The sequence below is a fragment of the Pseudomonas sp. PDM19 genome (assembly GCF_014852215.1).
Lineage (GTDB): Bacteria > Pseudomonadota > Gammaproteobacteria > Pseudomonadales > Pseudomonadaceae > Pseudomonas.
In genome coordinates this window covers 506,593-733,577 of record NZ_JACVBG010000003.1, presented here as the reverse complement: position 1 = coordinate 733,577, position 226,985 = coordinate 506,593, and the positions used below count along the sequence as shown (strand labels likewise).

Here is a 226,985-nt window from a genome sequence, read left to right as displayed (position 1 = left end):
GGCAGCGACTTCGACCACCTGGCCGCCGGCGAGAGCCAGGTCGTCACCTTCACCTACCAGGCGAAGGACAACAACGGCGCGCTGAGCGAACCCAAGACCATCACCATCACCGTCACCGGCAGCAATGACGCCGCCGTCATCAGCGGCGTGAAGTCCAGCAGCGTCAACGAGACCGACGCGCCGGTCAGCACCAGCGGCAAGCTCAACGTCAGCGACGTCGACAGCCCGGAAACCTTCCAGGCGCAGAGCAACGTGGCCGGCAAGTACGGCACCTTCAACCTCGGCACCGACGGCAACTGGACCTACGTCGCCAGCAGCGCCTACAACGAACTGAAGGTCGGCCAGACCCTGACCGACACCTTCACCGTGAAGGCCGCCGACGGCACCAGCGCCACCGTGACCGTCAACATCGTCGGCACCAACGATGCGCCAGTAGCCTTCGACGGCGTCGCGGCCACCGGGGAGAACACCGTCTACAGCGGCCAGGTTCCGACCGCCACCGATGTCGACGGCACCATCGCCAGCTACCAGCTCGCCACCAACGTCGCCGCCGGCAAGGGCACCCTGACCTTCAACGCCAACAGCAGCTACAGCTTCAACCCGGGTAGCGCCTTCGATCACCTGGCTGCCGGCCAGAGCGAAACCGTGTCCTTCACCTACCAGGCCAAGGACAACAACGGCGCGCTGAGCGATCCGAAGACCATCACCATCACCGTCAACGGCTCCAACGACGCGCCGGTCGCCTACGCCGACAGCAAGACCACCGAAGAGAACACCGTTCTCAACGGCCAGGTTCCGACCGCTACCGACGTCGACGGCAGCGTTGCCGGCTACCAGCTGACCACCAGCGTGGCTGCTGGCAAAGGCACCCTGACCTTCAACACCGACGGCAGCTACAGCTTCAATCCGGGCACCGCCTTCGACCACCTGGCCGCCGGCCAGAACGAAGCCGTGACCTTCACCTACCAGGCGAAGGACAACAATGGCGCACTGAGCGATCCGAAGACCGTCACCATCACCGTCACCGGCACCAACGACGCGGCGGTGATCACCGGCCAGACCACCGGCAGCGCCGACGAAACCAACGCCCCGGTCACCATCGCCGGCAAGCTGGACATCAGCGATGTCGACGGCCCAGCCAGCTTCCAGGTGCAGAGCAACACCGCCGGCACCCTCGGCAAGTTCAGCATCGCTGCTGACGGCACCTGGAGCTACGTCACCAACGAGGCCTACAACGAACTGAAGGACGGCGAGCACCGCAGCGAGACCTTCACCGTCCTGGCTGCCGACGGCACCAGCACCAGCGTCACCGTGACCCTCATCGGCACCAACGACGCGCCGGTCGCCTACGCCGACAGCCAGACCACCGAGGAGAACAGCGTTCTCAACGGCCAGGTTCCGACCGCCACCGACGTTGACGGCAGCGTCGCCAGCTACCTGCTGACCACCAGCGTGGCCGCTGGCAAAGGCACCCTGACCTTCAACACCGACGGCAGCTACAGCTTCAATCCGGGCGTTGCCTTCGATCACCTGGCCGCCGGCCAGAGCGAAACCGTGACCTTCACCTACCAGGCGAAGGACAACAATGGCGCGCTGAGCGATCCGCAGACCATCACCATCACCGTCACCGGCAGCAACGACGCAGCCGTCATCGGCGGCCTGTCCACGGCCAACGTGTACGAGACCGACGCCCCGGTCACCACCAATGGCCAGCTGAGCATCAGTGACGTCGACAGCCCGGAAAGCTTCCAGGCACAGAGCAGCACCGGCAAGTACGGCACCTTCAACCTCGGCAGCGACGGCGCCTGGGTCTACACCGCCAAAGAAGCCTACAACGAGCTGAAGGACGGCCAGACCCTGACCGACACCTTCACCGTGAAAGCCTTCGACGGCACCAGCAGCACCGTCACCGTGAACATCGTTGGCACCAACGACAAGCCGGTGGCGTTTGCCGACACCGTCAGTACCGACGAAAACGCCGTGTTCAACGGGCAGGTGCCGGTCGCCACCGATATCGACGGCACCGTTGCCAGCTACCAGCTCACCACCAACGTGGCTGCTGGCAAAGGCACCCTGACCTTCAACAGCGACGGCAGCTACAGCTTCAACCCGGGCGCCGCCTTCGACCACCTGGCCGCCGGCCAGAGCGAAGCCGTGACCTTCACCTACCAGGCGAAGGACAACAACGGCGCGCTGAGCACCCCGCAGACAGTCACCATCACCGTCACCGGCAGCAACGACGCGGCGGTGATCACCGGCCAGAACAGCGGCAACGCCGATGAAACCGACGCCCCGGTCACCATTGGCGGCAAGCTGAATGTCACCGATGTCGACGGCCCGGCCAGCTTCCAGGCGCAGACCAACACCGCCGGCACCAACGGCAAGTTCAGCATCGCCACCGATGGCACCTGGACCTACGTCGCCAACTCCGCCTTCAACGAACTGAAGGCCGGCGAACACCTCGTCGAGACCTTCGTCGTGAAAGCGGCCGACGGCACCAGCACCAACGTGACCGTCACCATCAACGGCACCAACGATGCGCCGGTGGCCTACGCCGACACCCAGACCACCGGCGAGAACGCCGTGTTCCAGGGTCAGGTCCCGGTCGCCACCGACGTCGACGGCACCATCGCCAGCTACCAGCTGGCCACCGGTATCGGCGGCGGCAAGGGCACGCTGACCTTCAACAGCGACGGCAGCTACACCTTCAACCCGGGTACCGCCTTCGACTACCTGGCGGCGGGCCAGACCCAGGACGTCACCTTCACCTACCAGGCGAAGGACAACAACGGCGCCCTGAGCGATCCGAAGACCGTCACCATCACTGTCACCGGCACCAACGACGCGGCGGTGATCACCGGCCAGAACAGCGGCAGCGCCGACGAAACCAACGCCCCAGTCACCATCGGCGGGAAGCTGATCGTCAACGATGTCGACAGCCCGGCGGTCTTCCAGACCCAGACCAACACCGTCGGCACCAACGGCAAGTTCAGCATCGCCGCTGACGGCACCTGGACCTACGTGGCCAACTCCGCCTTCAACGAACTGAAGGCCGGCGAACACCTCGTCGAGACCTTCGTCGTGAAAGCCGCCGACGGCACCAGCACCAATGTGACCGTCACCATCAACGGCACCAACGATGCGCCGGTTGCCTACGCCGACACCCAGAGCACCGGCGAAAACGCCGTGCTCCAGGGCCAGGTTCCGGTGGCGACCGACGTCGACGGCACCATCGCCAGCTACCAGCTCGTCACCAACGTGGCGGCCGGCAAAGGCACCCTGACGTTCAACGCCAACGGCAGCTACACCTTCAATCCAGGCACGGCCTTCGATCACCTGGCCGCTGGCGCTCACGAACTGGTGACCTTCACCTACCAGGCGAAGGACAACAACGGCGCCCTGAGCGATCCGAAAACCATCACCATCGACGTCACCGGCACCAATGACCGTCCGGTTGCGGCCGACGGCACCGCGTCGACCGGAGAGAACACCGTTCTCCAGGGCCAGGTCCCGGTCGCCACCGATATCGACGGCACCGTGGTCGGCTACCAGCTGGCCACCGATGTCGCGCAGGGCAAGGGCAGCCTGGTCTTCAACGCCAACGGCAGCTACACCTTCACGCCGGGTACCGCCTTCGACCACCTGGCCGCTGGCCAGAGCGAAACCGTCACCTTCACCTACCAGGCGAAGGACAACGACGGCGCGCTCAGCGATCCGAAGACCATCACCATCACCGTCAACGGCAGCAACGACGCTCCCAACGGCGCCGACAACACCATCACCCTGAACGAAGACAGCAGCCGCAGCTTCAGCGCCGCCGACTTCGGCTTCAGCGACGTGGACGCCGGCGACACCCTGAGTGGCGTGCGTATCGACAGCCTGCCCACCAACGGCACGCTGAAGTTCAACGGCAGCGCCGTGACCGCAGGCCAGGTGATCGACGCCGCCGACCTCGGCAAGCTGGTGTTCACCCCGGCCGCCAATGCCAACGGCAACAACTACGCCAACTTCACCTTCTCGGTGAAGGACAGCAGCAACACCTACGACACCACGCCGAACAAGATCACCTTCAACGTGACGCCGGTGAACGATGCCCCGGTGGCGGTGAACGACAACTTCACCCTCAGCGGCCTGAAGGGCAACTACTGGGGCTACAACGAAGGCCCCGATGGCACCAACCTGACCAGTCTGAGCCAGGTAACCAGCTTCATGGCCGGGCACAACCCCAGCGCCACCTTCACCTCCACCACGCTGAACTACAACCTCAGCAACGGCGACCTGGGCGGTGACGGCAACCTGCAGAAGTTCCTCGGCAACGATGCGAAGAGCCTCAACACCGATCCGGCGAACACCTCCGACGCGATCATCCAGCTGACCGGCGCGATCAACCTCAATGCCGGCAACTACCAGCTGCGGGTCAACGCCGACGATGGCTTCAGCATCAAGATCGATGGCGTGGAGGTCTTCAAGTACGACAACATCCAGAGCCCGACAGGCCGTGAATCGGCGGTGTTCACCATCGCCCAGAGCGGCAGCCACAGCATCGAGATCGTCTACTGGGATCAGGGCGGCCAGGCCCAGCTGCAGGTGGAAATGCGCCCGCAGAACGGCACCTACACCACCGTCGGCGGCACCGCGCTGACCCACACCGTGGGCGAGTTGGTGACCAACGAGGACACCGCGCTGACCATCGCTCCGCAGACCCTGCTGGGCAATGACAGCGACGTGGACGGCGACAGCCTGACCATCGTCAGCGTTCAGGGCGCGGTCAACGGCAGCGTGAAGCTCGAGGGCGGCAACGTCGTCTTCACCCCGGCCAAGGACTTCAACGGCAGCGGCAGCTTCACCTACACCATCAGCGACGGCCACGGCGGCACCAGCACCGCCACCGTCACCGTGGGCATCAACGCAGTGAACGATGCGCCGGAAGCCAAGAACGACCAGCAGACCACCGGCGAGAACAACACGTACAACGGCCAGGTCCCGGCGGCTACCGACATCGACAGCGCGGTCAACCCCAACGGCTATGCCCTGGTACAGGGCGTGGGCGCCGGCAACGGCACCCTCACCTTCAACGCCAACGGCAGCTACGTGTTCAATCCGGGCACCGACTTCGACTCGCTGAACGTCGGCGAATCGCGCCAGGTGACCTTCACCTACACCGCCAAGGACGCCCAGGGTGCGGTCAGCGCGCCGGCCACCGTGACCATCACCGTGACCGGCAGCAATGATCTGCCCACCGCCACCGACAGCACCGTGACCCTGAACGAGGACGGCAAGCGCAGCTTCAGCGCCAGCGACTTCGGCTTCAGCGACAAGGACGCCGGTGACGCACTCAAGGCGATCCGCATCGACAACCTGCCCACCGCCGGCAGCCTGACCCTCAACGGCCAGTCGGTGACCGCCGGCCAGGTGATCGCCGTCAGCCTGCTCGCCAGTCTGGTCTACACCCCGGTGGCCAACGCCGCGGGCAACGCCTACGCGACCCTGAAGTTCTCGGTACAGGACAGCCACGACGGCTTCTCCAGCTCGTCCAGCACCCTGACCCTCAACGTCACCCCGGTGAACGATGCGCCGCTCTCGGCGGACGGTTCGGCCAGCGTCTACGCCGGCAAGACCTACACCTTCGGCACCAAGGACTTCGCCTTCAGTGACACCGCGGACTCCACCAACGGCCAGAACCACAGCCTGCAGAACATCCTGATCAAGGCCCTGCCGGACTCCGGCACCCTGCTGCTCAACGGCCAGGCCATCAGTGCCGGCAAGGCCGTCAGCGCCAGTGACATTGCCGCCGGCAAGCTGACCTTCGTACCCGACGCTTCAGGTTCCAACGCGCACTTCAGCTTCGCCGTGCAGGACAGCGGTGGCGTGGCCAACGGCGGCGTCGACACATCGCCGACCTACGGCTTCGACATCCACGTCGGCCAGGTGCAGATCCCGGCCACCAACCCCAACGGCGACAACACCCTCACCGGTGGCTCGGGCGATGACGTGATCCTCGGCGACGTCGGCGGCATCAAGACGCTCACCCAGGGCGGCACCAACTACAACATCGCCCTGGTGGTCGACACCTCCGGCAGCATGGCCTACAACCTTGCCGGCCAGTCCGGCGCGGCCTATGCCAACTCGCGGATGAAGCTGGTGAAGGATGCGCTGATCAGCCTGGCCAACGAACTCAAGGGCCATGACGGGATCATCAACATCTCCCTGATCGGCTTCCAGAGCACCGCCAGCCTGAAAGTCAGCATCACCGACCTGTCCGACGCCAACATCGACCAGTTGGTCAACGCCATCGGCAAGTCCCAGAACCAGGGCCTACAAGCCGTCGGCGGCACCGACTACCAGGAGGCATTCGGCCAGGCGGTCAGCTGGTTCAACGATCAGAAGAACAGCTACGAGAACATCACCCTGTTCCTCACCGACGGTGACCCGACCGAGTCCAGCGGCAACGGCTCGCTGATGCAGAACACCACCCAGGCCTTCGCCAGTCTGTCGGCGCTCAGCGAAGTGCGTGCCATCGGCATCGGCACCAATGTCAACGAGAGCACGCTCAAGTACTTCGACAATACCAATGTCACCGGCCTGGGCACGGTGAGCTGGAGCAGCAGCTCCACCTTCACCTTCGACAACAACAGCGCCCTGCCGGGCTGGACCCTGAGCAAGAGCTCGACCGGCTCGGCCGGCATCGCGGGCAACCAGCTGCGCATGACAGATACCAACGCGGCCGGCGCGACCAGCGTCATCACCTCGGACCTCACCGTCAACAAGAACAGCACCGCGAGCTTCAGCTTTGCCTTCAGCGAAAACATGAACGCCAACGACACTTTCACCTGGACGCTGAAACAGTATGTCGACGGCGCCTGGAAGCAGGTGGAAACGCACACGCTGACTTCCTCGTCGAGCAATACCACCTACACCACCGACAAGGCCGTGGGCGAAGGCACCTATCGCATCGACTTCGTGCTGACCGATAACTCCAACAATGGCACCGCAACGGTCAACATCGACAACCTCAAGCAATCGACCACCACTTACGCCACAACGGGCCAGGTGGACATCGTCAAGCAGGCCAGCGACCTCACGGCCGCGCTGCATGGCGGCTCCACTTCCACCGAACTGGCGCCCTCGGGCCATGACACCATCAACGGTGGCGCGGGTGACGACATCATCTTCGGTGACACCATCAACACCGACAACCTGCCCTGGGGCGTCAATGGCAACCCGGCCAAACCGGCCGACATGCCGGCGGGCTCGGGTGTCAGCGCACTGTCGGCCTTCCTGGAGCTGAAGAACGGCCACGCCGCCACCAGCGACGAGATGTACGACTACATCAAGGCCAACCACGCGCTGTTCAACGTCGAGGGCGATACCCGTGGCGGCAACGACCACCTGTATGGCGGCGATGGCAACGACATCCTCTACGGCCAGGGCGGCAACGACTTCCTGTTCGGCGAGAATGGCAACGACATCCTCTTCGGCGGCACCGGCGACGACCAGCTCACCGGCGGCAAGGGCAACGACATCCTCACCGGCGGTGCGGGTGCCGACACCTTCATCTGGAAGGCCGGGGATATCGGCAACGACACCATCACCGACTTCAAGGCCGGTGAAGGCGACCGCATCGACATCAGCGACCTGCTGCCGGAGACCGCGCACAACGACATCCTCAGCTACCTGAAGGTGGACACCACGACCTCGACCCTGCAGGTGAGCACCACCGGGCAGATCAACAACGGCGGGGCCGCGGACGTCACCATCAAGCTGAGCGGGGTCGACCTCTCCGCCTACGGCTCGACCTCCACCGAGATCGTCAACAAGCTGGTGGCGGGTTCCGACCCGGTGGTCAAGACTGAGCATCACTGATCCACGGTTGCCGCCAGGCTTCCAAACGGTCAGGCTCTGACACGACGACAGCGGGGCTACCCTTCGGGGTGGCTCCGCTGTCGTTCCTTCACATCACGAGAAATGGGGACGGTCGATGCTGTACATCCAGCGCAACGCCGAGGGGAGAATCTCGCGCGTCGAGGACGCCGAGTTCGACGGAATGACCGGCACCCTGCCGGCGGACCACCCGGACATCCAGGCCTGGGCGGCCGAGAGCAGCCTGCTGCAGCTCAAGCAGAGCGACCTGGACATGATCCGGGTACTGGAAGACTTGATCTCGGTGCTGATCACCAAAGGGGTGATCCGCATCACCGACCTGCCGCCGGCGGCGCGTTCCAAGTTGCTCAACCGGACGCAGGCCCGTGAAGCGCTGGGCGGGCTGACCCGGCTGATCAACGACGACGAGGAAACGGGGCTGATCTGAGCCCCGTTTTTCTTTTCCGGCAAATGTTCCCCTGTAGGGCGCATAACCCGGAACGGGTTATCCGCCGATGCCACGACGGCGGATAACGCTGGCGCGTTATGCGCCCTACGGCCCTGGAACCAAGGCACACGTCGTCCCTGCCGACGGATCGCGGGCATGGCCCGCTCCTACAACGTTACAGACGCATCACCACGGCGCCGGCCCACCGAACAGCTGCCCCTGCACGCCCTGGATACCCATCTCCTTCAGCACCCGGAACTCCCCCGCCGTCTCCACTCGCTCGGCGATCAGCGGCAGGTCGATGCTGTGCGCCGCGCGCTGCATCGCCTCGATGAACAGGCGCTTGTCGTTCTCCTGGTCGATGTGGCGGATGTGGCTGCCATCGACCTTGAGGTACGCCAGCCCCAGCCGCGCCAGGTTGCCGATCATGCTGAAGCGCCCGCCGAAGTGCTGCAGGCTCAGGCGATAGCCCAGCTCGCCGAGGCGGCGGGTCAGCGCTTCCAGCACCGGTTGCGCCGGCAACTGGTCTTCTTCCAGCTCCAGGGTCAGGCGCCCGGCGAATTGCGGGTGCTGGCGCAGCAGGTCGAACACGCGGGTGGTCGCCCATTCATCCCGCAGCAGCGCAGCGGACAGGTTCAGCGCCAGCGGGCGGTTGTGTTTGGCCATGTCGGCCAGCACGCTTTCGAGCATCAGCAGGTCCAGCCGCGCGGTCCAGCCGAAGCGGTCCAGCCAGGGCAGGAAGCGCCCGGCGGCGATGCTGCCGCCCTGCCCGTCCGGCAGGCGCGAGAGCACCTTGTAATGCAGCACCACCTGCGGGTCGGCGCAGGACACCACCGCCTGGAAATGCAGCTGGAAGCGCTTGTGCATCAGCGCCTCGTCCAGCAGCTGGTGCCAGCTGTGGCGCTCCTCGGCGACCGGCTTGGCGCCGCCCTGGAGGAAGGCCCAGCAGCTGTCGTTCTGTCGCTCGGCCTGCACCAGCGCCTCGTCCGCGCGCTGCAACAGCGCCTGCGCCGACTCGCCGGAAACGAAGGGCACCAGCCCCAGGCAAGCCACGGGGCTCACATCGCTGGCGCCGGTGGTGGCCAGTGCGGCGAGCATGCCTTCCAGGCGCATCGCCAGGGCTGGCGCGTCCTCGGGCATCAGCCCCGGCGCCAGCATCACGAACTCGCCGCCACGGCTGCGCGCCAGGGTCAGGCCGGCGCCCAGGCCCTGCCCGGACAGACGCAGCTGGTCAGCCACCGCCTTGAGCAACTGGTCGACGCGCTGGCCGCCCAGGCGCTGGTTCAGCCCGGCGAGGTCGTTGACCCGCAGCACCAGCAGCACGCCGCTGCTGACCTGGTCCTCGGCGCTCAGGCGGTTATTCAATTGCATGTCGAAGAAGCGTCGGTTGCCCAGCCCGGTCAGGCTGTCCTGGTAGGCCTCGTCGCGCAGGCGTTCGCTGCGCTGGGCCTGCTCCTGGAACAGCGCCTTGAGCTTCTCCACCATCTGGTTCATGGCCTGCACCACGCGGCGCAGTTCGGGGGTGCGCGGCAGTTCCGGCAGGCTGAGGAATTCGCGGCGGGCGATGGCGTGGGACTGCGCCACCATGTAGTCCAGCGGCCTGAGCTGGCGACGCAGCAGGATGGCGCCGAGCACGGCGCTGGCGATGCCGCACAGCACCAGCCAGAGCAGGCTGCCCAGGGTGCTCTGCCAGAGCTTGGCGATGGCGAACATCGGGTGGCTGAGCACCTCGACCCGCGCGGCCTGGGTCCAGCCGCGGCTGACGATGGCGTCGCCGCCGGCCGAATGCAGGTCGATCAGAGAGATGAACCACTGCGGCACCTTGGCGGCCACCGCGTCGGGGACCCCGGTGCGCTCCACCATCACCTTGCCGGTGGCCAGGTCGATCACCCGGATGCTCTCGTAGTAGCCGCTGTCGAAGATCGAGCTGACCATCAACTCGACCATCGCCGGGTCGTCGATGTTCGGCGTCAACGACAGTCCCAGCGCGGTGGCCGCGTCCTGGGCGTGGGAGCGCAGCTGGTTGCCGTACTGCTCGCGCGAGCTTTCCAGGCCGACCATGAAGCTGCCGCTGAAGGCGACCACCAGGAACAGGCAGATGGCGATCAACAACTGTTTGAACAGGGACATCGTGTCTCCAGGCTCCCCCCGCGGGAGCTATTCGTGTCGGTGCAGCTATTCGTTCCGTGGCTACTCATCCAGAGGGAAGCCTTCGGCCTTCATCTTCTTCAGCAGGTCCTGCCAGCGCGACAGCCGCTTGCTGTCGCCGACCTGCTTGCCGCCACCCGCGCCATTGCCGGCGAGCCACAGGCCCTCGCCGTTGAACGCGTAGACCGGCTGCAGGTCGCTGCGCTGGCTGGCCGGCAGGATGCTGCCGATCAGGTTGTCCAGCACCAGCGGCACGGCATCGGGCCGTGGGTAGTACGTGAGCACCATGTGCGCCTGGTTCAGGCGCAGCGCCTTGACGTAGGTAATGCGCAGCTTCTGTGCCGGCACGCCCAGGTGTCGCAGGCTGATGTACTTGGCGATGGCGAAATCCTCGCAATCGCCGGCGCCCTTGAGCAAGGCCTCCACCGGCGTGGCCCAGTAGTCCACTTCGTGCCAGAGGCTCAGGTCATCGGTGAAGCGCAGCTGGTCGTTGAAGAATCGATTGACCGCCTGCAACTGGTCGCGCTCACTCGCCGTGGCCTGCTGCGCGAGCAGCTTCTGCCAAGCGTCGATGCGCACCTGGCCTTGACCCAGCGGCCCGTAGAGGCGCGTGGATTGCTGGCTGATCAGCTGGAAGTCCCATTCGGCCTGCTGCGCCCCCGCCAGGACGCCGAGCGAAGCCGCCAGCATCAGGGCCAACGGCCCCGGCCAGCAACGACGCAACACCCTGGAACAACGGTTGAGCACGATCGCGACTACTCGACTGCGAGCGCCGGCAACCAGCTGCCGGCGCAGGGGTCGCATGGTGCAGACTGGCCGCGAAAAAAACAATGGCACAATGCAATCATCGCATTGTGCCATCCAGGGGAGACGCGGCCTGGCGGGGAACCGACCGCGTAGATGGGGAAAGAATCAGCTCTTCTGCGGCGGGGTGACGACGTCGAACCAGAAGTTGAAGTCTTCCAGCATGCCGAACAGCTTGGCCAGCAGCAGCGGGTTGCCCGAGCTCTTGAGCTTGCCCTCGAACACCAGACGCACCGGCGAGACTTCCTTGAGCATCAGGCGATTGAGGTCGGCACGGTCGATGGTCACGGTCTGTCCGGCGTTCTCGCTCTGCACGCCCTTGATGTTGTTCAGGTGCGAGTTCTTCAGCTCCAGCAGGTACTGCTCGTTCTTGTCCGGCAGCACCAGGTTGATGGCGAAGTCCTCGCCCTCGGCCTTCTCGGCATTCAGGCGCACGCCGAGGTAGTCGAACAGCAGGCCGGTGTCCATCGCCGCCAGCGCATCGGGGCTGCCCGATTTCATGGTCGGCATGTCACGCGGCACGCCATTGCGCAGCTCCTGTGCGGCGGTCAGGTAGCTGTTGCGCCAGCCGGCGTTTTCCGCCTGGTAGCCGAGCTGCTCCAGGGCGTCGGCCTGCAGGTTGCGCGCGGCCTGGTTGGTCGGGTCGGCGAAGACCAGCTTGTTGACCACCTCCACCACCCAGCGGTACTCGCCCTTGTCGAAGGACTCCCTGGCCATCTGCAGCAGGTGATCGGCGCCGCCCATGAACTCGACGTACTTCACTGCCGACTCCTCCGGCGCCAGCGGGTTCAGCGTCGCCGGGTTGCTGTCGTAGTAGCCCAGGTACTTGTTCACCACCGCGCGCACGTTGTGGCTGACGCTGCCGTGGTAGCCACGGTTGAACCACTCGTTGGCCAGCTCCGGCGGCACTTTCAGGCGCTCGTGGATCTGGTTGATGGTCACTCCGTTGTTGGCCAGGTGCAGCGTCTGGTCGTTCAGGTAGCCGTACATGTCACGCTGCTTCTCCAGGGTGCGGACGATGTCCTCGTGCCCCCAGCGCGGCCAGTTGTGCACGGCGAACATCACCTCGGCCTTGTCGCCGAACCGGTGCAGCGCCTCGTTGATGTACTTGCTCCAGCCCAGCGGGTCGCGGGTCTCGGCGCCGCGCAGGGTGTAGAGGTTGTGCAGGGTGGCGGTGACGTTCTCGGCCATCAGCAGCGCCTTCTGCTGCGGCAGCCAGACGTTCATCTCCGCCGGCGATTCGGTGCCCGGGGTGTTCTGGAAGGTCACAGGCACGCCGTCGATCTCCATCTCCACCAGCGAGCCATCGACGGTCTTGGTCGGCGCGATGATGCTCATCGGGCCCTTGGCGACGGCCTTGCCGATGGCCATGTCGACGTGGCCTTCCGGGCCCTGCGGCAGCATGGTGCCGTACTGGTAGGTGGCTCGGCGCAGCATGGCGTTGCCGGCCAGCACGTTCTCCTTGATCGCCGCTTCCATGAAGCCCTTGGGCGCGATGATCTGCACCTCGCCCTTGTCCACCTGCTCCTGGCTGACCAGGCCCTTCACGCCGCCGAAGTGGTCGATGTGGGCATGGCTGTAGATGACCGCGCGGATCGGCTTCTGCCCCAGCTCCTGGCTCACCAGGGCGTAGGCGGCCCTGGAAGTCGCCGGGGTGGTCAGGGTGTCGATGACGATCCAGCCGGTCTTGCCTTCGATGAAGGTGGTGTTGGCGAGGTCGAAACCGCGCACCTGGTAGATGCCGTCGGTGACCTTGAACAGGCCGTAGCTGAGGTTCAGCTGGGCCTGGCGCATCAGGCTCGGGTTGACGCTGGCGACGTCCCTGGCGGCCTTGAGGAAGTCGTAGCCGCCCAGTTGCCAGGCCACCGTGCCGTCCTCGTTCTTGATCACGAGGTTCTCGGGGCGCTTGATCAGGCCCTTCTCCACCCGGTCGAAATCGGCACGGTCACTGAACGGCAGCGACTGGCGCACCTGCTCCTGCGAGGCCTGGGTGAAGGAAGTCGGGGGCTTGGGCTGTTCGGCGGCGACCAGCAGGCCGGGGCAGAGGCTGGCGAGCAGCACGGCAGCGGAAAGACGGGACATCGGAAGGCTCCGGAATTTGTTGTTGTGCTCGCACTATGCCGGCCGTCGCGCTAATAATTCCAATGCATTCCAACTTAACAATCAATGCAGGAAGCGCATGAGCGATCTCCGCCAGCTACGCCACTTCGTCGCCCTCGCCGAGCACGGTCACTTCGCCCGCGCCGCCGATGCGGTGAATCTTAGTCAACCCGCCCTGTCGCGGAGCATCCAGGCGCTGGAAGGCCAGCTGAGCTGCCGGCTCGTGGACCGCAACCCGCGCGGCGTCACCCTCACCGCCCATGGCCGGCTGGTGCTCGAACATGCCCGCCGCCTGCTGGCCGGTGACCGTGCGCTGAAGAATGCCGTGCTGCAACTGGCTGACCTGGAGACCGGCGAGCTGCGCCTGGGCGCCGGCCCTTTCCCCGGCGCGCGGCTGATGCCGCAGGTGCTCGCGCGCTATAGCAGTGCGCACCCGAAGGTGTCGGTGCTGCTGTCCATCGAGAACTGGAGCGAGCTGCACCAGCGCCTGCTGGACGACGAACTGGAGCTGTTCATCGCCGACTACCGCGAACTGGAAGGCGACAACCGCCTCGACATCCTGCCGCTGCGGGTACACCGGGGCGTGCTGTTCTGCCGGCCGGGGCATCCGCTGCTCGGCAGCGTGCCGTCGGTGGAGCGTGTGCTCGACTACCCGCTGGCCGGCCCGCGCCTGCCGCGCGACGCCCACGAAGGGCTGGCTCGCACCCTCGGCCGCGAGCAGCCGCTGAGCGTGCAATGCGATGACGTGCTGATGCTCAAGGAGCTGGTGAAAGGCAGCGACGTGCTCTGCCTGGCTACCTGGGATGTGGTGGCCGCAGATGTGCAGGCCGGCAGCCTGGCGGTGCTGCCCTGGCCCAGCAGCGGCGACGTGGCAGGACGCGGCTCCGCCTATGCCCTGGTACGCCACGCCAGCCGCAGCCTGTCGCCTGCGGCCAGCCAGTTCGTCGAGTTGTTGCTGGAGGAAGACGCGGCGTTCAACGCCGCGTCATGAGGCTCAACGGCGCCAGCCCTGGTAAGGGCCACCGTAATAGGCCGGCGGCGGCGCCGGGCGATAGTAGTGCGGCCGGTCATGCCAGCCACCACGGTCGTGGTCATGCTCGTAGACCACGCAGCCGGTCAACGGAAGGATCATCAGTACAGCAGCGAAGAAACGACGCATGGCGCCTCCATCAGGCGAGCCGGCCGCCCCGCCGGGGTGCGGGGCGTACATTCTTCCGGTCTCACAAGATCAGACATGTCTGTCAGAAGGCGGTGCCGCGGCGAAAGGTAAAGCTTGGGTAAATCAGCCGTTTACAGTGGCCAGACGGCGAACCTTGCGGCTCTGCAGGTGGAGCACGCCGAACAGCAGCACCTGCACCTGCTCCAGCCAGGAACGGCGGCGCGCCAGCAACAGCACCTCGCCCACATGTACCACCAACAGGATCGCGGAGAGCCACAACAGCGGGCGATGCAGCTCGCCGAACGGGTAGATCAGGTTGAGCACGGCGGCGACCCAGAACATGGTCAGCGCGCCCTTGGCGAAGCTCAGCAACTCGGACATGGCGATGGATTCCTCAAGGTGAAGGTGACTGCAGTCTGCCGCCCGGCACGCCCCGCCCGCTCCTGCCTTTCGACTGGCCCCGCGCACCAGGATGCGGCGTCGCGCTTCATTTGAGGGCGGCGCAACGCTCCGGCTTGCAGCGAAACCTCCACCCCGATCCAGCGCAGCCCTTCTGCCCCGGCACTTTCGCCAACTTGGCACGCCGCTCGCTTTGTATCGAGTGTGCAGGATCGATCCGAAGCATTCGGAAAGCGGCACCACAATCTGACAATGGATGACTAGGGTTCCGGCTCGCGCAGCGAGTGACTGGTCCGAGAGTCATCGACCTCCAGCGAGGTTACACGGCGGGACAAAAGCCCGGGAGACGAGAGCGACAAGTGCCGCCCGACTCCTGCCTGCCCGCCAATCGACTGGAGATGCTCCATGCGCAAGCCCCTTCTGACCGCCCTGTTCGCCGCCGGCCTCGCCGCCTTCAGCCTCTCAGCCTCCGCCGCCGCGAAGAACAGCTTCAACCTCTGCTGGACCATCTACGCCGGCTGGATGCCCTGGGAGTACGCGGCCAGCCACGGCATCGTCGACAAGTGGGCGAAGAAGTACGGCATCGAGATCAAGGTCACCCAGCTCAACGACTACATCGAGTCGATCAACCAGTACACCGCGGGCCAGTTCGACGGCTGCACCATGACCAACATGGACGCCCTGACCATCCCCGCCGCCGGCGGCGTCGACTCCACCGCGCTGATCGTCAGCGACTTTTCCAACGGCAACGACGGCATCGTCATCAAGGGTGAAGGCAAGACCCTGGCCGACCTCAAGGGCATGAACGTCAACCTGGTGGAGCTGTCCGTCTCCCACTACCTGCTCGCCCGCGCCCTGGAGAACGCCCGCCTCAGCGAGAAGGACGTGAAGACGGTGAACACCTCCGACGCCGACATCGCCGCCGCCTTCAACACCGACGACGTGCAGGCCGTGACCACCTGGAACCCGATGCTCGCCGAGGCCCGCGCCAAGCCGGGCACCACCGAGGTGTTCAACTCCAGCCAGGTCCCCGGCGAGATCATGGACATGATGGTGGTCAACAGCACGGTCCTGAAGGACAACCCCGCCCTGGGCAAGGCCCTGACCGGCGCCTGGTTCGAAACCGTGGCGCTGATGCAGGGCGAAAGCGCCGAGACCCGCGCCGCGCTGGAGCACATGGCCAAGGCCTCGGGCACCGACCTCGCCGGTTACCAGAGCCAGCTCGCTACTACCAAATTGTTTGCCACTGCGCAGGAAGCACTGGCCTTCGCCACCAGCCCGAAACTGCCGGCGACCATGGACAAGGTCGCGGCCTTCTCCTTCGCCCACGGCCTGCTCGGCGAGGGCGCGAAAAGCGCCGAAGCGGTCGGCATGAGCTTCGCCGGCGACCTCACCACCGGCGACGCGCAGAACCTCAAGCTGCGCTTCGACCCGACCTACGTGCAGATGGCGGCCGACGGCAAGCTCTGACCAACCCACCGCGTCCCTCGTAGGGCGAATAACCGTTTGCGGTTATCCGCCGTCCCGACGCCACGGCGGATAACGCGCTCCGCGTTATCCGCCCTACGAATCGACAGGTACGAAACATGCGCCTGATCAACCGAACCCCCGACCGCAGCGGCCGCCTGTTCCTCGTGCTGCTGCCCTTTGCCCTGCTGCTGTTCGCCTACTTCGCAGGCTCCACGGCGCGGCTGGCGGAGAACCCCAACGACAAGCTGCTGCCCAGCGCCGCGCAGATGGCCGACGCGGTGAACCGCCTGGCCCTCAGTGAAGACAAGCGCACCGGCGAAGTGCTGTTCTGGAAGGACACCGGCGCCAGCCTGCAACGCCTTGGGATGGGCCTGTCCATCGCCGCCCTGCTCGGCCTGGTACTGGGTATCGCCGCCGGCAGCGTGCCGCTGTTCGGCGCGCCGCTCTCGCCCCTGCTCACCGTGCTGTCGATGATCCCGCCGCTGGCGATCCTGCCGGTGCTGTTCATCGTCTTCGGCCTCGGCGAGCTGTCCAAGGTGGTGCTGATCGTCATCGGCGTCGCCCCCTGCATCGCCCGCGATATCGAACAGCGCGCCCGGGAAATCCCCCGCGAGCTGCTGATCAAGGCGCAGACCCTCGGCGCCAGCACCTGGACGCTGATCCTGCGCGTGGTGCTGCCGCAACTGCTGCCGCGCCTGCTGATCTCCCTGCGCCTGATGCTCGGCTCGGCCTGGCTGTTCCTCATCGCCGCCGAGGCCATCGCCTCCACCGACGGCCTGGGCTACCGCATCTTCCTGGTGCGCCGCTACCTGGCCATGGACGTGATCCTGCCCTACGTGGTGTGGATCACCGCGCTGGCCTGGCTGATGGACTGGGCGCTGCGCGCGCTCACCCGGCGCGCCTTCCCCTGGTACGAAGGAGCCAAGGCATGAGCTTCATCCAGGTGAAGAACGTCTGGCAGGAGTACGACGGCAACGTGGTGCTCGAACGCCTGAATCTCGAGGTGAAGGAAGGCGAGTTCTGCACCCTGGTCGGCGCCTCCGGCTGCGGCAAGTCCACCTTCCTGCGCCTGCTGCTCGGCCAGGAACGTCCCAGCCGCGGGGAGTTGCTGCTCGAAGGTCAGCCGCTGGCCGCAGAGCCCGACCCCAGCCGTGGCGTGGTGTTCCAGCGCTACTCGGTGTTCCCGCATCTTTCCGTGCTCGACAACGTCGCCCTTGGCCTGGAACTGCCGCGCTCGCCGCTGCTCGGCCGGCTGTTCGGCAGCACCAAGCGCGAGGCTCGCGAACAGGCCGCCGAGTTGCTCAAGCGCGTCGGCCTTGGCCATGCGTTGCAGCAGTACCCGAGCGCCCTCTCCGGCGGCATGCAGCAACGCCTGGCCATCGCCCAGGCGCTGGTGATGAAGCCGCGCGTGCTGCTGCTCGACGAACCCTTCGGCGCGCTGGACCCGGGCATCCGCAAGGACATGCACGCCCTGCTGCTGGAGCTGTGGCAGGAAACCCGGCTCACCGTGTTCATGGTCACCCACGACCTCGCCGAGGGCTTCAGCCTGGGCACCCGCCTGCTGGTCTTCGACAAGGTCCGCCACGACCCGCAGGCGCCCAACGCCTACGGCGCCCGCATCACCTACGACATCCCGCTCAACGCCGACCGCCGGGCCGCCCGCGCCGCCCTGCCAGCCACGCTCGCCGCGCGCCTGCAACCGGCCGCCGAGCCCGCGATCACGCCGGCCTACCAAGGAGCCCGCCATGAACGAACTGCGCACCACCCTCTATGAAGAAACCGTCCCCGGCGGCGGCCACACCTCCTTCGTGCTCAAGCGCGGCCAGTTGCTGCGCCTGACCGACCTGGAAGGCGGCGGCAACGCCAGCGTGCTGCTGTTCAATGCCGCCGAAAAAAGCGAGCGGCTGAACCTGCCCGACAGCCTCAAGTGCCAGCACACCGCGCGCCTCACCGCCGGCCACTGCCTGTACTCGGACATGGGCCGCGTGCTGGCCGCCATCACCGCCGACAGCTGCGGCTGGCACGACAGCTTCGGCGGCGTGCTGAACGCCGCCGAGGTGCAGGAGAAGTACGGCGCGGGCCGCTACCAGGAACTGCGTAACAGCTTCCACCGCAACGGCGTGGACAACCTGCTGGTGGAAATGGGCAAGTGGGACATGCGCCTGCAGGACCTGCTGATGTGCCTGAACCTGTTCAGCCGCGTGGACGTCGACGCCGATGGCTGCTTCCGCTTCGCCCAGGGCAACTCGAAAGCCGGCGACTACGTCGAGCTCTACGCGCCGATGGACACCCTCGTCGTGCTCACCGCCCTGCAACACCCGCTGGACCCGAACCCGCAGTACGCGCCCAAGCCCATCGGCCTGGCCTGGCAGCAGGTCGCGTCCGACGGCATCAGCGTGCTCTGCCGCACTTCCCGCGCGGAGAACGGCCGCGGCTTTCACAACACCGAACGCCAGTACCTGTAAGGAGCGCGAGCATGCCCATCGTCCCCAGCGACAAACACCCCGAAGCCTGCGTCTCGCGCACCCTGATCCCGGCCGGCGAACCCAGCCTCACCGAACTCAAGGCCGGGCAGACCCTGCGCATCCTCGACCTGGAAGGCAACCAGGCGGTGGACACGCTGTTCTTCAGCGCCGCCAACCCACGCGAGCGCTACGACGTGCAGCGCACCCTGCGCAAGCAGGGGCAGGTCTACCTCAGCGCCGGCAGCGTGCTCTGGTCCAACCTCGGCAACCCGATGCTGACCATCAGCGCCGACACCTGCGGTCGCCACGACACCCTCGGCGGCGCCTGCGCCCAGGAGAGCAACACCGTGCGCTACGCCCTGGACAAGCGCTACATGCACAGCTGCCGCGACAACTTCCTGCGCGCCAGCCTGCACGACGGCCGCCTGAGCAAGGCCGACATCAGCCACAACATCAACTTCTTCATGAACGTGCCGGTCACCGCCGAGGGCGGCCTGACCTTCGAGGACGGCATCTCCGGCGCCGGCAAGTACGTCGAGCTGCTCGCCCACATGGACGTCATCGTCCTGATCTCCAACTGCCCGCAGCTCAACAATCCCTGCAACGGCTGGAACCCGACCCCAGCGGAGCTGCTGGTATGGGACTGAAGCGGCTGCACACGGCAGGCGATGGGCTGCACGTGCTGCGGCGCTGGCTGTACATCCTCAGCCAGAGCCGGAGTGCCCAATGCAGCCCGGCGCTGCGGACTGCCAGAACCTGCATCGAACGGACTTCGCCCGAGCCCCGGAGCTGACCGAGTAGGGCGCATAACGCGCCAGCGTTATCCGCCAAACAGATCGCGCGTGGCCGGACGGCGGATGGATAAAGCACATCCGCCCTACGGCAGCATGAACCTGCCCCGGACGACCGGGATAGGCACCGAATGACGGCGGGACGGCCCGCCACCCCATGGGGACGCCCTCATGTTCGACAAGCTCCTGATCGCCAACCGCGGCGCAATCGCCTGCCGCATCCTGCGCACCCTTCGTGAGCTGCAAGTAGAGGGCGTGGCCGTCTACTCCGAAGCCGACGCCGCCAGCCTGCACATCCAGCAGGCCGACCAGGCCATCAGCCTCGGCGAAGGCCCCGCGTCGAGCACCTACCTGGTGGTCGAGAAGATTCTCCAGGCTGCCCGCGACAGCGGCGCGAAAGCGATCCACCCCGGCTACGGCTTCCTCTCCGAGAACGCCGCCTTCGCCGAAGCCTGCGAGGCCGCCGACATCGCCTTCGTCGGCCCGACGCCGGAACAGCTGCGCCTGTTCGGCCTCAAGCACACCGCCCGCGCGCTGGCCCGAGAACAGGGCGTGCCGATGCTCGAAGGCACCGACCTGCTGGAAGACCTCGACGCCGCCCTGCGCGCTGGCGAGCAAGTCGGCTACCCGGTGATGCTCAAGAGCACCGCCGGTGGCGGCGGCATCGGCATGCGCGTGTGCCGCTCGGCGGACGAGCTGCGCGACGCCTTCGACGCAGTAAAGCGCCTGGGTCAGAACAACTTCAGCGACTCGGGCGTGTTCATCGAGAAGTACATCCAGCGCGCCCGCCACCTGGAAGTGCAGGTGTTCGGCGATGGCCAGGGCGAGGTCATCGCCCTGGGCGTGCGCGACTGCTCGGTGCAGCGGCGCAACCAGAAGGTGCTGGAGGAAACCCCCGCGCCCAACCTGCCAGCCGGCATGGCCGAAGCCCTCTGCGCAGCGGCGATCCAGATGGCAAAAGCGGTCAGCTACCGCAGCGCCGGCACCGTGGAATTCGTCTACGACAGCGAGGCACAGGACTTCTACTTCCTCGAAGTGAACACCCGCCTGCAGGTGGAGCACGGCGTCACCGAACAGGTCTGGGGCGTCGACCTGGTGCGCTGGATGATCGAACTGGCCGCGGGCGACCTGCCACCCCTGGCCGAGCTCGCGGCCACGCTGGAGCCCAGCGGCCACGCCATCCAGGCGCGCCTCTACGCCGAAGACCCCGGCCGCGACTTCCAGCCCTGCCCCGGCCTGCTCACCGCCGTGCAATTCCCGCCGGCCGACGGCAAGGCGCTGCGCATCGACACCTGGGTCGAAGCCGGCTGCGAGATTCCGCCCTACTTCGACCCGATGATCGCCAAGCTCATCGCCTGGGCGCCGACCCGCGAACAGGCCGGCGCCGGCCTCGACCGCGCCCTCGGCGAAAGCCAGCTCTACGGCGTGGAATGCAACCGCGACTACCTGCGGCAGATTCTCGCGGACGCTCCCTTCGCCAGTGGCTCGCCCTGGACCCGTTGCCTGGAAGGCCTGCGCTACCGCGCGCAGACCTTCGAAGTGCTCAGCGCCGGCACCCAGACCAGCGTGCAGGACTACCCCGGCCGCCTAGGCTACTGGGCCGTGGGCGTGCCACCGTCCGGCCCGATGGACGACCGCGCGCTGCGCCTGGGCAACGCCCTGCTGGGCAACCCCGAAGGCGCCGCCGCGCTGGAAATCACCATGAGCGGCCCGACCCTGCGCTTCAACACCGACGCGGTGGTCGCCATCACCGGCGCGGCGCTGCCGATCAGCCTGGATGGCGTCGAGCAGCCGATGAACACTTCGCTGTTCATCGCCGCCGGCTCCACCCTCAGCCTCGGCACCGTTGGCGGCGCTGGCGCACGCAGCTACCTGTGCCTGCGCGGTGGCCTGCAGGTGCCGGACTACCTGGGCAGCAAGAGCACCTTCACCCTCGGCCAGTTCGGCGGCCATGGCGGCCGCGCGCTGCGCGCCGGCGATGTGCTGCACCTGGCCGAACTGGCAGACGACAGCCATGGCGCCAGCCTGCCTGCCGCACTGCGCACCGAGCTGCCGGCCGTAAGGCAAATCCGCGTGATCTACGGCCCCCACGGCGCACCGGAATATTTCACTGCGCCCTACATCGACACCTTCTTTGCCACCGACTGGGAAGTGCACTTCAACTCCAGCCGCACCGGCGTGCGCCTGATCGGCCCGAAGCCGGAATGGGTGCGCGAGAGCGGCGGCGAGGCGGGCCTGCACCCGTCGAACATCCATGACAACCCCTACGCCATCGGTGCGGTGGACTTCACCGGCGACATGCCGGTGATCCTCGGCCCGGACGGCCCGAGCCTGGGCGGCTTCGTCTGCCCGGTGACGGTGATCGAGGCCGACCTCTGGCAACTCGGCCAGCTCAAGGCCGGGGACAAGGTGCGATTCCTGCCGGTGGATATTTCCACCGCCCGCGCGCTTGCGGCTTTTCGCAGGACCGAGGGGGGCGCCTCAGCCCTTGCTCGCGAACCTCATGTCACCGGCGCTCCAGACGGAACTCCGTTCGCGAGCAAGCTCGCTACAGGTCAGGCGAACCACGGCGCCACCGGTTTCCCCTCACCCCAGCCCTCTCCCGGAGGGAGAGGGAGCAGTCCGGCGTTGTCGGCGGGCACAGTGTTTCCCGGTGGCACGGACAGCCCCCTCTCCCGCTTGCGGGAGAGGGCGGGGGGTGAGGGCAGCCCGAGCACCAGTCTCCCCAGCCCCATCGTCCTCGACCTCGGCCAGGACGACACCCGCCTGGTCGCCCGCCTCTCCGGCGACACCCACCTGCTGCTGGAAATCGGCCAGCCCGAGCTGGACCTGGTCCTGCGCTTCCGCGCCCACGCGCTGATGCAGGCGCTGGAAGCCAAGGCACTGGCCGGCGTGATCGACCTCACCCCCGGCATCCGCTCGCTGCAGGTGCACTACCAGCCGGAAACGCTGCCGCTGCAAAGCCTGCTGGAAACCGTCGCCGGCCTGTGGGACGCCGTCTGCGCCGCCCAGGACCTCAAGGTGCCGTCGCGCATCGTGCACCTGCCGCTGTCCTGGGACGACCCGGCCTGCCAGCTGGCCATCGAGAAGTACATGACCACCGTGCGCAAGGACGCGCCCTGGTGCCCGAGCAACCTGGAGTTCATCCGCCGCATCAACGAGCTGCCGGACCTGGAGGCGGTGTACCGCACGGTGTTCGAGGCCAGCTACCTGGTGATGGGCCTGGGCGACGTCTACCTCGGCGCGCCGGTGGCCACGCCGCTGGACCCGCGCCACCGCCTGGTGACCACCAAGTACAACCCGGCACGCACCTGGACTGCGGAAAACTCCGTGGGCATCGGCGGCGCGTACATGTGCGTCTACGGCATGGAGGGCCCCGGCGGCTACCAGTTCGTTGGCCGCACCCTGCAGATGTGGAACCGCTACCGCGCAGTCGCGGCGTTCGACGGCAAGCCCTGGCTGCTGCGCTTCTTCGACCAGGTACGGTTCTACCCGGTGTCCGCCGAGGAGCTGCTGCGCATCCGCCGTGACTTCCCGCTGGGCCGCTTCCCGCTGCGCATCGAGCACAGCGAACTGCGCCTGGCCGACTACCAGCAGTTCCTTGCCGAGGAAGCGCAGAGCATCGCCGCCTTCCGCAGCCACCAGCGCGCCGCCTTCGACGCCGAGCGTGAGCGCTGGATCGCCTCCGGCCAGGCCCACTTCGAGAGCGAGGAGGCCGCCGCCGATACCGGCGAGGAGGCCCCGCTCGGCGCCGGCCAGCACGCCGTCGAGAGCCACATCGCCGGCAATCTCTGGCAGGTGCAGGTGGAAGCCGGCGCCAGCGTGAAGGCCGGCGACATCCTGGTGATCCTCGAATCCATGAAGATGGAAATCCCCCTCACTGCCCCGCGCGACGGCGTAGTCCGCGAGGTCCGCGTGCAGCCCGGCTCGCCGGTGCGCGCGGGGCAGCGGGTGGTGGTGATGGAGGAGGCTTGAGCTGGCACCGCAGAAATTGCGAGAGCCCCTCTCCCCAGCACAGGAACCCGAAACCACGACACACCGACTGGTGGGTCGTGCTTGGAAACAGACACCGCACCGGACTGCTCTTCCCCCTCTCCCTCCGGGAGAGGGCCGGGGTGAGGGGCAATCCGAGTGATGAACTGACAGGCCCAATGGAATCCCGACCATGCCCAAAACCTTCGACCTCCGCCTCGCCACCCTGCGCGCCGCCTATCGCGAAGGCCGCGCCACGCCGCGCCAGCTGATCGCCGGGCTGCGCGACAAGGCCGCCGCGCTGAACCCCGACTACCGCCTGTTCATCCACCTGCTGAGCCTGGAAGAACTGGAACCCTACTTCGCCGCACTGGATGAACAGTCCCCCGAAGCGCTGCCGCTGTACGGCATCCCCTTCGCCATCAAGGACAACATCGACCTCGCCGGCATCCCCACCACCGCCGCCTGCCCGGCCTTCGCCTACACGCCGGAGACCTCGGCGACGCTGGTTCAGCAACTGATCGACCTGGGCGCCATCCCGCTGGGCAAGACCAACCTCGACCAGTTCGCCACCGGCCTCAATGGCACCCGCTCGCCCTATGGCGAATGCCGCAACAGCGTGCTGCCGGAGTACCCCTCGGGCGGCTCCAGCGCCGGTTCCTCGCTGGCCGTGGCGCTAGGCGTGGCGAGCTTTGCCCTGGGCACCGACACCGCCGGCTCCGGCCGTGTGCCGGCGGCGCTCAACGGCCTGCTGGGGCTCAAGCCGAGCAAGGGCCTGCTGTCCAATACCGGCCTGGTTCCGGCGTGCCGCACTCTGGACTGCATCACTTACTTCACCGCCAGCGCCGCCGAGGCCAGCGAACTGCTGGGGCTCACCGCCCGACTCGATCCGCTGGACGGCTACAGCCGCGCCAATCCCGCCTGGAACGACACCAGCGCCTTCGGCACGCCGAAACCCTTCCGCTTCGGCGTGCCGCGTGCCGACCAGCTGGAATTCTTCGGCTGCCACGAAGGCCCGGTGCTGTTCACCGACGCCCTCGACCAGCTCAAGGCGCTGGGCGGCGAGGCTCGGGAAATCGACTTCGCGCCCTTCCTCGAAGCCGCGCGCCTGCTCTACGAAGGTCCGTGGGTGGCCGAGCGCTACAGCGTGGCGGGCGAGCTGATCGAGCGCGACCCACAAGCCGTGCTGCCGGTGATCCGCGACGTGCTGGCGAAAGCTCCCGGCGCCACTGCCGTGCAGGCGTTCCGCGCGCAGTACCGGCTGCAGGAGCTCAAGGCACAGTGCGACGTGATCCTCGCCGATCTCGACTGCGTGCTGACGCCCACCATCGGCCGCCCGGTGACCCTGGACGAGCTGCACGCCGAACCGGTGAAGCGCAATTCCGATCTGGGCTACTACACCAACTTCATGAACCTGCTGGACTACGCCGCCGTCGCCGTGCCCAGCGCGATCATGGGCAACGGACTGCCCTGGGGCGTGACGCTGTTCGGCCGCACCTTCACCGACCAGTACCTGCTCGGCGTGGCAGACGCCCTGCAGCGCCGGCACAACCTGCCGCTCTCCGGCGGCAACGCCATCGCACTCTCCTCCTCCGCCAACGCTGCGCGCAACGATCGCGCGCGCCTGGTGGTATGCGGCGCGCATCTAAATGGCCTGGCGCTGAACTGGCAGCTGCGCCAGCGCGGCGCTCGCCTGCTGCGCGCCACCCAAAGTGTTCCTGCTTACAAGCTCTACGCCCTGGCCGGAGGCCCGCCGCTGCGCCCCGGCATGCTGCGCGTGGCCGACGGAGGCGTGGCCATCGAAGTGGAAGTCTGGGAACTGCCCAGCGCCGAACTGGGCTCCTTCCTCACCGGCATCCCGGCGCCGCTGGGGCTGGGCAAGGTGCAGCTGGAAGACGGCAGCTGGGAGACCGGCTTCATCTGCGACCCCTGGGGCCTGGAGGGCGCCGAGGACATCAGCCGCTTCGGCGGGTGGCGTGCGTGGCTGCAGAGCCGTAGCTGATCGCGGCGGGATTTCGTAGGGCGGATAACGCGCCAGCGTTATCCGCCGCGCAAGATCGGCGAAAGGCAGACCGCAGGATGGCGTGGAGCGCAGCGATACCCATCAACCCCGTGCACCGGCAGCATGGGTATCGCTCCGCTCCACCCATCCTAAAGTGAGCACGCGCCCATCGGCGGTGGCTGGACACCCCCTTGTAGGAACGGGCCATGCCCGCGATGGCGTATGACGTCACGCTTCATACGCACTGCGAAGCTGCCCATGGAACCCCGCCCCGCCGACAGCTAGAGTTCAAGCATCTCCCGCCGCAAGGACCGGTCATGCCCGACCTCAGCCACCAGCAGGCGCAGCACCGCGTCGACGATATCCTGGCCTTCGACCGCGAGCTGCGCCGCCTGCACGACGAAGGCGCCCTCGTCCTCGACACCACCCAGCGCGACCGCCTGCACGACCACCAGCAGCGCCTGCTCGCCGACTACCGCACACGCTTCGACATCGACCGCGACAGCCAGGACCATCGCCTCTCCCTGGGCATGCGCATTGCCTCCTTCCTCGGCGCGCTGGCGCTGGCCGCCAGCCTGTTCTTCCTGTTCTACCAGTTCTGGGGCCTGTTCGCGGAAACCGCCCAGGTGCTCACCCTCATCGCCGCGTCCCTGATCAGCCTGCTGCTGACCCTGTTCCTGCAACGCCGCGACGCCTCCGGCTACTTCGCCAAGCTCGGCGCCATGCTGGCCTTCGCCTGCCTGGTGCTGAACGTCGTGATGGTCGGGCAGATCTTCAACATCACGCCCTCGGACAAGGCCCTGTTGCCCTGGGCCGCCTACGCCCTGCTGCTCGCCTACACCTGCAACACCCGCCTGCTGCTGGCCGCCGCGCTGATCTGCGTGATGGGCTACGTCGCCGCGCGGGTCGGCACCTGGAGCGGCGTCTACTGGCTGGATGTGGGCGAGCGCCCGGAGAACTTCTTCCCCGCCGCACTGCTGATCTTCCTCGTCCCCTCGTTCATCGCGCAGAACCGCTTCGACGGCTTCGCCGCGATCTACCGCGTATTCGGCCTGCTCGGTCTGTTCCTGCCGATGCTGGTGCTGGCCAACTGGGGCGGCGGCAGCTACCTGCCACTGGGCTTCGCCGCGGTGGAGAACCTCTACCAGGTGCTCGGTTTCATTGCCTCGGCGCTGGTCATCTGGCAGGGCGCACGCCGCGAATGGCCGGAAGTGGTGAACACCGGGCTGACCTTCTTCGTGATCTTCCTCTACACCAAGTTCTTCGACTGGTGGTGGGAGGTGATGCCCAAGTACCTGTTCTTCCTCGTGCTGGGCCTGTGCGCCGTGCTGATCCTGCTGGTGCTGCGACGCCTGCGCCGTGCCCATGGCCTGCTGGGAGGGACTTCGTCATGAACTGGACGCGCACCCATGCCCTGGTCGGCGGAGCCGGCCTGATCCTGCTGGTCAACGCCGTGGCCCTGGGCGGCGTCGCCTGGAACCGTTCGGCCGAGCCCGAGAGCAGACTGCCCCTCAGCCAGCGCGAGCTGATCCGCAACACCACCTGGCACAACGAGAACAGCGGCCTGAGCCTGCGGCTGCGCTGGCGGACTCCCACGCGCGATGAGGGCTCGCGGCACAATCGTGGCTGGCTGCCGGCCATCGACGCGCAGAAGATGGCGAAGCTGGGCTTCAACATGCCCGCGCAAGTGGATGACGACAGTGCCCAGCACTTCGGCCGCCAGCAATCGCGCGACGCCCTGCTGGTGCTGGAGCTGGCCGGCCCGCTGTACGAGCGCGAAGTACAGCTGACGCGCAAGCGCCTCGACGAGGCTCGCCAGGCCGCCGACGCCGCGCCGCAGAATGCGCGGCTGGCGGACGAGCGCGACTTCATCCGCCGCGAACTGGACAGCGAAGAGAAAACCGACACGCGCCTGCTGCTCAAGGACGTCGGCCTGGATCTCCAGGCCCTGCGCACCCAATACCCCGACCGCCAGCGCTACCTGATCATCCATGGCCGCGTGCGCCCCATTTCCAACTACTACCAGCACATCTGGACACTGGGCGGCACCGCCAATGGCATCGGCTCCGACAGCATCAACGTGCCCTACCAGTGGCGCGGGCGCCTGGACGAGATCACGGCGCAGCCCCACCGGACGTCGGACGGCCTGCCCCAGCCCTTCGTCGCCGAAGTGGCCTTCGGCCGGCGCCTGGAGCCCTGGATCGAGCGTATCGAAATCCCCTGACCGGCACCCGCCGCGCCGATCCGAATCCGCTTGCGCGATGCGGGTCGGCGCTGCACCCTGTGCGCCCGCCTCACCACCAGCCTCCGCCCTGACCGGCCATGAACGACGCCACTCCCGATCCCAGCCGCTGCCCGCTCTGCGGCCAGTCCAACCGCTGCACCCAGGCCGATCCGGCGCTGCAGGGCCAGGACTGCTGGTGCTTCAGCACGCCCATCGACCGTGCGGCGCTGGAGCGTATTCCGCCGGAGCTGGTCGATCGCGCCTGCCTGTGCCCGCGCTGCGCTGCCGGGCTGAAGGATGCCGGGAACGCCTGATGCGCCTGGACCGTTTCATCGCCAACCTGCCTCACCTGAACCGCCAGCAGGCCCGTCAGCTGCTTGCCGAGGGCCGCCTGCGCGTGGATGGTCAGGTGGTGCGCGATGCTCGCCACGAGGTGCGCGAGTTTTCCCGCGTGGAGCTGGACGACGACGTGCTGCAGGTCGGCAAGCCGGCACGCTACTTCATGCTGCACAAGCCCGCCGGCTGCGTCAGCGCCACCCGCGACGCCGAGCACCGCACCGTGCTCGACCTGCTGGACGAGCCGGACAAGCACGAGCTGCACATCGGCGGCCGCCTGGACTACAACACCACCGGCCTGCTGCTGATCACCAACGACGGGCAATGGTCGCGGCGCATGACGCTGCCGTGGCGCAAGCTGCCCAAGGTCTACTACGTCGAGACCGAAGACCCGATCGAGGAGCGCTACATCGCGACCTTCGAGCAGGGCCTGTACTTCGCCTTCGAAGACCTCACCACCCTGCCCGCCCAGCTGCAGATTCTCGACACCCATGCCGCGCGCCTGACCCTGCACGAAGGCCGCTACCACCAGGTCAAGCGCATGTTCGGCCACTTCCAGAACAAGGTGACCCGCCTGCACCGCGAAAGCATGGGCAGCCTGCAGCTCGACCCGGCTCTGCAACCGGGCGAGTACCGCGCCCTGACGGCGCAGGAAATCGCCGAGCTGGGCTGAGCCGTTCCTCCGGGCTTCGCGATCCAGGTCACGTCCTGAAACACCCTGCGCAGACCGTTCGGCCCAGCGGTTTGCAGCCCGCCTCGCCGCTTGGCTAATCTCCCAGCCATGCCCGCGATCCAAGGAAAGGTAATGAAGAAACTGTCGGTTGCCCTGCTGATCGCCCTGAGCGCCAGCGTCGCCTTTGCCAATCCGGGCAAGCCCTCGCCGCTCTCGGACCTGCAGGCCGCGCTGAAGACGCTCAAGCCCGGCCAGTTCCTCTGGTACCCGGAAATCTCCCCGGCGGGCCCGGTCACCCTGGTGGTCAGCCTCACCGAGCAGCGCGCCTACGTGTACCGCAACGGCATCGCCATCGGCGTGGCCACGGTGAGCACCGGCAAGAAAGGCAAGGAAACCCCCACCGGCGTGTTCTCCATCCTGCAGAAGAAGGTCGAGTACCACTCCGACCTCTACAACAGCGCGCCCATGCCCTACATGCAGCGCCTGACCTGGGACGGCATCGCCCTGCACGCCGGCAACCTGCCCGGCTATCCCGCTTCCCACGGCTGCATCCGCCTGCCCATGGCCTTTGCCAAGAAGCTCTACGAAGTCACCGGCTTCACCTCCACCACCGTGATCATCTCCGATGCCAAGAGCTCGCCGGTGGAGGTCTACCACCCCGGCCTGCTCGCACCCATCGTCAGTGATGGCCGCGCCGCGGGCCCGCATGATGACAGCGGCATGGTGGTGCCCTTCTGGAGCGACCCGGGGGCGGAAAAGGGCCCGGTCTCCGTGCTGGTCAGCCGCGCCGACCGCCGCCTCTACGTCTACCGCGGCGGCCTGCAGATCGGCACCGCGCCGGTGGCCTTCGAACACCCGGAGGAAAAGACCGGCGTCGCCGCCTTCTCCCTCATGGAAAAACCCTCCCAGACCGAGATCGACAGCGAAAACCCGAACCTGCGCTGGACCAGCGTGCAGGTCAGCGACCCGCAACGCGGCCTTTCACCCGCCGAGCAACTGGGCAAGTTCAGCCTCGACCGCGAGTTCCTGCGCAACCTGCTGAGCAGCATGGACGTGGGCAGCACCCTGGTGATCACCGACCTGCCGTCCACCCGCGACATGCGCAGCAACCCGGACTTCACGGTGATCACCACCAACGACCGCAAGGCCGAGCAGAAGCCGGTCAAGAACCAGAGCGTGCAGTAACGCGGTGGGCCGGAGCGACACCAGCGCGCTCCGGATTTCCCCTACAGCGTCTTCATCATTCCACTGCATAGCCCCTCGCCCGCCTCCTGCAAACTGCCGGCACTCACCGACGGACAGACGGCCTCAAGCCAGCCGTGCAAGCAGCCGAAGAATCTCGAAACACAAGGAGTCAAGGCGCCTGTCCGGGGGTGAGCTCCCTTGCTCCTCGCGTAAGGAAACTCGCCGTCTCACGCGCTCTATCGCGCTGGAAAGTTCGTAAATACCGACGGGCGGAACCATACTTGATTAAAAAACAACCACAACACTGGTCAAAAATCGCGCACAATGCGGCGTTTCCCAGAAAAAACCATATCGATTCAACGGGAATGTTGTATTCATGCTGACTTTTTTGAAGTTACGGGGGTTCTTCCGGATTTCGCTCGCCAGTACCGCGCTTTTCGCGATCGGTAGCTGGCAGACTGCGTCCGCTGCCGCCCTGCCCACCGCCGAGGAACTGCACCGCCTCGCGCCGGCGACCAACACCGAAACCCTGCGCCTGGCGCTCAGCGCGCTGCAATGCGCCAGCACCCAGCTCGGCGGCCAGAACCGCCTGCTGACGGTGATCGACTATTCCAAGCCGTCCCGCGACAAGCGCCTCTGGGTCTTCGACCTGAAGCAGCGCAAACTCCTCTTCGAGGAGTGGGTCGCCCACGGCAAGAAGAGTGGCGACGACATGGCCACCTCCTTCTCCAACCGCCCGGAGAGCAACCAGTCCTCCATTGGCCTCTACCAGACGGGTCAGACCTACAGCGGCAAGCACGGCCGCTCCCTGCGCCTGCTGGGCCTGGAGCCGGGTTTCAACGACAACAGCGAAGAACGCGCCATCGTCATGCATGCCGCCGCCTACGCCGATCCCAAGGTCGTCTCCGGTCTCGGTCGCCTCGGCCGCAGCCTGGGCTGCCCCGCCGTGCGCCCACAGGTGGCGCAGAAGCTGATCGACACGGTGAAGAACGGCAGCTACGTGTTCGCCTACTACCCGCAGCAGCAGTACCTGAAGACCTCGCAGTTCCTCGCCGGGCAAAGCTGCACCGTGGCGAAGAACCCGCAGATCAATCGCTACGCCACCAACCTCGCCAAGCGCTGATCTCATCGCTGAAATGCAAACCGCCGGCTGATGCCGGCGGTTTGCGTTTCAGGGGACCGCGGTGTGCGACTAGGCCTTCACCCCATCGAGGATTTCCAGGATCGCGCGCACGTCCACGGCGTCCATCTGTTCGGGATTGAGGAAGCGTTCGCCGTACTCGCGGTACACACCCTGGCTGATGAACAGACGGAACAGGTCGGCGTCGATGTGCTGGTCGCGGGCCATGAAGGCGAGGATCTTCAGCGACTCGGAGAGTGTCTTCGGCGCCTTGTAGGGGCGGTCGGCGGCGGTCAGCGCCTCGAAGATATCGGCGATCGCCATCACCCGCTCGGGGATGCTCATCTGCTCGCGGGAAAGTTTGCGCGGGTAGCCGGTGCCATCCATCTTCTCGTGGTGGTTGGCCGCGATGGTCGGCACGCGGCGCAGGTTGCGCGGCAGCGGCAGGGTGGTGAGCATCATCAGCGTCTGCACGATGTGCTCGTTGATCTTGAAGCGCTCCTCGTCGTTCAGCGTGCCGCGGCGGATGCCCAGGTTGTACAGCTCGCCATAGTGGCTGGCGTAGGGCGGCAGGCGCATGTCGAAGCCCCAGATATTGCGCGGGTCGTCCTTGGTCACCGGTGGTTTGCGCTCGCCCCACATCACGCGGTGCTCGGCCTTGTCGGCAAGGAGGAACTCCTCCGCCGGCAGCGGCTGCGCCGGCCGCCCCTGCAGGCGCTCGGCCTCGTCGTGGGAGATGCCCAGGCGATCATCGAAATAGCGCAACCAGCGGCGCTCGCCGATCAGCTTGAGGCGCTCGATATCCTCGTCCTTCATGAATTCGCCGCCGACGTTGGCCTGGGCGACGAAGGCATAGTCGTCGCGCAGTGACTCGTGCAGCGCGTCGCGGCGGGCGGCGAGCAGGCCGATGTCGCTGCCCTCGGCGATGCCGCGCCAGTAGTCCAGTTCGATGTCGCGCCAGATCACCTCGAAGCGCGTGCGCACTTCGTGCAGGCGGTTGTACAGGGTCTCCAGCTTGGTCGCCTTGTCCACCACATACTCGGGGCTGGTGATCTTGCCGCAGTCGTGCAGCCAGGCGGCGATCTGGAACTCGTAGCGCTCCGCATCGCTCATGGTGAAGCCGGCGTACTCGCCATCGTGCGAATCGATGACCTTCTGCAGCAGCAGGTCGGCCAGTTGCGGCACGCGCTCGCAGTGGCCGCCGGTGTAGGGACTCTTGGCGTCGATGGCGTCGGCCAGCAGCTTGATGATCGCGTCCAGCAACCGCTGCTGCGCTTCGATCAGCTGGCGGGTCTCGATGGCCACGGCAGCGGCGCCGGAGAGTTCCTCGACGAAGCGCTTGAACGGCTTGCGCGGCTGGCGGCTGTGTACGCCTTCCTGGGCCAGTTGCAGGACCAGGATGCCCAGCAGCTCGTCCGAACGGTTGCGCAGGGAAACCTCCAGGTACTGGCCGCGATTGGCCAACGCCAGGTCCACTCGCTCGGCCAATTCCGCCTCGGTGAAGCCTTCGATCAGCATCGATTGCGGGTACTGCTCGCCATTCACCGAGCAGGCCAGGCGCAGGCGGCACTCCTCGTCGTCCAGCAGGTAGACCGCACCGCCCATGACGCCGGTAGCTTCCACCAGGCGCGAGAGCACGCCTTCGAGCATGCTTTCCAGCCGCGTCTCGCGGCTCAGGGTCAGGGTGATCGCCTGGAAGTTGTGGATGGTGCGCGACATGCTGCCCATCACGCTGCTCAGGTCACGAACCTCGGCGATCTTCGATTCCACGCCCACCGGCCGGGCGAAATCGAAGGCCGCCAGCGCGCCGACCTGGTCGGCCAGCGCGGTCAGCGGACGGGCGATGCGCCGGCCGATGTACCAGCCGATCAGCAGCAGGACCAGCAACAGGGTGCCGCTCCACAAAGCCTGGTTGAACAGCAGTTGCCGCGCGCCGGCCAGCAGCTCCACGGCGGGAATGGCGATCAGCACCTTCACCTCGTTGCTGGTGAAGTTCGACAGCGGCACCCAGATGCCGTACCAGTCCTCGCCATTGACCCGGTAAGCCTGCGGCGTACCGGAGGGCACCTTCTCGGCATTGAGTTCACTCAGTGCCGGCACCTTCAACTCGGCCAGCGAGGCCAGGCGCAACTCCTTGCCCTCGTGGATCATCAGCCGGGACAGGTCCGGGTAGGCGATCACCGTCCCCTTGCCGTCGACCACCGCCAGCTCCGTATTGGCGGTCTGGCGCAGGTCGCCCATCTCGCCACCCAGATCGTTGACCGAGGCATCCATGCCGATCACCGCGGCGCCATCGACGCTGCGGTGCGCCAGGGTCAGGCCGATCTCGCGGGTGGTGAAGAACACGTAGGGCTGGGTCAGCACCGTCTTGCTGGTGAGGCGCGCTTCGTTGTACCAGGGCCGCTGACGGGGGTCGTAGGTATAGTCGGGGCGCTCCTGCACGCGCAGCAGGCGCAGCTCGCTGTCATAGAAACGCCACTCACCGAGCAGCCCGCCCTGGCCGTTGAGCGTCTGGCTCTGCACCAGGTACTTGGCCGCATCCGGCGCCTGCAACGCGCGGCGCACTTCCGGCACGCGCAGTGCGCGGATCAGCAGGAACTCGCCGTTCGGGTAGCCGATGTACACCGCACTCAGGGTGCGGTTGGCGCGCAGGTTCTCCACCAGCATCGGCAGGCGGTCGAGGCGCGCCGGCAGGTTGTCGGTCTGCGAGATGGGGTCGTGGGTCAGCAGGCGCAACGCGCTTTCCGCCGGGTCGATCAGGCGGCGGATTCGCTCGTTGATGGTCGCGCCCAGTTGGCTGGCCGACTCCCCGGCCGCCGTCACCAGCGCTCCTTCCACACCGCGATATCCCTGGATCAGCAACGCCCCCGCCAGCACCAGCATGCTGGCGATGATGGCTCCGGCCACCAGCAGTTGCAGCGGAATACCCCGTTCGAATGCCTTCATCCTTTACCAGCCTCTGTCCGTGGAGCTGTAGCGATAGCCGCTGTCGAGCAGTCCTTCCGCCTGTTGCGGCGGCGCATTCTTACGCATGATCCGGGCCAGGGTGCCATCCAGCCACAATGTCTCCATCAGACGCATCCATTCGGCGCTTTGCGCCGGGGTGAAGCGCTTGCGCGAGAGCATCAGGTTGTGGGGTGTCGCCGGTCCCGGCATCACATCTATCACATGAAAGCGTTCCCGTTGACGACGATCGCTCACCGCGCCCTCGAGATTCATCTCGTGGCCGATCACACCCTCCACGTCACCGTTGAGCAACGCGCTGAAACGCGTCGCGTCGTCCTTGTATTCCACCACCCGGCCTTCGGCCCTGAGAATGCGCAACATGCCGTCGATGTAGGCACCATGGCGGTAGCCGGCGATCACCCCCAGGCGCGCACCGGGCATGTCGTGGAAGGAATCCAGGCTGGTCATCTCGCCCAGGTCGTCGCGCACGATCAGCTTGTTGCGCATATACAGATAGGGCAGCAGGTAGGTGTAGCTGCGCCGCTGCGGCGTGGCGACGCCGCTGGTGCCCATCTGCAACTCGCCGCTCTCCAGCTTGCTCCAGATTTCGTCGCGCGGGCGGACGGACGTCGCGAACTGGCAGCCGGTGCGCTTGCCCAGCTCGGCGATCAGGTCCGGGTCGATGCCAACGTCGTCATGGAAGAACACCACATTGCGGGTGTAGGCGATGGATATCGGCTGTTCGCAGCCGTAGCGATCCTCGGCCATGGCTTCCGCACACGGCCAGGCGGCCGGAGCCAGGACCAGCAGAGAAACGAACTGTCGGTGAAGTGCCATGGACCCGCTCCGCACGCGGTATCGGCCTCAGGGGGAGCACGGCAGGATCGCTCGTCTTCGGCAGGGGGCATTACAGCTATCACAAGAGTGTAATCCGGCTTCACCAAAGCGCCGGACAATCGCGCAGAGAAATGTCATTTCGTCGGAATCCGCATCGCCGATGTGACTCAGGCGCCCAGCGGTGGTTGCGCCGCCTGAACGGGGCTGCTTAACTCAGGCCCAAGCGTGACCAATGAGTCACACGCTGCATCCAAGAGAGCTTTTCGCGGCACGCCGTTCCCCCAAGCCGCCCCTTCCCTGCCTGATCAATAGCCCGAATCCGCGCCTTCAACGGTGCCGGAAATCGTGCCTATTGATGCTCCAACTAGTTGAAAATCAAGAAATTGTTAACTTTCGTCGAGTGACATGAAGCTGTCACGTCAAGACGCTTTCCTCTGCCTGGGTACTTTCTTCGCATCCGATGGTGGATGCGCACCATGACCTGCGTCTGGAGGAATACGACATGAGGCCGGAAACCGCCGTCGTCGAGATTCAGCAACACCGGGTACACACGGAGTTTCACGCCAACAGGGAAGCGCGCCAGACCATCATCCTGGTCAACGGCTCGCTGGCAACCACCGCCTCCTTCGCGCAAACGGTGAAATACCTGCAACCGCACTTCAACGTGGTGTGCTACGACCAGCCGTACGCCGGCCGATCCAAGGCACACAACGACTGCCGCGAGTTCATCACCAAGGAGTACGAGGCGCAGCTGCTGCTCGGCCTGATCGAGCATTACCGCGCCGATGTGGTGATGTCCTTCTCCTGGGGGGGCGTCGCTACCCTGCTGGCCCTGGCCGAACGCCCGGCGCGGATTCAGAAGGCCGTGATCAACTCCTTCTCGCCGCTGCTCAACGCCTCGATGCTCGACTACCTGCACCGCGGCCTGGACTACCTGTCCGCCTGCGACCGCACCAACGTCGGCAACCTGGTGAACGACACCATCGGGCAATACCTGCCGCAACTGTTCAAGCGCTACAACTTCCGCCACGTCAGCGGCCTCGACGAGCACGAATACCAGCAGATGCACTTCCATATCTGCCAGGTGCTCAAGCTCAGCGCGGAAAGCTACATGGAGAAGTTCGCGGCCATCGACATCCCGCTGCTGTTCATGAACGGCGAGCTGGACATCTACACTACCCCGGCCGAAGCCAAGCTGTTCCAGCAACTGATCCGTGACTGCGAGTTCCGCACCATCCGCAATGCGGGCCACTTCATCGACGTGGAGCACAAGAAGGCCTGGCAGGAAACCCAGGACGCCCTCCTGACCTTCCTCCAGCCCCAGCGCCACCCGGTCCTGGCCAACCCCTACCTGCCCAGCAGCCAGGGCGTTCCCATCGCCGCCATGGTGGGCTGATGCAACCAGCGCACACAGCCGGGGGCCGGCCCCAGACCTTCCGCCCCCGGTTTTTTATTGCGCCACGTTGTTCACAGCTGCAGCCCGCTCGTAACACCTGAACGTCCGAGGCTTCACTAAGCCCCGCCCTTCTGGTAAAAAGGCACCCCCAAGCGGGCGTCGTATAATGGCATTACCTGAGCTTCCCAAGCTCATGACGAGGGTTCGATTCCCTTCGCCCGCTCCAGAACACCTTGCCGAACCCCTGAAATGCCTAGCGTTTCGGGGGTTTTGCGTTTTTGGGGGCGGGAAGGTGTCGAAAAAGTGTCGATACTGCACGCTTGCCATCATGGAAGGAGGCACCGCATGCGATACCCCTGTGGGAACCCTGTGAGGATTGGCGATCCTGTGCTGATCGAGTCTGGCCGGACGTCGGGAGTGATTGAAGCAGTCATCGAGACGGCTGAAGACATGCGCGAATGGCAAGTCGACGAACCTGGAGTTCTAGTCAGGGCGGAACCGTTTGGCCTCGTGTTCTGGCCTGCGAGCGACAGCGCCCCTGTGATCCTGGCAGCCAGGTAAGCTCAGTGACTGGCGCTCTGTGCAGCTCTTCTCCAGGATGGCTCACAGAGAATTAGCGAAGCTGCCCTGTTGCCCCCAAAGGAACGCAGTATGTTGATTGATGCAACGTTCGTGGACCCTCTTAAAGAGCACGGCTCATTCGGCGAGACAGTTCAAGCTGCTCAGCAGAAGAACAAAGAAATCGAAGCCTCAGGTATCAACGGAAAAATCTTCCACCAGTACGCTTTCAACGGCAGAGAACTGGTCATCAGCACCAGGGACAACGCATACCTGCGCATCTTCTCTGAGGACGAAATCCTCAAATGGGAAGTCCGGTCAACGCCCCTAGCGATTAGCTCCCTCTCTCCAACAGAAAGAACTTCGTTCCAACTTCCCAACGGCAAAGTGCTCCCTTGGGACTGGAAGCCGACACTTGATGGGTTTCTAGGAAAGCAATTCGCCATCTCAGCAAGCGACCAGAATCTATTTCTGTTCTGGCGCGGAGGCGAAGAACATATGATTTCCTTGCTAAAGAACACGTCAAATGACGAGATCTACATGCTCATAAATGAGGCGTAGCTCTTGCTGTCACTTTGCCTATCTCAGCGGCCCAAATCTGACTGCATCAGCCAAGTGATCCTCTGACAGATGTGCATACCGCATCGTCATCGATAGCGAGGCGTGCCCTAGGATGTGCTGCAACGTCACGATGTGCCCACCATTCATGATGAAGTGACTGGCGAACGTATGGCGAAGTACGTGGCTGGCCTGGCCCCTCGGTAGCTTGATCGATGTGGACAGCAGCACGATGCGGAACACGCCAAGGCAGTTTGTGAATGGCCCGTGGGTCTGCCAATGCTGGCGAATCTCTTTGGCCAACCCTTCCGAGATCGGAACCGAGCGAACACGCTTCGACTTGGTGTTGGCGAAGATCACCACATTGCCCTTCAACCGATCCAGGGTCAGTGCCTGCGCTTCTCCCCACCGAGCACCAGTCGCAAGGCAGATGCGAGCGACCATCTTCGGGTGCGGTGATGTGATGCGAGCATCGAGCGCGGCCAGCAGCTCGGATACCTGGTGCTTGGTCAGGTACGACAGCGGCTTCTCCTGAAGCTTCAACGGGCGCATTCGCCCAACAGGATTCTCGTAGTCGATGGTGCCCAGCTGCCGGAGCTCGTTGTACATCGATTTGAGGTAGCCAAGGCGATTGTTGGCGTACTTGCCCGACATGCCTTTAGCGACCTGCAAGGAGCGCACACGGGCCACATTCGCTGGTTCCAGAGACACCGCTACCGGGTCACCCAAATCCTTCGCTATCAGCCGCAAAATCGCCACACAGCGCTTACCGTTCGCTAGAGTCTGGCCATGCAGTTCGTACCAGAGCTCGACCAGCTCGGAGAGCTTGCGGCGGTCCTTGGGCTTGATCGTCCAGCTCGGATTCTCAGAGCATTTCTGGCGAGCATTGGCCTCGAACTGCTGCGCTTCCATCTTGGTCTTGAACCGCTTTCGGAAACGCTTGCCCTTGATCGGCTCTACATCGACGAACCAGCGCCCATCGGGGAGCTTGGTGATGCTCATCAGATGGCGTATCCACGCCTCAAGTAGCGATCATTGATTAGCCCGCAGATGTGCTTCTCGAGGTCGCGAGTGCTGTAGCCCTTGGCCGTGTAGTGGTCTTCGATCACATGCCAGAAGGGGAGCGTTCTCCCGACCTCAAGTGCCTTTTTTGAAGGGATGCGCTCCCGCGCAATCAGGCTGGCGAACTGACCCAGGAACATCTCGCAGTTCTTGCCGGAGAAGCCCTGTGCGGTCTTGTAGTAGCGACGATATTCGGTGCGCTCAATCAGTGGATCGGCCTCTACCTGGACCTTCGTATCCAGGGTGATCAGCGACCAGAACGGGTCGTACCACTTCGGGTCTTTCAGCAGCAGCCGGAAGCTGTCGCAGGCGTATTCCCACAGGCCTTGCAGGTGCGGACATAGGCCAGCATAGGTGCGGCAGCCGATCACCTCTCCAGAGGACAATTTGGAGCCTTCGGAGAACTGCTGGACTATGGAGTGATGGAAGCGGAACTCGATACGCCACACGGTTTCCTCTGGGTTGTAGGCGGGTTCGCCATCACCAAAGGGATCGCCATTGAGTGATGCCCATACGTTGCTCCAGTAATCGAGCTTGTCGGTGGCGCGGGCCTGGAGCGTCTTGTTGTAGATGCAGAGCTGCATGCCGTTGGCCGAGCCGAACATGAAGGTCTCACCACGCCCATAGACCGAGGCATTGCCATGGAACTCGATACGGTCGATGCCGCTGATCTGCCGCACGCGAGTCGAGCGACAGCGCATGCGCTCTACGATATCCGAGGGCGGCGTCCAGCCCTGCACATCCAGCGCGAGATGCACGGCGCACTGGTTCGTTTCGCAGTGAGCGAGCACGGCACTAGCCAGGTCATCGAGCATGCCTTGCAGGATCGATGGATCGGCGCCATCCAGGGCGTGTGGGGACACCTCAATCTTGAGGTGCGGCCCAATGTTCTCCAGCTTCACGTTGTGATTCTTGATCAGCAGGATAAGGCCCGTATCGGCGTTCTGCAGGCGGTACTGGTAGCCGGAGTCGCGCCCTACCCTGCCCTTGACCCACTGATAGCCAGCGAACTCCACGATATCTTCCGGCTCATCGAACAGCGCCATCACTTCCAACCGGATCATGCCGTTGTACAACTGACGGACCGTATCGACGCCGCAGCGCAGCCGGCGCACGCCGGACAGATCAGTGAACTTGGCCAGCTTTTCGTCGAAGAACAGGCGCCCCTCGGGCGACTCGTAAATCTCGCCAGCAGACTTAACCGTGACACGGACTTGATGCTTTGGCTTGGTCATTGAAGTGCTCCAAATAGCTACGTAATGAAACAGTGATCAGTGGGTTATCCGACGTGTTACAGGGGCGTCGGCCGCGCCTTCGGCCTACCGCTCGTGCCTGGCGCTCCCGGCCGGCGTCGCGGCCCACGCCGGGCTCATGCACATCACCAAGGAAACGCCACCGCAGGCGTGGAAGAACCGAGTGCCGAGAGCGCGCCCAGCAGGTAGGCCAGCGCCACCAGCACAAGGTCATAGGTCCAGTCGGGTAGTTGCATCGCGCTGCCTCCATCGCCTTTTCGCAGGCATGAGTTGGCCCGGCACGGATAAACAGGCGCGCTCGCCGGTTCATCTGCGCTATCGAGGTTTTGCAGTGGGATATAGGTATTGAATCAAACAGCCGGCTGCGCGACTAATCGTTTGATTTGATGGCTGAAAGCCCGTTCTAGACGCACTGGAACGAATTGTGACGGAACGACATTCACGGTCTTGGATAGGCGTTCCGAGTCATCAACTTCATTGATGGCTGACGCCACCAACACACCAAGGGCGCTGCCCTTGTCATCCCGCTCTTGCCGCCGAGGGCTCGGGAGCGCGGGGCGGAGAAGCTGCCCCACACTCACCGGCCGAGGTTGATGAAAGGCATGCGTTCAAGGGTTCGCTCCGCCCGTGCTTCCGTTCGCCGGAACGATGGAGCTGTTCCGACGAGCCGGGAGCGCGGCCCTTGAGCGCGAGTCCTCAGGGTGGGTGACGCGGCCCAGTACGTTGCCGGAACCGTGCCGGTCGCGGTACCGCATCACCCGAATCGTGCGGATGTTTTCCCAGAAGGCTTCATCCGCGAATGCTTTGTCCGTGCCGAGTTTGAGAGTGAGGAAGTGCGGACCGCCGCGCAGACCTTCCGCAGGCAGGACGACACCGACAACGCGAACCCAGCGCCAGATCGGTTCCGGCTCTTCGTCCCACACCATTTCCATCAGGACAGTCTGCCCCAGGTAGCGCACTGCGCTTTGAGCATCCAGGGCGATGGGTGAGTTAGTCATGGCTGTAGTCCCCCGCACCGAAGGTGGCTTTGCCGCGCTCCATGTCATCGCGGAAACGAGCGAGGTTGATCATGCGGAAGCACCCCATCTGGATGCTCGGAACAGTGCCGTCTTCCGCCCACTGGGCCGCTTCGTCGTACGTCACGCTGCACATCTCCGCAAAGGTGGCGATGCCGCACAGGTCCAGATTCCATTTGTCCTTGCTCACAGTCGTTCTCCCATCCCGTCGTTCATGCCGTCCACTCCTGCTCCAGCAACCAGGCGCGGAGCAATGCACTGTTAACTACGCGCAGCTTGCCGAGCTTCACGGACGGCAGGATGCCCCGGTATACCCAGGCGCGGGCGATGCCGTAACTGATACCGTTTCGGTCAGCCCACTTTTCGATGCGCTCCAAATCTTGCTGCGGCCCTACCAGGGCGCTGGGGTTCAGCTCTTCCAGTTCCATGCTCGTTCCGTCACTATTCGTTCCACTAGGACAAAATGTCCTAATAAATTATTTATCACAGGCCAATCCTAGCACTGATAAATAATTCATCAATAAATTATTTATCAGTTTTTAGAGCTGTTTGGAATGATTGAAGAGCGGGTTAGAACGCTTGTCCGATTTATCGGCGCGACGAAGCTGGCCGAAACCACCGCTATCACGGAAAGACAGCGATGGCAGACCGTTGCAACCAATCGAAAGGTAAAAGCACGGATCGAAGATTTAGAGGAGCTACTGCGCGTCTTCCCTCAGTACGAGCTTTGGCTACTGAAAGGCGACGTGGACCCTGCGCGTGGGCAGGTAGCTCCTGGATATGAGGAGGCAGATGCCAAATTAGCCACACCCAGCGCGGGATAGAGCTAACCAGGAAGGTGGCACTGCGCTGGTTCAGCAAAGGAAGAAAGTAACCGCGGGCGCCCGTAAACAGGCCTACGGCGCCTAACAAAGCATACTAAAACTCGATATAAATTAGGAAATATAAGGATCGTGAAATGGACTTCGAAGGATTACAGCGACTGACACCAAATTTTTTCCTATACACAGCAATATTTTTCTTCTCTTTTTTAGCACCAGGATTCCTCTTCTGGTACATACACACCCCTGAACTTTTTCTTAAAATAGAATTCTCAAAGCTAATCGCTCTTTCCATCGCCATCACAGCCCCAACATTTTTTGTACCATTCGTCATAACAGGAGTGATTTATAAAATATTAAAGGAACGCATCCCTGAACAGATAGAAGGGTACGGTGAGCAGGTGGATTGGTATGTGCGCCACGGATGGACCAACGCACTAAATATGTACTTACTAGTCGCAATATTCTACCTCTTCAAAGCTCAAGGAAACACAATATTACTGACAATATTTTTAGTAATAATAGTCAACATAGCCTTCGAATTCCTTCTAATGATCGGGTATATTAAAAACCCTAAAGACAGTTCATCTGCCACCACTCTACGCAGCGATCGCAATTCGCGCTAAGCTCTTAAGAATATTTCAATATAAAATCGTCATGAAAATTTAACCAGAACAACAAGATAAGCATTAACCTGGAGGAGACATGGAGAAGTTATTTTCTAGAGAAGAACTTATGAATATTGCAATTGAAGAGCAAGAAAAATGCTCTTCTTATCCAAAGGTAGGGGCCGTCATAGCGAAAGAGGGTAAAATCCTGTCTAAAGCGCACAGAGGAGAGATTCCAGGTAAACACGCAGAACGAATTGCAATAGAGCAGCTGTCTCCGTGCGAGCTAGAAGGCTCAACATTATTTACGACCCTAGAACCATGCGTAGAAATGCATGAGGGGCAACCGGAAAAATCTTGCTCCGAATTAATTATCGCATCCCGAATTTGCGAAGTCGTAATTGGCGTGCTCGATCCTAACGGAAATGTATATTGCCAAGGATACGAAGCACTTCTTCAAGACAACATAAAGGTTAGTTTTTTTCGCACTGACCTGAGAGAAATAATCGAACTAAATACTTTTAAGTATGGAGAGTGCAATATTGGCTACGGACCCACTGGAAAGCGACGGACCGCAGTAATTGGCAGTGGAAAAAAATTCTCGATACAACCATCAAAAAAAGATCCAGCAGCAATAAATTTCCGCTGGAGCACGCTCCAGTTCAAACATGGCATTGTGGATCTAATTTCCGAGAATGAATCTGTCAGATCAGCCATTGGAGCAAAAAAATTTAACGACATCTCTGACCCTTTAGTTTTTAGAGATCCGTCCCATTACTCCAGAATGAGGGTCGGAGATATTGCAGCCATTACTCCTAAGAACATTAAATTCTCAGTATTAGTAAAATTGATAGAAATGACAGAGTCAGACATTATTTTTCAGTGGCAAGTTAGATCAATATAGCAAAAATAGCACTCAGCCGACTTTAATCACTTAAGCCCATCGAAAAACAGCTTGTAGGAAATCACCCATTGAGTGCCAATTGCGCACCATGCAAGTGACGCCAACCACCAATGGAATTGCCCAATCAATTGCATACACCCTAAATAACTGAACGTAGTTATGAGCTTTCACTCTAGCTCTTAGGTGAACGATATCTTTTTCATATGTACTAACCACCAGTTCTGCTTTTGAGCATATGCCATCTATCACACCGCTTTGACTCTTAATTGCATCGACAACAGAATCATCATCACAGGTCATCTTTCCACGAATATGTAGGAGCTGATCCATTGTGCGGCGCGTATGTTCAGAAATATCCCTTAAGCGATCGAATTGAGTTCTGTGAATTACAGAATGAGCGTTAAGGCGCCATGACATATGATCAATCACGGCGTATGCCATAAACGAAAGTAGCTCGTATGCAGCGATCAAAGCTACCGCGCCAATAGCAATTGATGCTGTTGCTGAGTCTCGCATATCTATACCAAAAACATCGGTAAGCTTTAGCGTATGCGCCGACAAAACAATCCCAATCGAAGCAGCAATAATAAGATTTCGACGAACAGCCCTAGTAGCGCCAGAGAACTGGTCATTTAATTTTCGAACATGAAGTTCGTTAACGGAATCATTCATAAATCATGACCTAGCAAGCGAATAGCCTTTAGATTACTTTACTGGAAGCCCAAATAGCCTCGTAGAGTTTTATCTTTTCCATTGCAACGTCTGCCGAAATTGGAGCCAAATAAGTTGGCTTCTTTAGTGCAGCATCTTTAATTGATGCCCCCAGAACCCAACACTGCTCCTGATCCACAAAAATAATACGATCGTGAATCCCGTTGCTACTCCGCACTTCGATAGCAGAACCGAACTGAGCTTGGTACTTCTCAGCAGCAACTTTGACGTTACTCAAATATTTCGCAGTAAGCAGACGTGCGGAAACTCCAGAATTAAGTGACTGCATGTATCCATCAAAAACTTCAGCATCGAGATACGGATCCACTACCCAAAGCTCAGATCTTGCAGTTGCCACCAGCTCGTTGAGAGCTTTAAAGAAATCGTAGACGGCTCCTGGACCAAACGCTTGCCCAGCCTCTTGCGGAAGGGAATTCTCTACGCGGGCGATTACATCGTGGATGAACGAAACTAAGATCCCCAAGTTACCTGAACGGTCGATGTTTTTTATCAAACAGTCTACGGAAACTTTAAAAGAGAGGCTTTGAATGGGGTCCCATTCGTACATTATGGCACTAGCTTGGCCTAGCCAGCTGTACTGCTCATTGCTGTAGCTCCCTCGCCCCTCAAGAGGGGGAATGGACTGTAGTAGCGCCTTGAGCTTTTCAAGAAGAACGTGCGGTGTCATATATTCAGTCACTCCCATCCATGTGTAGACGACAATAGCAACGTAGTGTCATGTGCCATCTGTATCGCACAATCTTCCTTGTCCTTCGCCCTCCTTACCTACAGAACCGAGTACCAAGGTCGCGAAATGAGCGAGGAGAAATACCTACAATGCCCGCATCGAGAATACGAAGTCGCCAGCAATGTGTCTATGCTCATTGACGGGTAAGGCGCTGCGATCAATCAATGACCGTTTCTGGCAGATAGCAGATACCAGGGTCCTGTCGAAAATATGTCGAAATCAAAGGCACGGAAAGCTACGGAGTGAGACGCCTAAACAGCGAAAACAGTGGCATTGGAACGTATAGCAACGTTTCAAAGCACTGTCTGATAGGGTTCGATTCCCTTCGCCCGCTCCAGAATCCCAAGCAAAAGCCCCCGGCAGCGTGAGTTGCCGGGGGCTTTTGTGTTTTTGGCGTCGCCAAAGCCTGTCTTGTAAACTCCCTGGCAAACCTACATCCCCGGACCCGCCGCATGCCCGCCCTCGCCTCGCACCGGCAATCCCTGTCCTGGCTCCTGCTTACCCTCCTCCTTCTATTGATCCGCCCTGCCTGGGCCGATCAGGTGGTCGATGCCGCCAGCGTCACCACGCAGCCGCTGACGCTGACCACCTACGTCTCCGTGCTCGAAGACCCAACCGGCAACCTGACGCTGGCGGACGTGCAATCCCCCGAGCAACAGGCACGTTTCAAGAGCGACCAGCCGCCGGGCAGCGCGCTGGCGATGGGCTTCACCCGCTCGGCATTCTGGTTGAAGTTGCGGTTGGGCAACTCCAGCGACGCGCTGCTGCAGCGGTTTCTGGTTGTAGAGAACCCTCGGGTGTCCCATGTGCAGGCGAATATCCCGCAGGCGGATGGTTCGTATAAAACCATCAATACCGGCAGCGATGTGCCGCAGTCGAGCAAGGTCTACCCGAACCGCAATTTCGTCTTCCCGCTGAACCTGCCGGCGCGGTCGGAGCAGGTGGTGTACCTGCGGGTGGAGTCGAGCATCGGCTTGCTGGTGCCGCTACAGCTGTGGCCGGTGAAGGCGTTCCACGCCTACGAGCGCGACGACTACACCGGCAAGGCGTGGTACTTCGGCATCGCCATGGCGATGATCCTGTTCAACCTGATGCTGCTGTTTGCCCTGCGCGACCCGATCTACCTGCTCTACGTGGTCTTCGTCGGCTGCACGGCCTCGGCACTGGCGATCAAGAACGGGCTGGCGCCGGACTGGGCGATCTTCGGCGTGCCGCTCAACTCGAACATCGTCTACTACTCGGGCGTGTCGCTGGCCCTCGCCGCGCTGCTGCTGTTCGCTCGCAGGATGATGCAGCTCGAACGCATCCTGCCGCGCCTGGACTGGGTGCTGCGTGGGATGATCGTGCTGTACCTGCTCAGCCTTGTCGCCTACGCGTTCGCGCTGCCCTATGTGTCCCGCGCGGGCATCCTGCTGAACTTCGCTACTGCCGTGGTGCTGCTGGCGGCGGCCATCGCCTGCGCCTTAAAGCGCCAGCGCAGTGCGTTCTTCTTCCTCGCCGCCTTTGCGCTGCTGATGCTGGGCGGGGCGATGACCTCGCTGCGCGCCATGGGCATCGTGCCGACCAACCTGTTCACCGTGGACGGCCTGCAACTGGGCTCGGCGATGGAGATGATCGTCCTGGCTTTCGCCCTCGCCGACCGCTTCAACGTGATGCGCCGGGAAAAGGCGCGCGTGCAGGAGGAGCTGATCCGCGCCCAGCAGCAGCTTGTGGATAACCTGCGCACCTCCGAGCATGAACTGGAACTGCGCGTCGCCGAGCGTACCGATGAGCTGCGCGAGCTGAACAACCAGCTGGAAGCCATGAGTCTGACCGACGCCCTCACCGGCATCGCCAACCGCCGCCGTTTCGACCAGGTACTGGAGCAGGAATGGGGCCATGCGCGCCGTTCGGGCGAGTTGCTGGCGCTGGCGGTGGTCGATGTGGACTGGTTCAAGCGCTACAACGATCACTACGGCCACCCGGCCGGCGACGCCTGCCTGCGCGAGATCGCCCAGGCGCTGGCGACGACGGTCAACCGTTCGACCGATCTGGTGGCGCGTTACGGCGGCGAGGAGTTCGTCTTCCTCGCGCCGATGACCGACCTCGCCGGCGTGCGTGGCATGGCGAACAAGCTGCTACAGGCGGTGGAGGCCTTAGCCCTGCCCCACGAGCTTTCCCCGTTGGGGCGAGTGAGCGTGAGCATCGGCATTGCAGCAGCGGTGCCGGGGCAGGAAGCCTCTGCCGAGGCGCTGGTGGCAAGGGCGGACGCGGCGTTGTACGAGGCGAAGAAGCAGGGGCGCAATCAGGTGATGAGCAGTTAGCTTCAATCGATTGGCCGGTCGCCACGCAACTTTCCCAACCACCCACCGACACCCGCCGAGATCGTGCTGAACTTCGGCACGTCGTCCCAGGAAACCCACAGGCGCCCCTGCCAGTCGAGGACCGTCACCCGGTCGGAACGCCAGCTCATCTGGACGCGCCGAGGACGCTGCGGATCGACGCGCTCCTGATCGCGCAGCAGTGGGATCACCTCGTCCGACAACCAGCGCGCCACCGTGCGGTACTCCGCATGGCCGTAGCGGATCAGTGCCTTGTACAGCGCCGGCTCGTTGATTACCTCGACCTTCTCCTCAGTACCTCGGGCCTGCAACAGCCAGACGGTTCGCACCTTATCGCCCGACACCTTCCCCGCCAGGCTCTGCGGATTTCGCAGGCCGAGCAGCCGTGCGAAGTCTTGCGCGACGATCCAGGGTTGGTCGTCGATCAGCACGCCGCGCAAATGGTGGTTGTCACGCGTGAAGGTGGTGGCGGTGAAGAGATCATCCATGGCGAGCCTCCAGGGGCTGGAAAGAGCGATCCATTGCTTCGAGTCGCCAAGCTCGACATGGGGGAACTTTCAAAAGGGCAAGCGGATGCGCAGGCGCAAGGCTTCCCGTTCGAGAGAGGTTGGGTCAGTATTCAGCGTCCTGCAGGCAGTAACAGTTAGCGTAATTTTTACGCAAATATAGCTGACTGCGTAAATACTACTCCAATTGAATTTCCACAAAATGGATGCCGTACGAGATAGAGCACTTCTATTGATCAAGAAGCTAGGGCCGCGCCGTCTCAGCAATATGGGCGGGAAGAACTACGACCGCTGGCGAAACATCAGCAGCGAAAAAATCCGAATTAGTACTGTCGAAGTCGGAGTTCTCGCAGAAGCATTTCCCGAATACGCCTTGTGGCTGGTCAGCGGTCGCGTGGAGCCTCAGAACGGGCACATTAGCCCAGACGATCTGGAGAGTCCGGTTGATACCGACTAGCTGATCCAACTGAGGGAAACCGGCAATGCGGCAAGGAATGACTGATCGCGCACTACACCTGCTAGCACAGACGAATCTGAAAGATTTGGCTGAGGTAAACAGCAAAGCGTACGTCCGCTGGCAAAGCATCAAACGAGGACGAGCGCGATTTGCGCTGGAAGAGCTGGAACAGTTGCTAGAGCTTTATCCCCAGCTTCGATGGTGGGTGCTTACCGGTGAAACGCTGACAGCGACTGAACAGACGCACCCCACTACCCGCTGCAACAACCAGCCAGCGGGCGATACATCGGCTGACAGAGCTCGCGCCCTGATCAAACTGCTAGGCCCCAGAAAGACCAGCGCACATGGCGGCAGCTATGAGCGTTGGAGAAGTGTCAGCAAAGGCGCAGTTCGAGTGAGTAGCGAGGAAATCGACGTCCTGGTGAAGCTTTATCCGCAGTACGCGCTGTGGCTGGTCACCGGAAAACAAACGATGGATATCGAGCAGAAACGCCCGGATGAACTCTAAGTGAAAGGCCCCGATTTAATGGGGCTTTTCATTTGAGCCCAGGATCAACCCGCCTTCGCCCCATCCCTCTCCTTCAACAACGCCTGAATCACCTGCTCCTGCTCCTCATACCCGCCCTCGCCGATCGACAGGTGGCGAATCCGCCCCTGGGCGTCGATGAAGTAGTGCGCCGGCCAGTACTGGTTGGCGAAGGCGTTCCAGAGGCGGTACTGGTTATCCAGCGCCACGGGGTAGTGGATGTCGTGCTGTTTCACCGCTTCGCGGACGTTGGCCGGCACGCGTTCGAAGGGGTATTCCGGGGTATGCACGCCGATCACCACCAGGCCCTGGTCGGCGTACTTCTTCGCCCAGGCGTTCACGTACGGCAGGCTGTGCTGGCAGTTGATGCAGTCGTAGGTCCAGAAGTCGACCAGCACTACCTTGCCGCGCAGGTCACGCAGGCTCAGTTCGGGGCTGTTGATCCATTCCACTGCACCTTGCAGTTCCGGAGCCGGGCCAAGGTCAGGCAGGCGTTCGGCGCCGTGGGCCATGTCGCCGGGCAGCAGTTGGCTGATGAGCGCGGGCACGCCGTCGATGACTTTGCGCTCCAGGCTGTTCACTAGCGTGGATGAGCTACCGGAGGCGATCTGCGCGCTAGTGCCGCTGGCGATGCCGACCACGGCCAGCAACGCGAGCACGCCGGTGGCCCGGCGCAGGCCTTCGATGACAGTCATGCGCGGCCGCAGGTGCTGCATCAGCCGGCGACCGGCGAAGAGCACGACGCCCAGCACCGTGGCACTCCCCAGCCCGTAGGCAAACAGCAGCAGGCTGGTCTGCGCGCTCGGGCCTTGCAGCATGGCGCCGGAGAGAATCAGCCCCAGCACCGGCCCGGCACAGGGCGCCCACAACAGGCCGGCGGCGAAGCCCAGCACCCAGGTGGAAAGCGCCGGCGGCAGGCGACGGGATTCGCCCTGCAGGCGATCGCCGATCCACGCCCAGGGCTTGGCCAGTGCGTCGCTGAAACGCGGCCAGAGCAGCGCAACGGCGGAAACCGACAGCAGCGCGAGGGCGAAGTAACGCCCCCACTCGCTGGCGGCAATCACCCAGTTGCTGGAGACGGTCGCCAGGCTCGCCAGCACGGCGAAGCCGCTGGCCAGGCCGAGCAGCGTGACCCACGGCGACCACGCCGGGCCGCCGGCGCGCTGCAGCAACAGGGGCAGTACGGGAAGGATGCAGGGGCTGAGCAGGGTCAGCGCCCCGCCGAGAAAGGCGATGAGCAACATGGGCACCTCGGTGGGCCGTCGGCCCGTGGGGTTCACGCTTGGGATAAACGCCAGGAACTGAACGCCGCGGCCTTCGAAGGCCGCGGCGCAGAGGAATCAGCCGCCTTCGTTGCAGTTGGTGGCGAATTTGCGATAGGCCAGGCTGTGCGGCTGGCCGCTGGAATCCAGGTAGTCCATGCGGGCATTGACGATGCCGCAATCGAACGGCGAGGCGTTCTCTTCGTGGATGGCCAGGACGCGCTTCACGTCCAGTTTCTGACCGTAGTGGTAAGTCTCGGCGGGCTGGGTGTCGGCGGCCTGGGCGCTGAAGCTGGCGAAGGCGGCGACGGCAGCGAAGAGGCAAGCGTTGGCGAGTTGGATGGCTTTCATGGTGGTTCTCCTGTCCTGTGTCGGGTTTGGCCGGCGGGGGCTGTGTGCCTCGCCGTTGGTGCCCATTTCACGTTCAGGAGGTATCGGGCTTGTGTCGCGCAGGGCCCGGGTTTGCCGCGCCGGGTATCGGCGGCGGCTATAGATACAGTGGAATACAAAGCACGGAAGGCAAGCGCGGCGCTGCGCTATAAACTCGCCTCAACCCACTACGAACGAGGAACCGGCATGGACCATGTCGATCACGTACTGATCGTCGACGACGACCGCGAGATCCGCGAGCTGGTCGGCAACTACCTGAAGAAGAACGGCCTGCGCGTGAGCCTGGCGGGAGACGGCCGGCAGATGCGCGCCTTCCTCGATGCCAACAGCGTCGACCTGATCGTCCTCGACATCATGATGCCCGGCGACGACGGTCTGAAGCTGTGCCGCGAGCTGCGCGTGGGCAAGCACAAGTCCACGCCGGTGCTGATGCTCACCGCGCGCAACGACGAGACCGATCGCATCATCGGCCTGGAAATGGGCGCCGACGACTACCTCACCAAGCCCTTCTCCGCCCGCGAGCTGCTGGCACGGATCAACGCCGTGCTGCGCCGTACCCGCATGCTGCCGCCGAACCTGCAGGTCAGCGAGGCCAGCCGGCTGATCGGCTTCGGCCGCTGGAAGCTCGACACCACCGCGCGCCACCTGCTGGATGAAGACGGCACCCTGGTCGCCCTGAGCGGCGCCGAATACCGCCTGCTGCGGGTGTTCGTCGATCACCCGCAGCGCGTGCTCAGCCGCGAGCAACTGCTGAACCTCACCCAGGGCCGTGAAGCGGACATCTTCGACCGCTCCATCGACCTGCTGGTCAGCCGCCTGCGCCAGCGCCTGCTGGATGACGCCCGCGAGCCGGCCTACATCAAGACGGTGCGCAGCGAAGGCTACGTCTTCGCGCTGGCCGTCGAACTGCTCGAGCCCAACCAATGAAATCCCTCTTGCACTGGCCACGCACGCTGGCCGCGCGCCTAGCGCTGATCTTCCTCGCCGGGCTGGTGTTCGCCTACAGCCTGTCGTTCTGCTCGCAGTTCTACGAGCGCTACCAGAGTGCGCGCAGCATGATGCTGGGCAACCTGGAGACCGACGTCAGCACCGCCGTCGCCCTGCTCGACCGCCTGCCCAAGGATGAGCGCGAGGCCTGGCTGCCGATGGTGCAGCGGCCCAACTACCGCTACCGGCTGGATGGCGGTGAACCGGGCGAGCCGATGAACATGGCGCAGGCGCCGATGGCGGCGACGTCCATTGCCGACTCCATTGGCCCGCGCTACGCCTTGCGCTTCGAGGACATTCCCGGCTCCATTCCGCACTTCCAGGCGCACCTCAAACTCGCCGACGGCATGCCGCTGACCATCGATGTGACGCCCAAGGGTGTGCCGGTCGCGCAATGGTTGCCCTGGGTGCTGGTTGTGCAACTGGCGCTGCTGCTGTTCTGCACCTGGATTGCTGTGCGCCTGGCGATCCGTCCGCTCACGCGTCTGGCCCAGGCCGTGGATCATCTCGATCCGGATGCCCCGGCGCCGGAGCTGGACGAACGCGGCCCCAGCGAAGTCGCCTACGCCGCCCGTGCATTCAACGCACTGCAGGGCCGCATCGGCTCCTACCTCAAGGAGCGCATGCAACTGCTCGCCGCCATCTCCCACGACCTGCAGACGCCCATCACGCGGATGAAGCTGCGCGTCGAGCAGATGGACGACTCGCCCGAGCGCGAACGCCTGTGGAGTGACCTGGAAGAGATGCAGCACCTGGTCCGCGAAGGCGTGGCCTACGCACGCAGCATGGACGGCGCCAGCGAGGCGGCGGTGAAGGTCAACCTTGACGCCTTCCTAGACAGCCTGGTCCTCGACTACCAGGACAGCGGCCAGGCCGTGGAGCTGCAGGGCAACAGCAACGCCGTGCTGGAAACCCGCCCCCACGCGCTGCGCCGGGTACTCACCAACCTGGTGGACAACGCGCTGAAGTTCGGCGGGGCCGCCCAGGTGGAAGTCGAGCGCGATACCCAGGGCATCGTGTGTGTTCGTGTACTCGACGACGGCCCGGGCATTCCCGAGGAAGAGCTCGCCGAAGTGGTGAAGCCGTTCTACCGGGTGGAAAGCTCGCGCAACCGCAGCACCGGCGGCACCGGCCTCGGGCTGGCGATCGCCCTGCAGCTGAGCCAGGCGCTGGGCGGCACGCTGACCCTGTCCAACCGCACCAGCGGCGGGCTGTGCGTGCAACTGGAATTGCCGCCCGCCCGATGATGTACACAGAGATACAAGACGGCCTTCCCCGGACACATCCGGGATAAGGCCCGTCGACAAGATGGCTCCACGAACAGCGGTGGCACCCCGCCCGCCGCGTTCCCCAAAGGAGCCCGCCATGAACCGTCCCGCCGAACCTGCCCGCCTGCATGGCTGGCGCCTGTTTTCCCTGCTTTCGCTGCTGGTGCTTATCGTCACCGCGCTGGCCCTGTGGTCCCAGCCGCAAGGGGTGGAGGCGCTGCGCAGCTCGATCCGCGTCACCGCCCGCACTTCATTCGCGCTGTTCCTCGCCACCTTCCTCGCCTCGTCCCTGGCAGCGCTGGTGCCGAGTGATTTCACCCGTGGCCTGCTGCGCGAAAGACGCTTCCTCGGGCTGGCCTTCGCCTTCTCCCACGCCGTGCACGCGGTGCTGATCATCCTCTACGTGAAGTTCTTCCCCGAGACCTTCTGGAACGGCCGCAGCGTCGCCGCGAACATTCCCGGCTCGGTCGGCTACCTGTTCATCGCCCTGCTGGCCGTCACCTCCTTCCCCTACGCGGTGAAGCTGCTCGGCGCCCGCGCCTGGAAGGGCCTGCACAGCACCGGCACCTGGGTGATCGCCGGGGTGTTCTTCCTGTCCTTCTACAAGCGCCTGCCAATGGGCTCCTGGTACCCGCTGGGCTTCGGCCTGATCTTCAGCGCCATCGCCTTCAAGCTCATCGCCAAGCTGGCCGTCCGCCTGCGCCGTAGCGTACGTCCCGCGCTGCCGAGCGCCTGATCCCGACTTCTCCGCCACCGGGCGAAACCCTCGCCCGGCCGCCCAAGCCCTGCCCTAGACCGACTGCCCACAATAATGCCCACGAGGTGCGCCATGACCCTGCTGACCCTGAACCCGCTCAAGACCGCTTTCGACCAACTCGACCGCCTCGCCGCCTGGGGCTGGGACATCCCGTTGCGGCTGTTCCTGGCCTGGGAATTCTTCGAGTCGGGCCTGGAGAAATGGCACGGCGACAACTGGTTCGAACAGATCCACGCCAGCTTCCCCTTCCCTTTCAACCACTTCTCCGCCGGCTTCGACTGGCAGGTGTCGATGTGGGCCGAGCTTATCGCGCCGGTGTTGTTGCTCCTGGGGCTGGCGACTCGTTTCGCCTCGGCCTCGCTGATCGTGGTGACCCTCGTCGCCATCGCCGCAGTGCATTGGCCGGCGCAGTGGTCGAGCCTGGCGGAACTGGCCCAGGGCTACTCGATTACCGATCATGGTTTTGGCAACTACAAGCTGCCGCTGATCTACCTGGTAGCGCTGGTGCCGCTGGTGTTGAAGGGAGCGGGAGCGCTGAGTGTGGATGGGCTGGTGCGGCGGGTAATGGAAGCTTCGCGGAACGTCTGATAGGCTGGCGATTCATCTGGTCGACCCACGACGCCCTCTCCTTCTGGAGAGGGCGTTTTTGTTTGCCTGCGGGAAGTCGGCGCGAGGGGTCGAACGCGGACCTTGTCCGCTGTTCGCGGGCATGGCCCGCTCCTACAGGGTACGTATTGCCCTCGGGTTTTCCTTCCAGCCTGGACTCCGCCGCTGTGATCGTAGGGCGCATAACGCGCCAGCGTTATCCGTCGCAAGGCAATTGGCGGATAACCCGTTCCGGGTTATTCGCCCTACGTGCGGCCCTGGCTTTGGCTTTGGCTTTGGCTTTGGCTTTGGCTTTGGCTTCAAAGACTTCCAGAGAAACGTCCGCGCGCCGAATGCCCCGTTCAGGAGGCCTCGTTGAAGCGGAGTCTCAGGGGTTGAGCGACATGGATGTCGCGAGAGCGGCGATGAGCCAGGGATGGCCCTTCGACGCGGGCCCCTGAAACTTCGCTTCAACGAGGGAATTTTTCGCCTAAGCGAAAAACCGGATGTCCGGGGCAAGACCTTTTGGTTCCTTTTGGGAGGGCGGCTATCCGACGTTTGCCAAAAGGAACTCGCCCGAGGGGGCGAAACCAGAAGCCCGCGCGTACGCCGAAGCGGCGCAGACACACCAAACCCCAAGCAAGAGCAAGAACGTCGCGGAGAAGCTCCGCTCCCACAGGGAAGCACCTCGCACGCCGATAGGACACAAAAAAGCCCGCGCACCGATGAAGGTGCGCGGGCTGTGCTGTGGACAAGGGATCGATCAGGGAATGACGAACCCCACCTCGATATTGCCGCGCGAAGCCTTGGAATACGGGCAGATCTGATGCGCCTCGTCGACCAGCTTCGCCTTGTCCTCCGCCTCCAGCCCTGGCAGGTGCACGGTGAGCTGGGCGGCCAGGGCGAAGCCGCCGTCGGCGGTGTTGCCCAGGGAGACTTCGGCGTCCACCGCCACATCGGCCGGCAGGCGCACGTTCAGCTTCTGCCCGGCGCGGCGCAGGGCGCCGATGAAGCAGGCGGACCAGCCGATGGCGAACAGTTGCTCGGGATTGGTGCCGGGGCGGCCGGAGCCGGGTGGGCTCAGGGGCAGGTCCAGTTCACCGTCGGTGGTCTGGCCGCGACCATCACGACCTCCGGTGGTGTGGGTGTGGGCGGTGTAGATCACGGTTGCCAGGGTGTCGGTCATGACGCTTCTCCTTCAGGGGCGATGCAACGAGGGACGATGTGGAGTGGTGCAATTCGGGCGGGTGCCGAGCACCACGCCCTGTTCTTTCAGGCTGCGCAGCAGGGCAACGCCCTGCCCTTCGATGGCGGCCGGTTCGACGCCGGCGATTTCAGCCAGCGCCTTGAGGTGTTGGCGACCGGTGAGCTGCCACTGTTGCAGCGACACCAGCAGAGCATGGGCCAACGGGGCCAGACGCGAGAAGTACACCTTCAGGTCGGTATCCCGGCGCACCAGCAGCAGTGTCGGTTCGGCCGGGGCGTCCAGGGGAATGTGTTGCGGACCGATGTGGCTGACCGGCCAGGCATAAGCCAGCGGCGCGGCGAGCGCTGACAGCAGCGGCACACCCTCGAGCAGGTCACCGTCCGGGTCGTGGGCCGGCTCGGCGTTGTCGCTGAGCAGCAGCGCGGTCTCGATGAGTTCGTAGTGCGCCAGTTCAGCGACCCAGCCGGGCTGCTCGCTGCACCCCTCCAGGTAGTCGACGAACTCGCCGGCCACCTCGGTGAACAGCGGCGTCTGGCAGTGGAAGCTGGCGTAGAAATCCTCCGTCAGCGCCTGCCACTGTTCACTTGGCAGGCTGGCATGCAGCACCGGGAAGTTGCCGGCGAGCAGCGCTTGCAGGTTGCCGAAGAACAGTTGCCGGTACACCGCCAGGCGCCGCGCCTCGATGCCGGGCGGCGGCTCGTTGGCCTGCGGGTCGCGGATGTAGCGGGTCATGCGCAACTGCTGCTCGCGCAAGGTCTCAGCCATGACGCACCTCCGGTCGGCGCGCGGATGTTTGCAGGTGGCGGATGGTGGCTACTTCGCCGAGCAACTCGGCCAGCGGCGGCAGGTTGAAGTCGCGTTCCAGCAGGGTCGGGACGCTGCCCAGGTGCTGGTAGGCGCTGGCCAGCAGGCTCCAGACGTCGTCCTTCACGGCGGCGCCGTGGGTGTCGATCTTCAGGTCCGGCGCTTCGTCGTAATGGCCGGCGACGTGCAGGCAGGCGACGCGCTCGGCCGGCACGCGGGCCAGGAAGCCGGCGGCGTCGTAGCCATGGTTGTGGGCGTTGACGTAGAGGTTGTTGACGTCCAGCAGCAGGTCGCAGTCAGCCTCGCCGAGCACCGCGAGGAGGAAGTCGATCTCGCTCAGCGCCTGGTAGGGCGCGGCGTAGTAGGAGATGTTTTCCACGGCGATGCGGCGACCGAGGACGTCCTGCACCTCACGGATGCGGCTGGCGATGTGGCGCACGGCCTCGTCGGTGAAGGGCATGGGAATCAGGTCGTAGAGGTGGCCTTCGTCGGAGCAGTAACTCAGGTGTTCGCTGAACAGCGGTACCTGGTGCTGGTCGAGAAATTCGCGGACGCGACCGAGGAATACATGGTCCAGCGGTTCCGGCCCGCCCAGGGACAGCGACAGGCCATGGCAGGACAGCGGGAAGCGTTCGGCCAGACGGGCCAGCCCTTCACCATAGGTCCCGCCGACGCCGATCCAGTTGTCCGGGGCGACTTCGAGGAAGTCCACGGCGCGGTCGTCCAGGGTCAGCAGGTCAGGCAGCATCGCGCGGCGCAGGCCGAGGCCGGCTCCCTGCAGGGCTACGGAAGGGGTCATGGCAGTCTCCTTGGCGAAGTGCCCTCCCCGGCCATCGGCTCGGGGAGGGGCAGCGTCGGTCAGTTCTTGGCCTGGCTCAGCTTGCTGTACAGGTCGGACGGGAAAGGCTTGCCGTTGGAGTCGAACTGGTTCTTGCGGAACTGGTAGACCTCGGCCTCGGAGAGGTAGCCGTCGTGGTTGGCGTCGATGGCGTCGAACTCCGCGCCCGCCTTGGGTGCCACGGCCAGCAGTTCGGCGCGGGAGACGCGGCCGTCGTGATCGGCATCGGTGCGGGCAAAGGAGGCATCGCCGCACTTGCCTTCACCGCACTTGCCCTCGGCGCCGGTGGCCTTGGCCTGGGCGCCGTCGGCACCGCATTTGCCTTCGCCGCACTTGCCTTCGCCCTGGCTCACCTTGGCTTTGGCCTTGGCCTCGTTGGCACCGCACTTGCCCTCGCCACACTTGCCCTCGCCGGCCTTGGCGGCGGAAGCCAGCTGGTAGCCCTGCGGCAGGGCTTCGACGGCGAAAGCGGAGGACGCCATGTTCAAGCCGCCAGCCAGCGCGATAGCGATCAGGCCCAGTTGAGTCTTCGAGGTACGAGTCATGCTGCTTCTCCAGATGCTGTGGCGCTTGCTGCGCCGAGTCATGCCGCAAGGGCGAATCCCTGGAACGAGGCACTGGAGGTTTCCCAGCCGTTGCGCCGTGTCGTTCGGGTAGGGCTATTTCGCCGCAGTGATGTATCGCGGACGTATCGGCGTCTGGAGGCTTTTGTATGCGTGTGTCCGCTCAGGGAGCGGTGGATACAAAGGAATACATTCGGGGGGGTTTGGAGCGGGGACTGTTCGCGAGCAAGAACCAGGCGTCCCCCTCGCTCCTACGCAGAGCAGCATGGCGTGGACCTGTAGGAGCGAGCTTGCTCGCGAACCAGAGACGTGCTCAGGTCGAAGAAGCGCAACACATAAAGAAAGGGCCGCAGAGCGGCCCGATCCTGCGGGACGGAGAGATCAGCCCGCGCGCTTGGCCGCGATGGCGGTGACTTCCACCTTCATGCCCTCGACGGCCAGCTCGGAGATACCGACGGCGGCGCGCACCGGGTAGGGCTTGGCGAAGAAGCTGCAGTACACCTCGTTGAACGCGGCGCGATCGGCCATGCTGGTGAGGTAGATGGTCAGGTGCAGTACGTGGTCCAGGCCGCTACCGGCCTTTTCCAGGGCCAGTTGCAGGCTGCGCAGGGTCGCCACGCTCTGGGCCTTGATGTCGCCCAGTTCCAGGCTGCCGTCCTCGAGGGTGGGGATCTGCGTGGAAACCAGCAGGCCGCCGAAGCCGGCGACGTCGGAGGAGATGGATTCGGGGTCCGCGTCGGGGATGAAGGTAGGCGTCATGGGACAAATCTCTGCTGTCGGTGAATGGGGCACGTCGCCGCAGCGGGTGCGGCGGCCGGGTCGCGCAGCTTAGCCGCATCGCCCCGATGCGCGCCATGTCACCGTGCCCGCAGCCCCCGGAAACAGTGACATTGCTTATATACGCGGAACTTCCAAATGCGTTATGTCAACTCGACCAACGTCCTGATTATTACAGTTTGAGACATAGACCTTTTCATAATCCGTGATTTAAACGGCGAACTCTTTCGGCATTATGACGTCGGCTCTCCCACGCTTGGAGCAATTCGTGGGGGAATACAAAGCCAGTTAACTGCAACAATGCCAACGCAACTTCCTGCGACTTTCCGCCGTGGTCAATCCACGTTCGGATTCATTGTGCCTGCCTATAAAAACGTCCGGTTCTCACGCACTTCATCGAGCCGGTCCTCCAAGACTCTAGGGGCAATATCCATGAAGCACCTCAAACGCAGCGCCATCGTGCTCGCTGTTTCCGCCGCCGCCAGCCAGTTCGCCAGCGCCGAACCCTTCGTCACCGATCAGGCCGATGCCAAGGGCTTCGTCGAGGACGCCAAGTTCGATGTCCTGCTGCGCAACTACTACTACGACCACGACGGCAAGAACGGCAAAGCCGACAACCGCGACTGGACCCAGGGCTTCCTGGCGAACTTCTCCTCGGGCTACACCCAGGGCACCGTCGGTTTCGGCGTGGACGCCTTCGGCTACCTGGGCATCAAGCTCGACGCCGGCCGTGGCCGTGCGGGCACCGGCAACCTGCCGGTCGGCAACGACGGCAAGCCGGATGACGACTACGGCAAGGCCGGTGGCGCGCTGAAAGTGCGCATCTCCAAGACCGAGCTGAAATTCGGCGACATGCAGCCGACCGCTCCGGTATTCGCCGCCGGCGGCACCCGCCTGATCCCGCAGACTGCGTCGGGCTTCAACCTGTTCAGCAGCGAAATCGAAGGCCTGGACCTGGAAGCCGGTCACTTCACCTCCGGCACCAGCCCGGTCACCACGGCCCGCGACGGCGGCCTGTGGGCGGCCTATGCCGGCGTGGAAACCAGCGACGTCGACTTCCTCGGCGGCAAGTACGCGATCAACGACAACCTGAGCGTTTCGCTGTACGGCTCCGAGTTCAAGGACATCTGGCGCCAGTACTATGGCAACGTGAACTGGGTGCTGCCGGTCGCCGATGACCAGTCGCTGGCCTTCGACTTCAACATCTACCGCACCAATGACGAAGGCCAGGCCAAGGCCGGCGAGATCAGCAACACCACCTGGTCGCTGGCAGCCGCCTACTCCTTCCTGCAGGCGCACACCGTCACCCTGGCCTACCAGAAAGTCCACGGCGACACCCCGTTCGACTACGTCGGCTTCGGCGACGACGGCGACGGTGCCACCGGTGACTCGGTGTTCCTCGCCAACTCCGTGCAGTACTCCGACTTCAACGGTCCGGGCGAGCGCTCCTGGCAGGTGCGCTACGACCTGGCGATGGACACCTACGGCGTACCGGGCCTGAGCTTCATGGCCCGCTACATCAACGGTACCGGCATCGACGGCAGCCACGCCGACGCCGATGGCAACTACGCCGGCATGTACGGCGAGGACGGCAGCCACCACGAGACCGACCTGGAAGCCAAGTACGTGGTCCAGGAAGGCCCGGCGAAGGACCTGTCCTTCCGCGTGCGTCAGGCCTTCCACCGCGCCAACGCCGACCAGGGTGAAGCCGACAACAACGAACTGCGCCTGATCGTCGAATACCCGCTGTCGATCCTGTAATTCAGCACGAATATTCGCTGAATTATTGAGCGGGGCAACTTTCGGATTCGTCTGAAAGTTTGCCCCGTGTCCAGGCGAGATTATTACGCCCGTGCAGAAAGTCTCTTCCCGGAATAACGGTTTATCCCGCCGCTGCAACTTTCTAGAATTACCCCATCTTCCCGCTTCCGCACTTTCCCTGCGGAAGACAACTCCTGACGTTGATATTGTGATTGCTCCTTCGACGTCCTTCGAGCCGCTCCATTGGAGCGGCTTTTTTTATGTCCCGAACGCTGTCTTGAACAAAAAGTGAGCGAACCTGCCAGCGAAACGGTCCAACTCTGCGACGACGCGTTGTATCCCTACGCGAACCACGGAGGCACCTCACCATGAGCGCAATGACCCTCGAAGGCTGGTGCAAGACCACCGCCGAGCAGAAGCCCACGCCGCTGGAAGACATCCGCTTCTACCTGACCGATGAGGACCGCCTGCACCTGGAGCAGGCCGAGGTGTACCTGCAGGAGAACGGCCAGAAGGAAATGATGGTGGACGCCGACCTGCGCACCCTCGACCTGCACATGCCCGAAGCGGTCGGCCCGCTGGCGGACTGCATGTTCCGCGTGTACCTGGGCGGCGCCGAGCACCGCGGGCAGTTCCACCTGGTCGGCCACAGCGCCCGCGATGGCAGCCTGATCTACACCAACGCCGTGCTGATCGACCAGCTCATCAACTGACGCCCTCCTCGCCCGTCGCAGACGCGGCGGGCGAGGTGCGCTCGTCGCCCATGTCGCAGGTGGAGATTGTGGCCGCTGAGCGGCCGTGATTTCATAAAGCCACCTGCGTCCGCCTGCCGCATGTCCGGCGCGGAGCACAATCCAGAACTACGCCCATCCTCCGTTGAAGAAGCTGCTATCGGATGCGAACTTCCAGTAAAGCTGGGGTACAGGAGTACGGGCGATACGACGGCCTGCTGCGTCTCGCCCGCCATGCGGGTGGCGATTGCGCCGTCCTGCTCATCGACATGCGCGGCCAATTGCTCGGCCAGCTCGGCATCGACGGTGCCGGCGCCCTCTCTCTGGCTACCCTGCTGTCCCTCAATGCCGCCACCAGCCCGCTGAGCCACCAGGGCCAGCTCCTGAACCTGCTGGCCAGCCAGACGCTGCGCGACCAGGAAGGTTTTCCCCAGGCGCGCCTGCTGCTGCTGGGCAACGGCGACCAGTCGCTCAGCCAGCAACAGCAGAGGCTGCTGGACGATGTACTGGAGCTGGGCGAGGCCCTGCTCGACCGCGCCCGCATGCCACAGAAGGAAAGCGAGCGGCGCATGGCCCTGGCGGTGGACGGCAGCGGAACCGGCATCTGGGATCGCCACGTGCCCACCGGCGAGATCCACTATTCCAGCGCCTGGAAGTCCCTGCTGGGCTACGCCGAGGACGAGATCGGCAGCCGCATCGAGGACGCCTACACGCGCCTGCACCCGGACGACCTCGAGTACGTGCAGAACACCATGCGCGATCACTTCGAGGGTCGCACCGAGGCCTACGAAGTGGAGCATCGCCTGCGCCACAAGGACGGCCACTACCTCTGGGTCTGCAGCCGCGGCAAGGTGGTCGAGCGCGATGCCGCCGGCAACGCGCTGCGCATGCTCGGCACCACCACCGACATCACCGCCCTGCGCGGCATGGCCGAGCAACTGCGCGAAAGCGTGGAGCTGCTCACCGACCTGACCAATGAAATACCCGGTATGGTCTTCCAGTTCCGCCGCCTGCCCGATGGCACCGGCACCTTCCCCTATGTCAGTGCCGGGGTGATGGACATCTATGGCATTGCGGCCGAGCAGATGCAGCACAACTCCGTGTTCCTGCGCGACCTGATCCACCCCGAGGACCTGCCGGCCTGCCTTGCCTCGCTGGAGGCCTCCGCCGCCCTCCTGCAACCGTGGCGGCACGAATACCGCGTGCAGATCGCCGGGCGCGGTACGCTCTGGCGCCAGGGCAACGCGCACCCCAAGCGCGTGGCCGACGGCACCCTGATCTGGCACGGTTTCATCACCGACATCACCGAACGCAAACGCATCGAAGCCGAGCTGCAGGTGCTGGCCACCACCGACTTCCTCACGCAACTGCCCAACCGTGGCCACTTCATGCGCCTGATCGAGGCGGAGCTAGGCCGCGTGCAGCGCTCGACGACGCACCACGCAGCGATCCTGATGTGCGATATCGACCACTTCAAGGCGATCAACGACCGCTGGGGCCACGCCGTCGGCGATGAGGCCCTGCGCCACTTCGCCAGCATCCTCGGGCGTGACATCCGTCGCGTCGACTTCGCCGGGCGCATGGGTGGCGAGGAGTTCGCCGTGGTGCTGGGGGATGCCGACGTTGCCGCCGCCCAGGTCTTCGCCCAACGCCTGCAGCAGCAATTGCTGGAGCAGCCGCTGATGCAGGGCGGGCAACGCATCCCGCTGAGCATCAGCATCGGCATCGCTGCGCTGGAAGCCAGCGACGCGTCTGCCGAGGCCGGGCTTTCCCGCAGCGACAGCGCGCTCTACCGGGCCAAGCAGAACGGCCGTAACCGTATCGAGTGCCACTGAGGGCAAACCCGCGAGGCAGAGCGTGCCGCCTGCGCGGGCGTTGCCGATCCTGAACGGCTGCTGTGAAAAAGCGTGCAGAATTTTTCACCATTATGACCAGGCGTTTTAAATAATGGACTTTTCAGCACGTCGAGATATTACAATAAATCCTTTAAAAACAATTAGATAGAAGAATTGTAAGACAGGATTTCGGCCATTATTTTTGACGGCCCGCGTCGAATTCGTTTGACATATTTAACGGCTCTGGCAGGCTGGTAGGCAGGTTTCGACCGGGAAACTTCGCCTTCTGTGCGCTCCCGGCAGTGCTCGGGGCCTCAGGTAGCGCGCCTTTCCGCTGCGCGCCTGCACAAAAACGATGGGCTGCAGCCCGTCCAAAGGTGACATATGTCCAACAGCAACATTGGCAACAAGAAACAGACTCTCCGTAAACCCGTCGTCCTGATGTCCATGGGCAGCCAAGAGCGCAAAGGCCACGACTATCAGGTAATGACCCACAAATACATCGTGCCCCTGGTCGAACAGTCCGATTGCGTGCCGGTACTGGTACCGACCTGCTGCGGCATCGAAGACCTCGAGCAATACCTGGACATGGCCGACGGCGTGTACCTGACCGGCGCCGGCAGCAACATCGATCCGACCCTGTATGGCCAGGAGAATGAAACTCCCGGCAAGGGCCAGGACAAGGACCGCGACAACTTCGACATCCCGCTGATCAAGGCCGCCATCGCGCGTGGCCTGCCGATCTTCGGCATCTGCCGCGGCATGCAGGAAATCAACGTGGCCCTGGGCGGCGATATCTACCAGAAGGTCTATGCCGAACCCGGCTTCAACGACCATCGCGAGAATCCCGAAGACCCGGTCGACGTGCAGTACAGCCCGGCCCACGGCGTTCGCCCGATCCAGGGCAGCTGGCTGCAGCAGCTGCTGGGTGACGAGATCCGCGTCAACTCGCTGCATGGCCAGGGCCTGAAGAACCTGGGCAAGGGCATCGAAGCCATCGCCCACGCCGAAGACGGCCTGGTCGAGGCCATCCACGCCCCGACGCTTTCCTCCTTCCTCTTCGCGGTGCAGTGGCACCCTGAATGGCAGGCGGCGAAGAACCCCGACTCGGTGAAGATCTTCCAGGCGTTCGGCGATGCTTGCCGCGCGCAGGTGAAGAAGAAGCAAGCCCGCGCACTCGCTGCCTGATTCGCTTCCCGCGTCATGAAAAGCCCGGCCAGGTGCCGGGCTTTTTCGTTTCTGCCATTTCTCCTGGCATGGCCCGCTCATCGATGGGTATCGCTTCGCTCCACACCATCCTACGTCCGCCCTCCCGGCTGTGATGGTGCATGGTCGCAAGAGGGGTGGAGCCCATGCTGTCAACGTCATCAGCCGCGCGAATGGCGCACCCTGCACGCCCTTGAGGGCGCATCCGGCTAACCTTGGCGATCAGCGAATTCGCTCTGATGAACAAGGTGCAGCCATGAGCAACGACCTCTTCTCCCTCTCCGGCAGGACCGTACTGGTCACCGGCGCTTCCAGCGGCATCGGCGCACACCTGGCGCGCGTGGCCGCCCGTGCGGGCGCCCGCGTGGTGCTGGCGGCAAGGCGCACGGAGCGCCTGGCACAACTGGCCGAAGCCATCCGTGCCGACGGCGGTGAAGCCCATGCCGTGGCGCTGGACGTGACCGACCGCGCCAGCGTCGAGGCCGCCTTCGACAGCGCCGAGGCGCAGTTCGGCGTGGTGGATGTGGTGCTCAACAACGCCGGCATCGGCAACGGCCAGCGCGCGCTGGAGGTCAGCGAGGAAGACTGGCGCAGCATGCTCTCCACCAACCTCGACGGCGTCTGGCGCGTCGCCCAGTGCGCGGCGCAGCGTCTGGCCAAGGCCGGGCGCGGCGGCAGCATCGTCAACATCGCCTCGATCCTCGGCCTGCGCGTGGGCGGCGGCTACAGCCATTACTGCGCGGCCAAGGCCGGCGTGGTACAGCTGAGCAAGTCCCTGGCGCTGGAACTGGCGCGCTTCAACGTGCGGGTCAACGCCATCGCACCGGGCTACTTCAGGACTGAAATGAACGACGCCTACTTCGACAGCGACAAGGGCCAAGCCTACATCCGCGACACGGTACCGATGCGCCGCCTCGGCCAGCTCCGGGAACTGGAAGGCCCCTTCCTGCTGCTGGCCAGCGACGCCGGCGCCTTCATGACCGGCGCGGTGCTCGCCGTGGATGGCGGGCACTTGGTGAGCAGCCTCTAGAGCGCCCCGGCCAGGCCTCCGCCCAGCGCGCCCAGCAGCACCAGCGCCCAGGGCGGAACCCGGCCACTGAGCAGCACCAGGAAGGCCAGCGCGACCAGGGAAATGTCGAGCAGGCCGACGATGGTCTCGCTGCCGATGGGATGGATGAGCGCCGCCAGCAACAGGCCGACCACGGCGGCGTTCACCCCGGCCAGTGCCGCGCGCAGAGGCCGCTGGCGACGCAGGCTCTGCCAGAACGGCAAGGCGCCGAGCACCAGCAGGAAGGACGGCAGGAAGATCGCCAGCAGGCACAGCAGCGCGCCGGTCGCGCCGCCCGGCTCGGTGATGGCCGCGCCGAGGAAGGCGGCGAAGGTGAACAGCGGCCCCGGCAAGGCCTGCGCCGCGCCATAGCCGGCGAGGAAGGTCGGTGCATCCACCCAGCCGGGGTCAACCACCGCACTCTGCAATAGCGGCAGCACCACATGCCCGCCGCCGAATACAAGGCTGCCGACCCGGTAGAAGGCGTCGAACTGCGTCAGCCATGGCCAATGCCACGCGGCCGCCGCCAACGGCAGAAGCGCCAGCAGCACGAAGAACAGCAGCAGGTAGAAGCCGCCCCGACGACGCGACGCGCAATGGCCCGGGCCCACCGAATCGTCCACCGTGGACGGCCGCAGCCAGGCCATGCCAATCAGCGCAGCCGCGAGGATCACCAGCAATTGCACGACCACGCCGGGCCAGCGCAGCGCCACGGCGGTCACCAGGATCATCAGCCCCTGGCGCTGCCAGTCCGGACACAGCGACCTGGCCATGCCCCAGACGGCATGGGCCACCACGGCGACGGAGACCAGCATCAGCCCGTGCAGCGCACCGGCCGGCAACCACTGGCCATGCCGCGACAGCCCCAGGGCGACCAGCAGCATCAGCAAGGCCGACGGCAAGGTGAAGCCTGTCCAGGCCACCAAGGCGCCCCACTGCCCCGCGCGCAAGGCGCCCAGGGCCATGCCCAGCTGGCTGCTGGCGGGGCCGGGGAGGAACTGGCAGAGGGCGATGAGATCGGCGTAGTGCGGCTCGTCCAGCCAGCGCCGCCGGCTCACGAACTCCTCGCGGAAATAGCCCAGGTGCGCCACCGGCCCGCCAAAGGAAGTCAGGCCCAGGCGCAGGAAAATCAGGAAGACGCTCCAGAGGGAATCGCGCGGCGTCGGTTCGGTCATGGGCACGGGTCGGCAGGGGTCAGTCGCACAGTCTGGCAGTTGGATGTTGCAATGCAACTCAGCGGTCGAGTTCGCGAATCCGCTGCTCCAGGAAGCGCCGCTCCGGCTCCAGCTTCGCCAGTTCCAGGGCGCGTTCGTAGGCCCCGCGCGCCTGCTCGCGGCGCTCCAGGCGGCGACAGAAATCGGCGCGCGCGGCATGGGCCAGGTGGTAATCCTGCAGGTCGCCACGGGCAAGGATGGCATCGACCTGCGCCAACCCCGCTTGCGGGCCATCGCGCATGGACAGGGCCACGGCACGGTTGAGTTCGATCACCGGCGAGGGCTGCATCGCCAGCAGGAGGTCGTAGAGGCCGACGATTTCCGCCCAGTCGGTGCTGGCCATGTCGGCCGCGGCGGCATGCACGGCGGAGATCGCCGCCTGCAGGGTGTAGGGGCCGATACGCCGGGTAGCGAGCGCAGCGCTGATCAGTTGCTGGCCCTCCCCGATCAAGGCACGGTCCCAGCGCGCGCGGTCCTGGTTTTCCAGCAGCACCAGTTCGCCGTCCTCGGCGGTGCGCGCCTCGCGCCGCGACTCGTGCAGCAGCATCAGCGCCAGCAGGCCCATCACTTCGGCTTCCGGCAGCAATTCGAGGAGCTGCCGGCCCAGGCGGATGGCTTCGGCGGACAGGTCGGTGCGGGTCAGCGAATCGCCAGCCGAGGCCGAGTACCCCTCGTTGAACACCAGGTAGATGACCCGCAGCACACTGGCCAGGCGCTCCGGCAGTTCGGCGGCTTCTGGCACCTGGTAGGGAATCTGTGCGTCGCGGATCTTCGCCTTGGCGCGGACGATACGCTGGGCGATGGTCGAGGGCGTGGCGAGGTAGGCGCGGGCGATTTCCTCGGTCTTCAGGTCGCAGACTTCGCGCAGGGTCAGCGGCACCTGCGAGTCCGCCGGCAGGGCCGGGTGGCAGCAGGTGAAGATCAGCCGCAGGCGGTCGTCCTCGACGCTTTCGTCGGCCAGTTCTTCCACCGATTGCGCGTCGATCTCCAGTTGCTCGGCGATCTGCGTCAGGGACGCGTCGAAACGCGAACGCCGACGCAGGCCGTCGATGGCCTTGAAGCGCCCGGCAGAGACCAGCCACGCGCGCGGGTTGGCCGGCACGCCGTCGCGCCGCCACTGGTCCACGGCGGCGACGAAGGCTTCGTGCAGCGCCTCCTCGGCGAGGTCGAAATCCCCCAGCAGACGGATCAGCGTGGCCAGCACCCGGCGCGATTCACGGCGATAGACCTCGTCCACCACGTCGCGCAGGGGCTGGGGAGCGTACTCGTGCATGGGCCGCAGGTCCTTGGCGTGTAGAAGTCTGCCTATCCTGCACGCATTCCCTTCAAGGTGGGAGCTGGTCGGACGGATGCGACGAGGGGATCGTTGCGGGGTGTTTCGCTGGAGCGAACGTACACGCGAACTCGTTGCACGGTGGCCCCTGCAGGAGCGGGCCACGCCCGCGATCGCGCGCATGGCGCGCTCCTACAGGTCAACCAGATTAAGGTTTGGCGTCGAACAACAGCTGTCCCGTCGCCGGATCGAAGGGAATCGAGAAATGCTCGTGGGCGATCTTCCACTGCCCTGCCTCGCGGCGCAGGCCGACGCTGACCCGCGCCCAGGAGGCGTTGTGCTGGCCCTTGTCGTCGGTGCCGCCGCAGTAGGCGAGGTAGTGCCCGAAGGCCGTATCGCCGCTGCTTTCGAAGCTCAGCTCATGGATCTCGAAAGTGGGTTCCTTGCACATCTGCGTGCAGTCGCGCCAATGGCTGGCATAGGCCTCGACGCCCTTGAACTGCAGTTGCTTCACCGCATCGAAGGCGAGGATGTCGCGGGTGTAGTGGCCTGTAATGCCTTCGACGTCGGAGGCGCGCACGGACTTCAGCCAGCTTTCCAGCAGCGCGTGCAGTTCGCTGTGGGTGGCGTTCTTCTGGGCAGCAGTCATCGGGAATCTCTCCGTGTAGTAGTCGGGTCGGTTCAGGACCCGCAGCAGCTGTGCGGCGGCGCGGCCTGGTCGTAGTCGTCGTGGAAGCGCGTCCAGTTCATGCCCTTGCCCTGGTAGTCGGGCATGCCGTCCCAGCCTTCGCCGCGCCCCAGCGGGGTGAGGTCGAGCAGGTGGTAGGTGAACAGCGGCGCCTCCAGCCCGCGGCCGTAGGTCGAGTAGCTGTGGAAGACCTGGTCGCCGTCGCGCAGGAACACGCTCATGCCCGGCTGCTCGCCGCGCACGTGGTAGTCCTGGCCGAGGCGCTCCAGCTCCGTCTTGTCACGATAGTTGTATTCCACCGGGGCGACGGACTCATCGACGCTGACGTGGAAGTCGTAGTTGAAGTCGCTGCCGAACGACGAGTACCAGGGGAACTGCCAGCCCATGCGGGCGCGGAATGACGCGATTTCCTCCAGCGGCGCGCGGGACACCATGGCGAAGGTGGTACCACGCGCATGCAGGTGCTCCAGCCGGCCAAGGTTGTCGATCAGGTAGGAGCAGCCCTCGCAGCCCAGCCCCGTGTCGCGATGGAACATGAAGTGGTAGACGATCAGCTGCGGCCGGCCTTCGAACAGGTCGAGCAGGCGCAGCGGGCCGTGCGCGCCCTCGAAGCGGTAGTCCTTGTCGATGCGCACCACCGGCAGCTCGCGACGCTGGGCGTTGAGCGCGTCGCGGGCTTTGGTGGCAGCCTTTTCCTGCTCCAGCAGGCGGATGCGTGCCTGTCGCCAGGCGGCCTGGGACACCACGCGGGGCATCTCCGGAAATGAAGAACCTTTATCGGCCAGTTTCATGTCGCACGCTCCTGGGGGCGTTCCCGTTGCTCGTTGGGCCGGGCGCGGCGCTTGCCGCGCAGGCGGGTGACGGCGAAGGCACTGACGCCGCCGGCGGAAAGGACGCTGGTCACCGCCAGCGTCAGGGTCGATACGCACAGAGGGCACATGGCTCACCTCCTTCAGGTTGCGGGTTGCATCAGCCCTTCTCGGCAAGCGCCTTGAGGTTGGCCAGGCCCGCCTCGAAGTCCTTGCCAACCATACTGTCCACGTCGAAGAACAGGTGCATGATCTTCGCCACGAAGGGCACCGGACCGAACATCGCCCAGGTCACCTCGGTGCCGCCGTCGCGCGGCACCAGGGTGAACTCGGCGGTGTTGCTGGCCTTGAACGGCTTGAAGAAGTCCAGCGCGATGGTCACGCGGCTGCCGGGGTCGCTTTCGAGGATTTCCATGCGCCCAGCCCCGGCCTTGCCGTTGCCTTCCCAGGCGTACACCGCGCCGCGGCCCTTGTCGGCGCCGGAGAAGCTGCGCTGCATGGCCGGATCGAGCTTCTCGAAGGGCGACCATTGCGCCCACAGGTGGAAGTCCTCGATATAGCCCTGGACCTTCTCCGGCGGTGCCTGGATGCGCGCGCTGCGCTCCACGCGGAAGGTGCCCGGACGATTCGCCGCCAGCACCAGAACCACCACCACGGCCACTACCACCACCAACCCGATCCACTTCAGCATCACATCCTCCTGACGTTGCTCGCTCTTGAAATAAAGAGCCCTTGAAACAAAGAACTCTCGAAGAGCCGGGCCTCAGCGCCCGGCGAAATAACGATCCCAGTCACGCACAGGGCGGACCTCCACGGCACCCAGCCGACCGCTGGGAATCCGCTGGGCAATCTGCAGCGCTTCGTTGAGGTCGCGGGCGTCGATCAGCACGAAGCCGCCCAGGTACTCGCGGGTCTCGGCGAAGGGCCCGTCGGTGACCGCCAGCCCTGTCGCGCCATGCCGCAGCGTAGTCGCCGTCTCCACCGTTTCCAGCGCCTCGGAGGCGAGTACCCGCCCGGCCCGGCGCTGGTATTCGTCGTTGGCGAAGCACTCGTCCACCAGCCGCCGGTACTCGGGCTCGGACAGGCTCGACAGGCGCTGGTCATCCACATAGATCAGACAGAGGTACTTCATGGTCGTCTCCCCGCTCGGTGCGCTTGCAGTTACTTCCTAGTCGAAGCGCGCGGGCGGGAATCGACAGGCGAGCAAAAGTTTTTTCTCCCGCGGCAGGGCAGCGGTCCCCGGCAGCCCCGGCACAGGGCTCAGCCACGGCCCCGGCGCCGTTGGTCAGGCGCCGCAGAAAACCTGCAGCGGTGCTTTCAGATTCGTCTCAGAGCTTTCCGAAAGCTCTGACGGGAAGATTGGCCTGGGAAAAAACCCTGACCATGGAGCTCAAGAGAATGAAACTTCGCGCAACCGCCCTGGCTGTCGCAGCCACCTTCGCTGTGCCGGGCTTTGCTTTCGCCGCCAACACCATCAATTTCAGCGGTGAAGTAACCGACCAGACCTGCTCGGCGGTGGTCGACGGCAACACCGACCCGACCGTCATCCTCGACAGCGTGCCGGTCAGCGCCCTGAACGGCACCGTCGGCCAGACCACCGGCGAGACCAGCTTCACCCTGCAGCTGACCGGTTGTGCCGCCCCCAGCGGTGCCGCCGAGCACTTCACCACCCTGTTCCAGGCCACCAACGCCACCGCCTCGGGCAACCTGACCAACACCGCCGCCAGCGGCGCCACCGGCGTGGCCCTGCAGCTGCTCGACGGCCCGGCCGGCGCTCCGGTGAACCTGGCAGGTGGCGCGGCCGTGGCCGCCGGTGACATCGTCCTGGCCGACGGTGAGACCAGCGCCAGCTACGACTACGCGGTGCAGTACATCTCCGAAGACGCCGTCGTGACCCCCGGCCCGGTACTCGGCTCGGTGACCTACACCCTGCGCTACGAGTGATACCCCGCGGCACCGCCCCCCGGTGCCGCCTTCCCGCATTGCGCCGCGTCGTTCAGGGGTGAACCCGCCCCGAACGTCCCGGCAACACAGGTGAACCGGATGAACGCCCTCCCACCGCGCCCGCTTCGCGCGGCGACGCTTGCGCTCGCCCTGCTGGCATCCTTCACCGCCTCGCTCGCCCAGGCCAGCGTGGTGATCACCGGCACCCGCGTCATCTATCCCGGCGACGCCCGGGAGAAGACCGTGCAGCTGACCAACAAGGACGGCTTCCCCAACGTCATCCAGGCCTGGATCGACATCGACGACCCTGCCTCCACGCCGGACACCGCCAAGGCCCCCTTCGTGGTGAACCCTTCGGTGTCGCGCATGGCGCCCGGCAGCGGCCAGACCCTGCGCATCCTCTACACCGGCTCCGGCCTGCCCAAGGACCGCGAATCGCTGTTCCACCTCAACGTGCTGCAGATTCCGCCACGCAACGCCGCCAAGGCCGAGCAGAACCAGATGCTGCTGATGCTGCGCAACCGCCTGAAGCTGTTCTACCGCCCGGCAGCCATCGCCGGCAGCCCGGAGCAGTTGCCCGAGAAGCTGCGCTTCTCCCTGGTGCAGAACGGCAGCAACTGGAGCGTGAAGGTGGAAAACCCCACCGGCTTCCACGCCTCCTTCGGCGGCGCGACGCTCAGCGTCGGCGAACGCCAGTGGACGCTGCAGCCGGGCATGGTCGCGCCCATGGGCCAGGCCCAGTGGCAGGCGCAGAAGCCTTCGGCGCTGCCCGCCGGCACGCCGCGACTGTCCGCGCTGCTGATCAACGACTACGGCGCAAGAGTGGAACTTCGCCATGATCTGCCGCGTTGACCTCCACCGTGGACCGCTGCTGCCCTTCGCCCTCGGAACCCTCGCCATGGTGGTCGCGGGGCTGGCCCAGGGCGATGCGGACTACCGCTTCGACGACAGCCTGCTGATGGGGTCGGGGCTGGCCGGCGGCAGCCTGGAGCGCTTCAACCGCGCCGACCAGGTGGACCCCGGCACCTACCACGTCGACCTCTATCTCAACGGTCAGTACGCCACCCGCGCCGAAGTGGAAATGCGCCAGCGCGGCGAGCGCGCCGAGCCCTGCTTCAGCGAACGCTTCCTGCGTCAGAGCCTGGGTGCGCGCCCCGACCCGAAGGCCGGCAAGGATGACCAGGGCATCTGCCACTGGCTCACCGAGCGCCTGCCGGGCTCGACCTGGAACCTCGACACCGCACGCCTGCGCCTGGACCTCTCGGTGCCCCAGGCGTTGCTCGACATCAAGCCGCGCGGCTATGTCAGCCCGGATGAATGGGACGCCGGCAGCACCATGGGCTTCGTCAACTACGACGCCAACCTCTACCGTTCCACCTTCGAGGACTCCGGCAGCGGCGGCGATTCGGACTACGGCTACCTGGGCCTGAACGGCGGCGTGAACCTCGGCCTGTGGCGCCTGCGCCACCAGTCCAACTACACCTATTCCAGCTACGCGGGGAACACCCGCAGCGACTGGAACAGCATCCGCACCTATGCCCAGCGCGCGGTGCCGGGCCTGCGCAGCGAACTGACCCTGGGCGACAGCTACACCGAGGGCAACCTGTTCGGCAGCATGGGCTACCGAGGCCTGCGCCTGGCCACCGACGACCGCATGCTGCCCGACTCGCAGCGCCAGTACGCGCCCCAGGTGCGCGGCACGGCCAACACCAACGCGCGGGTAGTGATCAGCCAGAACGGCCGGAAGATCCACGAGACCACCGTGGCACCCGGCCCCTTCGTCATCGACGACCTCTACGGCACCGCCTACGACGGCGACCTGGATGTGCAGGTGATCGAGGCGGACGGCAGCGTGTCGCGCTTCTCCGTGCCCTTCTCCGCCGTGCCCGAGTCCATGCGCCCTGGCCTGTCGCGCTACAGCGCCACGGTCGGCCAGGCGCGCCAATACGGTGACGGCAACGACCTGTTCGGCGACCTGACCTACCAGCGCGGCCTGACCAACGCCCTCACCGCCAACCTCGGCACCCGCGTCGCCGAGGACTACCTGGCCGTGCTCGGCGGCGGCGTGCTGGCCACGCCCTATGGCGCCTTCGGCATGAACACCACCTTCTCCAGCGCCACCGTGGAGAACAACCAGCGCAAGCAGGGCTGGCGCGTCGGGCTGAACTACAGCCGGACCTTCCAGCCGACCCAGACCACCCTGACCCTCGCCGGTTACCGTTACTCCACCGAGGGCTACCGCGACCTCGGCGATGCGCTTTCCGCCCGCGATGCCGGCGAACACGGCGACAGCTGGGATTCGAGCAGCTACAAGCAGCGCAACCAGTTCACCCTGCTGGTCAACCAGGGCCTGGGGCAGTACGGCAACCTCTACCTGTCCGGCTCCACCGCCGACTACTACGACGGCAAGAGCCGCGACACCCAGCTGCAGCTCGGCTACTCCAATGTCTGGCGCCAGCTCAGCTACAACCTGTCCTACTCGCGCCAGCAGACCACCTGGTACCGCGACGTGAATGACGACTACGACCCGTCTCAGCCGCCGCAGTACAACCTGCAGCACGGCAGCAACCGCAACAACACCCTGACCCTGAGCCTGTCCATGCCGCTGGGCTCCACCAGCCGCGCACCGAACCTCAGCGCCATGGCGTCGCGGCGCTCCGGCGACAGCAGCGGCAGCACCTACCAGACCGGCCTCAACGGTACCCTGGGCGAGGCGCGCACCCTGAGCTACGCCCTCTCCGCCGGGCGCGACAGCGAAGGCCAGGGCACCGACTTCAACGGCAGCGTGCAGCAGCAGACTTCGGTCGCCACCTTCAACGCCGGCTACGCCGAAAGCTCCAGCTACCGCCAGGTCAACGGCGGCATGCGCGGCGCGGCGGTGCTGCACAGCGGCGGCCTGACCCTCGGGCCCTATGTCGGCGACACCTTCGCCCTGGTGGAAGCCAAGGGCGCCAGCGGCGCCGGCGTGCGCGGCGGCCAGGGCGCGCGGGTGGACAGCAACGGCTATGCCGTGGTGCCCTCGCTCTCGCCGTACCGCTACAACCCCATCAGCCTCGACCCGCAAGGCATCGACGAGAACGCCGAACTGGTGGAAACCGAACGCAAGATAGCGCCGTACGCCGGCGCCGCCGTGCGCGTCGAGTTCAAGACCCTCACCGGCCACCCCCTGCTGATCCAGGCCAGGCTGCCCGATGGCCAGCCGCTGCCGCTGGGTGCCGACGTGCTCGACGGCAATGGCGTCAACATCGGCATGGTCGGCCAGGGCGGCCAGGTCTATGCCCGCGCGGAAGGCGAGAACGGCCGACTGCGCGTGCAGTGGGGCGAACGCCCGGAAGACGGCTGCCTGCTGCCGTATGACCTCAAGGGCGCCGACGTCGACCAGGTACTGGTCCGCCTGCAGGCAACCTGCCTACCGGAGGCTTCATGAACCCTATCCTGCGCAGCCTGCCGCTGCTCGCCCTGCTGCTCGCGCCAGGCGCCTGGGCCACCTGCTACAAGGTCACCAGCGTCGGCAGCGCCACCACCACCGCCACCTACCAGATCCGTCCCGGCGAGGGCGTGGCCGGCGCCTGGCCGGGCGACGGGGCCTGCGATACCTGCAACGGCTCCCTCGGCCTTCCCAGCGTGATCAACGTCAGCGACGCCAGTTTCCAGCCCGACGGCAGCCTGATCGCCAGCTCCGTGTCACCCATCACCCAATATGGGAACTCCGCCGGCTACGACGCCGAGCGCGTGTTCTTCCGCTGCGCATCGGGGGACGCGGTGTACGAGATGTTCTCCACCAACGCCGACAACCTCTACAGCGGCTGGTACCAGGGCGGCGACAGCGCCGGCAATTCCATCGGCCTGCAGTCGGCCTACCGAACTGCCTGGCCCAACGTCCTGCTACGCCTGACCCATGTGGAAAGCGGCCAGTATTTCACCGACGTCTGGCGCGAGCGTCTGCTGACCGGGCTGGACATCGATTCGCGGGGCTTCCAGCTGGTCAAGGCGAAGAATCTCAGCGCCGTACGTGCCGAGCTGTTTCGCGGGCCGCTCGAGACCAGCCTCGGCTTCCCCTATTCAGCCACCATCGCCTCGCAGGCCTACCTCTACACCCAGCCCGCCGGCTACATCGCCATCAAGGGCCCGGGCCTGGCCTACCCCAACGTCGGCCAGACCCACTATGGCAACTACAACGGCTGGCACTACAACTGGCCCGGCGCCATTGGCCTGTACAACACCATGACGCTCAAGCGCTACCCCACCTGCGCCGTCACCAACGTCACGCCGCACGTGGTGTTCCCGTCGATCTCCATCGGCGAAATCAACGCTGGCTCGAGCCGCGAGATGCCTTTCCAGGTCGACTTCAAATGCCAGTCGGGCGTGATCAACAGCACCGCCGTCAACGGCACGGCACTGGGCATCAAAGTCTCCGCGGGAGCACTGGCAGCCTCCACCGGGCTCGGTCTGGTCAACTCCAACGGTGGGCTTTCCTACCTGGTCTCCGATCGCTACGGCCAACCGGGCGTAGCCCAGGGCGTGGGCATCCGCCTGCTGCGCAACGGCAGCGAGATGAACCTGCTGGCCAACGAGAACTCCGCCAAGGGCAGCAATGCGGCAGCCGTCGGCTGGTACCCGGTGATCGGCGGTGCGTCGAACAACACCGGTACAGTGAGTGGTATCACCCAGTACACCGAGACCTTCCGCGCCCGCCTGGAGAAACTCGGCGTCGGCAGCATGCCCACCGTCACTCCCGGTCGCGTGGAAGCCACCGCCCAGGTGGTGATCCGTGTGCAGTAAACGGCTGCTCATCGCGCTGTTCGGCCTCGCGCTTCTGGGGGCCATGGAGGCTCACGCCGGCGTCACCGCCGAACGCACGCGGGTGATCTTCGACGCCGACCAGCGCGAGGCTTCGCTGGCGCTGGTGAACCAGAACAGTTACCCGGTCATCGTGCAGACCTGGATCGACGACGGCGATCTCGACGCCGCGCCGCAGACCGCGCAGGCGCCGATCATGCCCCTGCCCCCGGTATTCCGCCTCAACCCCGGCCAGCAGCGCAGCCTGCGCCTGCTCTACACCGGCGAGGCGTTGCCGCAGGACCGCGAGTCACTGTACTGGCTCAACCTCTACGAAATTCCGCCGCAATCCAGCGAGCCGCTGGCCGAGGGACAGTCGCGCCTGACCGTCACGCTGCGCACGCAGATGAAGGTCATCTATCGACCGCGCGCCCTGGCGAAAGACGCCGAGGAAGCTCCGCGCAAACTGGTCTTCCGAAGGGCCGGCAATGCGGTGCAGGTGGAGAACCCCACCGCCTACGTCATCACCCTGGCCGGCGCCGAAGTGCGTCAGGGCAGCGCCAGTTCGCCGCTACCGGCCGACCTGTTGCCACCATTCTCGCAGCGCACACTGGCGCCAACCCAGCCACTGCCGGCAAGCGCTGGCGAGGTTCGCTACCTGTGGATCGACGATGGCGGGAACAGTCAGCAGGGCACTGCGCCGCTGCGCTGAGGTCCGAAGCGACGGAGCCCGCTCCTTCAGGGGAAATCCAAAGCCGGGCCTCTGTGCAGGAGTACGGCATTGGGCCTACTGGAACAAATTGGCCATCACGCAGAACGTCAGCAGCGCCTGGTCAGTATCGACGTCCAGCTTGCGCATGGCGGAGATCTTCTGCGCGCTCACCGTCTTCACACTGCGGTTGAGCAGCAGCGCGATGTCACGCACGCTCATCCCCGAGACGAAGTGGCGCAGCACCTCATACTCCTTTACCGACAGGCTGGCGATACGCCCCTCCACATCGTCGCCGCTGGACAGCACGCTGCTCGAGGACTGCATGCCCGGCCCACGGTAGATGCGGTCCTGGGACAACGCCTTGAGCGCCACCAGGATCTCGTTGAGGTCGCCGTTCTTCAGGATCACCCCCGACACGCCCAGGTCGTACAGGCTGGAGAGGATCAGCGGGTTGGACAGCATGGTGAGGATCAGGATGCGCGTGTCGGGGAAGTTGCGCAGCAGGAACTCGATCAGCTTGATGCCATCGCCATAGGTCTGGTCGCCCGGCATGTTGTAGTCGGTGATGACGATGGCCGGCCGCTGCTCGCGGTACAGGGCCACCAGCTCGCTGGAATTGTGCGCCTCGCCGATCACCTCGAAGCGATCGTCCCGTTCGATCACCTCGCGAACCCCCATCAGGACGATGGGATGGTCGTCCGCTAGTGCCACTCTGACTTTTTCCATGAGTTTTCTTGAGTCCCAACGTTTGCGATCGTCGGCCGGCCACAGAGGCACGACCACACTTCCAGAGTAGCCCCGGTTATCGAACAGGCTCTCAGAGGCTGGCCAGGGCCGCCTCGATTCGTCCCAGCAGCGCGTTCACCGCCGCGGACAGTTCCGGCCCGGCGGGCTGCGCGATCAGCGCCTCCTCCACCGCGCCGCAGGCATCACTCAGGCCATGGGCCTGGACCACCGCCAACGCGCCACGCAGGCGATGGACCTGCTGGCGGACGGTCGCCAGGTCGCCCGCCTGCAGGGCTTGGGTCACGCCCTGCATGTCCTGGCGCATGGTGCGCAGGAACAGCTCGCGCATCTTCTCCGAGACCTGGATGCGGTCCTGTGCCGGCTCCTGTCCCTGCGCCGGGTTTTCCGGCGGCTCTGCCGGCGCATGCCCGCAGACCTTGAGCAAGCCGTCGTGCAGCGTGCGCAGGCTCATCGGCTTGACCAGCCAGGCGTTCATCCCCACCGCCATGCAACGCTCGCCCTCCTCGCGCAGGGCATTGGCAGTGACGCCGATGATGGGCAGCCAGCTGTCCTGACGACGCAGTTCGCCGACCAGTTCGTAGCCATTCATCACCGGCATGTTCACATCGGTCAGCAGTGCATCGAAGGCGCCGGGCGCCCAACGCTGCAAGGCCTCGCGACCGTTGCTGGTGAGGGTGACGCGGCAACCCAGCTCCTCGAGCTGCTCCTTGAGCAGCGCCTGGTTGATCGGGTTGTCCTCGGCCACCAGGACCCGCAGGCCGAGCTTGCCCAGTCGGGCGACACGGGGAATCTGGCGGGGCTCGCCCCCTCCGCCCCGCTGCGCCAGACGCAAGGCCTGGGCAATGCCGGACAGATGGTAGAGGCTGACCTCCCAGCCCAGGACTGAAGCTTGTGGCTGCACGCTGGCCTCGGTCAAAGCATTTACCCGCGCGCCGCTCCACAGCGGCTCGTCGCCGGCCTCGAGCAGGTCCAGCAGCACCGCGCCAGGCGGAACGTCCAGCGGCAGCTCCTCCTGGACCAGCGCCGAGCCGCCCCAGCAGTCGACCCAGGCAGCCAGGTTCTGTGCCAGCTCCTTCACTGGCGCCCGCACGTAGACCGGTTGCGGTAGCAACGGCGCGTCGTCACCCAATGGCCGGGCGCGCTCCAGCACCGGCAGCACCAGGGTGAAGGTGAAACTGCTGCCCAGCCCGGTTTCGCTGACCACCCGCAGCTGTCCCCCCATCAGGTCGCTCAGTCGCGCGCAGATCGACAGGCCCAGACCGGTACCGCTGACCGTGTGCTCGTGGCCGTGAGCCTGGTAGAAGGGTTCGAACAGCCGCTGTTGCTGCGCGTCGGACATGCCGATGCCGGTATCGGTCACCTGCCACTGCAGGGCCGTCTCGCCCTTTTCGCCGACCACGATGCGCAGTCGCAGCACCACGCGGCCGATGTCGGTGAACTTCAGCGCATTGCTCAGCAGGTTGGCGAGAATCTGCCGGATGCGCGCAGCATCGCCGCGCACCAGGCTCGGAACATTCGTGTCGAGGCAGGCATACAGCTGCAGCTCCTTGCCCTCGGCCACGCCGGCATAGCTGGCGACCACGCCCTCCGCCAGCTCCAGCGGGTTGAACTCCACGGCCTCGAGCGCCATCTGCCCGGCCTCGATCTTGGACACATCGAGGATGTCGCTGATCAGTTGCAGCAGGGTCGAGGACGAGCGCTGGATGGTGGCGAGGTAGTCGCGTTGCTGGTGGCTCAGCTCGGTCAGCCCGAGCAGCTCCAGGGTGCCCAGCACCCCATAGAGCGGCGTGCGGATTTCATGGCTCATGGTGGCGAGGAACACCGATTTGGCCTCGCTGGCAGCATCCGCCGTGAGCTTGGCGTCGGCCAGCATCTGCTGCGCCTGCTTGTGCGCGCTGATGTCGTTGAAGGCGCAGAGCACCACTTTTTCGCCACGGTAGCGGGTCGGTGCAAAGCTGGCATGCAGGGCGCGTCCTTCCACCTCGAAGACCAGTTCGCCGTTGCCCTCGCCCACCCTTGCGCTGAGGTCCCAGTCGCGGCTGATGCGGGTGATGGCCTCGCCATCGCCCAGCCATTGCTCGGCCAGGCGATTCTGCATCACCACCTGATGGCCGCCATGGCGCAGCACGCACAGAGCCACCGGCGCGGTCTGGATCACCGCGCGACTGAAAGCATCGCTCTCGACCAGATCGAGGTGCGCCTGGCGTGCCGGCCCGATCACCCGCCGTGAATACCAGGAAATGGCCAGCCAGCCGCCAGCCAGGCTACCGAGGATCAGGGCCAGCCCGCCGAAGAACTCCCACTTGGCATAGCGGAAGAAACTGCCATAGCCCAGGTGATAGAGCCCGGTCCAGCCGCCGTCGAACTCACTGCGAATCTTGAACACCAGGCCGTCAGTCCCGATGTTGAGCCCATCCGCGTAGTCCCTTTCAGAACCGGGGACATCGATCAGCACGTTGCCGTGGGGGGTGATCAGCTCCAGCTCATCGAACACCGGGCGATCGAGGATCTGCTCCATGTCATTGATCCGCCCCAGATCCAGCAGCGAAACCGCCACCACCCTGCGATCCAGGTCCGAATCCCACCAGAGGTCGTCAGGCAGGTCGAGGCTGACATAGGCCAGCAGTTCGCGACTGCCGCCCGTGTAGTTCTGCGCTTTTGCCCAGTGCACCCGCGTGTCGCTGCGCTGGGGGGAGCGCGCTTCCAGCGCCTGGCGCACCTGCTCGATCACCGGCAGGTAGGAGCGCCGGGTCACCGGACGATGATCACGGAAGTTGCCGATCGCGGGCACCGCCAGGCTGGTCGGCCCATTGAGATCGAGTACCAGGACCTGCGGCGACGGGAAGGACGAAGTGCTCCAGTAACTGCTGTAGAAATTCGCCAGCATGACGCCGAAGGAGAAGGTTCCGGCCCTCGCACGCGGGCCTACGCCCCGTACCTGTTGCGCCAGGGTGAACGGCATGGCGAAGGAAAACTCCCGCCCTTCGTGGATCTCCATGCCGTTCTCGCTGACCAGCATTCGCCGTTGCAGCGGGATCACATCCAGGTCCTGACGCTGGGTGGAGGCGTCGCTCTGCTGGGCAACGCGGTTGAGGAAAGCCTCGTGCTCGTGGAGGTCTCCCACCAGCCGGCTGAAATGGAAATGCACCTTGTCCCGCTCTTCCTGCACCAGTCGGCCAAGCGCCCAGTAGCAGGCGCCAACCAGTATCAGCGCAAGGGAGACGGCACACAGCAGGACGATGTTCAGGCGCAGCGAAGTGCTCGCCAGTTTACGAATCGAGCCGTTGTCATGTTCCTGCATGCGAAGCATCCGGTGTCGCGGAAAGTGGCGGCGGAGGGCCCGCCGGATACCAGCAGACTGTAGATGTGAGTCAGGCATTAGGCGACCCGTCGGGCCTTTCGAAGCCGACGAGCATCCTGGCATCTGCGATGTTTCTGCCGTGGATCAATGTGCCATCGCGGAGCGTTCCTGGAGCAACTGGCGGGTGAATACGGCCGGCGGCACTGCTTCGGAGAACAGGTAGCCCTGGGCGCAATCACACCGCAGCCGGCGTAGCAGCGCCAGCTCGTCCGGATGCTCCACGCCCTCGGCAATCACCTCCAGCCCAAGCTGCCGGCCGAGCTTGACGATGCTCTCCAGCGCCGCGGCCAGGCCGTCGTCGTCAACGCATCCGTGCACCAGCGCGCGATCGATCTTGAGCTCCGTGAAGGGTGTCGAAACCAGGTTGTACAGCGAGCTGTAGCCCTGGCCGAAATCGTCCTGGGCGAGGCCGAAGCCCTTCATGCGCAAGCGGCAGGTGCCGGCATAGTAGTTCGCCGGGGTCGCCGTGCTGCTGCATTCGAGCAGTTCGAAAACGATGTGCGCCGGCACTCCGCCACGGGCAGCGACGAAGGCTGCGAGCCGGTCCGGCAGCTCGGGATCATCCAGCAGGTGGGTCGGCAGGTTCACCGCCACCGACAGATGAAAGCCCAGCTTGCCCCAGTCGGCCTGGGCCTGCAGCGCCTGTTCGAGCACCGTCCAGAGCAGCGCTTCATCCAGCCCGGCAGCGGTCAGCGCCGCCATGAAGCTGCCCGGCCGCAACACACCGTGGCGAGGGTGCTCCCAGCGCACCAGCGCCTCCGCCGCAACGATGCGGCCATCGATCAGCGAGGCCTTGGGCTGGAACCACGCACAGAACTGCCGCTGCGCCAGGGCCTGTTCCAGCTCCTCGCGAGTCGGCGCGGGAACCGCCGGCGCACGCTGCTGCTCCGCACGTTCCAGGCGCAGGACGAGCTTCTCCAGCAGCCGGCGGATCACTGGCGCGCGGGCAGGCTTGGCGATCTGTTCCAGCACGGTGATGCCATGGGCGCGGGCCACCATGCAGGCACTGCCCATCAGCGGGCGCGAGGCCGAACTCATGATCGCCAGCAGCGGCGGATGACTCATTGCGGCCAGCCGCTGGATCAGCTGCACGCCGTCAAGGCCAGGCATCATCAAGTCGCTGACCACCAGGTCGAAGCGCTCCCGCGCCAGCCAGCGCAGCGCCTCGGCGCCATCCTCGGCGGCACGCAGCTGCACGGCACCCTGCTCGCGGAACAGGTTGAGCAGGTACTCCCGCTGGAAGGGCTGGTCTTCGACGATCAGGATTCGCTGATGTCGCATGGCGGCACCTCCGCGGGCAGGCTGGTCAGGCATTGGCGCAAGGTGCGCAGGTCCACCGGTTTGAGCAGGCAGAGGTTCATGCCGGCAGCGAGGCAGCGTTCGCTCTCCTCGTGCATGGCGTTAGCCGTGGCGCCGACGATCGGCCCGCGATAGCCGCGCTGGCGCAGCGCACGGGCCAGTTCGTAGCCGTTGATATGGGGCATGTTGACGTCGGTGAGCACCACGTCGAAGGCATCGGGCTGCCAGCGCGCCAGCGCCTGTCGGCCATCGGCGGCCAGTTCGACTGCGCAACCGAGCATCTCCAACTGGTCGCGCAGGATCAGCTGGTTGATCGGGTTGTCCTCCACCAGCAACACGCGCAGGCCGAGGCCGATATCGGGCAGGGTCTCGGCCAGACGCGTGGCCTCGCCACTGGTGCAGCCCTGCGCCGCTGCCAGGGCACGACGCAGTCCTTCGAGGTTGTAGCGGCCCACATGCCAGTCGCAGCCTTCCTGGCGAGGCTGCTCGCCGCCCAGGTCGGTCACCAGCACCCGGCAGCCCCGCCAGGCAGGCAGCGGCTTGCGGTCGTGGGGATTGAAGCGCAGGTCCACCAGCACGCTGGACGCGTCTTCCTCGAGCGACTGGTCGGCGGCCACAACCTGGGCCCGCGCGCCCCAGCGGGTGATCCAGCCGCAAAGGCTATCGGCCAGTTCGCGGGTCGGTGCGTGCACCCACACCATCGCGTTGCACAGCCTGGGGGCGCTGGAACTCTGCCGGTCCACGCATTGCAACGGCAGGCTGAGGGCAAAGCTGCTGCCCAGCCCCACGTCGCTGACCACCCGCAACTGCCCGCCCATCAACTCGGTCAGGCGCTTGCAGATCGACAGGCCGAGCCCGGTCCCGCCGGCCATGCGGGCGTTGCCGGAAACCTGGTAGAAAGCGTCGAAGAGGTTCTCCTGCTGGTCCTCGGGAATACCGATGCCGGTATCGGCCACCTGCCAGTGCAGGGTGTCGTTCCAGCCCTCGCCGGTCTCGGCGCGCACGCGCAGAACGATGCGCCCGCTGTCGGTGAACTTCACCGCATTGCTCAGCAGGTTGTTGAGAATCTGGCGGATGCGCGTAGCGTCGCCCAGCACCCGCTCGGGCATCTGCGAGTCACAGCAGGCATAGATCTGCAGGCCCTTGGCGCGAGCCGCGGCAGCGTATGACTGGACGCTGTCGAGGGTGAGCTCCAGCGGCGAGAACTCCACCGGTTCCAGGCCCAGTTGGCCAACTTCGATCTTCGATACATCGAGCACATCACTGATCAGTTGCAGCAAGGTCGAGGATGAGCGCTGGATGGCGCGCAGGTAGCCGGACTGCTGGTGGTCCAGCGATGTGCGGCCGAGCAGCTCCAGGGTGCCCAGCACACCGTAGAGCGGCGTACGGATCTCATGGCTCATGGTTGCCAGGAACAGCGTCTTGGCCTCGTTGGCGGTGTCGGACAGGCGCTTGGCTTCGGCCAGCGCCGCCTCGGTCTGCTTGCGCGCGCTGATGTCGCTGAAGGCGCAGCAGAGCACTTCCTCGCCCTTGTAGCGGGTGGGCGTATAGCTCAGGTACAGGTGCCGGCCGGTATGGGTTTCCACTTCCTCCGAGCCGCCCTCCTCGCCACTGCTGAAGCCACGCTCCAGCCAGCCGTGGCTCCAGTAGCGACGTTCGTCGCCGCTGCCCAGCCATTGCTGGGCAAGGCGGTTCTCCAGCACCACCTCGGCATCGCTTCGCCGCAGCACACAGAGCGCCACTGGCGCGGTCTGGATCATCGCGCGGGAGAACCCCTCGTTCTCCACCAGCGCAGTGAGGCGATGCTGCGCCGGGGCGATCAGGCGCCGGTTGATGCGCCGGCACATGCCCCAGACCAGCAGCGCGCAGCCCAGCAGGAAGGCCAGCGATGCGAGGATCCTGGGCCACATCGGCAGCAGCAGGTCGTACAGGTTGAAGTAGTAGATCAGCGACCAGTCGGAGCTGCCCAGGTGCTTGAGCAGCGCCAGGTGGCTGGGCAGCACACCGGGCCCGCTGAAGGCGAAATTGTCGCCGTCCCACAGGTCGCTGAACTGCAGGCCGAGCTGCGGCGTCACCGCGCTGCCGAGGATCGCCCGGTGATCACGGTCCAGCAGCAGGAAGCGCCCGGCCTCGGGCACGCCGAAGGCGGCGGAGAGGTCGGCGCCGAAAAGCTCCAGCCCCAGCCAGCCGTTGTCCTGCTCGCTGGTCACGCGGGTGAACAGGTACTGCCGCGCCTGCGGGTCGGTAGGGTCGGCGAGCCAGCGCACCTGTCGCTCCTCCTTCGGCGTACCGGGCTGCGCCAGCGCCTCGAGCACCGACGGCGGCACCACGGCGTTGAGCGCCGGCGCTCCGTACAGCCGGTTCACCGAGCGCTCCGGTTCGGGGGAGACATAGATCAGGTTCAGCCGCTTGGCCTCCATCTCCGCCAGGTCGCGCCCGGAAAGCGCCAGGCTCCAGCTGGAACCGGGCTCGCCGAGGGTGACGAAAATCTGCTCGTGGGGCGGCACCGGCACGCTCAACTGGCGCCACTGCACCGGTGGCTCGCGCATCTTCCAGGTCACGCCCCGGCTGATGTGCTCCAGCAGCGACTCGCGCTGGCTGAGATAATCCTGGGCCTCGTACATGGCCGCGTTCATCTGCCGGCGCAACTGCGACACTTCGCTGTTGAAGCTCGCGGCGAGGAACAGGCTGAGGGTGAAGAAAAGGCAGGCGATCACCACCCAGGCCAGCAGACGAAGGAGCTTTCGGGCCGCCTTCGGGGTGGAAAAGGACGAATCCTGACGACGAAGGAACTGCTTGAGTTTCATGGCCGCCAGCCTCTCGAACAGCTGACGCATAGAACATCAGACAAATCTAAAAAGTTCGAAATCGGAACAGATTAGGCACTTGGAGAGCCTGTCTCTTCAGGGTGTCTGCCAGGCATCGCCGGGCTGAGCGCCTATCTTCCTCGCCTGGGCACTCGAATTTTTTCGACCCCTTGAAGGCGGTGAACGCCTGACCAGTCCTCTTGCCCGCAAGGGGGCCGGCAAAGCGGCGGAACAGAGCACCAGCGCCTCACCCGCCGCCATTCATCGGAGAGCTTCCCAGTGTGTCGCCTGGCAGCACTTCGGTCAGCCGCCGAGCAACCCGCTGGCCCGCTGCACCCGTCGTTCCGTCGCTGCCTCCAGCACCTGCCAGCCACGCCCGGCGCTGGCCAGGGTGAACCATTTGCGCGCGCGGGTGATGCCGGTGTAGACCAGCTCGCGGGTGAGGATGGGGTTGAGGCTGTCGGGCAGCAGCAGCGCGGCGTGGGTGAACTCCGAGCCCTGGGACTTGTGCACGGTCATGGCGAACACGGTTTCCACCGCCTGCAGGCGGCTGGGCAGGATCCAGCGGATGGCGTCGGTACCGTCGCCCGCCGGGAAGGCCACGCGCGCCACCCAGCGCACCGAGCCATCGTCGGCCGTCTGCGGCAGCGCCAGGGTGATGCCGATGTCGCCGTTCATCAGGCCCAGGCCATAGTCGTTGCGGGTGACCAGCACCGGTCGCCCGGCGAACCAGCCGCTCGCCGAGGGGATCAGTCCTTCGCGTTGCAGCAGGTCGCCGATCAGGCTGTTCAACCCTTCCACGCCCCAGGGCCCGCGGCGCAATGCGCAGAGCAACTGGAACTGGCCATGGGCTTCCAGCACCTTCCTGGCCCAGGTATCCAGTGCGACCTGATCGGCAGTGTCCGCCGGGCGCGAACCGCTGACGACGCGCAGGTAGTGGGCATAGCCGACCGGACCGAACAGGTCGCCACCGCGTCCGCCGTCGATCACCAGATCACGCAGGCTGCGGGTTTCCTGGGCGTCCACGGCGATGCGGGCGAGGTCCTCGTGCTGCGCCTTCCACACCTGGCGCAGGGCCGGGATATCGCCGGCGTTGACCGCCTCGGCCAACTGGCCAATGCCACTGTCGGCACTGAAGCGGTGACTGTGGCGGAGCATCGCCACGGCCTGATCGAGGTCGCTGCCGGAGGTGTCCAGCAATGCAGGGTCGATCGGCTCGCCGGTCACGGCTTCCAGCCAGTCGCGGGTGACCGGACGGTAATGACCTTCGCGCGCGCGGCTGCACAGCTCGCCGAGCACTGCGCCGGCTTCCACCGAAGCCAACTGGTCCTTGTCGCCGAGCAGGATCAGCCGCGCGCGCGGCGGCAGCGCGGCGAGCAGCGAGGCCATCATTTCCAGGTCGACCATCGAAGCTTCATCCACCACCAGCAGCTCCAGCGCCAGCGGATTGCCGGCATGGTGGCGGAACTGGCGGCTGTCCGGCCGGCTGCCGAGCAGGCGGTGCAGCGTAGTGACTTCCGTCGGGATCGCCTCGCGCGCGCCTTCGCCATTGGCCAGCCCAGCGAGGTCGAGGCGCTGCACGGCGCCGGCGATGGATTCGTTCAAGCGCGCGGCGGCCTTGCCGGTGGGCGCGGCAAGGCGGATGCGCAGCGGTCGCCCGCCCTCCCCCAGCGCCAGGCTTTGCAGCAGGGCCAACAGCTTCACCACGGTGGTCGTCTTGCCGGTGCCAGGGCCGCCGGTGACGATGCCGAAAGCGTTGCCGGCGACCAGTGCGCAGGCAAGTTTCTGCCAGTCCGCGGGCGCGCCGTTTTCTTTCGGGAACAGCGCATCCAGCGCCTGGCGCAACTGTGCCGCAGGCAACCCGGCACGTAACGCATCGCCCTGCTGCAGACGCTGGTCGATACCGGCGCGCACTTCGCGCTCGTACTGCCAGTAGCGGCGCAGATACAGACGACGGCCGGACAGCACCAACGGCGTATCGCCAGGGCCTTCGCCGACCAGTCGCGGATCACTCAGCACGGCACGCCAGGCGTCGAGGTCGAAGCCGTCGAGCAGTACGCCAGGCAGCTCCGGGGCGTCCTTGGCCGAGTCGCCTTCAGGCGGCAGGGACAGGGCGAAACGGCTGTCGACCAGGGTCGCTTCCAGGTCGAGGCAGACATGCCCGCGACCGAGCTGGTGGCTGGCCAGCGCGGCGGCGAGGATCAGCAGCGGATTGGCGTCGGGCGCGCGCTCGACCAGGAAGATCGCGAAGGCGCGGTCCAGCTCGCGCAGCCAGCCGCGCTCGGCCCAGCGACCGATCAGCTCAAGCATCTGGGCGGTGCTCTTCATGCCGGCACCTCCGCGCGGAACAGGCGGTCCAGCTCGTCCATCAGTGCCTTCGGCGGGCGCTCCAGGTACATGCCCTGGGTCGCCGAGGAACTGCCGCGCAGGAACAGGTACATCGCGCCTCCGATATGGCGGTCGTAGTCGTAGTCGGGCAGGCGCGCCTGCAGCAGCCGGTGCAGGGCGAACAGGTAGAGCGCGTACTGCAGGTCGTAGCGGTGCTCCAGCAGTGCCTCGCGCAGCGCGCTTTGGGTGTAGGCCTCGTCGTCGGCACCCAGCCAGTTGGATTTGTAGTCGGCCACGTAGTAGCGGCCCTCGTGCTCGAACACCAGGTCGATGAAGCCCTTGAGCATGCCGTTGAGCAGGTTCGCCTGCAGTGTCGGCCGCGCCACGCCGCCGAGCGTATGGCGCGTCACGGCGGCGTCGAGGCGCTGGCTGTCGACATGGCGGGTGGAGAACCAGAACTCCATTTCCTTCTGGAAGGTGGTCAGCCCGGCAAGGCTGACCGGCGTGGCATCGGGCACGCGGAAGGCCGTGCGCAGGTACTGCCCGAGCCAGCCGGTGAGCGGCTCGATCCACTCTTCCCAGCCGCGCACGGCGCAGCGCCGGGCGATCTGGTCGCGCAGCTGTTCTTCGTCGGCGTTGAAGCCTTCGTCGGCGGCCCACTCCAGCAGCCCGTGGAGGAAGCTGCCGGGATTCGCGCCGCGCGGGAAGGCGTGCAGACTGAAGGGTGCGGGCACGGCTTCCAGCTCGCGGTGTTCTTCCAGGCTGCTTTCGCGCAGCAGGTCTTCGCCGGCGCTGATGGGTTCGTCGGCGGCCGGCGCCGGGGCAATGTCGCTGTCTTCTTCAGTGGCCAGCGTCGCCAGCGCGGAATAACTGGCGATCCACCATTTCTCCGCCACCCGGCGACGCGGCTCGCGGGCCGCGCCCAGCTCGCCGGCCTGCAGGCCAACGAAAAGCTCAGTGCCGACTTCCGGCGCCGGCTCCAGGGCGATTTCCACCTGGCCGGCCTGCAGGTCGCCCAGGCGCCCGGTCACGTCATCGACACTCAGCGCGTTGCCGCCGCCCAGCAGGTAGCCCATGGCGCCCTTGTGCAGTTCGGGGCTCTTGCTGTTGCTCATCACCAGCGGCGCCATGCCCAGCCATACGGCGTGGCGCGCACGGGTCAGGGCCACGTAGAGCAGGCGCATGTCCTCGCTCAGGCGCTCGTCGTTGGCCAGCTGGAAGGCGGCCTTGGCCAGCTCCTTGTCGCGGGACAATTCGACTACCCGCGACTCGCCGGACTGGAAGCTCGGCGGCGTGCCGCTCTTGCCGTCCAGCTCGCGCCAGGTGCAGATGAAGGGCAGCAGCACCAGCGGGTATTCCAGGCCCTTTGACTTGTGGATGGTCACCACCTTGATCAGGTCGGCGTCGCTTTCCAGGCGGAGGATTTCCTCGCTGGACGGGCTTTCCAGCTGCTCGGCCAGTACCCGCAGCAAAGCGTGCTCGCCATCCAGCTCCACGGCTTCGCGCTGTAGCCACTCCGCCAGGTGCAGCAGGTTGGTCAGGCTGCGTTCGCCATCGGTCTCGCGCAGCAGGCGCGCCGGCAGGGCGAAGTCGGCGAGCAGGCGACGCAGCATCGGCAGCACGCCCTGCTGTTGCCAGAGCACGCGGTAGTCGCGGAAGCGCAGCACCATCTCCTCCCAGAAGCGTTCGTCCTGGTTCAGCCGCTCCAGGGTCGCCCAGTCCAGCGCCAGGCTGCGGGTCGCCAGGGCGATGCGCAGGGCGCCATCGTCGCCGGGATCGGCGCAGGCGCGCAGCCAGTGCAGCAGGTCGACGGCTTCGGGACTGTCGAATACCGAATCGCGGTCGGACAGGTAGACGCTGGCGAGCCGGCGTTTGGCCAACTCGCCGCGCACGGCTTCGGCTTCGCTGCGACCGCGCACGAGAATGGCGATATCCGCCGGGCGCAGGGCACGCCATTGGCCATCGGCGTCGCGGAAGCCGCTCTGCGCGGAGCTCAGCCAGCGCTGGATGGCGCTCGCGCTGCGCTCGGCCATCTGCTGGCGGTACAGCGTGGAGCCGCAGACCTGGCCGTCGTTGTCCAGTTGCCAGAAGGTCATGGCCGGCGTTTCGCTGCCTCCGAGCAGCAGCGTTTCATCGCGGCCGCGTGCGTCGACGTTGAGGAACGGCACCGGGTTTTCCTGCCCTTCCACGGCAAAGCGGAAGGCGCCACGCGGATGGCCTTCGGCGAACAGGAAGCAACGGTTGGCCGCCCTCACCATGGCCAGCGTGGAGCGGTAGTTGGTGCCCAGCGTGTAGTGCCGCCCGGCGGTGGCGGCACGGGCACGCAGGTAGGTGTGGATGTCGGCGCCACGGAAGGCGTAGATCGCCTGCTTAGGGTCGCCGATCATGAATAGACCGAGGTTTCGCGGGTTCTCGCCGATACGGTAGACGCGCTCGAAGATGCGGTACTGCAGCGGGTCGGTGTCCTGGAATTCGTCGATCAGCGCGATGGGGAACTGCTCGCGGATGCGTTCGGCCAAGCGCTCGCCACCGCTGCCGGCCAGGGCGCGGTCAAGGCGCACCAGCAGGTCGTCGAAGCCCAGTTCGGCGCGCTTCTGTTTTTCCACTTCGAGGTTGTGCCGCACTTCGCCCAGGGCGTGCAGCAGCAGTTGCGGGGCGATCTCCGGGCGCTGCTCGGAACGCTCGACCCAGGCATCGATGGCCAGCAGCGCGGGGTGCTCCGGCACCACGGCCTTGGCTTTCACCTTGATCCGCGTCTGGCCGAACTTGGCCAGGTTGTCCGGCGCGTCGGCGCCTTCGCTCCAGGCAGCCAGCGCTTCGATCCAGCCGGTGAACACGGCGTCGTCATCCTTGCCGCGATAGCTGTTGCCGTTGAGATCGCCGCGCAGGTTGCGCAGCAGTTCGGCGACGCCCTGGCGATCCGCCGCCCAGGCTTCTCGGGCGCGGGTTTCGGCGTCGGCGAGTTCGTCGTAGAACTGCCCGGTGGCTTCCAGCAGCTCGCTCAGCGAAGCCGGGGCGGTCAGCGGCTGGTCGGCGTAGCGGAAGCCGGCCTCCTGCGCCGCCAGCAGCGGTTGCAGGGCGCGGGCCAGCGCTTCGGGGCCGGCGTAGCAATGGCGCACGGCGTTGGCCGCCGCCACGCCCAGCGGGTAGAAGTTGCGCCGCCAGTAGTCGCGCACGGCCTCGGCCAGCAGTTCGCTCTGGTCGGCGGCAAGGTCCTGGGTGAACAGGCTGCCGCTGTCGAAGGCGTGCTCGCGCAGCATGCGGTAGCACCAGCTGTGGATGGTCGAGACGGCGGCCTCGTCCATCCATTCGGCGGCCAGCCGCAGCAGGCGTGCGCAGCCGGGCCAGCGCTCGGCGGCGTAGCTGTCGCGCAGCTTCACCAGCAGGCCGTCGTGCTTCTGCTCAGGCTCGGCAAAGCAGCGCGCGGCTTCGCCCAGGCGTGCGCGGATACGCTCGCGCAGTTCCTGGGTCGCGGCTTCGGTGAAGGTCACCACGAGGATTTCCGGCGGGCTCAACGGCCGGCCGAACGCGGCTTGCTCGCCGCCGTGATCGAGGACCAGGCGCACGTAGAGCAAGGCGATGGTGAAGGTCTTGCCGGTACCGGCGCTGGCCTCGATCAGCCGGCTGCCATGCAGCGGAAAGTCGAGGGGGTTGAGCTCGACGGCGCTCATTGTTCGGCCTCCTTGCGCTGCAACAGTTCGAACAGGGGCCCGTAGAGTGCTTTCGCCCAGGCAGCGAATTCCCCGTCGGCGTTGAGCGCAGAGAAGTCCGGGTAGACCCGCGCCAGCGCCGCCGAAGACGCCGCCTCGCCGCTCAGGTTGAAGCCGCCGTCGTAGCGCTTGGCGGCCTCGCGGGCGGCGCGATCTTCGTCATCTCCGGCGGCCAGCCAGGCGAACGCCGCCTTGCAGGCGACCGGCAGCGGGCGGCTCATGCCCTGGAACCAGGCGTCCATCAGGTTGTTCAGTTCGGCGCGGGCTTGCTCGGCCGGCAGCGGCGGGAATTCCAGGGTGCCAGTCAGCCCGACCAGCACGCTGGTCACCGGTTCGCCGCACAGCTGCAACGCCAGGTGGCGCACCCACGGGCGCACCAGCCCGTGCCATTTGTAGCCCTTGCCTTCATGCAGCTTGCCGCTGACCAGTTGCAGGCTGGCGAGTTGCCCGTCGGCGTTGTGGCGCAGGCCGCCAAGCCAGTCGGCCAGCTGGATGCCGGCGTGTTCGTGGTTGAGCTCGCGCTGTTCGTCTTCCACCTGCGACCAGTGCTCCAGCTGTTCGCGGTAGCGCGCCAGCAGGTCGTGCAACGGTGCCACCAGCGCCTGGGCGGAGAAGTCACCGAAGGCCGCCAGCGGCAGCCGGCCTTCGCGGCGCAGGCGCTCGACCTGGGCGGTCAGTTGCGCCGCCAGCTGATCATCCTGCCAGTGCTGTTCCACCCACGGGCGCAGGCGCTCGCAGAGCTCGAACTGCAATTGCCAGACATCCAGGCCATTCAGCTCGAAGGGCTCTTCGTCCTGGCCGGTCAGTTGTTCCTCGCCGAAGCGCACTTTCAGGCGTTGCAGGAAGAAGGCGCCGACCGGGTTGGCGAGGAAGTCCGAAACCACGCGCAGGCCGATGGGCGCGTCGAGCACCGGCGGCGACAGCGGCGCGTCGTTCGTCTCGCCATCGTGCTCGCGGTGCACATCGCGCCACTCACGGGCGTAGGTATACAGGCCGTCGATGCCCTGTACCGAGGGAGCATCGAAGTAAGCGCGGCTGAAGGGTTGCAGCGGGTGCTCCAGGGTCAGCCCGTGCAACAGGTCGCTGTCGTTGGCGCCGTGCCAGCCGGCGGCGAGGTGGTCGCGCAACTGGCCGACCAGCACGGACGGCGGGCGCTCGCTGTTGTCGCGGATGCTCCGGCCAACCCAGCTGACGTAGAGCTGGCGGCGCGCGGAAAGCAGCGCTTCGAGCAAGAGGTAACGGTCGTCCTCGCGGCGCGAACGGTCGCCGGGGCGGTAGTCGTTGCGCATCAGGTCGAAGTCCAGCGGCGACTGCGGGCGCGGGTAGTCGCCGTCGTTCATGCCCAGCAGGCAGACCAACTGGAAGGGAATCGCGCGCATCGGCATCAGGGTGCAGAAGCTTACCGCACCGGCGAGGAAGCGCTGGTTCAGGCCGCCGGCATCCAGCCCGCTGAGCCAGGCCTCGCGCACCACCGAAAGCGGTAGCGGGTCGGTGAAGCCGGCGTAGCCGCAGGTTTCCAGCCAGCCGTCGAGCAGGTCCAGCAGTTGCTGGCGGAGCAGTTCGTCGTGGTCGTCGGTGACCCGGAAGAAATCTTCCAGCAGGCCGCGCAGGCGTTGCACCCAGGTCGCCGCGTCGGCTTCCTCGGCGAGCAGGTCACAGGCCTTTTCCAGTGCGCCGAGCAAGCCGGCCAGCGGGCCAAGGGCGGCGGCGTCGAGGCCGCCGATTTCCGCGTAGGGCTGGATGCCCTGGAAGGCATCGCCCTCGCCCACCGCAAAGCCCAGCAGCATCCGCCGCAGGCCGAAGCGCCAACTGTTGGCTTCAGCGGCAGCGGGCAGGCCAAGGCGTTCGCGCTGCTGGCCGTCGAGGCCCCAGCGCACACCGGCGCCATCGATCCAGCGGCGCAGCAACGGCAGGTCGGCATCGGCCAGCCCGAAGCGCGCGCGCACGGCGGCGACGTCCAGCAGGTCGAGGATTTCGCTCACCGCGAAACGGCTATCGGGCAGCCGCAGCAGGTGCTCCAGCGCCACCAGCAGCGGCTCGCGGCCGCGCTGGCCCTGGTCGGCCAGGGTGTAGGGGATGAAGCGCTTGTCGTCGCGGGCGATCTGGCCGAACACGGCTTCGATGTGCGGCGCGTAGGGGTTGATGTCCGGGACCATGACAATCACGTCGCGCGGACGCAATGTGGGGTCGGCATCGAAGCGCGCGAGCAACTGGTCGTGGAGGATTTCCACTTCGCGCTGGGCGCTGTGGGCGACGTGGAAGCGCACCGAGTCATCGGTACGTGGGTCGACTGCCGGCCAGTGCTCGCGGGTCTCGTTGATCGGCCGCAGTTCGAGGATGTCGTCCTGCAACTGGCCGAGCAGGCTGCCCGGTTCCACGTCGCTGAACAGGTCGATACGCCCGTTGCTCACTGCGCCCAGGCGCGCGCGGTAGGTTTCCGGATCGTCGTACTGGTCGAGCAGGTTGATGTAGTCGCGGCCCTGCTTGCCCCAGGCGGCCAGCAGCGGCTGGGCGTACTGGTGCTGCTGGTCGTCGCTGAGCAGCTCCGGTGTACCGGCGCGACGGCGCTGGCGACGGTATTCGTGGCGCAGCAGGTCCTTGTCGGCAACGATGTCGGCCCAGTGGTGACGGCAGGGGTTGTGCACGCAGAGCAGTACCTGGGCGTGGCGCGCCAGCACCGCGAGGGCCTCCACTGTCTGTGCGGGCATGGCGGAGATGCCGAATACCACCACGCGACGCGGCAGGTTCGGCAGCAGGTTTTCGGCGCCCTTCAGCTTCTCGATGAAGCGCCCGTGCACACCGGCACGGCTGGTGGCCAGGCCTTCGGTGCCGACATCGTCGAGCAGCGCGCGCCACAGGGCAGCCTGCCAGCGATTATCGGCCTCCAGCTCGCGGACTGTGCCGTTGGCCAGGCGCAGCTGATCGACGCTGCGGCTCCAGTCCTCCAGCCAGTCGGCGCGGTAGACCTGGTACTGGTCGAACAGGTCGGCCAGGCGTTCGGCCAGCTGGTGGCGCTTGCGCAGGTCCGCGTCGTCGGCGAGAAAACGTTGCAGGGTGGCGAACTCGTCGCGCTCCAGCAGCGTGGGCAGCAGGCGCATCAGACGCCAGGTCAGCGGGCCCTTGTCGAGCACCGAGACCTCGGGGATTTCATCGCGGCCCAGCGCCCCCCGGTAGGCACGCCAGAGGAATTGCGCGGGCAGTTGTACGTCCAGCGCGGCAGTGACACCGCAGCCGCCGTCCGCCACGTCACGCCCCAGCGCCAGCTTCAGCCACTGGGCGATGCCGTTGCTCTGCACCAGGATGACTTCGTTCTCCAGCGGCGCCAGCGGGTGCAGGCTCATCCACTGCACCAGCAGATCGCGCAGCGCTTCCGGATGGTTGCCGTGGATCACCATCAGGCCGGGGGTCAGTCGCTGCTCGATCATCGTGTCTCCAGGAACGGGCGGGCGGCGCTGACGCACCGCGAGGGATGAGCGGCATTTCACCAAAAACCGCGGTCGGGAGCAGCCTTTTTTCCCACTCGGCAGGAGGATTCATCCACCACCGCGAAACGCCTGACGCTTGGCTTCACCTAAACCCGCGAGGTACCGGGGCTCTCCTACATTTTCGAAACTGACTGCATCACAGTTCGTTCCTCCGGCCAGCGGCTATGCTGACTCCACGGCCGTCCCAGGCCAGCCATGGAGGAAATGATGGGTAAGAAGAGCAAGGCAAAGAACCCGGCCCCCGAACAGACCGGGAAGATGAAGACCAAGGAGTACGAGGAACACCTGCGCAAGCTGTCGGTGGAGCTGGTCAAGCTGCAGGAGTGGGTGGTAAGCAAGGGCCTGAAGGTCTGCATCGTCTTCGAAGGTCGCGACGGTGCCGGCAAGGGCGGCACCATCAAGGCGCTCACCGAGCGCGTCAGCCCGCGAGTGTTCCGGGTGGTGGCGCTGCCCACGCCCACCGAGCGCGAGAAGTCCCAGCTCTACGCCCAGCGCTACATCAAGCACCTGCCTTCAGCCGGCGAGGTGGTGATCTTTGACCGCAGCTGGTACAACCGCGCCGGCGTCGAGCGGGTGATGGGCTTCTGCACCGAGGAGCAGGCCGACAAGTTCCTCGCCGTGACCCCGATGTTCGAGCGCATGCTCACCGAGTCGGGGATCATCGTGCTGAAGTTCTGGCTGGAGGTCAGCCCCGAGGAGCAGGAGCGCCGCCTGAGAGACCGCATCACCGACGGCCGCAAGATCTGGAAGCTGTCGCCGATGGACGTGAAGTCCTTTACCAAGTGGGACGAATACACCCGCGCCCGCGACCTGATGTTCGCCGCTACCGACTCGCCCTGGGCGCCCTGGATCGTGGCGCCGTCCGAAGACAAGAAGCGCGTGCGCCTGAACGTCATCAAGCACATCCTCAAGCACGTGCCGTACAAGGAAATCCCGCGCGAGGAAGTGAAGCTGCCCAAGCGCGGCAGGATCGGCAAGTACAAGAGCCCCGACTATCCGTTCCACTACATCGACGAGGTCTTCTGAGGCCAACCGGGGCTGGTGCTCGCCGGCCCCGGATCGATCTGCACCAAGCGCCCACCGCTCACTGCGCTTTGAGCCAATCGCGGACGAAGTCCGCCCCCCAACTGGCCTCAGGCGATGGAGCGCAGATACTTGGCGACCTCGCCAGACAACCATCCGGCAAACGCTGCCACCTTGGCCTGGGTTGCCTCGCGCTCGGGCCACACCAGCCAGTAGGGGAAGCCGTACGGCACGCGCAGATCGCTGAGCGCCACCAGCTCGCCGCTTTCCAGCGCTCCGGCCACCAGGCTGCGCCGTTCGAGACCGATTCCCTGCCCCATGCGCACCGCCTCGATGCTCAGGTTGGAGTCGTTCACCACGAACTCCGCCGCCTCCTGTGGCACCGCTACGCCAGCCGCCTGGCACCAGCCCAGCCAGGACTCGAAGCCGGTGACACGCGGGCAGCGAAGGATTTCTGCAGGCGTCCGGGGCAGACGCCCACCGTTGAAGTCGGGCGCGGCAACGACCACCACTTCATCCTCGAACAGGTATTCCTGCGCCAACCCTTCCCAGTGGCCCTGGCCGATGCGGATCGCCACGTCGGCCAGGCCCTGGCGCAGGTCCATCACTTCCAGGCTGGCCAGCAGGCGCAGGCGGTACTGTGGATAATTTGCGCGCAAGCCCGGCAGACGTGGCAGCAGCCACTTCTGGCCGAAAGACGGCGTGAGTGCCACCACCAGCTCATCCTCGCCCGGACGCGCCTTGGCCAGTCGGGTCGCCTCGGCGATGTCGCGCAATGCGCCGCGAATCTGCAGGGCATAGAGACGGCCTTCCTCGCTCAGGCGCAGTCCTCGCCCCTCGCGCTGCAGCAGGGTGATGCCCAGCAGGCTTTCCAGCTGGCGCACCTGCTGGCTGATAGCCGAGTGGGTGACATGCAGTTCGCTGGCGGCGAGGGTCACGCTGCCGAGCCGGGCAACGGCCTCGAAACTGCGTAGGGCGGAGAGCGGTGGCAATGCGCTCATGTAAGTTTTCCTAACCGAATCGGTCACTAATCGTCGCTATTTCCCAGCGACCAAAGCCGCTAGATTCATGACCAACGCGCGAAAACCGCGCCAGCCACGATGCAATTTCCACTAACAGGATGTCCCCATGCAACAGAAGCTTCCGCACCTGATCGGCATGCTCGACTCGCCCTACGTGCGCCGCGTCGCCATCACCCTGCGCCTGCTCGGCATCGAGTTCAGCCACCAGTCGCTGTCGGTGTTCCGCACCTACGAGGAATTCCGCGGCATCAACCCGGTGGTGAAGGCGCCGAGCCTGGTCCTGGGCGACGGCCAGGTGCTGATGGACTCCACCCTGATCATCGACTGCTTCGAACACCTGGCCGGGTGCAGCCTGATGCCCGCCGAGCCGGCCGCGCGGGTACGCGCCACGCGTTTGCTGGGCCTGGCCCTGGCGGTCATGGAAAAGGCCGTGCAGCGCTACTACGAGCAGCAGCGGCCGCAGGACAAACAGCTCGCCACCTGGCAGGAGCGGGTCGACCAGCAGTTGCACGCGGCCCTGGCGCAACTGGAAAGCGAGCTGCGCGAGATGTCGCTGGACGCCGGCGCGCCGCTGGATCAGGCCGGGCTGAGCATCGCCGTGGCCTGGACCTTCGTGCAGCTGCTGCACTCCGAGGACATTCCGGCCGAAAGCTACCCGGCAGTACGCGACTGGACGGAACAGGCCGAAGCGCTGGACGTCTTCAAGGCCTTCCCGCCGATGTGAGTCAATGAGCCTGCGGCTTGCTCAGGGTGACGGTGCCGAAGGTCATGAAGACGAAAGCGCTGCCAGCGGGGCCGCGATAGGCTCCCTGGGCCTCGCCCAGCTTGCAGGCCAAGGCGGTGAATTCCCAGGCCTGCTCCTGACTGCACTCCAGCTTCTGCGTGGTGAGCAACTCGATACCGTTCTCCTCGCCGTACTGGCGCACGGCGAAGGCATGCTCCTGCAGGGGCGCCACGACGGAGGGATGCTCCCAGCCCCACAGCCAGGTGCCATCGGCCGAGTTGTAGGTGCCAATGATCTGCACCGGGCAGCTCGCAACCATGCCCTCGGGATGGGCGAACTCGATGATTCCGCTGTCCTGATCGACACTCCACGAGCACTCGCCAAGGTGCCAGGTGCCATCGTGCACCTCGGCCTTGGCGGTCAACTCGGCGACGCATTGGTCGAGGAATGCCTGGAATGGCGAAGCCGGAGGGCTCGGCGGGGTTTCCTTGCCCAGAAGGCGTTTGAAAAAATTCATGGTCGGTCCTTCAACTCTCTGTATGGAAAATCATGGGTGATTGCGGCTGCCCGCATGGCTGTCAGTCGCGCGGCAGCTCCTCGTGCTGCTGCCGGGTGAAGCGCAGCAGGCCGAAGCAAATGACGAAGCCGCAGAGCGCCAGCCCGGCGGCAACCAGGAAGATCGACGCGTAGCCATGTCGGGCGGCAACCAGCCCCATCAGCGGGCCGGCTATGCCCATCGCCAGGTCGAAGAACAGCGCGTAGGCGCCCAGTCCCGCACTGCGGCTGCTGGCCGGGATGCGCAACACCGCCTCGACGCCCAGCGATGGATAGACCAGCGACAGGCCGCAACCGGTGAGCGCCGCGCCCAGCAGCGCAAAACCCGGCCCCGGCGCCTGCCAGAGCAGCAGCAGGCCGAAGACTTCAACGCCGAGACAGACCACCGCGACGGCGAAACCGCCGAAGCGATTGACCATGCCCGAGAAGATCAGCCGCGCGCCGACGAAGCAGACGCCGAAGGCCGTCAGGCACCAGGCCGGGTTCGCCCAGCCCTGACTGCCGTAATAGAGGGTGATGAAGGTCGCCAGGGTGCCGAAGCCAATGGAGCCGAGCATCACGCACATCCCGTAGGGCAGCACGCGGCCGAGCACGGCATGGAAGGCCATGCGCACGCCCGGAATGGTCGGCACCTCCTCCCGACTTCGGGCTGCCAGCCAGCCCAGCGCGGTGAGTACCAGGATACTCACCCCCAGGCTCCACAGGCCCAGCGAGGCCGACATGGTGACTCCCAGCGGCGCCCCGATGGCGATGCCGCCGTAGCTGACGATGCCGTTCCAGGAAATCACCTTGGCGGTGTTAGGCGTGCCCACCAGCGCAATGCCCCAGCTCGCCGTACCAATCCCCAGCAGTCCCTGCGCCAGGCCGAACAGCAGGCGGCTGCCGAGCAGCAAGGCCAGGCTCAGCCAAGTCACGGACGCGAAGCTGGTGGACGCCAGCACCAGCACACCGCCGGCGCCCAGAACGCCCAGGCCGTAGAGCACGGCGCGCTTGGCCCCGTAGGTATCGGCCACGTAGCCCGCCAGCGGGCGGGACAGCAGGGTGGCAATGTACTGCAGGCCGATCACCACGCCGGCGATCACTGTCGAGTAGCCCAGGCCTTCGTGGACGAAGCCGGGCAGCACCGGCAGCAGCAGGCCGATGCTCAGGAACAGGACGAAGGTGAAGAAGACGGTCGCGAGGATGCGCAGGGTAACGGCGGCGTTTCGCTGCTCGGACGAGCTCATGGACGGGCCTGACGGTGGGTGGCGGAGCGTGTGCGGGGACGATTGAAAGCAGGCTATCTATTTCCGCCGCGATTGCCAATCCGAACCTTGCTCGCCGGCCGATGCTCCTATAGTTGTTGCATTGCTGCGCGCCGTGGCGGCGCGCTCCACTTCAACCCAGGAGATAGTCATGGATACCAGCCAGCACAGCCTGAGCGCCCTGTTCAAGCAACTGGGGCTGCCCGACGGGCGCAAGGACATCGATACCTTCCTCGGCAGCCACCGCCTCGCCGAGGGCCAGAAACTGCCGGACGCGCCGTTCTGGAACGCCGCCCAGTCGCAGTTCCTGCGCGAGGCGCTGCAGCAGGATTCGGACTGGACCGAAGAAGCCGACGAGCTGGCGGTGCGCCTGTCCAACTGATCGAGCAGCGTCGGCTGCTCTGCTTCAAAGGCGCGGGCGGCGGCCCTATTTCAAATAGGAACGCAGCACGCCCATGACCTGTTCGAGGTCCTCGTGGCGCTGTGCCGCAGTACGGTCCTCGGCGCCCAGGTGGTCGCGCAGATGGCCTTCGAGCACCTCGGCCATCAGGCCGTTCACCGCGCCACGGATGGCGGCGATCTGCTGCAGGATCGCTGCACATTCGCTACCCGCCTCCAGCGCCCGTTCCAGTGCTTCGCCCTGGCCCTTGATGCGCCGCACCCGGGTCAGCAACTTCTTCTGGTCCTTGATGGTATGTCCCACGTCAAAACTCCAAAGGTATACTGGGGTATAGTATCGAGACTGATTCTGTGGACCATCATCATGCAGCACGCCGCCCACCCGCAAGACGGTCGCCACGACCACCAGTTCCACGAAGGCAATCCCCTGGCCGAACGCAACACCCTGCGCGCCGCGCTGCTGACCGTCGTGATGATGGTGGTGGAGATCGCCGGCGGCTGGATCTTCAACTCCATGGCGCTGCTCGCCGACGGCTGGCACATGAGTTCCCACGCCCTGGCGCTGGGGCTGGCGTTCTTCGCCTACGTGGCGGCGCGGCGCTTCAAGGGCGACGCGCGCTTCGCCTTCGGTACCTTCAAGATCGAGATTCTCGCCAGCTACACCAGCGCCATCCTGTTGCTGGGCGTGGCGGCGCTGATGATGTTCGAGTCCGTCGCACGGCTGCTCTCCCCTTCACCGATCCATTACCAGCAGGCCATCGCCATCGCGGTCATCGGCCTGCTGGTGAACCTGGCCTGCGCCTGGCTGCTGCGCGGCGAGCACCATCACCATGGCCACGATCATCATCATGGTCATGACCATCACCACGGCCATGACCATCACGCCCATGGTCACGACCTGAACCTGCGCGCGGCCTATCTCCACGTGCTGGCCGACGCCGCCACCTCGGTGGCGGCGATCATCGCCCTGATCGGCGGCCTGATCTGGGGCGCCGCCTGGCTCGACCCGCTGATGGGCATGGTCGGCGCCGTGCTGGTGGCCGTCTGGTCGGTCGGCCTGCTCAAGCAGAGCGGCCGGGTGCTGCTGGATGCAGAGATGAACGACCCGGTGGTGGAGGAAATCCGCGAGGTGGTCGCCGAGCTGCCCAATCCGGCGCGCATCACCGACCTGCACCTGTGGCGCGTGGGCAAGTCGCGCTACGCCTGCATCCTCAGCCTCGCCAGCAGCGGCGGCCTGACGCCCGAGCTGGTGCGCCAGCGCCTGCAGGTCCACGAAGAACTGGCGCACATCACCGTGGAGATCAACCCGATTCCCGCCTGAGGACGGCCCATTAAAAGACCGGAAGTCGTGGCGGCTTTGACGGCCGCCACGCCGCTGCGGCCTAATGCGCAGCCTGTCGAACCCGGTCGCCTGCCTGCATGTCCAGCTCCCGCTTCTCCACCGCCCAGCAACGCGCCAGCATCCTGCACCTGCCCGCCGGCCCCTGGACGACGGTGCTCGACTGCTTGTGCGCGCGCTTCCCGGCGATCAGCCGCGACACCTGGCTGGACCGCATGGCGCGCGGCAAGGTGCTGGACAACGACGGCCAGCCCATCGGGCCCGAGCATCCTTACCGCGAAGCACTGCGCATCCATTACTTCCGCGAGGTGCCGCAGGAAACGCCGATCCCCTTCCAGGAGAGCATCCTGTATGCCGACGAACACCTGGTGGTGGCGGACAAGCCGCACTTCCTGCCGGTGACGCCCGCCGGGCAGTACGTCGAGGAAACCCTTCTCGCCCGCCTCACCAGGCGCCTGGACAACCCGCAGCTGGTGCCGCTGCACCGCATCGACCGGCTCACCGCCGGGCTGGTGCTGTTCTCCGCCAACCCGACCAACCGCGATGCCTACCAGGCGCTGTTCCGCGAGCGGCGAATCGACAAGCTGTACGAAGCCATCGCCCCGGCGCTGCCGCAACGGGCGTTCCCGCTGGTGCATCGCTCGCGGATGGTCGAGGGCGATCCCTTCATCCGCATGCAGGAAGTGGACGGTGAGCCCAACAGCGAAACGCGCATCGAGGTGCTGGAGCAGCGCGGCGAGCTGTGGCGCTATGGATTGCATCCGGTGTCCGGCAAACGTCACCAGTTGCGCGTGCACATGTCGGGCCTGGGCGCGGCGCTGTGCTTCGACCCGCTCTACCCGACGCTGCCACCACGCGGCGAGCGGCCACCGGAAGACTTCGACAAGCCGCTGAAGCTGCTGGCCCGGCAACTGGAGTTCATCGACCCGCTCACCGGCGAGGCGCGGCATTTCAGGAGCCAGCTGGAACTGACCTGGCCTTCCATCAATTTCATCGATGGTCACCCTTAAGACGATCCATTTCCGTCGATAGTGGCCCGGGTGTTTTCATAGCTCCACCCCAAGGAGAGAAAGCATCGGGAGCCCGATCATGAGCTACAGCGCCAAGTCCTTTTCCGCCCTCGTCAACGCCCTGCGTGCCGATGGCATCACCCGTCCCGAACAGATGGCACGGCAGCCCTTCCGCAATGCCCAGGGCTTCTGGTCCGCGGTGGCCAAGAAATGAACCTCGTGCGGCGACTCCCGCCTGCGCTGCGCATGGATGCGGTGATCGTCCTCTACGCCCTGGCCGCGGCCTGGCTGGTCTTCTCGGGCCTGTAATGGCGGACCGGTGAAAAAGACCCAATGAAAAGGGCAGCCACGGCTGCCCTTTTTCGTGTCCCGCGCGGCCCTGCCGCGCTCCATCCTCACTTCTTCAGACAGGTGCTCATGAACGCCTTGCGTTCATCACCCTTGAGCGCCTTCTTCGTCGCATCGGCGTTGCAGGTCTTCATCTTTTCCTGCTGCGCCGTCGTCGCCTTGGTTTCGCCCCCGCCAGCCTTCAGGCAGGTGCTCATGAACGCCTTGCGCTCATCACCCTTGAGCGCCTTGGTGGTGGCATCGGCGTTACAGGTTTTCATCTTCTCCTGCTGCGCGGTCTGCGCGGCGGTGGCGGCAAAGCCTTGCGCCGAAAAAAGCAGAGCCAGGACGAGCAGCGGAATCCGAACGGTGGTCATGGAGTGGTCTCCCAGGATGGAATTGCCACTCTGAGCGTAGCTCGCAGCCCAGCATTCGCGAGGGCTGCGCCGCGATGCTGCACTTCATCCCGCGCGGCCCGTGATGGCTTGCGCGAGGCGAAAAAGAAAACCAGTTATATATAAATTCGAATTGATAATTTTTTGAAATATCAAAAATACCGCAGTATGGCGCTGCCACCCATTCGGTACACCAGGAACCTGCCATGTCGCTGTTGACCCTTCCCAATGCCCGCGAGCAAACCAAGTCGGTCCGCGCCACGGTGCTGGTGTTCAAGGACCCGCGCTCGCAGGAGCTGCTCAACCGCATCGAGCGCCTGGCCCCGAGCGAGGCCAACGCATTGATCATCGGCGAGACCGGTACCGGCAAGGAGCTGGTCGCGCGACATATCCACAAGCTCAGCCGCCGCAGCGGCGCGCCCTTCGTGGCGGTGAACTGCGGTGCGTTCTCCGAGACACTGGTGGAGAGCGAGCTGTTCGGCCACGAGAAAGGCGCCTACACCGGCGCCACAACCAGCAAGGCCGGTTGGTTCGAGTCGGCCAATGGCGGCACCCTGTTCCTCGACGAGATCGGTGACCTGCCGCTGAACATGCAGGTGAAACTGTTGCGCGTGCTGCAGGAGCGCGAGGTGGTACGCCTGGGCTCGCGGACACCGGTGCCGATCAACGTGCGGGTGGTCGCCGCCACCAACGTCAACCTGGCCGACGCTGTGGTGGCCGGGCATTTCCGCGAGGACCTGTTCTATCGCCTGCACGTCGCCACCATTCGCCTGCCCCCGCTGCGCGAGCGTCCCGGCGACATCCTGCCGCTGGCCGAGTTCTTCCTCGAAGAGCACTGCCAGCGCCTGGGCTACAACCGCGCATCCCTGAGCCCCGAGGCCGAACGCAAGCTGCTGGGTCACACCTGGCCGGGCAATATCCGCGAGCTGGAGAACGCCATCCACCACGCCCTGCTGGTGTGCCGCAATCAGCAGGTGCAGCCAGGCGACCTGCAACTCGCCGAGCTGCCGTCCGCGCCACGCCACGACTCGCTGCGCCACGAAACCTTCCCCCACGCCCTGGCGCCCCGCGTCGAGGCCACCCTGGAGCAGGCGCTGCTGGATCTGTTCGAAAGCAACAAGCCCGACCTCTACGAGCACGTCGAGGAAGTGCTGTTCCGCACCGCCTACCACTTCTGCCATGGCAACCAGCTGCAGACCGGCCGCTTGCTGGGCATCAGCCGCAACATTGTCCGCGCCCGCCTGGAAAAGATCGGTGAACTGAACCTCAGCCGCACCGGCTGAGGTGAGTTCAGCCCGCGCCAGCAGCGGGCTGAAACCGTCCGTCGGCGATCCCCGTCCGGCCTCCCCCCGCGAAAGGTTATAATCCGCGCCGGTTTTGCAGCCGGCACGCCAGTACAGGCTGAGCGTCTACACTTCCAGGGCATCGCCCGGGCGGGACGTCGACAGCCAGCGAAAGGCCCATCGCCGTCAGCTGCCAGTCACCCTCTTCAAGTCATCAGCTTCAAGTCATCAGGAACCATCGTGACCAAAGACGAACTGCGCGCGGAACTGGAGCGCCAGGAGCAACGTTTCAAGGATGAACAGGGCGGCGAAGTGACCCTTTATGCCGCCCAGCCCGAACCCGGCAAGAAACCCTGGCGCAAGCGACCCAGCGTGCAGGACAAGGCCTTCGACCGGGAACTGGAAAGAATCGAAGAAGAACGACAGAAAAAGGATCAGGAAGGCGCTTCCGTTTAAAGCGCAGGTACGGCCCCAGACTGAAAGACCCACCCGAATCTGTTGTGGGAAAGTCTTGATGCGATGGGCGAGCAGCGCTCCGTGGGGGAGCCCGCCAGTTGGCCTGCAAACACTCATCCGATGGGCCGGCGGCCCGCGTGGAAGCATTGCAAACTTTTTCCACCCTGCCTGAAAGCGCCGTGCGACGAGGCGTCGCGCAAATTGGAGAAACCGTTCCAGGCTAAATACGGTGCTCCAAGCTTCTGGCATAATCGCCGCCCCGTCTCCGACCGGTCATAGAATTTTCATGTTCGATCTCTTCAGCGGACTCGATCTCTGGGTGGGTATCAGCCTGGTGCTGGCACTCACATTCGTCCTGGCGTTCGAGTTCATCAACGGCTTCCACGACACCGCCAACGCGGTGGCCACGGTCATCTACACCAAGGCCATGTCCCCGTACCGCGCGGTGATCCTCTCCGGCATCTTCAACTTCCTCGGCGTGTTGCTCGGTGGCGTCGGCGTCGCCTACGCGATCGTCCACCTGCTGCCGGTGGAGCTGCTGATCAATGTGAACACCGGCCACGGTCTGGCCATGGTGTTCTCGCTGCTCGCCGCGGCCATCACCTGGAACCTGGGCACCTGGTACTTCGGTATCCCTGCTTCCAGCTCGCACACCCTGATCGGCTCGATCCTCGGCGTTGGCCTGGCGAATGCGCTGATCAACGGCGTACCGGTGGCCGACGGGATCAACTGGGGCAAGGCCATCGACATCGGCCTGTCGCTGATCTTCTCGCCGCTGGCCGGCTTCATCGTCGCCGGCGCCCTGCTGATCGGCCTGAAGTGGCTGTACCCGCTGTCGAAGATGCACAAGACCCCGGAAACCCGCCGCGACGTCGACGAGAAGAAGCACCCGCCGTTCTGGAACCGCCTGGTGCTGGTGATCTCGGCCATGACCGTAAGCTTCGTGCACGGCTCCAACGACGGCCAGAAGGGCATCGGCCTGATCATGCTGGTGCTGATCGGCATCGTCCCGGCGAAGTTCGTCCTCGACCTGAACAGCACCACCTACCAGATCGAACGCACCCGCGACGCCGCCATCCACCTGCAGCAGTTCTACAACCGCCACTCCGACACCCTCGGCGAGATGCTCGCACTGGGCAAGGCCGGCGACGCGGACATGCCTGACCTGTACCGCTGCGAGCCGAAGCAGACCGAAGCGACCCTCAAGGGCCTGCTGAGTGACCTGCACGGCGTCTCCAGCTACAACGACCTGAACGACGACGAGCGCGTCCAGGTGCGCCGCTACCTGCTGTGCCTGGACGACACCGCGAAGAAGGTCGGCAAGCTGTCCGAGCTGCCGTCCCGCGAGAAGGCGGACCTCGAGAAGCTGCGCAAGGACCTGACCAGCACCACCGAATACGCGCCCTTCTGGGTGATTATCGCGGTGGCCCTGGCCCTGGGCATCGGCACCATGGTCGGCTGGAAGCGCGTGGTGCTCACCGTCGGCGAGAAGATCGGCAAGCAGGGCATGACCTATGCCCAGGGCATCGCTGCCCAGCTCACCGCGACCGCCGCCATCGGCATGGCCAACATCTACAGCCTGCCGGTGTCCACGACCCACGTGTTGTCCTCGGGCGTGGCGGGCACCATGGTGGCGAACCGCAGCGGCCTGCAAGGCAGCACGATCCGCAACATCCTCATGGCCTGGGTGCTGACCCTGCCGGTGTCGATCGCGCTGTCCGCCGGCCTGTTCTGGCTGTCCTCGCGCTTCATCGGCTGATCCCGCGCCGCGCACCACGAAAAACGCCTGCAGATGCAGGCGTTTTTCATTTCCGGACGCTCAAACCGTCATGGCCTGCCTCGGCAGGCGGATGACGAAACGCGCGCCGCCCTTGAAGTTATCCACAGACAGGCTGCCGCCCATGTTGCGGATCAGGTCGTGGCTCACCGACAGTCCCAGCCCCGTGCCCTTGCCGATGGGCTTGGTGGTGAAGAAGGCCTCGAAGATGCGCTCGATCACCGCCGGGTCGATGCCGCCAGCATTGTCACGCACATGCAGCTCCACCCAGCCGGGGTCCGTGCAGGGTTCCTGCGACACGCCGACCCAGCGCGCGCCCTCTTCTCCTCGTCCCAACAGAGCGTCACGAGCGTTGGCCAGCAGGTTGATCAGCACCTGCTCCAACTGGTCGGCATAGCCACGCACCACCACCCGTTGCGCCGGCGGCCGGCATTCCAGGGTGATGCCCTGCTGCGTGAGGCTCTCGCCCAGCAAGGCAACGGCGCCTTCGCAGGCGTCGTAGGGATCGAAGGGCGCGGCCTCCAGCTCCGACTTGCGACTGAACACCCCCATGTGGCTGATCACCCGCGAAAGCCGGTCGATCTGCGCGTCCGCACGCTCGAGCTTTTCCTTCAGGTATTCGGGCTCGCCCAGCTTCTGCCGGGCGTTGTACAGGGACATGCGCATGACGTGCAGCGGCTGCTTCATCTCATGCGCCATGCTGCTGACCATCTCGCCCAGGCTGGCCATCTTCGCGCCCTGGGCCAGCTGCTGCTGGGCGTGGCGCACGGCGGTGTTGTCGCGGCCCACGGCCTGGATTTCCACCAGCCGCCCCTCGGCATCCAGCAACGGCCGGTCCGACCAGATCAGCCAGAGGTTGCGCTGGCCGGGGAGGCAGAAGCGCAACTCCCAGGAATCGTCCATCGCCCCCTTGCCGCCGCCCACCAGGCGCGCGCGCAGGGCGCTGCAATCCTGCTCCGAGAGCCACTCGTCGAGCCGCCGACCGAGCAGCGCGTCCACCGGTTCACCGAGCACCTGGGCAAAGGTGTGGTTGATGAAGGTCAGCTGCAGGCCGGGGTCATAGCGGCAGATCAGCGCCGGGGAGTCCTCGACCAGCACGCGATAGCGCTCCTCGCTCTCGGCGATCTGCAGTGCGGCCAGGTGCTGCTCGGTGACATCCAGCCAGAGGCCGACGGCCTCCTGCGGGATGCCCTGGATGTCGCGCAGCAGCTTGGCCTCGTCGTACAGCCAGTGCCACTCTCCAGCGCTGTCGCACAGGCGGTACTCGGTGCGCACGCGGCCTTCGCGCAGCAGCTCGCGGCCACGATCGAGAAAAGTCTCCAGGTCTTCGGGGTGCACCCGCTCGGCCAGCGCCTGCCAGTTCTGGCCCTGCAGGTCGAGGCCGAGCAGGTTGCCGGCGCTCTCGCTGTAGAACTCGGGGATCAGGTGCCCCTCCTCCACGCGCTGCACGTAGATCACCACAGGCGCGCTATCGATCAGGTTGCGCAGCCGCGCGTGGGCGGCCAGCGCCTGATCTTCCTGCAACTTGCCTTCACTGATATCCAGCAGCACGCCGTCCATCAGCTGGTCGCCAGCGCGGGCCTGGCGCCGGCCCTGCAGGCGCAGCCAGCGCCGCGTCTGAGCGGAAGAAGCACCGCGCAGGCGCAGGTCCTGGACCAGCCGCCCACCCGGTTGCAGGTTGCGCAGGCGCAGGCTGAGTTCGTCGGCGTCGGCGGGGTGCAACTGGCTCAGCAGGTCGGTCAACGCCAGCTGCAGTTGCCCGGCGGGCAACCCCAGGCTCGCCGCCACCGCTGGTGACAGTTCGAACAGGCCCTCGTCGACGCGCAAGCGCCACCAGCCACCGCCCACCATGTCCTGCAGCAGATTCAGGCGCCGGCTGCTGTCGCGCAGGCTGTGCAGTTCGGTGCGTTCGTGAACGAGATTGGTGAGAATCTCCGCCAGGTACTGCCAGTCGCTCGGCGCCAGCCCCGGCCAGCTGGCGCCATGCTCCATCGGTTCGGCCAGCAACCCGGCCAGCCGCCCACCGCGCACAGGGGCCGGAATCAGGTAGAGCTGGGCGCAGCACAAGGTACGCAGCAGCTCCGATGGGTTGTCATCGGCCCCCAGCAGGCAGGCACCGCTGGCGGCCCGCAGTTCATCGCCGGGCAGGGCCAGGTTTTCCCGTAGCAGGCTGTCGAAACCGGGCTGTACGTAGCAGGCAAAGACCCGCAGGCTCTGGTCCGGCGCTTCCAGCAACAGGGCCATGCTACGCATGTGGAAGTTGCTGCAGAACGCCTCCAGCACTTCACCGACGGCCTCGCCGAGGCGGCGTTGCGAGCTGTGGCGCAGGCGCGCCAGCAGCAGTTTGCTGAGGTTCAGGCATTGCAGCTTGTGTTGCTGGCTGTCGGACTGCCAGTTCAGGTCGGAGATGTCCGTGCCCAGCAGCAGGCAGTGCTCGTTGGCCTGCAGGACCGCCTGGAAGCGGCAGACCAGCGGCAGGTCGCCGGTGCTGCGCAGCACCAGGTCCAGCCGTTCACCCCCGCGCAGACTGGACACCTGCATGCCACCGGGAATGCGCCGGTCCAGATAGTCACCCAGCCCAGGCAGGTCGCCGTTGCCCGGCACCGGCGGGAGCAGACGGTGCGCCTGGCTGCCGCCACGGGCGATGACGCGATCGCGGCTGTCCAGCTCCAGCCACAGGTCCCAGTGGCCGGTCACTACGGGCTCGGTCAGTTCTTCCACCGGCAGTGCCGGACGTCTGCGTGCCGCCAGTGGCCGGCTCGGCACCGGGTTGTCATTCATCTCATGCTGGCCGCGAGGCCTGGAGCGCCAGAAATCGAACATCCAGTACCTCAGAGCAGGACGCTGGCGGTGCCGCTGAGCACGTCGGGCAGGCGCGGTACCGTGCCGATTCCCGGCAGGGTCAGCAGCGGGACGATGGGCGAGGTGGCGTAGGGGTAACTGACGCACACCTGCACGCGGGTGTAGTCACGACCCGAAACAGACTCCGTGGTGGGCGTGGCCATGAATTGCCCGCCGTAGCAGCCGTTGCGCCAGCTCGCCGGCATCCAGCTCAGGCGCTCGGTCACGGCGCTGTCCACGGCAGCCTTGAGCGCGGCGTTGTAGCCGCCCGGTGCCTGGGGGTTCACCGAGACGGCCACTCGCGCCCCCGCCGCAGCCGCATCGTTGAACGACTGCAGCATCAGCAGGGGCACGCAATAACCGAGCAGTCCGTAGAGAACTGCGAAGAACAGGACGAATACGGCGGCGAACTCGATAGCCACCGCGCCTCGTTGAGTGCCACGCCCGCCGACTCCGTTCATGCGAAATACTCCCGGACCAACTTGCAACTTGAATGATCGTTCAACTTGTCGGCACAGCGGAACTTTACTGAAGATACTCGCCGTCGGATAAACACCGTTCTCCAGCAATACTAGGCGCTCTTCCAGGATTCGCCCTCATGGCCTATCGGAATAACCTTGCGAGCCAAACTCGATTACCCATGGCTTCAATTGCAATATGGCGCTGAAGTGGGGGATACCTTAAAACTCCACTAACCTGCTTCGAAGTCGCCGTGCCGGGATAAGGACATTCTCGATGCTGTTCAAACTCTGCCTGCTGGGCTGGTTCGCCGTCTGTGCCAGCCAGGACCTCACCCGGCTGCGGGTCAGCAACTGGCTGACGCTGGGCGGGGCGCTGGCGGCCCTGCTGTTCCTGCTGGTCACGGGCCATACGCTGACAGGCTATGCGCCGCTTGCCGCGGGGGTCGCCGCGTTGCTGGCGGCGCTGCTCAGCGTGCCGGGTTACTGGCTGGGGAAGCTGGGCGCCGCCGACGTGAAAATACTGATCGCCCTGGGCCTGGCCAGCGACCCGCTGACGGTGCTCTACACCCTGGCGCTGGCCTGCCTGTTCTGTGTGGTGCTGATGTTCGCCAGCAAACTTTTGATTGATTCGGATAAAGTACCGGCTAATTGCAAATCGCAATTAACCAAACTGCAACCGTCAAGATTCAAGTCATTTCCCTTCATCTTCGCACTGTTCGCCGGTCTTCTGACGACCCTGTCGCTCCTCAAATAAAAATGATTCCGACAATTGGCAGAGTCCAAACTTAACGACTATATGCTAAGGGTTAATACCACCCATCGCCTGATGGGACGATCCGGCTACGGTAATTGAACGGCCGGACGATAAAAATAATGGAAGTAATCTTTCAAGGAGCGTGCAGTCATGGAAAAAACGGCCAATCGCCGTTTCAGCGTGCTGGTCATCGATGACGAGCCTCAGGTCACTGCGGAGCTTTCCGAACTGCTGGAGAACAGCGGCTACCGCTGCGTGGTCAGCGACAGCAAGGACAGCGCCCTGCAGAAATTCCGCGATGACGCCTCGATCGGCCTGGTGATCTGCGACCTGGGTCTGGGTCGCGACAACGGCATCCGCGTGGTCGAGGCGCTCAAGGATGTGGCCGGTGCGACGCGGTTCTTCGAGACCATCATCCTCACCGGCCAGCAAGGCAGCCAGGAAGTGATCGAGGCCATGCGCGTCGGCGTCGCCGATTACTACCAGAAGCCAGTGGCGCCGATGGACCTGCTCAAGGGCCTGGAACGCCTGGAGGCGCGCCTGCATGAGCGCATCCGCAGCCAGCTCAGCCTGAGCCATGTGAACCAGCGCCTGGAGTACCTCGCCGAATCGCTCAACTCGATCTCGCGGGATATCCACAAGATCAAGTACGAGGTCCATGGCGGCGGCCAACCGGCCAGCAGCAGCGTGCTCAAGCAGGAACAGCCCGAGCCTGCGGCCAGCGCAGCACCGAGCAACGCCGAGCAGATGACGCCGGTGGTGAACAACCCGCTGTTCAACAAACTCTCGCCGCGCCAGCAGGCAGTGGCGCGCCTGGTGAGCAAGGGGCTGACCAACTACCAGATCGCCTATGACCTGGGGATCACCGAGAACACCGTGAAGCTCTATGTCTCCCAGGTGCTGCGGCTGATGCACATGCACAACCGCACCCAGCTCGCCCTCGCCATCTCCCCCAGCGCCTCGCAGAGCAGCGCGGTGCACTGAGCCCGCCGCCACCTCCTCCGGCCTTCAGATCAGCAGCTCCGCGCCGCCGGTCTGGAGGTCGATCAGGCGCACGTCGAGGATGCCGGTCTGGATGCCCAGGAGCTTGAGCAGCGGATCGACCAGAGTGGTCGCCAGCAGATTCACGACGCTCGACAAGGCACCCGTCAGCAAGTTACCGATTCCCAGCGCGGAATTGATCAGTGTGCTCGAGACGCTGTTGACCAACTGCCCCAGCGGGCACAGCAACCACCCCACCAGCGGAAGGTCGCAAGTCAGGCTGGGGGGCAAGGTGACAGTGACCTTGAGATTCTTCGCCAGATCCGCAACACCGGCGGCCAACGACGCCCCCAGAGGACTCTGCACGCGCTTGGCGGCGCTGGGCAGATCAGCGGGCGATGCCACGTTGAACTTTATCTGCTGTTCTCCGCCGGCAGCGAACGAAGTCGCCTGATTGCCATTGCTCAGGTTGACCAGCTTGAGCTTGTCATCCGCACCGGGGAACAGGCCGACGCTGGCGTTCAAGGTCAGATTGGCGATCCCGGGCTTGGCCTGGATATCGACCTCCACCGGCTTCCCTACCCCGCCACAATTGATGCTCTCCAGCGCCGCAGTGCCCTTGGCGACGTCGACTTGCAACGCCACGTCGGTCGTCACCAGATTCAGATTCAGCAGATCGACATGCACCGCAGCCGTGAGGCTTATCTGCGTCGACGTGGCCTGCGTCCGCCAGGTGCCGTCGCTGTTCTTGCCGGGATAGCCGATGGCGATCTGTGGCGGCGAGATAACCGACAGACTGAGCGTCTGGGTGGCCAGGCCCGGAATGGAAAGTTTCTGCGCAGGCACTGCCACCGCATGCTTCTGGTTCGCTACCAACGCCGTCGCCATCAGCAGGTCGAACAGATTCACTCCCGCATTCAATGCCGTATCGCGCACACTGTCCGGCGCCACCACGCTGAGAATCTGCCCCAGCGTCAGCTGCGCCGTCGGCACGTTGATGGTGGCCAGCGCCGTACGCAGCAGCGCCGTATTCACCCCGGCCAGTTGTGAGGAGTCCGCCGCGTTGACCATGGCCTGGAGCAACTGCGCAGCGGTGACGTTGGCGCCCAGCAGGCTGTCGATCTTGCCCAGTTCGAGGTTCACCCCGGCGGCCTTGAGCTGCTGGCTCAGGGCGAGCAGCGAGACGTTGGCCCCGGCGATGCCCTGGTAGGTCACCACGTCCAGGTTGAGGTTGGTGCCCAGCAGCCCGCCGAGCAGGGCATTGAGCAACGGCGAGTTGCTCGAATCCAGGCTCAGCACACCGCTACCCGCGGAGATTCCCGCCATCGCCGAGCGCCGTGCCACGGCCTGGGCACTGATCACCGTAGTGCTCGAGGCACCGCTGAACAGACTGGCGACGTTGAGCACCAGGCTGGAGGGAACGCTGTGGGTAGCCTGCACGCGAACGGAATCCGCCAGGTTGCCGCCAGCGCTGAAAACCCGCTGGGAATCGGCACTGCCGTAACCGGCAGAAAAGCTGACACTGCCCAGCGTCCCCACCAGGGTGTCGCCGGTGCCGGGCACGAAGCCGTTCTTCGCCGCGCTGGCGGTGACATAGCCCTGAATGTCGGCGGCCAGCTGCGAGCCGCACATACCGCCCTGGGTGGCGGCTTCCAGCGCCGCCATGTCCGCCACACGCTGCAGCTTGCGTTGTTCGAAGTACAGGCGCCCGGTGTCGATCACCAGGGCCAGGCAGATCAGCGCCAGCAGCAGCGTTCCCGCCGCCATGACGCCGATTGCGCCTCGCTGCCTTTCACGTCCCATGGCAGCCTCCGGAAGGGATCAGTTCTTGTCGGTGCTGAAGCCGTTGTTGTCGTCGAGCAGGTACTCGGGAATCTCGTGGGTATAGCTCTTCAGGTAGCGCTGGTAGGCGCGATCGCGCTCGGCCGGTGTGGCGCTCTGTCGGTGGGCCGAGGCGGCCTTGCCGCTGCTCTGCAGGTCCAGCCAGGTCAGCACTTCCTGCTGGTCACGAGCGGTGGTGCCGGCTTCGGTGTGGGTGGTCTCCACCGCCTGGGCCAGCATCGGCGTCGCCAGCAGTGCGCCGGCCAGAATCCATGTCTTCATCCTTCCCTCCCTGCCCACCTCAGCGGGCCTTGACCAGCAGCTTGGCGTCCCGCGCCACCGCCGGAGTCGACTCGACCAGCGCGGGGTGCGCCTCTTCCACCGCATCGTCCACGTAACTCACGCTTTCGGCCTGCACCGCCGGCTGGCTGGCCGGGCTGGCGGGGCTTGCCGGGCGCAGGTCCCTCGCCTGGTCCTGGGCCGCGCGGACCTGATCGGCGGACAGCCCGACACTCTGGATCAACCGGCTGGCCTCGCTGTTCTCGCCCTGGATGAACATGACGCTGAGCAGGTTGGTGGCCGGCAGCTTGTCGTGTTCGTTCAGTTCCATGGCGGTGATGAACTCGAAGCGCGCCTTCTCCAGCTCACCGCGCCGCAGCAGGACGTAACCCAGGTCGTTGCGCAGCGCGCTGTCGGTGGGCTGCAGGCGCGCCGCTTCACGCAGCTCGCGCTCGGCTTCCACGGTATTGCCGCCGCGCATGGCGATCTGGCCCAGGCCATGATGGGCCTCGGCGGACTTGCAAGTGCCCAGCAGTCCTTCGTAGACGATGCGCGCCTTGGGATCACCGATACGGCGCAGGGCCAGCGCCTTGCTTTCGCGCACTTCCAGGGAGTTCGGCGGCAGGGTTTCCAGGTTGGCCAGGGCGGCGTGGGCGCGGCCGTTGTCCAGCATCTCGCGGGCCAGGTTGAGCTGCAGCTCCACCGCCTGGCCGAGCTTCTCGTCGCAGTTCTGCCCGACGCTCGGCCCGCCCCCCAGGCTGTCGAAGTTGGCGCAACCGCCGAGGGTCAGGCCCAGCAGGCCGATCAAGCACGCGTTTCTCATCCCATTCTCCCCAGGGCCTTGGTGATCGCGAGGAAGCCGGGCCCGGCGAGGATGATCAGCAGCGCCGGAAACAGCAGCGTCATCATCACCAGGCTCATCTTCGCCGACATCTTGCTGACCTTTTCCTGCAGGCCGGTCAGGCGGCGATCCTCGAACAATTGCTTGAGCGTCAGCAGCGACCCGCGAGCACTGCCGCCCTGGCGCAGCATCTGGCGCAGCACGTTGCAGCAGTCGCTCAGTTCCCCCACCGCCAGGCGCTTGCTAAGCAGCTCCAGCTCATCCGCCAGGTCCAGGCCGCTTTCGGCATGCGCCAGCACACCGTCGAGCTCTTCGACCAGCACCGGCACGATGCTCCGCCCTTCCCGGCTGACGACCCTCAGGCTCTGCTCCACCGTGAGACCGGAGTCGAAAAGGATGCGGATCAGCTGGATGAACAGGATCACCTCGTCCGCCAGACGCTGACGGCGCTTGCCGGCGAAGTAGGCCAGCACCCGCTTGGGCAGCAGGAAGCCGATCCCGGCAGCGAAGGACAATGGCAGCAGCGGCGAGGTATGGGCGTGCCCCGGCGTGGCCAGGACCACCAGTACGATGGCCACGAACAGCAAGGGAACCAGGAATATCGACATCAGGTAGATGCGCCGCGGCGTACTGCCGGACCAGCCGGCCTGGTTGAGCAGCAGCCGGACTTCCTCATCGCGCAGCTGCAGGCGCCGACCCAGGCCACTCTCGCTCATCCGATCGAACGCCCGCGCCATGCGCTGGCCCGCGCCGTGCGGCGTTGCATCGCCCCCCAGGCGCTGCTCGATCAGGCGCTGTTCACGACCGGCCGTGCGGCTCTGCGAGAGCAGCAGGAGGATCGCCGCCAGGGCAAGGATCACCGCCATCAATCCGTACATCAGGGGCATGCCGGCCTCCTCAGATGCTCTTGAGCATGCGCCAGAGCGTGTAGCACCCCAGCACCTGCAACCCCAGGGAAGTCAGCAACATCAGGCGGCCGCCGTGGTCGTGCCACATGTTCATCAGGTAGCCCGGATTGCTGAACAGGATGTAGCCGCCCAGGCTCACCGGCAGCAGCGCCAGCACCAGGGCGCTCATGCGGGTTTCACCGGTCATGGCGCGCAGCTGGCGGCCGAGTTTCTCCCGCTCGTGGATGACCTTGATGATGTTTTCCAGCAGGTCGGTGGTATTGCCGCCGTAACGGTGGTTCACCGCCACGCCGAGGGAGAGCACGTGCAGCTCTTCCACGTCGTAGAGCTCTGCCACCTCCTGCAGTGCCTCTGGCAGACTGATGCCCAGCAACACATGGTTGTTCACCAGCGAGAAGATTTCCCGCAGCGGGTCGTCGGCCGCGTTCACCGCCTGGGTGATGGCATCGCCCAGGGTTCGCCCCGAGTGCAGGCTGCGTACCACCTGGTCGAGGAAGTTGGGCATCTGCCGGATCATTTTCTGCAGGCGACGCCGGTACAGCAGATTGAGCAGTGCATGGAAGCCGAGCACGCCGACCCCGACGCCGCAAAGCGCCCCCACCGGACCGGCCAGGCGCTGCCCGAACAGCCCCAGCACAATGCAAACCACCACGGCCCCCAGTACCCAGCCGCGCATGTCGGTGATGCCGGCACGCCGCATGCGCCGCGCCAGCCAGTGGCTGCTGCGGGCACGCCCTCCTCCGGCAACCACAGTCTCTCCGCTCAGGCGGCGCATCACCAGCTCATGGTGCCGCGCACGCCAGCTCATGCCCGCCAGCCCCATGCCCAGCGCCGCCAGCGCCAGGCTGGCCACGACCAGCCAGAGTGCGCCGCTCACAGCAGCACCTGGCGAAACTTGATGCCGCCCGGCTGGGCCGTGCGGACGAATTGCCCGGTGCCACGCCGATCCAGGCTGAACAGAGAGTTGGTGACGTAGACACCGTCACGCACCTCCAGCACTTCGAGGATTTCGCTGACGCAGCGGCGGCCGTTGGACAGGCGGGTGATCTGCACGATGATGTCCAGCGCCGAGCAGAGCATCTGCCTCAAGGTCTGCTCCGGCACGCGCTGCCCGGTGAGCCCCACCAGCATCTCCAGGCGCAGCAGCGAATCCATGGCGGAGTTGGCGTGCACGGTGCTCATCGAGCCATCGTGACCGGTGTTCATCGCCTGCAGTACGTCGAGCACTTCGACGCCGCGGATCTCGCCGAGGATGATGCGGTCCGGGCGCATCCGCAGGGCGTTGCGGATCAGGTCGCGGGCAGTCACTTCGCCGAAGCCTTCGGCATTCGGCGGACGGGTCTCCAGCCGTACCACGTGGTCGTGGCCCAGTTGCAGCTCGGCGGTATCCTCGATGGTGACGATGCGCTCGCGCTCGTCGATGAAGCTGCTCATGACGTTGAGCAGCGTGGTCTTGCCAGTGCCGGTGCCGCCGCTGATGAGGATGTTGCAGCGGCTCGCCACCGCCTGGCGGAGGAACGCCAGCATCGCTTCGTCGACGCTCTGGTAGGCCAGCAGGTCGGCACTCTTGAGCAGCTCCTTGCTGAATTTGCGGATCGACAGGCAGGGCCCGTCCAGCGCCACCGGCGGGATGATCGCGTTGACCCGGCTGCCATCGGGCAGGCGCGCGTCCACCATCGGGCTGGACTCGTCCAGGCGCCGCCCCAGGGGCGCGAGGATGCGCTGGATCACCCGCTGCACATGGTGGTCATCGATGAAGCGCAGGTCGCTCTGGTACAGCCGGCCTTCGTGCTCGATGAACACCCGGTCCGGGCCGTTGACCAGGATTTCCGAGATGCCCGGATCGCGCAGGAGGATTTCCAGCGGACCGAAGCCGGTCAGTTCGTCCACCACCTCCTCGGCAAGGCGGTCCAGCTCGTAGCGGGAGATCGCCAGCTGGCGGCGCAAGGCGTACTCGCAGACCTTCTCGGAGACGTACTGCGCCACCGCCGGCCGCGCGCCCTCCAGCAGGTTCATGCCGTCTTCGTCGATCTCGTCGATGATGTAGCGGTGCAGGCGCATCTTCAGCGTCTGCAGGTCCTGGTCGTGGCGGCCGTGACCACCGCCGTAGTGCTGGCTCATGAGCGCGCGGCCTTCGCCCGGCCGATCCAGCTGAACAATCCGCGCTTCTCGGCCACGCCGGCGCCCAGCGCCTCCGCCAGGTCGCGCAGCTTCACCGTCAGCGGGTCGCGCGGAGCCAGGTCGAACAGGCTCTGGCCGACGTTCTTGGCACGCAGGCGGGCTTCGGGCGAGGCCGGCAGCACGCCGAAGAGTTCCAGGCCGAACATCTTGCCCAGCGCCGGTGCGTCCGGTGGCACCGAGGCCCAGTAACGCTCGATCAGCAGCTCGATACGCGGTAGCGCAGGCGTGCGTTCGCGCAGGCGGCGCAGGCGCTCCAGTCCTTTCTTGCACGATGGCACGCTCTGGTCCACGAGCCACAGCACGCGGTTGGCCTGCATCAGCAGCTGGCCGCTGAGTTCACCTTCGGCAACGCCGGTGAGGTTGATCAGGATATGGCTGAAGGCACTGCGCAGGTTGCCCAGCAGCAGGTAGAGCTCGGCGGTGGTGATGCGCTCCAGCACGCCGGGTTCGTCCGACAGGCTGAGCACGCGCAGGCCGGATTCATGGCGGGCAAAAGCACTGTCGATCAGGGTCTGGTCCAGGCGGCGCAGATTGCGCAGCGCATCAGCGAAGGTGAATGACGGTTCCATGCCGAGGATCGCCAGCGCCTCGCCGGTGGGTTGGCCGATGTCCACCAGCAGCACGCGATGGTCCGCCTGGCGTTGCAGCGCCAGGGCCAGGTGCAGGGCGACGAAGGCACCATCGGCGTCGGGCCTGGCGCTGATCAGGCTGATCAGCTCGCCCTGCTGGGTGGCGCTCACCGGCACCGTGGGCAGGCGCCCGCCGAGACGACGGACCAGTCCGCTCAGCTCGCTGGCACGGGCACCATAGGTGACGAAGTCCCGCGCTCCTGCGCGCATGGCGGCCAGCACCAACTGGTTGTCCAGACCGTCGCCCACGGCGACGACCGAGAGCAGCGGTCGCGCCGAGACCAGCCCCTCGATCAGCGAGCCCTGGGAGACCAGGTTGGCCTTGTTCAGGCTGGTGAACAGGACCGTCGCACCGGTGACGTCCAGCAGCGACAGCAGCTCCTCCAGCGTACCGCTGTTGGCCAGGACGACCTGCCCGCAGCCGGCCAGGCTGCTCTGCAGCCACTCCTGCTCGCCGGGATGCTGGACCAGCGCCACGAAAGTCTGACTCATGCCCGTGCTCCCTTGCTTTGCCTTGCCTCCCGCTCTCTGGCGGGTCAACGCTTCGTAGGTATCCATCAGTGCGACATCCCGCTGCTGGCCTTGCGCTTGTCGAAGCGGCCGTCCTCGAGGAAGTAGAACTCGCCAAAGCCCGGGTCGTAGTCGCGCAGGCCTTCGCCAGGAAGCTTGGGCAGCGCGGCATTGACGGCCAGCGGCTGTACCAGGTGCGGGGTGACGATCATCAGCAGTTCACGGTCGTCCTTGTCCAGGTTCGAAGATCGGAACAGCGCGCCGATCACCGGGATACTGCCGAGGAAGGGGAACTTGTCGATGTTGCTGATGGTGCTGCTGCTGATCAGCCCGCTGATCACGAAGCTCTCGCCGTCGGCGAGCATCACGCTGGTATCGGTGCGCCGCACGGTCAGCGCGGGCACGGCGATGTCGTTGGTGCGGATGCCGCTGGTGAAGTCCAGCTCGCTGACTTCCGGTGCGACCTTCAGGGCGATGCGCTTGTCGTTCATCACCGTCGGGGTCAGGGTCAGGCGCACGCCGAACTCCTTGTACTCGATGGTGATGTTGTTGTTATCGCCATTGGGCACCGGGATCGGGAACTCGCCGCCGGCCAGGAACGATGCCGTCTGCCCGCTGGTGGCCACCAGGCTGGGCCGCGCCAGGGTGTAGGCGAAGCCACTGCCTTCCAGGGCATTGATGAAGCCCAGCCACTTGCTGCTGCCACCGCCCCAGATGATGTTGAAGCCGCCATTGGCGTTGCCGAAGGTGCCGTCCAGGTTGCCAATGGGATCGACAGTGAGGTTGCCCAGGCTGCCCGGCGAGCCCAGCACGAAGGTATTGGAGCCGCGCCGGACCAGCGAGGTGCTGGCCTGCTTGAGCTTGCTGCGACTGACTTCGACGAATCGAATGTCGGTCTGCACCTGGTTGGGCAGGCTGCCGGCGCCAACGCCGGTTGCACCCGCCACGTCGCCTACGGCGCGCGCACCAACCCGTACTACGGTGCGCATCGGCTGGTCGCTGCAGGCGGTCCAGATCAGCAGGCTGGTGAGGCCTTCGGCCTTGCCGGTGACGAGGAAGTCGCGCTTGTCCAGCACCTGCACGTCGGCGATGTTCGGATCGCCGATGGCCAGGCGCTTGATCGGCACCGGCAGTTGCTGGTCACGCTGCGCACCCTGCTCGACATCGAGATTCAGTTGCTGGTCAGCGAAGCCTGCGCAGGCGCTCGGGATGGCCTGCGCCGCGGAGTGAACGGCACAGGCCAGCAGGGCAACCAGGGGAAGGATGAAGCGCTTGGACATCGATGCACTCCTTGCTCAATGTGCTTCACGGGTAACGGTGGTGCCTCGGTAGACCACCACGCCGGCGTCGACCTGCGGCGCGGAAACCTGGCGCACGGCGGGGGCCGGCGCCTGGCGCGGCTTGCCGATGAGTTGTTCGAGGGTGATCGGCTGGCTGGAAGCGGAGCCGAGGGAGGCCTGGATATAGCGGCCCTGCTGCTCCTTCTCGTAGAGGTTCTCGTCCTTGCTGCGCACTGCCAGGCGCAGGGAGCCGGCCTGACTGGCGAGCATCAGGCGCGAGGCGGCTTCGGCGGGCACTGCCAGCACGGCAGTGCGCGGCGGTTTGGGTGTCTTGTCCTTGGGATCGCCGGCGTTGCGCGCCTGGCCGTCGGTGGAAACGGCGATCTGCTCGCCGTAGGTCAGCACCCGCACGCCGGGCAGCACCACCTGGGCGCTGAGACTGCGCTCGGTGCTCTGCTGGTCCTGGACGAAGAGCATGACGTCGACGTAATCGCCGGGGAGCACGAAACCGCCGCCACCGATGACCTCGTCCACGGCAATCGCCATGGCGCGCTCGTCCGGCCGGATGGTACGAGCCAGAGGGCCGCCCGGTTCGGTCACGGCGGAGGTAAGGATATTGCCCGCTGGAACGGCGACCCAGACGCGCTGGCCGATCACGGCTTCGGGCTTGGGGAAGCTGCCGGCGGGAGCGGTTCGCAGCATTTCCACGCTGACATCGTCCTTGCCGATCACCGCCAGGGGAGGCAAGTCACGGGCGGCCACCACCACGGCGGTGCGCTGCAGCTTGTCGGCTTCGGCCATTGCCGCCGGCGCCACCTCCTGCACCACGCCGGCAACCGGCGCGGCCGGTTTGCCGACCTTGAGTCCGAGATACCCCACCACACCGGCGCACACCAGCAACAGCCCGGCGAATACCATCAGCACCTTGCTATTCATGACCACATCCTTGGGCGATCTCGGAAATGCGGACCGGAGGGTCCGCGGCCTTGTCGTAAGAAGTCCGTTACCGGCAGCACCGGAGTTTGTCCTTCAGACCTTTATTGTTGTTTCGGCCAGGCGAGGAAGTTCGATAAGAACCATTCCTCATAATCAGTTTTCAGTTGTGCCATGGCTGAATCTAGTAGCTGTGTTTAGAGCGTCAACCACGCCGGTTAAATTTACGACCTGCAATTATTTATATGCCGAGAGGGTTATAACTTTGGTATTAGCGCTATTTGAACAATTGCATTCAGCCATACGACGCCTAGCCTGACGATGAAGTCGGGGCGCCGCCCCGGTGGTATTCGAGGGAGCACCCGCGATGGAACTGAAAATAAAAAACCTGTCCCTGAAACTGTTCTGCATGGCCAAGGCATTCGCGGCTGACAAGGAAGGGGCGACAGCGATTGAATATGCGGTGATCGCGGGCCTGATCTCGGTGGTAGTTATCACCGGCGCCGCGCTGATCGGTACCGACCTGGGTGCGATCATGACCACCATCCAGACTGAAGTTGCAAAAGCGAAATAACAGTAACTCCTGAATCACCCTATTCATAAGTTCCCGCGCCTTGCGCGGGAACTTGTTTTTCTGCCCTCGAATTTCTTCTAAAGATCATCACGCCCCTGCCGATACAACCTGCTCAAACCCGTTTTACAGCAGGATGCTTTACCGATGCTTCGTTCGCTGTCCTTCTCCAGGAAGATCCTCCTGGCAGCCTCCCTCGTGGTCACCTTCGCCTTCGCCTGTTTCATCTTCTTCAACGATCTGCGCCAGCGCGAGGCCATCCACTCCGACACCGAATCCTACCTCTCCGAGGTCGGCAGCCTGACCGCCAGCAACATCCACAGCTGGCTGGAAGGTCGCATCCAACTGGTGGAAGCGGAAGCGGCGCAACTGGCCGACGGCGAGCCGACGCCCGAACGCATCCAGCACGTGCTGGAGCAGCAGGTGTTCCAGAAGAACTTCGAATCGGTCTACCTCGGTGAGGCCGCCAGCGGCGTGTTCACCATGCGCCCCTATGCGCCGATGCCCGACGGCTACGACCCGCGCACCCGCGGCTGGTACAAGGACGCCGTGGCCGCTGGCCGGCTGATCGTCACCGAGCCCTTCCTCGATGCCGGCACCAACGAGCAGATTCTCGCCATGTCCATGCCGGTCATGCGCAACGGCCAGCTGGTCGGCGTGGCCGCCGGCGACATGAAGCTGGAAACCATCACCGCGATCATCAACTCGCTGAAGTTCGATGGCGACGGCTACGCCTTCCTCGTCAGCGATGCCGGCAAGATCCTCCTGCACCCGGACAGCAGCCTGATCTTCAAGAGCCTCGGCGAGGTCTACCAGCAGGGCGCACCCAAGGTGCAGCCGGGCGTACAGGAAGTCAGCATCAACGGCGAGGACCAACTGGTCTCCATGACGCCGGTGAAGGGCCTGCCAGGCGTGACCTGGTACGTCGCACTGGTGCTCAACAAGGATTCTGCCTATGCGATGCTCAGCGACTTCCGCAACACCGCCATCGTCGCCACTGTCATCGCCATCGTCGCCATCCTGTTCCTGCTCGGCATGCTGATCCGCGTGCTGATGGCGCCGCTGACCGACATGGGCCGCGCCATGCAGGACATCGCCCAGGGCGAAGGCGACCTGACCAAGCGCCTGAAGGTCGCCAGCAACGACGAATTCGGCGTGCTGGCCAACGCCTTCAACCGCTTCGTCGAACGTATCCACGAATCGATCCGCGAAGTGGCCTCCACTGCGCGCAACCTGCATGACGTCTCGCAGCTGGTGGTAAATGCCTCCAACTCCTCGATGAGCAACTCCGACGAGCAGGCCAACCGCACCAACAGCGTGGCCGCGGCGATCAACGAACTGGGCGCCGCCGCCCAGGAAATCGCCCGCAACGCCGCCGATGCCTCGCACCACGCTACCGACGCTTCGCACCAGGCCGGTGACGGTCGCCAGGTGGTCGAGCAGACCATCAGCGCGATGAACCTGCTGTCCGACAAAATCAGCTCCGCCTGCGCCAACATCGAAGCGCTGAACAGCCGCACGGTGAACATCGGGCAGATTCTGGAGGTGATCAAGGGCATCTCCGAGCAGACCAACCTGCTCGCCCTGAACGCCGCCATCGAGGCCGCCCGTGCCGGTGAAGCCGGTCGTGGCTTCGCCGTCGTAGCGGACGAAGTGCGCAACCTGGCGCACCGCGCCCAGGAGTCCGCGCAGGAAATCCAGAAGATGATCGAGGAGCTGCAGGTCGGCGCCCGCGAAGCCGTCGACACCATGACCGAGAGCCAGCGCTACAGCCTGGAGAGCGTGGAGATCGCCAACCGCGCGGGCGAGCGCCTGGCCAGCGTGACCCATCGCATCGGCGAGATCGACTCGATGAACCAGTCGGTCGCCACCGCTACCGAGGAACAGACCGCCGTGGTCGACTCGCTGAACATGGACATCACCGAGATCAACACCTTGAACCAGGAAGGCGTGGAAAACCTGCAGGCCACCCTGCGCGCCTGCGCCGACCTGGAGAACCAGGCCGGCCGCCTGCGTCAGCTGGTGGACAGCTTCCGCATCTGATCGCCGCAGCCAATAAAAAAGGCGCCTTCTGGCGCCTTTTTTGTTCGCGAGCAAGCTCGCTCCCAGGTAAAACCGCAGCTCCCTGCAGGAGCAAGCTGGCTCGCGAACATCCCCTGTTCTCTGGTTTCGGCTCGGCGTCGACCTGTATCACCCATGAAACACCCGCCACAGAGCCGCCCCTACCGTTCGTCCGACTCCCTCAAGCTTCCACCGGGCACGCCGAAATCAAGGGTGAAGGCCTTTGATACCAACCAACAAACCGGGCCTGTCGTCACCGCCGGTACAAGGGAGTTCCGGCCACGCCCGCACGGTTATCCGCCGCGCCGGCGCCGTCCGTTTCACACCACGGGGACGGACGTTCTGCGGCGACACCGGATCTGTCGCCCGGACCAACGCCGCTCAGGCATCCCACTACCTCCGGACTCGACGCAGCATGATCAAGAGCCTGAAATTCAGCCATAAGATCCTCCTGGCCGCCTCTCTTGTTGTTTTCTCGGCATTCGCCCTCTTCACCCTCTACAACGACTACCTGCAGCGCAATGCGATCCGCGAGGACCTCGAGGATTACCTGCGGGAGATGGGCGACGTCAGCGCCAGCAACATCCAGAACTGGCTGAGCGGCCGCCTGCTGCTGATCGAAAGCACAGCCCAGACCCTCGCCCGCGACAGCTCGCCCGAGCACCTGACCGGCCTGCTGGAGCAGGACACCCTGCGCAAGACCTTCAACTTCACCTACCTGGGCCAGGAAGACGGCACCTTCACCATGCGCCCCAACAGCGCCATGCCTGACGGTTACGACCCGCGCACCCGCCCCTGGTACAAGGATGCCGTCGCGGCCGGCGGCACCACGCTGACCGAACCCTACATCGACGCAGCCACCCAGCAACTGATCATGACCGTCGCCACCCCCGCGCGCGCCGGCGGCAAGACCCTGGGCGTGGTCGGCGGCGACCTCGGCCTGCAGACCCTGGTGGAGATCATCAACTCGCTGGACTTCAGTGGTATGGGCTACGCCTTCCTGGTCAGCGGCGACGGCAAGATCCTCGTGCACCCGGACAAGAACCAGATCATGAAGACGCTGGCGGACGTCTACCCGCAGAACACGCCGAAGATCGGCAGCGGCTTCAGCGAGGCCGAACTCAACGGCCACGAACGCATCCTCAGCTTCACCCAGGTGAAGGGACTGCCGTCGGTGAACTGGTACATCGGCCTGTCCATCGACAAGGACGCCGCCTACTCCATGCTGAGCAAGTTCCGCGCCTCGGCCATCGTCGCTGCCGCGATTGCCATCGTCGCCATCCTGCTCCTGCTGGGCATGCTGATCCGCGTGTTGATGCAGCCGCTGACCACCATGGGCCGAGCCATGCAGGACATCGCCCAGGGCGAAGGCGACCTGACCAAGCGCCTGAAGGTCGCCAGCAACGACGAGTTCGGCGTGCTGGGCAATGCCTTCAACCGCTTCGTCGAACGTATCCACGAATCGATCCGCGAAGTGGCTTCCACCGCACGCCAGTTGCACGACGTCTCGCAACTGGTGGTGAATGCCTCCAACTCGTCCATGAGCAACTCCGACGAGCAATCCAACCGCACCAACAGCGTCGCCGCAGCGATCAACCAGCTGGGCGCCGCCGCCCAGGAAATCGCGCGCAACGCCGCCGATGCCTCGCACCACGCCACCGACGCCTCGCACCAGGCCGGTGACGGGCGTCAGGTGGTCGAGCAGACCATCAGCGCAATGAACCTGCTGTCGGACAAGATCAGCTCCGCCTGCGCCAACATCGAAGCGCTGAACAGCCGCACGGTGAACATCGGGCAGATTCTGGAGGTGATCAAGGGCATCTCCGAGCAGACCAACCTGCTGGCCCTGAACGCCGCCATCGAGGCCGCCCGCGCCGGTGAAGCTGGCCGTGGCTTCGCCGTGGTGGCGGACGAGGTGCGCAACCTGGCACACCGCGCCCAGGAGTCGGCGCAGCAGATCCAGAAGATGATCGAAGAACTGCAGGTCGGCGCCCGCGAAGCCGTGGACACCATGACCGAAAGCCAGCGCTACAGCCTGGAAAGCGTGGAAATCGCCAACCGCGCCGGCGAGCGCCTGGCCAGCGTCACCCACCGCATCGGCGAGATCGACTCGATGAACCAGTCGGTGGCCACTGCGACCGAGGAGCAGACCGCCGTGGTCGACTCGCTGAACATGGACATCACCGAGATCAACACCCTGAACCAGGAAGGCGTGGAAAACCTCCAGGCCACCCTGCGCGCCTGCGCTGACCTGGAGAACCAGGCTGGCCGCCTGCGCCAGCTGGTGGACAGCTTCCGCATCTGATTCCGGCGGAGACGAAAAGGCGCCTTGCGGCGCCTTTTTTGTTCGCGAGCACAGAGTCCACCGCCAACAGGGGGACGTAGGGCGCATAACCCGGAACGGGTTATCCGCCGATGCCACAACGGCGGGTAACGCTGGCGCGTTATCCGCCCTACGATCTTATCTTCGCTTGCTACCGCCCAGCAGCGCGCCCATCAACCCGCGCACCAGTTGCCGGCCGATCTGGTTCGCCGCCTGGCGCACCACCGTCTTGCTGACCTGGCTGGCCAGCGAACCCAGAATCTCGCCGGCCATGTCACCGAAATCGGTGCCGCTGCCCTTCTCTTCCTTCTGCTCGGTCGGTGCCATCTTGTTGTCCGCGCGGCCGGTCAGCTTCTCGTAGGCGGACTCGCGGTCGATCGGCTGGTCGTAGCGACCGGCCAGCGGCGAACGGCGGATGACATCGGCGCGCTCGGCATCGGTCAGCGGGCCGATGCGCGACTGCGGAGGCGCTACGGCCACGCGCTGGACCATCGCGGGCGTGCCCTTCTCCTCCAGCGTACCGACCAGCGCCTCGCCGATGCCCAGCTCGGTGAGCACCTTCAAGGTGTCGAAAGCCGGGTTGGGCCGGAAGCCGTCGGCCACCGCGCGCAGGGATTTCTGTTCCTTGGCGGTGAAAGCGCGCAGGCCGTGCTGGGTGCGCAGGCCCAGTTGCGCCAGCACGTCGTCTGGCAAGTCGCCGGGCGACTGGGTAACGAAGTAGACACCCACGCCCTTGGAGCGGATCAGCCGCACCACCTGCTCCAGGCGATCCTGCAGGGCCTTGGGCGTGCCGTTGAACAGCAGGTGCGCCTCATCGAAGAACAGCGCGAGGATGGGCTTGTCCGCATCGCCGCGCTCGGGCAATTGCTCGAACAGTTCGGCCAGCAGCCAGAGCAGGAAGGTAGCGTAGACCTTGGGGGCGTCATGCACCAGCTTGCTGGCGTCCAGCAGGTGGATGCGGCCACGGCCGTCGGCCTCGGGACGCAGCAGGTCTTCCAGCTGCAACGCCGGCTCGCCGAAGAAGTCCTCGGCTCCCTGCTGCTCCAGCAGTGCCAGTCGCCGCAGCAACGCCTGGGAGGAGGCGCCGGTGAACAACGCACGGTCTTCGCCGAGGATGTCCGGGTTTTCCTTGAAGTGGTTAAGCAGCGCCTTGAGGTCTTTCAGGTCGAGCAACAGCAGGCCTTCGCGGTCGGCCACCTTGAACGCGGCGAACAGCGCCGCCTGCTGGCTCTCGGTCAGCTCAAGCAGGTTGGCCAGCAGCAGCGGGCCCATCTCCGACAGCGTGGTGCGCAGCGGATGACCGGTCTTCCCGGCCACGTCCCAGATGCTCACCGGGTAGGCCTGAGGCTTGTGGTTCAGCCAGGGCATGCTGGCGATGCGTTCAGCCACCTTGCCCTGTGGGTTGCCCGCGGCGGCGATGCCGCACAGGTCACCCTTGATGTCAGCGGCGAACACCGCGATGCCGGCGTCGCTGAAGGATTCGGCGAGGTGCTGCAGCGTCACTGTCTTGCCGGTGCCGGTGGCGCCGGCGATCAGGCCGTGGCGGTTGGCGAGTTTCCAGGACTGGCCGACCGGCTGCCCGTCGGGCCCGGCGCCGATGATGAGTTCGTTGGTGGCTGACATCCGTTGTTCCCCTTCAGTGGACCTGTCGCGCCAGAGGGCCTGTCGCGTTGGCTGCTTGAGCAAGAGTGGCGCGTCCCGGCGCGCTGCGCAATCGGCTACCCCGGTACTTTGAAGACGTGCTTGAGGTAGTGCAGGAAGTTCTCGTCCTTGCACTGGGTCTTGCCCGGCGCATCGGAGATCTTCGCCACCGGGTGGCCGTTGCAGGCAGTCATCTTCAGCACGATGTTCATCGGCTGTACGCCCGGCACATCGCAGGTGAAATGGGTGCCAATGCCGAAACTGACGTCGATGCGATCGCGCAGCGCCCGGTAGATTTCCAGCGCACGCGGCAGGTTGAGCCCGTCGGAGAACACCAGGGTCTTGGTCAGCGGATCGATGCCCAGGTGCTCGTAATGCCGGATGGCCTTTTCCGCCCACTCCAGCGGATCGCCCGAGTCGTGGCGCAAGCCGTCGAAGAGCTTGGCGAAGTACAGGTCGAAGTCCGCCAGGAAGGCTTCCATGGTGATGCAATCGGTCAGCGCGATGCCCAACTGCCCGCGGTACTCGCGAACCCAGGCGTCGAGCGCTGCGGCCTGGCTGTCGATCAGCCGCGGGCCGAGCTGCTGGTGCGCCATCAGCCACTCGTGGGCCATGGTGCCTAGCGGCTTCACCCCCAACTCGCGCGCCAGATGGACGTTGCTGGTGCCGACGAAGTGGCCGGGGAAGCCATCGCGCAGGTCGCGTACCACCGCTTCCTGTACCGGATAGGAGAAGCGCCGGCGGGTGCCGAAGTCGGCCATCTTGAAGCCAGCCAGCTCTTCGGCGCTGGCATCCTTGCGCAGCCAGTCGAACTTCTCCTGCAGGCGCTCGCGGACCATCGTCAGCGTCGTGCCCGGATGGCGGTGGCGGTTGCGCACTTCGCTGATGATCGCCAGCAGCGGCACCTCGAAGAGAATCACGTGCAGCCAGGGGCCTTTCAGGCGCAGGAACAGCTCATCGTTCTCCACACCCAGCTGCACATAGCTGGGGTTGAAGCGGAACAGGCCGAGGAAGCGGATGAAATCAGGCTTGAAGAACGGGATGCGCTCAAGGAAAGCGAGGTCCAGCGGTGCGAAGGAAAGCTCCGACAGCTGCTCGATCTGCTCGTGCAGCGGGTCGAGGTAGGCGCGCAGGTCCTCTTCGTTGCGGCAGCGGAACTCCCACTCGACTTCGGCGTTGGGGTAGTTGTGCAGCACCGCCTGCATCATGCTCAGCTTGTAGAAGTCGGTATCCAGCAGGTTCTGCACGATCCGCCGGGAAAATGCGCTGTCGCTCATGCTCATCTCATTGCAGGCTTGAACCGGCAGTCTAAACCCGTCGCCCACAAAAAACCCCGCCTAGGCGGGGTTTTGAGTTGGAATCAGAAATCAGCGTGCTTTGCTCTGCGACATCCCGAACAGGAAAAGCAGCAGGTCGTCATCCGGACGGATGTCCTGTTGCTTGGCGCGCAGGTTGGGCGGCATCGGGCAGCTGTCCAGGCCGCCTTTTCCGGAAATGACCGAAGGCCCAGGCTCATGCCAGGCCGCCGCCGCCAGGGTCGCCACCCCGAGCGCGCCGATGAGGAGCAAACCTCGCGTAATTTCTAACTTCATGTCTGCAACCCTTTGATGGCGCTGCCAAACGCCGCTTGGTAACCATAGACAAAGGCCTGCCATTGCGCCTCTGTCCACGACGAGCGGCGTTTCACCTGGCGAAGATCGTGACGGGCAGCACGCTGAGCGCTGAAGCGCTGGCGGGCTTTTTCCATGTCAATCAGGGCCACTTCGATCTTCTCGCCATCCATCTTCACGAACACGTGCTTCAGGTAGAGGCAGCCATGCTGCCAACGGCCGGCGTTAAGCTTTGCAAGGGTACTACCGTAATGTTGCAGAATTCTTTGGTGCAGGGCTTCGCCCCAACGCTCCTGGTCGCCACGGGCGTAACAGTCTTCCAGGCTGCTGAAACCGTCCAGGGACTCGGTGACCAGCAGGGCCTGCCACTCGCCGTCCACCTTGCGGCAGCCGGCGTAGACCAGGGTCGGCACTCGCACGCCCAGGGCTTCGGCGGCCTTGAGCGCATTGCGCTCGCGGATAGCGGTGGGGTAGCCGAAGGGATGCAGCAGGTCGCGGTAGATGTGGCCCATCTGCTGCTTGCGATAGAGCATCCGGCCGTCGGAGGTCAGGACTCGCTGCACGCCGCTTTCGCCGCCGCGCCGACGGTTGGGTTCCTCGACCCATTTGCCGGGCACCTGGAGCCAACGGTCGATGGCGTTCTCACCGGAAATTTGCTGCAGCGACGCCAGATCAACGGCCATCCATCACTCCTTACGCAGAATGTAGACCCGCCACATGTGTACGAGCGGGACGAAATCAATGTGATCCTGGACCTTGAAACCAGCCTGGCGGAACTCCGCCTCGATGGTCTTGGCGGGAATCACGAAGCGGTTCTGGTAGGCGTGTTTCTTGCGATTCGACTCGGCGCGAGCACGTTTCCAGGACTTGAAGTTGCCATCGACCCACATCGACAAGATCACCGAATCGCGAGTTACGCGGTGAAATTCGCGCAACATCGTCAAACGATCGTCAGATTCGCCGATATGGTGCATCAGGCGCATCGAGAAGATGCTATCGACGGCATTGTCGGGCAGATCAATGGCAAACGCGGAAGTCTGCAAAGGTCGGACGCGTTTTACAACCTCATTCGGTTGACCGGCGCAGGCCACGGCGATCATGTCCGGGGAATTGTCCGCCCCGATGATCACCCGGTTCTCCTTTTCGGCCAGCATCGGCCAGAAGCGTCCGGCACCGCACGGCAGGTCGAGAACCAGATTCGGCTGCCCCGCCAGCTTGAGTGCCTGGCGGGCCACTTGGACATCGCGCCAGTGAGAAAGTTTCCGGGAGAGTCCGGCCTGGTGCTTGCGCAGGTAACGCTCTGCGTGCTGGCGGTCGTATTTTTGGGAGAACTCCAGGTCGACGGGTTTTTCAGTCATCGGATATTTACCTTTCCCGAATTCAGGGCGAACGATACGAACCAGCCTGTCACAGCCGGGTCATGCACTTGTGAAGTTTTTGTCAAACGACGGCTAGGCGAACTTCGAAGCGACAGCCATGGGGCTCGGCCGGACGCAGCGTGACGTCCCAGCCTTCGGAGGCGCAGATCCGCTTGACCAGCGACAACCCCAGCCCGAGCCCCTCACCACGCGGGTTCTGGCCGCGCACGAAGGGCTGGAAGACGCGCTCGCGCTGCTCTTCCGGGATACCGGCGCCAGTGTCCTCGACCCAGAATCCGTTCGGTCCAAGTTGTAAGCGGATGCTGCCGCTTTCGGTGTAATGCATGGCATTGCGCAATAAATTGCTCATTACCGAGCGCAGGAAAGGCGCGTTGAATTGCCCGGGCATCTCCTGGCTGACGTTGTATTCCAGGGTCAGGCCCTTCGCTTCGATAGGGCCGCGCCACTGTGCGACCAACTCGTCGCCGATCGTCCGCAATCCGGCCTGGGACACGATAGCCATGTCCTTGCGCTGGGCCCGCGCCAGCATCAGGAAGGTCTGCACCAGATCGCGCATCTCTTCGCAGGCGCTGTTCATGCGCGCCAACTGAGCACGCGACCGCGGGGTGAGCCCCGGCTCTTCCGCCAGCAGCTCGCAACTGGTGGCGATCACCATCAGCGGTGTGCGCAATTCGTGGCTGACGTCGCTGGTAAAGAGCTTCTCCCGGGTCAGCACATCATGCAGCCGCCCCATGGCGTAATCGAAGGCCGCCGCCAACTCGCCCACCTCGTCGTTGGCGTAGTCAGGCGACATGGGCGGCGCCAGTTCCAGCAACTGGTCACGGTGGCGGACCTGGCGCGCCAAGCGCGATACAGGCTCCATGACCTTGCGCGCCAGCAGCCAGCCCAGCACTCCGGACAGGGCCAGGCTGAGCACATAACCGGTGACCACGGCGGCGTAGAGGATCTGCTCGCGCGCCTCGAAGTCGCTCTGGTCCTGCAGCAGGACGAAGCGGCGACCATCGACGTCGCGCGCCAGCGCATGGAAGGACAACTCGCCGTCGAAGACTTCGTGGAAGCCTTCGTCCAACCGGCGCAGCGCCGGCGGCATGGCATAGACGCCCGCGCCATCACTGATGAAGAAGCGCATGCCCGGATCGAGTTTCGGAGCCTGGCCGTTCTCCAGGTCTTCATTGATGATGCGGTCCAGTTCACCGCCCAGGTCGCGGGAGATCAGGCGCTCTTCGACAATATGAACGACGCCGACGATTCCCACCGAAAACAGGCCGCCAACGGCGGCGGTCATGAGTACGAAGGCAAAGACAATCCGTCGGGAAAGGCTCTGCTTATACTCCATGCGCTTCCTCCGCCAGCTTGTAGCCGACGCCGTGCACCGTGTGCAGCAGGGAGGATGCGAAGGGCTTGTCGATCACCTGGCGCAGTTGGTGAACGTGGCTGCGCAGGCTGTCGCTATCAGGGCAGTCATCCCCCCAGACGGCTTCCTCGAGCACATCGCGGCGCACCACGTGCGGGCTCTTCTGCATCAGCACCGCCAGCAATTTGAGGCCGATGGGGTTGAGCTTGAGCGGCTTGCCGGCACGGTTCACTTCGAGGGTGTCGAGGTTGTAGCTCAGGTCGGCGACCTGCAGCTCGCGCCGCCCGCCGCCCTGGCTGCGGCGCAGCACCGCTTCGATGCGGGCGGCCAACTCGGAGAGCGCGAAAGGCTTGAGGAGGTAATCGTCAGCGCCGGAACGGAAGCCCTGCAGGCGGTCGTCCAGCTGATCGCGGGCGGTAAGCATAATCACCGGGGTGTCGCGGCGCGCGTCTTCGCGCAGGCGGCGGCACAGGGTGAAACCATCCAGCCCCGGCAGCATCACGTCCAGCACGATCAGGTCGTAATGGGACGTCGCCGCTAGGTGCAATCCGGACAGGCCGTCCTGGGCGCAATCCACCGTGTAGCCTTTCAGGCCCAGGTAGTCGGCCATATTGGCCAGGATGTCCCGATTGTCTTCAACCAACAAAATGCGCATATGCTCTCCTCGAACGCAATGCACGTTAGCCTAACCAGCTTAAATAGAACTTAAGCGCCTTTGACGGAATTTTCACATTCAGCCTGCCGATTTCCCGTGCGGCAGGTCGAATGGGCCGTTCAGCGCGGACTCAGTCGCCCTCGCCCGTCACGCCAAACTCGATCGGCGTCTTCACGTAGAACAGCTTCACACCCGCCTTGCGGATTACCTCGAAGATGCGCTCGGACTCTTCCTCGCTCACCGCCATGGTGACTTCCTGCGGCTGGTCGGCCAGTTCGAAGAAATGCGCATAGTGAATGCGCCCGGTCTTGCCGAATCCTTCGCTCGCCGTCATCAGGGTGGCGCCGCGTACGCCTTGCCGGCGCGCTTCCTCCAGCAGCCATTGGGCCAGCGGCAGGCCGGCATGCTTGCGGTCCTGCTGGGTGAAGAACTTCAACTGGTAGCCGTTCATGTCTTCCTCCTGGGGCCTCGCGGCCTCTCTCTTGGCTGGACGGCCTAGCGGCCCATCAGCGCGTGCACCGACCAGAGTCCGGCGAGGGTCATCAGCAGGGAACCGGCGAGGTGCGTGGCAACCGTGCCCATGGCCCAGGCCAGGCGGCCTTGCTGCAGCAGCACGACGACTTCGGCGGAGAAGGTCGAGAAGGTGGTGAGGCCACCGCAGAAGCCGGTGATGATCAGTAACCGCCATTCTGGCGCCAGGCCGGGTGAGTTGGCGAAGAAGGCGATAGCCGCGCCGATGATGTAGCCGCCGACCAGGTTGGCGACCACCGTGCCCGGCGGCATGGATGGCAGGAGGGTATTGAGCTTGAGCCCGAGCACCCAGCGTAGCAGTGCGCCGAGGGCGGCTCCGAGGGAGACGGCGAGAATGGGTTTCCACATGGTCCTGTCCTGGGGAAGGTGTTTTGGACAGGCCGCAGGCGAGCGCCTACGCGCCTTTCCAGGTCTATGCGTAGGCATCATCAGCCACAAGGGCGGTTGAAGGAGGAATGCCATCTCCTGCGGCGCAGTCTGGCATATCCGACGCCCATGAAAAAGCCCCGCCTAGGCGGGGCTTTTTCTTACAGCAGGTGCCGGGTGGCTTACATCATGCCGCCCATGCCACCCATGCCGCCCATGTCCGGCATGGCCGGAGCAGCCTTGTCGTCAGCCACTTCGGCAACCATGGCCTCGGTGGTGACCATCAGGCCGCCGATGGAAGCAGCAGCTTGCAGAGCCGAACGGGTAACCTTGGCCGGATCGAGGATACCCATCTCGATCATGTCGCCGTACACGCCGGTAGCAGCGTTGTAGCCGAAGTTGCCCGAACCCTGCTTGACCTTGTCGACTACCACGCTCGGCTCGTCGCCGGAGTTGGCAACGATCTGGCGCAGCGGAGCTTCAACGGCGCGACGCAGCAGAGCGATACCGACGTTCTGGTCTTCGTTGTCGCCCTTCAGGCCTTCGATGGCTTGCAGAGCACGAACCAGAGCGACGCCGCCGCCAGGAACCACGCCTTCTTCCACAGCAGCGCGGGTAGCGTGCAGGGCGTCTTCAACGCGGGCTTTCTTCTCTTTCATCTCGACTTCGGTGGCAGCGCCAACCTTGATCACGGCAACACCGCCGGCCAGCTTGGCCAGACGCTCTTGCAGCTTCTCACGGTCGTAGTCCGAGGAAGTCTCTTCGACCTGCTTGCGGATCTGCAGGACGCGAGCTTCGATGTCGGCTTGAGCGCCAGCGCCATCGATGATGGTGGTGTTTTCCTTGCTCAGGACAACGCGCTTGGCGTTACCCAGGTGCTCCAGGGTGGCGCCTTCCAGGCTCAGACCGACTTCTTCGGAGATGACGGTACCGCCGGTCAGGATGGCGATGTCCTGCAGCATGGCCTTGCGGCGGTCGCCGAAGCCCGGAGCCTTGACGGCTGCAACCTTGACGATGCCACGCATGTTGTTGACGACCAGGGTAGCCAGGGCTTCGCCTTCGACGTCTTCAGCCACGATCAGCAGCGGACGGCCGGCTTTGGCAACGGCTTCCAGGACCGGCAGCATTTCGCGGATGTTGGAGATCTTCTTGTCGACCAGCAGCAGCAGCGGGCCGTCGAGCTCGGCCACCATGGTGTCCGGCTTGTTGATGAAGTAGGGGGACAGGTAGCCGCGGTCGAACTGCATGCCTTCTACGACGGACAGTTCGTTTTCCAGGCCCGAGCCTTCTTCAACGGTGATCACGCCTTCTTTACCGACCTTGTCCATGGCTTCGGCAATGATGTTGCCGATGGAGTCGTCGGAGTTGGCGGAGATGGTGCCTACCTGGGCAATGGCCTTGGTGTCGGCGCAGGGCTTGGCCTGCTCCTTGAGCTGGGCAACGATGGCCACGGTGGCCTTGTCGATACCGCGCTTCAGGTCCATCGGGTTCATGCCGGCAGCGACGGCCTTCAGGCCTTCGTTGACGATGGCCTGGGCCAGAACGGTAGCGGTGGTGGTGCCGTCACCGGCAGCGTCGTTGGCCTTGGAGGCAACGTCTTTCACCAGCTGGGCGCCCATGTTCTCGAACTTGTCTTTGAGTTCGATTTCCTTGGCGACGGAAACGCCGTCCTTGGTGATGGTCGGAGCGCCGAAGCTCTTGTCCAGGATGACGTTACGGCCTTTCGGGCCCAGGGTCGCTTTCACAGCGTCGGCCAGGACGTTTACGCCGACCAGCATTTTCTTGCGAGCGGAATCGCCGAACTTAACTTCTTTGGCAGCCATGTTCTGTTTCCTCTAAATCGAATTCGGTGGGGAGTGGACGGACTGAAATCAGTCTTCCAGGACGGCGAGGATCTCGGACTCGCCCATCACCAGCAGTTCTTCGCCGTCGACCTTGATGGCGTTGCTGCCGGAGTACGGACCGAAGACCACCTTGTCACCGACCTTCACGGCCAGAGCGCGAACTTCGCCGTTGTCCAGGACACGGCCGGCACCAACAGCGACCACTTCACCGCGGTTCGGCTTCTCGGCGGCGGAACCCGGCAGCACGATGCCGCCTGCGGTCTTGGTCTCTTCCTCGCTGCGACGGATGACGACGCGGTCATGCAGAGGACGAAGCTTCATAGTCGTAACTCTCCCAAACTGTGATTTCCAACGGCCGGATCGATGCCCGGCAGGTTTTATTGAATCCGGCGGTGCCGGTTTGCGACCCGGCAGGCGAATCGCGAAAAGAGCAGCCTGTCGTACTGACAGGGACCTTGCGGTGACCGGTACATAAGGTCGCTACAAGGCATTTCAAGTGTGTGACGAAAAATTTTTTGCAGGCGGTGGGTGCCTCGGGCGGGCGAAACCGCCCGAGGATCAACGCAGACGGTCGCGGTCTTCCTCGCGGCGCTGGTATTCGCCTTCGATCACGCTGGGGCCGCTGCGATGCTGAGCGGCCGGATCGTCGGCGAAGGCGCGGCGGCGCTCGGCCTGTTCCTGCATGCGCAGGCGCACGCGGCCAAGCATCAGGCGGCGGGTGAAGGGGATCAGGCAAAGCAGGCCGACAACGTCGCTGATGAAGCCCGGCAGCATCAGCAGGCCACCGCCCAGGGCGATGACCAGTCCTTCGAGCATTTCCTGCTCGGGCAGTTCGCCGCGATTCAGGCGCTCGCGGGCGCGCAGCGCAGTGGCGACGCCCGCCACGCGCAGCACCGCCGCGCCGATGAAGGCGCCGGCGATGATCAGCAGCAGGGTCCAGCCCACGCCGATCACGCTGCCGACCTTGATCATCACGGCCAGCTCGATCAGCGGGAACAGAAGAATCAGAAACAGGGGAACTCGCATCGATGAATCCTTGGCGGGGTCATTGCCCGGGTAGAAAGCTAGGTGGCGACGCCCCGCTCCGATTTCAAGGGATAAGCCGAGGGACAGATCAGGCCTGGATCACTTCGTTGCCCGGCCAGACGTCCGCCTTGGCCAACTGCACCAGCGCCTGGCGCACCGCGCCGGCGTTGCCGCAGGACGCCGGGAACGGCAGCCAGTGCAGGCCCTGGCCGATGCGCAGGTGGAAACCTTCTGTATCAATTCCTGCCAGCTGCGGGCCCTGCCCGGCGGGCAACCCGGCCAGCTCGACGTAGTGCTCGATGGCATTGGCGTGGTCGCTGTTCATGTGTTCGACCATGCTCTTCTCCGCCTCGCCGACGAAGGGGTTGGCCAGGGGCACGCTGTTGGCGCCCAGCCAGTGGATATCGCCGAAGCCGCCGATGTAGCGCCACTGCACCGGCTCCAGCACCCAGAAATCGAAGTCGTGGACGATGTGGTAGTCCTGCGAGCCGGGGAAATAGCGGTAGTAACGTTCGGCCGCGCCAGCGATGGCGTCGACGTCCTCGACCAGCAGCGCCTCGGCCAGCAGGGTCAGGCGTCCGGCGGCCTGGATGTCGTCGACGCCGCGCTCGCCGATGAGCAGCGAGCATTTGCCGTCCATCTGCAGGTTATGGGTGTGCTGGGCGATGCGGCTGATCAGGATCAGCGGACGGCCGGCCTCGTCCAGGCAATACGGCACCACGGAGCCGAAGGGGAATCCGGACCACTTCTTCGAGTGGGTGGAGAGGACGCCGCGGTATTCCTTGAGCAGCAGTTCTCGGGCATGCTTGGCAGCTTTCACGCTCAACTTATGACTCCTCGCAAAGAATCCGTCGCAAACGGACGGGCAGGACTGACTCTGTGCACAGCTGCCGGCGGGGCCTTTCACCAGAAACTGTTCGTGGGGTTGTTCCGATGCAATTGAAAGACAAGGTCATCATCATCACCGGTGGCTGCCAGGGCCTGGGCCGCGCCATGGGCGAGTACCTCTCCGGCAAGGGCGCGCGCGTCGCGCTGGTTGACCTCAATGCCGAAAAACTGGACGAAGCCGTGGCTGCCTGCAAGGCCGCCGGCGGTGACGCCCGCGCCTATCTGTGCAACGTCGCCAATGAAGAACAGGTTACCCACATGGTGGCCCAGGTCGCCAGCGACTTCGGCGCCATCAACGGCCTGGTCAACAACGCCGGCATCCTGCGCGACGGCCTGACCATCAAGGTCAAGGACGGCGAACTGAGCAAGATGAGCCTGGCCCAGTGGCAGGCTGTGATCGACGTCAACCTGACCGGCGTGTTCCTCTGCACCCGCGAAGTGGCGGCGAAGATGATCGAACTGAAGAACGAAGGCGCGATCGTCAACATTTCCTCCATTTCCCGCGCCGGCAACATGGGCCAGGCCAACTATTCCGCAGCCAAGGCCGGCGTCGCTGCCGACACCGTGGTGTGGGCGAAGGAACTGGCGCGCTATGGCATCCGCGTGGCGGGCGTGGCTCCCGGCTTCATCGAGACCGACATGGTCGCCAGCATGAAGCCCGAGGCCCTGGAGAAGATGACCTCCGGCATTCCGCTCAAGCGCCTGGGCAAGCCGCTGGAAATCGCCCACTCGGTGGCCTACATCCTCGAGAACGACTACTACACCGGCCGCGTGCTGGAACTGGACGGCGGTCTGCGCCTGTAATCCGCCCGCCCATGAAAAAGCCCCGCCAGGTGCGGGGCTTTTTATTGCCGTTCTCGTAGAGCGGAGCCAGTCGAAGCGAAGCGTTACCAGCCGACGCCCAGGCCCAGGGTGTAGCGACGCTCGTTGACGTCGCCGTCGTTGCCGCTGAGCTTGTCCCATTCGGCCTTCAGGCTCAGGGACGCCCAGGAGGTCAGTTTGTAGCGGATGCCCGCCTCGCTCTCCAGCTCGTACTCCACGTTGGACTCCAGCGGCTTGCTGACTTCGCCGTTGGTGAACACCTCGAACTGCTTGGCCAGCAGGTAACGGTTGTAGTCCCACTTCAGGCTGGTGCTGTAGAAGTGGGATTTCTCGTCGTCGACGAATTCGTAGTCGTTGCGGTTGACCAAGGTCGCCAGGGAGAACGCACCCAGCTCGTTGTCCCAGAACTGGTAGCCCGGGCCGGTACCGACGGTGCGTTTCTTCTGCAGGTCCTCGATCCAGTCGCGCTTGTACTGCGCCTGGCCCTGCCAGAACCAGTGCTCGTCGAGGAAACGGTCCAGCGCGTATTGCGCGGAATAGTTGTTGGTACTGACCTGATCGTCCTTCTTCTCGCGGTTGTACTCGCCCTGCAGATTGTGGCGCCAGCGGCCGTGGCGGGCGTTGGTCTTGAAGTCGATGTCGTAATCCTCGACATCGTTCTCCGCCTGCTTGTGGTCCAGGGAGAAGTCGACGTTGCCGGTCCAGACCCAGTCTTCGAGGATCGGCTTGGGCGGCATCATCTGCTCGATCTTCGCCAGTTCCACCGTGCGCGCCTCGCCGTTGACCAGCGTGACCTTGCCCTGGTCCGACGCCTTCAGGCCCTTGGAGTGCTCGCCGGTTTCCTCGTCGTACTTCACCAGCAGGTTCTGGTCGGTTTCCAGCGTCTTGATCTTGTCCCACTTCAGGGCGATCTCTCCGCCATAGTCGGTCGCCAGCAGCAGCTTGCCGCCGTCATAGAGTTTGATGGTGCCGGTGAGACGGTCACCATTCTTCAACCAGACGGTGTCGGCAAGGGCGGACAGGGAACAGGATGCGAGTGCGACGGTAAGCAGGGTTCTGGGGAACATGAGTCGGATTCAACTGGATTGAATGGGCAAAAAGCCGGGCATTATCCAGATACCCGACACTAGAGCAACGACTGACAGACCCAGTTGCAGGGAGTTCACAATGACTGACAGAAGGATCTGACAAGCGAGCCGACTTGTCAGGGCTGCCGCAGCCGATATCCTGAGCGTCAGCCCCTCTATTGCGGTGCATTCGATGCCCAAGCCCAAGCCCCCCGCCAGCGCACCGGTGACTGATCTCGGACTGGAAAGCCTGCAGGTACGGCGCGAAGCGATTTTCCTCGTCATCGCCCAGGTGCCCGAAGGCTGCGTCATCACCTATGGCGATGTCGCCCGCCTCGCCGGTCTGGGCCGTTCCGCGCGACTTGTAGGACGAATCCTCAGCCAACTGCCCGAAGGCACGCGCCTGCCCTGGCATCGGGTGATCGCCGCAGCGGGGCGTATCAGCCTGCCCATCGGAACCGTTTCGGGTAACGAGCAGCGCGCACGATTGCGTGCGGAGGGTGTCAGAATCCATAACGATCGGGTGGACATACGTCGGCACGGCTGGCCTACCGGCGAGCAGTCCTAGTAGAGTTCGCGTAATTTTTCGTACTGCTGGAAAACACCCCCCATGAAAGAGCACTCCTGGCGCGAGGCATGGATTGCCTACAAGTCTCCCGCCAGCCTCGCGCTTTTGCTGCTGGGTTTCGCCGCCGGCCTGCCCTACATGCTGGTGCTCTCCACTCTCTCGGTGTGGTTGCGTGAAGCAGGTGTCGCTCGGGAAACCATCGGATTCGCCAGCTGGATCGGGCTGGTGTACGCCTTCAAGTGGGTGTGGTCGCCCATGCTCGACCAGTGGCGCCTGCCCTTCATCGGCCGCCTGGGCCGCCGCCGCTCCTGGCTGGTGTTTTCCCAGGGGCTGATCGCCATTGGCCTGCTCGGCATGGCCCTGTGCAACCCGCAGTCGCACCTGAACTGGCTGATCGCCCTGGCGATGGTGGTGGCCTTCGCCTCGGCCACCCAGGACATCGCCATCGACGCCTACCGCCTGGAAATCGCTGAAAACACCCGCCAGGCCGCATTGGCCGCCTGCTACATGACCGGCTACCGGGTCGCCGTGCTGTTCGCCACCGCCGGCGTGCTGTTCCTCGCCGAGTGGGCCGGCTCCAGCGCACTGCACTACAGCCAGGCCGCCTGGGCCCTGACCTACGCGGTGTGTTCGCTGGCGATCCTGCCGGGCCTGATCACCACGCTGTCGATGAAAGAGCCGCCGGTGAACGTGCAGCCGCAGGCGGGCAGCTCGGCCTTCGCGTTCAATCATCAACTGCTCTCGGTGCTGACCCTGCTGGTGCTGCTGATCTCCGTGCCGGCCATGCTTACCGCACTGACCGCCCAGGCCTGGCCGCGAGCCGCGCTGTACGGAATCTTCATCGGCATCTGCATGACGCCCCACGGCCGCCGGCAGATCCGCCCGGTCCGCGAGCTGCTGTCGAAAGTGCGCCGCCCGCTGCTGCTGGCCGTGCACGGGCGCGGCCTGCCGCAGTTCGACTTCGTCCACCAGGCCGTTTCGGTGATCGTCCTGATCATCCTGCTGGTCACCGGCACCGCTTTCATCAACATGGCCGAAGCCGGCAAGTGGTGGCTCGCCATCCTGTACCTGCTGATCGCCCTGAGCTGCATTTCCGCTCCCGGCCGCCTGCTGATGGCGCCGGTGCTCACGCCCATTACCGAGTTCGTCCGCCGCTACCGCTGGCAGGCGCTGCTGCTGCTCGGGCTGATCTCCACCTATCGCATGTCCGACACCGTCATGGGCACCATGGCCAGCGTGTTCTACATCGACATGGGCTTCTCCAAGGACACCATCGCCACCGTCAGCAAGCTGTTCGGCGTGGTCATGACCCTCGTGGGTGCTGCAGCCGGCGGTGTGCTGATCGCCCGTTTCAGCATCCTGCCGATCCTCTTCATCGGCGGAGCGGCCTCTGCCGGGACCAACCTGCTGTTCGCCATGCTGGCGCAGATGGGCGCAATCGACGACCCGCACCTGATGGGGCAGAACGTCTTCGCCCTGCTCAAGGTGCTGGAACCCCACGTCACCATGCTGGTGGTGACCATCATGCTCGACAACTTCAGCGGCGGCCTCGCCACCTCGGCCTTCGTCGCCTACCTGTCGAGCCTGACCAACCTGAAGTTCTCCGCGACCCAGTACGCCATGCTCAGCTCCACCATGCTGTTGCTGCCGCGCTTCATCGGCGGCTATTCCGGGGCGATGGTCGAGGGCATGGGCTACGAGCGCTTCTTCTTCTTCACCGCCCTGCTCGGCGTGCCTACACTGCTGCTGATCGGCTGGCTGTGGCTGCGCCGCAAGAACGACCTCACCAACGGCGCGGCCGGGGAAGCCACGGAGGCGCCAGCACAACACCCCAGCGCCGAGCATCACTGATTCTGGTCATTGGATCAGCGCCCATGAAAAAGGCCGGCAATTGCCGGCCTTTTTCGTTCCTGCAGGCAGGATCAGTCCGCCAGGACGGAATCCTCTTCACCCTTGACCACGCGCACCACCTTGTTCGGCGCCAGGTCGATACCGGCGTCGCGCAAACGCAGGCGGACCTGCTCATTGAGCATGAAGGTGACGCCCCAGTAGTCAGAGTTGGCAGTCCACAGGCGCAGCGACAGGGTCACCGAGTTCTCGCCCAGGCCCGCGACCACCACCACTGGCGCCGGCGACTTGAGCACGCGCGGATCGTCCGCCAGCTCCGTGAGGATGGATCGGGCGCCATCCAGGTCGACGTCGAAGGCCAGCTTCACGTCGAAGGTCACCTGGCGGGTGCTCTGGGTCGACGTGTTGGTGATGATGCCATTGGACAGCGCGCCGTTGGGCACGATCACGGTGCGGTTGTCACCGGTGCGCAGCACGGTGTGGAAGATCATGATGTTGTCCACGGTGCCGGACACGCCCTGGGCCTCGATCCAGTCGCCGATCTTGAACGGGCGGAACAGCAGGATCAGCACCCCACCGGCGAAGTTCGACAGGCTGCCCTGCAGTGCCAGACCGATGGCCAGGCCGGCGGCACCGATGGCGGCGACGAAGCTGGTGGTCTGGATGCCGATCATCGACGCCACACTGACCATCAGCAGGATCTTCAGGATGATGTTCACCATGCTGCCGATGAAGCCCTGCAGCGTCTTGTCCACATGCTTGGTGGACAGCACTCCACCCACGCGACGGGTAAACAGGTTGATCACCCACCAACCGATCAGCAGGGTCAGCAGCGCCAGCGTGGCATTGCCCAGGTAGGCCAGGACGACCGGCGTCCAGGCCTCCGCGCTGTTCATGATCTGCTCGTAATTCATATCCATGGATGCAGGCCCCTTGTCTATTGCCATTCCAAAAACAAAACCGCCATGGCAAGCCATGGCGGTCGGGAGTTCGCCGAGCGACTCTCTTACTGCGACGTCAGGCGGGCGGTGAGGTTCCGCAGCTTTTCGTCGAGAGTGCGCATCAGTCGCGGAAGTTGTTGAACTGCAGCGGCATGCCGAGGGATTCGCCGCGCAGCAGCGCGATGGCTTCCTGCAGGTCGTCGCGCTTCTTGCCGGTGACACGGACCTGCTCGCCCTGGATGGCGGCCTGCACCTTGAGCTTCTTGTCCTTGATCAGGGCGACGATCTTCTTCGCCAGGTCCTTGTCGATGCCCTCGCGGAAGTCGACTTCCTGCTTGACCACCTTGCCGGAGGCGAAGGAATCCTTGATCTCCATGCACTGTGCGTCAATCTTGCGTTTGACCAGGCTGGAGCGAAGAATGTCGAGCATCTGCTCGAGCATGAAATCCGCCTCGGCGGTCAGGGTGATGGACTTTTCCTTGGCCTCGAAGCTGCACTTGCCCTTCAGGTCGAAACGGCGGTCCAGTTCCTTGGTGGCGTTATCCAAGGCGTTGGTCAGTTCGTGTTTGTCCAGTTCGGACACCACGTCGAACGAAGGCATGACATCTCTCCAGATGGACGGCGCGATGCGGTTCACAGTCAGCATCGAGCCTGGCTTGACGATAAAAATGCGCGGTCATTATAACTGACAGACAAGACCGCGCCCGGCCTCTGACACTATGAGCCGGCATTTCCCACTCGTTTGCGAGACATTCCTTTCCATGCCAACCAACCATCTCAGCATTCTGGTGGTCGACGACGCCAAGTTCTCCAGCGCCATGATCGGCCGCGCGCTGAGTCAGGCCGGCTACCAGAACGTGCGCTTCGCCAGCAGCGCCAGCGAAGCGCTCGACCTGCTGGAAAAGGAGCCGGTGAGCGTACTGCTCGCCGACTGGCTGATGCCCGAGATGGACGGCCTGGAGCTGACCGCGCGGGTACGCCAGCTCGACGAGAGTGGCGATCACTACACCTACATCATCCTGCTCACCGGCAAGGAGGGCGACAACGCCCTGGCCGAAGCCTTCGACCGCGGCGTCGATGACTTCGTCAGCAAGTCGGCGATGAACGAGCAACTGGTGCCCCGCGTGCTGGCCGCCGACCGCCTGAGCAACACCCTGCAGCGCCTGCTGATGGAAAACCGCCTGCTCACCCAGAACATCACCAGCCTGGAAGAGCGCAACCTGGTGGACAGCGCCACCGGCCTGGGCAACCAGCGCTACCTGAAGCAGAAGCTGGCCGACAGTATCCGCCAGGTGGAATCCCGCGGCGGCGCGGTGTGCTACATGCTGATCGGCCTGCCGGAGCTGGCCGAACTGGGGCAGAAGCACGGCCAGCCGTTCCAGAACGAGCTGCTCCATGGCGTCGCCCGGCGCCTGCAGCAACTGGTGCGGCCGCTGGATGTCCTGGCGCGCATCGATGACCAGCACTTCGCCCTGATCACCCTGCTCGAAGACCTGCAGGAGTGCTCGCCGAGCAGCTTCCGCCGCCTGCACGAAGGCCTGAACCTCAAGGCGTTCAAGACCAGCGAAGGCTTCATCACCCTCAAGGCCGGCATCAGCCTGGTGGGCCTGGACGCCAAGGCGCTGCCCCTGGAGGTCGAGCACCTGATGCAGCAAGGCCGCGCGCTGCTGCCCGATGCCTTCGCCAGCGGGCGAATCAACGCCAGCCGCCTGACCGGCCTGCGCTAAACTTCGCGGTAAGCCCCCGAAACCGCGAAGTTCCTCCCATGACCTGGACCATCCTCGGCGCCGGCAGCCTCGGTTGCCTGTGGGCCGCCCGCCTGTCCCGCGCCGGCTTGCCGGTGCGCCTGCTGCTGCGTGACCGCCAGCGCCTCAATGCCTACCGCGCCCTCGGCGGTGTCACCCTGGTGGAAGACGGCCGCGAGAGCCTCTACCCCATTCCGGCGGAAACTGCCGCCCAGGGCGCGCCGATCCAGCGCCTGTTGCTGGCCTGCAAGGCCTACGACGCCGAATCCGCCGCCGCCAGCGTGGCCGCGCGCCTGGCCCCGGGCGCCGAGCTGATCCTGCTGCAGAACGGCCTGGGCAGCCAGCAGGCGGTCAGCGCCCACCTGCCGCGCGCCCGCTGCCTGTATGCATCGAGCACCGAAGGCGCCTTCCGCGAATCCGACTTCCGCGTGGTATTCGCAGGTCAGGGACAGACCTGGCTGGGCGACGAACAGGGCGGCCCCGAGCCGGAATGGCTGGCCGACCTGCGCCGCGCCCAGATCCCAGTGCAGTGGAGCGACGACATTCTCGAGCGCCTGTGGCGCAAGCTCGCGCTAAACTGCGCGATCAACCCGCTCACCGTGCTGCATCAGTGCCGCAACGGCGAGCTGGCCAGCCATCCCGGCGAAGTCGCCGGGCTCTGCGACGAGCTGGGCCAATTGCTCCATGCCGCTGGCTACTCCGCCGCCGCACGGGAGCTGCAGGGCGAGGTGGAGCGGGTGATTGCCGCCACCGCAGCGAACTTCTCGTCCATGTACCAGGACGTCGCCAAGGGCCGGCGCAGCGAGATCGCCTACCTGCTCGGCCACGCCTGCCGCGAGGGCGACCGCCTGCACCTGGCACTGCCACAACTGCGCGCCCTGCACGAGCGCCTGCGGGCCTGCCTGGTGGCCCGCGGATTGCCCGACAACTGATGGCGGGCTACCCTGCCCGCCTCCCCTGTTCTTCTCTTTGACGCGCCCATGCCTTCACCCATGAACCTGCGCCAGCGCCTGGAAGACCTGCCGGTCGGCCAGAAAATCCTCGCCGCCCTGCTGGTGCTGCTGGCGACCGTGATGCTGGTGGCCAACCTCGCCTTCATCAGCGCGGCCTACTGGATCTCCCAGGACAGCGTGGCGCCGCAGGCCCTGCAGACCATCGGCCGGCTGATCGCCAACCCGGCGCTCAGCGAACCGGCACTGTCCTCGCCGACCCAGGCCCAGGTGCTGCTACGGCAACTGGACGACTACCAGCCGCTGCGCGCCGCCGCGCTCTACGACAGCAATGGCGAGCGCATCGCGCAGACGCCGAGCAACGGCCCGGTGGCGCTGCCCGAGCGCCTGGACCACCTGGAGCGCTGGCGCCAGCACGAATACCGTCTCAATGCGCTGTTCGAGCTGCCCCAGGCCGGCCGCAACAGCGGCTACCTGCTGCTGGTGGCCAGCAGCGAGCTGCCCGGCGCCTTCTACACCGGCACACTGACCGCCAGCCTGGTGATCCTCGCGGTCTCGGTGCTGCTCTGGCTGCTCATCGCCCAGCAGATCCGCCGCCTGATCACCCGGCCGATCCGCAGCCTGGAAGAGCTCTCGCGCCAGGTCACCCGCGAGGAAAACTACGCCCTGCGCGCCGAGCGCGGCAACGCCGACGAGATCGGCCGTCTGGCTGACGCCTTCAACACCATGCTGACCCGCATCGAGGCCCGCGAGCAGCAGCTCAAGCGCGCCCGTGACGACGCCCAGGAAGCCGTGGAGCAGGCCCAGTCGCTGGCCGAGGAAACCCGCCGCTCGAACCGCAAGCTGGAGCTGGAAGTCCAGGTGCGCAGCAAGATCGAGAAGAAGCTCACCGGCTTCCAGCATTACCTCAACAGCATCATCGACTCCATGCCTTCGGCGCTGATCGCGGTGGACGAGCAGCTCTACGTCACCCAGTGGAACCAGGAAGCCAGCCAGCTCTCCGGCACCAGCCTGGACGACGCGGTGAACCAGCCGGTGTTCCTCGCCTTCCCGTCGCTCAAGCCCTTCCTGCCGCAGCTCACCCGCGCCGCCGAGCAGCACAAGGTCGAGCGCGTCGAACGCGTCACATGGGCCCTTACCGACGCTCCGCGCCACTACGCCCTGACCTTCTACCCACTGATGGGCGGCACCGGCCGTGGCGCGGTGATCCGCATCGACGACATCACCGATCGCCTGGGGATGGAAGAGATGATGGTGCAGTCGGAAAAGATGCTCTCCGTCGGCGGCCTCGCCGCCGGCATGGCCCACGAGATCAACAACCCGCTGGGCGCCATTCTGCACAACGTGCAGAACATCCGCCGGCGCCTGTCGCAGGAGCTGCCGAAGAACCTCGAAGTGGCCGGCGAAGTAGGCGTGCGTCTGGACGACCTCAACCACTACCTGGAGGCGCGGGAGATCCCCAAGCTGATGGATGGCATCCAGTACGCCGGCTCCCGCGCAGCGAAGATCGTCACCCACATGCTTTCCTTCAGCCGCCGCAGCCACCGCCAGATGGCCGCCTGCGAGCTGCCGGCGTTGCTGGAACAGGCGGTGGAGATCGCCGGCAACGACTTCGACCTCACCGGCGGATTCGACTTCAAGTCGCTGGAGATCGTCCACGAGTACGACCCACGCCTGGGCCCGGTGCCGGTGATCGCCAACGAAATCGAACAGGTCCTGCTCAACCTGCTGAAGAACGGCGCCCAGGCCATCCACCTGCGCGACGACGAAGAGGAAGGCGAATACGGCCGCATCACCCTGCGTACCCGGCTCAATCCACCATGGGCGGAAATCCATGTGGAGGACAACGGCTGCGGCATGCCGGAGAACGTGCGCAAGCGCATCTTCGAGCCCTTCTTCACCACCAAGGAAGTCGGCCAGGGCACGGGGCTGGGCCTGTCGGTCTCGTACTTCATCGTCACCAACAACCATAAGGGGCAGATGGAGGTGCAGTCCGAACTGGGCGTGGGCACCTGTTTCACCATCCGTCTGCCGCTGGCCGCCGAGATTTCCCCGCCGCTGCCGCTATTGGCGCAGGGCGACAAGGAGCATTGAGCCATGGGCAATCGCCTGTCGAAGATCTACACCCGTACCGGCGATGCCGGCGAAACCGGCCTGGCCGACGGCCGCCGCGTGCCCAAGCACCATCCACGGGTGGAAGCCATGGGCGCAGTGGATGAGCTGAACAGCCACCTTGGCCTGCTGCTGGCCGGGCTGCACGAAGCGCGTAGCAGTGCGCTCGAAGAGGTGATTGGTGTATTGGCGCCGATCCAGCATCGCCTGTTCGACCTGGGCGGAGAGCTGGCGATGCCGGAGTACCGCGCTCTGAACGATGCCGAAGTGGAGCGCCTGGAGCAGGTGATCGATCGCTGGAACGAGGAACTCGGGCCACTGAAGAACTTCATCCTGCCCGGCGGCTCGCGCCTGGTCGCTCTCGCCCACCTGTGCCGCGCCCAGGCGCGCAACGCCGAGCGCCGCTGCCAACAGCTGAATGCCGAGGAACCGTTGGAAGGCGCGGGCCTGCGCTACCTGAACCGCCTGTCCGACCTGCTGTTCGTCGCCGCGCGCTTCATCGCCCGCCGCCAGGGCGTGGAGGAGATTCTCTGGCAGGCGGCTGAAAAACCGGCCTGATCGACCTGTCAGCGAAATCCATCGCGGCGGATTCCGCACCTACCGGGTATGACCAACGCACAGCGCTCATCTGTAGGAGCGCGCCATGCGCGCGATCGCGGGCATGGCCCGCTCCTACAGGGAGCACCGAAGTTGCCCGACAGTCCGGAATCAGTTTCGTAGGATGGCGTGGAGCGAAGCGATACCCCTCGCCGCCCCACGCAAAGTGCCTATCAGCCTTCCGCCTTCGGCCAGAACGCGCGAATCCCCGCCACGCCCTGCGCACCGGTCTGCCACGCCCGCTCGAGATCCTGCGGGCCGACACCACCGAGCAGGAACACCGGCTGGTTGAAGCCATCGATCAGTTCTGCCGCAGCCTCCCAGCCCAGCGCCGGCTCGCCCGGATGGCTCTCGGTGGGCTGCACCGGCGACAAGGTGACGAAGTCCACACCCATGCGCACCGCCAGCTCCAGCTCTTCGGCGCTGTGGCAGGACGCCGCCAGCAGGCGCTCGCGGGGGAACGGTCGGCCGTTGGGTGCGTACTTGCGCAATTGCTCGGAGGTCAGGTGCCAGCCGGCCGCCGGAAAATCTCCCAGCCACTCCAGCGGGCCCTTGAGCATCAGCTGCGCCTTGCCGGCGCACAGGCCTTGCACGTCGACGGCGAGGTCGCGGTACTCGGGGCTGTACATGTTCGGCGCGCGCAGCTGGATCAGGCGGATGCCGTTGGCAACAGCAGCACGCACGCCCTGCACCAGCTGCGGGATTTCCAGGCCATCGGGGGTGATCAGGTAGCGATCCGGCAGGCGCGCGGCCTGCACGATGGGCTCATTGGCCGCCGGGAACTCGTAGTCCGGCAGGTCGCGCGGGGCGACCCAGGCCAGCGGCTGGCCCTCGGCACCATGGGGCGCACCGGAGAAAGCGGAGACTTCCCAGACATCCAGCAGCACATGCTTGTCGCTGTAGTCATGTTGCACACGGATCAGCGGGCGGGCCTGCTCGACGTCAATGCCGAGTTCCTCTTTCAGCTCGCGGGCCAGGGCGACCTGCACCGCTTCGCCCTCTTCCACCTTGCCACCGGGAAACTCCCAGAGACCGCCCTGGTGCTTGTCGTCCGGACGGCGGGCGATCAGCACCCGGCCATCGAGTCCGCGAATCACGGCGGCGGCGACATGTACTCGTTTCACAGTGCTACTCCTCAATCCGATTCAGGCAGGGCCCGCGCAGACGGGCATTCTACCGTCATTGGCGGCCGGGTTCAGGCGCGTTCGACCATCGCCGCGTCCAGCCAGGGACGGAAGGCCGGCCAGGCATAGATCGCATCGACGTAGTTCTGCGCCTCGATGGGCAGGGTCACGCAGTAGCTGCGCAGGCGCGTGGCAATGGGAGCGTAGAAGGCGTCGGCAATGCTGGCGTGGCCGAACAGGAACGGACCGTCCTGGCCGAACTGCTGGCGGCACAACGCCCAGAGCTCGACGACACGGGCGATATCCGCCTCCACCGCGTCGGGCACGTTGGTCAGCGGCTGGTTGCGCTGGATGTCCATGGGCATGTGCGAACGCAGCGCCATGAAGCCGCTGTGCATCTCGGCGCAGACCGAGCGTGCCAGTGCGCGGGCCGCTTCGCCACGGGGCCAGAGGTGGGCTTCGGGGAAGCGTTCGGCGAGGTATTCGGCGATCGACAGGGAATCCCAGATCAGCCCGTGCTCGCACTTGAGCGCCGGCACCTTGCCGCTGGGCGAGTGCTCGCGGATGCGCCGCGAGATGTCCTGCCCACCGAGGGGAATGAGGATTTCCTCGAACTCGGCGCCGGTGAGCTGCATGGCCAGCCAGCCGCGCAGGGACCAGGAGGAGAGGTTCTTGCTGCCGATGATCAGGGTGAGGGACATGGATGCGATGCTCTTGAGGGTCAGTCAGAAGACCTTAGAGCGCGGCAGCCATGAAAACAAATTCCCGATTTTCATCTATCGATGAAAATCGGGAATGCGAGAGAAGCGGCTGAAGGCTACAAGCAGCAGACTTCAGGCGCGCTCTTGCCTGCCGCCTGAAGCTTGTAGCCTATGGCTACCGTCAGGTGCGGTATTCCGCGTTGATCTTCACGTACTCGTGGGACAGGTCAGTGGTCCAGATGGTCTCGCTGCAGGTGCCGCGGCCTAGATCGATGCGGATGGTGATCTCTTCCTGGGCCATGACTTTGGCGCCCTGGTCCTCGGTGTAGCTGGTGGCGCGGCAGCCGCGGCTGGCGATGGCCACGTCATCGAGGAACACGTCGATCAGGCTCACGTCCAGGTCAGGCACGCCGGCACGGCCGACGGCCGCGAGGATACGGCCCCAGTTCGGGTCGGAAGCGAACAGCGCGGTCTTGATCAGCGGCGAGTGGGACACGGCGTAGCCGACGTCCAGGCACTCCTGGTGAGTCGCGCCGCCGTTCACCTGCACGGTGACGAACTTGGTGGCGCCTTCGCCGTCACGGACGATGGCCTGGGCCAGTTCCATGGAAACTTCCAGCACGGCCTGCTTCAGCGCGGCGAACAGCGCGCCGCTGGCGGCGGTGATTTCCGGCAGCGCGGCCTGGCCGGTGGCGATCAGCATGCAGCAGTCGTTGGTGGAGGTATCGCCATCGATGGTGATGCGGTTGAAGGACTTGTTCGACGCGTCGCGCAGCAGGTCCTGCAGCACGCCCTGGGCAACCTTCGCGTCGGTGGCGATGTAACCGAGCATGGTGGCCATGTTCGGCTTGATCATGCCGGCGCCCTTGCTGATGCCGGTAACCGTGATGGTCACGCCGTCGTGCTGGAACTGGCGGCTGGCGCCCTTGGGCAGGGTGTCGGTGGTCATGATGCCGGCAGCGGCGTCGGCCCAGTTATCCACAGACAGGTTGGCCAGCGCGGCAGGCAGCGCGGCTTCGATCTTCTCGACCGGCAGCGGCTCGCCGATCACGCCGGTGGAGTACGGCAGCACGGCGTTTTCCGGCACGCCGGCAAGCTCGGCCAGCTTGGCGCAGGTGCGGGTGGCGTTGACCAGGCCCGGTTCACCGGTGCCGGCGTTGGCGTTGCCAGTGTTGGTCAGGAGGTAGCGCACCGGCCCCAGGAAGCGCTTGCGCGCCAGGATCACCGGAGCGGCGCAGAAGGCGTTGGTAGTGAACACACCGGCCACGGTGGAGCCTTCGGCGCAACGCATCACCACGATGTCCTTGCGGCCGGGTCGTTTGATGCCGGCAGAGGCGATGCCGAGTTCGAAACCGGGGACCGGGTGCAGGGTGGACATGGGGCCGAGACCAACAGCCATGTGGCGCGCTCCTATCAAGTCAGTGAATCAAGTCAGTGAATCAAACCGGTAAAACGAATCAGTGAAGCAGATGTGAAAAACGCCGCGAGCGGCAGGGCCGGTCGCGGCGTTGGTATCAGGGGCGGGAAGCTTTATTCCACCTGACCGTGGCAGTGCTTGTACTTCTTGCCCGAACCGCAGGGGCACGGCTCGTTGCGGCCGATCTTCGGTTCGTTGCGGATGGGTTCCATCGGCACCACGTTGTCGGCCGGGATTTCACCCTCTTCTTCCGGCTCGCCGGTCACCTGGTCCATGGACGGTGCGGCGGCGTGCTGGAACTGCATGCGCTTGGCCATTTCCTCGGCTTCGCGACGCAGGCGGGCTTCTTCTTCGGCCGGGTCTTCGCGGCGAACCTGGACGAAGGACAGCACGCGGATGGTGTCGCGCTTGATGGAGTTCAGCAGTTCCTGGAACAGGTTGAAGGACTCGCGCTTGTATTCCTGCTTCGGGTTCTTCTGCGCGTAGCCGCGCAGGTGGATGCCGTGACGCAGGTGATCCATGGTGGACAGGTGGTCCTTCCACAGGTCGTCCAGCACGCGCAGCAGCATCTGCTTCTCGAAGGTGCGCAGGGCTTCTTCGCCAGCGAGCTCTTCCTTCTCGTTGTAGGCAGCGACCAGCTCGGTGAGGATCTTCTCGCGCAGGGTTTCCTCGTAGAGCTTGTCGTCGTCGTCCAGCCACTGCTGGATCGGCAGCTTGAGGCCGAAATCGCTGTACAGCGCAGCTTCCAGACCGGCGACGTCCCACTGCTCGGGCAGCGACTGCGGCGGAATGTGCTCGCTGACGGTGTTGTTCAGGGTCTCTTCGCGGAACTCGGTGATAGTCTCGCCGATGTTATCGGCCGCGAGCAGGGTGTTGCGCATGTGGTAGATCACCTTGCGCTGCTCGTTGGCGACGTCGTCGAACTCCAGCAGTTGCTTGCGGATATCGAAGTTGCGGCCCTCGACCTTGCGCTGCGCCTTTTCGATGGCGTTGGTCACCATGCGGTGCTCGATCGCCTCGCCCGGCTGCATGCCGAGTGCCTTCATGAAGTTCTTCACCCGGTCGGAGGCGAAGATGCGCATCAGGTGGTCTTCCAGCGACAGGTAGAAGCGGCTGGAGCCCGGGTCGCCCTGACGGCCGGCACGGCCGCGCAGCTGGTTGTCGATACGGCGGGATTCGTGGCGTTCGGAGGCGATCACGTGCAGGCCGCCCGACTCGATGACCTGCTGATGACGCTTCTGCCAGTCGGCCTTGATCTGCGCGACCTGCTCGTCGGTGGGGTTCTCCAGCGCGGCGACTTCCACTTCCCAGTTGCCGCCCAGCAGGATGTCGGTACCACGACCGGCCATGTTGGTGGCAATGGTGACCGAGCCCGGACGACCGGCCTGGGCAATGATCTCGGCTTCCTTCTCGTGGTACTTGGCGTTCAGTACCTTGTGCTCGATGCCGGCGTTCTGCAGCAGCTGCGAAACGTATTCGGAGGTCTCGACCGAGGCGGTACCTACGAGGATCGGACGACCCAGCGCCTGGCACTGCTGCACGTCGGTGATGATGGCGGCGTACTTCTCGTCCTGGGTCAGGTAGACCAGGTCGTTGAAGTCCTTACGGGCAACCGGACGGTGGGTCGGGATCACCACCACGTCGAGGCCGTAGGTCTGGCGGAATTCGAAGGCCTCGGTGTCGGCGGTACCGGTCATGCCGGCCAGCTTGGTGTAGAGGCGGAAGTAGTTCTGGAAGGTGGTCGAGGCCAGGGTCTGGCTCTCGGCCTGGATCGGCAGGTTTTCCTTCGCCTCGATGGCCTGGTGCAGGCCCTCGGAGAGGCGACGGCCCGGCATGGTGCGGCCGGTATGCTCGTCGATCAGCAGGACCTGGTCGCCCTGGACGATGTATTCCACGTTGCGGTGGAACAGGGTGTGGGCGCGCAGCGCAGCGTAGACATGGGTCAGCAGGCTGAGGTTGTGCGCCGAGTAGAGGCTCTCGCCCTCGGCCAGCAGGCCGTTCTGGGTCAGCAGCTCCTCGACGTAGGCATGGCCCTGTTCGTTGAGTTCGACCTGGCGGGTCTTCTCGTCGATGCTGTAGTGGCCCTGCTGGGTCACCTGGCCTTCGACTTCCTCGATGTGACGCTTCAGGCGCGGGATCAGCTTGTTGATCTTGATGTACAGCTCGGAACTGTCTTCGGCCTGGCCGGAGATGATCAGCGGAGTCCGCGCCTCGTCGATGAGGATGGAGTCCACTTCGTCGACCACGGCGAAGTTCAGTTCACGCTGGAACTTGTCTTCCAGGCTGAACGCCATGTTGTCGCGCAGATAGTCGAAACCGAATTCGTTGTTGGTGCCGTAGGTGATGTCGGCGGCGTAGGCGGCGCGCTTCTCTTCCGGCGGCTGGAACGGGCTGACGATGCCGACGGTCAGGCCGAGGAATTCATACAGCGGACGCATCCAGTTGGCGTCGCGGCGAGCCAGGTAGTCGTTCACGGTGACCACGTGCACGCCTTTGCCGGACAGGGCGTTCAGGTAGACGGCCAGGGTACCCACGAGGGTCTTGCCCTCACCGGTACGCATCTCGGCGATCTTGCCTTCGTGCAGGGACATGCCGCCGATCAGCTGGACGTCGAAGTGACGCATGCCCATCACGCGCTTGCCAGCCTCGCGGGCGACGGCGAAGGCTTCCGGAAGGATCTGGTCGAGGGTCTCGCCCTTGGCGACACGCGCCTTGAACTCTTCGGTCTTGGCCTTCAGTTGCTCATCGGAAAGCGGGACCATCTGGGGCTCGAGTGCATTGATGGCCTGGACCTGCTTGGCCATGCGCTTCACTTCGCGCTCGTTCTTGCTTCCAAAGAGTTTTTTCAACAAAGGCGCAAACATATCGACTGGGTCATCCGAACTGGAGAATTGGAGGGCTGCCCGACTGGCTGGCCGCGGCGCGGAACGGCAATGAAGCGGGCATTCTACCCGGAAACTACCGGGAAAAAAGTGCCGAAGTCATCCTCCGAAGCTTCGCATTCTGCGAGCTTGGGAGCAATGCATGGACGGACAACTTTGAATCCGAGTGGGTGATATGGTGACGCAGCCTGGCAACTTCAAGGGTGGACGGTGGCATCTGGCCCTGAGCGCATCTGTTACCATCCTGCTTCATTCACTCCCGGTTGCTCTCGATGGCCTTCCGCCCCCTGCCCGCCAAGGCGATGACCAAGCTGCTGCGCGAAGCCAAGCCGCTGCAGTCGCTGTTCGCCCAGGCGCAGCGCCTCTCGCGCCTGCAGGAGCTACTCGATTCGCAGCTGCAGCCCGCCGCGCGCCCCTACTGCCGCGTCGCCTCCTGGCGTGAAGGCAGCCTGCTGCTGGTCGTCACCGACGGCCACTGGGCCACGCGCCTGCGCTACCAGCAGAACCGCCTGCTGCGGCAGCTGGCCGCGTTCGAGGAGTTCAGGGGTCTGGCGCGCATCCTGTTCAAGGTGCAGCCGGTGATCCAGGCGCCCACCCGGGTGAATACCAACCGCATCACCGAGTCCGCCTCCGCCACCCTGCACGAAGCAGCCGAGGGCATCAGCAATCCGCAACTCAAGGCCGCCCTCGAGCGCCTCGCCAGCCGCAGTCGCAAGCCGCCGGAAGCGGACCAGGAATAAAAACGCTGGAATAAAAAAAGGCCACCCGAGGGTGGCCTTTGAAGTTGTAGCTGAAAGGAGGAGGTTTCCTTATACGGCCGCAGCGGGTCGCATATAGGAGATCGGCGCAGTCTTGGCGTCCTCGAAGGTCACCACTTCCCAAGCGTCCTTGTCTGCGATGAGGGTACGCAGGAGACGGTTGTTCAGGGCGTGACCGGACTTGTAGCCGATGAACTCGCCGATGAGGCTGTTACCCAGCAGGTACAGGTCACCAATGGCGTCCAGGATCTTGTGCTTGACGAACTCGTCCTCGTAACGAAGACCGTCTTCGTTGAGCACACGATACTCGTCGACCACGATGGCGTTCTCCACACTGCCACCGAGCGCCAGGTTCTGCGAACGCAGCATCTCGATGTCGCGCATGAACCCGAAGGTACGGGCGCGGCTGACTTCCTTCACGAAGGAAGTGCTGGAGAAATCCACCACGGCTTTCTGGGTGCGACCACGGAAGACCGGGTGATCGAAATCGATCTCGAAGCTCACCTTGAAGCCGTCGAACGGAACGAAGGTTGCGCGCTTGTCGCCCTCTTCCACCGTTATTTCGCGCTTGATGCGGATGAACTTCTTGGCCGCTTCCTGCTCTTGCAGGCCAGCGGACTGGATCAGGAATACGAAAGGACCTGCGCTGCCGTCCATGATCGGAACTTCCGATGCGGACAGCTCGACATAGGCGTTGTCGATACCCAGGCCGGCCATGGCCGAGAGCAGGTGCTCCACGGTATCCACCTTGATGTCACCCTTGATCAGGGTGGTCGACATGGTGGTTTCGCCGACGTTCGAAGCCCGGGCGGGAATTTCCACCACAGGGTCGAGATCGGTCCGGCAGAACACGATGCCAGTATCGACGGGAGCCGGCTTCAGGGTCAGGTAAACCTTTTCCCCGGAGTGCAGGCCGACACCGGTCGCCCGGATGATGTTCTTCAAGGTGCGTTGTCTGATCATGGCTTTGGCCGCTTTCGCGCAAGTTGCGAACTGTTGTCAACAATGGGCGGCGATGATAGCAGAACCGCCCTTTGCTGAACACCAATCACATTGATACTCCTGATAAATCGACTCAATCGGCCTGGCGACGCAGGAAGGCCGGGATGTCCAGATAGTCCAGATCGTCCTGCGGGTTCAGCTTGGCCGCGGTGGCTGCGCCGCCGTGGTTCTGGTTGCGCATGACGGTCGGACGATCCAGGTCGCGGTAGTTCACCGACTGCTGCTCGCGCTGAACCGGAGCCTGGGTGCTGACAGCCTGAGTCTGAACGGTGTTGTCGACGACCTTGACCGGCTTCTCCAGGCGAGCGCCCAGACCGGTGGCGACCACGGTGACGTGCAGCTCGTCGCGCATGTCCGGATCGATCACGGTGCCCACTTTCACGGTGGCGTGCTCGGAAGCGAACTGCTCGATGATGTTACCCACGTCGGAGTACTCGCCCAGGGACAGGTCCGGACCTGCGGTGATGTTCACCAGGATGCCGCGGGCGCCCTGCAGGTTGACGTCTTCCAGCAGCGGGTTGCGGATAGCGGCTTCGGTAGCCTCGCGAGCGCGGTTCGGGCCGCTGGCGCAGCCGGTACCCATCATGGCCATGCCCATTTCGCTCATGACGGTTTTCACGTCGGCGAAGTCGACGTTGATCATGCCCGGGCGCTTGATGATGTCGGAGATACCGCGAACGGCACCGGCCAGTACATCGTCAGCCTTGGCGAAGGCAGCCAGCAGGCTCGCGTCCTTGCCCAGGATGGTCAGCAGCTTTTCGTTCGGGATGGTGATCAGCGAGTCAACGCTTTCAGCCAGCGAGCGGATGCCCTCGTCGGCGATCTGCATGCGCTTGCGACCTTCGAACGGGAACGGACGGGTGACCACGGCCACGGTGAGGATGCCCATTTCCTTGGCAACCTCGGCAATGATCGGTGCAGCACCGGTACCGGTACCGCCACCCATGCCGGTGGTGATGAAGACCATGTCGGCGCCTTCCAGGACCTCGGCGATGCGCTCGCGGTCCTCGATGGCGGCCTGGCGGCCTACTTCAGGGTTGGCGCCAGCGCCCAGACCCTTGGTCACGCCCGGGCCGAGCTGCAACACGGTGCGCGCGGCGATGTTCTTCAGCGCCTGCGCATCGGTGTTGGCACAAATGAATTCGACGCCATCAACGTTGTTCTTGGCCATGTGGTTCACGGCGTTGCCGCCGCCACCACCTACGCCGATCACTTTGATGACTGCTGTTTGCGGGACGTTATCTACCAGTTCAAACATTTCCCCTCTCCTTCCTTTCTAGTTGTGTTGCCTACGTTTACCGCGGTGGTAAATCAGAAATTGCCCTGGACCCAGCGTTTGAGCTTTTCCAGTACCGGTGTCTTGGGTTCGTCGCTGCTGAAGCTGCTGCCGGACATGGAGATGCCGTCGGATTGCTTTTGCAGTCCGTACAGGAGCAGCCCCACACCGGTGGAATAGATCGGATTGCGCACGACGTCGGCCAGTCCCTTGACGCTGTGTGGTACGCCCAGGCGCACCGGCATGTGGAAGATCTCCTCGGCCAGCTCGACGGCGCCTTCCATCTTGGAGGTGCCACCGGTCAGGACGATCCCGGCCGGAATCAGGTCCTCGTAGCCACTGCGACGCAGCTCGGCCTGAACCAGGGTGAAGAGCTCGTCGTAACGAGGCTCGACCACTTCGGCAAGCGCTTGGCGCGACAGTTCCCGCGGCGGCCGATCCCCTACGCTGGGCACCTTGATGGTTTCGCCCGGACCGGCCAGTTTGGCCAAGGCGCAAGCATATCGAATCTTGATCTCTTCGGCGTACTGGGTCGGGGTACGCAGCGCCATGGCGATGTCGTTGGTGACCTGATCGCCGGCGATCGGGATCACCGCCGTATGGCGGATGGCGCCTTCGGTGAAGATGGCGATGTCGGTAGTGCCGCCGCCGATGTCAACCAGGCACACACCCAGTTCCTTTTCGTCCTCGGTGAGCACGGAGTAGGCCGAGGCCAACTGCTCGAGGATGATGTCATCCACTTCCAGGCCGCAGCGGCGCACGCACTTCTCGATGTTCTGCGCGGCGTTCACCGCGCAGGTCACCACGTGCACCTTGGCTTCCAGGCGTACGCCGGACATGCCCAGCGGCTCGCGCACGCCTTCCTGGTTGTCGATCACGTAGTCCTGGGCCAGGGTGTGCAGCACACGCTGGTCGGCCGGGATGGCCACGGCCTGGGCCGCGTCCAGCACGCGTTCGATGTCTGCACCGCTCACTTCGCGGTCGCGGATCGCCACGATGCCGTGTGAGTTCAGGCTGCGGATATGGTTGCCGGCAATGCCGACGAAGGCCGAGTGGATACGGCAGCCAGCCATCTGCTGGGCTTCATCGATGGCGCGCTGGATCGATTGCACGGTGGATTCGATGTTCACCACCACGCCCTTCTTCAGGCCGCGCGACGGATGCGTCCCGATGCCGACGATTTCCAGCTTGCCATCGGCCGCCACCTCGCCCACCAGCGCCACCACCTTGGAGGTGCCGATGTCCAGGCCGACGACCATTTTGCCGCTCTGCACGCTTGCCATGTTTATAGAAGTCTCCTCAACTCACTGCGCGGCGGTGGTCTGAGCCACCGTCGCTTCCGGCATCGGATCGCGCCAACCTACGGCAAGGCCGTTGGGGTAGCGCATGTCGATGCGGGCAATTTTCGTAATCTGATCTTTCAGCGCCTTGTCGTAGATGGTCACGAACCGGCGAATCTGTTCTACCGCGTGATCGCGGCCCAGCATGATCTCCACGCCCTGCGCGGTGCCCAGGGTCCAGGCGCCGCGCGAACTCATGTCCAGGCTGGCGATGGTGAAACCCAGCGGGCGGAGCATCTGGCTGAGAATCTGGTACTGCTGCATCACTTGCTGCTGAGCACGCTGCGGGCCGGACAGGCGCGGCAGGTGCTCGTAGTTGGCCACTTCACGCGGGGCGAAAGCCTGACCCTGGTTGTTCAGCAGGGCTTCGTCACCCCAACGGGCGATGGGCAATTGCTCGTCCAGGCGGATAACCACCTGGTCGGGCCATACGCGACGCACCTCGGCGTGGGCGATCCAGGGCATCTGCTCCAGCTCCTGGCGCATGCCGGCCAGGTCGATGGTGAAGAAGCTGGCCGACACGTAGGGGCTGATCCGCTGCTGCACCGCCGCCTGGCTGATGTAGCTGAGGTCGCCTTCCACACTGACCTTGGCGATCGGCCGGTCCGCGTAGGGCAGCACGTACTGCGCGCCGTAGTAGGCACCGCCACCGAGCACACCCAGCACCAGAGGCCACAGCAGCACCTTCAGGAAGCCGAAGCTGGGCTTGGGCATGCGGGCGCTGAGCGGCTCCTTGGCCACCAGACGGCTGGCGCCGCGCGGCACCGGCTTGCGTGCCGGGGCACGGCCGATTCCGGGATTCTGGTGACGAAGCTGCGCGCCGTTCATGACTTACCCCCTTGCCTCGACGCTGTCGGCGAGGATCGCCAGCACCAGTTGCTGGAAATCCAGGCCGGCCGCGCGCGCGGCCATGGGCACCAGGCTGTGGTCGGTCATGCCCGGTGCGGTGTTCACTTCCAATAGCCAGAAGCGCCCTTGGGCGTCCTGCATCACATCGGTCCGACCCCAGCCCTGGATGCCGAGGGCATCACAGGCGCGCGCGGTCAGGTCCTTGAGTTCCTGTTCCTTCTCGGCATCGAGGCCGCAGGGAATCTGGTACTGGGTATCGTTGGCCAGGTACTTCGCGTCGTAGTCGTAGAAGGTGTGCGGGGTGCCCAGGCGAATGGGCGGCAGCACCTGGCCACGGAGGATCGCGACGGTGTATTCGGGGCCGCTGATCCACTGCTCGACGAGCACCTGCGGATCGAACTTCGCGGCAGCGGCCCAGGCAGCGATCAGCTCTTCCACGCTGTTCACCTTGGCCATGCCGATGCTCGAACCCTCGCTGGCCGGCTTGACGATCAGCGGGAAGCCGAGTTTCGTGGCAGCGGCACGGCAATCGTCCTCGCAGGCGAGCACGGCATGGTCGGGCGTCGGCAGGCCGAGGCTCAGCCACACACGCTTGGTGCGCAGCTTGTCCATGGCCAGCGCAGAAGCCAGCACGCCGCTGCCGGTGTAGGGAATGCCGGCGATTTCCAGCAGCCCCTGCATGGTGCCGTCTTCACCGCCACGACCGTGGAGGATGATGAAGGCGCGGTCGATCTTCTCGCGGGTCAGACGCTCCAGCAGATCGTCGCCCACGTCGATGCCGAAGGCGTCCACGCCCGCGCCCTGCAGAGCCTGCAGGACCATGGCGCCAGACTTCAGCGACACCTCGCGCTCGGCGCTCTTGCCGCCAAACAGCACGGCGACGCGACCGAAGGCGCGGGGCTCGAGGGCGGATTTGAGGGCGTCACTCATTGCTTCTTCCCCTCGGCGCCAGCAGCGGCAGCGCCGAACATCGGATTCTTGATCAGTGCCGGAGCCAGCCCGCCGATATCACCGGCGCCCTGGCACAGCAGGATGTCGCCCGGACGCAGCAGCGGCTTGAGCAGCGAAGCGAGGTCACCGCCGCGCTCCAGGTAGATCGGGTCGAGCTGGCCGCGCTGGCGGATGCTGTGGCACAGGTGACGGCTGTCGGCGCCGGGGATCGGCTCTTCGCCGGCCGGGTAGACCTCCATCAGCATCAGCACGTTGGCTTCGCCCAGCACCTGCACGAAGTCGTCGTACAGGTCGCGGGTACGGCTGTAACGGTGCGGCTGGTAAACCATCACCAGACGACGCTCCGGCCAGCCACCGCGCACGGCCTTGATCACCGCTGCGACTTCGCGCGGGTGGTGGCCGTAATCGTCGACCAGCATCACGCTGCCGCCTTCCACCTGCAGGTCGCCATAGACCTGGAAGCGTCGACCGACGCCCTGGAAACCGGACAGGCCCTGGACGATGGCCTCGTCGGAAATACCTTCATCGGTGGCGATGACGATGGTCGCCAGGGAGTTCAGTACGTTGTGCAGGCCGGGCATGTTCACCGAGACGTCCAGCGGCTCGCGCTCGGGGCGCAGCACAGTGAACCAGGTGCGCATGCCTTCCTGGCGGATGTTGATGGCGCGGACGTCGGCGTCCTCGCTCAGGCCGTAGGTCACGGTCGGACGGGCAACCTGCGGCAGGATCTCGCGCACTACCGGGTCGTCCACGCAGACCACGGCCAGACCGTAGAACGGCAGGTTGTGCAGGAAGTCGACGAAGGTGCGCTTGAGCTTGTTGAAGTCGCCGCCGTAGGTGCTCATGTGATCGGCGTCGATGTTGGTGACCACCGAGACCATCGGCTGCAGGTGCAGGAAGCTGGCGTCGCTCTCGTCGGCCTCGGCCACCAGGTAGCGGCTGGTGCCCAGCTGCGCGTTGGTGCCGGCGGCGTTCAGGCGGCCGCCGATGACGAAAGTCGGGTCCAGGCCGCCGGCGGCGAATACCGAGGCGATCAGGCTGGTGGTGGTGGTCTTGCCGTGGGTACCGGCGACGGCGATGCCGTGGCGATAGCGCATCAGCTCGGCGAGCATCTCGGCGCGCGGCACGACCGGCACACGGCGATCCAGCGCCGCAGCGACTTCCGGATTCGACTTGTTCACTGCGCTGGAAACCACCAGCACGTCAGCGCCGTCGGAGTTCTCCGCGCGGTGGCCAATGAAGATTTCTGCGCCGAATTTTTCCAGGCGCTCGGTGACCTGCGAAGCCTTGAGGTCGGAGCCGGAGACTTCGTAACCGAGGTTGAGCAGGACTTCCGCGATACCGCACATGCCCACGCCACCGATGCCGACGAAGTGGATGCGGCGGATGCGCCGCATGGTGCGGGTGACGCCGGTGGGTTCTTTAACCACGGGCCACCTCCAGGCAGGCATCGACTACCGTGCGGGTAGCCTCGGGCTTGGCCAGGCTGCGTGCGCGAGCGGCCATGCGGGTCAGGGAATCGGGATGCATCAATACCTCGGACAACTGCGCGGCCAGTTCGGCGGCGCTGGTAGATTTCTGTGGCAGCAGGAGGGCCGCGCCCTCCCGCACCAGGAATTCGGCGTTCTTGGTCTGGTGGTCATCGATCGCGTGGGGCAGCGGCACCAGGAAGGACGGCAGGCCGGCGGCGGTCAGCTCGCTCACGGTCAGCGCCCCGGCGCGGCAGATCACCAGATCGGCCCAGGCGTAGGCGGCGGCCATGTCGGCGATGAACGGAGCTACGTCCGCTTCGACACCCGCAGCGCGATAACGCTCCGCAGTAATTTCGTCATGCTGACGACCGGCCTGATGGCGAATGGCCGGGCGTATCTCGGCCCCGATTTGCGCGAGCGCTTCGGGCAGCAGCTTGTTCAACGGCTCGGCGCCCAGGCTGCCGCCCAGAACCAGCAGGTTGACGCGGCGGCCGGCCAGCGGCGCGCGGGCGCCCTCCGCCAGGAACAGCTCGACGCGCACCGGGTTGCCGGTGGTCAGGCGCTTGGCGCTGCTGTCGAAGGTATCCGGGAAGGCTTCGCAGACACGCTTGGCCAGCGGCGCAAGGCTGCGGTTGGCGGTGCCGGCAACGGCGTTCTGTTCATGGATCACCAGCGGCACGCCGGACAGCTTGGCAGCCAGGCCGCCCGGGCCGGTGACGTAGCCGCCCAGGCCGAGCACACAGACCGGCTTGAGCTGGCGAACCACGCCCAGGGCCTGGAACAGCGACTTGAGCAGATCGAACGGCGCGCGCAACAGGGACTTGAGGCCCTTGCCGCGAAGGCCGCTGACGTTGATCAGGTGCAGTGGCAGACCGGCCTTGGGTACCAGGTCGTTCTCGATGCCGCGCGGAGTGCCCAGCCAGTGCACGCTGTAGCCGCGTGCCTGGAATTCACGGGCGCAGGCCAGGGCCGGGAACACATGTCCGCCGGTGCCGCCCGCCATGATCAGGACGTTACCTTTCATCGGCAAAGTCCTCTTCGCTGAATTCATATTCCTCGCTGCCCATCACGGTGCGGCGTTCCCATTCGATGCGCAGCAACATTCCCAACTGGGCGCAGCAGATCACCAGGGAGCTGCCGCCGTAGCTGAGGAATGGCAGGGTCAGGCCCTTGGTCGGCAGCAGGCCGACGTTCACGCCCACGTTGATCAGGAACTGGCCGATCCACAGGAAAGCCAACCCGTAGGCGACGTAGGCGGAGAAGTACTGTTTCGACTGCTCGGCCCAGATGCCGATGTACAGCGCACGCAGGCTGACGAAGACGAACAGGGCCACGGTGGCCATGGCGCCGACGATGCCCAGTTCTTCCGCGAGCACCGCGAACACGAAGTCGGTATGCGCCTCGGGGAGGTAGAACTGCTTCTGGATGCTGTTGCCCAGGCCCATGCCGGTCCAGCCGCCACGACCGAAGGCGATCAGCGCCTGGCTGAGCTGGTAGCCCGCGCCGAACTGGTCGGCCCAGGGATCGGTGAAGTTGGTCAGGCGCGCCATCCGGTAAGGCTGGGTCTGGATCAGCAGGACCACGGCGCCCACCGCCAGCGCGACCATCAGGCCGAAGCGGAACAGGCCCACGCCGCCGAGGAACAGCATCGCGGCGGCCGCCCCCATCATCACCACGGTGGCGCCGAAGTCGGGCTCGCGCAGCAGCAAGCCGGCCATCGGCAGCAGCACCACGAAGGGTTTGAAGAAGCCCAGCCAGCTCTCGCGCACTTCTTCCTGGCGACGAACGAGGTAGCCGGCCATGAAGATCACCACGAAGACCTTGGCGATCTCCGAGGGCTGGATGTTGAACAGCCCGAAGCCGATCCAGCGCATGGAGCCGTTCACCTCGCGGCCGATGCCGGGGGTGATCACCATCACCAGCAGCAGGAAGGCCACGGCGAGCAGCTTCCAGCCCCAGCGCTGCCAGGTTTCCATCGGCACCATCATGGTCACGCCGCAGGCGACGAAGCCGATGGCGAGGTAGATCAGGTGGCGGACCGAGAAGTACAGCGGGTTGCCGGACTGCGCCGCGGCGACTTCGGAGGATGCCGAAGTGACCATCACCAGACCGAGGCCGAGCAGCGCCAGACAACCCGCGAGCAGCGGGAAGTCGATGTCGATGCCATTGCGGCTGATCAGCGGGGACGGATAGGGGCGCAGGAAGGAGAACATCAGGCGAGCTCCTCCACGGCCTTGGCGAACAGGCGTCCGCGTTCTTCGTAGTTTTTGAACATGTCCAGGCTCGCGCAGGCCGGCGACAGCAGCACGGCGTCACCCGGCAACGCCAGGTCGGCAGCGTGCTCGACGGCTTCGTCCAGGGTATTCACGCGGACCTTGGGCACCACGTTGCCAAGGGCGGCGCTCACCAGTTCGGCGTCCCGCCCCAGCAGCACCACGGCGCGGCAATGCCGGGCAACCGGGTCACGCAGGTCATGGAAGTCGGCGCCCTTGCCGTCGCCACCGGCGATCAGCACCAGCTTGCCGTCGATATCGGCGCCCAGGCCTTCGATCGCAGCCAGGGCGGCGCCGACGTTGGTGGCCTTGGAGTCGTCGTAGTAGCTCACGCCGTTGCGCTCGCGCACCCACTGGCAGCGGTGGGCGAGGCCGGCGAATTCACGCAGGGTCTGCAGCATCGGTTCGAACGGCAGACCGACGGCATGCCCCAGCGCCAGCGCCGCCAAGGCGTTGGACTGGTTGTGCGCGCCACGGATCTTCAGCTCGCGGGCCGGCATCAGTTTGTCGAACTGGAAAGCCAGCCACTTCTCCCCGTCTTCTTCGATCAGGCCGAAGCCCTTGAAGTCCGGCTTGTTGGTGCCGAAGGTCCAGCACGGCACGTTGTCGGCGATCAGTGGGCGACTCAGCGCGTCAGCACGGTTCACCACGACCTGCTTGGCGCCGCGGAAGATACGGTGCTTGGCCAGGTGGTAGTCGGCCATGCCGTCGTAGCGGTCCATGTGGTCTTCGCTGACATTGAGGCAGGTAGCGACCTCGGCGTTCAGCCGCTCGCAGGTTTCCAGCTGGAAGCTGGACAGCTCCACCACGTAAAGCTCGACGTCATCGGCCAGCAGGTCCAGCGCCGGGGTGCCGAGGTTGCCGCCAACGGCGACGCGCTTGCCGGCAGCCCTGGCCATGTCGCCCACCAGGGTGGTGACGGTGCTCTTGGCATTGGAACCGGTGATGGCGACGATGGGCGCCTTCGCGTGACGCGCGAACAGGTCGACGTCGCCGGACATGCGCACGCCACGGGCGGCAGCTTCGATCAGCGCCGGCACGCGCAGCGACAGGCCGGGGCTCACGTAAAGCTCCTGGGCGCGGCAGAGGAAATCGGCGTCGAGGTCGCCACAGCGCACCTCGACCTGCGGATACTGCTCGCGCAGGGTCGCCAGCTCCGGCGGATTCGCGCGCGTATCGGCCACGGCAAAAGGCACGCCCTGGCGCGCCAGGTAGCGCACCAGGGACATGCCGCTCTTGCCGAGGCCGACAACGATGCGGAATTGGTCGGAAGCGATCAGGCTCATGCTCGATCAGTCCTCAACGCAGTTTCAACGTAGCCAGGCCGATCAGCACGAGAATCACCGTGATGATCCAGAAGCGCACGATCACGCGCGGCTCCGGCCAGCCTTTGAGTTCGAAGTGGTGGTGGATCGGCGCCATGCGGAACACCCGCTTGCCGGTCAACTTGAAGGAGGCGACCTGGATCACCACCGACAGGGTTTCCATGACGAACACGCCACCCATGATGAACAGCACGATTTCCTGGCGGACGATCACGGCGATGGTGCCCAGCGCGGCGCCCAGCGCCAGCGCGCCGACGTCACCCATGAAGACCTGGGCCGGATAGGTGTTGAACCAGAGGAAGCCCAACCCAGCGCCGACGATGGCGCCGCAGAAGATGATCAGTTCGCCCGCACCCGGCACGCTCGGGATGAACAGGTATTCGGCGAATTTGATGTTGCCCGACAGGTAGCAGAATATCCCCAGCGCGCCGCCGACCATCACGGTGGGCATGATCGCCAGGCCGTCGAGGCCGTCGGTCAGGTTCACCGCGTTGCTGGAGCCGACGATCACGAAGTAGGTCAGCACCACGAAGAAGATGCCCAGCGGGATCTCGACGTTTTTCAGCATCGGCACGATCAGGGTGGTCTCGACCGGCGTCTCGGCAGTCATATAGAGGAAGATCGCCGCGCCCAGGCCGAATACCGACTGCCAGAAATACTTCCAGCGGCTCGGCAGGCCGCGGGAGTTCTTCTCGATCACCTTGCGGTAGTCATCCACCCAACCGATGGCGCCGAACAGCAGGGTCACAGCCAGCACGACCCAGACGTAACGGTTCGACCAGTCGGACCACAGCAGCGTGCTGATGGCGATGGCGGTGAGAATCAGCGCGCCCCCCATGGTCGGCGTGCCTTTCTTGGACAGGTGCGATTGCGGACCGTCGTTGCGCACGGACTGGCCGATCTGGCGGACCTGCAGGGTGCGGATCATCCACGGGCCCAGCCAGAGCGACAGGGCGAGTGCGGTCAGCACGCTGAGGATGCCGCGCAGGGTCAGGTACTGGAAGACGCCGAAGCCCTTGTAGAACTGTTGCAGGTACTCGGCGAGCAGCAGCAGCATTTAGTGAATCTCCTCGGAGGAACCACACAGCGCCGCGACGACCTTGTCCATCGCCGCGCTGCGGGAACCCTTGATCAGAATGGTGGTGGTCGATGCTTCGTCGGCCAGGGCGCTGATCAGGCTGGCCTGATCGGCGAAGTGCCGGCCCGCGGAACCGAACGCCTGCACGGCGTGGCTCATCAACGGTCCGACGGCATAGAGCGAGGTGACTTTGCCAATGGCGTAGGTTCCCACTTCGCGGTGGGAAGATTCCGCCCAGGCACCCAGCTCGCCCATGTCCCCGAGGACCAGGACGGTCCGGCCGGAAAAGCCGGCGAGTATATCAATCGCCGCGCAGATTGAAGCCGGGTTGGCGTTGTAGCTGTCGTCGATCACACGCATGCCATTCGTCGCCAGCTGGGCTACGGCGCGACCCTTGACCGGCTGCAGGTTCTGCAGGCCGGAAACGATCCCGACCAGCGGCACGCCAAGGGCATGAGCGGCAGCGGCAGCGGCCAGCGCATTCGTGACGTTGTGCTCACCCAGCAGATTCAGCTGGACGGCAGCCTCGCCGGCCGGGCCCTGCAGGGTGAAACCCGGGCAACCACGAGCATCACGCTTCACATCGCTGGCGCGGAATTCGGCGCGCGCATCGTGCAGGCCGAAACTGGAGATACGGCGACCGGCAGCACGGACCTGCCAGGTATCAAAGGCCTTGTCGTCGCGATTGAGGATGGCCACGCCGTCGGCAGCCAGCCCCTCGAGAATCTCTCCCTTGGCCAGGACGATCTTGTCCTGGCCGCCGAACTCACCCACGTGGGCGGTGCCGGCGTTGGTGATGATGGCGACCTGCGGGCGGGTCAACGCGACGGTGTAGGCGATCTCGCCGACACGGTTGGCGCCCAGCTCGATGACTGCGCTCTTGTGCTCAGGTGCCAGCTGCAACAGGGTCAGCGGTGCGCCGAGGTCGTTGTTCAGGTTGCCGCGGGTCGCCAGGACTTCGCCCTGGGTCCGCAGGATGCTGGCAAGCATCTCCTTCACGGTGGTCTTGCCGCTGGAGCCCGTCACAGCCGCGATGCGACCGGTAAAGGCAGCACGGTTCAGCGCGCCGAGCTGGCCCAGCGCGATACGGGTATCTGCCACGACCAGTTGCGGCAGCGGCGCACCGGCGACTTCGCGCTCGACCAGGGCAGCAACCGCGCCCTTGGCGGCGACGTCAGCCAGGTAGTCGTGGCCGTCGAAACGCGGACCGGTCAGGGCAATGAACAGCTGGCCGGGCACGATGGCGCGGCTGTCGGTGCTCACGGCGTCGAAGCTGGTGTCGGCGCCGACCACACGGCCTTGCAGCGCACCAGCGACCTCGTTGAGCGAAAGGGGTTTAAGCACGCTTCACCTCCCAGGCAGCCAGCGCCTTGGCGGCTTGTTCCAGATCGGAGAACGGGTGGCGAACACCGTCGATCTCCTGGTAATCCTCATGCCCCTTGCCGGCCAGCAGCACGACGTCATCGACGCCCGCAGCGGCGATCAGGCGAGCGATGGCTTCGCCGCGGCCGGGCACGAACTCGACCGCTTCGGGCTTGGCGAAACCGGTACGGATGTCGGCGATGATCGCCTCGCTCTTCTCGGTGCGCGGGTTGTCATCGGTAACCAGCACGCGGTCGGCATGCTGTTCGGCGATCTGCGCCATGATCGGGCGCTTGCCGCTGTCACGGTCGCCGCCGCAGCCGAACAGGCAAAGCAGCTGGCCATGTACGTGCGGACGCAGGGCCAGCAGGACTTTCTCCAGCGCGTCCGGAGTGTGGGCGTAGTCCACAACGACCAGCGGTTTTTCACCGCCGCCCAGGCGCTGCATGCGGCCGATCGGCCCTTCCAGCTGCGGCAGCACCTTGAGCACGTCGCCCAGCGGGTAGTCCAGCCCCAGCAGCGCGCCGACCACGGCCAGCAGGTTGCTCAGGTTGAACTTGCCCAGCAGCGAGCTGCGCAGCAGGCCTTCGCCCTGCGGGGTGACGATCTGCGCTTGCACGCCGGCATCGCTGAAGGTGGCTTCGCGGCAATAGATGTAGGCCGACGGGTCGCTCAGGCTGTAACCCATCAGGCGGGATTCTTGGGACTCGGCAGCCAGCTGGCGACCGAAGTCGTCGTCCAGGTTGATAACCCGGCAACGCAGGCCTTGCCAGGCGAACAGCTTGGCCTTGGCGGCGCCGTAGGCTTCCATCGAGCCGTGGTAGTCCAGATGGTCGCGGGACAGGTTGGTGAACACCGCCACATCGAAGCCCAGCGCCGCAACGCGGCCCTGTTCCAGGCCGTGGGAGGACACTTCCATGGCAACGGCCTTGGCGCCAGCCTGTTTCAGGCGTGCCAGGGTCGCCTGCACGGCAAGCGGGTCAGGCGTGGTGTGGCGACCGCTTTCCAGCGCGCCATAGAAACCGGTGCCGAGGGTGCCGACGATGCCGCAGCGTTCGCCGAGCAGGTCCAGCGCCTGGGCCACCAGTTGGCTGACGCTGGTCTTGCCGTTGGTGCCGGTCACGCCGACCAGTTCGACGCCACGGCTGGGTTCGCCGTAGAAGCGCCCGGCGATAGCGGACAGCTGCTTGGCGAGGCCCTTGATGGCAATCATCGGCACATCGCTGGGTGGCAGGTCTACAGCACCCTCTGCTTCATAGGCAACAGCGGCCGCTCCCTGGGTGAGCGCGGCGGCAATGTGCCCGCGGCCATCCTGACGGCCACCCGGCACAGCCAGGAACAGGTCGCCCGGCTTGACGGTGCGGCTGTCCAGGGTCAGCTCACGGATCAGTTCGCCACTTTCGGCTTGCGGCAGCAGTTGATTCAGGCTCATCGGCATCAGCCACGCCCTCCTTTGGCAGCGGGCGCAGCATCAGCTTGTTGCTGCGGGGTCGCCGGCAGGTTATCCGGCGGCACGTTCATCAGGCGCAGCGTGCCGGACATCACCTTGCTGAACACCGGCGCGGAAACCAGGCCACCGAAGTAGCCGGCCTTGCTGGGTTCATCGATGACCACCACGGCGACGTAGCGCGGGTTGTTCATTGGCGCGAAGCCGGCGAACAGGGAGCGATAGGAATTCTCGGCGTAGCCCTTGGCGCCGGTCGCGGTCTTGCGCGCGGTACCGGACTTGCCGGCCACGTGGTAACCCGGCACCTGGGCGCGGTACACGCCGTTCGGCGCTTCGATCACTTGTTGCAGCATGCCCTGCATGGTCTTGGCGACCGGCTCGGGGATGACCTGGGTGGCTTCGGCCGGACGATCGGCACGGACCATGGTCAGCGGAACGCTGCGGCCATTGTTGGCCAGCGCCGCATAGGCATGGGCGAGCTGGATAGCGGTGACGGACAGGCCGTAGCCGTAGGACAGGGTCGCAGTTTCTGCCTTGCGCCATTCCCGGTAGTTCGGCAGGTTGCCGACACGCTCGCCGGGGAAGCCCAGGCCGGTGTCCTGGCCGAGACCGACCTTCTGCATCAGGCTGTAGATGGCTTCACCACCGATATCGAAGGCGACCTTGCTCATCCCCACGTTACTGGAGCGGATCAGGATGCCGGTCAGGTCCAGCACCGGCCCCTCGGTACGGGACACGTCACGAATGGTGTAGCGGCCGATCTGCAGCGTGCCGGGGTAGACCTCGACCTTGTCGGTGGGTTTCCAGCGGCCGGTTTCCAGCGCCGCACTCATGGAGAACGGCTTCATGGTCGAACCCGGCTCGAACACGTCGATCATGGCGCGGTTGCGCATCATCGCCGGCTGCAGGTTGCGACGGTTGTTCGGGTTGTAGGTCGGCTGGTTGGCCATGGCCAGCACTTCGCCGGACTTCACGTCGAGGATCACCAGGCTGCCGGCCTTGGCGCCGTTCTCCACCAGCGCATTGCGCAGCTCGCGGTTGGCGAGATACTGCAGGCGCAGGTCGATGGACAGGGCCAGGGTCTTGCCGGCCTTGGCGTTGCGGGTGACCTGCACATCGCGGATCAGATGGCCACGGCGGTCCTTGAGCACCTGGCGCTTGCCCGGCACGCCGGCCAGCCAGCTGTCGAAGGCCAGTTCCACACCTTCACGGCCGCGGTCGTCGACGTCGGTGAAGCCCACCACCTGCGCGGCGACTTCGCCGGACGGGTAGAAGCGGCGGAATTCTTCAACCGAATAGACGCCGGGGATGCGATGGGTCTTCACCTGGGCCATCACGGCCTCGCCCTGCTCCGGGGTCAGGCCACGGACCAGATAGATGAACTCCTTGTCGGCGTTCGCGTCCAGGCGCTCGGACAGCGCCGCCTTGGGCTGACCAAGGGCGTCAGCGAGGAAGCCCCACTTTTCACGCTCGAGCACCAGCTCCTTGGGGTTGGCCCAGAGCGTGGCAACCGGGGTACTCACGGCCAGCGGTTCGCCATTACGGTCGGTAATCAGGCCACGGTGCGCGGGAATGGTGATGTGCCGCACACTGCGCGCATCACCCTGGCCCTTGAGGAAATCATGGTCGATGACGTGCAGGTCGACGATCCGCCAGGCGATCGCCGCCACCATCGCCAGCAGCAGGGCGATGACGACGCGGAAGCGCCAGGGATAGCGAGCGCCGGCCAGATCTCTCATGGTGCCACCATGATGATTTCGGTCGGATCAGGCACACGCATCTTCAACTGGTCGGTTGCCAGGCCTTCGATGCGGCTATGCGCCGTCCAGGTGCTCTGCTCGAGAATCAGGCGGCCGTACTCGGCCTGCGCCTTGTCGCGAATGTTGAGCTCGGTGTACAGCGAGTTGAGCAACTGGCGGTTCCAGTACGCGCTATAGGAAACAGAGATGGCCGACAGCAGCACGCCGATGAACAGCAGCAACATGAAGAAGCTGCCGGTCGGCAGGCGCTTGGAGAAGAGCCGGCTCATCTGAGCTTCTCCGCGATGCGCATGACCGCGCTGCGCGAGCGCGGGTTGGCCTTGAGTTCGGCCTCAGAGGCATAGACCGGCTTGCCGATGAGTTTCAGGCGCGGGTCAAAGGGCTTGACCTGGATCGGCAGATTGCGCGGCAGGTTGTCCGCCTCGCCCTTCACCTGCTTGCGCATGAACTGTTTGACGATGCGGTCTTCCAGCGAATGGAAGCTGATCACCACCAGGCGACCGCCCACGGCCAGGCCTTCCAGCGCAGCCTCGAGGCCACGTTCCAGATCGCCCAGCTCGTTGTTGATGAAGATCCGCAGCCCCTGGAAGGCGCGGGTAGCCGGGTTCTTGCCCTTCTCCCAGGCCGGATTGGCCTCGGTGATCACCGCTGCCAGATCGGCAGTGCGCTCGAACGGCGCTTGCGCGCGGCGCTGCACGATCGCGCGAGCCATACGCTTGGCGAAACGCTCTTCGCCGTAATCCTTGAACACGCGAGCGATCTCGTCTTCCGCGGCAGTGGCGATCCACTGCGCGGCGCTGACGCCCTGGTCCGGGTTCATGCGCATGTCCAGCGGGCCGTCGTTGAGGAAACTGAAGCCCCGCTCGGGGTCATCCAGCTGCGGCGAAGACACGCCAAGGTCCAGCAGAACGCCGTTCACGCTGCCCTGCAGGCCGCGCGCGGAGAACTCTTCCGCCATCTCGGCGAAGGACCTTTGCACAATGACGAAGCGGCCGTCTTCGGCCGCCAGTGTTTTTCCCGTCGCAATCGCCTGGGGATCCTTGTCGAACCCGAGCAGTTGACCGCCCGGGCCGAGTCTCCCAAGCAAGGCCCGGCTGTGCCCTCCCCTTCCGAAGGTTCCGTCCACATAGCGGCCGCCCTCCAGGGGGGCCAGCGCTTCGACGGCCTCCTCGAGCAGAACGGTGATGTGTTGGAAGGTACTGGTCACAGGCAGGCTCACAGAATAAGGTCGCGCAATTCATCCGGCAGACCGCCGGGCTCTTTGATGGCTGCGAGATCGGCCTCGGCAACCGCATTCCATTTGTCTTCGTCCCACAACTGGAACTTGTTCAGCTGGCCGACCAGCATCGCTTTCTTGTCCAGGCCGGCGTACTCGCGCAGGCGCGGCGGAATGAGAAAACGCCCGGCGCCATCCAGCTCCAGGTCAACGGCATTGCCAATCAGCAAACGCTGCAGGCGCCGCGTTTCTTCACGCAGCGAGGGCAGTTCGCGCAGCTTGGCTTCGATGAGCTCCCATTCAGGGAGGGGATAGACAGTGAGGCAGGTGTCGACGGCATCGATGGTGACGATGAGCTGGCCATTGCAACGCGAAACGAGCTCGTCACGATACCGACTCGGCATCGCGAGGCGCCCTTTGGCGTCGAGACTGATGGCGTTAGCTCCGCGAAACACGTCAGCGCTTCCCCTGTGGTTGGCTATCCATGCCTGTTGATCCCACTTTTACCCACTTCGTACCACTTCCGCACACTATAGAAATCCGCGCTCCCCACCGTCAAGGCGAGCCAGAGGGGAAAAATCCTTACAGGACTGAGATTTAGCGTGCTTTTGCGAGGCTCGGGGAGGGAAATTGACGCGCCAGAAAAGAGAAAAGCCCAGTGTTTTCAAAACACTGGGCTTTCATACTTAAAGTGATTTCTTAAGTTTGTAACTTCTTCCGGTCAGCGACAAATGGTCATGTGGGAAGAAGTGGAGGAAAAGTGGTGAGAGTCGATCTGTAAGCCGGGTTCTGTCGAGGACAGCCATTCCTCTGGGACATACATCACTGCATGCCTCAAGCGATCTACCCGAACCCAACGCGGGCCGCGCCAATGGGTTCCTATTTGATCTTGCTCCGAGTGGGGTTTACCTAGCCACGAACTGTTGCCAGCCGTGCGGTGCGCTCTTACCGCACCTTTTCACCCTTACCGGCGCTTGCGCGCTTAGGCGGTTATTTTCTGTGGCACTTTCCGTAGGCTCGCGCCTCCCAGGCGTTACCTGGCACTCTGCCCTGTGGAGCCCGGACTTTCCTCCACCCCGTGGTGGAACACCACGGAACAGCGACTGTCCAATCGACTCTCAGTCCGCAAGATTAGCGGCTGACGACGTTCAGGACAAGCTCAAGCCTTGCCCTGCCGCTCCAGTGCGAGCTGGTAAAGCTGGTTCTTGCGTGCCCCGGTGATCTCCGCGGCAAGCGCTGCAGCGCGCTTGACCGGCAACTCCGCCAGCAACAGATCGAGTACCCGCAAAGTCTGCGCGTCCACCGCCTCATCGCCTTCCGGCGCGGGTTTTCCAGCCACCAGCAGCACGCATTCGCCCCGCTGCTGGTTACTGTCGGACGCCACGAACTCGCGCAACTCGCCCAGCGGCAGCCCCTTCAGGGTCTCGAAGGTCTTGGTCAGCTCGCGCGCCAGCAGCGCCGGCCGTTCGTCGCCAAAGATCGCCGCCATATCCTCGATGCACTCCAGCACCCGGTGCGGCGCCTCGTAGAAAATCAGGGTGCGCGGCTCATCCACCAGCGCCTCCAGACGCCCGCGGCGACCGGTAACCTTGGCGGGCAGGAAGCCTTCGAAGACGAAACGATCCGATGGCAGGCCAGCAGCGGAAAGCGCGGCAATCAGCGCACAGGCCCCCGGTACCGGCACCACGGCGATGCCGGCTGCGCGCGCCTGGCGCACCAGGTGGTAGCCCGGATCGGAAATCAGCGGCGTGCCTGCATCGGAGATCAGCGCAACGTCCTCGCCAGCCTGCAGCTTGGTGAGAAAGCGCCCACCCTGCTCCCGCTCGTTGTGCTCGTGGCAGGCCGCCAGTGGCGTCTGGATGCCGAAGTGCTGCAGCAGGCGCACGGAATGACGGGTGTCTTCGGCCGCGATCAGGGCCACGTCGGCCAGCACCTTCAGCGCCCGGGCGCTGATGTCGTCCAGGTTGCCAATGGGAGTGGCCACCACATAGAGAGTGCCAAGGGTCACGCGCTAACCTCGCCGGAAGTATCTGAAAAAGCCGCATTGTATCCCGATTCCGGCAGCCGCCATCGCGTCACCCTCGCCGCTTGGGTACAATCGGCAGCTCTTTGAATGCGTCACGAGAAGCCCGATATGATCGCTCGCCTGCGTCCGCTATCCGCTCTGTTCCTGGCCGGCATGCTCGCCGCCTGTGCGTCCTCCCCGTCGTCCAATCTCGGCGAACTGCCGCGCACCCCGGACGCCAGCATCGAACAGCTGCTGCAGCAGGCCTCCACCGCCAAGCCGGACGAAGCCGCCGTCCTGCGCCTGTCCGCTGCCGACCTGGCCTACAAGCAGAAGGACCTCGGCCGCTCCACGCAGATCCTCGACCAGATTCCGATGGACAGCCTGAAGCCTGCCCAGCAGGTCTTCGCCAGCACCCTGCGCGCCCAGCTCGAGCTGGCCCGCAACAAGACCAAGGCTGCCCTGAAGGCCTTCGACAACCCCAGCTTCCAGCGCCTGGGCGAAATGCCCGTGGACCTGCAGGCCCGCGCCGGCATGGTCAAATCCCTGGCCCTGGCCGCCGACGGCCAGACCCTGAGCGCCGCCCGCGAGCGCGTGTTCATCGACCCGCTGCTCAACGCCGAAGCCAGCAAGGCCAACCATGAGGAAATCTGGAAACTGGTGTCCAGCCTGCCCCTGGAGCAGATGCAGGCCAGCAGCAACGAAGGTGACCTGAATGGCTGGCTGGAGCTGGCACGCATCACCAAGTCTTCCTCGACTCTGAAGGAACAACAGTCGAACATCGACAACTGGGTCGCGCAGAACCCGGATCATCCGGCCGCCAAGCAACTGCCTGACGCCCTGACCAAGCTGAAGTCCCTGGCCGCCCAGCCGCTGAACAAGATCGGCCTGCTGCTGCCGCAACAGGGCCAGCTCGCCTCCGTCGCCCGCGCCCTGCAGGACGGCTTCCTCGCCGCCCATTACCAGGCCCAGCAGAGCGGCCAGGCGCAGCCGGCGATCAAGCTCTACGACAGCACCCAGGTGCGCTCGCTGGACGAGTTCTACCGCCAGGCGCAGGCCGATGGCGTACAACTGGTCGTCGGCCCGCTGGAGAAGAACCTGGTCAAGCAGATGAGCAGCCAGCCGCAACTGCCGATCACCACCCTGGCGCTGAACTATGCCGACGGCAACCAGGAAGGTCCGGCCCAGCTCTTCCAGTTCGGCCTGTCCGCCGAGGACGAAGCCCGCGAAGTCGCCAACCGCGCCTGGAACGACGGCATGCGCCGCGCCGTGGCCCTGGTACCGCGCGGCGAGTGGGGCGACCGTGTGCTCGCCTCCTTCAGCCGCAACTGGCAAGCCGCCGGCGGCACCCTGATCGCCGCCGAGCACGTCGACCAGCCGGTTGAGCTGGCCCGCCAGATCGCCGACCTGCTGCAACTGCGCCAGAGCGAAGGCCGCGCCAAGCGCCTGCAGGGCGTGCTCGACAGCAGCGTCGACACCCAGCCGTCGCGCCGCCAGGACATCGACTTCATTTTCCTCGCCGCCACCCCGCAGCAGGCCCGCCAGATCAAGCCGACCCTGGCATTCCAGTACGCTGGCGACCTGCCCGTCTACGCCACCTCCAACCTGTACACCGGCGTAAACAACCCGGCGCAGGACCAGGACCTGAACGGCATCCGCTTCTGCGAGACCCCGTGGCTGTTGAACCCGAACAACGCCCTGCGCCAACAGGTCGCCGCGCAGTGGCCGGCCGCCAACGGCAGTCTCGGCCGCCTTTACGCCATGGGTGCCGACGCCTACCAACTGGCCCCGCGCCTGCCGGAACTGAAGGCGGTGCCGAGCATGCAGGTTGACGGCCTGACCGGCACCCTGAGTGTCAGCGCCAGCCAGCGCGTCGAGCGCCGCCTGCCGTGGGCCGAGTTCAAGAATGGCCAGGTCCAGCCGCTGGAGAACAGCGGTATTTGATCGGCAACAGCCCTACCCAGAAGGCCGGGCGGCTGGCCGAAGCCGCCGCCCTGGCCCACCTGGAACAGTATGGATTGCGCCTCCTGGCGCAGAACTGGACGTGCCGCCGAGGCGAGCTTGATCTGGTCATGCTGGACGGCGATACAGTAGTATTCGTCGAAGTTCGCTCCCGCCGGCATTCCGCCTGGGGAGGAGCGCTGGAGAGCGTGGACTGGCGCAAGCAACAGCGCCTGGCCATCTCCGCTGAACTCTTCCTGCAACAGAACGCCCGCTGGAGCAGTCATCCCTGCCGGTTCGACATCGTCGCCATCGACGCGCGCGGCCCAGGCTCCGCAGGGCACTTGAACTGGATTCCCAACGCTTTTGACACCTGATCAGACGCCCGACGAAAGGTCACACCTGATGGACATGCAATCCCGTATCCGCCAGCTCTTCCATGCCAGCATCGAGACCAAGCAACAGGCCACCGAGGTGCTCATCCCGCATATCGAGCAGGCCAGCATGGTCATGGTCAACGCCCTGCTGAACGAGGGCAAGATTCTCTCCTGCGGCAACGGCGGTTCCGCCGGCGACGCTCAGCACTTCTCCTCCGAACTGCTGAACCGCTTCGAGCGCGAGCGCCCGAGCCTGCCGGCGGTCGCGCTGACCACCGACAGCTCCACCATCACCTCGATCGCCAACGACTACAGCTACAACGAAGTCTTCTCCAAGCAGATCCGCGCCCTCGGCCAGCCGGGCGACGTGCTGCTGGCGATTTCCACCAGCGGCAACTCGGCGAACGTCATTCAGGCGATCCAGGCCGCACATGATCGCGAAATGGTTGTCGTAGCTCTGACCGGCCGCGACGGCGGCAACATGGCATCGTTGCTGCTGCCCGAAGACGTGGAGATCCGCGTTCCGGCCAAGGTCACCGCACGCATCCAGGAAGTCCACCTGCTGGTCATCCACTGCCTGTGCGACCTAATCGACCGTCAACTTTTCGGGAGTGAAGAATGACCCGCACCCCTCTGATCGCAGCCGCACTGGCCGTGACCATGGCACTGGGTGGCTGCACAAGCTTCGTGAGTGCCACCCGCGACAAGCCGATCGACGATGACAAGGGTACCCGTACCCTTGGCAGCAAGATCGACGACTCGCTGATCGAAACCAAGGTGGCAGTGAACGTCGCCAAGGCCGACGCGGACCTCGACCGCAATTCCCACGTCGTGGTGATCAGCTACAACGGCGTGGTACTGCTGGCCGGCCAGACCCCGCGCGCCGACCTGAAGAACAAGGCCGAACAGGCCGCCAAGGAAGTGCAGAAGGTCAAGACCGTGCACAACGAGCTGCAGATCCTGCAGCCCTCCTCCCTGGCCGCCCGCAGCAACGACACCTGGCTGACCACCAAGATCAAGAGCCAGATGCTCGCTGACGCCAACGTTCCCTCCACTCGCATCAAGGTCCTGACCGAGAACGGCATCGTCTACATGCTGGGCCTGGTGACCCGCAAGGAAGGCGACCTGGCCACCCAGGTGGTGCAGGGCGTGGACGGCGTACAGAAGATCGTCCGCCTGTTCGAGTACATCGACTGATCACTCGACCGCAGGCATGAAAAAGGCGACCCTCGGGTCGCCTTTTTTATTACTTCACCACCTTGAGGCTCGGCCGGCCACTGGGACGCGGCGGCTCGTCGGAGGGGCCGTCATCGGGCAGATCCTCGTCATCGGTGGGCACCGGCGGCTCCAGGTCGAAGACCATGCCCTGGCCGTTCTCCCGCGCGTAGATGGCCATCACGGCCTGGGACGGGACATAGAGGCTCTGGGCGACGCCACCGAAGCGACCTTCGAAGCTGACCGCCTCGTTGTCCATCTGCAGGTGGCGCACCGCGGTCGGAGAGACGTTGAGCACGATCTGGCCGTCGCTGGCATAACCCGGCGGAACCCGCACACCCGGGTACTCGGAATTAACCAGGATATGCGGCGTGCAGCCGTTGTCGACGATCCACTCATAGAGGGCTCGCACGAGGTAGGGACGACTGGAGTTCATCATCAGGCTCCTTAGCGCATATCACGTTCGATAGAGGACAGGCTCGCACGGAAAGTTTCCCGCGCAAACTGCCGCTCCATGTAATCCAGCAGAGGCTTCGCCGGCCGCGGAAGCTCAATGCCCAGGATCGGCAGGCGCCAGAGGATCGGCAGCAGGCAGCAATCCACCAGGCTCAGCTCGTCACTGAGGAAGAACGCCTTGTCGGCGAACAGCGGCGACACTCCGGTCAGGCTCTCACGCAACTCCTTGCGCGCCAAGGCTCGTTCGGCGTCCTTGCGGCGGGTATCGAGGATACGATCCACCAGGCTGCACCAGTCGCGCTGGATGCGATGCATCAGCAGGCGGCTGTTGGCGCGGGCTACCGGATAGACCGGAAGCAGCGGCGGGTGTGGATAACGTTCATCGAGGTACTCCATGACCACCGTCGACTCGTAGAGCGCAAGATCACGATCCACCAGGGTCGGCAGGCTGCCATAGGGATTCACTTCGGCGAGTTTGGCCGGGATGTTGCCGACAGGTACGTCAATGATGTCGGCGACGACGCTCTTCTCGGCCAGCACCAGGCGCACGCGATGGCTGTAGTGGCAGGAAGGGTCGGAGAAACAGGTGAGCTTGTTGATTGCGGCCATGCCGCGCGCCTCCTCGCAGGATCTTCTTGTGGGAGGTAGAAAAACGCACGCGCGCCCCGTAGGGCGCGCGCTTGTTACTACGACGGGTGGTGCTTAGTGCACGTCCTTCCAGTATTCACGCTTGAGCAGGTAGGCGAATACGAAGAAGAAGGCCAGGAACAGCAGAACGTAGGTGCCGATGCGGTGAGAATCCAGCTTGTTCGGGTCAGCCGAATAAGCCAGGAAGGTCACCAGGTTCTTCACCTTCTCGTCGAACTGAGCTTCGGTCAGCTGGCCGGATTTCGGCACGATGGTCAGCTGGTCGCAGGCTTCGTGGGTCAGCGGGGTACCGGTCAGAGGATCGTACTGCTTCTTGCCATCCTCGACGACCTGAACCTGCTTGCAACCGACGACCTGGCGACCCTGCAGGCTCACCAGCACGTTCGGCATGCCGACGTTCGGGAAGATCTTGTTGTTCACGCCCCACGGACGCTTGGGATCTTCGTAGAACGAACGCAGGTAGGTGTACAGCCAGTCAGCACCACGAACGCGGGCCACCAGAGTCAGGTCCGGCGGCGCAGCACCGAACCATGCCTTGGCGTCGGCCGGCTTCATGCCGATGTCCATGTGGTCGCCGATCTTCGCACCGGTGAACACCAGGTGGCTCATCATCAGCTCTTCCGGGATACCCAGATCACGGCCAACACGCTCATAACGCTGGAACTTGGCGCTGTGGCAGCCCATGCAGTAGTTGGCGAAGGTACGCGCGCCATCCTGCATGGCGGCCTTGTCGGTCAGGTCGATATCGACCTTGTCCAGGGCCGGGCCATGGCCTTCGGCGGCGAAGCCGAAGACAGGCAGCAGAGCCAGAACAAATGCAGCGAATTGCTTTTTCATCAGCCAGTCACCCTTTCCGGAACCGGTTTGGTTTTCTCCATCCGGGTGTAGAACGGCATCAGGATGAAGAAGGCGAAATACAGAATGGTGCACAGGCGGGACAGCGTGGTGCCCAGCGGCGACGGCGCTTGCGAGCCGTAGTAGCCAAGGATCACGAAGGAAACCGCGAAGATCACCAGCCAGATCTTGCTCAGCCAGCCCTTGTAGCGGATCGAGCGAACCGGGCTACGGTCGAGCCACGGCAGCACGAACAGCACGGCGATGGCGGCGCCCATGGCGATGACACCCATCAGCTTGTCCGGAACGGCGCGCAGGATGGCGTAGAACGGAGTGAAGTACCACACCGGAGCGATGTGCTCGGGGGTCTTGAACTGGTTCGCCATCTCGAAGTTGGGCTTCTCGAGGAAGAAACCGCCCATTTCCGGGAAGAAGAAGATCACGGTGCAGAAGACGAACAGGAAGACCACGACACCGACGATGTCTTTCACGGTGTAGTACGGGTGGAACGGGATGCCATCCAGCGGGATGCCGTTCTCGTCCTTCTTCTTCTTGATGTCCACGCCGTCGGGGTTGTTCGAGCCGACTTCGTGCAGCGCCAGGATGTGCAGCACGACCAGGCCGAGCAGGACGATCGGCAGCGCGATCACGTGCAGGGCGAAGAAGCGGTTCAGGGTGATACCGGAGATCAGGAAGTCACCACGGATCCACTGGGCCAGGTCTTCGCCGACGACCGGAATCGCGCCGAACAGCGAGATGATCACCTGGGCACCCCAGTAGGACATCTGGCCCCAGGGCAGCAGGTAGCCCATGAAGGCCTCGGCCATCAGGGCGAGGTAGATCAGCATGCCGAAGATCCACACCAGCTCGCGGGGCTTCTGGTACGAACCGTACAGCAGGCCACGGAACATGTGCAGGTAGACGACCACGAAGAACGCCGATGCACCGGTGGAGTGCATGTAGCGGATAATCCAGCCGTAATCTACATCTCGCATGATGTACTCGACGGACGCGAAAGCTTCTTCGGCCGACGGGGTGAAGCTCATGGTCAGCCAGATACCGGTGAGGATCTGGTTAACCAGGACGAGCAGCGCGAGGGAGCCGAAGAAGTACCAGAAGTTGAAGTTCTTCGGGGCGTAGTACTTGCTCAGATGGTCTTCCCACATCTTGGTCGCGGGGAAGCGGGCATCGACCCAAGCCATGAACTTGTTCATCAGGCTTTCTCCTGGTCCACACCGATGGTCAGCTCGTCACCATCAAGCGAATAAGGCGGAATCGGCAGGTTCAGGGGCGCGGGCTGTCCCTTGTAAACGCGGCCGGCGAGGTCGTAATGGGAGCCGTGGCACGGGCAGAAGTAGCCACCTTTCCAATCCGGACCGAGGTCTGCGGGAGCGACTTCCGGGCGGAAGGTCGGCGAGCAGCCCAGGTGGGTGCAGATGCCGACGATCACAGCCAGTTCAGGCTTGATCGAGCGCACCTTGGGATCGACGTAGGCCGGCTGGTCCGAAGCCTTCGACTCGGGGTCGGCCAGTTGCCCGTCGAGGGTCGGCAGCGCGTCCAGCATTTCCTTGGTGCGGTGCACCAGGAATACGGGCTTGCCGCGCCACTCAGCGATCACCTGCTGGCCCGGCTCGATCTTCCCTACGTTGACCTTCACCGGCGCGCCAGCGGCCTTCGCCTTGGCACTGGGGAACCATGACCCCACGAACGGGACCGCAGCTCCGACCGCTCCTGCCGCACCAACCACCGAGGTGGCCGCGACAAGGAAGCGACGCCGGCCTGCATTCACGCCGTCATTACTCATTCAGTCGTCTCCCATCAGCTTCAAGCCTGTTCAAATCAGGCTTTTAAGTAAAAATTCGAGCCGCGCAAAAAATTCGCCAAATGGTAAAGAAAAGCCCTTGTGATGACAAGGTAATAGCCTGTTACGCAACCCCTGGAACCCTTGCCCCGCGCGGCTTGCGCGGATGCGACACCTTGCCGCACGAACTTATTGAAGACATAAAAAAACGCCCAGTCCAAAGGATCCGGGCGTTTTTTTCGAAGCGTCGTATTAACGCTTGGAGTACTGCGGACGCTTACGCGCTTTGCGCAGACCGACTTTCTTACGTTCAACTTCGCGGGCGTCGCGAGTGACGTAGCCAGCTTTACGCAGCGAGCTGCGCAGGGTCTCGTCGTACTCGATCAGAGCGCGGGTGATACCGTGACGGATCGCACCAGCTTGACCGCTTACGCCACCGCCGACGACGGTTACGTAGATATCGAACTTCTCGGTGTTCTCGGTCAGCTCGAGCGGCTGACGGACAACCATGCGAGCGGTCTCACGACCGAAGAACTGCTCGATGGAGCGGTTGTTGATGGAGATCTTGCCAGTACCCGGACGCAGGAAGACGCGAGCGGTAGCGGTCTTACGACGGCCAGTGCCGTAATTTTGAGTCGCCGACATAATGAGCTATCCCGTTAAATCTTCAGTTCTTGAGGCTGCTGAGCGGTGTGCGGGTGGTTGGCACCCTTGTACACTTTCAGCTTGCGGTACATGTCGCGGCCCAGCGGGTTCTTCGGCAGCATGCCTTTGACGGCAGTCTCGATAACACGCTCAGGAGCCTTGGCGATCAGCTTCTCGAAGTTGATCGACTTGATACCGCCCGGGAAGCCCGAGTGATGGTAGTACATCTTGTCGGTAGCTTTGGCGCCAGTGACACGAACCTGCTCGGCGTTGATGACGACGATGTAGTCGCCGGTGTCAACGTGCGGGGTGTATTCCGGCTTGTGCTTGCCGCGCAGGCGGGTAGCAATCTCGGTAGCCAGACGACCCAGGGTCAGGCCAGCAGCGTCGACGACGAACCAGTCGCGCTTAACAGTTTCTGGTTTCGCGGTATAAGTTTTCATTCGTTATAGCCTCAGGGGCCGCCTGAAAATAAGACGGCGAATCTTACTGGACAGTGGTTGCCTTGACAAGTCAAGGACAGCCGAAGACAGACACGAATTGGGGCTCGGGTCGGTGTGCGTCCGTAACGACTAGATGTATCGATCGGCAGGCTTTGGCATCCCCCACCGATGAAAGGCTGCGGAATTATGCAGATTCCGGCAGAATTTTCAACCGTCTTACGCACTTGTTTTCATGAGGAGACCTGCATGGAGTACCGCCCGCTCGGCCGCACCGAACTGAAAGTCAGCGCCCTCTGCCTGGGGACCATGACCTGGGGCGAGCAGAATACGCAAAGCGAGGCCTTCGCCCAGATCGAACGAGCCAAGGCCGCCGGTCTGAATTTCATCGATACCGCCGAGATGTACCCGGTGCCGCCGCGCGCGGAAACTTACTCCCGCACCGAGCAGATCATCGGCAACTGGTTCGCCCAGCGCGGCGATCGCGCCGACTGGGTGCTCGCCAGCAAGATCGCCGGCCCCGGCAATTCCATCAGCCACATCCGTGACGGCCAGCCGAAGCTCGACCGCAAGAACATCGTCGCGGCGCTGGACGACAGCCTCAAGCGCCTGCAGACCGACTGGATCGACCTCTACCAGTTGCACTGGCCCGAGCGCAGCACCAACTTCTTCGGCCAACTGGGCTACCAGCACAAGGAAGAAAGCTTCACCGCACTGGAGGACACCCTGGAGGCCCTGGACGAGCAGGTTCGCGCCGGCAAGATCCGCCACGTCGGCCTGTCCAACGAAACGCCCTGGGGCACCATGCGTTTCCTGCAGATCGCCCAGGAGCGCGGCTGGCCGCGCGCGGTGTCGATCCAGAACCCCTACAACCTGCTCAACCGCAGCTTCGAGGTGGGCCTGGCGGAAGTCGCCATCCGCGAGCAGATCGGCCTACTGGCCTACTCTCCCCTGGCCTTTGGCATGCTCTCGGGCAAGTACTTCGGCGGCGCGCGCCCGGCCAATGCACGGATTACCCTGTTCAGCCGCTTCACCCGCTACACCAACCCGCAGACCGCCAGCGCCTGCGACCGCTACGTCACCCTGGCCCGCGAGCACGGCCTGGACCCGGCGCAGATGGCCCTGGCCTTCGTTACCAGCCGGCCGTTCGTGACCAGCAACATCATCGGCGCGACCAACCTCGAACAACTGGAAGCCAACCTCGGCAGCTTCGAGCTGAAGCTCTCCGACGAGGTGCTGGCCGGCATCGAGGCGATCCACAAGGACCAGCCGAACCCGGCCCCCTGATCCTCTGTGCGCCACGAAAAAGCCCGGCCAATGCCGGGCTTTTTTCATCCGCGACGGTTACAGCGCGCGGGCGATGATCTCCTTCATGATCTCGTTGGTGCCGGCGTAGATGCGCTGCACCCGCGCATCGGCCCAGGCACGGGCGATCGGATACTCCCACATGAAGCCGTAACCGCCGTGGAGCTGCACGCATTCATCGAGCACCTTGCACTGCAGGTCGGTGGTCCAGTACTTGGCCATCGCCGCCGTGGGCACGTCCAGCTTGCCTTCCAGATGCTGCTCCAGGCAGCGGTCGACAAAGACGCGGCCAACCTGAATTTCGGTAGCCATTTCCGCGAGCTTGAAGCGCGTGTTCTGGAAGTCCGCGACGGATTTTCCGAAGGCCTTGCGGTCGCGGGTGTAGTCCAGTGTCCATTTCAGCGCTGCCTCGGCCGAGGCCAGCGCGCCGAGGGCCACGGTCAGGCGCTCCTGAGGCAGTTCCTGCATCAGGTAGATGAACCCCTGCCCGTCCTTGCCCAGCAGGTTTTCCTTGGGGATACGCACGTCCTGGAAGAACAGCTCGGAGGTGTCCTGGGCCTTCATGCCGACCTTTTCCAGGCGCTTGCCCTTGCTGAAGCCCGGCGTACCGGCCTCCACCAGGAACAGGCTGGTGCCCTTGGCGCCGGCCTTGGGGTCGGTCTTGGCGACCACGATCACCAGGTCGGCCAGCCAGCCGTTGGTGATGAAGGTCTTCGAACCGTTGATCACGTACTCGTCGCCATCCAGCACGGCGGTGGTCTTCACGCCCTGCAGGTCGGAGCCGGCGCCCGGTTCGGTCATGGCGATGGCCGAGACCATCTCACCGGAAATCAGCTTGGGCAGGTAGCGCTGCTTCAGCTCTTCGCTGCCGTAGTGAAGGATGTAGGGCGCGACGATATCCGAGTGCAGCGAGAAGCCGATGCCGGTCAGGCCCAGGCGGCCGATCTCCTCGATCACCACTGCGCTGTAGAGGAAGTCCGCCGCCATGCCGCCGTAGGCCTCGGGCAGATGCGAGCAGAGCATCCCGGCCTCGCCGGCCTTGTTCCACAGCTGGCGATCGATGTGACCGTCCTTTTCCCACTGGGCGTGGAAGGGCACCGCCTCCTGTTCGAGGAACTTGCGGACGCTGTCGCGGAACAGCTCGTGGTCGGAACTGAACAGGGTTCTTGGAATCATGCGCTGCACCTGCGGATCGGTTGTAGGAATTATTGGAAGGCCGACTGTAGGCCAAGCACGAACCGCTCTGCACTGGACACTTTCGCCAAAAAATAAGACGATCCAGCCGCATCATGACCGCTTTAGCGTCATGCAAAGACATCCATAAGAAGTACAAGAACCGATGCCCAACCCAGCTTCCCGCGTGCTGCGCCGCGTCAGCATCCTCGCCACCCATGGCGTGTTCGGCTCCACCCTGATGCAGGCCAAGGACTTCTTCCACATGGCTGCCCTGCGCCACGGCCGCCAACAGGGCCTCGGCCTGCAGCCCAGCTTTGAGACCCGCATCGTCAGCCCCGACGGCCAGCCGGTGATGAGTTTCAGCGGCGATCTCCTGCCGGTCCACGGCGCCCTGGACGAACCTGAGCTGATCATCCTCCCGGCCTTCTGGGGCGACTTCGACGAACTGCTGACCCTCTACCCGCAGGTGATGCCCTGGCTGCGCGAGCGCCATGCGGCCGGCTGCGTGCTGTGCGGCGAAGTCTCGGGAGTATTCTGGCTGGCCGAGGCCGGCCTGCTGGACGGCAAGGAAGCAACCACCTACTGGCGCTTCTTCCGCGAATTCGCCGAGCGCTACCCCCGGGTGCTGCTCAACCAGGACAAGCACATCGCCGACGCCGACAACATCTACAGCGCCAGCGGCCTGACCTCGGTGCGCGACCTGTACATCTACCTGATCGAGTACTTCTGCGGCGCCGCCGTGGCCCAGGGCGTGGCCCGCGACATCCTCTACGAGGTGCAGCGCACCTACACGCCCGGGCGCCTGGGCTTCGGCGGCCAGAAGCTGCACCACGACCCGGCGATCCTGCAGATCCAGCACTGGCTGGAAGAACACTTCTGCGACAAGTTCCGCTTCGAGGATGTCGCCCGCGAGCACGGCATGAGCATCCGCAACTTCATGCGGCGCTTCCAGGCGGCCACCGGGGACAAGCCACTGCACTACCTGCAGCGCCTGCGCATCGAGACCGCGCGCAATCTGCTGTCCACCAGCCGAAAGAGTATCAAGACCATCAGCTACGAAGTCGGCTACGACGACGCCAGCTTCTTCGCTCGCCTGTTCAGACAGCACACCGGACTGTCGCCGAATCATTACCGGCGTCAGTACGAACAGAAGGAAGCCTGAAACAGGCCATCCCTAGGATGGGTTCACGGACTCGGGTGCAGCCCTATGATCGGGGCAGCAATCGACAACAAGAACCCAACGGGATATCGCCATGCGCCGCTTTCTGCTTGCCCTGCTGGCCGTCTTCAGCCTGAACGCTGTGGCGGACGACACCTGGAAACCCTTCCCCTACGACCAGAGCGCCTTCGACTACAGCAGGGACAAACTGCGCGAGGCCTGGCCGCGCCTGACTCGCGGCTTCGGCGCCAACTACCCCTTCCCGGATGCGGACTGGGTCGTGACCATGGCCACCAAGCATCCGGATGCCCTGGAGAAGACCGTGACCGCCGGCACCGGCTTCAGCGGCAAGCCGGAAGAGGCGCAGGTCTACGCCGAGAAGCTGCAGGACGTGTGGCGCAAGGTATTCCGCGGCGACTTCGCCCAGGCCAGGAAGGACGGTCTCGCGCTGGGTGTCGGCGGGCAGGTGCCGGGCATGTTCGCCCAGGTGCTCTATGCCATGTTCCTCGCGCCGAATCAGGACGAGAAGCAGCGCCTGCTGGAGGAAGTCATCAGCTACACCGACGAGGCCGGCCCACTGCTCAATGCCGACCCCATCGCCCAGTTCGGCCGCGCCTACGCCAAGGCTCGTCTGGCCGAAGACCTGCCGGTGCCGGTAGTGCTCAAGCGCGGCTACACCGGCGACATTCCCAAGGAACTGGACGCCCTGCTGGCCAAGCAGCCGAACCAGCCGTTCGCCCTGGCGCTCTACGGCGGCTATGAAGCGGGCGTGATCCGCAAGGTTGGCAAGCTGGTGGGCAAGATGACCTACGGAGTCAGCGCGGACAAGATGGAGCAGTACTTCGCCAGCTCCTTCCGCGCCGCCGACGACCTGCCCATCGGCCACTACGAATACGCCAACGCGCTGGGCTATGTGTACGGCGAGGACGAGGAGCAGAAGGCGCTGGAGCAGCTGAAGAAGGCCGTGGCGATCAAGCCGATCAATGCCATGGAGGCGCTGGAAGTCGCCCATGCCGAGCAATTGCTGAAGAAGGCGCAACAGGAGATGGCGCAGCGCTGAATACGACTCCACGCCATCCTACGGCTCTCATCCTACGGCTCTATAGAGGCGGACCTTGTCCGCCATCGCGGGCGTGGCCCGCTCCTACGAGGGGCCCGGCACGGTCGGCACAATCCCCGCACCTAGAAAACGAAAAGGCTGCCCTTGGGCAGCCTTTTTCGTTCATCCGACCATCAGGGACGGTGCGGGCGGCTCAGGTATTCGTGGGACTGCATTTCCAGCAGGCGGCTCAGGGTGCGCTGGAATTCGAACTCCAGGCGGCCACCGGTGTACAGGTCCTTGAGCTCGACCTCGGCGGAGAGGATCAGCTTGACGTTGCGGTCGTAGAACTCGTCCACCAGGTTGATGAAGCGGCGGGCCATGTCGTCCTTCGCCACACCCATCTGCTCGACGTTGGAAATCAGGATCGCGTGGAAGATCTTCGCCAGCTCGATGTAGTCGTTCTGGCTGCGCGGACCGTCGCACAGCTCGCGGAACTCGAACCAGGCCACGTCATCGCAGGTGATGCGCGCGCGGATTTCGCGGTTCTCGATCATCAGAGCGTCGTCGCGGGTGGCCGCGGCGCACTCCGGGGTCAGCGCCTTGAAGTCGCGGGTCATGGCCTGCTCGGCCTGCTCGGACAGCGGCCAGTGGTACAGCTCGGCCTGTTCCAGGGCGCGCAGGCGGTAGTCCACGCCGCTGTCGACGTTGACCACTTCGGTGTGCTGCTTGACCAGCGCGATGGCCGGCAGGAAGCGGGCACGCTGCAGGCCGTCCTTGTACAGGCCGTCCGGCACGATGTTGGAGGTGGCCACCAGGCTGACGCCGTTCTTGAACAGCTCTTCCAGCAGGGTCGCGAGGATCATCGCGTCGGTGATGTCGGAGACGAAGAATTCGTCGAAGCAGATGACCCGGGCCTCGTCGGCGAAACGCTTGCCGATGATGGTCAGCGGGTTCTTCTCGCCCTTGAGGGTCTTCATTTCCTCGTGGACGCGCTTCATGAAGCGGTGGAAGTGCGTGCGCATCTTTTGCTTGAAGGGCAGCGCCTCGAAGAAGGTATCCACCAGGTAGGTCTTGCCACGGCCGACGCCGCCCCAGAAGTACAGGCCCTTCACCGGCTCCTGGGACTTCTTGCCTAGCAGCTTGCCGAACAGGCCGGTCTTGCCCTTATCGGCGGCGACCAGGTCGTCGTAGAGGCGTTGCAGGTGCTTCACGGCGTTCGCTTGCGCGGCGTCGTGGAAGAAATCGGGGCGTTTCAGGTCTTCCTGGTAGCGCTGAAGAGGCGTCATGATCGGTAGCAAGGCAACGAAAACGGGGGCGCACACTTTAGCGGCGCCCCCGTTGCTTGGCAATTGGCCGGTAGTCGGACCGGCCTGCCAACCCTCACTCCTGCGGAGCGAGAGCCTCACGCAGGCGCTGCATGGCAGCGTCGCGTTCCGCGTCGGTGGAGAACTCCGGGCTGTACGCCACGGCTTCGCCATCCAGGCGCACGCTGAAGGCATTCAGCTCGGCGTGCAGGTCCAGCTCATCGGCTTGCAGGCGCTTGGTCACCTGGCCCGCGGCCTTGCCGTCGGCGAAGGCGATGGACAGCAGCAGTTGCTCGCCAGCGGCATCCAGCAGGCGGAAGCGGAAGCCGTCGTCCTCGCGGAAGCTGACGAAACGCGCGGCCTTGGCGACCTTCTTCTTGCCTTCGCTGGCCACCTGCACCTGCTCGCGGAACGAGCGCAGGCCGACGGATTCGCGCAGCTCGCCGAGGAACGGAGTAGCGATGCGACGAGCCTTGGCGGCACCGGCCAGGAGGATGTCCTCCAGGTCGGCCGGGCGGGTGATCAGTGCGTGGTAGCGCTCGCGGGCCTCGCCCAGCTCGTTGTCGAGCAGTTCGAACAGGCGCTGCTTGGCCTCGCCCCAGGCCAGACCGCCGAGCAGCTCGGCGCGGAACGCAGCCTGTTGCTCGTGGGTGGAGAACGCCTGGTACAGGGTGAACAGGTGCGAGTTGTCCGGGTCCTTCGGCTCGCCCGGCGCGCGGGAGTCGGTGACGATGCGCGCCACGGCGTCCTTGAGCTGCTTGGCGCTGCCGAACAGCGGAATGGTGTTGTCGTAGCTCTTGGACATCTTGCGACCGTCCAGGCCCGGCAGGGTCGCCACGTCTTCCTCGATCACCACCTCGGGCAGGGTGAACAGTTCCTTGCCGTTGCCGAACAGGTGGTTGAAGCGCTGGCCGATGTCGCGGGCCATCTCGACGTGCTGGATCTGGTCGCGGCCGACCGGCACCTTGTGGGCGTTGAACATCAGGATGTCCGCGGCCATCAGCACCGGGTAGCTGTACAGGCCCATGGTGACGCCGGCGTCCGGGTCTTCACCGGCCTCGACGTTCTTGTCCACCGAGGCCTTGTAGGCGTGGGCGCGATTGAGCAGGCCCTTGGCGCTGACGCAGGTGAGCAGCCAGGTCAGTTCGGGGATTTCGGGAATATCGGACTGGCGATAGAAGGTCGCCTTGTCAGCATCCAGGCCGCAGGCCAGCCAGGTGGCGGCGATCTCCAGGCGCGAACGCTGGATGCGCGCCGGATCATCGCACTTGATCAGCGCGTGGTAGTCGGCCAGGAAGTAGAAGGAGTCTGCCTGCGGATCGCGGCTGGCAACGATGGCCGGGCGGATGGCGCCGGCGTAGTTGCCCAGGTGCGGAGTACCGGTGGTGGTGATGCCGGTCAGGATACGGGTCGTCATGGGAATCCAGGAATCAACACAAATGAAAGGGCGGGCCGGATGGTAACGCGGCTGGCCAACCTAGGCGAGCCGGGCCTGTATCAGGTCCTTGAGCTCGATCAGCTTGCCGTGGAAGAAATGGCTGCACTCGGGGATGCGGATCAGTTCGTGGGGTTTGCTCAGCTCGGCGCTCCAGGCATACACGCGCTCGGGAGTGACCACTTCGTCGGCCTCCGGCTGGATCACCGTGAGCGGGCAGCGCTCGGGCAGGTCGACGTCGAAACGCTCGACCGGCGGCGCCAGCATGAACAGTTGCGCAAGGTCAGCGCCCTCTTCTTCCAGGCGCTTGGCGGCATTGCCGGCCACGCAGGAGCCGAAGGAGAAGCCCATCAGCGTCAGCGGCAGCCCCGGATGCTGCTCGGCGAGCCAGCGCGCAGCGGTCAGCGCATCGTCGATCTCGCCGCGGCCTTCGGCATAACTGCCGGCGCTCTGACCCACGCCACGAAAATTGAAACGCAGGGTGGCGTATCCTGCATCCCGTGCGGCGCGCTGCAGGGTGGCGACCACCTTGTTCTGCATGGTGCCGGCGAACAGCGGATGCGGATGACAGATCAGCGCGACGCCCCTGGCGTCGGGCGTGGCGAGGTGCAGGGCTTCCAGCTGGCCGTCGGGGCCGTCGAGGAACAGGGGGATTTCGCGGGTGGTCAAACAACAGCTCCGTGACCCCGTGGCGGGTCGTCTCGTCTAGCTCAATACCTGCGCAGGCGGCGAAGCATTCGCCACGGTATACAAGCACAGGTGCAAGCCGCTAACGTAAAGCAAAGCCGTCTATAGAGGAAGGATTCGCGTGGAACAGTCCCTCACCACCTGGTTGCTGCCGCTACTCGCCCTGATCGTCGGGGTCGGCATCGGCTTTCTGATCGCCCGCCTTCTGCCCAACGCCGCGCCCAACAAGCTGCAGCGTCAGGTAGACGACATGCAGGATCGTTTCGATAGCTACCAGCGCGAAGTGGTGACCCACTTCAGCACCTCCGCCAGCCTGATGAAGAAGCTCACCCAGAGCTATCAGGATGTGCAGGAACACCTGTCCGAAGGCGCCGAGCGCCTGGCCCTGGACGAACAGACCAAGCAGCGCCTGCTGGCCGCCCTGCACGCCGACGAGTACCCCGAGCGCCGCGAGCGGCTGACCCCGCCGGCAAACAACGAAGCGCCGCGCGACTATGCGCCCAAGACCGGCGACGGCCCGGGCACCCTGGACGAGACGTACGGGCTGAAGAGCAAGTACTGATACCTCGCGCCAAAGAAAAAGCCCCGCCGATGCGGGGCTTTTTCATTCATGCGGCCAGGATTACCAGCGGAAGGTGACGCTACCCAGCAAGGTGCGCTCCTCGCCCCAGTAGCAGCGCCCGGCGTTGTTGCAGCCAGCGACGTATTCCTTGTCCAGCAGGTTCTTCGCGTTCACCTCGGCGGACCAGTGCTCGTCGAGCTGGTAGCCGACGAGCGCGTCCACCAGGGTCACGTCGCCGGTATCCAGCTTGCCGTACAGCGACGCCGGGGTGTAGGCGAATGTGCTGTCGAAGTGGCGTACGCCGCCGCCCACACGCAGGCCTTTGAGATAGCCATCGAGGAAGCGGTAGGTGCCCCAGGCCGAGGCCTGGTTGCGCGGCACGCCGGTCATCTGGTGGTCCTCCAGCAGCGAGCCGGGGGAATCCTTGGTGATCCGCGAGTCGGTGTAGGTATAGGAAGCTGTCAGGCTGAGGTTCTCGGTGATATCGCTGTTGACCTCCAGCTCCAGCCCCTTGGAACGGCTTTCACCCACCTGCCGGTAGTCGCCGACCGTGCTGTCGTAGATCACGTCGTCGGTCTTGCGCAGGTCATAGACCGAGGCGGTCATCGAGGTGTTCCAGCCCTTGGGCTCGTACTTCACGCCGACTTCGTACTGCTCGCTGGTGGTCGGGTCGAGGGTGCCGGACTTGCTCGACGTCTGCTGGGTCGGTGCAAAGGCCGTGGAGTAGCTGACATAGGGCGACAGGCCATTGTCGAACTGGTACATCAGGCCAGCCTGCCAGGTGAAGTCATGGTCCCAGTAGTCGAGGTCGGCCAGGCCGTTGGTGGTACCGGCGCGGTTGCGGTATTGGCTGTTGACCTCGTCGAGGCGCCCGCCAAGCAGGGCGATCCAGTTGTCATAGCGCGTCTGCAGCTGGCCATAGAGGCCGTACATCTTCTGCTCCAGCAGCGCGTCCTGCACGTGGATCGGCGTGGTCGGCTTGGTCGTCCACACCGGATCGAACACGTTGACCGAGCCGCCGGCGCCCGCGTCCCAGTCCTGGTTGAACGAGGTACGGTCGAAGCTCGCCCCCACCAGCACGGTATTGGCCAGTTCGCCGGACTGGAAATGCCCCTCGAACTGGTTGTCCAGCGAGTAGGTCATCGACTTGTTGTAGCGGTCGTAAGCGGTGTTGTTGACGTTGGTGCCGAAGCCGCCGTTGTTCAGGTTGCCCGGCCACATCTCGCGGCGGTCGATGCGCGACTGCATGTAGCGCGAGTTCTGGCGGAACTGCCAGGTGTCGTTGAACTGATGGCTGAACTCATAGCCCAGCGTCCAGGCCTCGCGTTCGAACTTGTCCCAGTCCGGGTTGCCGGACAGGGTGTCCTTGTCGATCTTGCCGTTGGGGTTGTGCAGCAGGGTGCCGGCTGCCGGGTAGCCCAGCTCCATCAGCGTGCGGTCGCGCTGGTAGGTCGAGAGCAGCGTCAGCGAGGTCGCATCGTCGAAGTTGAAGGTCATCGACGGGGCAATGTAGATGCGGTCATCGGGCTGGTGATCGACCTGGGTGTCGGAGTCGCGGCCGAGCATCACCACGCGACCGAGGATATTGCCCTCGTCGGTCAGCGGGCCGGAGACGTCGACGCCCAGCTGCTTGCGGTCATGGGAGCCGTAGGTCAGCTGGACCTCGCCGCGCGGATCGACGGTCGGGCGCTTGCTGACCAGGTTGACGATGCCACCGGGTGCATTCTCGCCGTAGAGGATCGAGGTCGGGCCGCGAAACACCTCGACACGCTCCAGGCCATAGGGCTCGCTGGTGGTGTCGTAGCGGTTGCCTTGCACGCGCAGACCGTCGCGCAGCAGGCCGTAACCCCAGTCGGTGGCATTGAAGCCGCGAATGAAGAACAGGTCGCCGGCCAGACCATCACCGGCGGCGAACGGCGGGGCAAAGATGCCCGGTACGTAGCCCAGCACATCGGTAAGGGTCTGCGACTGCTGGTCCTCCATGCGCTGGCGGGTCACCACCGAGATCGAGCGCGGCGTCTCCGCCAGAGGAGTGCTGGTCTTGCCCGCGGTGGAGCTGACCTTGGCGTTGTAGCCGTTGTCGTCCGCTGGCTCACCGCTCGTACCGCTGCCGATGATCGAGGTCGAATCCATCTGCAGCACGGTGCCGTTCGGGTCCGGTTGCAGCACGTAGCCACCGGACTCCTGCGGCACCGCCTGCAGGCCCGTGCCATCGAGCAGCAACGCCAGGGCACGCTCGACGCTGTAGCGACCATCAAGGCCCTTGCTGGACTTGCCGGCAGTCAGATCGTTGTGGCCGACCAGGTAGATTCCAGCCTGGCTGCTGAACTGGTTGAGCGAGGTCGCCAGGGCGCCCGGCGCGACGTGGTATTCGCGCAGAGCGGCCTGCTCCGTGCCAGAGGCCGCCTGGGCGGGCGAGCTCAGGGGCAGCGCAGCGACGCTGCAGAACGACAACGAGATGGCCAGCGCCAGCGGCCGCCGGGCGAAGCGGCGCGAGGTGGAAGTGGGCGAGTACATGGAATTCCCTGGTTCGGTGCAGTGGGTAAAAGTGCGTTTCCATGGAGTGACCGAACGGGAAACTGAAAAGGGAACCGCTGCGGAAAGTTTTTTCGCGATACCTCAGGCTGACTCAATGCTGACCCACCAGGGCGTCAGACGCCGGACCTGCACCGGCAACGCCGCCGCCAGCAGACGCAGCGCCTGATCGCTGTCGTCCAGCGGAAAGGCGCCCATCACCGGCAACTGCGCGACTGCCGGATCACAGCCCAGATAACCGTGGCGATAACGCCCTAGTTCCTCGACCAGTTGCCCCAGCGACATGTTCTCGGCGGTGAGCACATGGCGTACCCAGGACTCCCCTGCCGTCTGTGCTGGCGACACCTCGCCGATGGCGAGGCGCGTGAAGTCGACGCGCTGGCCGGCCTCCAGCACCTGCCGCTCGCCGCTGTCCGCCGTATGAATCTCCACTGCGCCGCTGTAGACATTGAGGCGCGTGGCGTCGCCCAGTTGCCTGACCGCGAAGCGCGTGCCCAGCGCGCGCAGGCGCCCCTGCTCGGTGTCGACGAGGAAAGGCCGCTGCGCGGCATCCCTGGCGGTGTCCACCAGGACTTCGCCGAAGCGCAGGCGCAGCAGGCGCTGGTCCGGGCCATAGTCGGCGTCTACTGCGCTGATCGCCGCCAGCCAGAGGTGTGTGCCATCGGCGAGGATCGCCTCGCGAGTCTCGGCGGTAGTGGTGCTGTAGTCCGCGCTCCAGCCCTGCACCAGCCTTGGCAAGGCGGTACCGCGCCAGGTGCCCCAGCCGAGCAACAGGCCGCCACTGAGCACCAGCAGGCTCTTGAGCCCCTGGCGGCGTGAAAGCTGACGCTCGCCGCTGGTCTTGAGCACCCGCCCTGCCAGTTGCCTCTCGCCCTGCAAAGGGGCGAAGCGTTGGCCTATGCGCTCGACGTAATGCCAGGCGGCCTGGTGCTCGGCGTGCAGGTCGAACCACTGGCGCCATTGTGCGTGGAGTTGCGCGCTGGGATTTTCATCCTGCAGCAGCACGTACCAGTTCGCCGCCTGCTGCAGGCTCGCGTGGCTGAGTTTGTCGTCGTGGCCGTTCACTCCACCAGCACTCCGTCCAGCTCGGCTTCCAGTACCGCACAATGCAGGAAGGCCTGGGCGAGATACTTCTTCACCATGCGCTCGGACACCCCCAGCTCCCCGGCGATTTCGCGGTACGGCCAGCCATCGATCTGCGCGAGCAGAAAGGCCCGGCGCACCCTGGCGGGCAGACGCAGCAGCATCGCGTCCACCTGGTGCAGAGTTTCCAGGATCAGCGCCAGTTGTTCGGGCGACGACTGCACCGCTTCGGGCTGCGCGGCCAGGGATTCCAGCCAGGCCAGCTCAAGCTGCTGGCGGCGCCACTGGTCGATCACCAGGCCGCGGGCAATGGTCGCGAGGTAAGTTCGCGGCTGGTCGAGATACACCGCGACGCCCTTGGCGCGCGTCATGAGCACACGCAGGAAGGTATCCTGGGCGAGGTCGGCGGCGCGCTGCGAGCAGCCGGTCTTGCGCCGAATCCAGCCCTGCAGCCAGCCATGGTGATCAGCATAGAGGCGGTGGATGTCGTGATCCGCGAGTTGTGTACGACCCAATAGCGACACCGCCACACCTGCTATTTAGCAAATAATAATCAGTCTCATTATTAGACAGCATGCAGGTCGGCGGCAATAGCTATCTGCCAGTGAACGTTCGCGAGTCGTCTCGGGTCTTTGTGCAGGAGCGAGCTTGCTCGCGAACATTGCCTGGACAGCATGGTTTCAGGAGGTTCGCGAGCAAGCTCGCTCCTACAGAGAACAAAAGAAAAGCCCCGCAGAAGCGGGGCTTTTTCACAACGCGGAGGCGATCAGATCGCGCCGCGCTGACGGAGCAGGTCGAGGACTGCCTTGACGCCCTCTTCCACCGACTGGCTCTGGGTGTCGATCACCAGATCGGCATCCAGCGGCACGTCGAACGGGAAGGACTCGCCCGGGATGTTGTCCTGGCCGGCGGCGTACAGGCCCTGCGGATCACGCTCACGGCAGACCTGCGGGGAAGCCTGGACGTAGACGGTGATCAGGCGCTCGGCGCCGATCAGCGACTTGGCGCGCTCGCGACCCTCGGAGCTCGGGGCTACGAAGGCACACAGGCTGATCAGTCCGGCTTCGTTGAACTGACGGGCCACATGAGCGGTGCGCAGCCAGTTCTCGGTACGACCGGCGCGATCCTGCGGCAAGCCCTTGTTCAGGTCATGACGCAGGTTCTGGCCGTCCAGCACATAGACCGCGCGGCCCATGTCGAACAGCTTGCGCTCCAGGGCGTAGGCCAGAGTGCTCTTGCCAGCGCCGGAGAGGCCGCTGAACAGCACGGTAGCCGGCTGCTGGCCGAAGCGCGCAGCGCGCTCCTCACGAGCTACGTGGGCGTTCGCACCATGGTGAGCGACGGTGCCGTGGCTCGACTGCGGTGCAGCGATGATCATGCCGGCGCCGACAGTGCCGTTGGTCAGGCGGTCGATGACGATGAAGGCGCCGGTGGTGCGGTTCTGGTCGTAGCCGTCCAGCGCGATCGGTGCATCCAGGCTGACCTTCACACGGGCGATCTCGTTGAGCTTGAGTTCGCTGGCGGCGGTCTCTTCCAGGGTGTTCACATCCACCTTGTGGCTGATGCTCGGAATCGAGCCCGGCACGTAGCTGGTGGCGCGCTTGATGTCGTACTTCTTGCCCGGCAGCATCGGTTCTTCGGCCATCCACACCAGCATGGCGTCGAAGCCGTCGGTTACCTGCGGACGGTTGTCGGCGTGAACCAGCATGTCGCCGCGGGAGACGTCGATCTCGTCTTCCAGGGTCAGGGTGATCGCCTGACCCGGTCCGGCCTGCTCCAGCTCACCTTCAAAGGTGACGATGGACTTGACCTTGCTGCCCTTGCCCGACGGCAGGGCGATGACTTCGTCGCCCTTGCGCACGATGCCGCTCGCCAGGGTGCCGGCGAAGCCGCGGAAGTTCAGGTTCGGACGGTTGACGTACTGCACCGGGAAGCGCATGTCGTCAAGGTTGCGGTCGCCCGCGACTTCCACGGTCTCGAGGATTTCCATCAGCGACTGGCCGGTGTACCACGGCGAGCGCTCGGACTTGTTGACCACGTTGTCGCCCTTCAGCGCCGACATCGGCACGAAGTGCAGGGAGTTGGTCTTGAGGTTGATCTTGTCGGCGAACTGCAGGTAGTCGGCCGTGATCTGCTCGAAGACGCCCTCGTCGAAGCCCTTGAGGTCCATCTTGTTGATGGCGACGACGATGTGCTTGATGCCCAGCAGCGAGGCGATGAAGCTGTGCCGGCGAGTCTGGGTCTGCACGCCGTAGCGGGCGTCGATCAGGATGATGGCCAGGTCGCAGGTGGACGCGCCGGTGGCCATGTTGCGGGTGTACTGCTCATGGCCGGGGGTGTCGGCGATGATGAACTTGCGCTTGGCAGTGCTGAAGTAGCGGTACGCCACGTCGATGGTGATGCCCTGCTCGCGCTCGGCCTGCAGGCCGTCGACCAGCAGCGCCAGGTCGACGTCATCGCCGGTGGTGCCGACTTTCTTCGAGTCGCGGGTGATGGCCTCGAGGTGGTCCTCGTAGATCATCTTGGAGTCGTGCAGCAGGCGCCCGATCAGGGTGCTCTTGCCGTCGTCGACGTTGCCGCAGGTGAGGAAGCGCAGGAGTTCCTTGCGCTCGTGCTGGGCCAGGTAGGCGAGGATGTCCTCGCTGATCAGATCGGATTGATGCGACATGGTGCGAGAACCTTAGAAGTAGCCCTGACGTTTCTTTTCTTCCATCGAACCGGCGGCATCGTGGTCAATGACCCGGCCCTGGCGTTCGGAAGTTCGCGTCAGCAGCATTTCCTGGATGATTTCCGGCAGCGAAGTAGCGGTGGACTCCACCGCGCCGGTCAGCGGGTAGCAGCCCAGGGTACGGAAACGCACCATCTTCTTCTGGATGCTGGCCTTCTGCTCGGGCGTGAGGTGCTCGAGGATGCGCTCGTCGTCGATCATGATCAGCGAGCCGTTCATCTCGATGACTTCGCGCTCGGCGGCGAAGTACAGCGGCACGATCGGGATCTGTTCCAGGTAGATGTACTGCCAGATGTCCAGCTCGGTCCAGTTCGACAGCGGGAAGACGCGGATCGACTCGCCCTTCTTCACCTTGCCGTTGTAGACGTTCCACAGCTCCGGACGCTGGTTCTTCGGGTCCCAGCGGTGCTTGCTGTCACGGAAGGAGTAAACGCGCTCCTTGGCGCGGGACTTCTCCTCGTCGCGGCGGGCACCACCGAAGGCGGCATCGAAGCCGTGCTTGTCGAGGGCCTGCTTGAGGCCTTCGGTCTTCATGATGTCGGTGTGCTTGGCGCTGCCGTGGGTGAACGGGTTGATGTCCTGAGCCACGCCATCGGGGTTGATGTGGGTGATCAGGTCCAGGCCCAGTTCCTCGACCATCTTGGTGCGGAAGCTGTACATCTCCTGGAATTTCCAGCGGGTGTCGACATGCATCACCGGGAAAGGCAGCTTGCCGGGGAAGAAGGCCTTGCGCGCGAGGTGAAGCATCACCGCGCTGTCCTTGCCGATCGAGTACAGCATCACCGGGTTGTCGAACTCGGCGGCGACCTCGCGGATGATGTGGATGCTCTCGGCCTCCAGCTGTTTCAGATGCGTCAGTTTGTCGACCATGGCTACTCACGGAATTGCTTATGGACGGCCGGCGGGCCGTAGACGAGCGCGCACTCTATCACAGCGCAAGGCTCTAACCGGCGGGCCGGTTATACCGAAAAAATATACCGATATAGCCATACGCGCTCAGTGCGAACACCGCTTTCAACCGGTGTCTGAAGGTCTGCCGCCGAGGCGCTCGAACGAGGCTCAGCAAAGGCCCAAATGCCATCTCGGAAACAACCTCGGGACTTTTCCTGCAACAGAGTCAGCGACTTCTACGATGCTCTCCCGGCTTGTGCCCGGCCGGCACTGCGCTAGCATAGCGGCACGTTTTCCTGTCCCAGAAGATTTCCCATGCGCCGCATCGCTTTCGCCCTGCCCCTGCTTGTCCTCATCTCCGCGTGCAGCAGCAAACCGACTCCCGCCCCGCAGCCGGCCCAGAAGCCGAAGACGCCGACCGTGATCACGCCCAGCGCCCATCCGGCGTTCGGCTCGGTGCAGCCGATTACCCCGCTGCGCGGCGACTTCGCCGGCAACGCCAGTGCCCAGCGCTTCATCGACCGCATGGTGAGCCAGCACAACTTCAACCGCCAGGACCTTCAGGACCTGTTCGCCCAGACCCGCGAGCTGGACTGGGTGATCCGCCTGATGGACCGCCAGGCGCCGACCTACACTCCGCCCAGCGGCCCGAATGGCGCGTGGCTACGCTACCGGAAGAAGTTCATCACCCCGGACAACGTGCAGAAGGGCGTGCAGTTCTGGGACCAGTACGAAGCCGACCTGCAGCGCGCCTCACGCACCTATGGCGTGCCGCCGGAAATCATCGTCGGCATCATCGGCGTGGAAACCCGCTGGGGCCGCGTGATGGGCAAGACGCGGATCATCGACGCGCTGGCCACCCTCTCCTTCTCCTACCCGCGCCGCGCCGAGTTCTTCAGCGGCGAGCTGGAGCAGTTCCTCCTGCAGGCACGCAAGGAAGGCGACAATCCGCTGGAGATGCGCGGCTCCTATGCCGGCGCCATGGGCTACGGGCAGTTCATGCCCTCCTCGTTCACAAAATACGCGGTGGACTTCGACGGCGACGGTCACCGCGACCTGTGGAACCCGCGGGATGCCATCGGCAGCGTGGCCAACTACTTCAAGCAGCACGGCTGGGTGACTGGGGACGCGGTGGCAATCCCGGCGATCGGCCAGGCGCGCTCGCTGGAAGACGGCTTCAAGACCCAGTACCCCATCAGCGTACTGGCAAACGCCGGGCTGCGTCCGCAGGGCTCGCTGGGTAACCATCAGAGCGCCAGCCTGCTGCTCCTGGACATGGGCAACACCTACCAGTACTGGTACGGCCTGCCGAACTTCTACGTGATCACCCGCTACAACCACAGCACGCACTACGCCATGGCGGTGTGGGAGCTGGGCAAGGCGGTCGACCGCCAGCGCCACGGCTACCGCTGAGGCGCACACAAAAAAGCCGGCTCGACGAGCCGGCTTTTTCATGGCACCGGAAAATCAGGCCGGGTTCGGGCAATCGATGAACAGGTGCTCGATGGCGAAGCGCCTGGCCAGGTAATCCCCCAGCGCCTGCACGCCGTAGCGCTCAGTGGCGTGGTGGCCGGCAGCGATGAAGCTGATGCCGTTCTCCCGCGCGCTGTGCACGGTCTGCTCGGAGACTTCGCCGGTCAGGTAGGCATCGACGCCAGCGGCAATCGCCTGATCGATGTAGCCCTGGGCGCCACCGGTACACCAGGCGATGCGGCGGATCGGCTGGCCGCCATCCACCAACAGCGGCTCGCGGCCCAGCACGTCGCGCACATGCAGGGCCAGATCGCTCGGCAGCATGGGTTCGGCGAGCGAGCCGACCAGCACGATGGAGCGCGGATTACCCGGCTCCAGCGGCCCTTCGATCTCGAAGCCGAGCTGGCGACCCAGTTGCACGTTATTGCCCACTTCGCCGTGAAGATCCAGTGGCAGGTGATAGGCCAGCAGGCTGATGTCGTTGTTCAGCAGGGTCTTCAGGCGACGCTGCTTCATGCCCACCACGCGGGCATCCTCGCCCTTCCAGAAATAGCCGTGGTGGACCAGCACCACATCGGCGCCTGCTTCCACGGCAGCATCCAGCAGCGCCTGGCTGGCGGTGACACCGGAAACGATACGGCGCACCTGCGGACGGCCCTCGACCTGCAGGCCGTTGGGGCAGTAATCCTGGATCTTCGCCGCGTCGAGAAAACGGTCCGCTTCCTCGACCAGCGTACTCAGTGCGATTGCCATCGAAATTCCTCCAACATCGGCTGCGAGCGTCTATTTTCTTGGCTCGCCGCCCGTATAATGGCCGCCACCCTATCGGCCATCCCCCGGCCAAGCAACCCCAAGGATTTTCTTCGATGCTGAAGGCCCTGCGTTTCCTCGGCTGGCCCGTGCTGGTTGGCGTCCTGTTGGCGCTGCTGATCATCCAGCATAACCCGCAATGGGTCGGCCTTCCGCAGCAGGAAGTGCACCTGCAGCAGGCCCCGCTGCTCAGCCGCCTGCAGCAGGGCCCGGTCAGCTACGCCGACGCCGTGACACGCTCCTCGCCGGCCGTGGCCAACCTCTACACCACCAAGATGGTCAGCAAGCCGAACAACTCGATGCTCGACGACCCGCTGTTCCGGCGCTTCTTCGGCGATAACCTGCCGCAGCAGAAGCGCATGGAGTCGAGCCTGGGTTCGGCAGTGATCATGAGCCCGGAAGGCTACCTGCTGACCAACAACCACGTGACCTCCGGCGCCGACCAGATCGTCGTGGCCCTGCGCGACGGCCGCGAGACCATCGCCCGCCTGGTGGGTAGCGACCCCGAGACCGACCTCGCGGTACTGAAGATCGACCTCAAGGACCTGCCCTCGATCATGCTCGGCCGCTCCGACGGCATCCGTACCGGCGACGTCTGCCTGGCCATCGGCAACCCCTTCGGCGTCGGCCAGACCGTCACCATGGGCATCATCAGCGCCACCGGCCGCAACCAGCTGGGCCTGAACACCTACGAAGACTTCATCCAGACCGACGCGGCGATCAACCCGGGCAACTCCGGCGGCGCACTGGTGGACGCCAACGGCAACCTGATCGGCATCAACACCGCGATCTTCTCCAAGTCCGGCGGCTCCCAGGGCATCGGCTTCGCCATCCCGACCAAGCTGGCCCTGGAGGTCATGCAATCGATCATCGAGCATGGTCAGGTCATCCGCGGCTGGCTCGGCGTCGAAGTCCAACCGCTGACCCCGGAACTGGCCGAATCCTTCGACCTCAAGGACAAGGCCGGCATCGTCGTCGCCGGCGTCTACCGCGACGGCCCCGCCGCCAAGTCGGGCCTGCTGCCGGGCGACATCATCCTGAACATCGATGGCGAGGCCGCCAGCGATGGCCGTCGCTCGATGAACCAGGTTGCGCGCACCAAGCCGGGCGAGAAAATCACCATCGAGGTGCTGCGCAACGGCAAGCCGGTGACGCTCAACGCCGAAGTCGGCCTGCGCCCGCCGCCCGCTCCCAACGGCAACTGATGCCGCTCTCTTTTCCAGAACAATGAAAAACGGCGCCCGAAGGCGCCGTTTTCTTTTCCAGCGAATGCCTTACAGCTTCAGCCGCAGGGCATCGATCAGAGCCTGGTTCTGCTCCTCGGTGCCGATGCTGATGCGCAGGAACTGGTTGATCCGCTGCTGCTTGAAGTGACGCACGATCACGCCCTCCTCGCGCAAGGCCGCGGCCAGTTCTGCGCCGTCGCGCTGCGGATGGCGGGCGAAGACGAAGTTCGCCGCCGACGGCAGTACCTCGAAGCCCAGGGTCTTGAGCTCGGCCACCAGCTTTTCGCGGCTGTGGATAACCGCGTTGCAGGTCTGTTCGAAATAGGCCTGGTCCTCGAAGGACGCCACCGCGCCGGCCAGCGCCAGGCGATCCAGCGGATAGGAGTTGAAGCTGTTCTTCACCCGCTCCAGCGCTTCGATCAGGTCTTCGTGGCCAACCGCGAAGCCGACCCGCAGGCCCGCCAGCGAACGGGACTTGGACAGGGTTTGCGCCACCAGCAGGTTCGGGTAACGGCTGACCAGGGAAATCGCGGTCTCACCACCGAAGTCGACGTAGGCCTCGTCCACCAGCACCACGCTGTCCGGGCTCGCTTGCAGCAGGCGCTCGATGGCTTCGAGCGGCAGCAGGCAGCCGGTGGGCGCGTTGGGGTTGGGGAAGATGATGCCGCCGTTCGGACGCGCGTAATCCTCGACACGAATCTGGAACTGCTCGTCCAGCGGCAGGGCTTCGAAGTCGATGCCGTAGAGGCCGCAGTAGACCGGATAGAAGCTGTAGGTCACGTCCGGGAACAGCAGCGGCTTGCCGTGCTGGAACAGCGCGTGGAAGGCATGGGCCAGGACTTCGTCCGAACCGTTGCCGACGAAGACCTGGGAGGTCTTCACGCCGTGGTACTCGGCGATGGTCTGCTTCAGGCGGTCGGCGTTCGGGTCCGGGTACAGGCGCAGCGTGTCGTTCAGCTCGGCCTGGATCGCGGCGACCACCTTCGGCGACGGGCCGTAGGGGTTCTCGTTGGTGTTCAGCTTGACCAGTTTGGCCAGCTTCGGCTGCTCGCCCGGAACGTAGGGCACCAGTTCCTTGACGAAGGGACTCCAGAACTTGCTCATCGGTTACTCACACTTGTCCAGAATGCGGAATTCGGCGCTGCGCGCGTGGGCGGTCAGCGACTCGCCACGGGCCAGGATCGAGGCGGTCTTGCCCAGCTCGGAAGCGCCCGGCGCGGAGCAGAAGATGATCGAGGAGCGCTTCTGGAAGTCATACACGCCCAGCGGCGAGGAGAAGCGTGCGGTGCCGGAGGTCGGCAGCACGTGGTTCGGCCCGGCACAGTAGTCGCCCAGCGCCTCGGCGGTGTAGCGGCCCATGAAGATGGCACCAGCGTGGCGAATCTTCGGCAGCCAGCTTTCCGGGTCGGCCACCGACAGCTCCAGGTGTTCCGGGGCGATGCGGTTGGCGACCTGGCAGGCCTGTTCCTGATCGGCGACGAGGATCAGCGCGCCACGATTGGTCAGCGACGTGCGAATGATCTCGGCGCGTTCCATGGTCGGCAGCAGCTTCTCGATGCTCGCGGCGACCTTGTCGAGGAAAGCGGCGTCCGGGCTGACCAGGATCGACTGGGCGTCCTCGTCGTGCTCGGCCTGGGAGAACAGGTCCATGGCGATCCAGTCCGGATCGGTGCCGCCGTCGCAGACCACGAGGATTTCGGAGGGGCCGGCGATCATGTCGATGCCGACCTGGCCGAACACATGGCGCTTGGCGGTGGCGACATAGATGTTGCCCGGGCCGACGATCTTGTCCACCTGCGGCACGCTCTCGGTACCGTATGCCAGCGCGGCCACGGCCTGGGCGCCGCCGATGGTGAAGACGCGGTCGACGCCAGCGATGCAGGCCGCCGCCAGGACGATCTCGTTGATCTCGCCACGCGGGGTCGGCACCACCATCACCACTTCGGCAACGCCGGCGACCTTGGCCGGAATGGCGTTCATCAGCACGGACGACGGGTAGGACGCCTTGCCGCCCGGCACGTACAGGCCGGCGCGGTCCAGCGGGGTGACCTGCTGGCCGAGCACGGTGCCGTCAGCTTCGGTGTAGCGCCAGGAATCCTGCTTCTGCTTCTCGTGGTAGCTGCGCACGCGTTCGGCGGCAACTTCCAGGGCTTCGCGCTGGGCCGGGGTGATACGGGTCAGGGCCAGTTCCAGGCGCTCGCGCGGAAGGATCAGGTCGGCCATGGTCTTGGCATCGACACCGTCGAAGCGCTGGGTGAACTCGACCACGGCGGCGTCACCGCGCTTGCGCACGTCGGCGATGATGTCCAGGACGCGCTGGTTCACCGACTCGTCGGACACGCTTTCCCAGGAGAGCAGATGGTCCAGATGACGCGCGAAGTCCGGATCGGCGGCGTTGAGTCGACGGATAGCGAAGGGTGCGGTCATAGCTGGCCTCTTTAATTGGCATGATCTCGGGCGCCGCAAGACTATCAAGCCTTCCGTGCGGGCACCCGAGAAAATTTGGCTATGACACGGATAGGCGGGCGCGGCGGGGAGGCCGCGCGGGAAATTACGCCCGGTGTCGAGACTCCACCGCTTCGCGCAGGGTGTCGATCAGGGCCTGGATGCGCGCGTGCTGCATCTTCATCGAGGCTTTGTTCACAACCAGGCGCGAGCTGATGTGCGCGATCATTTCCTGGGGTTCCAGGCCGTTTGCACGCAGGGTGTTGCCGGTGTCGACCACGTCGATGATCTTGTCGGCGAGGCCGACCAGCGGTGCCAGCTCCATGGAGCCGTACAGCTTGATCACGTCGACCTGGCGGCCCTGTTCGGCGTAGTAGCGCTTGGCGACATTGACGAACTTGGTGGCCACGCGCAGGCGCCCCTTGGGTTCCGGCGCGCCGACCGCACCGGCGGTCATCAGCTTGCAGTTGGCGATCTTCAGGTCCAGCGGCTCGTAGAGGCCCTGGCCACCGTACTCCATGAGCACGTCCTTGCCCGCGACGCCGAGGTCGGCAGCACCATGCTCGACGTAGGTCGGCACGTCGGTGGCGCGCACGATCAGCAGGCGCACGTCATCGAGGGTGGTGGGGATGATCAGCTTGCGGCTCTTGTCCGGATTCTCGGTCGGCACGATGCCCGCCGCTGCAAGCAGCGGCAGGGTGTCGTCGAGGATACGGCCCTTGGACAGGGCAATCGTCAGCATGGTCTGGCTCAGCCCTAGCCCGGCACGCGGCGAATCTTCGCCCCGAGCAGTTGCAGTTTCTCTTCGATGCACTCGTAACCACGGTCGATGTGGTAGATGCGGTCGATCATGGTATCGCCGTCGGCCACCAGGGCTGCGATCACCAGGCTGGCGGAAGCACGCAGGTCGGTCGCCATGACCGGTGCGCCCTTGAGCTGCGGAACGCCGGTGACGATGGCGGTGTTGCCCTCGACCAGGATCTGCGCGCCCATGCGGTTCATCTCGTAGACGTGCATGAAGCGGTTCTCGAACACGGTCTCGATGACCGCGCCGGTGCCTTCGGCGATGGCGTTCAGGGAGATGAACTGGGCCTGCATGTCGGTCGGGAATGCCGGGTACGGCGCGGTACGGAGGTTCACCGCCTTCGGTCGGCTGCCCTTCATGTCCAGCTCGATCCAGTTGCTGCCGGTGGTGATGTGCGCGCCGGCTTCGACCAGCTTGGCCAGCACGGCCTCGAGGATGGTCGGATCGGTGTCCTTGAGCTTGACGCGGCCACCGGTGGCCGCCGCGGCGACCAGGTAGGTACCGGTCTCGATGCGGTCGGGCATGACGCTGTACTTGGCGCCGCCACCCAGGCTTTTCACACCGTTGATCACGATGGTGTCGGTACCGGCGCCCTGCACGTCACCGCCCATGGCGTTGATGAAGTTGGCCAGGTCGACGACCTCGGGCTCACGCGCGGCGTTTTCCAGCACGGAGCGGCCATTGGCCAGGGCCGCGGCCATCATGATGTTCTCGGTACCGGTCACGGAGACGGTATCGAAGAAGAAGTGCGCGCCCTTCAGGCCGCCGGCCGGAGCCTTGGCCTTGATGTAGCCGCCTTCGACATCGATCTGCGCACCCATGGCTTCCAGGCCACGGATGTGCAGGTCCACCGGACGCGAGCCGATGGCGCAACCACCGGGCAGCGCGACTTCGGCTTCACCGAAGCGGGCGACCATCGGGCCGAGTACGAGGATCGACGCACGCATGGTCTTGACCAGCTCGTACGGCGCCACCAAGGTCTTGATGGTGCTGGCATCGACTTCGACGTTGAGCTTCTCGTCGATGATCGGCTGCACGCCCATGCGACCGAACAGCTCGATCATGGTGGTGATGTCGTGCAGGTGCGGCAGGTTGCAGACGGTCACCGGGGTGTCCGCCAGCAGGGTCGCGGCGAGGATCGGCAGCGCCGAGTTCTTTGCGCCGGAGATGCGGATCTCGCCATCGAGACGAGTGCCGCCGGTAATGATCAGTTTATCCATTGCTATTTTCCCCGTGGGCTCAGGAACGCTCGGCCCAGGCGGCGCGGCTGAAGAATTTCATGGTGACGGCATGGATGGCGCCGGAGGCGATCCACTCGTTCAGGTGGGCATAGATCTGTTGCTGGCGCTTGACCGGGCTCAGGCCGGCGAGCTCGTCGCTGATCAGGTTCAGCTGGAAATTGCAGCCTTCGCCTTCCACTTCGATCTGGGTACCTGGGAGTTTCGATTCCAGGAAGTTTTTGACTTCTACGGCCTGCATGCTCAACCTCGTTCGGCGCCCTACGCGCGCGGGTCGGCCATGATACAAAAAAGCCCCCCGCCTGCGAACCCCGGCAGGGGAAGTCGCGGACGGAGGGCCCTTTCAGTGTTTCAATGCTGTAACGGCAGAATCTCCAGGAGCTCGCCAACCTTGGCGATTTCCTGCATGTCCTTGGGCAGGCCGGAGATCTGCAGCGTCTTGCCGGCCTTGCGCGCATCACGGGTGTAGGACAGCAGCAGCGACAATCCGACGCTGCTGGAGTGCTCCACCGCCGAACAGTCCAGGCGCAGCGCGCCGGCCTTGCTCGAAGCGATCAGCCGAGCGCCCTGCTGACGCAGCGCGGGGCCGGTGCTGTAGTCCAGCACGCCGGCGAGGGCCAACTCGCCCTCGCTACGCTCCGTGATACTGCCCTGACTCATTCTGCGCCGCCTTCCGGCTGGCCCTTGGCAGCGTCCTTGGCCTTGGCGACCACCTGGCCCCAGCCGGCGATGGTGGCTTCCAGGTCGTTGCGGTTCTTCTGCATGGAATCGGCGAACTGGTCACGGAACAGCTTGCCGATGTTGATGCCGTTGATGATCACGTTACGCAGACGCCAGTCGCTGCCTTGCTTGACCATGGTGTACTGCACCGGATAGACGGCGCCGCTGCCACCGACCACTTCCATGTTCACCGAAGCGCGATCCTGCTCCTGCTTGCCAGTGTTCAGCACGCGGATGTCCTGGTTGTCGTACTCCAGCAGCGCGTTGCCGTAGAACTGGAACAGGCTGTTCTTGAAGGTTTCCTCGAAGCGCTTGACCTGCTCCGGAGTCGCCTGGCGGGAGTACTTGACGGTCATCACGCCCTTGGCGATGCCCTCGGAATCCACGACCGGGCCGAGAATGCGGTTCAGGGTGTCGTAGAACGCCTGGGGATTGGCCTTGTAGCTGGCCTTGTTGGTCTTCAGGTCCGACAGCAGGCTGTCGACGGTCTGCTGCACGACCTGCTGGGCGGTCTGCTCGGCCTGGGCGAACAGCGGCAGGATCGCGAGCAGAACCAGGAAGCCACGGCGCAAGGTTTTCAACATGGAGTGAGTCCTCATTTCTTCGAGTCGTCTTTGTTGACCGAATTCAGCAGGAACTTGCCGATCAGGTCTTCCAGCACGAGTGCCGACTGGGTGTCCTTGATGGTATCGCCTTCCTTCAGCAGCTCTTCATCACCACCGACGCTGATGCCGATGTACTTCTCGCCCAGCAGGCCGGCGGTCAGGATGGAAGCGGTGGAGTCGTCCGGCAGGTTGTTGACCTGGCGATTGATCTCCATGGTCACACGACCACGATAGCTGTCATGGTCCAGGTCCACCGCAGTGACCTTGCCGATGGTGACGCCAGCCATGGTGACTTTGCCACGCACGGTGACGCCGGCAATGTTGTCGAAGTAGGCATACAGCTTGTAGGTATCGCCCGAATTGCCGATGGTCAGTCCGCTGACACGCAGGGCCAGCAGCAGCAGGGCCAGCAGGCCGGCCAGAATGAACAGGCCTACACCGATTTCCAGGGTGCGGGTTTGCATCAGAAGTCTCCAAACATCAAGGCGGTCAGGATGAAGTCCAGCCCCAGCACGGCCAGGGAGGCATACACAACGGTACGGGTGGTGGCGCGGCTGATCCCCTCGGAGGTGGGCTCGCAGTCATAGCCCTGGAACACGGCGATCCAGGTCACGACGAAGGCGAACACAACACTCTTGATCACGCCATTGAGAATGTCCTTGGTGAACTGCACGCTGTTCTGCATGTTCGACCAGTACGAACCGTCATACACACCCAGCCAGTCCACGGCGACCAGGGCTCCGCCCCAGATGCCGACGACACTGAAGATAGCTGCCAGCAGCGGCATCGAGATGAAGCCTGCCCACAGGCGCGGAGCGATGATGTACTTGAGCGGGTCGACGCCGATCATCTCCAGGCTGGACAGCTGCTCGGTGGATTTCATGTTGCCGATCTCGGCGGTCAGCGCGGACCCCGCACGCCCGGCGAACAACAGACCGGTCACCACCGGCCCCAGTTCACGCAGCAGCGTCAGCGCGACCATCTGGCCGACCGCCTGCTCGGAGCCGTAGCTCGCCAGGATGTTGTAGCCCTGCAGGGCCAGCACCATGCCGATGAACAGGCCGGAGACGACAATGATCGCCAGCGACAGCACGCCAACCGAATACAGCTGCTTGATCAGCAGCTGGAAGGCGCCGCTGTGCACGCGGCGACCGAAGATGGCGTGCACCAGGAACAGGGTCGAACGCCCCAGCGATTCGAGGACATCGAGGCCCGCGCGCCCGAGCAGGCGAACTCGCTCGAGCGGTGAAGTCTTGCGCATCAACGTTCTCCCAGCAGGTCGGCGCGGTAATCGCGAGCAGGATAGTGGAACGGCACCGGACCATCCGGGATGCCCTTCATGAACTGACGAACCCGCGGATCATCGAGACCCTGCAGGTCAGCCGGCGTTCCGTGACCGAGCACGCGGCCGTCGCCGACGATATAGATGTAGTCGGCGATGCTCGCGGTTTCCGCGAGGTCGTGGGACACCACGATACTGGTGATCCCCAGGGCATCGTTGAGCAGGCGGATCAGGCGCACCAGTACGCCCATGGCGATCGGGTCCTGGCCCACGAAAGGCTCGTCGTACATCAGGATCTGCGGGTCCAGCGCGATGGCGCGGGCCAGCGCCACGCGACGCTTCATGCCGCCGGACAGCTCATCGGGCATCAGCTCGACCGCTCCGCGCAGGCCAACGGCCTGCAGCTTCATCAGCACGATGTCGCGGATCATGTCCTCGGGCAGTTCGGTGTGCACGCGCAGCGGGAAGGCCACGTTCTCGAAGACATCGAGGTCAGTGAACAGCGCGCCGCTCTGGAACAACACACCGAACTGCTTGCGCATGTCGAACAGATCGCTGCGTCCCAGCGTGGGGAGGTTCTGGCCATTGACCCACACTTCACCGCTCGCCGGACGCAGCTGGGCGGCGATCAGTCGCAACAGGGTGGTCTTGCCACAACCCGACGGTCCCATGATCCCGGTGACCTTGCCGCGTGGAATGCGGATGTCCACGTTATCGAAAATCTTACGCGTGCCACGCTTGAAGCTCAGGCCCTTCAGCTCGACCGCGTATTGGTCATTGGTGCTCATAGAACTCCTTTCATCACGGCGCTGTCCGTTGCCCCGTCTGTCACACGGCAGAAACACGGCGCGGCAGGCCGAACGGCCGCGAACTATAACACCCCGCGAAGCCACGCCCCAAGGGCTGCTAAGCCACTGTTAAGGCTCAGTTCAGCAAAATGCGCTCAACATTGAGATGCCAGTGATGAAGCCTTTGCCGCTTTCCCGTTATAATCTCGCACTTCATTTTGCCCCGCGCCTTTCGAACATGAGCCAGAAACACGATTTCATCCAGTCGGCACAACGCACTATCCGCCTCGAGCGAGACTCGGTGGACGCTCTGCTGCCGCGCATCGGCGCCGATTTTTCCCTGGCCTGCGAGCTGCTGCTGGCCTGCAAGGGCCGCGTGGTCGTGGTCGGCATGGGCAAGTCCGGGCACATCGCCCGCAAGATCGCCGCCACCCTGGCCAGCACCGGCACCCCGTCCTTCTTTGTGCACCCAGCCGAGGCCAGCCACGGCGACATGGGCATGATCACCAAGGACGACGTCGTCCTGGCCCTGTCCAACTCCGGCTCCACCGCCGAAATCATCACCCTGCTGCCGCTGATCAAGCGCCTGGGCATCACCCTGGTCAGCATGACCGGCAACGCCGAGTCGCCGTTGGCCAAGGCCGCCGAGGTCAACCTCGACGCCAGCGTGGAGCATGAAGCCTGCTCGCTGAACCTGGCGCCAACCTCCTCCACCACGGTTTCCCTGGTGATCGGTGACGCGCTTGCCATCGCCCTGCTGGAAGCCCGCGGCTTCACCGCCGAAGACTTCGCTTTCTCGCACCCGGGCGGCGCACTGGGCCGTCGACTGTTGCTGAAAGTGGAAAACATCATGCACGTGGGTGAAGCATTGCCGCAGGTTTCCCCCGGCACGTCGCTCAGCGGCGCGCTGCTGGAAATGACCCGCAAGGGCCTTGGCATGACCATCGTGCTCGGCGAGGACGGCCGCCTGGCCGGGATCTTCACCGACGGCGACCTGCGCCGCACCCTGGACAAGGGTCTGGACGTGCGCCAGGTGACCATCGACCAGGTGATGACCGTGCACGGCAAGACCGCCCGCCCGGACATGCTTGCCGCCGAAGCCCTGAAGATCATGGACGACCACAAGATCAACGTACTGGTGGTGGTCGACGACAAGGATCACCCGGTCGGCGTCCTGCACGTCCACGACCTGACCCGCGCGGGAGTCATCTGAATGACCGCCGACCTGCTGCAACGCGCGAAAGCGGTCCGCCTGGCGGTGTTCGACGTCGATGGCGTGCTCACCGACGGCAAGCTCTACTTCCTGCCCGACGGCGGCGAGTTCAAGACCTTCAACACCCTGGACGGCCAGGGCATCAAGATGCTGATGAACTCCGGCGTGCGCACCGCGATCATCACCGGCCGCTCGAGCCCGGTGGTCGAGCGCCGTGCGAAGAACCTGGGCATCAACCACCTGTTCCAGGGCCGCGAGGACAAGCTGGTCGCCCTCGACGAGTTGCTCGCCGAACTGGGTCTAGGCTATGAAGAAGTCGCCTACCTGGGCGACGATCTGCCCGATCTGCCAGCCATTCGCCGTGCAGGACTCGGCATGGCAGTCGCCAACGGCGACGCTTTCGTCCGTCAGCACGCCGATGGTGTAACCCAGGCCCGTGGCGGCGAAGGTGCCGCCCGCGAGTTCTGCGAACTGATCCTGCGCGCACAGGGCAACCTCGAAGCTGCCCAGAACGCGTATCTCTAGAGCCGAACATGCCCAAGACATTCCAACAGAAGCTGTTGTTCGCCCTGATCGCCATCGGGCTGATCGCCCTCGGCTATTACTGGAACGTGCGCCTGGACTTCAACGAGCGCCAGCTCAAGTCGCAGACCAGTGACGCAATCGACTTCTACGTGGTGAATGCCAAGAGCACTCAGTACCGCGTCGACGGCTCCCTCGCCTACGAGATGACCGCCGACAAACTCGAACACCTGAAAGCAAGCGACGTAACCCTGGTTACCACGCCCGACCTCTACTTCCACCGGGAGAATGAGCCTCAGCCGTGGCACGTCCAGAGCGTTCACGCCGAAGTAGCCCCCGAAGGCAAGCAGGTCGAGCTGATCGACGATGTGCGCGTCGCGCGCACCGACGCGCAGCAGCGCACGCTCCTGCTCAACACCTCGCGCATGACGGTGTTCCCAGACAAGGACTATGCGCAGACTGACCAGCCCGTGAAGATCACCGAACCCAACGGTGTAACCACGGCAGTTGGCATGAAAGCGTATCTGAAAGACAGCCGGATGCTCCTGCTGTCCAACGTAAGAGGTCAGCATGAGGCTCGTTAACACCCTCCCCCTTCTTTTCAGCCTCGCCGCCGCCATCGGCAGCTCTGCCGCCTGGGCTCTTCCCACCGACCGGGAACAGCCGATCCGCGTCCAGGCCGACAGCGCCGAACTGGATGACAAGCAGGGCGTGGCCGTGTATCGCGGCGACGTGGTGGTAACCCAGGGCAGCATGAAGCTGACTGGCAACACCGTTACGCTCAAGCAGAACAAGGACGGCGAGATCGAAGTCGTCACCTCGGTCGGCAAGCCCGCCTACTTCGAACAGAAGCCGGCGCCGGACAAGCAGATCACCCAGGCCTACGGCCTGACCATCCAGTACTTCGTCTCGCAGAACCGCGTCGTTCTGATCGACCAGGCCAAGGTGATCCAGGAAGGCAACACCTTCGAAGGCGAGAAGATCGTCTATGACACCCAGCGCCAGATCGTCAACGCAGGCCGCGCCACCGGCTCCCAGGTGACCACGCCGCGCCCGCGTATCGACATGGTCATCCAGCCCAAGAAAAAGCAGGATCAAGCGCAGTAATGGCTACGCTAACCGCCCAGCACCTCGCCAAGAGCTACAAGAGCCGGCAAGTCGTCCGCGACGTCAGCATGAGCATCGAGAGCGGGCAGATCGTCGGCCTGCTCGGCCCCAACGGAGCGGGCAAGACCACCTGCTTCTACATGATCGTCGGCCTGGTCCGTGCCGATCAGGGCGTCGTGCGCATCGACGAGCAGGATGTCACCCACCTGCCCATGCACGGCCGCGCGCGCGCCGGCATCGGCTACCTGCCGCAGGAAGCCTCGATCTTCCGCAAGCTGTCGGTGGCGGACAACATCGGCGCGATCCTCGAGACCCGCACCGACCTCGATCGCGCCGGCCGCCAGGAAGCCCTGGAAGGCCTGCTCGAGGAATTCCACATCCACCATATCCGCGACAACCTCGGCATGAGCCTGTCCGGCGGTGAACGTCGCCGCGTGGAAATCGCCCGCGCCCTGGCCAGTTCGCCGAAGTTCATCCTGCTCGACGAACCCTTCGCCGGCGTCGACCCGATCTCCGTGGGCGACATCAAGCAGATCATCCACCACCTCAAGGCCAAGGGCATCGGTGTACTGATCACCGACCACAACGTCCGCGAGACCCTGGACATCTGCGAAACGGCGTACATCGTCAACGACGGTCAGTTGATCGCCGAAGGCAGTGCCGAGAGCATCCTCGCCAACGACCTGGTGAAGGAAGTCTACCTGGGCCACGAGTTCCGCCTCTAAGGCCAGTCTCCAAGCTCCTGTGCCGCGCCCTTTCCAGGGCGCAGCAGCTCCACCTCTCCCCCATGCGTGGCGCGGCTCGTCGGCCGTTCCGCGACGTACCCGGCTGCCTGGGCTGCCCCGGCGCAACCGGGTTGTAACGAAAGGTCGACAGCCCCTAGGCAAAGCGTCCAAACTCAGGCATATAATTTGCTTCCTCGCGGCACCCCGGTGTCCGTAGTCGTGGATATGGCGCGCTTCGCGCCAGCGAACAAGGTGCCTAGTTCCAGCCATGAAACCATCGCTAGTCCTCAAGATGGGCCAGCAGCTGACGATGACTCCGCAGCTGCAACAGGCCATCCGACTGCTCCAGCTCTCCACGCTGGACCTCCAACAGGAAATCCAGGAAGCCCTGGAGTCCAACCCGATGCTGGAGCGCCAGGAAGAAGGCGAGGACTTCGACAACAGCGATCCCATGGCGGACGGTGCCGAGTCGGGCGCCAACGGCACCAGCAGCAGCTCCCAGGACAACTTCCAGGAAAGCGCCACGCCCAACGCCGACAGCCTCGACGAGGACCAGTGGGCCGAGCGCATCCCCAATGAGCTGCCGGTCGACACCGCCTGGGAAGACATCTACCAGACCAGCGCCAGCAGCCTGCCCAGCAACGATGACGACGAGTGGGACTTCACGTCCCGCACCTCCGCCGGCGAAAGCCTGCAGAGCCATCTGCTGTGGCAACTCAACCTCCTGCCGATGTCCGATACCGACCGCCTGATCGCCCTGAGCATCATCGACGGCATCACCGATGACGGCTACCTCGACGAATCCCTCGACGACATCCTCGCCTCCATCGACCCGGAACTGGGCGTGGAGATGGATGAAGTGGAAGTCGTCCTGCGCCGCGTGCAGCAGCTCGAACCCGCCGGTGTCGGTGCGCGCAACCTGCGCGAGTGCCTGCTGCTGCAGCTGCGCCAGATGCCGACCAAGACCTACCTGCTGGCCGAGGCCATCCGTCTGGTCAGCGACCACCTGGACCTGCTCGGCAGCCGCGACTACAGCCAGCTGATGCGCCGCATGAAGCTCAAGGAAGACGAGCTGCGCGAGACCATCGAGCTGATCCAGTCGCTGCACCCGCGCCCCGGCTCGCAGATCGAATCCGGCGAAGCCGAATACGTCGTTCCGGATGTCATTGTGCGGAAGAACAACGACCGCTGGCTGGTGGAACTGAACCAGGAAGCGGTGCCGCGCCTGCGCGTGAACTCGCAGTACGCGGGCCTCGTGCGCCGAGCCGACTCCAGCGCCGACAACACTTTCATGCGCAACCAGTTGCAGGAAGCGCGCTGGTTCATCAAGAGCCTGCAGAGCCGCAACGAGACGCTGATGAAGGTGGCGACCCAGATCGTCGAGCACCAGCGCGGCTTCCTCGAGTACGGCGAGGAAGCGATGAAGCCGCTGGTCCTGCACGACATCGCCGAGGCGGTGGGCATGCACGAGTCCACCATCTCCCGCGTCACCACGCAGAAATTCATGCACACGCCCCGTGGCATCTTCGAGCTGAAGTACTTCTTCTCCAGCCACGTCAGCACCTCCGAAGGCGGCGAGTGCTCCTCCACCGCGATTCGCGCCATCATCAAGAAACTGGTCGCGGCGGAAAGTCCGAAAAAGCCATTGAGTGACAGCAAGATCGCTGGTTTACTGGAGGCACAGGGCATTCAAGTGGCACGTCGTACCGTCGCCAAGTACCGGGAGTCCCTAGGAATCTCTCCCTCGAGCGAGCGCAAGCGGCTGGTGTGACGTTGATCCACGCCAAGGTGTTCCGGCGGCAGGCCCCCTAACCTGCCACTTACACACGGGCAACAAGGAGAAAGCGGTATGCAAGTCAACATCAGTGGACATCAACTGGATGTGACCGACGCCCTGCGCGACTATGTCGGCGAGAAACTTGGCCGACTGGAGCGCCACTTCGACAAGATCACCAATGTTCAGGTCATCATGGAGGTCGAGAAGCTGAAGCAGAAAATTGAAGCCACCCTCCACATCGCCGGTGGCGAAGTGGTGGCCTGCGCCGAACATGAAGACATGTACGCGGCCATCGACCTGCTCACCGACAAGCTCGACCGCCAACTGATCAAGCACAAGGAAAAATACCTCGAACGCCAGCAAGGTGTTGGTGTTCGTTAACCCCTCTCTATGATCCGACTTGAGCAAATCCTGACCCCCGGCCGTTCCCTCGTGAACGTGCCGGGCGGCAGCAAGAAACGTGTCCTCGAACAAATCGCCAACCTGGTGGCTCGCGAGCTGCCGGGTTTCGATTCCCAAGACATCTTCGACAGCCTGGTGGCCCGGGAACGCCTGGGCTCCACCGGCTTCGGCAATGGCATCGCCATTCCGCACTGCCGCCTCCCCGGCTGCCAGTCGCCCATCAGCGCCATCCTGCACCTTGACCATCCGGTAGACTTCGACGCCCTCGACGGCGCGCCGGTCGACCTGGTATTCGTGCTGCTGGTGCCGGAAGCGGCCACCGAGGAGCACCTGGAACTGCTGCGACAGATCGCTTCCATGCTCGACCGCTCCGACGTCCGCGACCGCCTGCGTCACGCCGCCAACGGCGAGGACCTGTACCGGATCGTCGTGGACTTCCAGAACAACGGGCACTGATCATGCGCCTGATCATCATCAGTGGGAGATCCGGCTCGGGCAAGAGCACTGCGCTCAATGTGCTCGAGGACAACGGCTTCTACTGCATCGACAACCTGCCGGCCAGCCTCCTCCCGGACCTGGCCCAGCGCGCACTGCTGCACACCGAGCTGCTGCACCCGCAGGTCGCCGTCTCCATCGACGCGCGCAACCTGCCCAGCCAGCTGCAGCGTTTCCCCGAGCTGCTGCAGGAAGCCCGCGACAGACACATCCAGTGTGATGTGCTGTACCTCGACGCCGATGATGAGACGCTGCTCAAACGCTTTTCCGAGACTCGCCGGCGCCACCCGCTGACCACCGACACCCGCTCCCTGGCCGAGGCCATCAGCGACGAGTCGAACCTGCTGGCGCCGATCGCCGACCTCGCCGATCTCAAGCTCAACACCACCAACCTGAACCTCTACCAGCTGCGCGACGTGCTCAAGCTGCGCCTGCTGAACAAGCCCGAACTGGGCACCGCCTTCCTGGTCGAATCATTCGGCTTCAAGCGCGGCATGCCAGTGGACGCGGACCTGGTGTTCGACGTGCGCTGCCTGCCCAATCCGTACTGGAAACCCGAACTGCGCGAGCACACCGGGCTGGAAACGGAAGTCCAGGAGTACCTGGCGGCGCAACCGGACGTCGAGGAGATGTACCAGGATATCCTCGCCTACCTGAACAAATGGCTGCCGCGCTTCGCCGCGAGCAACCGGGCCTACGTGACCATCGCCATCGGCTGCACCGGTGGCCAGCACCGCTCGACCTACATTGCCGAGCGCATTGGTCAGGCCCTCAAGGAAACCCTCACCAACGTACAGATTCGCCACCGCGACCTGAGCTAAGCAGCGACAGACAACAAAAGGACAGCCCCTCGCGATGCCCGCCCTCGAAGTCACCATCATCAACAAGCTTGGCCTGCACGCCCGCGCGGCGGCCAAATTCGTCGGCGTCGCAGGGCGGTACCCCTGCCAGGTTCGCGTGGGCCGCAACCCGGAGAGTACGGTGGACGGCAAGAGCATCATGGCCGTGATGATGCTGGCCGCCGGCAAGGGTACCAATCTGCACCTCGCCGCCGAAGGTGAGCAGGAAGACGAAGCGATCAAGGCGCTGGTTGACCTGATCAACAACTACTTCGACGAAGGCGAGTGACACGCAGGGCCATCAGCCCAGCGAAGTGTCCAGTACCATCATCAGACAGAAACCGATGATCAGCCCCTGCGTGGCCTGCGCCGCGTGGCCGCGCCGCTGGGATTCGGGAATGATCTCGCGCACGACCACGTCAAGCATCGCGCCCGCCGCCGCAGCCAGCCCCCAGGGCAGGAACATCCGCGAGATACCGATCAGCCAGGCACAGAGCACCGCGAACAGCGGCTCCACCAGCCCGGAAGCCGCACCCGCCAGCGCCGCTTTGCCCCGCGAAACGCCCGCCCCGGCCAGCACCAGCGCGATAGCCAGCCCTTCGGGCACATCCTGCAGCGCGATCCCCAGCGCCAGACCGCTTGCGCCCTGCACCTCTCCGCCGGCGGCAACCCCTACGGCCATGCCTTCGGGAATGTTGTGCAGAACGATGGCGGCGACGAACAGCAGGATGCGCGCGGGCACCTTGCCTTCAGCCGCGCCCTGGATATTCGCCTGGGCGTCTTCGAGCACCCGACCGAACACCGCCAGACCGAAGGCGCCCAGCGCCAGGCCAAGACTGACCAGCAGCGAGGCCAGCCAGGTCGGGCGACCGGAAGCTTCCGCCGCCTCCAGCGCCGGCAGCAGCAGGGAGAAGGCCGTGGCGGCCAGCATGACCCCGGCGCCGAAGCCAAGCATGGTGTCGGCGATACGCGCCGGCATACTGCGCACCAGCAACACCGGCAGAGCGCCCAGGCCCGTCCCGAGCGCGCAGAGCATGCCGCCATGCAGGGCCAGGTACATCGGTGGGGAAAGCTGCAGCCGCGCCAGCTCCATCAGGTGCTGGACCACGAGTACACCGCCGCCGAGGACGATGCTCAGTCCCAGCAACCAACGCAAATTGCGTCCTCCGCTTTCACGCAGACTCTGCACGATCAGACGCATGCTGCCGCCTTCGGTTTCATCCTTTGCCTCGTGCCTGCTGCGCCACACGGTAACGGCGCAGCACCTCCGGCCAGGCGACCACGTTGTAGAAGGCCGCAATGTATTCCGGTCGGCGGTTCTGGTAGCGCAGGTAATAGGCGTGCTCCCAGACATCCAGGCCGAGGATCGGCAGGTTGCCCTGCATCAGCGGGCTGTCCTGGTTTCCACTGCTCTCGACGACCAGCCGCCCCTGCGGATCGACGCTCAGCCACGCCCAGCCGCTGCCGAAGCGAGTCAGCGCCGCCTTGGTAAAGGCCTGGCAGAAGGCGTCGTAGCCGCCCAGTTCAGCGTCTATCGCCTGGCGCAGCTCTTCCTGCGGCTGGCCACCGCCATCCGGCGCCATCACCGTCCAGAACAGTGAATGGTTGGCGTGGCCGCCGCCGTTGTTGATCACCGGCCCGCGCAGGGCGGCGGGGAGACTGTCGAGCTGCTGCAGCAGTTGCTCCACCGGCACTTCGGCGAACGCGGTGCCTTCCAGCGCGGCGTTGAGGTTGTTGATGTAGGTCTGGTGGTGCTTGCTGTGGTGGATTTCCATGGTCTGCGCATCGATGTGCGGCTCCAGCGCAGCGTAGGCATAGGGCAAGGCAGGCAGGACGTGAGGCATCTTCAAACCTTCTTTCAGTGGGAGCGCATCGACTCAGCGGTAGCGCATCGACTAGTGGTAACGCATCGAATGCACGGCAGTGAACAGCCCCGGGCGCAGCTCCACCGCACCCTGGCGGCGCAGCAGGCGCTGGGTGCGCGGGTAGGTGCCGTGTTCGCCGATGAAGTTGAGCAGCTCGACGTAGGTGCGGCGGCTGTGCTGCACCGCCGCCGCACGCAGATCCGAGCATTTGCGCAGGTCCTCACCCAGCGCCAGCAGGCGCTCGTGGCAGGCGCAGAGGTACTCGGCGGTCTCTTCCGGCTGGCCCAGCTGCAAGTGCAGGTCGCCGAGGTTGTGGTGCGAGATGACGAAGGCCATCACCGCCTCCTCGGCGTCATGCCAGCGATCCAGCAGCACCTGTGCCAGCGCCAGAGCGTGGAGGTAGTGCTCACGGGCATCGATCAATTCCTGACGAATGAAGCAGCGGTTGCCCAGTTCGATGGTGCGTTGCCAATGACGCATGGCAGGTTCCTCCAGCGGGTGGGGCGGACTCAGAGTCCGCCGGCGGTGAGCTTCTCGGGATCGAGCAGTTGCTCGAGGCGGGCGCGGTCCAGGTCAGTGTTCTCCAGCGCAACGTCGATGATCGGCCGGCCCTCGCGATAAGCCTGCTTGGCAATCTCCGCGGCCTTCTGGTAGCCGATGATCGGGTTCAGCGCGGTGACCAGGATCGGGTTGCGCGATAGCGCCTCGCGCAGGCTCGCCTCATTGACTTTGAAGCTGGCGATGGCCTTGTCCGCCAGCAGGCGGCTGACGTTGGCCAGCAGATGGATGCTGTGCAGCAGGTTGTCAGCGATCACCGGCAGCATCACGTTCAGCTCGAAGTTGCCGGACTGCCCGGCGACGGCGATGGTGGTGTCGTTGCCCATCACCTGGGCGGCGACCATGGCGGTGGCTTCCGGAATCACCGGATTGACCTTGCCGGGCATGATCGAGGAGCCCGGCTGCAGTGCCTCCAGCTCGATCTCGGCAAGGCCGGCCAGCGGCCCGGAGTTCATCCAGCGCAGGTCGTTGGCGATCTTCATCAGCGCCACGGCCAGGGCCTTGAGTTGGCCGGAGGTGGCTACGGCGATGTCCTGGGCGCCGATCAGCGCGAAGAAGTCGTCGCCAGGGCGGAACACCAGGCCGGTCAGGCCATTGAGCTCCTCGCAGAAGCGCGCGGAGAACTGCGGATGGGCATTCACCCCGGTACCGACCGCAGTGCCGCCCTGGGCGAGCTGCTGCAGCGCCGGCAATTGCGCCTCGATACCCTGAGATGCCTGGCGCACCTGCTGGGCCCAGCCGCCGAGCACCTGGCTCAGGCGCACCGGCATGGCGTCCATCAGGTGGGTCCGGCCAGTCTTGACGTGCTGGTGAACGGCCTTTGCCTTCTTCTCCAGGGTGGCGTGGAGGTGGTCCAGCGCGGGCAGCAGGTGCTGGTGGACCTCCAGCGCCGCACTGATGTGAATGGTCGAGGGAATGATGTCGTTACTGCTCTGCCCGCAGTTGACCTGGTCGTTGGCATTGACCGGCTTGCCGAGGCGGCGGCTGGCGAGGGTCGCGACCACCTCGTTGGCGTTCATGTTCGAACTGGTGCCCGAGCCGGTCTGGAACACGTCCACCGGGAAATGCTGCTGCAGATCACCGGCCAGCAGCTCTTCGCAGGCGGCGACGATGGCTGCACCGGTCTCCGCGTCCAGCTGTTCCAGGCTGACATTCGCGCGTGCCGCGGCCGCCTTGGCCAGCAGCAGCGCGCGGATGAACGGACGCGGCATGCGCTGGCCGCTCACCGGGAAGTTGTTCACCGCCCGCTGCGTCTGGGCGCCGTACAGCGCCGGAGCCGGCACCTCCAGTTCGCCCATGCTGTCGCGTTCGATACGGCTGTCAGTCATTCTCGATTCCTTCTTGCAGTCTCAGGGAAGGCGCCATCTCCTGCTGCGCCATGCGCCGGGCCAGCAGGCACAGGCGTTGGCGCTGGGCGGTCGAAGTCGCCAGGCGTTGCAGTTCACGCAGCGGGAGATAGGCGTGATCCAGGCAGAGCACGCGCCAGTGCCAGGGCAGCGCGATGTCGCGGCTGCTGTCGAGCAGCAGCCCGAAGCACTTCTCGAACAGACGCCAGGCTGGCACCGGTTCCCAGGCCGCCAGGTAGCGCGCTTCGCCGAGATACTGCTCGACCAGGCGCGGCTCGTTCGGCTCCAGCGCACAGCGGATACGCGTGCCCAGGCGATACCAGCGCTCGGTGATTGAACTGTCGATTTCGGCGAACATGGCAATCTCTCAATCGATAATGAGATTGATTATTGTTTCCGAAAGACAAAAAAACAAGCCGCCCGAACGCATTGCGCTGGGCGGCCAGCCTGGAGAAGGGAATCGAAGAAGGGCTGAAAGCCGCGGCCAGCGGGGCCGCGGCGGCTGGATCAGTTGCCGGCGACCATCATCTTTTCGATGAGTACGGAGCCGGTATGCAGGTTGCCGCGATACTCCACGTCATTGCCGATGGCAACGATGTTGCGGAACAGGTCGCGCAGGTTGGCGGCGATGGTGACTTCCTGCACCGGGAACTGGATTTCGCCATTCTCGACCCAGTAACCGCCAGCGCCACGGGAGTAGTCGCCGGTCACCAGGTTGACGCCCTGCCCCATCAGCTCGGTGACCAGCAGGCCCCGGCCCATGCGGCGGATCAGGGCAGCCTGGTCCTCGTCGCCATGGCTGACGAACAGGTTGTGCACGCCACCGGAGTTGGCAGTGCTGGGCATGCCCAGCTTGCGCCCGGAGTAGGTGCCGAGCACGTACGACACCAGATCGCCGCCCTCGACGAAGGGCTTGGCGTAGGTCGCCAGGCCATCGTTGTCGAACGAGGCGCTGCCCAGCGCGCCGCGCAGCAGCGGGCGTTCGTCCAGGGTCAGCCATTCCGGGAACAGCCGCTGGCCCAATGCGCCTTCGAGGAACGACGACTTGCGGTACAGGCTGCCGCCGGAGATGGCGCCGAGGAAGTGGCCGAACAGGCCGACCGCGACTTCCGGGGCGAACAGCACCGGCACTTCGGCGGTCGGCACCGGGCGCGCGCCGAGACGGCTGGCGGCGCGCTCGGCGGCGCGACGGCCGATGGATTCGGGAGTGGCCAGCAGGTCGCCGCGACGGTTCACGTCGTACCAGTAGTCGCGCTGCATCTGCCCTTCCAACTCGGCGATCATCACGCAACTCAGGCTGTGACGGGTGCTGGCGTAGCCGCCAACGAAGCCGTGGCTGTTGCCGTAGACGCGACAACCCTGGTGGGTGTTCAGCGTGGTGCCGTCGGCCTTGGTAACGCGCTTGTCGGTGGCGAACGCAGCGGCCTCGCAGGCCAGCGCGCGCTCGATGGCCTGGTCGGGGGTGATCGACCAGCCGTGGTACAGGTCCAGGTTCGGCAGGTCACGGGCCATCAGCGCCGGATCGGCCAGCCCGGCGCAATCGTCTTCGGAGGCGTGCTTGGCGATGGCCAGCGCCGCCGCCACGGTCTCGCGAATAGCATCCGCGCCGGTGGCCGAGGTGCTCGCGGAGCCCTTGCGCTGGCCGACATAGAGGGTGATGCCGAAGCCCTGGTCGCGGTTGAACTCGACGGTCTCGACTTCACCCTGGCGCACCGAGGTCGACAGCCCCTGCTCCACCGACACCGCCACCTCGCAGGCGCTGGCGCCCTGCCGGGTGGCCTCGGCGATGATCCGCTCGACCTGCTCACGCAGTTCGGGGAGGACCTCCGGGCTCACTGCCGGGTTGTGTTCGCTCATTGCATGCCTCTCCTGTTCATGGTCCGGCCCCGCCATCAGGCGGCGGCGACCGGCGCGGGCCGGACAAGCGGCCCCTGACTCGTTATCATGGCGGCGTTTTCAACGAGACCCCCGCCATGGCTGAAATTCACGATGACGACTCGTCCTTCGATGAGAAGAGCAAGTCGCAAGTAAAACGCGAAATGCACGCGCTGCAGGAACTCGGCGAGCGCCTGACCACGCTCAAGGCCGACATGCTCGACCGCATGCCGCTCACCGATCCGCTGCGCCGCGCACTGGAAGAAGCTCCCAAGCACAAGGCCAACGCCGCCAAGAAACGCCACCGGCAGTTCATCGGCAAGCTGATGCGCGACCAGGACGTCGAGGCCATCCTCGCCCTGCTGGAGCAGGTAGATACCTCGACCCGCCAGTACAACGAACGCTTCCACGCCCTGGAGCGCTGGCGCGACCACCTGATCACCGGCGGCGACGCCGCGCTGTCGGCCTTCTTCGGCGAATACCCGGAAAGCGACCGCCAGCATCTGCTCCAGCTGATCCGCCACGCCCAGCACGAGGCCGCTCACAACAAGCCTCCGGCCGCAGCGCGGAAGATCTTCAAGTACATCCGCGAGCTGGACGAGCTGAAACGCGGCCTGCGCTGAGCGGCCGCGCCCTTCCCTTCCAGCCCCACCGGCAACGGCCTCAGCCGCCCGTGCCGCCGACGGTGATCGCGTCGATCTTCAGGGTCGGCTGACCGACACCGACCGGCACGGACTGGCCGTCCTTGCCGCAGGTACCCACGCCGCTGTCCAGCGCCAGGTCGTTGCCGACCATGGACACCCGGCTCATCACTTCCGGACCGTTGCCTATCAAGGTCGCGCCCTTTACCGGACGGGTGATCTTGCCGTTCTCGATCAGGTAGGCCTCACTGGTGGCGAAGACGAACTTGCCGCTGGTGATATCTACCTGGCCGCCGCCGAGGTTCGCGCAGTAGATGCCGCGCTCGACGCTGGCGATGATTTCCTGCGGATCGCTCTGCCCGGCCAGCATGTAGGTGTTGGTCATGCGCGGCATCGGCAGGTGCGCGTAGGACTCGCGACGGCCGTTGCCGGTGCGCGCCACGCCCATCAGGCGGGCGTTGAGCTTGTCCTGCATGTAGCCCTTGAGGATGCCGTTCTCGATCAGCACGTTGCAGTTCGTCGGCGTGCCCTCGTCGTCCACCGACAGCGAACCACGACGGCCAGCGATGGTGCCGTCGTCGACGATGGTGCACAGGCTGGAAGCGACCTTCTCGCCGATGCGCCCGCTGTAGTTGGAGCTGCCCTTGCGGTTGAAGTCGCCTTCCAGGCCGTGACCCACGGCTTCGTGCAGCAGCACGCCGGACCAGCCGGCCCCCATCACCACCGGCAGGCTGCCGGCCGGCGCGGGCACCGCTTCAAGGTTGACCAGGGCCTGGCGCAGCGCCTCGCGGGCGTAGCTCATGGCGCGGTCTTCCTGGAGGAAGTACTTGTAATCGGTACGCCCGCCACCGCCATGGCCGCCACGCTCGCGACGGCCGTTCTGCTCGACGATGACGCTGACGTTGAAGCGCACCAGCGGGCGGATGTCCGCGGCCAGCGAACCGTCCGCCGCGGCGATCAGCACCTGGTCCCAGACGCCGGCGAGGCTGACAGTGACCTGCTGGATACGCGGATCGAGGGCGCGGGTGGCGGCATCGATCTTCTGCAGCAGCTCCACCTTCTCGGCGCGGCTCATGACGTCCAGCGGGTTCTCGCCGGCATACAGGCGGGTCGGCACCACGGCCTGGAACGCCTGCACCTTGCCGTTCTGCCCGGCGCGGGAGATCGAACGGGCGGCGCGGGCGGCCTGGATCAGCGCTTCATGGTTGATCGCGTTGCTATACGCAAAGCCGGTCTTCTCGCCGGACTGCGCGCGCACACCGACGCCCTGGTCCATGTGGAAGCTGCCTTCCTTGACGATGCCGTCTTCGAGCATCCAGGACTCGGAGACCTGGCTCTGGAAGTACAGGTCAGCGGCGTCGATGCCGGGGCCGCTCAGCTCGTGCAGGATCGGCGACAGCTGGTCGATATCCAGACCACCGGGGGCCAGCAGGTGCTGACTGACGGATGACAACAGTTCGCTCATATTCACTCCGTACGCGCCGGTCGTGGTTCGACCGGCGGGAAAAATCTTCTGTGCCGGGCAATCGGCATGCGCTGCCGGACCGCCGCCTGTTCCTCGCTGTCGCGCTCGGCCAGCAGCACGGCCTCGCCCTTGGCCTGTTCGGCGAGGATACGCCCCCAGGGGTCGACGATGGCCGACTGGCCCCAGGTTTCCCGTCCTTTGGGGTGGGTACCGCCCTGCCCGGCCGCCAGCAGGTAGCACTGGGTTTCGATGGCGCGGGCGCGGACGAGGGTTTCCCAGTGCGCCGCCCCGGTGACTGCAGTGAAGGCGGCGGGAGCGCTGATCAGCTCTGCGCCGGCTTCGCGCAATGCGGTGTAGAGCTCGGGGAAGCGCAGGTCGTAGCAGACCGTCAGTCCCAGGCGCCCGACCGGCGTATCCGCCACCACCACGCGCTGACCGAAGGCGTAGTCATCAGACTCGCGATAGCGGCCACGGGCGTCGGCGACGTCCACGTCGAACAGGTGCAACTTGTCGTAGCGCGCCGCCACTTCACCGCGCTCGTCCACCAGCAGCGAACAGGCGTTGGCCTTGGCGTCCGGCTGGCCTTCGGGCGGCAGCGGCAGGGTGCCGGCGACTATCCACAACCTGAGGTCGCGGGCGGTGCTTTTCAACCAGGGCAGGATTGGGCCTTCGCCCAGGGCTTCGGCCCGGCCGATCTCCGCGAGATCGCGGCGGCCCATGGCAGCGAAGTTTTCCGGCAACACGGCGAGGCGCGCGCCACCCTCGGCGGCCTGCTCGAGCAGGCGACGGGCGGCGGCGAGATTGGCCGGGACATCGTCCTGGCTGACCATCTGGATGACGGCAATGGACATGCTGAGCTCCGTCGGTGTCTGGGTTTCATGCTAACTGAAGCCCGGGCTTTCTGCTCGATTGAGGGGCTCAATGAGGCTTTTCGAACGGTTTCTCGAAAGCGATGGTGGGGCTCTGCCACGGGCCCTTGACGCTGTATTGCACGCTGGCGAAGCGCGCGACCTTGTCGCCCAGCAGCTTGTCCACCACGAACAGCGCACCACCAATGGCCGGCGCACCAACGATCAGCGCCGCCAGCGGCAGGTTGTTGGTCACCGGCAGGGTCACCAGCAGCTTGGCGTCGATTTCGTCGTGGGCCAGGTCCAGGGTGCCGTTGAGCTCCAGGTTGCTCGACGGCCCATCCAGCCGCAGCGGCTCGCGAGTGAAGTAGACGCCATCGGTGGCGGTGAGCACGCCCTTCACCCGGTCATAGCTCAGGCCCTTGCCGAGCAGGTCGGAGAAGTCCAGACGCAGGCGGCGGTTGATGGCGTTGAAGTTGAGCAGGCCGAATACGCGCAGGGCATTGGCGCCGCCTTCCACTTCGACGAACTGGCCCTTGCGCAGGCTGGCGTCGAGGGTACCGCCGAAGCGCCGCAGGTTCAGCGCCGCCGGGGAGCCCGGCCAGTTGCCGTTGATGTCCACGCGGAAGCGCTCGCTGGTCACGCTGGGCGCGAAGTCCCAGGCCTTGAGCACATCGCCCATGTTCTTGCCTTCAAGCTGGCCCTGGAAGGTGCTGCGCGCACTTGCCTCCATGCCGTCCCAGCGCAGGGTGCCCTTCACCGACAGGCCGCGCAGGTCCAGGTTGACGTCGTTGAAGCCAACCCCGGTGGGTGTCGGCCGCACGTTGAAGCTCCAGGCACCAACGGGCTTGCCACCCTTCAGCACCTGGCGAATGCTCACGTCCATCGGCGGCAGGGTCCGCGGGTCGATCTTCGCCAGTGGGTCCGGCTGCTCCACCGCCTTCTCGGAGTCGATGGCCTCGCCCTTGGGCAGGTCGATGCGGTCCAGGGCAATCTGGATCGGCTTCACCTTGCTGTCAGGCAGGGTGACCTTGCCGGAGACCAGTGAGCTGACCAACCCGACCTGCCAGCTGCTGTCGACGCGCGCCAGGTCCAGCGTGAGGTTTTCCAGGGTCTGGCCGAAACCCTTGAAGCGACCGATCTGCAGGTCCGCACCGCGCAACAGGCCAGCCGCGCCTTCAACCCCGGTGTTGGAATACTTCTTCGCGACGGCCATCCAGGCGTCGGCGTCGACCTCATCGATCTTGCCGCGCACTTGCACGCCGCTCCAGTTGGGCAGTACGGCCGGATCGCCCCCCAGGCGCAGCACGCCGCGACCAGCCAGCGGCTGCTCCACGGGCGCGGCGTAGGCCAGGCTGGCGCGGTCGCCATAGGTCGCCCAGTAACGCCGCTCGGCGCCGTCCAGGGTCATGCGCCACTCGCTCTCGCGAGTCTCCTGCGCCGCCTTACCCAGTGGCGCAGGCAGGTCGATGGTGACGCCCTGCAGGTTCGAGGCGACCTGCAACTGGCTGTCCTTGCCGTCGAGCAGCAGGTTGAGCTGGAAGGGAATGCGCCCATCTACCGGCAACTGCTGCTGCACCTTGCCCCAGTCGAGCAGGGACTTGACCGGCACCTGACCACCCACCAGCACCCGCGTGCGCGGGACGCCGTTGCGGCCTTCGGCGCGAATGCTGCCGGTGACACGCGCGCCCAGCACCTGGGCCGCGATGTTCTGCCCACTCAGGCCGCTGTCGGTGTCATAGCGGAACTTGCCCTTGACCTGTTCGAGGTTCAGCTCGGGCTTGGCGATCTTCAACTTCGCCTTATCGGTGTCGAAGTCTACTATCACCCGCGCCTTGCTCGCCTCGCCCTTGGCCAGGGGAATATCGAGGTTGAGGTGGCCGTTCAGGTCGCCGGAGCCTTCCCAGCCGGCGAAGGTATGAGTCGCACCGATCGGCGAGTCCTGGAGGATCTTCAGGCCATCGACGAGGTTGCTGTCGATGTCGCCATTCACGTGCAGGTGGGCGACTTCGCCCGGGTCCGAATGGGGAATCTCCACCGACACATCGCGCACCTGGCTGTTGAGGATCTGCCCGCTGGTGGCGTTGATGCTGACACCGGTGTCCTCGACCCGCACCTCGCCCTCGGCCTTGCTCAGGCCGGGCCAGCCGGGCTGGTAGTCGAGCACGCCGTCGTGGACCTTGAAATACAGGGTCATGGCGTGGGCTTCGGGCGCCGAGCCCTTCTGCAGCGAGCCCTGCCAGAGGAAATAGCCCTGCTCGATACGACCGCTCTTGATCGAGCCCTTGAGCCAGGCGGCAAGGTCCTTGCTCATCTGCGGGATGACGGTCGGCAGGTACTTGCCGGTGTAGCGCGCATCGCCATTGCTCATGCCGACACGCAGGTCCATGTAGTCCTCCAGCGCCGGGTCGCGCATCAGGCGGATCAGCATGTCACCGGCGATGGTGCCCTCCTCGCCTTCCACCTGCATCAGATGGCTGCCGAGAGTGAAGGCCTCGTCGTTGAGCTTGAAGAACATGCGCGTGTGCGCGGTGCGGTAGTGCCAAGGCTCGGGGAAGAGGGTTGCCAGGTGAAGCATGAAGTTCTGGGCGTTGGCATCCAGCGTGCCGCCTTCCAGGTTGCCGCGCAGGGTGCCATCGACATTGGCCACGGCGGGCACGTCATGGAAGGCACTGATGCCGACCTTCTCCAGGTTGGTCGCATAGGCAACCCGCTCGGCACCTTCGCGCTGCGGCCAGTAATCGAAGTTGACGTTGTGCAGCACACCCTGTGGCTTGAGACCGTCGAGCCACTCGATGGCCTTGTCCGGCAGCGGCGCCAGGGCGGTGATGGTCGGCCCCAGCGGGGTCAGGTCGAGGCGGTCGGCGCGCAGCTGCCAGTGCTCCTCGTCCTTCGTCCGGCGAGTCAGCTCCAGCTCCACCTCGCCCCAGCGGGTTTCGCCGAGGTTCGCCGCCAGATCGGCGACGCGCAGGTCGAAATCGT

The 226,985-nt window shown here is 64.9% G+C and carries 204 protein-coding genes, 1 tRNA gene, 1 other RNA gene, 1 pseudogene and 2 riboswitches (2 of these 209 only partly in view); of the genes and pseudogenes, 81 read left to right on the top strand and 126 right to left on the bottom strand.

Annotation, left to right across the window (positions count from 1 at the left end; translation table 11 throughout):
* Both IB273_RS19305 and IB273_RS19300 read left to right on the top strand, forming a co-directional pair.
* On the top strand, positions 1-7,863 hold the 3' portion of the coding sequence (locus tag IB273_RS19305; RefSeq protein WP_192224793.1) for a retention module-containing protein. The gene continues 6,834 nt to the left of window position 1, outside the view; 7,863 of the gene's 14,697 nt are visible here — the last part of the coding sequence; its start codon lies off the left edge, out of view; it ends in the stop codon at positions 7,861-7,863.
* Positions 7,864-7,978: 115 nt separating this feature from the next.
* On the top strand, positions 7,979-8,308 hold the full coding sequence (locus IB273_RS19300; protein WP_081517608.1) for a tryptophan synthase subunit beta: 330 nt from the start codon (positions 7,979-7,981) through the stop codon (positions 8,306-8,308).
* 186 nt (positions 8,309-8,494) lie between these two features.
* Here IB273_RS19300 and lapD read toward each other — a convergent pair whose 3' ends face one another.
* From lapD to IB273_RS19285, 3 genes are all read right to left on the bottom strand, one after another.
* Complete coding sequence (lapD, locus tag IB273_RS19295) at positions 8,495-10,438, bottom strand: cyclic di-GMP receptor LapD (protein ID WP_081517607.1); 1,944 nt, start codon at positions 10,436-10,438, stop codon at positions 8,495-8,497.
* A gap of 60 nt (positions 10,439-10,498) precedes the next feature.
* Entirely contained in the window at positions 10,499-11,146 is a 648-nt protein-coding gene (lapG, locus tag IB273_RS19290; protein ID WP_192224792.1) for a cysteine protease LapG, read from the bottom strand.
* A 222-nt stretch (positions 11,147-11,368) separates the two neighbouring features.
* Positions 11,369-13,342 (bottom strand): alkyl/aryl-sulfatase, encoded by a 1,974-nt coding sequence (locus IB273_RS19285; RefSeq protein WP_192224791.1) that lies wholly within the window; start codon positions 13,340-13,342, stop codon positions 11,369-11,371.
* Between the two features lie 97 nt (positions 13,343-13,439).
* Between IB273_RS19285 and IB273_RS19280 the strand changes: the two genes are divergently transcribed.
* Complete coding sequence (locus IB273_RS19280; protein ID WP_192224790.1) at positions 13,440-14,351, top strand: LysR family transcriptional regulator; 912 nt, start codon at positions 13,440-13,442, stop codon at positions 14,349-14,351.
* 3 nt (positions 14,352-14,354) lie between these two features.
* Here IB273_RS19280 and IB273_RS19275 read toward each other — a convergent pair whose 3' ends face one another.
* Positions 14,355-14,519 carry a hypothetical protein gene (locus tag IB273_RS19275; protein ID WP_167523272.1) on the bottom strand — a complete coding sequence of 55 codons (165 nt, stop codon included), beginning with the start codon at positions 14,517-14,519 and terminating at the stop codon, positions 14,355-14,357.
* Positions 14,520-14,642: 123 nt separating this feature from the next.
* Positions 14,643-14,900, bottom strand: a complete 258-nt coding sequence (locus IB273_RS19270) for a DUF1145 domain-containing protein (protein WP_081517603.1) — start codon at positions 14,898-14,900, stop codon at positions 14,643-14,645.
* 267 nt (positions 14,901-15,167) lie between these two features.
* A riboswitch (guanidine-I (ykkC/yxkD leader) is annotated at positions 15,168-15,266 on the top strand.
* Between the two features lie 57 nt (positions 15,267-15,323).
* On the opposite strand from IB273_RS19270, the gene IB273_RS19265 reads away from it, so the two are divergent.
* The 13 genes from IB273_RS19265 (at position 15,324) to IB273_RS19205 (ending at position 31,159) form a co-directional block, all read left to right on the top strand.
* Positions 15,324-16,388, top strand: a complete 1,065-nt coding sequence (locus tag IB273_RS19265) for a putative urea ABC transporter substrate-binding protein (protein ID WP_192224789.1) — start codon at positions 15,324-15,326, stop codon at positions 16,386-16,388.
* Positions 16,389-16,504: 116 nt separating this feature from the next.
* A complete protein-coding gene (locus IB273_RS19260) occupies positions 16,505-17,320 on the top strand; it encodes an ABC transporter permease (RefSeq protein WP_081517601.1) in 816 nt (271 codons plus the stop codon).
* Positions 17,317-18,162, top strand: a complete 846-nt coding sequence (locus tag IB273_RS19255) for an ABC transporter ATP-binding protein (RefSeq protein WP_192224788.1) — start codon at positions 17,317-17,319, stop codon at positions 18,160-18,162. The genes IB273_RS19260 and IB273_RS19255 overlap by 4 nt, the downstream gene beginning before the upstream one ends.
* Positions 18,134-18,853 carry an urea amidolyase associated protein UAAP1 gene (locus IB273_RS19250; protein ID WP_192224787.1) on the top strand — a complete coding sequence of 240 codons (720 nt, stop codon included), beginning with the start codon at positions 18,134-18,136 and terminating at the stop codon, positions 18,851-18,853. The genes IB273_RS19255 and IB273_RS19250 overlap by 29 nt, the downstream gene beginning before the upstream one ends.
* A gap of 11 nt (positions 18,854-18,864) precedes the next feature.
* The gene (locus IB273_RS19245; protein WP_192224786.1) at positions 18,865-19,500 is read left to right on the top strand and encodes an urea amidolyase associated protein UAAP2; all 636 of its coding nucleotides are present in this window, start codon (positions 18,865-18,867) and stop codon (positions 19,498-19,500) included.
* 315 nt (positions 19,501-19,815) lie between these two features.
* Entirely contained in the window at positions 19,816-23,619 is a 3,804-nt protein-coding gene (locus tag IB273_RS19240) for a 5-oxoprolinase/urea amidolyase family protein (RefSeq protein WP_192224785.1), read from the top strand.
* 190 nt (positions 23,620-23,809) lie between these two features.
* Positions 23,810-25,618, top strand: a complete 1,809-nt coding sequence (gene atzF / locus IB273_RS19235; protein WP_192224784.1) for an allophanate hydrolase — start codon at positions 23,810-23,812, stop codon at positions 25,616-25,618.
* Between the two features lie 317 nt (positions 25,619-25,935).
* Positions 25,936-27,012 (top strand): DUF2157 domain-containing protein, encoded by a 1,077-nt coding sequence (locus tag IB273_RS19230; protein WP_192210009.1) that lies wholly within the window; start codon positions 25,936-25,938, stop codon positions 27,010-27,012.
* Positions 27,009-27,842, top strand: a complete 834-nt coding sequence (locus tag IB273_RS19225) for a DUF4824 family protein (RefSeq protein WP_081517594.1) — start codon at positions 27,009-27,011, stop codon at positions 27,840-27,842. The genes IB273_RS19230 and IB273_RS19225 overlap by 4 nt, the downstream gene beginning before the upstream one ends.
* A gap of 98 nt (positions 27,843-27,940) precedes the next feature.
* A complete protein-coding gene (locus IB273_RS19220) occupies positions 27,941-28,156 on the top strand; it encodes a cysteine-rich CWC family protein (RefSeq protein ID WP_151189601.1) in 216 nt (71 codons plus the stop codon).
* On the top strand, positions 28,156-28,851 hold the full coding sequence (locus tag IB273_RS19215) for a pseudouridine synthase (protein WP_192224783.1): 696 nt from the start codon (positions 28,156-28,158) through the stop codon (positions 28,849-28,851). The genes IB273_RS19220 and IB273_RS19215 overlap by 1 nt, the downstream gene beginning before the upstream one ends.
* A 132-nt stretch (positions 28,852-28,983) precedes the next feature.
* Positions 28,984-30,036 (top strand): L,D-transpeptidase, encoded by a 1,053-nt coding sequence (locus IB273_RS19210; RefSeq protein ID WP_192224782.1) that lies wholly within the window; start codon positions 28,984-28,986, stop codon positions 30,034-30,036.
* Positions 30,037-30,412: 376 nt separating this feature from the next.
* Positions 30,413-31,159 (top strand): murein L,D-transpeptidase catalytic domain family protein, encoded by a 747-nt coding sequence (locus IB273_RS19205; protein ID WP_081517590.1) that lies wholly within the window; start codon positions 30,413-30,415, stop codon positions 31,157-31,159.
* Between the two features lie 69 nt (positions 31,160-31,228).
* Here IB273_RS19205 and IB273_RS19200 read toward each other — a convergent pair whose 3' ends face one another.
* Positions 31,229-34,102 (bottom strand): HD domain-containing phosphohydrolase, encoded by a 2,874-nt coding sequence (locus tag IB273_RS19200; RefSeq protein WP_151189599.1) that lies wholly within the window; start codon positions 34,100-34,102, stop codon positions 31,229-31,231.
* Positions 34,103-34,105: 3 nt separating this feature from the next.
* Positions 34,106-34,939, bottom strand: coding sequence for a substrate-binding periplasmic protein (locus tag IB273_RS19195; protein WP_192224781.1), 834 nt, complete (start codon positions 34,937-34,939; stop codon positions 34,106-34,108).
* 502 nt (positions 34,940-35,441) lie between these two features.
* On the opposite strand from IB273_RS19195, the gene IB273_RS19190 reads away from it, so the two are divergent.
* The 3 genes from IB273_RS19190 (at position 35,442) to IB273_RS19180 (ending at position 37,454) form a co-directional block, all read left to right on the top strand.
* The gene (locus IB273_RS19190) at positions 35,442-36,335 is read left to right on the top strand and encodes an alpha/beta fold hydrolase (protein WP_081518170.1); all 894 of its coding nucleotides are present in this window, start codon (positions 35,442-35,444) and stop codon (positions 36,333-36,335) included.
* A 152-nt stretch (positions 36,336-36,487) separates the two neighbouring features.
* Positions 36,488-36,561 (top strand) — tRNA-Gly (locus tag IB273_RS19185).
* 425 nt (positions 36,562-36,986) lie between these two features.
* Complete coding sequence (locus IB273_RS19180) at positions 36,987-37,454, top strand: hypothetical protein (protein ID WP_192224780.1); 468 nt, start codon at positions 36,987-36,989, stop codon at positions 37,452-37,454.
* A gap of 18 nt (positions 37,455-37,472) precedes the next feature.
* On the opposite strand, the gene IB273_RS19175 is transcribed toward IB273_RS19180, so the two are convergent.
* The 5 genes from IB273_RS19175 to IB273_RS19155 all read right to left on the bottom strand — a co-directional run bounded on the left by IB273_RS19175 (position 37,473) and on the right by IB273_RS19155 (position 41,210).
* Positions 37,473-38,453 carry a tyrosine-type recombinase/integrase gene (locus tag IB273_RS19175; RefSeq protein ID WP_192224779.1) on the bottom strand — a complete coding sequence of 327 codons (981 nt, stop codon included), beginning with the start codon at positions 38,451-38,453 and terminating at the stop codon, positions 37,473-37,475.
* The gene (locus tag IB273_RS19170; protein WP_192224778.1) at positions 38,453-39,748 is read right to left on the bottom strand and encodes a hypothetical protein; all 1,296 of its coding nucleotides are present in this window, start codon (positions 39,746-39,748) and stop codon (positions 38,453-38,455) included. The genes IB273_RS19175 and IB273_RS19170 overlap by 1 nt, the downstream gene beginning before the upstream one ends.
* A gap of 626 nt (positions 39,749-40,374) precedes the next feature.
* The gene (locus IB273_RS19165; protein ID WP_192224777.1) at positions 40,375-40,764 is read right to left on the bottom strand and encodes a hypothetical protein; all 390 of its coding nucleotides are present in this window, start codon (positions 40,762-40,764) and stop codon (positions 40,375-40,377) included.
* Entirely contained in the window at positions 40,757-40,972 is a 216-nt protein-coding gene (locus tag IB273_RS19160; protein WP_192224776.1) for a hypothetical protein, read from the bottom strand. Before IB273_RS19160 ends, IB273_RS19165 begins: the two co-directional genes overlap by 8 nt.
* 22 nt (positions 40,973-40,994) lie before the next feature.
* Positions 40,995-41,210, bottom strand: coding sequence for a hypothetical protein (locus IB273_RS19155; RefSeq protein ID WP_023084896.1), 216 nt, complete (start codon positions 41,208-41,210; stop codon positions 40,995-40,997).
* Between the two features lie 530 nt (positions 41,211-41,740).
* Between IB273_RS19155 and IB273_RS19150 the strand changes: the two genes are divergently transcribed.
* Positions 41,741-42,229, top strand: a complete 489-nt coding sequence (locus IB273_RS19150; protein WP_192224775.1) for a hypothetical protein — start codon at positions 41,741-41,743, stop codon at positions 42,227-42,229.
* Between the two features lie 79 nt (positions 42,230-42,308).
* The gene (locus tag IB273_RS19145; protein ID WP_192224774.1) at positions 42,309-43,115 is read left to right on the top strand and encodes a deaminase; all 807 of its coding nucleotides are present in this window, start codon (positions 42,309-42,311) and stop codon (positions 43,113-43,115) included.
* A 30-nt stretch (positions 43,116-43,145) separates the two neighbouring features.
* On the opposite strand, the gene IB273_RS19140 is transcribed toward IB273_RS19145, so the two are convergent.
* Positions 43,146-43,787, bottom strand: coding sequence for a hypothetical protein (locus tag IB273_RS19140; protein ID WP_192224773.1), 642 nt, complete (start codon positions 43,785-43,787; stop codon positions 43,146-43,148).
* A 28-nt stretch (positions 43,788-43,815) separates the two neighbouring features.
* On the bottom strand, positions 43,816-44,514 hold the full coding sequence (locus IB273_RS19135) for a hypothetical protein (RefSeq protein WP_192224772.1): 699 nt from the start codon (positions 44,512-44,514) through the stop codon (positions 43,816-43,818).
* Between the two features lie 512 nt (positions 44,515-45,026).
* On the opposite strand from IB273_RS19135, the gene IB273_RS19130 reads away from it, so the two are divergent.
* Positions 45,027-46,877 (top strand): diguanylate cyclase, encoded by a 1,851-nt coding sequence (locus IB273_RS19130; RefSeq protein ID WP_192224771.1) that lies wholly within the window; start codon positions 45,027-45,029, stop codon positions 46,875-46,877.
* 2 nt (positions 46,878-46,879) lie between these two features.
* Here IB273_RS19130 and IB273_RS19125 read toward each other — a convergent pair whose 3' ends face one another.
* Complete coding sequence (locus IB273_RS19125) at positions 46,880-47,383, bottom strand: Bro-N domain-containing protein (protein ID WP_192224770.1); 504 nt, start codon at positions 47,381-47,383, stop codon at positions 46,880-46,882.
* A gap of 512 nt (positions 47,384-47,895) precedes the next feature.
* On the opposite strand from IB273_RS19125, the gene IB273_RS31470 reads away from it, so the two are divergent.
* Positions 47,896-48,366, top strand: a complete 471-nt coding sequence (locus IB273_RS31470; protein ID WP_225610215.1) for a hypothetical protein — start codon at positions 47,896-47,898, stop codon at positions 48,364-48,366.
* A 44-nt stretch (positions 48,367-48,410) separates the two neighbouring features.
* Here IB273_RS31470 and IB273_RS19115 read toward each other — a convergent pair whose 3' ends face one another.
* Both IB273_RS19115 and IB273_RS19110 read right to left on the bottom strand, forming a co-directional pair.
* The gene (locus IB273_RS19115) at positions 48,411-49,628 is read right to left on the bottom strand and encodes a cytochrome c biogenesis protein DipZ (RefSeq protein WP_192224769.1); all 1,218 of its coding nucleotides are present in this window, start codon (positions 49,626-49,628) and stop codon (positions 48,411-48,413) included.
* A 96-nt stretch (positions 49,629-49,724) separates the two neighbouring features.
* Positions 49,725-49,997 (bottom strand): DUF2790 domain-containing protein, encoded by a 273-nt coding sequence (locus tag IB273_RS19110; RefSeq protein ID WP_192209924.1) that lies wholly within the window; start codon positions 49,995-49,997, stop codon positions 49,725-49,727.
* Between the two features lie 225 nt (positions 49,998-50,222).
* Between IB273_RS19110 and IB273_RS19105 the strand changes: the two genes are divergently transcribed.
* The 4 genes from IB273_RS19105 (at position 50,223) to IB273_RS19090 (ending at position 53,636) form a co-directional block, all read left to right on the top strand.
* Positions 50,223-50,963 carry a response regulator gene (locus IB273_RS19105; protein ID WP_081517582.1) on the top strand — a complete coding sequence of 247 codons (741 nt, stop codon included), beginning with the start codon at positions 50,223-50,225 and terminating at the stop codon, positions 50,961-50,963.
* Positions 50,960-52,270: an ATP-binding protein gene (locus IB273_RS19100; protein WP_151189545.1), complete on the top strand. Its 1,311-nt coding sequence runs from the start codon at positions 50,960-50,962 to the stop codon at positions 52,268-52,270. Before IB273_RS19105 ends, IB273_RS19100 begins: the two co-directional genes overlap by 4 nt.
* Before the next feature lie 118 nt (positions 52,271-52,388).
* Complete coding sequence (locus IB273_RS19095) at positions 52,389-53,027, top strand: ferric reductase-like transmembrane domain-containing protein (RefSeq protein WP_192224768.1); 639 nt, start codon at positions 52,389-52,391, stop codon at positions 53,025-53,027.
* Between the two features lie 93 nt (positions 53,028-53,120).
* A complete protein-coding gene (locus IB273_RS19090) occupies positions 53,121-53,636 on the top strand; it encodes a DoxX family protein (protein ID WP_192224767.1) in 516 nt (171 codons plus the stop codon).
* 760 nt (positions 53,637-54,396) lie between these two features.
* Here the strand turns inward: IB273_RS19090 and IB273_RS19085 are convergent.
* The 5 genes from IB273_RS19085 to IB273_RS19065 form a co-directional block, all read right to left on the bottom strand.
* Positions 54,397-54,819, bottom strand: a complete 423-nt coding sequence (locus IB273_RS19085) for an organic hydroperoxide resistance protein (RefSeq protein WP_081517574.1) — start codon at positions 54,817-54,819, stop codon at positions 54,397-54,399.
* Between the two features lie 12 nt (positions 54,820-54,831).
* Positions 54,832-55,605 (bottom strand): DUF2063 domain-containing protein, encoded by a 774-nt coding sequence (locus IB273_RS19080; protein WP_192224766.1) that lies wholly within the window; start codon positions 55,603-55,605, stop codon positions 54,832-54,834.
* On the bottom strand, positions 55,598-56,443 hold the full coding sequence (locus IB273_RS19075; RefSeq protein WP_192224765.1) for a DUF692 domain-containing protein: 846 nt from the start codon (positions 56,441-56,443) through the stop codon (positions 55,598-55,600). Before IB273_RS19075 ends, IB273_RS19080 begins: the two co-directional genes overlap by 8 nt.
* Positions 56,444-56,502: 59 nt before the next feature.
* Positions 56,503-57,027: a hypothetical protein gene (locus IB273_RS19070; RefSeq protein ID WP_081517571.1), complete on the bottom strand. Its 525-nt coding sequence runs from the start codon at positions 57,025-57,027 to the stop codon at positions 56,503-56,505.
* 399 nt (positions 57,028-57,426) lie between these two features.
* Positions 57,427-57,804 carry a RidA family protein gene (locus IB273_RS19065; RefSeq protein WP_081517570.1) on the bottom strand — a complete coding sequence of 126 codons (378 nt, stop codon included), beginning with the start codon at positions 57,802-57,804 and terminating at the stop codon, positions 57,427-57,429.
* Positions 57,805-58,254: 450 nt separating this feature from the next.
* Between IB273_RS19065 and IB273_RS19060 the strand changes: the two genes are divergently transcribed.
* From IB273_RS19060 to IB273_RS19040, 5 genes are all read left to right on the top strand, one after another.
* Positions 58,255-59,583: an OprD family porin gene (locus tag IB273_RS19060; RefSeq protein WP_192224764.1), complete on the top strand. Its 1,329-nt coding sequence runs from the start codon at positions 58,255-58,257 to the stop codon at positions 59,581-59,583.
* Positions 59,584-59,951: 368 nt separating this feature from the next.
* Positions 59,952-60,296 (top strand): hypothetical protein, encoded by a 345-nt coding sequence (locus IB273_RS19055; RefSeq protein ID WP_081517568.1) that lies wholly within the window; start codon positions 59,952-59,954, stop codon positions 60,294-60,296.
* A 182-nt stretch (positions 60,297-60,478) separates the two neighbouring features.
* Positions 60,479-62,149 (top strand): sensor domain-containing diguanylate cyclase, encoded by a 1,671-nt coding sequence (locus tag IB273_RS19050; RefSeq protein WP_192224763.1) that lies wholly within the window; start codon positions 60,479-60,481, stop codon positions 62,147-62,149.
* Between the two features lie 384 nt (positions 62,150-62,533).
* Entirely contained in the window at positions 62,534-63,337 is an 804-nt protein-coding gene (locus IB273_RS19045) for a gamma-glutamyl-gamma-aminobutyrate hydrolase family protein (protein WP_151189532.1), read from the top strand.
* Positions 63,338-63,611: 274 nt separating this feature from the next.
* On the top strand, positions 63,612-64,385 hold the full coding sequence (locus IB273_RS19040) for an SDR family NAD(P)-dependent oxidoreductase (RefSeq protein ID WP_081517565.1): 774 nt from the start codon (positions 63,612-63,614) through the stop codon (positions 64,383-64,385).
* Here IB273_RS19040 and chrA read toward each other — a convergent pair.
* The 7 genes from chrA to IB273_RS19005 all read right to left on the bottom strand — a co-directional run bounded on the left by chrA (position 64,382) and on the right by IB273_RS19005 (position 69,519).
* Positions 64,382-65,578: a chromate efflux transporter gene (gene chrA / locus IB273_RS19035; RefSeq protein WP_081517564.1), complete on the bottom strand. Its 1,197-nt coding sequence runs from the start codon at positions 65,576-65,578 to the stop codon at positions 64,382-64,384. The genes IB273_RS19040 and chrA overlap by 4 nt on opposite strands.
* A gap of 58 nt (positions 65,579-65,636) precedes the next feature.
* Positions 65,637-66,890 (bottom strand): RNA polymerase sigma factor, encoded by a 1,254-nt coding sequence (locus IB273_RS19030; protein ID WP_192224762.1) that lies wholly within the window; start codon positions 66,888-66,890, stop codon positions 65,637-65,639.
* Between the two features lie 208 nt (positions 66,891-67,098).
* Positions 67,099-67,539, bottom strand: a complete 441-nt coding sequence (locus tag IB273_RS19025) for a YybH family protein (RefSeq protein WP_151189528.1) — start codon at positions 67,537-67,539, stop codon at positions 67,099-67,101.
* A 32-nt stretch (positions 67,540-67,571) separates the two neighbouring features.
* Positions 67,572-68,333 carry a DUF899 domain-containing protein gene (locus tag IB273_RS19020; RefSeq protein WP_225610250.1) on the bottom strand — a complete coding sequence of 254 codons (762 nt, stop codon included), beginning with the start codon at positions 68,331-68,333 and terminating at the stop codon, positions 67,572-67,574.
* 32 nt (positions 68,334-68,365) lie between these two features.
* Positions 68,366-68,518, bottom strand: coding sequence for a hypothetical protein (locus IB273_RS19015; protein ID WP_167523265.1), 153 nt, complete (start codon positions 68,516-68,518; stop codon positions 68,366-68,368).
* 29 nt (positions 68,519-68,547) lie between these two features.
* Positions 68,548-69,078 carry an SRPBCC family protein gene (locus IB273_RS19010; protein WP_151189526.1) on the bottom strand — a complete coding sequence of 177 codons (531 nt, stop codon included), beginning with the start codon at positions 69,076-69,078 and terminating at the stop codon, positions 68,548-68,550.
* Positions 69,079-69,150: 72 nt separating this feature from the next.
* Entirely contained in the window at positions 69,151-69,519 is a 369-nt protein-coding gene (locus IB273_RS19005) for a YciI family protein (RefSeq protein WP_192224760.1), read from the bottom strand.
* A 266-nt stretch (positions 69,520-69,785) separates the two neighbouring features.
* On the opposite strand from IB273_RS19005, the gene IB273_RS19000 reads away from it, so the two are divergent.
* The 5 genes from IB273_RS19000 (at position 69,786) to IB273_RS18980 (ending at position 75,822) form a co-directional block, all read left to right on the top strand.
* Positions 69,786-70,331, top strand: a complete 546-nt coding sequence (locus IB273_RS19000; RefSeq protein ID WP_151189524.1) for a fimbrial protein — start codon at positions 69,786-69,788, stop codon at positions 70,329-70,331.
* A gap of 99 nt (positions 70,332-70,430) precedes the next feature.
* The gene (locus tag IB273_RS18995) at positions 70,431-71,183 is read left to right on the top strand and encodes a molecular chaperone (RefSeq protein WP_192224759.1); all 753 of its coding nucleotides are present in this window, start codon (positions 70,431-70,433) and stop codon (positions 71,181-71,183) included.
* Positions 71,167-73,758, top strand: coding sequence for a fimbria/pilus outer membrane usher protein (locus IB273_RS18990; protein WP_192224758.1), 2,592 nt, complete (start codon positions 71,167-71,169; stop codon positions 73,756-73,758). Before IB273_RS18995 ends, IB273_RS18990 begins: the two co-directional genes overlap by 17 nt.
* Positions 73,755-75,113 carry a fimbrial protein gene (locus IB273_RS18985; protein WP_081517555.1) on the top strand — a complete coding sequence of 453 codons (1,359 nt, stop codon included), beginning with the start codon at positions 73,755-73,757 and terminating at the stop codon, positions 75,111-75,113. The genes IB273_RS18990 and IB273_RS18985 overlap by 4 nt, the downstream gene beginning before the upstream one ends.
* Positions 75,103-75,822, top strand: coding sequence for a molecular chaperone (locus IB273_RS18980; protein WP_151189521.1), 720 nt, complete (start codon positions 75,103-75,105; stop codon positions 75,820-75,822). The genes IB273_RS18985 and IB273_RS18980 overlap by 11 nt, the downstream gene beginning before the upstream one ends.
* A gap of 75 nt (positions 75,823-75,897) precedes the next feature.
* On the opposite strand, the gene IB273_RS18975 is transcribed toward IB273_RS18980, so the two are convergent.
* The 7 genes from IB273_RS18975 to recC all read right to left on the bottom strand — a co-directional run bounded on the left by IB273_RS18975 (position 75,898) and on the right by recC (position 93,499).
* Positions 75,898-76,548 (bottom strand): response regulator, encoded by a 651-nt coding sequence (locus tag IB273_RS18975; RefSeq protein WP_081517553.1) that lies wholly within the window; start codon positions 76,546-76,548, stop codon positions 75,898-75,900.
* A gap of 91 nt (positions 76,549-76,639) precedes the next feature.
* Positions 76,640-79,870, bottom strand: a complete 3,231-nt coding sequence (locus tag IB273_RS18970) for a hybrid sensor histidine kinase/response regulator (protein WP_192224757.1) — start codon at positions 79,868-79,870, stop codon at positions 76,640-76,642.
* Positions 79,871-80,014: 144 nt separating this feature from the next.
* Entirely contained in the window at positions 80,015-81,211 is a 1,197-nt protein-coding gene (locus tag IB273_RS18965) for an EAL domain-containing protein (RefSeq protein WP_081517551.1), read from the bottom strand.
* A complete protein-coding gene (locus IB273_RS18960; RefSeq protein ID WP_081517550.1) occupies positions 81,190-84,036 on the bottom strand; it encodes an ATP-binding protein in 2,847 nt (948 codons plus the stop codon). Before IB273_RS18960 ends, IB273_RS18965 begins: the two co-directional genes overlap by 22 nt.
* A gap of 303 nt (positions 84,037-84,339) precedes the next feature.
* Positions 84,340-86,364 (bottom strand): exodeoxyribonuclease V subunit alpha, encoded by a 2,025-nt coding sequence (recD, locus tag IB273_RS18955; protein ID WP_192224756.1) that lies wholly within the window; start codon positions 86,362-86,364, stop codon positions 84,340-84,342.
* The gene (gene recB, locus IB273_RS18950) at positions 86,361-90,035 is read right to left on the bottom strand and encodes an exodeoxyribonuclease V subunit beta (protein ID WP_192224755.1); all 3,675 of its coding nucleotides are present in this window, start codon (positions 90,033-90,035) and stop codon (positions 86,361-86,363) included. Before recB ends, recD begins: the two co-directional genes overlap by 4 nt.
* Positions 90,032-93,499 (bottom strand): exodeoxyribonuclease V subunit gamma, encoded by a 3,468-nt coding sequence (gene recC / locus IB273_RS18945; RefSeq protein WP_192224754.1) that lies wholly within the window; start codon positions 93,497-93,499, stop codon positions 90,032-90,034. Before recC ends, recB begins: the two co-directional genes overlap by 4 nt.
* Positions 93,500-93,766: 267 nt before the next feature.
* Between recC and ppk2 the strand changes: the two genes are divergently transcribed.
* Positions 93,767-94,585: a polyphosphate kinase 2 gene (ppk2, locus tag IB273_RS18940; protein ID WP_192224753.1), complete on the top strand. Its 819-nt coding sequence runs from the start codon at positions 93,767-93,769 to the stop codon at positions 94,583-94,585.
* Positions 94,586-94,692: 107 nt separating this feature from the next.
* Here ppk2 and IB273_RS18935 read toward each other — a convergent pair whose 3' ends face one another.
* Positions 94,693-95,583 (bottom strand): LysR substrate-binding domain-containing protein, encoded by an 891-nt coding sequence (locus IB273_RS18935; RefSeq protein ID WP_081517543.1) that lies wholly within the window; start codon positions 95,581-95,583, stop codon positions 94,693-94,695.
* Positions 95,584-95,710: 127 nt separating this feature from the next.
* On the opposite strand from IB273_RS18935, the gene IB273_RS18930 reads away from it, so the two are divergent.
* A complete protein-coding gene (locus IB273_RS18930) occupies positions 95,711-96,328 on the top strand; it encodes a glutathione S-transferase family protein (protein ID WP_192224752.1) in 618 nt (205 codons plus the stop codon).
* 1 nt (position 96,329) lies between these two features.
* Here the strand turns inward: IB273_RS18930 and IB273_RS18925 are convergent, their stop codons facing one another.
* Both IB273_RS18925 and IB273_RS18920 read right to left on the bottom strand, forming a co-directional pair.
* Entirely contained in the window at positions 96,330-96,845 is a 516-nt protein-coding gene (locus IB273_RS18925; protein ID WP_225594723.1) for a DUF6882 domain-containing protein, read from the bottom strand.
* 61 nt (positions 96,846-96,906) lie between these two features.
* Entirely contained in the window at positions 96,907-98,109 is a 1,203-nt protein-coding gene (locus tag IB273_RS18920) for an MFS transporter (RefSeq protein ID WP_192224751.1), read from the bottom strand.
* Between the two features lie 169 nt (positions 98,110-98,278).
* On the opposite strand from IB273_RS18920, the gene IB273_RS18915 reads away from it, so the two are divergent.
* A complete protein-coding gene (locus IB273_RS18915) occupies positions 98,279-98,509 on the top strand; it encodes a DUF2789 domain-containing protein (protein WP_081517540.1) in 231 nt (76 codons plus the stop codon).
* A 45-nt stretch (positions 98,510-98,554) separates the two neighbouring features.
* Here IB273_RS18915 and IB273_RS18910 read toward each other — a convergent pair whose 3' ends face one another.
* The gene (locus tag IB273_RS18910) at positions 98,555-98,830 is read right to left on the bottom strand and encodes a metal/formaldehyde-sensitive transcriptional repressor (RefSeq protein ID WP_192224750.1); all 276 of its coding nucleotides are present in this window, start codon (positions 98,828-98,830) and stop codon (positions 98,555-98,557) included.
* Between the two features lie 60 nt (positions 98,831-98,890).
* On the opposite strand from IB273_RS18910, the gene dmeF reads away from it, so the two are divergent.
* From dmeF to IB273_RS31635, 3 genes are all read left to right on the top strand, one after another.
* A complete protein-coding gene (dmeF, locus tag IB273_RS18905; protein ID WP_192224749.1) occupies positions 98,891-99,847 on the top strand; it encodes a CDF family Co(II)/Ni(II) efflux transporter DmeF in 957 nt (318 codons plus the stop codon).
* 98 nt (positions 99,848-99,945) lie between these two features.
* On the top strand, positions 99,946-100,875 hold the full coding sequence (locus IB273_RS18900) for a pseudouridine synthase (protein ID WP_081517538.1): 930 nt from the start codon (positions 99,946-99,948) through the stop codon (positions 100,873-100,875).
* A gap of 79 nt (positions 100,876-100,954) precedes the next feature.
* Positions 100,955-101,089, top strand: coding sequence for a hypothetical protein (locus IB273_RS31635; RefSeq protein ID WP_017519380.1), 135 nt, complete (start codon positions 100,955-100,957; stop codon positions 101,087-101,089).
* Between the two features lie 181 nt (positions 101,090-101,270).
* Here IB273_RS31635 and IB273_RS18895 read toward each other — a convergent pair whose 3' ends face one another.
* Positions 101,271-101,579: a PsiF family protein gene (locus IB273_RS18895; protein ID WP_045209676.1), complete on the bottom strand. Its 309-nt coding sequence runs from the start codon at positions 101,577-101,579 to the stop codon at positions 101,271-101,273.
* A gap of 224 nt (positions 101,580-101,803) precedes the next feature.
* Here IB273_RS18895 and IB273_RS18890 point away from each other — a divergent pair, with 224 nt between their 5' ends.
* From IB273_RS18890 to IB273_RS18880, 3 genes are all read left to right on the top strand, one after another.
* Complete coding sequence (locus IB273_RS18890) at positions 101,804-102,880, top strand: sigma-54 interaction domain-containing protein (protein WP_192224748.1); 1,077 nt, start codon at positions 101,804-101,806, stop codon at positions 102,878-102,880.
* Positions 102,881-103,120: 240 nt separating this feature from the next.
* Positions 103,121-103,336 (top strand): hypothetical protein, encoded by a 216-nt coding sequence (locus IB273_RS18885; protein WP_081517536.1) that lies wholly within the window; start codon positions 103,121-103,123, stop codon positions 103,334-103,336.
* Positions 103,337-103,622: 286 nt separating this feature from the next.
* Positions 103,623-105,095: an inorganic phosphate transporter gene (locus tag IB273_RS18880; RefSeq protein ID WP_081517535.1), complete on the top strand. Its 1,473-nt coding sequence runs from the start codon at positions 103,623-103,625 to the stop codon at positions 105,093-105,095.
* Between the two features lie 60 nt (positions 105,096-105,155).
* Here the strand turns inward: IB273_RS18880 and IB273_RS18875 are convergent, their stop codons facing one another.
* Both IB273_RS18875 and IB273_RS18870 read right to left on the bottom strand, forming a co-directional pair.
* The gene (locus IB273_RS18875) at positions 105,156-107,936 is read right to left on the bottom strand and encodes an ATP-binding protein (RefSeq protein ID WP_192224747.1); all 2,781 of its coding nucleotides are present in this window, start codon (positions 107,934-107,936) and stop codon (positions 105,156-105,158) included.
* Positions 107,937-107,944: 8 nt separating this feature from the next.
* Complete coding sequence (locus IB273_RS18870) at positions 107,945-108,415, bottom strand: TadE/TadG family type IV pilus assembly protein (RefSeq protein WP_081517533.1); 471 nt, start codon at positions 108,413-108,415, stop codon at positions 107,945-107,947.
* Positions 108,416-108,689: 274 nt separating this feature from the next.
* Between IB273_RS18870 and IB273_RS18865 the strand changes: the two genes are divergently transcribed.
* Positions 108,690-109,169, top strand: coding sequence for a prepilin peptidase (locus IB273_RS18865; RefSeq protein WP_081517532.1), 480 nt, complete (start codon positions 108,690-108,692; stop codon positions 109,167-109,169).
* A gap of 150 nt (positions 109,170-109,319) precedes the next feature.
* Positions 109,320-110,153: a response regulator transcription factor gene (locus IB273_RS18860; RefSeq protein WP_192224746.1), complete on the top strand. Its 834-nt coding sequence runs from the start codon at positions 109,320-109,322 to the stop codon at positions 110,151-110,153.
* Positions 110,154-110,177: 24 nt separating this feature from the next.
* Here the strand turns inward: IB273_RS18860 and IB273_RS18855 are convergent, their stop codons facing one another.
* From IB273_RS18855 to cpaB, 9 genes are all read right to left on the bottom strand, one after another.
* Positions 110,178-111,953 (bottom strand): pilus assembly protein TadG-related protein, encoded by a 1,776-nt coding sequence (locus IB273_RS18855; protein ID WP_192224745.1) that lies wholly within the window; start codon positions 111,951-111,953, stop codon positions 110,178-110,180.
* Between the two features lie 18 nt (positions 111,954-111,971).
* Positions 111,972-112,253, bottom strand: a complete 282-nt coding sequence (locus tag IB273_RS18850; RefSeq protein WP_081517529.1) for a DUF3613 domain-containing protein — start codon at positions 112,251-112,253, stop codon at positions 111,972-111,974.
* 19 nt (positions 112,254-112,272) lie between these two features.
* On the bottom strand, positions 112,273-113,073 hold the full coding sequence (locus tag IB273_RS18845; protein ID WP_192224744.1) for a hypothetical protein: 801 nt from the start codon (positions 113,071-113,073) through the stop codon (positions 112,273-112,275).
* Positions 113,070-113,978: a type II secretion system F family protein gene (locus tag IB273_RS18840; protein WP_081517527.1), complete on the bottom strand. Its 909-nt coding sequence runs from the start codon at positions 113,976-113,978 to the stop codon at positions 113,070-113,072. The genes IB273_RS18845 and IB273_RS18840 overlap by 4 nt, the downstream gene beginning before the upstream one ends.
* 10 nt (positions 113,979-113,988) lie before the next feature.
* Positions 113,989-114,876, bottom strand: coding sequence for a type II secretion system F family protein (locus IB273_RS18835; protein ID WP_081517526.1), 888 nt, complete (start codon positions 114,874-114,876; stop codon positions 113,989-113,991).
* A complete protein-coding gene (tadA, locus tag IB273_RS18830; protein WP_192224743.1) occupies positions 114,873-116,120 on the bottom strand; it encodes a type 4b pilus Flp biogenesis ATPase TadA in 1,248 nt (415 codons plus the stop codon). Before tadA ends, IB273_RS18835 begins: the two co-directional genes overlap by 4 nt.
* The gene (gene tadZ / locus IB273_RS18825) at positions 116,117-117,301 is read right to left on the bottom strand and encodes a type 4b pilus Flp biogenesis protein TadZ (RefSeq protein ID WP_045209663.1); all 1,185 of its coding nucleotides are present in this window, start codon (positions 117,299-117,301) and stop codon (positions 116,117-116,119) included. Before tadZ ends, tadA begins: the two co-directional genes overlap by 4 nt.
* A 65-nt stretch (positions 117,302-117,366) precedes the next feature.
* Positions 117,367-118,599 carry a type II and III secretion system protein family protein gene (locus IB273_RS18820; protein WP_192224742.1) on the bottom strand — a complete coding sequence of 411 codons (1,233 nt, stop codon included), beginning with the start codon at positions 118,597-118,599 and terminating at the stop codon, positions 117,367-117,369.
* A 15-nt stretch (positions 118,600-118,614) separates the two neighbouring features.
* Entirely contained in the window at positions 118,615-119,535 is a 921-nt protein-coding gene (gene cpaB, locus IB273_RS18815) for a Flp pilus assembly protein CpaB (protein ID WP_081517523.1), read from the bottom strand.
* A gap of 376 nt (positions 119,536-119,911) precedes the next feature.
* Between cpaB and IB273_RS18810 the strand changes: the two genes are divergently transcribed.
* The 4 genes and pseudogenes from IB273_RS18810 to IB273_RS18800 all read left to right on the top strand — a co-directional run bounded on the left by IB273_RS18810 (position 119,912) and on the right by IB273_RS18800 (position 124,469).
* Positions 119,912-120,106, top strand: a complete 195-nt coding sequence (locus tag IB273_RS18810; protein WP_138212932.1) for a Flp family type IVb pilin — start codon at positions 119,912-119,914, stop codon at positions 120,104-120,106.
* Between the two features lie 144 nt (positions 120,107-120,250).
* Positions 120,251-121,291 (top strand): annotated as a pseudogene (locus IB273_RS31960) (cache domain-containing protein); the annotation flags it as partial.
* Positions 121,292-121,381: 90 nt separating this feature from the next.
* A complete protein-coding gene (locus IB273_RS31955) occupies positions 121,382-122,146 on the top strand; it encodes a methyl-accepting chemotaxis protein (RefSeq protein WP_412548088.1) in 765 nt (254 codons plus the stop codon).
* A 433-nt stretch (positions 122,147-122,579) separates the two neighbouring features.
* Positions 122,580-124,469, top strand: a complete 1,890-nt coding sequence (locus tag IB273_RS18800) for a methyl-accepting chemotaxis protein (protein ID WP_192224741.1) — start codon at positions 122,580-122,582, stop codon at positions 124,467-124,469.
* Between the two features lie 156 nt (positions 124,470-124,625).
* On the opposite strand, the gene IB273_RS18795 is transcribed toward IB273_RS18800, so the two are convergent.
* From IB273_RS18795 to IB273_RS18735, 13 genes are all read right to left on the bottom strand, one after another.
* Positions 124,626-126,110, bottom strand: coding sequence for a helicase HerA-like domain-containing protein (locus IB273_RS18795; protein WP_192224740.1), 1,485 nt, complete (start codon positions 126,108-126,110; stop codon positions 124,626-124,628).
* Between the two features lie 95 nt (positions 126,111-126,205).
* On the bottom strand, positions 126,206-127,405 hold the full coding sequence (gene pncB, locus IB273_RS18790) for a nicotinate phosphoribosyltransferase (protein ID WP_192224739.1): 1,200 nt from the start codon (positions 127,403-127,405) through the stop codon (positions 126,206-126,208).
* 90 nt (positions 127,406-127,495) lie between these two features.
* Entirely contained in the window at positions 127,496-127,720 is a 225-nt protein-coding gene (locus tag IB273_RS18785; protein WP_081517518.1) for a hypothetical protein, read from the bottom strand.
* Entirely contained in the window at positions 127,717-128,421 is a 705-nt protein-coding gene (locus IB273_RS18780; protein ID WP_081517517.1) for a lipopolysaccharide kinase InaA family protein, read from the bottom strand. Before IB273_RS18780 ends, IB273_RS18785 begins: the two co-directional genes overlap by 4 nt.
* A gap of 3 nt (positions 128,422-128,424) precedes the next feature.
* Complete coding sequence (locus IB273_RS18775) at positions 128,425-129,096, bottom strand: class I SAM-dependent methyltransferase (RefSeq protein ID WP_081517516.1); 672 nt, start codon at positions 129,094-129,096, stop codon at positions 128,425-128,427.
* An 82-nt stretch (positions 129,097-129,178) separates the two neighbouring features.
* Complete coding sequence (locus IB273_RS18770; RefSeq protein ID WP_081517515.1) at positions 129,179-130,453, bottom strand: sensor histidine kinase; 1,275 nt, start codon at positions 130,451-130,453, stop codon at positions 129,179-129,181.
* The gene (locus IB273_RS18765) at positions 130,443-131,126 is read right to left on the bottom strand and encodes a response regulator transcription factor (RefSeq protein WP_081517514.1); all 684 of its coding nucleotides are present in this window, start codon (positions 131,124-131,126) and stop codon (positions 130,443-130,445) included. Before IB273_RS18765 ends, IB273_RS18770 begins: the two co-directional genes overlap by 11 nt.
* Positions 131,127-131,256: 130 nt before the next feature.
* Positions 131,257-131,577, bottom strand: a complete 321-nt coding sequence (locus IB273_RS18760; RefSeq protein ID WP_081517513.1) for a DUF190 domain-containing protein — start codon at positions 131,575-131,577, stop codon at positions 131,257-131,259.
* Positions 131,578-131,621: 44 nt separating this feature from the next.
* Positions 131,622-132,005, bottom strand: coding sequence for a fluoride efflux transporter CrcB (crcB, locus tag IB273_RS18755; RefSeq protein ID WP_081517512.1), 384 nt, complete (start codon positions 132,003-132,005; stop codon positions 131,622-131,624).
* Between the two features lie 64 nt (positions 132,006-132,069).
* Positions 132,070-132,132, bottom strand: a riboswitch (Fluoride riboswitch).
* Between the two features lie 73 nt (positions 132,133-132,205).
* A complete protein-coding gene (gene groL, locus IB273_RS18750) occupies positions 132,206-133,846 on the bottom strand; it encodes a chaperonin GroEL (protein ID WP_045209649.1) in 1,641 nt (546 codons plus the stop codon).
* A gap of 48 nt (positions 133,847-133,894) precedes the next feature.
* A complete protein-coding gene (locus tag IB273_RS18745) occupies positions 133,895-134,188 on the bottom strand; it encodes a co-chaperone GroES (RefSeq protein WP_009617968.1) in 294 nt (97 codons plus the stop codon).
* A gap of 237 nt (positions 134,189-134,425) precedes the next feature.
* Positions 134,426-134,893 (bottom strand): FxsA family protein, encoded by a 468-nt coding sequence (locus IB273_RS18740; protein WP_081517511.1) that lies wholly within the window; start codon positions 134,891-134,893, stop codon positions 134,426-134,428.
* 88 nt (positions 134,894-134,981) lie between these two features.
* Positions 134,982-135,719, bottom strand: coding sequence for a HugZ family protein (locus IB273_RS18735; protein WP_192224738.1), 738 nt, complete (start codon positions 135,717-135,719; stop codon positions 134,982-134,984).
* A 107-nt stretch (positions 135,720-135,826) separates the two neighbouring features.
* Between IB273_RS18735 and IB273_RS18730 the strand changes: the two genes are divergently transcribed.
* A complete protein-coding gene (locus tag IB273_RS18730; RefSeq protein ID WP_024764082.1) occupies positions 135,827-136,585 on the top strand; it encodes an SDR family oxidoreductase in 759 nt (252 codons plus the stop codon).
* 83 nt (positions 136,586-136,668) lie between these two features.
* Here IB273_RS18730 and IB273_RS18725 read toward each other — a convergent pair whose 3' ends face one another.
* Positions 136,669-137,670 carry a DUF481 domain-containing protein gene (locus IB273_RS18725; RefSeq protein ID WP_081517509.1) on the bottom strand — a complete coding sequence of 334 codons (1,002 nt, stop codon included), beginning with the start codon at positions 137,668-137,670 and terminating at the stop codon, positions 136,669-136,671.
* Positions 137,671-137,863: 193 nt separating this feature from the next.
* On the opposite strand from IB273_RS18725, the gene IB273_RS18720 reads away from it, so the two are divergent.
* Together IB273_RS18720 and IB273_RS18715 are read left to right on the top strand one after the other, a co-directional pair.
* Positions 137,864-138,238, top strand: coding sequence for an MGMT family protein (locus tag IB273_RS18720; RefSeq protein WP_151189497.1), 375 nt, complete (start codon positions 137,864-137,866; stop codon positions 138,236-138,238).
* A gap of 42 nt (positions 138,239-138,280) precedes the next feature.
* A complete protein-coding gene (locus IB273_RS18715) occupies positions 138,281-140,089 on the top strand; it encodes an AmpG family muropeptide MFS transporter (protein WP_192224737.1) in 1,809 nt (602 codons plus the stop codon).
* Between the two features lie 71 nt (positions 140,090-140,160).
* Here the strand turns inward: IB273_RS18715 and IB273_RS18710 are convergent, their stop codons facing one another.
* The gene (locus IB273_RS18710; RefSeq protein ID WP_151189495.1) at positions 140,161-141,006 is read right to left on the bottom strand and encodes a mechanosensitive ion channel family protein; all 846 of its coding nucleotides are present in this window, start codon (positions 141,004-141,006) and stop codon (positions 140,161-140,163) included.
* Between the two features lie 142 nt (positions 141,007-141,148).
* Positions 141,149-141,628, bottom strand: coding sequence for a YajQ family cyclic di-GMP-binding protein (locus tag IB273_RS18705; RefSeq protein ID WP_045209642.1), 480 nt, complete (start codon positions 141,626-141,628; stop codon positions 141,149-141,151).
* Between the two features lie 160 nt (positions 141,629-141,788).
* Here IB273_RS18705 and IB273_RS18700 point away from each other — a divergent pair, with 160 nt between their 5' ends.
* The 4 genes from IB273_RS18700 to IB273_RS18685 are packed head-to-tail and all read left to right on the top strand — an operon-like array spanning position 141,789 to position 146,392.
* Positions 141,789-142,754 (top strand): response regulator, encoded by a 966-nt coding sequence (locus tag IB273_RS18700; RefSeq protein ID WP_081517505.1) that lies wholly within the window; start codon positions 141,789-141,791, stop codon positions 142,752-142,754.
* Between the two features lie 38 nt (positions 142,755-142,792).
* Positions 142,793-143,704, top strand: a complete 912-nt coding sequence (locus IB273_RS18695) for a putative 2-dehydropantoate 2-reductase (RefSeq protein WP_192224736.1) — start codon at positions 142,793-142,795, stop codon at positions 143,702-143,704.
* 60 nt (positions 143,705-143,764) lie between these two features.
* The gene (locus IB273_RS18690) at positions 143,765-145,816 is read left to right on the top strand and encodes a sensor histidine kinase (protein WP_081517503.1); all 2,052 of its coding nucleotides are present in this window, start codon (positions 143,765-143,767) and stop codon (positions 145,814-145,816) included.
* Between the two features lie 3 nt (positions 145,817-145,819).
* Positions 145,820-146,392, top strand: coding sequence for a cob(I)yrinic acid a,c-diamide adenosyltransferase (locus IB273_RS18685; protein WP_081517502.1), 573 nt, complete (start codon positions 145,820-145,822; stop codon positions 146,390-146,392).
* 212 nt (positions 146,393-146,604) lie between these two features.
* On the opposite strand, the gene IB273_RS18680 is transcribed toward IB273_RS18685, so the two are convergent.
* From IB273_RS18680 to secA, 4 genes are all read right to left on the bottom strand, one after another.
* Positions 146,605-147,555 carry a Nudix family hydrolase gene (locus tag IB273_RS18680; RefSeq protein WP_081517501.1) on the bottom strand — a complete coding sequence of 317 codons (951 nt, stop codon included), beginning with the start codon at positions 147,553-147,555 and terminating at the stop codon, positions 146,605-146,607.
* A gap of 71 nt (positions 147,556-147,626) precedes the next feature.
* Positions 147,627-148,256 (bottom strand): glutathione S-transferase family protein, encoded by a 630-nt coding sequence (locus IB273_RS18675; RefSeq protein WP_081517500.1) that lies wholly within the window; start codon positions 148,254-148,256, stop codon positions 147,627-147,629.
* 181 nt (positions 148,257-148,437) lie between these two features.
* Entirely contained in the window at positions 148,438-149,655 is a 1,218-nt protein-coding gene (argJ, locus tag IB273_RS18670) for a bifunctional glutamate N-acetyltransferase/amino-acid acetyltransferase ArgJ (RefSeq protein ID WP_081517499.1), read from the bottom strand.
* A 131-nt stretch (positions 149,656-149,786) separates the two neighbouring features.
* Positions 149,787-152,537 (bottom strand): preprotein translocase subunit SecA, encoded by a 2,751-nt coding sequence (secA, locus tag IB273_RS18665; protein WP_151189493.1) that lies wholly within the window; start codon positions 152,535-152,537, stop codon positions 149,787-149,789.
* Between the two features lie 290 nt (positions 152,538-152,827).
* Between secA and IB273_RS18660 the strand changes: the two genes are divergently transcribed.
* On the top strand, positions 152,828-153,295 hold the full coding sequence (locus IB273_RS18660; protein WP_081517497.1) for a DUF721 domain-containing protein: 468 nt from the start codon (positions 152,828-152,830) through the stop codon (positions 153,293-153,295).
* Between the two features lie 69 nt (positions 153,296-153,364).
* Here the strand turns inward: IB273_RS18660 and lpxC are convergent, their stop codons facing one another.
* The 18 genes from lpxC to rsmI all read right to left on the bottom strand — a co-directional run bounded on the left by lpxC (position 153,365) and on the right by rsmI (position 172,672).
* Positions 153,365-154,276 (bottom strand): UDP-3-O-acyl-N-acetylglucosamine deacetylase, encoded by a 912-nt coding sequence (lpxC, locus tag IB273_RS18655; protein ID WP_045209632.1) that lies wholly within the window; start codon positions 154,274-154,276, stop codon positions 153,365-153,367.
* A 112-nt stretch (positions 154,277-154,388) separates the two neighbouring features.
* The gene (gene ftsZ / locus IB273_RS18650; protein WP_017518095.1) at positions 154,389-155,573 is read right to left on the bottom strand and encodes a cell division protein FtsZ; all 1,185 of its coding nucleotides are present in this window, start codon (positions 155,571-155,573) and stop codon (positions 154,389-154,391) included.
* 53 nt (positions 155,574-155,626) lie between these two features.
* On the bottom strand, positions 155,627-156,874 hold the full coding sequence (gene ftsA / locus IB273_RS18645; protein ID WP_045209630.1) for a cell division protein FtsA: 1,248 nt from the start codon (positions 156,872-156,874) through the stop codon (positions 155,627-155,629).
* Positions 156,875-156,895: 21 nt separating this feature from the next.
* Positions 156,896-157,759, bottom strand: coding sequence for a cell division protein FtsQ/DivIB (locus IB273_RS18640; RefSeq protein ID WP_081517496.1), 864 nt, complete (start codon positions 157,757-157,759; stop codon positions 156,896-156,898).
* Positions 157,760-157,762: 3 nt separating this feature from the next.
* A complete protein-coding gene (locus IB273_RS18635) occupies positions 157,763-158,710 on the bottom strand; it encodes a D-alanine--D-alanine ligase (RefSeq protein WP_192224735.1) in 948 nt (315 codons plus the stop codon).
* On the bottom strand, positions 158,707-160,161 hold the full coding sequence (gene murC, locus IB273_RS18630; protein WP_081517494.1) for a UDP-N-acetylmuramate--L-alanine ligase: 1,455 nt from the start codon (positions 160,159-160,161) through the stop codon (positions 158,707-158,709). The genes IB273_RS18635 and murC overlap by 4 nt, the downstream gene beginning before the upstream one ends.
* Complete coding sequence (gene murG / locus IB273_RS18625) at positions 160,154-161,227, bottom strand: undecaprenyldiphospho-muramoylpentapeptide beta-N-acetylglucosaminyltransferase (RefSeq protein WP_192224734.1); 1,074 nt, start codon at positions 161,225-161,227, stop codon at positions 160,154-160,156. The genes murC and murG overlap by 8 nt, the downstream gene beginning before the upstream one ends.
* Positions 161,217-162,416: a putative lipid II flippase FtsW gene (gene ftsW / locus IB273_RS18620; protein WP_045209625.1), complete on the bottom strand. Its 1,200-nt coding sequence runs from the start codon at positions 162,414-162,416 to the stop codon at positions 161,217-161,219. The genes murG and ftsW overlap by 11 nt, the downstream gene beginning before the upstream one ends.
* Positions 162,416-163,762 carry a UDP-N-acetylmuramoyl-L-alanine--D-glutamate ligase gene (murD, locus tag IB273_RS18615; RefSeq protein ID WP_151189490.1) on the bottom strand — a complete coding sequence of 449 codons (1,347 nt, stop codon included), beginning with the start codon at positions 163,760-163,762 and terminating at the stop codon, positions 162,416-162,418. The genes ftsW and murD overlap by 1 nt, the downstream gene beginning before the upstream one ends.
* Before the next feature lie 13 nt (positions 163,763-163,775).
* Complete coding sequence (mraY, locus tag IB273_RS18610) at positions 163,776-164,858, bottom strand: phospho-N-acetylmuramoyl-pentapeptide-transferase (protein WP_151189489.1); 1,083 nt, start codon at positions 164,856-164,858, stop codon at positions 163,776-163,778.
* Positions 164,859-166,223, bottom strand: a complete 1,365-nt coding sequence (locus IB273_RS18605; protein ID WP_192224733.1) for a UDP-N-acetylmuramoyl-tripeptide--D-alanyl-D-alanine ligase — start codon at positions 166,221-166,223, stop codon at positions 164,859-164,861. It abuts the gene before it with no gap.
* On the bottom strand, positions 166,216-167,679 hold the full coding sequence (locus tag IB273_RS18600; RefSeq protein ID WP_192224732.1) for a UDP-N-acetylmuramoyl-L-alanyl-D-glutamate--2,6-diaminopimelate ligase: 1,464 nt from the start codon (positions 167,677-167,679) through the stop codon (positions 166,216-166,218). The genes IB273_RS18605 and IB273_RS18600 overlap by 8 nt, the downstream gene beginning before the upstream one ends.
* Positions 167,679-169,427 carry a peptidoglycan D,D-transpeptidase FtsI family protein gene (locus IB273_RS18595; RefSeq protein ID WP_081517488.1) on the bottom strand — a complete coding sequence of 583 codons (1,749 nt, stop codon included), beginning with the start codon at positions 169,425-169,427 and terminating at the stop codon, positions 167,679-167,681. The genes IB273_RS18600 and IB273_RS18595 overlap by 1 nt, the downstream gene beginning before the upstream one ends.
* A complete protein-coding gene (ftsL, locus tag IB273_RS18590; RefSeq protein WP_045209619.1) occupies positions 169,424-169,717 on the bottom strand; it encodes a cell division protein FtsL in 294 nt (97 codons plus the stop codon). The genes IB273_RS18595 and ftsL overlap by 4 nt, the downstream gene beginning before the upstream one ends.
* Positions 169,714-170,655, bottom strand: a complete 942-nt coding sequence (gene rsmH / locus IB273_RS18585) for a 16S rRNA (cytosine(1402)-N(4))-methyltransferase RsmH (protein WP_139791527.1) — start codon at positions 170,653-170,655, stop codon at positions 169,714-169,716. The genes ftsL and rsmH overlap by 4 nt, the downstream gene beginning before the upstream one ends.
* Positions 170,656-170,663: 8 nt before the next feature.
* Positions 170,664-171,119 carry a division/cell wall cluster transcriptional repressor MraZ gene (mraZ, locus tag IB273_RS18580; protein WP_081517487.1) on the bottom strand — a complete coding sequence of 152 codons (456 nt, stop codon included), beginning with the start codon at positions 171,117-171,119 and terminating at the stop codon, positions 170,664-170,666.
* Between the two features lie 307 nt (positions 171,120-171,426).
* Positions 171,427-171,783: RNase P RNA component class A (gene rnpB, locus IB273_RS18575), an RNA gene on the bottom strand.
* A gap of 40 nt (positions 171,784-171,823) precedes the next feature.
* Complete coding sequence (gene rsmI, locus IB273_RS18570; protein ID WP_192224731.1) at positions 171,824-172,672, bottom strand: 16S rRNA (cytidine(1402)-2'-O)-methyltransferase; 849 nt, start codon at positions 172,670-172,672, stop codon at positions 171,824-171,826.
* A gap of 126 nt (positions 172,673-172,798) precedes the next feature.
* Here rsmI and IB273_RS18565 point away from each other — a divergent pair, with 126 nt between their 5' ends.
* From IB273_RS18565 to IB273_RS18550, 4 genes are read left to right on the top strand one after another with little or no spacing between them, the layout of a single operon-like run.
* Complete coding sequence (locus IB273_RS18565; protein ID WP_192224730.1) at positions 172,799-174,613, top strand: penicillin-binding protein activator; 1,815 nt, start codon at positions 172,799-172,801, stop codon at positions 174,611-174,613.
* Complete coding sequence (locus tag IB273_RS18560) at positions 174,610-174,987, top strand: YraN family protein (RefSeq protein WP_192224729.1); 378 nt, start codon at positions 174,610-174,612, stop codon at positions 174,985-174,987. Before IB273_RS18565 ends, IB273_RS18560 begins: the two co-directional genes overlap by 4 nt.
* A 28-nt stretch (positions 174,988-175,015) precedes the next feature.
* The gene (locus IB273_RS18555; RefSeq protein WP_017518113.1) at positions 175,016-175,609 is read left to right on the top strand and encodes a phosphoheptose isomerase; all 594 of its coding nucleotides are present in this window, start codon (positions 175,016-175,018) and stop codon (positions 175,607-175,609) included.
* Positions 175,606-176,184, top strand: coding sequence for a BON domain-containing protein (locus tag IB273_RS18550; protein WP_045209615.1), 579 nt, complete (start codon positions 175,606-175,608; stop codon positions 176,182-176,184). The genes IB273_RS18555 and IB273_RS18550 overlap by 4 nt, the downstream gene beginning before the upstream one ends.
* A 49-nt stretch (positions 176,185-176,233) precedes the next feature.
* Here the strand turns inward: IB273_RS18550 and IB273_RS18545 are convergent, their stop codons facing one another.
* The 7 genes from IB273_RS18545 to rplM form a co-directional block, all read right to left on the bottom strand.
* On the bottom strand, positions 176,234-176,638 hold the full coding sequence (locus tag IB273_RS18545) for a ClpXP protease specificity-enhancing factor (protein WP_081517483.1): 405 nt from the start codon (positions 176,636-176,638) through the stop codon (positions 176,234-176,236).
* A gap of 11 nt (positions 176,639-176,649) precedes the next feature.
* Entirely contained in the window at positions 176,650-177,267 is a 618-nt protein-coding gene (locus IB273_RS18540; protein WP_081517482.1) for a glutathione S-transferase N-terminal domain-containing protein, read from the bottom strand.
* 93 nt (positions 177,268-177,360) lie between these two features.
* Positions 177,361-178,143, bottom strand: coding sequence for a cytochrome c1 (locus IB273_RS18535; protein WP_081517481.1), 783 nt, complete (start codon positions 178,141-178,143; stop codon positions 177,361-177,363).
* The gene (locus IB273_RS18530; protein WP_045209611.1) at positions 178,143-179,354 is read right to left on the bottom strand and encodes a cytochrome b; all 1,212 of its coding nucleotides are present in this window, start codon (positions 179,352-179,354) and stop codon (positions 178,143-178,145) included. Before IB273_RS18530 ends, IB273_RS18535 begins: the two co-directional genes overlap by 1 nt.
* On the bottom strand, positions 179,354-179,944 hold the full coding sequence (gene petA / locus IB273_RS18525) for a ubiquinol-cytochrome c reductase iron-sulfur subunit (RefSeq protein ID WP_081517479.1): 591 nt from the start codon (positions 179,942-179,944) through the stop codon (positions 179,354-179,356). The genes IB273_RS18530 and petA overlap by 1 nt, the downstream gene beginning before the upstream one ends.
* Before the next feature lie 249 nt (positions 179,945-180,193).
* Complete coding sequence (gene rpsI, locus IB273_RS18520; protein ID WP_015475858.1) at positions 180,194-180,586, bottom strand: 30S ribosomal protein S9; 393 nt, start codon at positions 180,584-180,586, stop codon at positions 180,194-180,196.
* 14 nt (positions 180,587-180,600) lie between these two features.
* The gene (rplM, locus tag IB273_RS18515; protein ID WP_015475857.1) at positions 180,601-181,029 is read right to left on the bottom strand and encodes a 50S ribosomal protein L13; all 429 of its coding nucleotides are present in this window, start codon (positions 181,027-181,029) and stop codon (positions 180,601-180,603) included.
* A 246-nt stretch (positions 181,030-181,275) separates the two neighbouring features.
* On the opposite strand from rplM, the gene IB273_RS18510 reads away from it, so the two are divergent.
* Complete coding sequence (locus IB273_RS18510) at positions 181,276-182,313, top strand: NADP(H)-dependent aldo-keto reductase (protein ID WP_192224728.1); 1,038 nt, start codon at positions 181,276-181,278, stop codon at positions 182,311-182,313.
* Positions 182,314-182,370: 57 nt separating this feature from the next.
* On the opposite strand, the gene IB273_RS18505 is transcribed toward IB273_RS18510, so the two are convergent.
* Entirely contained in the window at positions 182,371-183,516 is a 1,146-nt protein-coding gene (locus IB273_RS18505; RefSeq protein ID WP_174824619.1) for an acyl-CoA dehydrogenase family protein, read from the bottom strand.
* A 253-nt stretch (positions 183,517-183,769) separates the two neighbouring features.
* Here IB273_RS18505 and IB273_RS18500 point away from each other — a divergent pair, with 253 nt between their 5' ends.
* On the top strand, positions 183,770-184,669 hold the full coding sequence (locus IB273_RS18500; RefSeq protein WP_192225053.1) for a GlxA family transcriptional regulator: 900 nt from the start codon (positions 183,770-183,772) through the stop codon (positions 184,667-184,669).
* A gap of 91 nt (positions 184,670-184,760) precedes the next feature.
* Positions 184,761-185,726, top strand: coding sequence for a hypothetical protein (locus tag IB273_RS18495; RefSeq protein ID WP_192224727.1), 966 nt, complete (start codon positions 184,761-184,763; stop codon positions 185,724-185,726).
* A 173-nt stretch (positions 185,727-185,899) separates the two neighbouring features.
* Here the strand turns inward: IB273_RS18495 and zapE are convergent, their stop codons facing one another.
* The 3 genes from zapE to IB273_RS18480 all read right to left on the bottom strand — a co-directional run bounded on the left by zapE (position 185,900) and on the right by IB273_RS18480 (position 189,116).
* Positions 185,900-186,994 (bottom strand): cell division protein ZapE, encoded by a 1,095-nt coding sequence (gene zapE / locus IB273_RS18490; RefSeq protein ID WP_081517474.1) that lies wholly within the window; start codon positions 186,992-186,994, stop codon positions 185,900-185,902.
* A gap of 94 nt (positions 186,995-187,088) precedes the next feature.
* Complete coding sequence (locus IB273_RS18485; protein ID WP_192224726.1) at positions 187,089-188,429, bottom strand: tryptophan--tRNA ligase; 1,341 nt, start codon at positions 188,427-188,429, stop codon at positions 187,089-187,091.
* Positions 188,430-188,489: 60 nt separating this feature from the next.
* Positions 188,490-189,116 carry an alpha/beta hydrolase gene (locus IB273_RS18480; protein WP_192224725.1) on the bottom strand — a complete coding sequence of 209 codons (627 nt, stop codon included), beginning with the start codon at positions 189,114-189,116 and terminating at the stop codon, positions 188,490-188,492.
* A 139-nt stretch (positions 189,117-189,255) separates the two neighbouring features.
* On the opposite strand from IB273_RS18480, the gene IB273_RS18475 reads away from it, so the two are divergent.
* Complete coding sequence (locus IB273_RS18475; protein WP_045209602.1) at positions 189,256-189,696, top strand: YhcB family protein; 441 nt, start codon at positions 189,256-189,258, stop codon at positions 189,694-189,696.
* 60 nt (positions 189,697-189,756) lie between these two features.
* Here the strand turns inward: IB273_RS18475 and IB273_RS18470 are convergent, their stop codons facing one another.
* From IB273_RS18470 to cysD, 5 genes are all read right to left on the bottom strand, one after another.
* Positions 189,757-192,213, bottom strand: coding sequence for a TonB-dependent siderophore receptor (locus IB273_RS18470; protein WP_192224724.1), 2,457 nt, complete (start codon positions 192,211-192,213; stop codon positions 189,757-189,759).
* Between the two features lie 102 nt (positions 192,214-192,315).
* Positions 192,316-193,296, bottom strand: a complete 981-nt coding sequence (locus IB273_RS18465) for a FecR domain-containing protein (RefSeq protein ID WP_192224723.1) — start codon at positions 193,294-193,296, stop codon at positions 192,316-192,318.
* Entirely contained in the window at positions 193,293-193,829 is a 537-nt protein-coding gene (locus tag IB273_RS18460; protein WP_139791526.1) for a sigma-70 family RNA polymerase sigma factor, read from the bottom strand. The genes IB273_RS18465 and IB273_RS18460 overlap by 4 nt, the downstream gene beginning before the upstream one ends.
* 251 nt (positions 193,830-194,080) lie before the next feature.
* On the bottom strand, positions 194,081-195,982 hold the full coding sequence (cysN, locus tag IB273_RS18455; RefSeq protein WP_192224722.1) for a sulfate adenylyltransferase subunit CysN: 1,902 nt from the start codon (positions 195,980-195,982) through the stop codon (positions 194,081-194,083).
* 12 nt (positions 195,983-195,994) lie between these two features.
* Positions 195,995-196,912, bottom strand: a complete 918-nt coding sequence (gene cysD / locus IB273_RS18450; RefSeq protein ID WP_045209600.1) for a sulfate adenylyltransferase subunit CysD — start codon at positions 196,910-196,912, stop codon at positions 195,995-195,997.
* A gap of 336 nt (positions 196,913-197,248) precedes the next feature.
* Between cysD and mltB the strand changes: the two genes are divergently transcribed.
* The gene (gene mltB / locus IB273_RS18445) at positions 197,249-198,346 is read left to right on the top strand and encodes a lytic murein transglycosylase B (protein ID WP_192224721.1); all 1,098 of its coding nucleotides are present in this window, start codon (positions 197,249-197,251) and stop codon (positions 198,344-198,346) included.
* A 54-nt stretch (positions 198,347-198,400) separates the two neighbouring features.
* Here the strand turns inward: mltB and IB273_RS18440 are convergent, their stop codons facing one another.
* A complete protein-coding gene (locus IB273_RS18440) occupies positions 198,401-199,159 on the bottom strand; it encodes a Nif3-like dinuclear metal center hexameric protein (RefSeq protein WP_081517466.1) in 759 nt (252 codons plus the stop codon).
* Between the two features lie 113 nt (positions 199,160-199,272).
* On the opposite strand from IB273_RS18440, the gene algW reads away from it, so the two are divergent.
* Positions 199,273-200,421, top strand: coding sequence for a Do family serine endopeptidase AlgW (gene algW / locus IB273_RS18435; RefSeq protein ID WP_081517465.1), 1,149 nt, complete (start codon positions 199,273-199,275; stop codon positions 200,419-200,421).
* A 69-nt stretch (positions 200,422-200,490) separates the two neighbouring features.
* Here algW and hisC read toward each other — a convergent pair whose 3' ends face one another.
* From hisC to IB273_RS18385, 10 genes are all read right to left on the bottom strand, one after another.
* The gene (hisC, locus tag IB273_RS18430) at positions 200,491-201,546 is read right to left on the bottom strand and encodes a histidinol-phosphate transaminase (protein WP_192224720.1); all 1,056 of its coding nucleotides are present in this window, start codon (positions 201,544-201,546) and stop codon (positions 200,491-200,493) included.
* A gap of 3 nt (positions 201,547-201,549) precedes the next feature.
* Positions 201,550-202,869, bottom strand: coding sequence for a histidinol dehydrogenase (gene hisD / locus IB273_RS18425; protein WP_192224719.1), 1,320 nt, complete (start codon positions 202,867-202,869; stop codon positions 201,550-201,552).
* A gap of 124 nt (positions 202,870-202,993) precedes the next feature.
* A complete protein-coding gene (gene hisG, locus IB273_RS18420; RefSeq protein ID WP_081517462.1) occupies positions 202,994-203,629 on the bottom strand; it encodes an ATP phosphoribosyltransferase in 636 nt (211 codons plus the stop codon).
* Positions 203,630-203,643: 14 nt separating this feature from the next.
* On the bottom strand, positions 203,644-204,912 hold the full coding sequence (gene murA / locus IB273_RS18415) for a UDP-N-acetylglucosamine 1-carboxyvinyltransferase (protein WP_081517461.1): 1,269 nt from the start codon (positions 204,910-204,912) through the stop codon (positions 203,644-203,646).
* Between the two features lie 19 nt (positions 204,913-204,931).
* Complete coding sequence (locus tag IB273_RS18410) at positions 204,932-205,171, bottom strand: BolA family protein (protein ID WP_017518139.1); 240 nt, start codon at positions 205,169-205,171, stop codon at positions 204,932-204,934.
* 110 nt (positions 205,172-205,281) lie between these two features.
* Positions 205,282-205,590, bottom strand: coding sequence for a lipid asymmetry maintenance protein MlaB (locus tag IB273_RS18405; RefSeq protein ID WP_081517460.1), 309 nt, complete (start codon positions 205,588-205,590; stop codon positions 205,282-205,284).
* Positions 205,587-206,234, bottom strand: a complete 648-nt coding sequence (locus IB273_RS18400; protein WP_081517459.1) for an ABC transporter substrate-binding protein — start codon at positions 206,232-206,234, stop codon at positions 205,587-205,589. The genes IB273_RS18405 and IB273_RS18400 overlap by 4 nt, the downstream gene beginning before the upstream one ends.
* An 11-nt stretch (positions 206,235-206,245) precedes the next feature.
* A complete protein-coding gene (gene mlaD / locus IB273_RS18395; protein WP_045209590.1) occupies positions 206,246-206,719 on the bottom strand; it encodes an outer membrane lipid asymmetry maintenance protein MlaD in 474 nt (157 codons plus the stop codon).
* The gene (gene mlaE / locus IB273_RS18390) at positions 206,719-207,516 is read right to left on the bottom strand and encodes a lipid asymmetry maintenance ABC transporter permease subunit MlaE (protein WP_045209589.1); all 798 of its coding nucleotides are present in this window, start codon (positions 207,514-207,516) and stop codon (positions 206,719-206,721) included. Before mlaE ends, mlaD begins: the two co-directional genes overlap by 1 nt.
* A complete protein-coding gene (locus IB273_RS18385) occupies positions 207,516-208,325 on the bottom strand; it encodes an ATP-binding cassette domain-containing protein (protein ID WP_024766540.1) in 810 nt (269 codons plus the stop codon). The genes mlaE and IB273_RS18385 overlap by 1 nt, the downstream gene beginning before the upstream one ends.
* Positions 208,326-208,563: 238 nt before the next feature.
* Here IB273_RS18385 and IB273_RS18380 point away from each other — a divergent pair, with 238 nt between their 5' ends.
* From IB273_RS18380 to IB273_RS18335, 10 genes are all read left to right on the top strand, one after another.
* Positions 208,564-209,538: a KpsF/GutQ family sugar-phosphate isomerase gene (locus tag IB273_RS18380; protein WP_081517458.1), complete on the top strand. Its 975-nt coding sequence runs from the start codon at positions 208,564-208,566 to the stop codon at positions 209,536-209,538.
* A complete protein-coding gene (locus IB273_RS18375; RefSeq protein ID WP_151189474.1) occupies positions 209,539-210,063 on the top strand; it encodes a KdsC family phosphatase in 525 nt (174 codons plus the stop codon).
* Between the two features lie 8 nt (positions 210,064-210,071).
* The gene (lptC, locus tag IB273_RS18370) at positions 210,072-210,644 is read left to right on the top strand and encodes an LPS export ABC transporter periplasmic protein LptC (RefSeq protein WP_151189473.1); all 573 of its coding nucleotides are present in this window, start codon (positions 210,072-210,074) and stop codon (positions 210,642-210,644) included.
* The gene (gene lptA, locus IB273_RS18365) at positions 210,631-211,167 is read left to right on the top strand and encodes a lipopolysaccharide transport periplasmic protein LptA (protein WP_017518148.1); all 537 of its coding nucleotides are present in this window, start codon (positions 210,631-210,633) and stop codon (positions 211,165-211,167) included. Before lptC ends, lptA begins: the two co-directional genes overlap by 14 nt.
* Positions 211,167-211,892 carry an LPS export ABC transporter ATP-binding protein gene (gene lptB, locus IB273_RS18360; protein WP_081517456.1) on the top strand — a complete coding sequence of 242 codons (726 nt, stop codon included), beginning with the start codon at positions 211,167-211,169 and terminating at the stop codon, positions 211,890-211,892. The genes lptA and lptB overlap by 1 nt, the downstream gene beginning before the upstream one ends.
* 268 nt (positions 211,893-212,160) lie before the next feature.
* Positions 212,161-213,663: an RNA polymerase factor sigma-54 gene (locus IB273_RS18355; protein WP_192224718.1), complete on the top strand. Its 1,503-nt coding sequence runs from the start codon at positions 212,161-212,163 to the stop codon at positions 213,661-213,663.
* A 78-nt stretch (positions 213,664-213,741) separates the two neighbouring features.
* Positions 213,742-214,050, top strand: coding sequence for a ribosome hibernation-promoting factor, HPF/YfiA family (gene hpf, locus IB273_RS18350; RefSeq protein WP_017518151.1), 309 nt, complete (start codon positions 213,742-213,744; stop codon positions 214,048-214,050).
* Positions 214,051-214,059: 9 nt separating this feature from the next.
* The gene (ptsN, locus tag IB273_RS18345) at positions 214,060-214,527 is read left to right on the top strand and encodes a PTS IIA-like nitrogen regulatory protein PtsN (RefSeq protein WP_037009823.1); all 468 of its coding nucleotides are present in this window, start codon (positions 214,060-214,062) and stop codon (positions 214,525-214,527) included.
* Between the two features lie 2 nt (positions 214,528-214,529).
* The gene (rapZ, locus tag IB273_RS18340) at positions 214,530-215,387 is read left to right on the top strand and encodes an RNase adapter RapZ (RefSeq protein WP_081517454.1); all 858 of its coding nucleotides are present in this window, start codon (positions 214,530-214,532) and stop codon (positions 215,385-215,387) included.
* A gap of 34 nt (positions 215,388-215,421) precedes the next feature.
* Entirely contained in the window at positions 215,422-215,694 is a 273-nt protein-coding gene (locus tag IB273_RS18335) for an HPr family phosphocarrier protein (protein WP_192224717.1), read from the top strand.
* A 12-nt stretch (positions 215,695-215,706) separates the two neighbouring features.
* On the opposite strand, the gene IB273_RS18330 is transcribed toward IB273_RS18335, so the two are convergent.
* The 6 genes from IB273_RS18330 to pmbA form a co-directional block, all read right to left on the bottom strand.
* The gene (locus IB273_RS18330; RefSeq protein WP_412548087.1) at positions 215,707-216,600 is read right to left on the bottom strand and encodes a ZIP family metal transporter; all 894 of its coding nucleotides are present in this window, start codon (positions 216,598-216,600) and stop codon (positions 215,707-215,709) included.
* A gap of 22 nt (positions 216,601-216,622) precedes the next feature.
* Positions 216,623-217,249, bottom strand: coding sequence for a superoxide dismutase (locus IB273_RS18325; protein WP_081517452.1), 627 nt, complete (start codon positions 217,247-217,249; stop codon positions 216,623-216,625).
* A gap of 51 nt (positions 217,250-217,300) precedes the next feature.
* Positions 217,301-217,750 (bottom strand): hypothetical protein, encoded by a 450-nt coding sequence (locus tag IB273_RS18320; protein ID WP_081517451.1) that lies wholly within the window; start codon positions 217,748-217,750, stop codon positions 217,301-217,303.
* Positions 217,751-217,779: 29 nt separating this feature from the next.
* Complete coding sequence (gene fumC / locus IB273_RS18315) at positions 217,780-219,156, bottom strand: class II fumarate hydratase FumC (protein WP_192224715.1); 1,377 nt, start codon at positions 219,154-219,156, stop codon at positions 217,780-217,782.
* Positions 219,149-219,532, bottom strand: a complete 384-nt coding sequence (locus tag IB273_RS18310) for a FagA protein (RefSeq protein ID WP_081517449.1) — start codon at positions 219,530-219,532, stop codon at positions 219,149-219,151. Before IB273_RS18310 ends, fumC begins: the two co-directional genes overlap by 8 nt.
* A gap of 149 nt (positions 219,533-219,681) precedes the next feature.
* Positions 219,682-221,031 carry a metalloprotease PmbA gene (pmbA, locus tag IB273_RS18305; protein WP_192224714.1) on the bottom strand — a complete coding sequence of 450 codons (1,350 nt, stop codon included), beginning with the start codon at positions 221,029-221,031 and terminating at the stop codon, positions 219,682-219,684.
* A gap of 116 nt (positions 221,032-221,147) precedes the next feature.
* Between pmbA and yjgA the strand changes: the two genes are divergently transcribed.
* Entirely contained in the window at positions 221,148-221,672 is a 525-nt protein-coding gene (gene yjgA / locus IB273_RS18300) for a ribosome biogenesis factor YjgA (RefSeq protein WP_024766553.1), read from the top strand.
* Positions 221,673-221,712: 40 nt separating this feature from the next.
* Here yjgA and tldD read toward each other — a convergent pair whose 3' ends face one another.
* The 3 genes from tldD to IB273_RS18285 all read right to left on the bottom strand — a co-directional run.
* Positions 221,713-223,155: a metalloprotease TldD gene (gene tldD, locus IB273_RS18295; protein WP_081517447.1), complete on the bottom strand. Its 1,443-nt coding sequence runs from the start codon at positions 223,153-223,155 to the stop codon at positions 221,713-221,715.
* 2 nt (positions 223,156-223,157) lie between these two features.
* Positions 223,158-224,006, bottom strand: coding sequence for a carbon-nitrogen hydrolase family protein (locus IB273_RS18290; RefSeq protein WP_192224713.1), 849 nt, complete (start codon positions 224,004-224,006; stop codon positions 223,158-223,160).
* A 67-nt stretch (positions 224,007-224,073) separates the two neighbouring features.
* Positions 224,074-226,985 carry the 3' portion of a YhdP family protein gene (locus tag IB273_RS18285; protein ID WP_192224712.1) on the bottom strand. It continues 907 nt past the right edge of the window, so 2,912 of the gene's 3,819 nt are visible here — the last part of the coding sequence; the start codon falls outside the window, past its right edge — the gene reads right to left on this strand; the stop codon is at positions 224,074-224,076.

What these genes read in the sequence shown, in the direction of transcription:
- IB273_RS19300 (WP_081517608.1), top strand. Translation starts at nt 7,979, where the DNA reads ATGCTGTACATCCAGCGCAACGCCGAGGGGAGAATCTCGCGCGTCGAG.
- lapD (WP_081517607.1), bottom strand. Translation starts at nt 10,438, where the DNA reads ATGTCCCTGTTCAAACAGTTGTTGATCGCCATCTGCCTGTTCCTGGTG.
- lapG (WP_192224792.1), bottom strand. Translation starts at nt 11,146, where the DNA reads ATGCTGGCGGCTTCGCTCGGCGTCCTGGCGGGGGCGCAGCAGGCCGAA.
- IB273_RS19285 (WP_192224791.1), bottom strand. Translation starts at nt 13,342, where the DNA reads ATGTCCCGTCTTTCCGCTGCCGTGCTGCTCGCCAGCCTCTGCCCCGGC.
- IB273_RS19280 (WP_192224790.1), top strand. Translation starts at nt 13,440, where the DNA reads ATGAGCGATCTCCGCCAGCTACGCCACTTCGTCGCCCTCGCCGAGCAC.
- IB273_RS19275 (WP_167523272.1), bottom strand. Translation starts at nt 14,519, where the DNA reads ATGCGTCGTTTCTTCGCTGCTGTACTGATGATCCTTCCGTTGACCGGC.
- IB273_RS19270 (WP_081517603.1), bottom strand. Translation starts at nt 14,900, where the DNA reads ATGTCCGAGTTGCTGAGCTTCGCCAAGGGCGCGCTGACCATGTTCTGG.
- IB273_RS19265 (WP_192224789.1), top strand. Translation starts at nt 15,324, where the DNA reads ATGCGCAAGCCCCTTCTGACCGCCCTGTTCGCCGCCGGCCTCGCCGCC.
- IB273_RS19260 (WP_081517601.1), top strand. Translation starts at nt 16,505, where the DNA reads ATGCGCCTGATCAACCGAACCCCCGACCGCAGCGGCCGCCTGTTCCTC.
- IB273_RS19255 (WP_192224788.1), top strand. Translation starts at nt 17,317, where the DNA reads ATGAGCTTCATCCAGGTGAAGAACGTCTGGCAGGAGTACGACGGCAAC.
- IB273_RS19250 (WP_192224787.1), top strand. Translation starts at nt 18,134, where the DNA reads ATGAACGAACTGCGCACCACCCTCTATGAAGAAACCGTCCCCGGCGGC.
- IB273_RS19245 (WP_192224786.1), top strand. Translation starts at nt 18,865, where the DNA reads ATGCCCATCGTCCCCAGCGACAAACACCCCGAAGCCTGCGTCTCGCGC.
- IB273_RS19240 (WP_192224785.1), top strand. Translation starts at nt 19,816, where the DNA reads ATGTTCGACAAGCTCCTGATCGCCAACCGCGGCGCAATCGCCTGCCGC.
- atzF (WP_192224784.1), top strand. Translation starts at nt 23,810, where the DNA reads ATGCCCAAAACCTTCGACCTCCGCCTCGCCACCCTGCGCGCCGCCTAT.
- IB273_RS19230 (WP_192210009.1), top strand. Translation starts at nt 25,936, where the DNA reads ATGCCCGACCTCAGCCACCAGCAGGCGCAGCACCGCGTCGACGATATC.
- IB273_RS19225 (WP_081517594.1), top strand. Translation starts at nt 27,009, where the DNA reads ATGAACTGGACGCGCACCCATGCCCTGGTCGGCGGAGCCGGCCTGATC.
- IB273_RS19220 (WP_151189601.1), top strand. Translation starts at nt 27,941, where the DNA reads ATGAACGACGCCACTCCCGATCCCAGCCGCTGCCCGCTCTGCGGCCAG.
- IB273_RS19215 (WP_192224783.1), top strand. Translation starts at nt 28,156, where the DNA reads ATGCGCCTGGACCGTTTCATCGCCAACCTGCCTCACCTGAACCGCCAG.
- IB273_RS19210 (WP_192224782.1), top strand. Translation starts at nt 28,984, where the DNA reads ATGAAGAAACTGTCGGTTGCCCTGCTGATCGCCCTGAGCGCCAGCGTC.
- IB273_RS19205 (WP_081517590.1), top strand. Translation starts at nt 30,413, where the DNA reads ATGCTGACTTTTTTGAAGTTACGGGGGTTCTTCCGGATTTCGCTCGCC.
- IB273_RS19200 (WP_151189599.1), bottom strand. Translation starts at nt 34,102, where the DNA reads ATGAAGGCATTCGAACGGGGTATTCCGCTGCAACTGCTGGTGGCCGGA.
- IB273_RS19195 (WP_192224781.1), bottom strand. Translation starts at nt 34,939, where the DNA reads ATGGCACTTCACCGACAGTTCGTTTCTCTGCTGGTCCTGGCTCCGGCC.
- IB273_RS19190 (WP_081518170.1), top strand. Translation starts at nt 35,442, where the DNA reads ATGAGGCCGGAAACCGCCGTCGTCGAGATTCAGCAACACCGGGTACAC.
- IB273_RS19180 (WP_192224780.1), top strand. Translation starts at nt 36,987, where the DNA reads ATGTTGATTGATGCAACGTTCGTGGACCCTCTTAAAGAGCACGGCTCA.
- IB273_RS19175 (WP_192224779.1), bottom strand. Translation starts at nt 38,453, where the DNA reads ATGAGCATCACCAAGCTCCCCGATGGGCGCTGGTTCGTCGATGTAGAG.
- IB273_RS19170 (WP_192224778.1), bottom strand. Translation starts at nt 39,748, where the DNA reads ATGACCAAGCCAAAGCATCAAGTCCGTGTCACGGTTAAGTCTGCTGGC.
- IB273_RS19165 (WP_192224777.1), bottom strand. Translation starts at nt 40,764, where the DNA reads ATGACTAACTCACCCATCGCCCTGGATGCTCAAAGCGCAGTGCGCTAC.
- IB273_RS19155 (WP_023084896.1), bottom strand. Translation starts at nt 41,210, where the DNA reads ATGGAACTGGAAGAGCTGAACCCCAGCGCCCTGGTAGGGCCGCAGCAA.
- IB273_RS19150 (WP_192224775.1), top strand. Translation starts at nt 41,741, where the DNA reads ATGGACTTCGAAGGATTACAGCGACTGACACCAAATTTTTTCCTATAC.
- IB273_RS19145 (WP_192224774.1), top strand. Translation starts at nt 42,309, where the DNA reads ATGGAGAAGTTATTTTCTAGAGAAGAACTTATGAATATTGCAATTGAA.
- IB273_RS19140 (WP_192224773.1), bottom strand. Translation starts at nt 43,787, where the DNA reads ATGAATGATTCCGTTAACGAACTTCATGTTCGAAAATTAAATGACCAG.
- IB273_RS19135 (WP_192224772.1), bottom strand. Translation starts at nt 44,514, where the DNA reads ATGACACCGCACGTTCTTCTTGAAAAGCTCAAGGCGCTACTACAGTCC.
- IB273_RS19130 (WP_192224771.1), top strand. Translation starts at nt 45,027, where the DNA reads ATGCCCGCCCTCGCCTCGCACCGGCAATCCCTGTCCTGGCTCCTGCTT.
- IB273_RS19125 (WP_192224770.1), bottom strand. Translation starts at nt 47,383, where the DNA reads ATGGATGATCTCTTCACCGCCACCACCTTCACGCGTGACAACCACCAT.
- IB273_RS31470 (WP_225610215.1), top strand. Translation starts at nt 47,896, where the DNA reads ATGACTGATCGCGCACTACACCTGCTAGCACAGACGAATCTGAAAGAT.
- IB273_RS19115 (WP_192224769.1), bottom strand. Translation starts at nt 49,628, where the DNA reads ATGTTGCTCATCGCCTTTCTCGGCGGGGCGCTGACCCTGCTCAGCCCC.
- IB273_RS19110 (WP_192209924.1), bottom strand. Translation starts at nt 49,997, where the DNA reads ATGAAAGCCATCCAACTCGCCAACGCTTGCCTCTTCGCTGCCGTCGCC.
- IB273_RS19105 (WP_081517582.1), top strand. Translation starts at nt 50,223, where the DNA reads ATGGACCATGTCGATCACGTACTGATCGTCGACGACGACCGCGAGATC.
- IB273_RS19100 (WP_151189545.1), top strand. Translation starts at nt 50,960, where the DNA reads ATGAAATCCCTCTTGCACTGGCCACGCACGCTGGCCGCGCGCCTAGCG.
- IB273_RS19095 (WP_192224768.1), top strand. Translation starts at nt 52,389, where the DNA reads ATGAACCGTCCCGCCGAACCTGCCCGCCTGCATGGCTGGCGCCTGTTT.
- IB273_RS19090 (WP_192224767.1), top strand. Translation starts at nt 53,121, where the DNA reads ATGACCCTGCTGACCCTGAACCCGCTCAAGACCGCTTTCGACCAACTC.
- IB273_RS19085 (WP_081517574.1), bottom strand. Translation starts at nt 54,819, where the DNA reads ATGACCGACACCCTGGCAACCGTGATCTACACCGCCCACACCCACACC.
- IB273_RS19080 (WP_192224766.1), bottom strand. Translation starts at nt 55,605, where the DNA reads ATGGCTGAGACCTTGCGCGAGCAGCAGTTGCGCATGACCCGCTACATC.
- IB273_RS19075 (WP_192224765.1), bottom strand. Translation starts at nt 56,443, where the DNA reads ATGACCCCTTCCGTAGCCCTGCAGGGAGCCGGCCTCGGCCTGCGCCGC.
- IB273_RS19070 (WP_081517571.1), bottom strand. Translation starts at nt 57,027, where the DNA reads ATGACTCGTACCTCGAAGACTCAACTGGGCCTGATCGCTATCGCGCTG.
- IB273_RS19065 (WP_081517570.1), bottom strand. Translation starts at nt 57,804, where the DNA reads ATGACGCCTACCTTCATCCCCGACGCGGACCCCGAATCCATCTCCTCC.
- IB273_RS19060 (WP_192224764.1), top strand. Translation starts at nt 58,255, where the DNA reads ATGAAGCACCTCAAACGCAGCGCCATCGTGCTCGCTGTTTCCGCCGCC.
- IB273_RS19055 (WP_081517568.1), top strand. Translation starts at nt 59,952, where the DNA reads ATGAGCGCAATGACCCTCGAAGGCTGGTGCAAGACCACCGCCGAGCAG.
- IB273_RS19050 (WP_192224763.1), top strand. Translation starts at nt 60,479, where the DNA reads ATGCGAACTTCCAGTAAAGCTGGGGTACAGGAGTACGGGCGATACGAC.
- IB273_RS19045 (WP_151189532.1), top strand. Translation starts at nt 62,534, where the DNA reads ATGTCCAACAGCAACATTGGCAACAAGAAACAGACTCTCCGTAAACCC.
- IB273_RS19040 (WP_081517565.1), top strand. Translation starts at nt 63,612, where the DNA reads ATGAGCAACGACCTCTTCTCCCTCTCCGGCAGGACCGTACTGGTCACC.
- chrA (WP_081517564.1), bottom strand. Translation starts at nt 65,578, where the DNA reads ATGACCGAACCGACGCCGCGCGATTCCCTCTGGAGCGTCTTCCTGATT.
- IB273_RS19030 (WP_192224762.1), bottom strand. Translation starts at nt 66,890, where the DNA reads ATGCACGAGTACGCTCCCCAGCCCCTGCGCGACGTGGTGGACGAGGTC.
- IB273_RS19025 (WP_151189528.1), bottom strand. Translation starts at nt 67,539, where the DNA reads ATGACTGCTGCCCAGAAGAACGCCACCCACAGCGAACTGCACGCGCTG.
- IB273_RS19020 (WP_225610250.1), bottom strand. Translation starts at nt 68,333, where the DNA reads ATGCCCCGCGTGGTGTCCCAGGCCGCCTGGCGACAGGCACGCATCCGC.
- IB273_RS19015 (WP_167523265.1), bottom strand. Translation starts at nt 68,518, where the DNA reads ATGTGCCCTCTGTGCGTATCGACCCTGACGCTGGCGGTGACCAGCGTC.
- IB273_RS19010 (WP_151189526.1), bottom strand. Translation starts at nt 69,078, where the DNA reads ATGCTGAAGTGGATCGGGTTGGTGGTGGTAGTGGCCGTGGTGGTGGTT.
- IB273_RS19005 (WP_192224760.1), bottom strand. Translation starts at nt 69,519, where the DNA reads ATGAAGTACCTCTGTCTGATCTATGTGGATGACCAGCGCCTGTCGAGC.
- IB273_RS19000 (WP_151189524.1), top strand. Translation starts at nt 69,786, where the DNA reads ATGAAACTTCGCGCAACCGCCCTGGCTGTCGCAGCCACCTTCGCTGTG.
- IB273_RS18995 (WP_192224759.1), top strand. Translation starts at nt 70,431, where the DNA reads ATGAACGCCCTCCCACCGCGCCCGCTTCGCGCGGCGACGCTTGCGCTC.
- IB273_RS18990 (WP_192224758.1), top strand. Translation starts at nt 71,167, where the DNA reads ATGATCTGCCGCGTTGACCTCCACCGTGGACCGCTGCTGCCCTTCGCC.
- IB273_RS18985 (WP_081517555.1), top strand. Translation starts at nt 73,755, where the DNA reads ATGAACCCTATCCTGCGCAGCCTGCCGCTGCTCGCCCTGCTGCTCGCG.
- IB273_RS18975 (WP_081517553.1), bottom strand. Translation starts at nt 76,548, where the DNA reads ATGGAAAAAGTCAGAGTGGCACTAGCGGACGACCATCCCATCGTCCTG.
- IB273_RS18970 (WP_192224757.1), bottom strand. Translation starts at nt 79,870, where the DNA reads ATGCAGGAACATGACAACGGCTCGATTCGTAAACTGGCGAGCACTTCG.
- IB273_RS18965 (WP_081517551.1), bottom strand. Translation starts at nt 81,211, where the DNA reads ATGCGACATCAGCGAATCCTGATCGTCGAAGACCAGCCCTTCCAGCGG.
- IB273_RS18960 (WP_081517550.1), bottom strand. Translation starts at nt 84,036, where the DNA reads ATGAAACTCAAGCAGTTCCTTCGTCGTCAGGATTCGTCCTTTTCCACC.
- recD (WP_192224756.1), bottom strand. Translation starts at nt 86,364, where the DNA reads ATGAAGAGCACCGCCCAGATGCTTGAGCTGATCGGTCGCTGGGCCGAG.
- recB (WP_192224755.1), bottom strand. Translation starts at nt 90,035, where the DNA reads ATGAGCGCCGTCGAGCTCAACCCCCTCGACTTTCCGCTGCATGGCAGC.
- recC (WP_192224754.1), bottom strand. Translation starts at nt 93,499, where the DNA reads ATGATCGAGCAGCGACTGACCCCCGGCCTGATGGTGATCCACGGCAAC.
- ppk2 (WP_192224753.1), top strand. Translation starts at nt 93,767, where the DNA reads ATGGGTAAGAAGAGCAAGGCAAAGAACCCGGCCCCCGAACAGACCGGG.
- IB273_RS18935 (WP_081517543.1), bottom strand. Translation starts at nt 95,583, where the DNA reads ATGAGCGCATTGCCACCGCTCTCCGCCCTACGCAGTTTCGAGGCCGTT.
- IB273_RS18930 (WP_192224752.1), top strand. Translation starts at nt 95,711, where the DNA reads ATGCAACAGAAGCTTCCGCACCTGATCGGCATGCTCGACTCGCCCTAC.
- IB273_RS18925 (WP_225594723.1), bottom strand. Translation starts at nt 96,845, where the DNA reads ATGAATTTTTTCAAACGCCTTCTGGGCAAGGAAACCCCGCCGAGCCCT.
- IB273_RS18920 (WP_192224751.1), bottom strand. Translation starts at nt 98,109, where the DNA reads ATGAGCTCGTCCGAGCAGCGAAACGCCGCCGTTACCCTGCGCATCCTC.
- IB273_RS18915 (WP_081517540.1), top strand. Translation starts at nt 98,279, where the DNA reads ATGGATACCAGCCAGCACAGCCTGAGCGCCCTGTTCAAGCAACTGGGG.
- dmeF (WP_192224749.1), top strand. Translation starts at nt 98,891, where the DNA reads ATGCAGCACGCCGCCCACCCGCAAGACGGTCGCCACGACCACCAGTTC.
- IB273_RS18900 (WP_081517538.1), top strand. Translation starts at nt 99,946, where the DNA reads ATGTCCAGCTCCCGCTTCTCCACCGCCCAGCAACGCGCCAGCATCCTG.
- IB273_RS31635 (WP_017519380.1), top strand. Translation starts at nt 100,955, where the DNA reads ATGAGCTACAGCGCCAAGTCCTTTTCCGCCCTCGTCAACGCCCTGCGT.
- IB273_RS18895 (WP_045209676.1), bottom strand. Translation starts at nt 101,579, where the DNA reads ATGACCACCGTTCGGATTCCGCTGCTCGTCCTGGCTCTGCTTTTTTCG.
- IB273_RS18890 (WP_192224748.1), top strand. Translation starts at nt 101,804, where the DNA reads ATGTCGCTGTTGACCCTTCCCAATGCCCGCGAGCAAACCAAGTCGGTC.
- IB273_RS18880 (WP_081517535.1), top strand. Translation starts at nt 103,623, where the DNA reads ATGTTCGATCTCTTCAGCGGACTCGATCTCTGGGTGGGTATCAGCCTG.
- IB273_RS18875 (WP_192224747.1), bottom strand. Translation starts at nt 107,936, where the DNA reads ATGTTCGATTTCTGGCGCTCCAGGCCTCGCGGCCAGCATGAGATGAAT.
- IB273_RS18870 (WP_081517533.1), bottom strand. Translation starts at nt 108,415, where the DNA reads ATGAACGGAGTCGGCGGGCGTGGCACTCAACGAGGCGCGGTGGCTATC.
- IB273_RS18865 (WP_081517532.1), top strand. Translation starts at nt 108,690, where the DNA reads ATGCTGTTCAAACTCTGCCTGCTGGGCTGGTTCGCCGTCTGTGCCAGC.
- IB273_RS18860 (WP_192224746.1), top strand. Translation starts at nt 109,320, where the DNA reads ATGGAAAAAACGGCCAATCGCCGTTTCAGCGTGCTGGTCATCGATGAC.
- IB273_RS18855 (WP_192224745.1), bottom strand. Translation starts at nt 111,953, where the DNA reads ATGGGACGTGAAAGGCAGCGAGGCGCAATCGGCGTCATGGCGGCGGGA.
- IB273_RS18850 (WP_081517529.1), bottom strand. Translation starts at nt 112,253, where the DNA reads ATGAAGACATGGATTCTGGCCGGCGCACTGCTGGCGACGCCGATGCTG.
- IB273_RS18845 (WP_192224744.1), bottom strand. Translation starts at nt 113,073, where the DNA reads ATGAGAAACGCGTGCTTGATCGGCCTGCTGGGCCTGACCCTCGGCGGT.
- IB273_RS18840 (WP_081517527.1), bottom strand. Translation starts at nt 113,978, where the DNA reads ATGCCCCTGATGTACGGATTGATGGCGGTGATCCTTGCCCTGGCGGCG.
- tadA (WP_192224743.1), bottom strand. Translation starts at nt 116,120, where the DNA reads ATGAGCCAGCACTACGGCGGTGGTCACGGCCGCCACGACCAGGACCTG.
- tadZ (WP_045209663.1), bottom strand. Translation starts at nt 117,301, where the DNA reads ATGAGTCAGACTTTCGTGGCGCTGGTCCAGCATCCCGGCGAGCAGGAG.
- IB273_RS18820 (WP_192224742.1), bottom strand. Translation starts at nt 118,599, where the DNA reads ATGTCCAAGCGCTTCATCCTTCCCCTGGTTGCCCTGCTGGCCTGTGCC.
- cpaB (WP_081517523.1), bottom strand. Translation starts at nt 119,535, where the DNA reads ATGAATAGCAAGGTGCTGATGGTATTCGCCGGGCTGTTGCTGGTGTGC.
- IB273_RS31955 (WP_412548088.1), top strand. Translation starts at nt 121,382, where the DNA reads ATGAGCAACTCCGACGAGCAGGCCAACCGCACCAACAGCGTGGCCGCG.
- IB273_RS18800 (WP_192224741.1), top strand. Translation starts at nt 122,580, where the DNA reads ATGATCAAGAGCCTGAAATTCAGCCATAAGATCCTCCTGGCCGCCTCT.
- IB273_RS18795 (WP_192224740.1), bottom strand. Translation starts at nt 126,110, where the DNA reads ATGTCAGCCACCAACGAACTCATCATCGGCGCCGGGCCCGACGGGCAG.
- pncB (WP_192224739.1), bottom strand. Translation starts at nt 127,405, where the DNA reads ATGAGCGACAGCGCATTTTCCCGGCGGATCGTGCAGAACCTGCTGGAT.
- IB273_RS18785 (WP_081517518.1), bottom strand. Translation starts at nt 127,720, where the DNA reads ATGAAGTTAGAAATTACGCGAGGTTTGCTCCTCATCGGCGCGCTCGGG.
- IB273_RS18780 (WP_081517517.1), bottom strand. Translation starts at nt 128,421, where the DNA reads ATGGCCGTTGATCTGGCGTCGCTGCAGCAAATTTCCGGTGAGAACGCC.
- IB273_RS18775 (WP_081517516.1), bottom strand. Translation starts at nt 129,096, where the DNA reads ATGACTGAAAAACCCGTCGACCTGGAGTTCTCCCAAAAATACGACCGC.
- IB273_RS18770 (WP_081517515.1), bottom strand. Translation starts at nt 130,453, where the DNA reads ATGGAGTATAAGCAGAGCCTTTCCCGACGGATTGTCTTTGCCTTCGTA.
- IB273_RS18765 (WP_081517514.1), bottom strand. Translation starts at nt 131,126, where the DNA reads ATGCGCATTTTGTTGGTTGAAGACAATCGGGACATCCTGGCCAATATG.
- IB273_RS18760 (WP_081517513.1), bottom strand. Translation starts at nt 131,577, where the DNA reads ATGAACGGCTACCAGTTGAAGTTCTTCACCCAGCAGGACCGCAAGCAT.
- crcB (WP_081517512.1), bottom strand. Translation starts at nt 132,005, where the DNA reads ATGTGGAAACCCATTCTCGCCGTCTCCCTCGGAGCCGCCCTCGGCGCA.
- groL (WP_045209649.1), bottom strand. Translation starts at nt 133,846, where the DNA reads ATGGCTGCCAAAGAAGTTAAGTTCGGCGATTCCGCTCGCAAGAAAATG.
- IB273_RS18745 (WP_009617968.1), bottom strand. Translation starts at nt 134,188, where the DNA reads ATGAAGCTTCGTCCTCTGCATGACCGCGTCGTCATCCGTCGCAGCGAG.
- IB273_RS18740 (WP_081517511.1), bottom strand. Translation starts at nt 134,893, where the DNA reads ATGCGAGTTCCCCTGTTTCTGATTCTTCTGTTCCCGCTGATCGAGCTG.
- IB273_RS18730 (WP_024764082.1), top strand. Translation starts at nt 135,827, where the DNA reads ATGCAATTGAAAGACAAGGTCATCATCATCACCGGTGGCTGCCAGGGC.
- IB273_RS18725 (WP_081517509.1), bottom strand. Translation starts at nt 137,670, where the DNA reads ATGTTCCCCAGAACCCTGCTTACCGTCGCACTCGCATCCTGTTCCCTG.
- IB273_RS18720 (WP_151189497.1), top strand. Translation starts at nt 137,864, where the DNA reads ATGCCCAAGCCCAAGCCCCCCGCCAGCGCACCGGTGACTGATCTCGGA.
- IB273_RS18715 (WP_192224737.1), top strand. Translation starts at nt 138,281, where the DNA reads ATGAAAGAGCACTCCTGGCGCGAGGCATGGATTGCCTACAAGTCTCCC.
- IB273_RS18710 (WP_151189495.1), bottom strand. Translation starts at nt 141,006, where the DNA reads ATGGATATGAATTACGAGCAGATCATGAACAGCGCGGAGGCCTGGACG.
- IB273_RS18705 (WP_045209642.1), bottom strand. Translation starts at nt 141,628, where the DNA reads ATGCCTTCGTTCGACGTGGTGTCCGAACTGGACAAACACGAACTGACC.
- IB273_RS18700 (WP_081517505.1), top strand. Translation starts at nt 141,789, where the DNA reads ATGCCAACCAACCATCTCAGCATTCTGGTGGTCGACGACGCCAAGTTC.
- IB273_RS18695 (WP_192224736.1), top strand. Translation starts at nt 142,793, where the DNA reads ATGACCTGGACCATCCTCGGCGCCGGCAGCCTCGGTTGCCTGTGGGCC.
- IB273_RS18690 (WP_081517503.1), top strand. Translation starts at nt 143,765, where the DNA reads ATGAACCTGCGCCAGCGCCTGGAAGACCTGCCGGTCGGCCAGAAAATC.
- IB273_RS18685 (WP_081517502.1), top strand. Translation starts at nt 145,820, where the DNA reads ATGGGCAATCGCCTGTCGAAGATCTACACCCGTACCGGCGATGCCGGC.
- IB273_RS18675 (WP_081517500.1), bottom strand. Translation starts at nt 148,256, where the DNA reads ATGTCCCTCACCCTGATCATCGGCAGCAAGAACCTCTCCTCCTGGTCC.
- argJ (WP_081517499.1), bottom strand. Translation starts at nt 149,655, where the DNA reads ATGGCTGTTGGTCTCGGCCCCATGTCCACCCTGCACCCGGTCCCCGGT.
- secA (WP_151189493.1), bottom strand. Translation starts at nt 152,537, where the DNA reads ATGTTTGCGCCTTTGTTGAAAAAACTCTTTGGAAGCAAGAACGAGCGC.
- IB273_RS18660 (WP_081517497.1), top strand. Translation starts at nt 152,828, where the DNA reads ATGGCCTTCCGCCCCCTGCCCGCCAAGGCGATGACCAAGCTGCTGCGC.
- lpxC (WP_045209632.1), bottom strand. Translation starts at nt 154,276, where the DNA reads ATGATCAGACAACGCACCTTGAAGAACATCATCCGGGCGACCGGTGTC.
- ftsZ (WP_017518095.1), bottom strand. Translation starts at nt 155,573, where the DNA reads ATGTTTGAACTGGTAGATAACGTCCCGCAAACAGCAGTCATCAAAGTG.
- ftsA (WP_045209630.1), bottom strand. Translation starts at nt 156,874, where the DNA reads ATGGCAAGCGTGCAGAGCGGCAAAATGGTCGTCGGCCTGGACATCGGC.
- IB273_RS18640 (WP_081517496.1), bottom strand. Translation starts at nt 157,759, where the DNA reads ATGAACGGCGCGCAGCTTCGTCACCAGAATCCCGGAATCGGCCGTGCC.
- IB273_RS18635 (WP_192224735.1), bottom strand. Translation starts at nt 158,710, where the DNA reads ATGAGTGACGCCCTCAAATCCGCCCTCGAGCCCCGCGCCTTCGGTCGC.
- murG (WP_192224734.1), bottom strand. Translation starts at nt 161,227, where the DNA reads ATGAAAGGTAACGTCCTGATCATGGCGGGCGGCACCGGCGGACATGTG.
- ftsW (WP_045209625.1), bottom strand. Translation starts at nt 162,416, where the DNA reads ATGTTCTCCTTCCTGCGCCCCTATCCGTCCCCGCTGATCAGCCGCAAT.
- murD (WP_151189490.1), bottom strand. Translation starts at nt 163,762, where the DNA reads ATGAGCCTGATCGCTTCCGACCAATTCCGCATCGTTGTCGGCCTCGGC.
- mraY (WP_151189489.1), bottom strand. Translation starts at nt 164,858, where the DNA reads ATGCTGCTGCTGCTCGCCGAGTACCTGCAACAGTTCTACAAGGGCTTC.
- IB273_RS18600 (WP_192224732.1), bottom strand. Translation starts at nt 167,679, where the DNA reads ATGCCGATGAGCCTGAATCAACTGCTGCCGCAAGCCGAAAGTGGCGAA.
- IB273_RS18595 (WP_081517488.1), bottom strand. Translation starts at nt 169,427, where the DNA reads ATGAGAGATCTGGCCGGCGCTCGCTATCCCTGGCGCTTCCGCGTCGTC.
- ftsL (WP_045209619.1), bottom strand. Translation starts at nt 169,717, where the DNA reads ATGAGCCGGCTCTTCTCCAAGCGCCTGCCGACCGGCAGCTTCTTCATG.
- IB273_RS18565 (WP_192224730.1), top strand. Translation starts at nt 172,799, where the DNA reads ATGATCGCTCGCCTGCGTCCGCTATCCGCTCTGTTCCTGGCCGGCATG.
- IB273_RS18555 (WP_017518113.1), top strand. Translation starts at nt 175,016, where the DNA reads ATGGACATGCAATCCCGTATCCGCCAGCTCTTCCATGCCAGCATCGAG.
- IB273_RS18550 (WP_045209615.1), top strand. Translation starts at nt 175,606, where the DNA reads ATGACCCGCACCCCTCTGATCGCAGCCGCACTGGCCGTGACCATGGCA.
- IB273_RS18545 (WP_081517483.1), bottom strand. Translation starts at nt 176,638, where the DNA reads ATGAACTCCAGTCGTCCCTACCTCGTGCGAGCCCTCTATGAGTGGATC.
- IB273_RS18540 (WP_081517482.1), bottom strand. Translation starts at nt 177,267, where the DNA reads ATGGCCGCAATCAACAAGCTCACCTGTTTCTCCGACCCTTCCTGCCAC.
- IB273_RS18535 (WP_081517481.1), bottom strand. Translation starts at nt 178,143, where the DNA reads ATGAAAAAGCAATTCGCTGCATTTGTTCTGGCTCTGCTGCCTGTCTTC.
- IB273_RS18530 (WP_045209611.1), bottom strand. Translation starts at nt 179,354, where the DNA reads ATGAACAAGTTCATGGCTTGGGTCGATGCCCGCTTCCCCGCGACCAAG.
- petA (WP_081517479.1), bottom strand. Translation starts at nt 179,944, where the DNA reads ATGAGTAATGACGGCGTGAATGCAGGCCGGCGTCGCTTCCTTGTCGCG.
- rpsI (WP_015475858.1), bottom strand. Translation starts at nt 180,586, where the DNA reads ATGTCGGCGACTCAAAATTACGGCACTGGCCGTCGTAAGACCGCTACC.
- rplM (WP_015475857.1), bottom strand. Translation starts at nt 181,029, where the DNA reads ATGAAAACTTATACCGCGAAACCAGAAACTGTTAAGCGCGACTGGTTC.
- IB273_RS18510 (WP_192224728.1), top strand. Translation starts at nt 181,276, where the DNA reads ATGGAGTACCGCCCGCTCGGCCGCACCGAACTGAAAGTCAGCGCCCTC.
- IB273_RS18500 (WP_192225053.1), top strand. Translation starts at nt 183,770, where the DNA reads ATGGCTGCCCTGCGCCACGGCCGCCAACAGGGCCTCGGCCTGCAGCCC.
- IB273_RS18495 (WP_192224727.1), top strand. Translation starts at nt 184,761, where the DNA reads ATGCGCCGCTTTCTGCTTGCCCTGCTGGCCGTCTTCAGCCTGAACGCT.
- zapE (WP_081517474.1), bottom strand. Translation starts at nt 186,994, where the DNA reads ATGACGCCTCTTCAGCGCTACCAGGAAGACCTGAAACGCCCCGATTTC.
- IB273_RS18485 (WP_192224726.1), bottom strand. Translation starts at nt 188,429, where the DNA reads ATGACGACCCGTATCCTGACCGGCATCACCACCACCGGTACTCCGCAC.
- IB273_RS18470 (WP_192224724.1), bottom strand. Translation starts at nt 192,213, where the DNA reads ATGTACTCGCCCACTTCCACCTCGCGCCGCTTCGCCCGGCGGCCGCTG.
- cysN (WP_192224722.1), bottom strand. Translation starts at nt 195,982, where the DNA reads ATGTCGCATCAATCCGATCTGATCAGCGAGGACATCCTCGCCTACCTG.
- cysD (WP_045209600.1), bottom strand. Translation starts at nt 196,912, where the DNA reads ATGGTCGACAAACTGACGCATCTGAAACAGCTGGAGGCCGAGAGCATC.
- mltB (WP_192224721.1), top strand. Translation starts at nt 197,249, where the DNA reads ATGCGCCGCATCGCTTTCGCCCTGCCCCTGCTTGTCCTCATCTCCGCG.
- IB273_RS18440 (WP_081517466.1), bottom strand. Translation starts at nt 199,159, where the DNA reads ATGGCAATCGCACTGAGTACGCTGGTCGAGGAAGCGGACCGTTTTCTC.
- algW (WP_081517465.1), top strand. Translation starts at nt 199,273, where the DNA reads ATGCTGAAGGCCCTGCGTTTCCTCGGCTGGCCCGTGCTGGTTGGCGTC.
- hisC (WP_192224720.1), bottom strand. Translation starts at nt 201,546, where the DNA reads ATGAGCAAGTTCTGGAGTCCCTTCGTCAAGGAACTGGTGCCCTACGTT.
- hisD (WP_192224719.1), bottom strand. Translation starts at nt 202,869, where the DNA reads ATGACCGCACCCTTCGCTATCCGTCGACTCAACGCCGCCGATCCGGAC.
- hisG (WP_081517462.1), bottom strand. Translation starts at nt 203,629, where the DNA reads ATGCTGACGATTGCCCTGTCCAAGGGCCGTATCCTCGACGACACCCTG.
- murA (WP_081517461.1), bottom strand. Translation starts at nt 204,912, where the DNA reads ATGGATAAACTGATCATTACCGGCGGCACTCGTCTCGATGGCGAGATC.
- IB273_RS18410 (WP_017518139.1), bottom strand. Translation starts at nt 205,171, where the DNA reads ATGCAGGCCGTAGAAGTCAAAAACTTCCTGGAATCGAAACTCCCAGGT.
- IB273_RS18405 (WP_081517460.1), bottom strand. Translation starts at nt 205,590, where the DNA reads ATGAGTCAGGGCAGTATCACGGAGCGTAGCGAGGGCGAGTTGGCCCTC.
- IB273_RS18400 (WP_081517459.1), bottom strand. Translation starts at nt 206,234, where the DNA reads ATGTTGAAAACCTTGCGCCGTGGCTTCCTGGTTCTGCTCGCGATCCTG.
- mlaD (WP_045209590.1), bottom strand. Translation starts at nt 206,719, where the DNA reads ATGCAAACCCGCACCCTGGAAATCGGTGTAGGCCTGTTCATTCTGGCC.
- mlaE (WP_045209589.1), bottom strand. Translation starts at nt 207,516, where the DNA reads ATGCGCAAGACTTCACCGCTCGAGCGAGTTCGCCTGCTCGGGCGCGCG.
- IB273_RS18385 (WP_024766540.1), bottom strand. Translation starts at nt 208,325, where the DNA reads ATGAGCACCAATGACCAATACGCGGTCGAGCTGAAGGGCCTGAGCTTC.
- IB273_RS18380 (WP_081517458.1), top strand. Translation starts at nt 208,564, where the DNA reads ATGAGCCAGAAACACGATTTCATCCAGTCGGCACAACGCACTATCCGC.
- IB273_RS18375 (WP_151189474.1), top strand. Translation starts at nt 209,539, where the DNA reads ATGACCGCCGACCTGCTGCAACGCGCGAAAGCGGTCCGCCTGGCGGTG.
- lptC (WP_151189473.1), top strand. Translation starts at nt 210,072, where the DNA reads ATGCCCAAGACATTCCAACAGAAGCTGTTGTTCGCCCTGATCGCCATC.
- lptA (WP_017518148.1), top strand. Translation starts at nt 210,631, where the DNA reads ATGAGGCTCGTTAACACCCTCCCCCTTCTTTTCAGCCTCGCCGCCGCC.
- lptB (WP_081517456.1), top strand. Translation starts at nt 211,167, where the DNA reads ATGGCTACGCTAACCGCCCAGCACCTCGCCAAGAGCTACAAGAGCCGG.
- IB273_RS18355 (WP_192224718.1), top strand. Translation starts at nt 212,161, where the DNA reads ATGAAACCATCGCTAGTCCTCAAGATGGGCCAGCAGCTGACGATGACT.
- hpf (WP_017518151.1), top strand. Translation starts at nt 213,742, where the DNA reads ATGCAAGTCAACATCAGTGGACATCAACTGGATGTGACCGACGCCCTG.
- ptsN (WP_037009823.1), top strand. Translation starts at nt 214,060, where the DNA reads ATGATCCGACTTGAGCAAATCCTGACCCCCGGCCGTTCCCTCGTGAAC.
- rapZ (WP_081517454.1), top strand. Translation starts at nt 214,530, where the DNA reads ATGCGCCTGATCATCATCAGTGGGAGATCCGGCTCGGGCAAGAGCACT.
- IB273_RS18335 (WP_192224717.1), top strand. Translation starts at nt 215,422, where the DNA reads ATGCCCGCCCTCGAAGTCACCATCATCAACAAGCTTGGCCTGCACGCC.
- IB273_RS18325 (WP_081517452.1), bottom strand. Translation starts at nt 217,249, where the DNA reads ATGCCTCACGTCCTGCCTGCCTTGCCCTATGCCTACGCTGCGCTGGAG.
- IB273_RS18320 (WP_081517451.1), bottom strand. Translation starts at nt 217,750, where the DNA reads ATGCGTCATTGGCAACGCACCATCGAACTGGGCAACCGCTGCTTCATT.
- fumC (WP_192224715.1), bottom strand. Translation starts at nt 219,156, where the DNA reads ATGACTGACAGCCGTATCGAACGCGACAGCATGGGCGAACTGGAGGTG.
- IB273_RS18310 (WP_081517449.1), bottom strand. Translation starts at nt 219,532, where the DNA reads ATGTTCGCCGAAATCGACAGTTCAATCACCGAGCGCTGGTATCGCCTG.
- pmbA (WP_192224714.1), bottom strand. Translation starts at nt 221,031, where the DNA reads ATGAGCGAACACAACCCGGCAGTGAGCCCGGAGGTCCTCCCCGAACTG.
- yjgA (WP_024766553.1), top strand. Translation starts at nt 221,148, where the DNA reads ATGGCTGAAATTCACGATGACGACTCGTCCTTCGATGAGAAGAGCAAG.
- tldD (WP_081517447.1), bottom strand. Translation starts at nt 223,155, where the DNA reads ATGAGCGAACTGTTGTCATCCGTCAGTCAGCACCTGCTGGCCCCCGGT.
- IB273_RS18290 (WP_192224713.1), bottom strand. Translation starts at nt 224,006, where the DNA reads ATGTCCATTGCCGTCATCCAGATGGTCAGCCAGGACGATGTCCCGGCC.